Here is a 230,686-nt window from a genome sequence, read left to right on the forward strand (position 1 = left end):
TCCATACAAAGGTGAACCAAACCTTGGTTTCGCTGAAATGGAAGAAATCGGTAAAACAACTGGACTTCCACTTGTTCTTCACGGCGGAACAGGTATCCCAACTGCTGACATCAAGCGTGCGATTTCACTTGGTACAGCAAAAATCAATGTAAACACTGAAAACCAAATTGCTTCTGCGAAAGCAGTTCGCGAAACACTTGCTGCAAAAACAGAAGAGTATGATCCACGTAAATATCTTGGACCAGCTCGTGACGCAATTAAAGCGACTGTTATCGGCAAAATGCGTGAATTTGGTTCTTCTAACCAAGCATAATTTGATGAGAACCGAAAGCCGCCTGAGTCACAGGCGGTTTTCTCCATATCTTGAGAAAGCGCAATCAAATTTACATTTCAGACAATTTATTGATAGGAGAGTGGCACAGTTATGTTATTTTTCGTAGACACAGCGAATATCGCAGACATCAAAGAGGCACACGAGCTTGGCATTTTAGCAGGCGTGACAACAAACCCTAGTTTAGTAGCGAAAGAAAAGGACGTATCGTTCCACGACCGCCTTCGTGAAATCACTGACGTGGTATCAGGTTCAGTTAGTGCGGAAGTCATTTCCCTCAAAGCAGAAGAAATGATCGAAGAAGGAAAAGAGCTGGCTGCTATTGCACCAAATATCACAGTGAAAATCCCAATGACAACAGACGGTCTTAAAGCGGTCAAAGCGTTAACAGACCTTGGGATTAAAACAAACGTCACGTTGATTTTTAGTGCAAACCAGGCACTTCTTGCAGCTAGAGCTGGTGCGACGTATGTTTCTCCATTCCTCGGCCGCTTAGATGACATTGGCCAGAATGGTCTTGATCTCATTAGTGAAGTGAAAACCATTTTTGATGTTCATGGATTAGATACACAAATCATTGCTGCATCCATTCGTCACCCGCAGCATGTGACAGAAGCTGCGCTTAGAGGTGCTCATATCGGCACAATGCCGCTGAAAGTCATCAAGCAGCTGACAAAACACCCATTAACGGATGCAGGCATTGAGCAATTTTTAGCAGACTGGAATAAATAAGTGATTGTGGCAGACGGATACGCATCCGTTTGCCGCAGTTTTCCTTAAATACGCTAAGAAATGTTTTGTGCAAAGAAGAGAACATCACAGCCTCGCAAAGCTTCGATTATTTTTCTTCCGACAAATTTCGTTTAACCTGTATTCTTTCTCTTGATATTGGCTAAATTTTGGACAAGACCTTTTAAAGCGCGACATCCACAAACAGTATAACTCCAACAGTGATCTTCTTTAAGAAGGGAGACAAATATGGAAAAGTTAAACATTGCCGGCGGTGACCCCTTGCGCGGGACCGTACATATTAGTGGTGCGAAAAATAGTGCTGTGGCACTGATTCCTGCCACGATTCTCGCTGATTCTCCAGTAACCATTGAAGGCCTTCCGCATATTTCAGATATTGACACATTACGAGATCTGTTAGAAGAGATTGGCGGAAAGGTCACGTTTGAAAAAGGTGAGATGGTTGTCAATCCTGCCTCCATGATCAGTATGCCGCTTCCTAATGGGAAAGTGAAGAAACTACGAGCATCCTATTACTTAATGGGCGCCATGCTCGGTAGATTCAAGCAGGCTGTCATTGGATTGCCAGGGGGATGTCACTTAGGACCTAGACCGATCGATCAGCATATCAAAGGCTTTGAAGCACTTGGAGCCGAGGTGACAAACGAACAGGGTGCGATTTATTTGCGCGCTGAAAAATTAGTCGGAGCCCGTATTTATCTTGATGTTGTCAGTGTAGGTGCGACCATCAACATCATGCTGGCAGCCGTGCTGGCTGAAGGGAAAACAGTGATTGAAAATGCCGCAAAAGAACCCGAAATTATTGATGTAGCGACACTGCTTGCAAGCATGGGAGCTAAAATCAAAGGTGCGGGGACGGATGTGATTCGGATCGAAGGTGTGGAATCTCTTCATGGTTGCAGGCATTCCATCATCCCTGACCGCATAGAAGCAGGTACATTTTTAATTGCAGGTGCAGCGATGGGGGATGAAGTTGTGCTTGATAATGTGATCCCAACTCATTTAGAATCAATTACGGCGAAACTTAGAGAGATGGGATTCACAATTGAAACAAGCAACGATCAAATGCTGATCGTTGGCAGAAATGAAGGACTCAAGCCTGTCGATATCAAAACCCTTGTGTATCCGGGCTTTCCGACCGATCTTCAACAGCCGATGACGGCTTTGTTAACAAAGGCGAAAGGCACGAGTGTCGTCACAGATACCATTTACTCTGCCCGCTTTAAACACATTGACGAATTGCGTCGAATGGGTGCTAACATGAAGGTGGAAGGAAGATCTGCTATTATTACAGGTCAAACGCAGCTTCAAGGTGCAAAGGTCAAAGCAAGTGATCTGCGAGCAGGTGCTTGTCTCGTTGTTGCAGGGTTAATGGCAGACGGTGTGACTGAAATCACAGGGCTTGAACATATAGACAGAGGATATAGTATGCTTGAGGAGAAGCTTGAAGGCTTGGGTGCAACCATCTGGCGTGAAAAGCTGAATGACCAAGAAATAGAAGAACTTCAAAATTCATAAGGCTTTGACTGTGAGAGGAGATTTGGACAAAAATGGAAAGAAGTTTATCGATGGAACTAGTACGGGTGACAGAAGCAGCTGCATTAAAATCTGCTCGTTGGATGGGTAGAGGTTTAAAAGACGAAGCGGATGATGCTGCAACAAGTGCCATGCGTGATGTATTTGATACGATTCCGATGAAGGGAACTGTGGTCATCGGCGAGGGAGAAATGGACGAAGCGCCAATGCTTTATATTGGGGAAAAGCTTGGAAACGGATATGGACCTCGCGTGGATGTCGCTGTTGATCCATTGGAAGGAACAAATATTGTGGCAAGCGGCGGCTGGAATGCTTTAGCTGTTATCGCTGTTGCAGATCATGGCAATTTGCTGAATGCACCTGATATGTACATGGATAAGATCGCAGTAGGTCCAGAAGCGGTAGGCTGCATCGACATTGAAGCGCCTGTCATTGACAATCTTCGTGCTGTTGCAAAAGCGAAAAACAAAGATATTGAAGATGTTGTTGCGACAATTTTAAACAGAGAGCGACATGGAAAGATCATTGCTGAGCTGAGAGAAGCTGGAGCAAGAATCAAGCTGATCGATGATGGTGACGTTGCAGGAGCCATTAATACAGCATTTGATCACACAGGTGTTGATATTCTATTTGGTTCAGGTGGAGCGCCTGAAGGTGTCCTTTCTGCTGTTGCGTTAAAAGCACTTGGTGGAGAAATCCACGGTAAGCTTCTTCCACAAAGTGAAGAAGAGCTGAGACGCTGTGAGAAAATGGGACTGGATGTTGGAAAAGTCCTCAGAATGGAAGACCTCGTGAAAGGCGATGACGCCATTTTTGCAGCGACAGGTGTAACTGATGGCGAGTTATTAAAAGGTGTTCAATTTAAAGGCTCTGTTGGAACAACACATAGTGTTGTCATGCGTGCGAAATCAGGTACTGTTCGATTCGTCGATGGCAGACACAGTTTAAAGAAAAAACCGAATCTTGTCATTCGTCCGTAATCTGAAAGCGGGTATTCTTTACCCGCTTTTCATATAGGTGTCAAATATATATCATTTTCTTTTTAAAGTTGAATATTCCCTGCAAATGAGGTAAAACTAAAGAGTGCTGCGAAATTTTCTGCGAATTTACTTCTTTTAAGCTTCAACAAGTTTAAATACTGCCGCATCATGACGATATACTCATTATCCTTCTCTATGTTGACAAAGCTCAATTTCACATTGTTCCTATCTTTACGATAAAACGAGTGGGAGCGTTACCATGAGAGCGAGGTCATTCCAACAAAAACGGAATTAAAAGCTAATCAAATACAATGGTCATGCATTTGTAATGAAATACATTGACTAGAAAAGTGTGGTGTCCATATTGAAAGATGTTTCGATTTCATCTTTGGAAAATATGAAATTAAAAGAGCTGTATGAGTTAGCAAAAAAGTACAAAATCTCTTATTACAGCAAACTAACAAAAAAAGAATTAATTTTTGCCATCTTAAAGGCGAATGCTGAGCAAGAGGATCTCTTATTTATGGAAGGGGTTCTAGAAATTATTCAGTCAGAGGGATTTGGTTTCTTAAGACCAATTAACTACTCCCCAAGTTCTGAAGACATTTATATTTCAGCTTCACAAATCAGACGCTTTGATTTAAGAAATGGTGATAAGGTGTCTGGAAAGGTACGACCTCCAAAAGAGAATGAACGCTACTATGGCCTCCTTCATGTCGAAGCGGTAAATGGGGACGACCCAGAATCAGCTAAGGAACGTGTTCACTTTCCTGCACTCACGCCGCTATTCCCTGATCGTCAAATGATTCTTGAAACACAGCCTAATCACCTGTCTACTAGAATTATGGATATGATGGCGCCAGTTGGGTTTGGGCAACGTGGTTTAATTGTTGCACCGCCTAAGGCTGGGAAAACCATTTTACTCAAAGAAATTGCCAACAGCATCTCTGAAAATCATCCAGAGGCAGAACTGATTGTTCTTCTTATTGACGAACGTCCAGAGGAAGTAACAGATATCGAACGTTCTGTTGCAGGTGATGTCGTTAGCTCAACCTTTGACGAAGTACCGGAAAACCACATTAAAGTAGCAGAGCTTGTATTAGAGCGTGCGATGCGTCTTGTTGAACATAAAAAAGATGTCATCATCTTAATGGACAGCATCACAAGGCTTGCTCGTGCATACAACCTTGTCATCCCGCCAAGCGGCCGAACGCTTTCCGGCGGTATTGATCCAGCGGCTTTCCACCGTCCAAAACGCTTCTTTGGTGCTGCGCGTAACATCGAAGAAGGTGGGAGCTTGACCATTTTAGCTACTGCACTTGTTGATACGGGATCGCGTATGGACGATGTGATTTATGAAGAGTTTAAAGGAACAGGAAACATGGAGCTCCATTTAGATCGTTCTCTTGCAGAAAGAAGAATTTTCCCAGCCATCGACATTCGTCGTTCCGGTACAAGAAAAGAAGAACTGCTTGTGCCTAAAGAACATCTTGATCGTCTATGGGCGATGAGAAAATCAATGTCAGATACACCTGATTTCGCTGAGAAATTCATGCGCAAAATGAGAAAAACAAAGACAAACCAAGAATTTTTCGATATTTTAACGCAAGAGTGGAAACAAGCAAATATGTCTGCATCAAGAAGATAGCTTCCTGAAAAAATACATTTGCAATCATAGACTCACACTGTTATAATTTTATCATGTGCGTTTCAGAATTTATTCTGAGATATTAACTCTGTTTCCGAATTGGATTCAGGGCGGAAGGAGATGACAGTAGATGAAAACAGGAATTCATCCTAACTACAAAAAAGCTACAGTCAAATGCGCTTGTGGAAATGAGTTTGAAACTGGATCAGTAAAAGAAGAGGTACGCATCGAGATTTGCTCTGAGTGCCATCCTTTCTATACAGGCCGTCAAAAATTCGCTTCTGCTGATGGACGTGTTGACCGCTTTAACAAAAAATACGGTCTTAAGTAATAATAGATACAATAAACAGGCAGGAATCCGTTCTTGCCTGTTTTTTTACGTGGATTGATGGAACTTTAAAACGGGGGAGAAGACCTTATGTATGTGATGAAACAAAGCGGTTGGCTTGAAGTCATCTGCGGAAGTATGTTTTCTGGAAAGTCGGAAGAATTGATTCGGAGAGCCAAAAGAGCCACCTTTGCCAAACAAGAAGTAAAAATATTCAAACCAGCGATTGATAACCGGTATAGCACAAGCTCAGTTGTGTCACATAACGGTTCATCCGTCGATGGGATTGCAGTAACCTCACCAAAAGACATAATAACGCACATATCAGAACGAACCGATGTCATTGGCATTGATGAGGTGCAATTTTTTGATGAGACAATCATTGATATTGTCACTCAGTTGGCTGATAAAGGCTACCGAGTCATTGTTGCAGGCCTTGATCAAGACTTCAGAGGAGAGCCATTTGGTGTTGTTCCGCATTTAATGGCATGTGCAGAGCTTGTAACAAAACTTCAAGCAGTTTGTTCGGTATGCGGCTCCCCAGCGAGTAGAACACAACGCTTGATCGACGGTAAACCCGCATCCTATGATGATCCCATTATTTTAGTAGGTGCGCAGGAATCATACGAAGCACGATGCAGACATCACCATGAAGTACCAAAACTAGATGTTGGTACAACACTTGACAATTAAAAAAATAGCAAATGCCGCTGTGTTTCGTTTTTCGAGTTTTTGGCTGAACACCCATCATTTGTACTTAAATAAATTAAATAACGCTACGAAAAAATTATCTAATTTTCAACGCTTGCGTTTTGGTATAAGCAGGCATAAAATGACTAACTGTAGTGTAAAGCATTTAAACGAAAAGTTCGATTTCTTGTCATAATTTTTTTGATTAAGGATTTTTCTCCTTGATCGTTCTTTGTATTAATAGTTCACTTTATTTATATTTTAGAAAGAGGGTAGTTTTTGATGAACAACGTGAAGAAAACAAAAGAAGGGTACCTCGAAACCACTTTGACAGGTAAAGATGTATTATCGATTCCAACGTTGAACAAAGGCGTTGCTTTCTCTGAAGAAGAAAGACAAGAGCTTGGACTAGAAGGATTACTTCCTCCAACTGTTCTGACTTTAGAACAGCAAGCAGAGAGAGCATACAAGCAATTTCTAGCTCAGCCAGATCGTCTTCGTCAAAACGTATACTTAAGTGATTTGCAAAACCGTAACGAAGTATTATTCTATAAGCTTCTAACGGACAAGCTTCGTGAAATGCTTCCTGTTGTTTACACACCAACTGTTGGTGAAGCGATTCAAGAATACAGCCATGAATACAGAAGACCTCATGGTGTCTACCTTTCAATCGACAACATTGACGGTATTGAGAAAGCATTTGAAAACTTACATGCAACAGCAGGCGACATCGACCTCATCGTAGCAACTGACTCTGAGAGTATTCTTGGAATTGGTGACTGGGGTGTTGGTGGTATCAACATCGCAATTGGTAAATTAGCTGTTTACACGGCTGCAGCAGGGATTGATCCAAGCCGCGTGATTCCAGTTGTATTAGATGTTGGAACTAACAATGAAAAACTATTAAATGATCCATTGTACATCGGGAACCACCACAAACGTGTACAAGGTGAAAAATACGAAGAGTTCATTGATGCGTATGTCAAAGCAGCACTTAAATTCTTCCCGAAAGCATTGCTTCACTGGGAAGACCTTGGAAACAAAAATGCGCGTAACATCATGAAAAAATACAACGACAACATCTTAACATTTAATGATGATATCCAAGGTACTGGTGCCATTACTTTAGCGGGTGTTCTTGCAGCTGTCAAGAAAACTGGTACTCAATTGAAAGATCACCGTGTGATGATTTTCGGAGCTGGATCAGCTGGAATCGGAATCGCCGATCAAATGCGTGACACAATGGTTCTTGAAGGTCTAAGTGAAGAAGAAGCAAACAATGCATTCTGGACGTTAGACTACAGAGGATTGCTAACAGATCAGTTTGAAGATGAAGTGCTTGATTTCCAAAAACCATACCTTCGTTCTTCTGATGAAGTAGAAGGCTGGGCTCGTGATGAAAAAGGACAAATCTCATTTGCTGAAGCTGTTCGCAAGGTGAAGCCAACCATTCTTATTGGTACATCAGGTCAAGGCGGCGCATTCACTGAAGAAATTATTAAAGAAATCGCAGCTCATACAGAGCGTCCAGTGATCATGCCGATGTCTAACCCAACTCCACTTGCTGAAGCAGTACCGGAAGATCTATTCAAATGGACAGACGGTCGTGCGCTTGTTGCAACTGGAAGCCCATTCGAAAATGTCGAGTATAACGGAATTGAACATGAAATCGGACAATCAAACAATGCGTTCGTTTTCCCTGGACTTGGTCTTGGTTCAATCGTAACGGAATCAAAAATTATCACAAAAGGCATGTTCGTTGCTTCTGCAAATGCGATCGCTGAAATGGTTGATCATGAAAAACCAGGCGCTGGACTGCTTCCAAGCATTGATAAATTGCAAGAAGTATCAATCAAGGTAGCTGTTGAAGTAGCAAAAGCAGCAATTAAAGATGGTGTCGCAAGAAGAACACCTGACAACATCGAACAAGCTGTGAAAGATGCTATGTGGATTCCTGAATATAAAAAAATTGTAAGAGCATAATAAAATGTGTAATGCGGCATTGTTTCGGGTAATGTAAGCAATGCCGCTATAAAATAAGAAACATGTAAAGGATTCAAGGAGGAATAGTAAGATGGACTTTTTAAATATTTTGATCCTCCTAGCACCGATTTTTTTCGTTATCGCGCTGGGTTGGTTCGCAGGGAACTTCGGCAGCTATGACGCTAAATCTGCAAAAGGTGTAAGTACACTTGTTACAAAGTATGCTTTGCCAGCGCACTTTATCGCCAGCATTCTGTCAACACCAAAAGATAAATTCTATAGTCAAATTCCATTTTTCGTTGCATTGATTCTCGGAATCGTAGGCTTTTATATCATTATCCTTTTAGTTACGAAATTTGCTTTTAAATATGATTTAACAGATTCATCTGTTTTCTCATTAAACTCAGCACAACCGACCTTTGCATTTATGGGGATTCCGGTCTTGGGCAGTTTATTTGGGGCTCAAGAAGTTGCAATTCCGATTGCTATTACCGGAATAGTTGTAAATGCATTGCTTGATCCAATTGCTATTATTGTGTCAACTGTCGGTGAAAAAACAAAAGGAAAAGCCAAAGACGGCGAAAGTTTCCTAAAAATGACGACGAAAGCGATTTTGCACGGTTTATCAGAGCCGCTTGCGCTTGCACCGTTAGCAAGTATCATTCTTGTTCTTTTAGGATTTAAACTTCCTGAAATCGGACATGAAATGCTAGAGGAAATTGGAAGTGTGACATCAGGGGTTGCGCTCTTTGCAGTCGGTGTCACAGTCGGTATCCGCAAAATTAAACTGAGCTTACCAGCTTTCAGTATCGCATTGCTCAAAGTAGCTGTACAACCGTTACTTATGTATTTTATCGCCATTCTTATGGGTCTTTCGGCGGATGAAATTACAAAAGCTGTATTGCTTGTTGCCTTCCCAGGTTCAGCTGTTGCGGCCATGATCGCCACTCGATTCGAGAAACAGGAAGCAGAAACAGCATCGGCATTTGTGATCAGTGCGATCATGTCACTCATTACATTACCGATCATTATTGCACTTACCGTATAATATAGTAGAAAGGCTGCCTTATAGGCAGCCTTTCTTAGCGAAATGAATGAAACAGAGGGAAGAGCACACGCTTTTTTTTCATGTCGGGGTGTGCCTTTTCCTTTTCTTCTTCTTTTGATGGTTTTGGTTTTGTCAATGTGGCTGTGAGGCGTTCTAATTTTGCAGTTAATTCTTCAATTTCTCTTCTGTGCTGGAGGAGCTGGTAGGAAACGCCTTCATCTGCTTTCTTAGCGAGTTTCCGTTCTATTTCTTGGAAACGGGCTTCAATATGACTGACATGTGATTGCTCTTGAAGGAGCTGTTTCACTTGTTCTTCTAAGGCTTCTATCCGTTTTGATGAGTCAGAAGTTTCTACAGTAGGTGATAATTGCTGGGCGGTTTCTTCATGGATCGGCAGTCTAATGTCATGGAGAATCACACCTTCGTTCATTTGGTGTTGGACCTCTTTGAGCAGCTGGACAATGTCATCATGAAATTCGTAATGTCCAAGTTCATTCCGGGCGACAGGGATGTTGAGCTGTTTGACCCAGCGCTGAATGGTTTTTGAAGATACACCAATTTCCTTTGCAACCTCATTTGTATTCAAACCAAATGCCCTCCCTTTTTTCAATTACAAGTACCATTCTCTTTCGTGAGCATCCGTTCCTTCACGTTAGACAAAACAAGTAACCAATCGCCAAAGATCGTGTTTTCTAGTGAAAAATTGCAGAAAATCAATTGTTTTGGAAATTTTTTTGACTGTCATACCCCGCTATACTATAATTAGACTGTTACGCACAAAACAGAGGTGAAGACCATGTTAGACCGTTTAAAATCAATTGAAGAACGCTATGAAAAGCTAAATGAATATTTAAGTGACCCTGAAGTGGTGAACGACCCTAAGAAGCTTCGTGAATATTCGAAGGAACAATCTGATATTCAAGAAACTGTTGAGGTATATAGACAATATCGTGCGGCATATGATCAGCTAAGTGATGCGAAAGCCATGCTGGAAGATAAGCTCGATGCCGATATGCGCGACATGGTCAAAGAAGAAATTTCAGAGCTCACAGAGGAAACAGAACGTTTAGAAGACGAGCTGAAGATCTTGCTCATCCCGAAAGATCCGAATGACGATAAGAACGTTATTGTGGAGGTTCGTGGTGCAGCGGGCGGAGAAGAGGCTGCGCTGTTTGCAGGAAACCTGTACCGTATGTACAGCCGTTATGCTGAAATGCAAGGCTGGAAAACGGAAGTCATGGAAGCGAGTGTCACTGGAACTGGCGGTTATAAGGAGATCATCTTTATGATTAGCGGTAAAGGTGCATATTCTAAACTAAAGTTTGAAAACGGTGCACACCGCGTGCAGCGTGTTCCTGAAACTGAGTCAGGCGGCCGTATTCATACATCAACAGCGACAGTTGCTGTATTACCAGAAGCTGAGGAAGTTGAAATTGATATCCACGAAAAAGATATTCGTGTGGATACATTCGCATCAAGCGGACCAGGGGGACAAAGTGTTAATACCACAATGTCTGCTGTTCGTTTGACTCACCTTCCAACAGGTGTAGTGGTTTCCTGTCAGGACGAGAAATCACAAATCAAAAACAAAGAAAAAGCGATGAAAGTTTTGCGTGCGAGAATTTATGATAAATTCCAGCGTGAAGCACAAGCTGAATATGATCAAACCCGTAAATCTGCTGTTGGAACAGGGGATCGTTCAGAGCGTATCCGTACGTACAATTTCCCACAAAACCGCGTGACGGACCACCGTATCGGATTGACGATTCAAAAGCTTGATCAAATTTTAGAAGGAAAACTTGACGAGGTCATTGATGCATTAATTATGGAAGACCAAGCAAGAAAACTTCAAAATGCAAAATAAAGAGCGAACGATCTTTGAAGCCCTTAAATGGGCTTCTTCTTTGTTAACGGAAGCGGGCAGAGACCAAAACGCAGCAGAGTTAATGTTGATGCATGTGCTTGGATGGAACAGAAGTGAACTTCTTGCCCGTTTTCATGATCCAATGCCAGAGGAGCAAGATTCACAATTCAGCAAGTTCGTCGCACAGCACAAGTGTGGAGTGCCTGTGCAGCATTTAACGGGTGTTGAATTTTTTTATGGGCGTCCTTTTGAGGTAAACAAACACGTTCTGATTCCTCGTCCTGAAACGGAGGAAGTGGTGCTGGCGGCATTGAATATGATGAATCGTGTGTTTCCTAATGATCAGCCGCTCAAAGCTGTTGATGTAGGAACAGGTAGCGGTGCAATTGCGATTACGTTAGCTCTTGAAAAAGAATCTCTCACTGTGACAGCGACGGATATTTCACATGAAGCACTTGAAGTAGCAAAGCGAAATCAAGAAGCGCTTGGTGCAGACGTTCATTTTGTCCAAGGGGATTTACTTGAACCGATTATGGCTCAAGGCATCAAAGTCGATGTGTTTATTTCCAATCCGCCTTATATTGCGGCAGAAGAAATGGATGGTTTATCAGAGGTTGTCACAAAGCATGAACCTGTCAATGCGCTGACAGATGGGCGTGATGGCCTGTGGTTTTATGAGCGTATCGCCTGTGATCTCCACAAGGTACTTCATCAGCAAGCAGTGGTTGTCCTTGAAATAGGACATACACAAGCACAAGATGTAAAAGCGCTTCTTTTGCAGGCGTTCCCTTCAGCTGATGTTCATATCATTAAGGATATCAACGGAAAGGATCGAGCGGTTTGCGCACACATTCAAAACGGAAGTCCGGCTGAATAAAGTCGGACTATTTTATTATGTAAAGATGAAACTTATGGTAAAAGGGAAACGTATATATAGAAGAATGAACATTCTGATCATGATTTTTTACATAAATTTGTTTTGAAGGAGCGAATGGTGTGAACAGAAGGTATGCGATGGTGTTGGTCATCGTCAGTGTACTATTGATTGTGAGTGCTTGCGGTAAACCGAGCTTTAAAAAAGAAGCAGCAGCATTTGGGGAAAACTATAAAAAAGCACAATACACAGTGAATCGGACGGATGACCTATCTGACATGAAGGAGAAGTTGAAGGATTATTTAACAGAGCATGAATATCAAGAATATACAGAAGACAGCATGTTTCCAAGTGTATTAGAAGCAGCAAAAGATCAAGATTGTCAAATTAAACTGAAAAAAATTACGTTTACACCTTCAGATGAAAGCGATGACAGGATTGAATTTGACTATGAAATGATCATTCAATTTATTGACCATAAAGGAAAGGTCAAAAAGGAAATTGAGAAAAAAGGTGCAATGACAGTTATCAAAACAGATTCGGGATTAAAAATCAGCCGAGATTGGGATGGAAGACTGTACCCTTCCGATTACCAATCCTCACTAAAAAGCCGTTCATAAGTTGTTGAATGGCTTTTTTGCATGCAGAAAAAACATTGATTCGCTCACCTCATGTAGTTGTTTTTTACTCATAATCTATTAAAAAAATCATTTTTGCTGTTTACGAGATGCGTTTCCTGGACACAATGTTTGTAGCGAAGAGAAAAAGTGGGGGGAACACATCATGTTTAAAAGTAAAATGATGATTTGTCTTTATATGTTTCTATTATTATGTGGTGCTTTTGCAAACCTTGGAAAAGAGGAGACGGCGGCTGCTTCTGCTAATCAGCCTGTTGTGATTCCAGATGAAGCCATTCGTTTACGCATTTTAGCCAACAGTGACCAGTCGGCAGATCAAGATGTGAAACGAAGTATTCGAGATGAGGTCAATGCCAATATAACGGAGTGGGTGAAAGACCTCACATCCATTGAAGAAGCTAGACGTGTGATTCGTTCAAAGCTTCCAGACATCAATCGTATTGCCAAAGCAAAATTAAAGGAACAACACATTGATCAATCCGTATCGGTCAGCTTTCAAAAAGCCTCATTTCCAACAAAGCTATATGGCAACTTTGTTTATCCTGCTGGTAAATATGAAGCCATTTTGATTACGTTAGGGGAAGGAGACGGAGCCAATTGGTGGTGTGTGTTATTCCCACCGCTCTGCTTTATCGATTTTTCAAACGGAGAAGCGATCGCCTCACCAGAAGGAGATGATAAAGAGCAGGTAGCCGCAGAGCCATCAAATGAATCTGTCAATGAAGTGGTAAAAGAAGAAGAGACGGGTGAAGTGAAATTCTTTCTGTTCGAATGGGTCTCTAGTCTTTTCTCTTAAAAAAGGTCTAAATCTGTTTTTGCCTCATAGAGTTGAAGTAAGAGAACAAAAAGAGGTGAAAGCATGTATTATCAATTAAGAATAGCGACAGAAGAAGATGCCCCGGCCATTAATGCTTTTCTTGAAAAAGGCCAAGCAAAAGGCGGGGTGACTATTGCAGAGCGTACGTCATTTGTGGTCATGGAAGATGCAGACGGTGAGCTTGCAGGCTGTTTAGGTCTTGAACGACTAAATGAACAAGAAGGATTGCTAAGATCACTTGTGATATCAGATAAACTTGGTCAGGGGCATATCGTTTCTCTGTTCCAAAGTGTTCAAACGCTAGGGGAAAAACAAGGTGTGGACACCTTTTATGTTGTAGCCAATCACTCCTCTTCGCATGATTTTTTAGCGCTGATGGGCTTTACGCCTATAGAGGAAATCCCAGAAAGTGTGTGGGTATCTGTGCATGCAAAAGAGTCGTTGGGAAAAGAGCAGGCGGTTGTGCTGCAAAAAACAGCGAGTTAATCACAAAACACCGGACTTATTCACATACTTATCCACTGTAAAACAAGCGTTATCCACAAATTGTGGACAACGCTTGTTTTATTTAGTAGCATCTTTTATACTTTCAAAAGGATAATTGAGATATATCAACAGTTTTATCTTTTTTAAAAGGAGTTTGTATGATGTTAAATACAAAAAGGTGGTCTGTGGATTTAAAAAAGGATTTATCCACATACTATCCACAAATTGAACAAGCAGCTCTGTTGTTGCGGCAGAATGAAGTGGTCGCTTTTCCGACAGAAACGGTTTATGGACTAGGGGCAAATGCAAAAGAGACAGAGGCTGTGAAGAAAATTTATGAAGCGAAAGGACGCCCAAGTGATAATCCGTTGATTGTTCACATTGCGGATGTTCAACAGCTTCATGAATTTGCGCAAATAGAAAATGAAAAAGTAACAGCGCTGATGGATGCCTTTTGGCCAGGCGCTCTCACCATTGTTCTACCTTGTAAGCCGGGAACATTATCAAAGCAGGTGACGGCAGGTTTAACGACAGTAGGCGTAAGAATGCCTGATCATCCTGTTGCGCTTGAACTCATCCGAGCAGCTGGTCTGCCAATTGCCGCGCCTAGTGCCAACCGTTCGGGAAAACCGTCGCCGACACTTGCGGATCATGTCGCGAGTGATCTTGATGGGAAAATTGCTGGCATTGTCGATGGTGGTTCAACAGGTATTGGCGTGGAGTCAACGGTTGTATCCTGTATAGAGGAGATTCCAGTGATCTTAAGGCCGGGCGGTATTACAAAAGAAGCGTTAGAAGAGGTCGTAGGAACGGTCAACATGGATCCAGGGTTGACGAAAAAGGATGAGGCGCCAGTATCGCCGGGAATGAAATACACACATTATGCACCTGAAGCACAAATGTATATATTTCATGGAAGTGATGAAGACATGCAGCTGCACATTCAGAAGTACCGAGCTGAAGGGCTAAAAGTAGGTGTGCTGACAACAGAAGAAAAGAAGGAATGGTTTGCGGCAGATGTTATCTTTAGCTGTGGATGGAGAGAAAAGCCTGAAACGGTTGCGGCAAACTTATATCGTGTGCTGAGACAATTTGATGAAACGGATGTAGACTTGATCATTTCAGAAGCCTTCTCAGAGCAGGGAGTTGGTTCTGCGATCATGAACCGTCTGCAAAAAGCGGCAGGAGGGCGCACTCTCTCTTCATTCAAATAGTTCTAACCTCTCTTGGACAAACATAGGTTAAAGGAGAATGCGTGTCCAAGGGGGATTTACATGAATGAACTTGCTGGCGAATTGCTGACACTCAGTATCATGGCTTTTGCACTTGGAATGGATGCCTTTTCGGTTGGACTCGGCATGGGGATGATTCAGCTGAGATTCCGCCAGATCCTATATATTGGACTTGTCATTGGGATATTTCATATGTTTATGCCTCTTTTTGGCATGCTAACAGGTCAGCTTTTATCTGGCTGGCTTGGGCTCCTAGCAACCTATATTGGCGGGGCGCTGCTTTTGGTGCTGGGTCTGCAAATGATCATCGCTTCTATCCGAAAAGAAGATAAGCCATTTATCGCACCTGTTGGGGCCGGTCTCGTTCTTTTTGCAACAAGTGTGAGTTTAGATAGTTTTTCCGTTGGCTTAAGCCTGGGGATTTACGGTTCTCGGGTGTTGATGACCATTTTATTGTTTGGCTTTTTTAGTATGATGCTCACATGGCTTGGATTATTACTCGGTAAACAGGTTCGGTCATGGGTAGGTTCATACAGCGGGGCGCTTGGCGGATTGATTTTACTAGCCTTTGGAATCAAATTATTATTTCCGCTCTAGCCAGTCTCCTTACATAACATGTAGAATGAAATGCTATATAATAGAAGAAAAGGAGGTCGAAAGATGAATATCTTATTTGTTTGTACGGGAAATACTTGCAGAAGTCCGATGGCTCAAGCCCTTTTTTCCTCCATTGCAGATGAAAAAGGCTTACAGGTCACTGTAAAATCAGCGGGCATCTTCGCCTCTGATGCAGGGAAGGCTTCTCCTCAAGCAGTCGAAGCATTATTTGAGAAAAGCATTCCACTGAATCACTCGTCGTCTAAACTAACAGAAGAACTTCTTCATGAAGCAGATTATGTCTTCACCATGACGATTCAGCATAAACAGTTGATTGTGGAGCAATATGCTCATGTGAAAGACAAGGTCTTCACTCTAAAAGAATTTGCGACAGGATCAGAAGGTGACGTGTCGGATCCATTTGGAGGGAGCCTCTCCATTTATCAGGAGACACGAGATGAACTAGAAACGCTATTGTATCAACTTGCTAAAAAGCTTAAACAGGATCACAAATCCTCATAAATGGACAACCTGTAAAACCGTTGCGCAAACGGTTTTTCTGCTTTTGTTTGCAAATGACTAGGCAGAGGTTAAAATATAACTGTAAATAAAGAATGAATGTAAGACATGACAGATTAACTCACCCTTAGGAGGAATTGCCCGATGAAAGTAGCCATTGCATCCGATCACGGCGGAACGAATATTCGTGAAGAAATCAAACAACTAATGGATGAATTAAAGATTGAATACATTGATATGGGTTGTGAATGTGGATCAGGTTCTGTAGACTACCCTGACTATGCTTTTCCTGTAGCCAATATGGTGGCAAACGGAGAAGTCGATCGAGGCATTTTGATTTGCGGGACAGGTATCGGTATGAGCATTTCAGCAAACAAAGTGAAAGGCATCCGCTGTGCACTGGCGCATGATACATTCAGTGCAAAGGCGACAAGAGAACATAACGATACAAATGTTCTTGCGATGGGAGAACGAGTCATTGGACCAGGATTGGCAAGAGAGATTGCTCACATTTGGCTGACAACAGAATTTACTGCAGGACGTCATGCTGTGCGGATTGGTAAAATCGCTGATTACGAAGAAAAGCACCTGTAAGGAGCGCTTAACATGAACATTGGTCAAGATTGGCTTGAAATGTTAAAAGAGTTTCATCAAACAGTTGAACTGCGAGCCGGCCACATTTTAGTGATTGGCTGCAGTACATCAGAAGTGGCTGGCGAGCACATTGGGACAGCGGGAAGTGAGCAAATTGCTGAAGCTATTTATCAAGAGCTCGATCAACTGAGACGCGAGACAGGAATTGAATTGGCTTTCCAATGCTGCGAGCATTTGAATCGTGCCCTCGTTGTGGAAGAAGAGGTGGCGTACCGGCTTAACTTAGAAATTGTAGCGGCAGTACCTGTCCGTAAGGCGGGTGGTTCTATGGCGGCGCATGCGTATCAGCAAATGGAACACCCTGTGCTGGTTGAATCCATTTCAGCGCATGCAGGGATTGATATCGGTGATACATTAATCGGCATGCACTTAAAGCGGGTAGCCGTACCGGTCCGTCTCAGTCGTCATCAATTAGGACAAGCACATGTGACGTTTGCAAAAACTCGTCCAAAGCTGATTGGCGGAGAACGAGCCGTTTATACAAGATCATAGTTCGGATATATTTCTAATATAATGTTGAATGATGAAGACGCTCCACCCCTTGAATATTCGGGTTTTCATAAAAAAGAAGTCGATTTTCCAAAAAAAACTTTTACATTTTACTCAAAAACCGTGTACAATGAGATGGTGAAAACATCGAATGGAAATAGATTGGAGAGGATTTCGCTGATGAAACATTTACCTGAGCAAGACGCACAAGTATTCAAAGCAATTCAACTAGAGCGGAAACGCCAGCAGGACAAAATCGAATTAATTGCATCAGAAAACTTCGTAAGCGAAGCAGTCATGGAAGCGCAGGGCTCTGTCTTAACAAACAAATATGCAGAAGGTTACCCTGGTAAACGCTACTATGGCGGCTGTGAACATGTAGACGTTGTAGAAGATATCGCACGTGACCGCGCAAAAGAAATTTTTGGCGCTGAGTATGTGAACGTACAGCCTCACTCAGGAGCTCAAGCGAATATGGCCGTATACTTTACAATCCTTGAGCATGGCGATACAGTGCTAGGCATGAACTTATCACATGGCGGGCATTTAACACATGGAAGCCCTGTAAACTTTAGCGGCGTACAGTACAACTTTGTAGAATACGGTGTAGATAAAGAAACACAACATATCGACTACCAAGATGTACTTGAAAAGGCACGTGAGCATAAGCCGAAACTAATCGTAGCGGGGGCAAGTGCTTACCCACGTCAAATTGATTTCAAAAAGTTCCGTGAAATTGCCGATGAAGTCGGTGCTTACTTTATGGTGGACATGGCTCACATCGCGGGTCTTGTTGCAGCAGGTCTTCATCCAAATCCTGTTCCTTACGCTGATTTTGTGACAACGACAACTCACAAAACATTGCGCGGACCTCGCGGCGGAATGATTCTATGCCGTGAAGAGTTTGGTAAAAAGATCGACAAATCGATCTTCCCTGGTATTCAAGGTGGACCACTCATGCATGTAATCTCTGCAAAAGCTGTTTCTTTCGGTGAAGTATTGAACGGAGATTTCAAAACATATGCACAAAACGTGATTGATAACGCAAAACAACTAGCTGAAACCCTTTTATCTGAGGATATTCAGCTTGTATCTGGTGGAACAGATAACCATCTTGTTCTCATCGACTTGCGCTCTCTTGGCATTACAGGAAAAATTGCAGAAAACGTTCTTGATGAAATTGGTATCACGGTGAACAAAAATGCAATTCCATATGATCCAGAGAAACCATTTGTTACAAGTGGTGTACGTGTAGGTACAGCAGCAGTGACAAGCCGTGGCTTCGATCAAGAAGCGATGAAAGAAGTCGGTTCCATTATTGCGCTTGCTCTGAAACATCATGAAGATGAAGCGAAATTAGAAGAGGCGAAAAAGCGTGTATCTGATCTGACAGCTCGTTTCCCTCTATATCAAGAATTAGATTATTAAGATGCAGACCCATTTGCCTATTTTTGGCATGTGGGTTTTTTTTGTAGGATTTGCGAATCATATTGAAAGATGATGTCTTTTTATGTAGAATTGTAGGAAGTGTGCAAAGTTCACCGGAAGATGACAGAAAAGGAGTTGTAGCAAGCAATGGCAAAGGTTTATGTATTTGATCACCCGCTTATTCAGCACAAACTTACATATATTCGTGACGTTCATACAGGAACAAAAGAATTTAGAGAGCTAGTGGATGAAGTCGCAACATTAATGGCATTTGAAATCACAAGAGACTTACCGCTTGAAGAGGTAGATGTAGAAACACCTGTACAAGTCGCTAAATCAAACGTGATCTCAGGTAAAAAACTCGGAGTTGTGCCGATTTTAAGAGCAGGTCTTGGAATGGTAGACGGGATTTTGAAACTCATTCCAGCTGCCAAAGTGGGACATGTCGGTTTATACCGTGATCCGAAGACATTAAAGCCTGTTGAATATTATGTGAAGCTTCCATCTGATGTGGAAGAGCGTGAATTTATCGTAGTAGACCCAATGCTTGCAACGGGCGGATCAGCTGTAGAAGCATTAAACAGCTTGAAAAAACGCGGTGCGAAAAACATCCGCTTCATGTGTCTGATTGCTGCGCCAGAAGGTGTAGAAGAAATGCAAAAACATCATCCAGATGTTGATATCTACATTGCGGCATTAGATGAGAAGTTAAACGAAAAAGGTTACATCATCCCAGGTCTTGGTGATGCTGGTGACCGTATGTATGGAACAAAATAAGAAAGATTCATGAAAAGCCCACATGCAAACGTGCATGTGGGCTTTTTTGAAAAATATGACAAACGGTTGATATCGTTCTTAGAAAAATCAATGTATACTGAAGATTATCAGTTTTTTTGAATGAATGTCACATCTCTCCTAAAGTTTGATGAAATTGTGAACATTTTGTGTGCTCTCTCATTATAGAAAAGTTTTTTAACTTTCAACGGATTGACACATCATAGACGCTATTGTATGCTAAACGAGGGTATTATGGTAAGGTTTTCATAGCCTATAGCACTCTACTAATCCTCATTGTGAACCCTTTAATAATCAGGGTTTGTATCAGCGAATGAAGCAGAATCCCATAGATCTAAAGATTTCAAGTCTGATTGCACAATTAGACCGATGGGTGATTGATTTTTTTCAAATAGGACGGCTTATCATAAGCGTCTTCTACGCAGTTTTCATCACCATTTATCACCTTTTTTACAATATTTTTCATCGGGAGTCAGATGAATGAACGATCCAAACGTCATTTTCCGCAGACAGAGTAAATATATGTTCTATTTATTGGCAATTTTTGTGTTTGGCTATGCCATGCCTGGTTTTAAACCACTGTTTCTTGGTTTCATTATCGGCACAATTTTTGCTTTCTTTAATTTATTCCTGCTTATTCGGAGAATGCATGCTTTTGATCGAGCAGTTAAAAAAGGAAAATCTATTCGTTCAATGGGAAGTACAGCCAGGTGGGCCAACGCAATTCTCGCAGTAGCGATTGCTTGGCGTTACCCTAACGAAGTTCATCTGGCAGGTGTTGTTATAGGATTAATGACAATATATCCTGTCATTATGATAGATTCCTTCATTCAACTTAAACGTTCTACTATGGAAGAGAGGTGAATACTCTTTGGGTCACAGTTCAAAAACTACAGAATTTTTAGGGTTAACGTTCAACTTATCCAATGTTCTCATGATTACGATTGCTAGTATCATCGTTCTTCTCATAGCGGTGCTGACTACTCGTGTTCTGGCTATTCGTCCGACAAAGGCGCAGAACTTCATGGAATGGATTGTTGATTTTGTTCGAAATATCATAGGTAGTTCGATGGACATGAAAACAGGAGCCCCATTTCTAGCGCTTGGCGTTACATTACTCATGTACATATTTGTTTCAAACATGCTTGGACTGCCATTCTCGATTACGGTCGATCACAACTTATGGTGGAAATCACCAACTGCTGATCCTGCAATCACAATGACACTAGCGGTTATGGTCATGGGATTGACACACTACTATGGTGTTAAAGCAAAAGGAGTCAAGGAATATACAAAAGACTACTTTAGACCAATCCCACTTTTAGTACCGCTGAAAATTATTGAAGAATTTGCAAACACATTAACACTTGGTTTGCGTCTTTATGGAAATATTTTCGCTGGAGAGATTCTTCTTGGTTTACTTGCAGGACTTGCGACTAATTTCTATTCGCAAAACCTTGCACTAGGTATCATTGGTACATTAGGTGCCATCGTGCCGATGATTGTATGGCAGGCATTCAGTTTGTTTGTCGGAACCATCCAGGCATTTATCTTCACCATGCTGACAATGGTGTATATCTCCCATAAAGTCAGCGACGAACACTAAAAAATTGAGAGTCCAAAAAGGACGTTATTTTAAAGGAGGAGCTTTTTAATGAATTTAATAGCAGCAGCAATTGCAATCGGTTTAGGAGCACTAGGAGCAGGTATTGGTAACGGTCTAATCGTATCTAAAACAGTTGAAGGAATCGCTCGTCAGCCAGAAGCTGGTAGAGAACTAAGAACACTTATGTTCATCGGGGTAGCTTTAGTTGAGGCACTTCCAATTATCGCTGTCGTTATCGCATTCTTGGCATTCTTTGGTTAATATGTGAGAAGCGTTCTAATATGAATTTTAATGGCGAAGATCAGATTAGTTCGAAACTTCGCCATTCCTTTATGTTTTGTTTCTTAACATATTATTTAAAGAAGGGAGTTGCCGTACTAAATGTCTCAGTTACCAGTAGTTTTAGGAGCAGGTCTAAACACCGGAGATATCATATTCCAGCTGATCGCTATGCTCATCCTGCTTGCACTTTTAAAGAAATTTGCGCTTAAGCCTTTATTAGGGATTATGAAACAGCGTGAAGATTATATAGGAAATGAAATTTCAAGTGCTGAAGAAAAGCACGTTCAAGCTGAAAAGCTTCTTGAAGAACAACGTGTCTTATTGAAAGAAGCACGCGAAGAATCACATACACTCATCGAAAATGCGAAAAAGATTGGTGAGAAACAAAAAGAAGACATCATTCAAGCAGCGCGTCAAGAATCAGAGCGCTTGAAAGAGTCTGCTAGAACTGAAATCGTGAAAGAAAAAGAACAAGCTGTGGCTGCACTGCGCGAGCAAGTTGCATCACTTTCTGTATTAATTGCTTCTAAAGTGATTGAAAAAGAACTTGATGAGCAAGCACAAGAGAAATTGATCCAAGAGTATCTTAAAGAGGCAGGCGAAAGCCGATGAGCGTGACTATTGTCTCTAAGCGTTACGCTTCTGCTCTTTTTGACATCGTTCTTGCTTCTTCGGCAGTAGACGAAACTGAAAAAGAGCTGAATGAGATCAAAAAAGTTCTCAAGGCTGACCAAGAATTAAATGACTTTCTTGTTCATCCGAAGATTACGGCAGACAAAAAGAAACATCTGATTGCAGAAGCTTTCAAAGGTGTTTCGACATATGTTTTGCACACAATGTATTTACTGATTGACCGTGGACGCACGAATATTTTTCCTGAAATGGCGTCTGAGTTTGTGAAACTTGCAAACCGTACGAAACAAATAGACGATGCGATCGTGTATTCAGTGAAACCGCTCAGCGGAGCTGAAATTCAATCTTTATCTGAAGTATTTGCCAAAAAAGCCGGAGTCACATCACTGCGTGTAGAAAACGTGATTGACAAGGATCTAATAGGCGGAGTGAAAATCCGTATCGGAAACCGCATTTATGACGGCAGTGTCAGCGGAAAGCTTTCCCGCATTGAACGTCAGCTTGCAGGCGAAAATCGTTAGAAGGGGTGAAACCTTAGTGAGTATCAAAGCTGAAGAGATTAGCGCGCTGATAAAGCAGCAAATCCAAAACTATCAATCTGAAATTGAAGTAAAAGATGTCGGTACAGTCATTCAAGTAGGGGACGGTATCGCGCGTGTACATGGCCTTGACAACATTATGGCAGGAGAGCTTGTTGAGTTCTCTAACGGTGTAATGGGTATGGCTCAAAACCTTGAGGAGTCTAACGTAGGTATCGTAATCTTAGGACCTTACAAAGATATCCGTGAAGGTGACGACGTAAAACGTACAGGTCGTATCATGGAGGTTCCAGTAGGAGAAGAGTTAATCGGACGTATTGTGAACCCACTTGGTCAGCCTGTTGATGGACTAGGTCCAATTTTAACAAGCAAAACACGTCCAATCGAAAGTGAAGCACCAGGCGTTATGGATCGTAAATCGGTACATGAGCCGCTTCAAACGGGAATTAAAGCAATTGATGCCTTGATTCCAATCGGACGCGGACAGCGTGAATTGATCATTGGGGACCGTCAAACAGGTAAAACATCTGTTGCAATCGATACGATCCTGAACCAAAAAGATCAAGACATGATCTGTATCTATGTAGCGATCGGACAAAAAGAATCAACTGTTCGTGGTGTTGTTGAAACACTTCGTAAGCATGGTGCGCTTGACTACACAATCGTTGTCACAGCTTCTGCATCACAGCCAGCTCCACTTCTTTACCTTGCTCCTTATGCAGGTGTAACGATGGGTGAGGAATTCATGTATAACGGCAAGCATGTGCTTGTTGTGTATGATGACCTTTCTAAACAAGCGGCAGCTTACCGTGAGCTTTCATTATTGCTTCGTCGTCCTCCAGGCCGTGAAGCATTCCCTGGTGATGTTTTCTATCTTCACTCTCGTTTATTAGAGCGTGCAGCGAAGCTTAGTGATGAAAAGGGTGGCGGTTCTATCACAGCATTGCCTTTCGTAGAAACGCAAGCTGGTGATATCTCTGCATATATCCCAACAAACGTTATCTCAATCACAGATGGACAGATCTTCTTACAATCGGATCTCTTCTTCTCAGGCGTACGTCCAGCGGTAAACGCAGGATTGTCTGTATCTCGTGTAGGTGGTTCTGCACAAATCAAAGCGATGAAAAAGGTAGCAGGTACACTTCGTCTGGATCTTGCTTCTTATCGTGAGCTTGAAGCATTCGCTCAGTTTGGATCTGATCTAGACCAAGCGACTCAAGCCAAATTAAACCGTGGTGCTAGAACAGTTGAAGTCTTAAAACAAGACTTGAACAAGCCGCTGAAAGTTGAAAAACAAGTAGCGATTCTTTATGCACTGACAAGAGGATACTTAGATGATGTAGCGATTGCTGATGTCAAACGCTTTGAAGCTGAGTTATTCATGTACATTGAAGAAAACCATAAAGACTTGTTTGACACAATCTCTCAAACAGGAAACATGCCTGCTGATGAAGAGTGGAAAGCAGCGATCGAAGGCTTTAAACGTACGTTTGCACCAAGCAACTAATTAGTAATCTTTCCGAGAGAAAAAGATTCTCTTTTTCTCTCTTTTCACGTAAATGAACACGGATTCCTGAAAAAAGGTGGTGAAATCTTTGGCCTCATTACGCGATATTAAGTCAAGGATCACGTCAACAAAAAAATCGAGTCAGATCACAAAAGCGATGCAAATGGTATCAGCTGCGAAACTGAATCGTGCTGAAAATAATGCGAAGTCCTTTGTTCCTTACATGGAGAAAATCCAAGAAGTCGTTGCGGCAATCGCAACTGGAACAAGTGCTAAGCACCCAATGCTTCTTTCAAGACCTGTTAAGAAAACAGGGTATCTCGTCATTACATCTGATCGAGGACTTGCAGGACCTTTTAACAGCTCGATTTTACGTGCCGCTTACCAAGCCATTCAATCTCGTCATCAATCTGCTGATGAATATGCGGTGATTGTGATTGGTAAAATCGGACGCGACTTCTTCAAAAAGCGTGGTATTCCAGTTATTTCTGAAGTCACAGGGCTTGGAGACGAAGTAGCGTTTGCTGATATTAAAGAATTAGCAAGCAGTACAGTGCAAATGTTCTCTGATGAAGCGTTTGATGAGCTTTACATGTTCTATAACCATTTCGTCAGTGCCATTTCACAAGAAGTAACAGAGAAAAAATTATTGCCGCTAACGGACCTTTCGGCCGCAGCGACACCAAATAAACGTTCCGCATCTTATGAGTTTGAGCCTTCTGAAGAAGAAATTCTTGAAGTTCTCCTTCCTCAATATGCAGAGAGTTTGATTTTCGGTGCGCTTCTTGACAGCAAAGCAAGTGAACATGCTGCAAGGATGACAGCAATGAAGAGTGCAACAGACAACGCAAAAGAATTGATCGACAGCCTGACACTCTCTTACAACCGTGCTCGTCAAGCAGCGATTACACAAGAGATTACAGAAATTGTCGGCGGAGCAGCTGCCTTAGAATAGAAATAATTGTCAGGAGGGAATGCAATGAAAACAGGACGCATCAGTCAGATCATGGGACCAGTCGTAGACGTTCGTTTTGAAGACGGTCACTTGCCTGAGATTTATAATGCGATCAAAGTTTCGCATAAAGCGGAAAGCGAAAGTGAAGTTGATATCGACTTAACTTTAGAAGTAGCACTACATTTAGGTGATGATACAGTGAGAACCATCGCAATGGCATCAACAGACGGTGTGAAGCGCGGTATGGAAGCTGTAGACCTTGGAAAACCAATTTCAGTACCAGTTGGTAACGTAACACTTGGACGTGTATTCAACGTACTGGGAGATAACATTGACTTAGATGAGCCACTTGGTGTGGAAGCGCAAAGAGACCCAATCCACAGACAAGCGCCTTCTTTCGATCAACTTTCTACAGAAGTTGAAATTCTTGAAACAGGTATCAAAGTTGTTGACCTTCTTGCTCCTTACATCAAAGGTGGAAAGATCGGTCTATTCGGTGGAGCCGGTGTTGGTAAAACCGTTCTGATTCAAGAATTGATCAACAACATCGCACAAGAACACGGCGGTATTTCTGTATTTGCTGGTGTTGGAGAGCGTACACGTGAAGGAAATGACCTTTACTACGAAATGAAAGATTCTGGCGTTATCGAAAAAACAGCGATGGTCTTCGGTCAAATGAACGAGCCACCAGGTGCACGTATGCGTGTAGCTCTAACTGGTTTGACAATGGCAGAGCATTTCCGTGATGAACAAGGTCAAGACGTATTGTTCTTCATCGATAACATCTATCGTTTTACACAAGCAGGTTCTGAAGTATCAGCCCTTCTTGGACGTATGCCTTCAGCGGTAGGTTATCAGCCAACTCTTGCAACAGAAATGGGTCAGCTTCAAGAGCGTATCACGTCTACAAACGTAGGATCGGTTACATCGATTCAAGCGATCTATGTACCTGCGGATGACTATACAGATCCAGCTCCAGCTACAACGTTCGCTCACCTTGATGCAACGACAAACCTTGAGCGTAAGTTGACAGAGATGGGGATTTACCCAGCGGTAGATCCACTTGCTTCAACATCTCGTGCCCTTGCACCTGAGATTGTTGGCGAAGAGCATTATGCGATCGCGCGTGAAGTTCAGCAAACATTGCAACGTTATAAAGAATTGCAAGATATCATTGCCATTTTAGGTATGGATGAATTATCTGAGGACGATAAGCTTGTGGTACACAGAGCTCGTCGTGTTCAATTCTTCCTATCTCAAAACTTCCACGTAGCAGAACAGTTCACTGGCCAAAAAGGTTCTTATGTGCCATTGCAAGAAACTGTTAAAGGCTTCAAGGAAATCTTATCTGGTAAATACGATCACCTTCCAGAAGATGCATTCCGCTTAGTCGGCCGCATTGAAGAAGTGGTTGAAAAAGCCAAAGAGATGGGTGTAGAGGCCTAATCTGGTCCTTAGGAGGGTAAAAGCATGAAGACCGTTCAAGTCAATATCGTTACTCCCGACGGCCCAGTGTATGAAGCGGATGTGGAAATGGTCAGTGTAAGAGCAGAAAGCGGTGAGCTTGGGATTTTAGCTGGCCACGTTCCAATGGTTGCTCCGCTAAAAATCGGTGCAGTTCGCTTAAAACATAGTGGATCAACTGAATTGGTTGCAGTAAGCGGTGGATTTGTTGAAGTTCGCCCCGAAAAAGTAACCATTCTTGCTCAGGCTGCTGAAACATCAGACAAAGTTGATGTAGATCGTGCAAAATCAGCGAAACAGCGTGCTGAAGAGCATTTGAACCACCCGAATGAAAGTGATGTACGCAGGGCGGAACTCGCATTAAAACGGGCATTAAACCGTTTAAATGTAGCAGGGAAATAAAACAGAAAATCCTTCTTATCACAGTGATAAGAAGGATTTTTTTTAGGATGACATGAGAGATTGATACATCGACACATAAGGATGAGATGCTTGCTTTTCTAGATATAACTGCTCGCAAAATTGCGTACTGCAATGCCATGTTTTATTATTTCTGCGTAAGCCAAGCGTATATTGGTGCGAAGAGTCCATATAAGGCCGCACGACCCAGTCAGCATCTGAATGATGACGGATGACAACTTCTCCTAAATACACACTCATCATCGCTTCTAATGCATCTATTGGCATTTTCCACTCAGCAAAAAGCTGCTGACGGAAGGCATCGAAGTATAATGACTCTAACTGATAAAGGCTTTCCTCTGAGTAATCCAAAGAAATGTTATGAAAATGACACAATTGTGCTAATTCTTCTAGCTGTGTCTGTCTATAATCAAAGTAGAAAGCAATGGCTTCCCATTCATGTTCAAATGAGGGAACCAGTTCTCCGTACAAATCAACAAAGTCAGGAAAAGAATCTTTCAAATATGATCAGCTCCTTCCACCGCAGTATATCATCTCTTTCGCATCAGAATAAGAGGGGATTCACTCTAAATGTAGCTCTTTTTTCCAAATGATTCATCTTTCCGATTTTGGAGGATATAATGAAAGGGAGTTTTCCTTTACAGAAATCAATAAAAGGAGGATTCAAGTGTATGGAAGACGTAGGACAACAAGCAATTGTCAGTATTGTGATCCACCTATTTTTTATTGCCATTACGTGGTGGGCATTGCTTGCGGTGAATATCGATCCACTGATTAAAAAAGGAAAAATTATTCAAGCTAGATTGCTCATGATGCTGATCACGATTGCTATTGCATCGGCAGTCAGCAATTTCTTCCTTGATTATTTAAATTTCTCCAGACAAATCCCTTATATGTTTTAACATAAAAGGTTTGGTCACTGCCTTCTGCGGGAACGTAAAAAGAAGTGTCAAAAATATGGCCTTTGATGACTTTTCCACGTATGCATTGATCTCCTTGCGGCAACACTTGTAGCAAGGGGGAATGACAAGTGAGAAAGTATTTAAAAGGTTGGCCATTATTTGCATTTATTCTTTTTTTTGTTCTGATGATTCAAGGTGTTCGGGCGGAAGAAACATCCACGCTCGCCCAAATAGCAGAAGGTATGAAAAACCAGCAAATCGAAGTAAGTGGATGGACGCTTCATGCCAAAACAAATATAGACATTTCATCCGAACAATTTTCAAAAAAAGTGAAACGTTTGAAAGACGAACTACGACAGTATGAGTGGACCGAAAAAAAAGAGAAACATGTCACCAAAGTCACAGGAATTTACAAAGATGAAAAAAATGATACATTATCGAAAATTTTACTCGTGAAGACCGACACAAAATCAAACCAAAAGTCGTATTTATTATATGAGCAAAAAGGTGCTCGCCCACTGAATACCTGGGAGCATACATATGATCAGTTCGTACGTCATGCAAAAAGCATATTACAAGAAAAATTTGTGATTTTTACTTGTCTCGATGGTCATGTAAATGGTATGATGGATGTTGTTTTGCAAAAAAAAGCTGAAATGATAGCAAATGAATTTCAAGCAAAACCTGTTGAGTATCTCGTTGAGTCTAATTTTGTGTCGCTTTCCGCTTACACAGAGAAGTGGGAACAGTTCATTATGACTTCAAATGATAAAATGAATGTTCAAATTGCCATCAGAAGTTCGGAAATGAACGAAAATCATACGATTACGGTTGGCACACCAATCGTAACGACTGAATATTAATATAGAGAATTTGGGACGCGGAGGGGAAGACCTTGGAAAAAATCATCGTCCGCGGCGGTCAAAAGTTAAACGGCACAGTTAAAGTAGAAGGCGCAAAAAATGCCGTTTTACCAGTTATCGCTGCATCTTTGTTAGCAAGTACAGAAAAAAGCGTAATTTGTGATGTACCTACGCTCTCCGATGTATATACAATCAATGAAGTGTTACGTCATTTAGGAGCAGAAGTACATTTTGAAAATAACGAAGTATCAGTAGATGCATCTCATGCACTAGAAACTGAGGCTCCGTTTGAGTACGTCCGTAAAATGAGAGCATCTGTGCTCGTCATGGGACCACTTTTAGCTAGAACAGGTCATGCAAGAGTTGCATTACCTGGTGGTTGTGCGATTGGTTCAAGACCAATTGATCAGCATTTAAAAGGCTTTGAAGCAATGGGAGCTAAAATTCAAGTAGGTAATGGTTTCATCGAGGCTGAAGTAAATGGCCGTTTAAAAGGTGCAAAAATCTATTTGGATTTCCCAAGTGTAGGGGCAACTGAAAACATCATCATGGCAGCAGCATTGGCTGAAGGAACGACGATTTTAGAAAACGTAGCAAAAGAACCTGAAATTGTTGATTTGGCAAACTACATCAATGCCATGGGCGGTAAGGTTCGCGGGGCTGGAACTGGTACAATCAAAATCGAAGGTGTAGAAACACTTCACGGTGCAAAACACAACATCATCCCTGACCGAATTGAAGCTGGTACGTTTATGGTGGCAGCAGCCATTACTGAAGGGAATGTTCTTGTAAAAGGCGCTGTGCCTGAGCACATGACTTCACTTGTGGCGAAAATGGAAGAGATGGGTATTCAGATCATTGAAGAAGAAGAAGGTTTAAGAGTCATTGGACCATCTGAGCTCAAGCCAATCGATCTAAAAACAATGCCACATCCTGGTTTCCCGACGGATATGCAATCTCAGATGATGGCGCTATTGCTTCGTGCGAACGGAACAAGCATGATTACAGAAACTGTGTTTGAAAATCGTTTTATGCATGCTGAAGAATTCCGCCGCATGAATGGCGATATTAAAATTGAGGGTCGCTCTGTGATAATCAATGGACCTGTTCAACTTCAAGGTGCTGAAGTGGCAGCGACTGATTTAAGAGCAGGAGCAGCACTTGTACTTGCTGGATTAGTGGCAGAAGGTCATACACGTGTCACTGAATTGAAGCATATTGACCGTGGATATGTGAACTTCCACCAAAAACTAGCAGCAATCGGTGCAGACATTGAAAGAGTAAATGATGAATCAGCAGATGTGACACAAGAACAAGTTGTATCAGATCTAAACGCATAATCATAAAAGAAATCAGTGTGTCCATTTGGGCATGCTGATTTTTTTTTAGAATCATAGACTGGTTGCATTTTCAAAAGCTTATCATTAGTGTATCCAATCATTTTAAATTTTATTCATAAAGACGAACAGTAAATCAAATGATGAAGAGCACAAACATATCAGCAAAAGACTTGTCCAATGAATGAAAGAAGCTGTCATATTAGCTTGTCCTTGCCCATAGGATAAAAGAGATTCAATGACAAATGGGGGCAGCCAATATGAAACCAATGATATGGACAATCGCAGGAATTTGCATCATCATTTTAATGATTCCAACCTTACTCGTGTTGCCGACGTTCCAAGGAAAACCAGCAGCCAGCCAACACGTAGCAGCAGAACCATCAGTTAAAAAAGAAGTGAAAGGTTCAGTCAAATTGAAACAATCACCCGTCTCCATTCCCGTCTACCGTTCAGCGCATCAGCAGGTAGAAAACATCCCCTTAGAAGAGTATGTGATCGGTGTCGTCGCTTCTGAAATGCCAGCCGATTTTGAAATAGAGGCGCTCAAGGCACAGGCACTCGCCGCTAGAACGTATATCGTCAGACAAATGATCATTGATAAAACCGTCAAATCTCCACAGGGTTCTCTTGTAGATGACACCCAAATGTTCCAAGTGTACAAAAATAAACAGGAACTGAAGAAAATTTGGGGAAAAGCGTACAATTGGAAATTAAAAAAGGTCACAGAAGCGGTCGCCAGTACACAAGGGAAAGTACTGACGTATGACGAAAAACCAATTGATGCTTCCTTCTTTTCAACAAGTAATGGGAAAACCGAAAATGCAGAAGCTTATTGGAAAAATGAAATCCCTTATTTGAAAAGCGTCTCAAGCAAATGGGACGAAAAATCACCCAAATTCCAAAACAAGAAAACCATCACAGTGAGCGAATTTCAGCAAAAACTGGGTGTGACCCTTGGCCAGCAGCAGGTGGGAGAAATTGTAGAACGAACACCAGGCAATCAAGTAGCCAAAGCCGTCATTAACGGAAAAACATTGTCGGGCAGAGACATTCGCGAATCACTAGGATTGCACTCTGCAGACTTTACATGGGAACGAAAGGGTCAGCAAATCGTGATTACGACAAAAGGGTATGGCCATGGTGTGGGCATGAGTCAGTATGGTGCACATTATATGGCACAGTCAGGCAAAAAAGTAGAGGCGATCGTGAAACATTATTATCAAGGGATAAAAATTGAATCAGCTGATCGCTTTCTGAACACATATATGGCTAAGAAATAAAAGCAAAGGTGCCTCAAAATGGGGGCATCTTTTTTTATGTGTGAAGAGGTTTGAACAGAATGTGACAAATTGCGACTTAAGGCGCACCTCAGGAAATCTTAAACATTTACATCCCGACAAGAACCGATGGCCGATACAAAGCCCCTCGAAAGAATGAGAAAACGAGGGTGACAAAAGAGTCGTTAGGTGAATATATCTAGACATCTGACAGAATTTTAGTGATTTTGATGAAAGAGAAAAAGGGATCGAGTCCTATACCATTCCAAGACAGAATATTTTACGATTAAGATGTTTCAATCAAATACATAAGGAGGAAGGAAAAGCATGTTGAAAAAAGTATTTACACTCGTAACCTTAGCTGTATTGACATTATCAATGTCAATCTCTTCACCAGTATTTGCAGAAGCAGCATCAGCCAAAAAACATAAGAAAGATGTAAGAGTGACGATCTTACTTGATGCAAGTGGAAGTATGGCAAGAAAAGTGGATGGAGAGCGCAAATTCGATTTAGCAAAACAAGAGGTATTTAAATTTGCTCAGTCTCTTCCGAAAGATGCTAAAATCCGTATGAGCTTGTTTGGGTCTGAAGGAAACAACAAAAACTCAGGTAAAGCTCAATCATGTGAAGTCATTAGAGGTGTTTATGGCGTTCAGCCTTATGAAAAGGATAGTTTCGAAAACTCTCTAAACGGTCTTGGACCAAATGGCTGGACACCGATTGCACGTGCTCTTGAAAGTGCAAAGCAAGCGGATAAGCAGCTTCATAAGGGAACAAAACACATTGTGTACTTAATTACTGATGGTGAAGAAACTTGTGGTGGAGATCCAGTGAAAGTAGCGAAAGAGCTTCATAACTCAAAGGGATCTACTGTAGTCAATGTGATTGGATTAGACTTTAACGATGGCTATGAAGGTCAATTGAAGCAAGTAGCTAAAGCTGGTAAAGGTCATTACTACCAAGCAAGCACTGGGAAAGAAATGGGTTCTATCCTTACAGCAGAATCATTAAAACTACACGAATAACTTGCTGAAGAAAAGGGAAACGATTGATTGATGCTTTCGTTTCTCTTTTTCTGTACAAATGAAAAAAAGGGAGATTTTTTAATGAAAAGAAATATTATATTAACCATTTTAGCGAGTCTTGTTCTGCTTCTTTCTTCACCAGCTCATGCTGTAACGAAAAAGGAGCCTGCTCATGTGGTGATTTTACTTGATTTAAGCGGAAGCATGGCACAATCGGTTGAAGGCGAAAAGAAAATCGATATCGCAAAACGCTCGATCCAAAGTTTCGCAAGTATTTTATCAGAAGATACACAAGTCTTGCTTCGTGTTTTTGGTCATGAAGGAACGAATAAAAATGCAGGAAAAGCCGTTTCTTGTGCAAGTTCCGAAGCAGTTTATGGATTTGGAACATATGAGCAAGCAACCTTTCAACAAGCGCTAAATGTGTATGGTCCAACAGGATGGACACCACTTGCCAAAGCATTAACTGATACGAAACAAGATTTTGAAGATCACCAAGCTAAAGGAAAAAATATTGTCTATGTTGTCAGCGATGGTGAGGAAACATGTGGCGGAAGCCCATCACAAGTAGCGAAGCAATTACATGAAGAAGGTATTGACACAATCGTCAATATCATTGGCTTCGATGTAAATGAAAAAGAAGCAAAAAGTCTAAAATCTGTTGCCAAAGCTGGTGGTGGACAATATCAACCAGCAGCAAATGCAGAAGAATTGAATCATATTCTTCAAAAAGAAGCGAACTCTTTTGGTCAATAGGATGTGAATAGACAGCTGGGGAGAAACCCCCAGCTGTTTTTTCATTAAGGATCAATAAGGATCAATTTAAAGTCGTTTCCAATTCATCAATCCGTTTCTCCACGTAGTGCTGATCTTTTCTTGCATGAAAGGTTTCGGCTTTTTCTAATATTGCGGTGGTATTGTATTCTGGAATCTGGGAATAGCTTTCGTAAACTCCTTTTGGTATTAACACGTTTCCTTCAGGCCAATACACTGCGATATTTCCACGTTTCAGCTCTCCGAATTGAGCAACTCCTTGGTAGGATCCATATTGATTAAAAAGGACAACGGGATCGCCTTCTTGGACGTAAAGCTCTTTCGCATCTTCTTCATTCATCAAGATAGAATGCCGCTTTCCACCATTAAAGGCATCCTTTTCACTGTAAATCATAGAGTTGAATTGCTTGCCTCGTCTTGTCGTGATATTGAAATGCCCCTCAGTTTTTCGGTATTGAGGCAGCTGTGCTGGGAGCAGGTGTCCTTTTCCATCCGGTGTTGGACACACCCCATCTTCGCAAAGCCATGCGCCACCCCATTGAAAGACATCCCCTTTATGACGCAAATGCTGGATCCCATCATAGTTCCGATTTGCGATGGCAATCTCACGGCGAATGTCTTCAGCATGGTCAAAATGAATCAGCTTCGCGTCTTCTGGGCGAACTCTTTTTGCTAGGTCAATATAAATGTCCCATTCAGCTCTAGCTTCTTCAATGCGAGGTCCTTCAATTTCCGGACTGAAATACACCATGCGTTCCGTACTGGTTGATGTACCGCCGCCTGGCTGTTCATATCTTGTCATTGCAGGCAGAACAATCACAGTCTCTTCTGCTTCTACCAGTGTAGAGGTGTTCAAAATAATATCTTGATGGACACGGAGTTCAAGTTCGGATAGTGCTTTTTCAATCGCTTCAGGATTTGGCATCGTTTCTAAAAAGTTTCCACCGCTAGTAAACAGCACCTTCAGCTTTTGCGGGTGTTCTTTTGGAAGAGCCATTTTTTCAAATGATTGCCCAATCGTGTCACCATGCCATTTTGGAATATCAAATCCCCATATCTTCTCGATTCTTTTAATATTCTCTTCATCAAAATCACTGCCGGGCAATACGAATGGATCGGCACCCATTTCGCCTGAGCCTTGGACACCGCTATGACCACGAATAGGCATAACGCCACAATGTTTTCTGCCAATAAATCCGCGTAACATGGCAAGGTTTGCGACTTGTGATATATTATCAGTGGCAAAGCGATGCTGAGTGAGACCCATACTCCAAATAAATACCCCTGAATTGGCATTGGCAAGCAGTACAGCGAATTCCTTCATTCTTTCTTTAGATAAGCCTGACGATGCTTCGAGATCCGACCATTTTAACTGAGTGACATGCTGCTTTACATCTTTTATACCGGTTGTATGCGCTTGGATAAATTCATGGTCAAGAGCGGAATGGGGCGCTTGTTCCTCCATATCAAACCAATGTTTGATGACACCATTCATAAACGCAATATCGCCGCCTATATTGACTTGATAAAAATCATCCGCTATTTTTGTGCCGAATAAAGCACTTTCTGGGATAGAAGGGACCCAATATTTTTCCATTGCAGGTTCTTTATATGGATTGATGACAATGATTTTGGTTCCTTTCTTTTTAGCGGCGTACATATATTTAGTCGAAACCGGCTGGTTGTTTGCTGCAACAGAGCCCCAAAATATCAATACATCTGTTCCAATCCAATCACTGTAATTACAGCTGGATGCACCTATACCAAGGGAGCGTTTAAGAGCGGTTTTGCTTGGTGAATGGCAAATACGAGAAGCATTATCGATATGATTTGTTCCAATAAATCGCGCAGCTTTCGCCGCAGTATAGTACACTTCATTTGTAATCCCTCTAGCCGTTAAATAGAAAGCAAGCTGACGTTTATCAATCGATTTGATTTTAGCGGCGATTTTATCTAATGCACTATCCCAAGAAATGCGTGTAAAGGCATTCTCACCTTTTTTTCGAATCAGGGGATAAGGAATACGCCCAAGTTTTCGAAGAGACGTGCTATCCATTTGTTTGAGCCGCTCAATATCTTCGAACCATTTTGGATCAATAGCTGGCATTGTGTTAAGCCGTAGCACATTCAGTCTTGTAGTGCATATATGGGGTCCTGCTAGTGTTTGATCGTATAAACCTGATACACCAAGAGCACAGCCGTCACAAACGCCCTGAGTCAATATACGGTACGCATAGGGGAGATTATCTTTGTTCTCCCATGCCACTTTCATTGTGTCTCGAATGTGTTTCGGTTTTACTTTTCCAAGCCCCATAGGAGCAAAAGAGGCCCATAGCTTTGGTGAGGGTTTTTTGTTGAGTTTAATAGGCCCCTTGTGTTTTGTTTTTCCCATGATATCGTCACCCTCCTATCACTTTGTAAAGCGTTTTCATATCTAAAAATTACCTGTAGATTGTCATTCTGTCAAATTCATATTAAGAGCGGACCGTGACAGAAGAAGGAGCAGTAAGATTTGATTCACGAAGTTGTTTAATATCCTTCCGAATGAGAAGAGATATGATAAACGCAATGAAAAATAGGCCAGAGAAGACCATGAGACTTTGTGTGTAATTGCCTGTAATGTCACGAATAAAGGAGGAAAATAAAGGTCCTGCTAAACCAGCAGCGGCCCAAGCGGTGAGAATATAACCGTGTATGGCACCTAGCTGCTTCGTACCAAATAAATCTCCTATATAGGCTGGAATTGAAGCAAACCCTCCTCCGTAGCACGTATAAATGATCGCCATCACGATTGAAAAGATGAGCGGTTCTTTTAAGTAGGGAAGTAAGGGAAAAGCAATGAGCTGTATAGTAAAGAAAATCGTATACGTATTTGGCCTTCCGATATAATCAGAGAAGGATGCCCATCCGATCCGTCCTAGCCCATTAAAAGCACCTAAAATTCCAACAAGAGTAGCTGCTGCACCGGCCGTAAAACCAACACCTTCTTGAGCAAGCGGTGATGCTACAGAAATAATAGCAATTCCGCATGTGATATTAATAAAGAGCATGACCCACAAATAATAAAAACGCCGTGTTTTAATGGCTTCATTTGCGGTGAGCTGTGATAAATCTTGAGGAATTTTCCTTTGGCTTGTTTTTAGCACGTTAAATTGTTTGACATCATCAGGTGTTGGTGGTGATAAATAAAGAGATGAAACGACCATGATGATAAAATAAGAGATTCCGAGAATATAGAAGGTATTTGCAATATCAACTTTTTCAATGAGAAATTGAATAATGGGACTGCAAATCAGAGAAGCAAATCCAAAACCCATAATGGCTAAACCCGTTGCGAGTCCTCTTCGATCTGGAAACCATTTGACTAATGTTGATACTGGAGCAATATAGCCTACACCTAATCCGATTCCAGCGAGTACACCATAAAATAAATAGAGGAGAGGTAATGAAGACATGTGGACAGCAAACCCTGATCCAGTCATCCCAATGCCGAAGAAAATAGCTGAGAAGAGCCCTGATGCCCTCGGCCCATACTTTTCAACGAAATGCCCCATGAAGGCAGCTGATAAACCTAAAAATAAAATAGCGATGCTAAATGTCAGGCTTATTTCTGTTAATGACCATTGAAAGGTTTGATGTAAAGGATTCGTAAAAACACTCCATGCATAAACAGATCCGATAGATAAATGAATCCCCACAGCACTTGTAGCGATCAGCCAACGATTTTTTGTTTTATTCATTGTGTTCCCTCCATATAAAGCAAACAAAAAGTTTGATAAGATAGAAATATGTTACATTTTTATGACTTTTTAAAATAATATCACAATTCGTCTGGTTCATATAACTAAATTTGTGTTGAAAGGAAGATCAGATCATGAATCCTTCTGTTAAAACGAAACGACGCATACACCAATATCGCAAAGGTCAAATGACATGTAAAACAGATGAAGTTGTAGAAGAATTCCCTTTAACCGTGCTGGTGAATGGTGAAGAGTTTGTCACACTCGTTTGTTCACCGGATCATTTGAAAGAATTGGTGATCGGTTTTTTAGCTTCAGAAGGAGTCATTCGATTTGAAAAAGAGATTAAAAGGTTTACAATAGATGAAAGTATGGGTTTTGCATATGTTGACTTACATCACACAACTCAGTTCCAATCCTCAGATTTTACAAAACGAGTGATCGGATCTTGCTGTGGGAAAGGAAGGCATTTTTATTTTCTCCAAGATGTGAAGACGGCAAAAACAGCCATTGACCGAATCCGTATTTCTGCTGAAACTTGTATTCATTTAATGAAATGTTTACAGGAGGAAAGTCAGTTATTTCAACATACTGGTGGTGTCCATAATGCTGGACTGTGTGATACAGAAAAGCTATTCATCACTAGGACGGATATAGGACGGCATAATGCGTTGGATAAAATCTATGGATATTGTTTACTTCATAAAATCCCACTGAGAGATAAAATCCTTGTGTTTAGCGGCCGGATATCATCTGAAGTTCTGTTGAAGGCAGCAAAATTAGGAGTATCAATCGTCATATCAAAATCAGCTCCTACTGAGTTAGCACTTAAAATGGCAGAAGAATTAAATATAACAACAGTTGGATTCGTAAGAGGAGAATCTTTTAATATCTATACTCATCATCAGCGTATTACAGAATAGGAGGCTAAGTATGGTCAGTATTTTGGATAAAAGACATCGACCATTGCGCGATTTAAGAATATCCGTAACAGATCGCTGTAATTTTAGATGTACGTACTGTATGCCTGCTGAAATCTTTGGACCAGATTATCCTTTTTTAGATAAAGAAGAGCTGCTTAGCTTCGAAGAAATTGAACGACTTGCTGCGCTTTTTGCAAAGGAATTAGGTGTGGTGAAATTACGTATTACAGGCGGTGAACCTTTAATGCGTAAAGATTTGCCAGTTTTAATAGAAAAACTGGCAAAAATTCCAGGTATTGAAGACATCGCGATGACAACCAATGGAACGCTGTTACCTTTGTACGCAGATAAGCTAAAGAAAGCAGGTCTGAATAGAGTCACCATTAGTTTAGATTCTTTAAATCCAGATCGTTTTAAGCAGATGAATGGAAGACACATTTCTATCCAAAAAGTATTTGATGGGATAGAGGCTGCAAAAAAAGCTGGACTTGCTATTAAGATCAATATGGTTGTCCAAAAAGGTGTGAATGATCAAGATATCTTACCAATGGCAGCCTATTTTAAAAAAGAAGGACACATTCTACGATTTATTGAATTCATGGATGTTGGCAATACGAACAAATGGAATCTCAAGCATGTATTGACGAAAAAAGAGATTATGGAGCTAATTCATTCAAAATACCCTATCAAACCAGAACCTCCTCGATATCAAGGGGAAGTAGCCAAGCGTTATTTTTATGAGGATGGGTCAGGAGAGATTGGCATTATTTCTTCCGTTTCAGATGCTTTTTGTGGATCGTGTAATAGAGCTAGACTATCTGCACGTGGCGAATTATTCACCTGTCTTTTTGCATCATCGGGTTTTGATCTGAGACGATTCATCCGTAATTCAGAAAATGATGAATACCTAGTGAACATATTGAAGGAACTTTGGTCAAACAGACAGGATCAATATTCAGCTGAGAGAGAGCAAAAGAAAGATCAGAAAAAAGTTGAGATGTCCTACATCGGCGGGTAATGACAACAAAGTATCATGATCATCGATTTTTGAAAAGAAGAGAAAATGCTATAATCACTTTTGAAAATCTTCTTTTAACATCAGGATAATCTTTCCTATAAGCTCGGTCCTATAAAAAAACAGCAGAGATTCTGCTGTTTTTTAAAATGCTATTTTGCACCTCAAAATTGACGGAGTAAGGATGAAAAAGAGGTTTTTATTCATTTTGTCCTGCTTTACATTGACAGGAACTATGCTAAGATCAAATCAATCTTTACCAACTCGATTTTTTCACTCCTGGAATCTGTCCTTTATAGGCAAGCTCACGAAAAGCAATTCGAGACATTTTAAATTTTCTCAAGTAACCTCTAGGACGGCCAGTTAATTCACAGCGGTTTTTTAAGCGAGTGGGTGAAGAGTCTCTAGGTAGTTTCTGCAAAGCTTCATAGTCACCTTTTTCTTTTAGCTCTTTCCTTAATTGTGCATATTTCAAAACGAGCTGCTGCCGCTTTTTTTCTTTTGCTATTTTTGATTTCTTTGCCATTTAAAACCCTCCTGGTTTAAGTGTGTATGTTCCATTGAAAGGGGTCTTCAAACGTTGTCCAATCTTGATCAAATTCTTCAGGTGTAAGTAAGCATTGATCTAGTGTACGAATAATATCTGCTTTAGGTAAATCTACACCGATAAAGACAAGTTTTGTATGTCGATCACCAAACTCTGCATCCCACTCATCTAGAATGTCTGGTTCCTGATTTAAGATCCGTGATCGTTCTTGCTCAGGCAAGGCAGCAATCCAGTATGCGATTGGTTCAATTGCCACAGATTTTCCGGCTTGTGAAATTAAAATGGTTAAATCATGATGTGTCGCTAGCCATGTAAATCCTTTCGCTCGAACGATTTGCTCTGGCATTTGATCTAACCAAGCATTCAGTCTGCCAGTATGAAAAGGAAGCCTTCTTTCATAAACAAAAGATGAGATTTGGTATTCTTCTGTTTCAGGCGTATGCTGAGAGTGTCCAGCATTAATTTCTTTGATCCAGCCCGCAGAAGCACTAGATTTTTCAAAATTGAATAAACCAGTATTCAAAATATCACTAGGCTGTACATTACCTTTAGAGGTTCTAATAATGGTTGCTTCTGGTTGAAGTTTGGTTAGCACATTCTCAAGCCGATCTAGTTCTGATGCTGATACAAGATCACATTTATTGATAATGAGCACATCACAAAATTCAATTTGATCAATAAGCAAATCGGAAATCTCTCGTTCATCATCATCTGAAACTGCTTCTTTACGATCCAATAAACTTTCTCCTGACTGGAAATCTGTCCAGAAACGGTTTGCATCTACCACCGTTACCATCGTGTCTAATCTGCAAAAACGTGTCAAATCTATGCCCATTTCTTCATCAATGTAAGAGAAAGTTTGAGCGACAGGAATTGGTTCACTAATACCTGTAGATTCAATGACAATATAATCGATATTCCCAGCCTTACAAAGGCGTTCTACTTCAATTAATAAATCTTCTCTCAATGTGCAACAAATACAACCATTAGATAGTTCAACCAGTTTCTCATCTGATCGAGAGAGTTCGCCGCCTTGCTTAACTAATTCCGCATCAATGTTTATTTCACTCATGTCATTGACAATAACAGCTACTTTTAGCCCTTTACGATTCTGAAGAACATGATTTAATATCGTGGTTTTTCCAGCTCCTAAAAAGCCGCTTAGAACTGTGACAGGTATTCTTTTATCCATTTGTTTTAGTCCTTTTGAACATGCTCATTTTGTATGCCGCCTCACTTATATAGTAATGATTACGATTTAAATCTTAAAAATTATTTTGTTTCCCGATGAAGGGTGTATTTCTTTAATCGTGGAGAATATTTTTTTAACTCCAATCGGTCTGGGTTCGTTCGTTTATTTTTTGTAGTGATATAGTTTCTGTCACCTGTTTCAGTACAGGCTAAGGTGATTTTCACGCGCATAATTGCTATAATCCTCCTTTATTTCGTAATGATTACGATTTGTATTTTAAAATGATAAAGGCTGATTGTCAAGTTTAGTATCAAGTCTATGCCAACTCAAATAAAAAAGGGGTATCCTATTTCATTGATACCCCTTTCTATTAATAAAAGTCACCAAGTTCTTCTTCGTAATAATCTTCGTACTGTTGGACATCGGTAGGGAGTTCTTGGAGAAAGGCTAGTCCACCTAGTATAAACATTAAAACAATCGCGATGAATGAGAGAATAACGGCGGCGATACTTGAAATCGCAAACAGTGTTTGCATTTTCATCATCTTAGCATATTGTTCCAATAATTCTTCGTAAGAAGTATCAGGCGCTTGAATCAATTGTTCAGCTGCTTTCACGGATTTTTGGACATGTATTCCCATCATAATCAGAAAAACGCCAATGGCAGCAGGAAGAACAAGCCAAAACCCACTGAGGATGGATAGACCACCTGAAATATAGAGAAAGATGCTCCCAACCTTTCCCCACTTTGTTATTGAATGAAGAGATTGAATGATTTTCTCAGTTTGTTGCAATTGTGTTCACTCCTTTATGTATTCACTCTATATCATACTTGAGCAAGTAGTACTTTAGGAAGAGTGAATTGACCTTTTTTCTATCTTTCATTTACTTTTTATGGATAAATAAATTATTTTTGAATAAGAAAAAAGTAGCAATTACTACAATTCTAATCGATAAATTTTGTCATAAATGAGAAAAGTAGTTTGAAGTAATTAGAAAATTTATCAAAATATGTTGTTAGTTGTCTATTAATTGGTTATTATTGTATTGTATTACCATAAAAATTGGAAGGTGGAATTCATATGTTAGATCGAATTTTAAACAAAATGACCAATGTTCAACCTGCAGCTGCTAGATGTATTTTGCAAAGATTGGTCACTTCTTGCCAATCAGCACCAACTTGTTTCCTTCAAGGCGTTGGAACTTTCCGTTACTATGTGGATCGTGACACAGGTGAGATTTGTACTAGCCAAGAACGCGTTAAATGTGGCTGCTAAATCTAAGTATCTTATTTATTAGGGTGTGAACGCATGAGCATAACTCCAATTTCATTAGTAACAAATGCTATGCAGACGTCAAATAAGCGTCAAGCAGGCCATACATCAAATTCTTTTTTGACCCAAGCAGCGCAAATTGTTCAAGGCGACCATTCTCCAGAAGAGAGAAAGGCGTTATTTCAACAACTGACTTTAGTTCAGCAAGGAAAAGATTTAGAGCTTCATGTTTCTAAATTAAAGGAACTAGAGAAAGAGGTTCAAAAAGAGGGGTCTTCTTCTGTTACTGTGAATCAGCACGGTGATCAAGTTGACATTTCAAATGAAGCTCGCAGTGAGTTTGAACAAGCTGAGGAACAAACATCCGCTTCAAGCGAAGCTAATGAAATCGCTGCAGAGGAAAAAGGGAAGGATGTTCAGCCAAATTCACAATAATAAAAAATGAGGCATGTGTTTGATGCTCTTCACATGCCTCATTTATCTTTAGTTTGCAGCTAGTCTTGAATAAAGACCGTCTGGAAAAGGTGCTGCATATGAGATGGTATCATTGTCTTCTACCATGATGTAGAACGGAAACTCCTGAATTTGGAATGCGTTTATCAATTGTTCGTCTACCGGAATAATTCGCAAGTTTGTTTCGTTATCACGATATAATTCTTGGTCCTTTTTTTGCCCGTTTTTCAACAAAATACTCAATGAAACGTTTAGTTTACGCTGCTTTTTTGTTTCTAGGAATTGTTCGAGTGATGGAATGCAGTGCGGACATGCTGTGTCAGTGAAGATCAGTAATTGTTGTGTACGATTTGTTTGCAGCAGATCATTCATGTGAATGGGTGATGGCTGATCGAGAAGTGGATGCGCAAGTTTCTGCCCCACGTGTTCTATAGGTAAGATGATAAGCTGCATCTGTTGTTTTAAATAGATGATAATTCCAGCCGTTAATAGAAGACTGCAAATCATAAGAGCGAGCTGTATAAGAAAAATTGAATTCATCGTATATCGTCCTCTCAAAGTGAAGTTACGCAAAGCTATCATATTACAAATATCAAAAATATGTCAATTATACTAAATGGTGTAAGGTGGAGCATCTCATGAGTACAGTGAACCATTGTTTATATGCAATCTCCTATACTTGGAAAAAAAGTCGTTCTTATCTTCTTTTAACTTTGTTCATTCAAGTGATCGTTGGTTTTATGCCTTTGGCTAGTGTCTGGATTATTCAAACTTTGATTAATGAAATTATTTTATTTATGACGTCTTCAGGTGACATCCAAAAGGTTTTGTGGTTATTTGGACTGCAAATGGTCATTGTGATTTTAGGATATGGGCTTCAATTCATTCTTCAGCTTAGTCAACAGAAAGCAACAAATCTGATTGGTCTGCATTTGAAAGGTGAATTGCTTCAAAAAGCGATAAGACTGCCGTTTATTACGTTTGAGCACCCGTCCTTTTACAATGAAAGTCAACGTGTGATGAACAGTCATCAGCATGTTCTCAGTATGGTGAGAAGTATTTTTACAATGATGAGCGCGTTGATTACTGTTGTATCACTTCTTATTTATATGATCGGTATTCATTGGGGCTTAGCGGTCATATTGTTCTTGTTTACCTTGCCTGTATTATGGATTGAACTTTTCTTTGGAGGCGCACGTTATCGATTAAATCGTTTGTTAACGGCTAATGATCGAAGAGAAATGTATGTATCTGATCTCGTCGCGCAGCGAGATTCTTTAAAGGAAGTTCGTTTATATGGAATAGGGAATTATCTTCTTCAAAAGTGGAGAGGTCACTACGTTAAAAGTGCAGATGAAAAATATAATTTGCTGAAACGCCAAGTGCGCTGGGAGATGGCAGGCGGGTTGCTCATGACATTGGCCTATGTGTGCTGTGGTTTATTGATTGTCTTTCTTATTTTTCAAAAAAAATTAGCAGCGGGTACGTTTGTTGCAGTGCTACAAGCTGTACAAAACATTCAAAGTGGGTTTCAAGATTTAACGAGGGAATGTTCTAGTTTATATGAAACGAGCCTATATGTTGATGAAATGAGAGCTTTTCAAAAGAGAGAAGAGGAAATGCATGAACAGACGGAAGAGGCAGCGTCGCTTCAGGGAATTGAGCATATCCAGTCCATTACATTAGACAATCTCTCTTTTACTTATCCGAATATGAAAAAACCAGCGATTGAGCATATTCATTTTCATATGAATAAAGGTGAACGAATTGCATTAGTAGGAGATAATGGGTCCGGTAAAACCACTTTAATCAAATGTTTAACCGGCTTATATGATCCAGATCAACAGAATATGCACAAAGTCAATGGAGAGGATATTTCCACCATCCATAAAAAGACCTATCATGCGAGAATGGCTGTTCTTTTTCAAGATTTTATGAAGTACGAATTCACTGTGAGAGAAAACATAGGGTTTGGCCGTATTGATGATATAGAAGAGGAAGAGCGGTTGATTTCAGCCGCCCGCCAAGCAGGTATAGAGAAAAGAATTAATCAAATGGAAGACACATATGATGCGCAGCTAGGTCGCTTTTTTGAAGAGGGACATGAATTGTCTGGCGGACAATGGCAAAAGCTTGCGATGGCGAGAACCTTCTTTAGAGAAAGTGATTTTATTATTTTAGATGAACCGACCTCTGCTCTCGATCCGCTGTCGGAGATCTCGCTCATTCGAAAGTTATTCGATCATACGCAGGATCAAGGGGTTTTGTTTATTACACATCGTATGGGAGCGGCCCGCTTAGCAGACCGTATCATCGTCATGAAAGATGGTGCTTTTATTGAAGAGGGCAACCATGATGAACTGATGGCGTTGCACGGAGAGTACAGAAGGCTTTACGAGGCACAATCTCAACTATTTCAACAAAAGGAGATGGTGTAAGGTGGGTGTCTTTTATTTCATAGGCGTCTATTTACTAGGAATCATTTTTGCGGGTGCATGGCTCGATAAAGCAAGGAAACAGAAGGCACATGTTCAGCAGATCAATGCTTATCGGTTGTTGCCGCCTTCTTTTGCGGCACCTATGTTTTATTTGTTTTTGTTGATTGAATTGGTTTGTACGGTTCATTTGTTTATATGGAACATGTCTGTCCTGCCTGCAATTGGCCTTACAGCCCTGTTATGTATTTATACTGGAGCGGTTACGTTCAATTTAATTAGGGGGCATCGTGATATTTCGTGCGGTTGTGGAGGGTTACTGGAAAACGACCGCCTGCATTGGGGGATTGTGATTCGCAATCTGCTGATGCTTACTCTTGTGGCAGGGTTATTCTATGTACATCCTGGTGTTGAAATGATTTCATTGCGGTTGAAAATGATTTGTTTTCTCATTGCAGCGGCTGTCTGTTTTATCATAGCGGTCAGCCAAGAAATTGTGCTATTAAAGCGAAAGTGGATCGACTCATTCCAGATTGCAGATGGATCAATTATAGAAGGAGATAAAATGAAATGACAGATATTTTATTAATCATTGTGTTATTAATTGTCATTGCCCAGCTGGCTGTCGTGTTTTTGCTTGCCCGTTTTATCGGGAGATTTATGAATAAAATAAAGTCCCTTGATGGAATTGAATTGAAGGAAGCGGATATTGGTGACCCGGCTCCGTTATTTCGCAGTTATTCGCATGTAGGTGAAAAGGTGATCTTGAAGGAGTATTTGCAAAATGGGCGAGCTGTGATGCTGTTATTTGTGAATTCTACTTGTATGACTTGTAAAAGTATTTTGTCTGATGTGCAGCCTCAAACTTCACATGATGATGCTCATGTGATTGTTATAAATGGAGATGAACAAGCCGATGATGCCTCGATTCTTCAATTGCTGCCGGAGCAAGCTGTTTATATGCGCTCATCACAAATTATGGAGTTGTATGGAGTAACAGTTGTTCCGCAAGCGCTTCTGATTGATGAACATGGTATCATTCTGAAAAGAAAATCACTTCAAAATGCGAAGCAATTTGAGCAGTTGGTGCATGCTTCATAAAAAAGCGTCTCTTTCTTCAAGAGACGCTCCGTTTATAACTCTTTTCCTAAAATATCTAAGTCGTACCGATTGCCGTCCATTTCTGCGATGCGTGGCAAATGTCCCCAAGTCTCAAAGCCGTGCTTCTTAAATAATTTGATGCTGGCTTCGTTGTGGCCGAAAATAAAGGCAAGTAACGTTCGGATGCCTAATGAGGGTGCCAATTCAAGCGCCTCTTGTAAGAACAATGACCCTAAACCTTTTCCTCGATAGTTTTGGTTCAAATAAATACTCATTTCAACAGTACCGTTGTATGCAGGTCTGCCGTAAAACGTTTCAAAACTGAGCCAGCCGTAGATATTTCCTTCCTCATCTGTTTTCACATAGAGAGGACGTTTCTCTGAATGATTCAAAAACCACTGACGGCGGTCTTCTACTGTAACAGGTTCTGTATCGGCCGTTACTTCTCTTGAAGCAATCGTTGAATTGTAGATATCGACGATCTCTTTGAGGTCATCTTCTGTTGCCATGCGGTTGAAAGTTTTCACCATATGTACCCCCATCTTTTTTCATTCATCATACATATTATTGATGCGATTGCGCAAAATAAAAAGAAAAATGATTTCGTGTGTATATATTTTTTGAAAAGTGTTCAGAATGTTGCTGAGGTGATGAAAAATGAGAGAGGAAGAAAAGAAACGTACTTCCAAAATCACAAAAGTTCAGCAATTTTTCCGTAAGCGCTGGGTATTCCCTGCTATTTACTTGGTCAGCGCAGCGGTCGTGTTAACAGCCGTTCTTTGGTATCAAGCTGTATCGAAAGATGTGAAAGACCAACTATCTGATGGAAATCAAACAGGACAAGAACAGCGTGATGATGCCGTTGAAGTTGGAAAGCCAATTGAAAATGTCGCTATGCCGGTCCAGAATTCTGAGAATGTTTCTGTCGTGAAAAAGTTCTATGAAGCAGATGCTGATCAAAAAGAAAAAGAAGCAGCACTTGTAAACTATAATAACACCTATACCTTAAGCAAAGGTATTGATCTTGCAGATAAAGATGGCAAAGTGTTTGATGTCACAGCTGCTCTTAGTGGAACAGTCGTTCAGGCGAAAAAAGATCCAGTTCTCGGTCACGTTGTTGAAATTGAACATGAAGATGGATTGTCTACTGTGTATCAATCGTTGTCTCAAGTGAGTGTAAAAGAAGGCGATGAAGTAAAGCAGAATGATGTCATCGGTGCTTCTGGTAAGAATCTATATGGTGCTGAAAGCGGCAACCATGTTCACTTTGAAATTCGTATGGAAGGTTTAGCGCTTAATCCACTTAGCTTCATTGATAAGCCTGTTTCTTCCATTGAAAAAGCAGCGCAAGAAGTGACGGAAGAAGCAAAAGAACCTGCTCAGCCAAAAGTTGATGAAAAAACGAAGGAACCTGCTGCTGACGATAAGGCAAAAGAGCCGGCTGAAGAAAAATCTGAAGATAAGTCTGATGAGAAGGGGAAATCCTCTGATCAAGAAAAGTCTTCTGATTCCTCTAAAGACCGCAGTCAGTCAGAAGAAACAAAACAATCTTAATGTCATGTCCTCTGTGTAGATAAATGCACAGAGGTTTTTTTCTGTCTTTAAAAAAACCTCCGCCATATGGCGGAGGGATGCTATAGGGCGGCAGGTCCTTCTTCACCTGTCCGAATGTTGATTGTATTTTCTATCTCATATATAAAAATCTTCCCATCCCCTGGTTCGCCTGTACGCAGTACTTTCTGTGCTGTTTCCACGACCTGTTCAACAGGTACTTTGCTTAAGACGATTTCGATCTTTAAACGTTCGTACACATTGCTTTCCTTTTTGACGCCACGGTATAGTTCCGTATGTCCCTTTTGTAATCCGCAGCCGTGCACATTGGAAAAGGTAATCGAGGTGACACCAATCTTTCCAAGCTCCACCTTTAATGTTTCAAAATTAGCTGGACGTGTGACAATCTCCACTTTATACATTTTGCTCATAGAGACACCCCTTTTTCTTTAATCTTGATATGCTTTTTCGCCATGCATCGTTAAATCAAGACCGACTGATTCTTCTTCTTCAGTTGCGCGAATCTTGAAGAAGATGTTGACGACTTTGATGATCACGTATGTGACAACTGCAACAAAGACGTATGTGGCCACGATGGCGACAACTTGTTTCCAAAGTAAGCTTGGATCGCCGTAAAATAAGCCGTTGGCTCCGCCATCATTAACAGATGTAGTGGCGAAAAGGCCTGTAGCAATGCCTCCCCACGTACCGCCGATTCCGTGCAGACCGAATGCATCCAGTGCGTCATCATAGCCGAACTTGGCTTTAAGTGAATAGACACCCCAGAAACAAACGATTCCGCCGATGATTCCGATGATAATCGAAGCAAATGGTGTGACAAAACCTGCGGCAGGTGTAATCGCTACTAGACCTGCAATGGCTCCAGAGATTGCACCTAGCATCGTTGGTTTTTTGTTGATCATCCATTCGACTAACAGCCAGCCGATGATTCCTGCAGCAGCTGCTGTATTGGTGTTAATAAAGGCATACATGGCCACACTGTCTAATGTGAGGGCACTTCCTACGTTAAACCCAAACCAGCCAAACCAAATCACAGCTCCGCCAAGAAGTGTGTAGATCAAGTTATGCGGAGAAGAACTTGTCGCTTCTTTTCGCTTCCCGAGAACAATGGCTACGACTAGACCAGCCACACCGGATGAAATATGGACGACGTTTCCACCGGCGAAGTCAAGTGCTCCCATTTCGCCAATCCAGCCGCCACCCCATACCCAGTGTGCGACTGGAGCGTATACAAATGTGACCCAAAGGAGTGTAAACACGACCACCGCTGAGTAACGAATACGTTCAGCGAAGGCACCAGAGATAATGGCTGTTGTGAGGACAGCAAAGGTCATTTGGAACATCATGAACAATGAATGTGGAATCGTATCACTATATGAACCAGGTTCAAAGCCAACGCCTTTTAGTCCAACCCAGTCAAAGCCTCCGATCCATGCATTGCCTGGCGCAAAGGCCAGTGAATAGCCAAACACGATCCAGACGATAGAGACAATGGCTAGTGAGGTTAAGCTGTGCATTGTCGTACTTAACACGTTTTTACTTCTCACAAGTCCTCCGTAGAATAAGGCTAAACCCGGTGTCATTAACCACACGAGTAGTGCGCAGAAGAACATAAATACTGTATCACCCATTTGCATGCTGCATTCCCCCGAATCATTCAGAATTAATAGATTTCTTAATTCTTCATTATAGAGAGAAAAGTCATATATAACATATTCGTGTAAGTTTATCTAACATGGTTTTTTGGTCATTATCAATATAAATGGATGAAAAGTTCGTAAAAAATGAGAATAAACGTGTATGAACGACGAAAAATAAAGGGCATTTGACCTATAAAATCGAACTGAGAAACAATTTGGTTCGCTCCTCTTGAGGGGAATCAAATAATTCTGATGGGGTACCTTGTTCGACAATTCGTCCTTCATGCATATAAACAACTCGGTCAGCTACTTCTTTTGCGAAGCCCATTTCATGAGTGACGATGACCATTGTCATGCCTTCTTTGGCAAGACTTTTCATGGTATGCAGCACTTCGCCTACAAGCTCTGGGTCCAGCGCAGAAGTAGGCTCGTCAAATAACATGACATCGGGCTTCATGGCAAGAGCTCGTGCGATGGCAACGCGCTGTTTTTGACCGCCTGATAGCTTTGAAGGGTACACTTTTGCTTTATCCGCTAGTCCGACTTTCTCTAATAAGACATTGGCTTCAGTTATCGCTTGTGCTTTCTTTGTTTTTTTCACCATGACCGGTGCTTCGATGATGTTTTCAAGCACGGTTTTGTGCGGGAAGAGATTAAAATGCTGAAACACCATGCCTATTTTCTGCCTCATTTCGTTTAATTGATCTCGTTTTGGATGAACGGGACTGCCATCAATGATGATCTGACCGTCACTTTTTATTTCTAAAAAATTCATACAACGGAGTAAGGTGCTTTTCCCAGAGCCGCTTGCACCAATTAAGACGACGACATCATTTTCATATACAGTGAGGTCGATATCTTTTAAGACATGCAGCTCTCCAAAGTATTTATTCAGTTTTTCAACACGAATGATCTCTTTTGATTCTGTCATGCTTCTCCTCCTAATGATCACTGACTGATAGTTTCTTCTCAACTGTTTGCACAGCGAATGTTAACAGCAGGACAAGAACTAAGTAATAGACAGCCACGACAAGTAAGTACGTCATGTTGTCAAAACTGTTGGAGCCTTGAGTGGTGGCTATGTTAAAGAGTTCATTGACGCTGATGAAGGCAGCAAGTGATGAATCTTTTAAACCGATAATAAACTGATTGCCGAGAGGGGGGAGGGCACGCCGCATCGCTTGCGGGAGAATGATACGTCTCATGGTTAGAAATCGCCCCATGCCAAGAGAACGTCCTGCTTCTTTTTGACCTTGATCGATTGATTGAATCGCCCCTCTGAATATTTCTGCTATATAGGCACCGTTATGGAAGGCAAGCGCAATAGAGGCTGCCCAAAAGTCGGGTATATTTAATTCTGTAAGCCCAAAATACAGGATAAAAATCTGCACAATGAGTGGTGTCCCGCGTACAAGGAAGATATAGGCATTTGCGATATAACCGAAAACGGCCACGCGGGATATTTTTAGTAAGGCAAAGAAAAGCCCGATGAACATGCCGATGAAAATACTGATGACAGTGAGTTGTAAGGTGAGCAGCATTCCTTCTAAGAAAACGCCTCTAGAATCAATCAGCGTTTGAAAAAAATGTGATAAGGTAGGCAAAACAATCATCTCCATTTGAAGAAAGTGCGCCTAGAGAAAGGCGCACAATCGTGGTTTTAATCCTGTTTGACGGTAATATCTTCGTCAAAATACTTTTCGCTAATTTGTCTTAATGTTCCGTCTTTTTTGAGTGCATCAATCGCATCGTTGATTTCTTTTATGAGCTCTTTATTGTCTTTAGAGACAGCAATTGCTTGCTCACTTTGCCCGAGTCTTTCTTGTGCTTCAATTTTTAGTTTTTTCTTCATGGCTTCTGCCCCTGTGGCAAAATCAGTGACGACCGCATCGTGTTTGCCATTGGCTAGTGCTTCTAAAGCGACAACATCACTGTCGTAATATTTCGGTTCCTGACCGCTATGTTCTTTGGCAATATCCGCATAAGACGAACCTTTAGAGACAGCGATTTCTTTGTTTTTTAAGTCATCTGCACTGTGAATATCTGCGCCGGGTCTTGTGAAGATTTGCGGACCGGAGTAGTAATACGGTTGAGAAAAAAGGACGTGTTTTTTTCGTTCCTCGTTGATGGTATGACTTGCAACGGCGGCATCAAATTTACCTGCTTTGACGCCTTCGACGATGCCTGCGAATTTATATTTTTTCTGTACAGGCTCTAGGCCCATCTTGTCACTAATCGCATTGCCGACATCAATATCAAAGCCGGACATCTGGTTTCCATCCATGTAACTGAATGGGTGGAATTCACCTGATGCTGCAAAAATAAATTTCCCATCCTCCAAAATCGGCGACCCTTTCGCTGTAGAATTACGTTTATCTCCGTTCCCATTTGTTTCATTTGAACCACACGAAGACAGAAGTAATACTGCAACCGAGAAAAGGGCTGGGACCCAAAACCGTCTTTTTTTAATAATAAGCTTCTCCTCCTTTTCAGCCGTTCTCCGTATAAGGAGAAAGTAGGCTTTTCAATATGTGTAGCATCTTACCATTTGTTCCTCATATTCTCAATTTTATATGCGCTTTTCCAACACTTGCCCTTTTTAAAATGTATGTCTTGCTTTTCGGAGAGAGAACTTGAATTGATCAGGGTAAAAAAGGGAAATGAATCTCATAATAACGAGGAGATAGACAAAGAACGTGTATGTCAAAAGAAGGGGGCGGGTGTATGATCAAATGGAAAAACAACCGAAAAGTCTTTTTAACGGCGATTGCTTTTGGAACGATGTTAAATCCATTGAATTCCTCAATGATTTCTTTAGCCTTGCATCAAATTCAGCATGAGTTCGGTTTGTCGTTTACGACGGTATCTTGGCTCATTTCAACCTTTTATTTGGCCAGCGCGGTCACGCAGCCGGTGAGTGGACGAATTGGAGATCATGTGATGAGCCGAAGAACCTTATTTTTATTTGGACTAGTTCTAGTGGCAGTCTCGGCCATTTGTGCGCCGTTTGCCCCGACTTTTGCGGTGCTGATTGTGATCCGGCTTCTTCAGGCGATTGGAAGCAGTGCGATCTATCCTTCAGGTGTTGGACTGATTCGGGATCATGTGAAGGAACGACAAGCTTCTGCTTTAGCGGTATTGTCCATCTTTGCTTCAGCGATGACAGCACTCGGGCCGACACTTGGCGGGTTTTTGATGACGATCGGCAGCTGGCCGGCGATCTTTTTAGTGAATCTGCCATTCATATTGATCAGTTTTTTTCTAGGCCTTTCCTTGTTTCCTAAGGAGAAGAAGAAAAAATTGCGTATCGGAGACACTGTCCGAAAGCTTGATTTGCCAGGGATGTTTCTATTTACAGTTTGTATTGTCCTTTTGCTTTCTTTTTTATTATCACTATCTGATGGTATTCAGTATGTACAGGGCATTCTCTGTCTTGTGAGTGCGGGTGCTTTTATATGGTGGGAATATCAGGTGGATGAGCCATTTATCCAAATTCGGATGTTCAGGCAGGAGAAACGGCTTTCGCTTGTGTATGTGCAATTTATCATTTTGAATATTTTCTTCTATTGTCTCTTTTTTGGCTTGCCAAGTTATTTTCAGGATGAATTGGGCTGGCGTGTGGAGATGACAGGTCTCTTTATGCTTTGCATGTCTGGCGTGAGCATAATGGTCTCGCCGCTGACTGGCAAGTGGGTAGATCGCGGCGATGAACGGCATCCTGTTTTGGCAAGTGCTGTGCTGATGCTGGCCGGTGCTTCCGCAATGACTTTCTTTTTTATACCTGCGCCATTCTGGGGGAAAGGACTGGTTCTTGCTTTGCTTGGACTCAGTTACGGGATTGGAAATGTTGCGCTTCAAGCTGCGATGTTAAAAGCGAGCCCTCAACAAATGATTGGCACGACCTCTGGGCTTTTTCAAACATGCAGGTACCTTGGTTCCATTCTGTCATCTGCCGTGCTTGGCATGCTGTTTGGTGAGGAAATTGCAGGTTCTCATTTTGAACAATTAGGCTGGACATTAATCATGATTTCCCTTGTTGGCATTAGCGTCAGCCTTTATTTTTCGAGTATGGTCAGAGGAAAACAAACAATGAAAAAAGCGGCTGGGATAAAGTAGAAGAGAGGTCTTCCATACTTTATCGCAAGCCGCTTAAGAGTTGGACAGGTCTGATCCTTGGTCCTTTTGCTTCCTTCTGAAAATTTTGCCCACAATGTTCTCGTAAAATGTCACGATACGGTCAATTGGAGAGTCAAAGAACTTCCATAATTTATTCATGATAAAGACAACCACAATCGATACGATCAAGCTGCCTAATACATCAAATGGATAATGATGACCGACCCAGATGCGGGAGAACCCTGTCAGTAATCCAAAAACAAGCAAAATATTGCCGAGTTTTTTATTACGGGATCGAATGGCTAGTGAAAGAGCCAGTGCACCTGTTGTGTGGTCACTTGGGAAGGAAGCGTCTGCTGAGTGCGGGATGAGTGTGTCGACTTTGTGCGCCACAAACGGCCGCTCTTCATAATAAAACAGCGTAATGGCAAAATTGACGATGAGTGCCACGATGCCTGTTACACCAGAAAAGAAGACATGCTTCTTAAATTTGTGATTACCTAAAAACCAGCAAATCAATAAGACGAGGGCATATACGAGAATGGCCTTTTTCGTAATGAAAATCATGGCCTGATCTAAAAACTCAGAATGATGAGCCATCCCGTGTATGACTTTAAACAATTCGTAATTCAAAACATCACCTATACTTTCGCTTAACGCCAACTATTTTTCAAAAGACCTATCTGTTCATTTGAAATATCCTATATTTTAGCATGTTTTCAGTGAAGTTTAAAACAGTATCCTATTCTGATAGGGAAACCTTTTGTGCTTTTGCTTCTTGCGGTTTTCGTTCGCTCCAATAAAAAACACCCATGCTGAGTAACACGACAACGCCAGCAATGAGATATACATTTGAAAAATCTGTGAAGCTGACAAGCAGTCCGAAGACAAAGGATCCAGCGGCAATCCCCGTATCATATAGGGTAAAGAAAGTTGCTGTGGCGTAGCCTGTACGGTGTGCTGGTGAGTGCTGTATCGCAAGTGTTTGTAGACATGGCACCAAAGAGCCGTAGCCAAGACCGATGACAGCGCCGGATAAAAGAAGCATGGTGGCTGTTTGGGTAGCGGTCAGCATCCATAAACCAATCGCAAAGAGAGCAATCGATGGATAGATCACAATATGAGGCCCGACTCTGTCAAACAGTCTGCCTGTAAATGGACGTGATCCAAGCATTGCAGCTGCAAAAACAATGAAGAAATAACTGCTTGCACCCATCAGGTTCAGGGAATTGGCATAGACTGAAATAAATGAAATGATCGGCGAGTAACAGAAGGAGATAATGATTCCAACTGCTGCCGTTTTTAAAGCACCTTTTTCAAACAGATGAGAAAAAGTGAATCGAAAGATGACACTTCCGCCGTTTTCAGGCTCTGGCTGTCTAATCAGCATCGTGAAAGCTGCACCGATAGAGACGATGATCGAAAAGAGAAGAAATAAAGAATGGAATCCTACTTTTCCGACTTGATTCAGTGCGATAAACGGACCGATAACCACAGCGAGGTTCATTGACATCACAAAGTATCCAAGACCCTCTCCTCGTTTATGTTTCGGAATCATATCAGCAGCAATGGCACTTGCTACGGTTGTCAAAATGCTGAAGAAGATGCCTTGCACGAAACGCAGCATGAGAAGTGTTTGGAATTGATCAATTGGAATGTATAAATAAGTGAGCAGGGCAAAAGCTGTTGAAGAAAAAATCGCCATGCGTTTCTTGCCGAATTTCTCAATAATGGCCCCTGAAAATGGCCTTGTCACAATTGCTGATAATAAGAAGACCGTCACAAGGAGGCCGCCCTGTGATTCTGTTCCATTTAATTCATCCATTGTGTAAATGGGGAGTAGTGTCAAAAGGGCATAAAAAGAGGTGAATGTAAATAAATTCACCAGGACAATCATGATAAAGTCTTTTGTCCAAATGCGTTCGTTCATGGTGTATGTCACTTCCTATTCAGTTGATAATTTGTGTAAAAGTGTATGGAGGAGTTGTTTTTCTTCGTAGGTAAAATCTGAAAGACATTCTTCTTCAAATTGTTCCATCGTCTGTTTGATTTTTTGAAACTTTGCTTTTGCATCGTCTGTCATGACGATGAGATTCTCACGTTTGTCTTTTCCTTGGACTCGTTTCACCCAGCCGTTTGCTTCTAGACGCGTCACGGTTCTGGTAATCGTCGGTGCTTCGACGTTCAAATAGGTCCAAATGTCTTTTTGCGTTTTAGGACCGAATGTATCCAAACAAAAAAGTACAGTCCACTGGGACATGTACAAGTCATAAGCAGCAAGCGCTTCGTTCGCTTTTTTAGACAGCAGCCGCGCGCTTTGATGTATTTGATGTAAACACTCTCTGTTTAACGTATCCATAGGCTCACCTTTATTCATTATTTATCTAGGTAAATAAAATCACCTTTCCTATTTTACGTGTTACACCGATGCTTGTAAAGTGAAAATTTTCGCCACTCGAAATGATTTTTTGTTTTGTCTTTTCTGATAAATCCCTTGTCCCATCTTCATTTTTAGCATATTCCCTATGCAATGCTAATACACTGTTACAAACCTGACAAAGAGAGTGTTTGAGGTGAGGGATCGTGTTTGGCATTTACTACCTAATGGATGAGAAATTAAGACGAACAAGCGCCGCTGAAAATGGATAATATTGATACGGATCTCATTTCACACTTCTCACATCCATTTTAGGGAGGTCGAGTGGTGTGCACGATTACATCAAAGAGCGAACAATCAAGATAGGAAAGTATATCGTGGAGACAAAGAAAACCGTTCGTGTAATTGCGAAAGAATTTGGAGTCTCTAAAAGTACTGTACACAAGGATCTAACAGAAAGACTGCCAGAAATTAATCCAGATCTGGCTAACGAAGTGAAGGAGATACTGGATTATCATAAATCAATCCGCCACCTGCGAGGGGGAGAAGCCACAAAGTTAAAGTATAAAAAAGAAGAAATTTTAGAAGGTGAGCCTGTAAAACAGTAAGCTTTAGTTCTTTGTTCATAAACATGATATATATATCTTCCTCTTATCGGTAGTTTCTAACCACAAATTTTGTAAAGACTTTTGTAAAGAAATATCTTTTTTTCTGCAAATTATGATAGAATATATAATTAGGGCAGAATGTGGTATTTGCTATGGAAACAGATTTTCAAGGAGGATATATATAGATGTTTGCTAGGGATATTGGAATTGATCTTGGTACTGCAAATGTACTGATTCATGTCAAAGGAAAAGGAATTGTGTTAAATGAACCATCTGTTGTCGCTCTTGATAAAAACAGTGGGAAAGTATTAGCTGTTGGAGAAGAAGCGAGACGTATGGTTGGACGTACGCCTGGGAATATTGTTGCGATTCGTCCATTAAAAGATGGCGTAATTGCTGATTTTGAAGTAACTGAAGCGATGCTCAAGCATTTTATTAACAAATTGAATGTGAAAGGGCTGTTCTCTAAGCCGCGTATGCTCATCTGCTGCCCGACAAACATTACATCTGTTGAGCAGAAGGCAATCAAAGAAGCTGCTGAAAAAAGCGGCGGGAAGCATGTATTTCTTGAAGAAGAGCCAAAAGTAGCAGCAATTGGTGCTGGTATGGATATTTTTCAGCCAAGTGGAAACATGGTCGTAGATATTGGAGGCGGAACGACAGATATCGCTGTCATCTCGATGGGTGACATTGTAACCGCCTCTTCTATTAAAATGGCTGGAGACAAATTTGACCTGGAAATTCTAAACTACATTAAAAAAGAGTACAAGCTGTTGATCGGTGAGCGAACTGCAGAGGACATTAAGATCCAAGTTGCAACGGTATTCCCAGACGCACGTCACGAAGAGATCTCGATTCGTGGACGAGACATGGTGACAGGATTACCAAGAACGATTACCGTCACAAGCAAAGAAGTAGAAGAAGCATTACGTGAATCTGTATCTGCCATTGTTCAGGCTGCGAAACAAGTTCTTGAAAGAACACCACCTGAATTATCAGCTGATATCATTGACCGCGGCGTCATCATTACTGGTGGCGGAGCGCTTCTAAACGGGCTTGATCAATTGCTTGCAGAAGAGCTGAAAGTACCAGTTTTCGTTGCAGAAAATCCAATGGATTGTGTAGCAGTTGGTACTGGCGTGATGCTTGATAATATGGACAAGCTGCCAAAGCGTAAACTCAGCTAATGATTTCCCTCATTCTTTTTAGAAAGAATGGGGGATTTTTATTAAAGAAGCCTGCCAATATGCCGATATATTTCATAGAAGATTGTGTACTGATGATTTTAGGTCATGTGAAAGAATTTGAATGAGGTGAGCACGTGTTAAAAGGACTATACACCGCAACATCTGCCATGATCGCTCAAGAGCGGCGGACAGAAATGCTTTCAAATAATATCGCAAATGCGAATACTCCAGGCTATAAAGCAGATGAAGGGGCCATGCGCGCATTTCCAGAAATGCTGCTAAGCCGAATGGAATCAGGACGTTTCCAAACATCTTCAGGCAAAGGCTTTAGTATCCCACAGCAAACGGCGATTGGCGGAATTAATACGGGAACATACATGCAGGAATTGATTCCTCAATTTACACAAGGAACATTAAAAACAACGGATCAAACAACTGATATCGCATTAGTAGAAAATAATGTACCCATCAACCCGGAGACAAATCAAAAGTCAGCGCTTTTTTATGCTGTGAATACACCAGAAGGCGTTCGTTATACGAAAAGCAGTTCCATTACATTGAATGATCAAAATCAGTTGACGATCAATGGACGTGCCCTTCTTTCTGTGACGGGTCAGCCGATTACCGTTCAAAGTGAGAATTTCAAAGTGAACGCAGATGGAACCGTGAGTGAAAACGGACAAAACCTTGGACAAATTGATGTACGTGTTGCAATGGATACAAGAAACCTTGCGCGTGAAGGAAATGATTTATACCGTACAGCTGATAACCAGCCTCTTCCAAGTGCGGTCAATAACGGTCAAATGTCCTATACATTAAGCCAAGGTGTATCAGAGCTGTCGAACGTTGATGTGACGAAATCATATACAGAAATGACAACAGCCTACCGCGCATTTGAAACAAACCAAAAAGTGGTTCAGGCATATGATAAAAGTTTAGAAAAAGCAGTGAATGAAATCGGAAGAGTGTATTAATAAAGAAATGAAAGAGAGAGGAGGATTCTCATGCTTAGAACGATGATCAATGCAGCTGTGTCAATGAACGAGGTGCAAAAGCAGCTTGATATCATTAGTAATAACATCGCAAACAGTGAAACAACAGGGTATCGCGCGAAAAACACCCGTTTTTCAGAGCTGGTCAGACAACAGTTTAATCAGGTAGATGAAAAAAATGAGCAGGTGGCAAACAGTCGTCTGACACCTGCTGGTTTAAGGCTTGGAACTGGAACGATGGTCAATGCATCCATTAACTCATTGCAAGGGTCTATTAAAGAAACAGGCCGTGACCTTGATGTTGCATTTGGTGCGCCATCTCAGTATTTGCAGGTCAATGCTGGCGGTAACATCCGGTATACAAGAGATGGCTCTCTTTATTTACAGCCAGGAAATAATCGGAATCAAGTCCAGCTGGTGACAAGCGAAGGCCATCCGATTCTTGACGAAAACGGGAATGAGATTGTCTTAAATGCGAATTTCCGTGATATTTCTATCGATAAAAATGGCCGGCTTACAGCTATTTCTCGAGGCAATCAACCGAATCAGCAGGTGAATCTTGGGGTTGTTCAAGTGAATAATTCTTCAGCACTCATCTCTGAAGGAGAAAATTTGTTCTCAGTCGACGGCAACTATCAAGGCGCTTTAACGGCACTGAATGGGGCAAACCGTCAGGCCATTCAACTTCAGCAAGGTGCACTTGAAACGTCGAATGTGGACATGTCTAAAGAATTAACAGACCTCATGACAACACAGCGTTCGTATCAGATGAACTCAAGAACCATTACGATGGGCGATCAAATGCTAGGACTCATTAATACCATTCGATAATGAGCAGGCGGATGTCAGCCTCTCATGATAAAAAAGGCGGCTCGCTCAAAGTCGCCCTTTTTTTTATAAAAATCTGAGACATCTGCAAGCAGATCTTCAAGATCAATCCAGGCTTCTTTTCGTTCAAGACATGTGACGAGTGTAGCAATCTGTTCATCTGCCTTGGGCGCTTGGCTGTAGAGAAGGAATAAAATTTGGAACTTGATTCTTAATAGATCAAATTGGGCATCAACGGCTTCTTTTAGCCCTTTTTGAATATACTTCATTCCTTCATCAGTTAAATTCTCTTTAAAGCAGGAACGCACAGTTTCATAGAGACACGATACATAGGAGTGGGCAGATTTCCGGTATGCTGGGAGCCGAAGCGCTTTTTTAAAGTATTCTAGTGCTTCCTTATGACGATTCTGTCTCGACTTGATAAAACCAGCGTCATAATACACGATACCAAGCAGTTCTTGGTCATCAATCATTTTCACGTATTCGATAATTTCAATCAAAATAGCTTCTGCTTCTTCATATTTTTTTTGATCACTAAAGTTAAGGGCGAGCACAATTTTGCACCGATAAATGCTGTGGATATCCCCGTGCTTTGCAAAGATATCCATGGCTTTTTCAACATGTCGAATGGATAACAGTGAATAGCGGTTGTTATAATAAACACCACTTGTACGGAAATGAAACTCCGCTTCCTCTAGCTCATCGTCTAGCAGGGGCAGTTTTTCTTCTGCTTTTTCTAGATAATGAATGGCATCATTTTGATCGCTCTTTAAAGATTCGTATAAACCGAGAAAAAAGTAAAAATAATATTGCAGTTGATCATTCATTTGATCTTTGTGGAGCATGAGTTCATGCTTCAGTTTTTCTAAGTCTTCTGTTTGGTTCATCCAGAGCTGGTGCCGAAAAAGCATAAGCTGATAATGTAAATGAAGCTCCTGTTTCTTTGACAATCTACGTTTATATTTGGTTAAGGACGTTTTGATCTCTTCAGCCTTCGAAAAATGTCGATGTTTTAGCATTGTATACCACGAATGGAGAAGTTTTTTAATGGATTTATCGCTTATAAAATTCATTTTTACCCTCTTATTCAATCAATGATGTAATATATATTACCATATTTGTGAAAAAACGATGAGTGTAGAGTGGATTATATTTCATGACAATAGGTAATGATAGATTCTATTTTTTACCATAAATGTTGGCTGAACATTGAAAAATGACTGCATTCATAATATACTTCAATAGGAATCAAATGAAGATTAGCGATATAGAAAAGAAGGAGAGATCAAGACATGCTTGATGCTCAGCAAATTCAAGACATTATTCCACACCGTTATCCATTTTTATTGGTTGACCGTATTTTAGAAGTTGATGGTGAGAAAAGAGCGGTTGGAATCAAAAATGTCACAGTAAATGAAGAATTTTTTAATGGCCATTTCCCAGGATACCCCGTCATGCCGGGTGTGCTTATTGTAGAAGCGCTTGCTCAAGTTTTTGGGGTCATCATGTTAGGTAAAGAAGAGAACAAAGGGAAAATTGGTTTGTTTGCAGGGATTGACAGCTGCCGATTCAAAAGACAGGTCAAGCCAGGCGATCAGCTACGTTTAGAGGTTGAAATCACACGTCTTCGCGGTCCAGTTGCCAAAGGAAAAGCAGTTGCAACAGTAGATGGCGAAGTGGCATGTGAAGCAGAACTGACATTTTCTATCGGTCCGAAAGTATCGTAATGTGTCTGACGGTTCATCTTGTATGAACCGTTTTTTATATGGAAACATTCATCCAGAGCGGATGAGGACTTGCTTTTTTGACAAAAAAACGTCATATTAGACAAAAAAAGATGAAGGTGATAAAGAATGCTGAAAGAATTTAGAGAGTTTGCCGTCAAGGGGAATGTGATTGACCTGGCTGTCGGTGTCATCATCGGGGGAGCATTTGGCAAAATTGTCACTTCTCTTGTGAATGATTTAATTATGCCGCTTGTTGGTATTATTGTTGGGGGGCATGATTTTAGTGGATTGTCTATTAAAATCGGTTCTGCTCAAATTTTGTATGGAAGTTTCATTCAAACAGTGGTCGACTTCTTGATTATCTCCTTTTCCATTTTTATCTTTATTCGTTATTTAAATAAATTAAAACGGAAAAAGGTAGAGGAAGAGGAAGTGGTTGAAACGCCAGATCAAACGGAAGTGTTGTTAACCGAAATTAGAGATTTATTGAAAAATCAAAGCCAATCGAAAGATGTGCAATAGAAAAAGAGCGGCTCATCCCGCTCTCAGCGTGTAGACAAACCCTCGCATTCTTTGTCAGGGCTGTGCTCCGGTGCTCACGAATATTAAATTCGCTCTGCTCCGGTGCTCGCCCTTCCTAGACTTCAAAGGTTTTCTATCACGCTGAAAAGGAAGACAAAGGGCTAAAATAAAGTTCATTTTAGCCCTTTGTCAACCATCTAAGAGCGGCTCATCCCGCTCTTTTTTATGTGTTCTGTTTAAAAGCATCCAGCAGTTTTTCTCCTGATAGCCCCTCTTTGACGAGGTCTTTTAATACTTCTTCGGTTTCTGTTCTGTAACGATTTGTGATCATTTTACCGTCGAGTAATACAGATATGTTTTCTTCTAAGGCAACGATGTTTTTGACTTGGACCGATAGATGAACAGGGCGGTTGTTTTCTTTTGTAATCGTCACGAGAATCTTTACTTCTGTATGCTGCTGAAAGAGCACCTCAAACACTTGTCTATGCTTCTTTGGAATCAGTGCCTCGATCATCCAGTGATTTTCGCCATCTTCTTTATTAATGATTAAGCCGTCACGAAGGGGAATGCTGGACATTTTATCTTGCTTTGGATCAAGTTCGATTTTTAAATCAATCAGCCTAAAGGTTTTCATATTTATCACCTCACAAGCGTTCATTATTCGTAAGTATCATTATAGCATACAACATCTGTATAAATGAAACCGCTGCCTACTCAGAACTAGCTGCATATAAGTGAAAGGAGATGTTTTATGGAGTCCTATCAACTTCGAAACATACATATTGGTGAGGAAAAGGAAAGCAATGTGAGGGTCTATACATGGGGAGACATTCTCTCATTTTGTGACGTGTATATGGAAGAAGGGGAGTCCCTCACTTTTCAATATGTGACAGACGATCAAATGGACTGTTTTGAATTTCAATTGTCAATTCATGATGGAAGGCTTTGTTTTTATTGGTTTGCGTGGGACGGGTCTGACTATATTCACATGCCTTCTAGTAATTGGATTCATTCAGATGTTTTTTATCAATTTATGAAAAATAAGTATTTCGTCAAACAAAATAAGATGATGTTTTATACGCAAGCGGTAAAAAGTAAAAATGATTGAGGAAATAAAGAATTTGAAGAACGATTTTGTCATTTTCGTTTTTTGTCTCTTGTGCTATTTCTCAGTAGACTAGGGTTAGCTGAAAGGAAAGGAGGCAAAAGGCAAAGGTCTAGCATCTCGTGGCCCTCCTCTAGCTATAGCTGATAGACTTTGCCTTGTACACATATTCACTGCGTAATAGTAGAACCAAGGTTTCTTTGTATCAGTCATGTGTCCCCTGTGAATCCCCTTATGCGTATCCGGTCATGTAACGTGACCGGGTACACTTATATTCATTGATAAGCCGATCATCCCTTGCAAATAGTGGATACTCATTTCATAATGATGATGGATTTGATAAACGGAAGGTCAACTGAAAATGCAGGCAAAAAAGGAGAGACCGATGACAAACATTCAATTAATCGCAACGGATTTAGACGGAACTTTATTGAACAGTGAGCACAAAGTGAGTCAGGAAAACGAGCAAGCGTTAAAGGAAGCAGCGGCGAGTGGGATTGAGGTTGTCGTTTCAACAGGAAGAGCGTATTTTGATGTGAAATCTATTTTTGATCAGCTTGGGATGAATACGTGGGTCATCAGTGCAAATGGAGCTGTGATTCATGATCCAGAAGGTCAGGTATATCATTCGACTGTTCTAGAAGAAGAAAAAGCAAAACACATCTTATCATGGCTTGAAGAGCGTGATTATTACTATGAAGTGTTTACGAATGAAGCCATTTACACACCAAACCGCGGCAGAGAGCTGCTGGCGATAGAAATGGACCGCTTAAAGAGTGCAAATCCAGAAACGGATCAGCGTGTTCTTGAGAAAGCGGCTGAAGTTCAATACAGCCAGTCTGGTTTTGCTTATATTGATACATATCAAGAATTGTTTCGTGAGGATCAGAATCTTTCGTTTTATAACATCTTAGGTTTCTCATTTTTTCAAGACAGATTGAAAGCCGGATGGGATGCGTTTGGACATGATTCTGAATTAACATTGGTTAGTTCGGCTGATCATAATTTTGAAATTGGAGCAAAGGAAGCGTCGAAAGGGCAGGCGTTAACCAGGCTGGCAGAAAAGCTCGGTATTCCATTAAGCCGAACAGCGGCTGTAGGAGACAGTTTAAATGATGAATCGATGATTCGGGCAGCTGGGGTTGGAATTGCAATGGGGAATGCGAGAAAGGATATAAAAGAATTAGCTGATCACGTCACGTTAACAAATGATGAACATGGTGTGGCACATATGATTCAACATCTTTTGAAATAATTGAATCGTATGTATTTGTATAAATGACATAGGATGAAGCGCATTCTACAAAAGAGGAATTCAGAACTACTTCTATTTACACCCGCTATGGAACATCATATAATTTAATTATGAATATAACCCGCTTGTAAGGAAGTTAAGGAGAGTAAACGAATGGCGCTGGAATCTTATAAGTCCGACAATCTGCATTTAATCAAGGAAGCCTTAGACTATACTCAGGTTGGCCTGACGGTGACGGACCCGTCTTTACCTGATAATCCTTTAATATATGTGAACAAGGGCTTTTTAGATATGACAGGCTATCAAGAAACCGAAGTATTAGGAAAGAACTGTCGTTTCCTTCAAGGAGATGAAACTGAACAGATTGCTCTCAAACAAATTAGGACAGCCATTGAAAACAAAGAGGCTGTCACTGTACAGTTGAAAAACTATAAAAAATCTGGTCAAATGTTTTGGAACGAGTTAAGTGTGGCGCCTTTATGGATTGATGAAAATGAAGGGAAACGCCTTTATTTCGTTGGTCTGCAAAAGGATGTTACGAAAGAGAAGGAACAGCAAGAGCTTCTTGAGCAATCCATTGATGAAGTATTGAATATTTCTGTCCCGATTGTTCCGGTGAAGGATGGTATTTCTGTCCTGCCGATCATAGGTACGTTAACAGCGCCAAGATTTGATAAAATCATCTCAACAGTCTCCACTTATATCTCTCAATCCAAAGACGATTACTTTATTGTGGATCTGTCTGGTCTATTAGAAGTGGATTCATTTGTGGCGGATGCGATCTTTAAGCTAAACGATCTGATTTTAATGACTGGCACAGAACTGATCGTGACAGGTATTAAACCAAATCTTGCGATGAAAATGGGAGAAATGAGAGAGGACTTCCGTGAGTTGAATACGTATATGAATGTGAAATCTGCATTGAAAAAGCTGCAAATTTAAGCATTCCTTTAGATGAGATTAAAAAAAGAGGACTTTTCATCAAGTTTGAGAAAAGTCCTCTTTTTGCTATCATTACGATGATTGAGCGGCTGCACTTAACGTGAATAAATCTTCTAGTTCATTCGTTGACAGCTCTGTAATCCAGCTTTCACTTTGGATAATTTGATCATTTAACGTTTGTTTTGTTTCGAGCATTTGATCAATTTTTTCCTCTATCGTGCCGGTTGTGATCATCTTATGGACGTGAACAAACCGCTTTTGCCCGATGCGGTAAGCACGGTCTGTTGCTTGGTTTTCTACAGCAGGATTCCACCATCTATCGTAGTGAATGACATGATTGGCGGCGGTTAAGTTTAGTCCGGTTCCTCCTGCTTTTAAAGAAAGAATTAAGATGTTGAACTCTTTTTTCTGGAAACGTTCCACCATTTTGTCCCGATCATGTTTTGATAAGCTCCCATTTAAAAATTGAACTGGTTCTCCAAACATCTTTTCGGCGAGCTGTTTGATCATGTTGCCCATTTCAATATACTGCGTAAAAATGAGACAGCTTTCTCCTTGTTCGTGTATGGCTTTTAACAGCTCTGCTAATTTATCCATTTTTAATGAACGCTTCAACAATTTCACATCTGTTCCGCTCTCTTTTAAATAAAGAGCAGGGTGATCGCAAATTTGTTTGAGTCTGCCAAGCATACTTAAAATGATGGCTTTCCGTTGCATCCCTGTTAATGAGGCCATATGTTCGAATGTATCTTTGACCAGCTGTTCATATAAAGATGCCTGCTCTGCGGATAACGGGATGAATTCTTTTTCTTCTAGTTTCTCTGGCAGATTGAGTGCGACTTCTTCATCTTGTTTTGTTCGTCTTAATAAGAATGGCTTGATCAGCTGCTGTAGCTGTTGGATTCTTTTTTCTTCACGATCTTTTTCAATCGGAAGGACGAACTTTTTATGAAAATTGGTCAGGCTGCCGAGATATCCTTTGTTCACGAAGTCGAAAATAGACCAAAGCTCTGTCAAGCGGTTCTCCATCGGTGTCCCGCTGAGGGCAATGTGGTGCTGTCCTTTTAATTGCCTAATGGCTCTCGATTGTTTCGTATGGGCATTTTTAATGTTCTGGGCTTCGTCTAAGCAAATGGTATTCCATTTGGCTGCTGTTAATTCATCACGGTCAGAATGTGAGAGACCATACGAAGTGAGGACGATATCTGTTGATTCGTACGCTTTTGTAAAGTTCTCACCTTGTGGACGTGACGGTCCATAATGCAGAGCGACATTCAAATGTGGTGCGAATGTTTCAAGCTCTCTTTGCCAGTTCCCTAATACGGAAGTCGGTGCAATGATGAGAGATGGAGCGGCGTCTTGTTGATGCTCCTTCAAATAGGTGAAATAAGCGATCATTTGAATCGTTTTTCCAAGTCCCATATCATCTGCTAAACAAGCCCCGAATCCATGAGACCTTAAGAACAGAAGCCAGTTGACACCGTGCTGCTGATACGGGCGCAGTGTGCCCTTAAAGGACTCACTCATCTCATAGGATGGCAGCTCTTGTGTATCATTTAACTGATGAACAAGTCCTCGTAGTTGAGACGAAAGTTCAAATTGAATATGGGCAAAGGCCGAACTGTCTAGCAACTCAGGAATCGACTCAGAGGAGGCCTCTTGGTCTGCGAGTTCACGTGATAAAATATCCGACATATGAAGTCCTTCGTTCTCAGCGCGCTCCATCCATTTCTTCATTTGCTGGATAAAGGTCGGGTCGATTTTAATCCATTGTCCACGAATGTTGACAAGACGACGTTTACTTTGAACAAGCTCGTTGAACTCATCTTCTGTCAGCTCAATCCCGTTTGTGGCAAAGCGCCAATTAAAGTCCATAAGGGCATCCATTCCAACGTGCGATTCGCCTCGTGGTGTGGAGGAAATCCGTGCTTTTAGCATCATGGTGCTTTCTTTGACGATCTGCCACCATGATGGGAGCAGGATCTCAATCCCCATGTTCACAAGTGTTTCACTCGCTTCAGATAGGAAGAGCCACGCTTCTTCTTCTGACATGAGGGTGGTACCAGATGTAAATGAGAGCCAAGGGACAATCTGACCGAACCGCTCCAGCTCTCTGGTGATTTTTTCTTGAAACGGACGCCATGATTTTTTTAAAGAACGGATGCCTTCAAAGAAATGCAGATCACTGTTTTTCTTATCACGCAAAAACAATTCAATTTTCCAATCATCCCCGTCGAAATCAGGCTCATTTAAACGCAAGCCGACAGTGAAAGGCGTCTCATCATCGATCCAGCCGATCGTTTCCAAGAAATCCTGTTCATCTAAAAAATGTCCCTGGAAGGAGGAAAGAGCAGGCGATTGTGCAGTCATTCGGTTCCATTTGTGCTGCAAGGCATCATCATATTGAATGTAATCCTGTACGGCAAAGGAGAACCAATCAGCTGTGTAGCCATCTAACAGGCCTTCTTTGTCTTTAAAGCGAAGCATGCCTTTTGTCCATGCCTCGAAATCTGGGACAAAATCTTCATCCTCGATGAATTCGTAAATGGTTGAGGCTGTTTTCATAAGCGGCTCTGTTTCATCCGTTAACGTCACATGGCTGAAAGTATTGAATGAATTTTTCCCTAGCAATTCAACGGTCATCCAAGGACTTAACAGGAAGGCAGGTGTGCCAATAAAGCTCACATCTTCTAAGAATGTTCCGTAAAAAGATGATTCGTGCCATTGGAAAAGCTGCCTCTTCATTTCATTTAGCGGTACAGGCTGTCCGTCCTCTGCTTGCGCTGAAATGGTGAAAGAGAAATCTTCGGTTTGTTCTGCATGAATGACAATTTGTTTATGGCGTGTCATCAATTAATTTTCCTTTCTTCATTTCCTCTTGGAACGCACGCAGCCGTTTTGTTGAATCTTGCAGCTGCTGTACATATCTTTCCCACACCGCGTTTTTTTTCGTTTTATGATAAAGCGTACGCAGTTTTTTGAGCATTTTCACAGATTCCCGGTAAGCACTTCGATTCTTTTGATCGAGAAGCAGTGAGATTTCCCGGTGGTACGAAGGAATGAGTGCTTCAGGCTCTTCCTTTGCAATCTGTTTGATCAGTTCTTTCTCCAATTCACTGATAGAGAAACCAACAAGGCTGTGTATTTCAATCCATTCTGCATAGCGTTCTTGTGCATATAAGAGCTGACTATATTCAGTAAATGCATAAGGCATACAGATTTGGAGATAGCGTTCATACAAGAAATGATCTTTCGTCTGTTTAAAGTACGCGTCTAAATAAAAGAAGAAATCGCTGACGGCTCCACGCAGTTCTCTATAAGATAGGTCAAGCTGGCAATATTCTTCTAATACATATGTGATCTCTTGATACCAAAGTTTGAGACGCTTCCAGTCCTTGCGGTTTGTGAGATCCTTAAGCCAATTGAGCACATTCGGCAGCATATCTGCATTGAGCAATTTTAATTGCTGGAAGAGTCTTTCGTCTTCTTTTAGCAAATAATCCATATGCATCATCCCAATAGTTCGCTCAACCGTTTGTTCCTGCTGTTGGGCGCTCTTGAGTAATTCTGTTTCTTTTTTGACCCATTTCCCTCTATTTAATATAGTTCCCCACATCTCCATAAAGACCGCAACTCGTTCATGCTGGAAAGGTCCGCTGATTTGAAGAAGTGTCCGAACGGCAGTTGGTGTGTTTTCAAGAAACGGATCGAGGGAAAAGGAAAGGGCGTATGTCCTCAAATGATCCACTGAATCAAAAATGGTGTTCATGAGCTGTTCTACATATGGATTCATCGAATAAAAGTCTTTTTCGGCATCAAGACGGCCGAGATCGATTAGCTCATGGAGCCTTAACCACACATCGATGGACGTATGAATCGCATACAAACTCTTGAATTCAGGTGAAGTGGGTGCGTGTTTTTTCAGGATCGATAAATAGCCGTAATACAAATGCTGTGGCGTTTGCTGGTGCTTCGGTGTCCGTTTCAGCCAGAGGTGAAATTCCTCCTGGAAAAAATTCAGCCAGCTCTGAAGTGATTGTTCATCTGGGCGCTTCACTTGGAAGTGCTGACGAATGAGTTCTTTGCTGCGCTGTAATTCATCCTTCTCTGACCAATTTTCTGTAAAGCCGGTCACACTCTCTACTTGAGCGTATAGCGAAAAGAAGACAGCGAGGATGTGTTTACATAGTCCATCAGCTGGACATGAACAGCTGCTTCTCACTGGAAACAGCACATGAAGGTGGACTCTTGCTGCCACGACATCATGTACATAAGCTGACCATTCGGTATCAGACTCTTGCTTGAGCCGATATACGCTGTCCTGTCTATAAGTAATCAATGCTTTTTTGATGAGTTGCTTGTTTTCATCTGTTGAAGGAAGAAGTTCTTTGATCTGTTCGGCTGTTTGTTTGATTTCTTCTTCGTTGATGTTGTGCTGAAGCATTTGACCCGCTCCTAACCAAGTAAAAGATTCCAATTCTTTTATTATAGCTCAATGGTGATTTATAAAAAAGTTTTTCATGAAAATGGTCATAAATTTCAAAAGCTGTCGAATGATGTATTAGAGTATTGCATAAACCAACCATACAGCATATAATATTGAAATTAGTGGAATCGAAAGGATACAGACATGGATAATAAGGGTTTAAATCAAGAAGAGTTTTTAAAGATTTTGATGTACGCTCATGATATTGGTGAAAATTCAAATGATGTCACAACAAAAGAAATGCTTGAAAATCTGATTGCTCATATTCGAAATGGTCTTGTTTCATAAAAGTAGCCCCCCTGCTCTCTCAGCAGGGGGTTTTTGTATGCTTTTATGAATGGAACGAAAATTCCCGGCATACGATGACATTACAAGCATAAGGAGTATGGGGAGCTGATGTGTCATGAAGATTGCGATTGCAGGCTGTGGGTATGTAGGGCTTGTCACAGGGGTGTGTTTAGCAGAGGCGGGACATGATGTGACATGTATGGATATTGACCGGCGGAAGGTCATGCAGCTGAAGCAAGGGAATCCTCCGATGTACGAGCCGGGATTAAAAGAACTGCTCAAACGGAATATGGAGCAAGGACGCATTCGTTTTCACATCAATGGAGTGTCAGCCTATTCGCAGGCTGACGTGTTAATGATTGCTGTCGGTACCCCGCAGCAGGCAGACGGTCAAGCTGATTTGCAGTATGTCTTTCAAGCGGCAAAGGAGATGGGCTTACAAGCAAAGCCAGGCGCAGTGCTTGTCGTGAAAAGTACAGTGCCTGTCGGAACGGGCGATCAAATTGATCATTTGATTCATCACGTGTTAGGTCGTAAGGAGCCATTATCTATCGCATCGAATCCAGAATTTTTACGAGAAGGGTCTGCCATCTCAGATACGCTGCGAGCGGATCGGCTGGTGATTGGAGCCGAAACGAAGAACGGATTAGATCAGCTAGAGTCTATGTATGCGGATTTCCACATTCCATTCGTGAGAACAGATCGGAAAAGCGCAGAGATGATCAAATACGCATCAAATGCATTTCTTGCCACAAAAATCAGCTTCATGAATGAAATTGCTTCGATTTGTGGAAAAACGGGAGCTGATGTTGAGAGAGTTGCAGAAGGGATGGGACTCGATCAGCGGATTGGTGCTTCGTTTCTTAGGGCAGGCATTGGTTACGGAGGTTCCTGTTTTCCGAAGGATACTAATGCCCTTGTCCAAATTGCAGGGCATGTGTCCCATGATTTTGAGCTATTGAAGGCTGTCATCAAAGTCAACAATGAGCAGCGAGCAAGTTTTATTCGAAGTGTGAAGGAGCGGATGGGAGAAAACTTGGAAGGGAAGAGAATGGCTCTTCTTGGCCTTTCCTTTAAGCCGAATACAGATGATATGAGAGAGGCGCCGTCAATCCCGATCGCTCATCAGCTCCATCAATTAGGAGCGGAGATCGTAGCCTATGATCCTGCTGCCGCTCGCAATGCAGCTCAAGAACTGCCTGATCAAGTCCTTTTTGCTCAAACGATTGAAGAGGCGATCAAGGATGCTGATGCTGTCTGTATATTAACTGAGTGGGCGGATATTCAGTCCTTTCCACTTTCAGCTTATAAAGATTTCATGAGGCAGCCGATCATTTTTGATGGTCGGAATTGTCATACGCTTGAAGCGGCAGAAGTAGCTGGTGTCGAGTATCATTCTATTGGGCGCAGGCCTGTCTCTCCTATTTATATGTAATGAGAAAAACCGATAACTTCATGTGTTATCGGTTTTTGCGTTAATGCGGAAGAATGAATCCGCCATATAAAAATGCAGCCACAATCAGAAAGGCAGGGTGCAATTTGAATTTGGTCATAAAGAAAAATGAAATGGCGGCAATGGCAAGTGATTGCGTCCAGCCAATGGCTTTCACGGCATCTCCACCAATTTCCCATGTTAATAAAAGCATCATCATGGCAATGACAGGCTGCACAGATAAGGTCATGCCTTTGACGACAGAAGATTGGCGAAAACGGTCAATGAGTTTTAGCAGTAAAATCAATCCAATCGCAGACGGCAGGACCGTCGCAAGCAGTGCAACGATAAAGCCTGGCCATCCCATGACATCATAGCCTACATAAGCCGCAATTTTCGTAGCGATTGGACCTGGAAGTGCGTTGGCTAATGCGAGCATATTGGAGAACCCTTCGTTTGTCATCCAATGAAAATGATTGACGATTTCTTCATAATTGAGCGGAATGGAGGCAGGTCCTCCGCCATATCCTAACAGATTGGATAAGAAGAATGCCCAGAATAAAAAGAGAATCAGCATCACGAAGACACTCCTTTCTCTTTATTTGTTCGAGTCCAGCGATCTTTCAGTTTGAAATGAAAGGCACCATAACATAAAAAGATGATGACAATGATGCCTGGATGAATCGAGAGTACTTGAAGACCGACAAATGCCAAAAGGAATAGGACGATTCCGAAGATCATGCCGAAGCCCTTCAACGCTTTTTGTCCAAATTCATATGCCATCATTCCTAACAGAACGGCAATCACTGGTGTCACAGCACCGATCATATTTTGAATGATGACTGAAGAGCTTAAGACGCTGACAAGTGTAACAAGTGCCACCATAGCGAGACATGTCGGTAAAATATGTGCAGCTGTTGCAACAAAGGCACCAGATACACCTTTTAACCGATAGCCGAGGTATGCCGACATTTTCGTAGCAATCGGTCCGGGCAATGCGTTGGCGATGGCGAGTGTTTCTCCAAATTCGTCATCATTGATCCATTTGTATTTGACGACCGCTTCATGGCGAATGAGCGGGATCACAGAAGGTCCTCCGCCAAATCCCAGAATACCGGTTCGCACCATGGCGATCATGAGTTCAAGATATGATTGCAAGTGGTTCAACTCCTATCTACAATTTCATGCCCATTCGGCTTTTGTATCGTTTAATGAGCATTTGACAGTCCACACTGACGACGCCTTCAAGCGGGTACAGCTTCTTTGTCAGGAACGTCTCCATTTCCTGTTCATTTTGAAAAATGCCATGCATATGCAGCTTGCTTGGTCCTGTCATATGATAAAGGCTTGTGACGGCTGTTTCCTGCTCAAGCTGAAGGGCGACTGTTTCTAAACATTTCGGCTCAACCTCTACGTTAAAAAAGACAGAGACATGAATGCCGATCTTTGCTGGATTAATGACAGCGGTGAATCGTTCAATGACACCTGCTTCAATGAGCTGCTGAATACGGGCTTGTACAGCAACACGGGAAAGGCCGACTTGTTTCCCTAGATCCGTGTAGGACATACGCCCGTCCTCGTGTAATAAGGAAAGAATTTGTTTATCTCTTTCATCTAATGTTAAGTTTGGAATGCGATATTCATGTGCCACCGTATAACCACCTTTCTTCTGTTGATATTCTATCATATTTTATTACGAATAGAATGTTTGATTTTTAATTGAGTAACGAAATGAAATAATAAAAGAGGATAATATATCTTTTTGTATAAAAAAACACCCCGGTATCACCGGGGTGTGTTCATTTTATTTTTCTGGGCTGCTTTCCGCACTGGCAATTTGCTGTGCAAGGTCAGCACGATCAATGTCTGCTTGGAAGAACTCCTGCGTATTTGGCAGGTGTAAATTCATGTGACGTTTTTGAGAAATTCGGATGGTCACTTGATCCACAGTGTAATCAAATACATGCCCGCCTACGCTTCGATCATCATCAATAAAGTGGAGATGATATCCACTTACCGCAATGCCATGTGCGTACTGTGGTGTACGGAAGCCTGCAATCGTTCCGCGAATATTTTCAAAATCGAAAATAGGCTGTGACTTGACTGCTTCCACCATCGGAACGTAAGGTTTTTCCTGTTTTTCAACCGTACGGGTTTGAACCTTTTTGAATGACCCATCGATGCGGATCGCATAAAAGACATTCTTGCTCGGTAAGATTCGGTCGATTTCTTCCTCTAGCTCTTTGGACGTCATCGGTGCATCAATTCGATGAACGATGTCCGTTTCAAAGAATGCTAGAGAGCAGAATGGTGAATAATCTTGATCGGTTACTGGTGTGGCTGTTCCATCAGAGCGCAGTCGATAAAAAGCGCCGTCAAAGCCGATTAGTTCCCCATCTAATTGATTGAATGTGCCAATGCCAAAATCACCGTGCTCGGGAATATGTGATAGGGAGAAATCTCCATCGTATACGGCTTCCAGCAAGGAGGTCATGGTTGATACTTGATAGACCTCTTGCTTTTTGTCCTGCGGTATTGTGTTGTTTTGTTGATTCATTGGGTGCATCATACCCATGTCCGCTCACTCCTTTAAAGTAATGTATCGAAGTCTTATCTGACGTTCGTTGTGTGTTTTTCACGAAAGACTTCTGGCCATTTTTGACTGGCGAGGTCTGGGTTGTCTTGATAGTCTATCGGAATATCAATAATAACGGGTCCTTCTATGTTTATACCCTTTTGAAGGACAGTTGAAAGCTCTTCAGGTGAGTTGACACGTAATCCAGTTGCTCCAAAGCTTTCTGCATATTTCACTAAGTCGATCTGACCGAACTCAACACAAGACGTACGGTCATACTTCATTTCCTGCTGGAATGCCACCATATCGTATGTGCTGTCGTTCCAAACGAGATGAACGAGATTTGTTTTCATGCGCACGGCTGTTTCTAATTCCATGGCGGAGAAGAGAAAACCGCCATCACCTGAGACTGAAATGATCTTTTCATCTGGATTCAATATGGAGGCTGCAATCGCCCATGGTAATGCCACGCCAAGTGTTTGCATTCCGTTACTCACTAGGAACGTGTTCGGTTCATAAACACGGAAGTGGCGAGACATCCAAATGGCGTGCGATCCGATATCACATGTCACTTTCGTGTCATCTGGGATGATACGTCTCAACGTATGAATGACATCCAGCGGGTGTGATAAATGACTTTCTCTTTCTGGTGTTTTTTCGATATCACTTAACAGCTCTTGTAATTCTGTGACGAGATCTACGTTCTTTTTGCATAATGAAAGTGGAACGCTGTCATGAGCTAGATGTTGCACCGTTTCAGATATATTGCCCACAAGCTCAAGCGTCGGTTCATAGAAATGGTCAATATCTGCCTGCATGTCATCCACATGGATGATTTGACGCTGCTGCGGTTTCAAATTCCAATGCTTCGGATCGTATTCGATTGGATCAAAGCCAATAGTTAAAATCACATCCGCTTTCTCAATGAGAAGGTCGCCTGGCTGATTACGGAATAAGCCGATTCTGCCCACATATTGAGGCTCAAGCTCTCTTGAGAGAACGCCGGCTCCTTGGTACGTTTCGACAAATGGGATACCAAGTGTTTTTAATAATGTTCTTGTCGCATTTGCCGCAGCTGGACGGCTAGCTTTCATTCCCACAATTGCAACAGGTAAGTGCGCATTTTGAATCTTGGCGATGGCCGAACTGATGAGAGCATCCGGTGCAGGACCTAGTTCTGGAGAAGGGTGAGCAGACACTGGTGTTTGTGTGGTGTGTTCGGTCACGACATCTTGTGGAAAGCTGATAAATGCTGCCCCAGCTTGACCTCTTTGTGCCGCGCGAAAAGCATTTGTTAAGGCTTCTGGTATATTGTTTACGTCTTGTACTTCAACGCTATATTTTGTCACTGGTTTGAATAATGCCGCATTGTCGAGTGATTGATGTGTTCGTTTGAGCCGATCCGCACGGATGACGTTTCCAGCGATTGCAACAACAGGGTCACCTTCTGTATTGGCTGTTAATAGACCTGTCGCTAAATTGGATGCGCCAGGACCTGATGTAACGAGACAAACGCCTGGTTTGCCAGTTAAACGACCGACAGCTGCTGCCATGAATGCCGCATTTTGTTCGTGTCTGCATAGCACAAGCTCTGGACCTCTGTCTTTTAATACATCAAATACTGCATCAATTTTTGCACCTGGAATCGCAAAAACATGGGTCACACCTTGGGCAATGAGCGTATCGACAATCAACTCTGCTCCTCGTTTTGTTAGGGGTTGTGTTTGAGAATTCATTTACCCCGCACTCCTTTCGGCAAGTAAAATTTTTTATGAAAATATATTTTCATGATATGATTTACTATACATTTCACAAAATAAATTTTCCAATATATGTTTAACGTAGTTTTAATATGTTTTACGAATAAGTGTTTGAGGAGTGAAAGGATGGAACTGAGACATTTGCAGTATTTTGTCACAGTCGCGGAGGAGCTGCATTTCGGCAGAGCGGCCGCACGATTGAACATGACACAGCCTCCACTTAGTCAGCAAATTAAGCAGTTTGAGGAAGAATTGGGATTTCCTTTGTTTCACCGGTCTAAAAGGGTGGTGGAGTTAACAGCTGCTGGAAAGGTTTTTTTACATGAGGTCCGGGGGGTGCTGCATCAGCTTGATAAAGCCGTTGATCATGCCCGGCATACGGCAAGAGGGGAGCTTGGGAAGATTATCATCGGTTTCGTTGGTACAGCGACATATGATATTCTGCCGCCAGTTGTCCGTGAATTCAGAGAGCGGTACCCCTCTGTCAGTATTGAGCTGCAACAGCTCTCTGTCCCGCAGCAGCTTGAGGCGCTTTTGAATGGTGAGATTGATATTGGTTTTTTGCATCCTACATCACCGCAAGAAGAATTGGTCAGTCGTTTAATGAAGCAAAGTGAATGTATTTTTGCGATTCCGAAAAACCATCCGCTGGCGGAAAAAGAAGCTGTCACGATTGAAGATATTCGTGATGAGCCGATTATTTCTTTATCAAAGGAATCATGGCCGTCCCTTTATCAGCATTTTGTCCTACTTTGTGAAAAGTACGGATTTTCACCCAATATCGTGCAGGAAGCAGCAGAATATCAAATGGTCATTGGGCTTGTCACAGCGGGAATCGGAATTGCTATCATTCCAACATCGGCCCGGCGTTTATTTAATTTAGATGTGGTGTATCGGTCAATTGAAGGTGAGCAGCTACTCGCGGAATGGACCATTTCTTATAGACGAGAAAATCATAATCCGGCATTGTTTCATCTTGTCCATCATATTCTCCATCGCGCTGAGCCGGAATAAGGGAAGAGAGAACGGGGTATGGTATGATGTCGTTACATACAAGAGGAGGCATGTCTGAAGTGATTACATTACAAATGGATCAGCTGTCACGAAAAGAAGCATATAAAGTATTATCTGGTTCCGTCGTTCCAAGACCCATTGCATTTATTACAAGCCTTTCTAAAGAAGAAGTCGTCAATGCTGCACCATTTAGTTTCTTTAATGTCATCAGCGGCCATCCTCCGCTGATCGCTGTTTCTATTGGACGTCGTCAAGGAGAGATGAAAGATACAGCAAAACATATCATCGACAGGGAAGAATTTGTTGTCCATGTGAGTGATGAAGCGATGATTGAAGATATTAATGAAACAGCTGCTACTTTGCCAGAGGAAGAGAGTGAGCTGACTCGTACCGGTCTTCATCAAGTGAAGAGCAGCGTGGTGTCAGTGCCAGGAATCAAGGAAGCACGCATTCGCTTTGAATGTCAGCTGGAAAAACATCTGACCTTTCAAAATGATGAGGGGGAGATCACAGTCGATCATATCATTGGCCGGGTGGTGTGTGCGCATTTAGATGAATCCGTCTATGATGCGGAAAAAGGATATATTTTTACGAATGAATTAAAGCCAGTCGCGCGCCTAGCAGGTAATGATTATGCCCATTTAGGTACGCCATTTGTGCTGAAGAGGCCGGAATAACATCTAAAACCCCCGAGGCTATCGGTGGTCCAGCGTGTAGACAAACCCTCGCATTCTTTGTCAGTCCTGCGCTTCGGTGCTCACGAATGTCAATTCGCTCTGCTCCGGTGCTCGTCCTTCCTAGACTGCAAAGGTTTTCTATCAAGCTGAAAAGAAGACAAAGGGCTAAAATCAAGTTCATTTCAGCCTTTGTCTATAATCTAAAACCCCCGAGGCTATCGGGGGTTTAGTGTTTATTTCTTTTGTTCTAGTTTCAATGGCGCGGCGATATTTTTTTCTACCTTTTTGCCTTTTAATACATCGTCAGCAGCGCCGACTGCCAGTTGACCGATCAGCTCTGGCTGCTGCGCGACTGTTGCAGATAGTTTTCCTGCTTTGATCGAGTTGAGTGCATCTTCATTACCGTCGAAACCGACGACAAGAATGTCTTTTCCAGAGCTTTGGATGGCCTCTAGTGCGCCAAGTGCCATTTCATCATTGTGGGCAAAAACGGCTTTGATGTCAGGGTTTCCTTGAAGAAGGTTTTCCATCACGTTGAGCCCTTTTGTCCGGTCGAAGTCAGCGGCTTGTTTTGCTGTGACATCTAACTTTTTGTCTGCAATTTGATGGAAACCTTTTCCTCGTTCACGTGTCGCAGAAGCACCTGGTACACCTTCTAGTTCAGCCACTTTTGCTCCTTTACCGACTTTGTCGATGATAAAGTTAGCTGCCATTTCGCCGCCTTTGATGTTATCGGAAGCAACGAGCGCTTCAACCTTTCCGCTTTCTGCCGAACGGTCTAATGTGATGACCGGTATGTCTGAAGCATTCGCAGATTCGACAGCCGTTGATATAGCTGAGGAATCGGCTGGGTTAATGAGTAATGCATCGACCCCTTGTTGAATTAAATCTTCTACATCACTTGTTTGTTTGGCTGAATCATTTTGTGCATCGGCAATGACAACTTCAATGCCAAGCTTTTTCGCTTCTTTTGTCACACCGTTTTTAAGAGAAACGAAGAATGGGTTATTTAAAGTCGAGATCGATAGTCCGATTTTTATGTCTTTTTTCTTGCCATCCTTTGTTGATTTGGCCCACTCTGGCGGTTCAAGCGAGCAGGCAGAAAGCATGAATAATGAGAGAGTCACGATCAGGATTACATATTTTTTCATAGCAGCTGCCTCCTTAAGCAGATTTCTTTCTGTCGAGTAGGACTGCAATCAAGATGACAATCCCTTTCACAACAGACTGATAGAATGATGAAACACCAAGTAAGTTCATACCATTGTTCAAGACCCCAATAATGAGTACCCCGATGAGTGTGCCGACAATTCGCCCTCTTCCGCCTGATAGGCTTGTCCCGCCAAGTACAACGGCAGCAATTGCATCAAGTTCATACGACGTACCAGCTGTTGGCTGGGCTGAGTTGAGACGAGATGTTAAGATCGCACCTGCTAAAGCAGACATAAAGCCGGCTAATGAGTAAATCATGATTTTGACGCGTGGTACTTTAATACCTGAGATGAGGGCTGCTTTTTCATTTCCGCCAATGGCATACGTTCTTCTGCCAAAAGGTGTTTTATGAAGCAAGACCCAAAGAACGATAAAGGTGAGAAGCATGGTGATCGCTGGAACAGGAATGCCTAAGAAGTATCCACGACCAAATAGCTGAAATGCATAGTTAGAGCCAAGCCCTGTAATTGGGTTTCCGTCTGTATAAACAAGCGTCAATCCTCTGAAAATCGTCATCGTCGCAAGTGTTGCGATAAAAGGAGCCATTTTTCCTTTTGTGATTAAAAGACCGTTGATCATTCCAAGGATGGCACCGATGATACATCCAACGATGATGGCAAGAATCGGGTCCAAACCAGATACAATAAAGCCGGCAGTCAGAGCACTAGACAGCGCTAGAATGGCACCGACAGACAAATCAATTCCTCCGGTTAAAATAACAAACGTCATGCCAAAGGCAATGAGGGCGTTAATGGAGATTTGTCTGAGTAAGTTTAAAATGTTTAATGGTTCTAAAAAGGCCGGATTTAAAATAGAAACAATGGCAACAAGGATGATGAGTCCTAAGAATGGCCCAAGCTTTTGCATGATGTTGTCAAATCGTCCATTTGAAGTAAGTGGTTTCATGTTACTTCCCTCCTGTAGCTAGTGTCATAATTCGTTCTTGTGTAGCTTCTGTTTTACTTAATTCGCCGCTGATGGTTCCTTCATGGATGACAAGCACTCGATCGCTCATCCCAAGAACTTCTGGGAGCTCAGAGGAGACCATCAAAATCGCAACGCCTCGATCCGTCAGCTCGTTCATGAGCTGATAAATTTCTCGTTTCGCCCCGACGTCGACACCTCTTGTCGGTTCATCTAAAATCAGCACCTTCGGCTGAATGCCGATCCATTTGGCGATGACGACCTTTTGCTGATTTCCACCGGACAGGCTGCGTGCAGAAATTTCAGATGAAGCGGTTTTGATCGTGAGTCGTTTGATAAGCAGGTCAACAAAGTCCTGCTCGTTTTTCTTATCGATCAGCCCCTTTGGAGAGAAGCTGTCTAAGTTAGGCAAGCCGATGTTTTCCCGGATGGATGCATCAAGCATCAGTCCTTCATCTTTACGATCCTCCGTGATAAAACCGATGCCAAGTTTGACTGCATCACTTGGTTTTTTAATGACAGCTTTTTTCCCATGAACCCAAATTTCCCCTTGATCCAGGGGATCGAGTCCAAAGAGCGACCGCATCATTTCCGTCCGGCCAGCACCCATTAAGCCTGCAACACCGACAATTTCTCCAGCTTTGACGGAAAAACTGACATCTTGAAAGCGGCCTTTCCTCGTTGCTTGCTTCACTTCTAGGACGGTATCACCAGTAGAAGGTGTGCGTTCAGGGTAACGATCGGTTAATTCGCGGCCGACCATTTTTTTGACGACTTCATGGAAATTCGTGTCCGGTATCGCTTTCGTATCGACCGTTTTCCCGTCACGCATGATGGTTATTCGGTCACAGATGGCGAAGATTTCTTCCATCCGGTGAGAAATGTAGACGATGGAAACGCCTTCTTTTTTGAGTGATTCAATGACCTGAAATAGCTTTTCAATCTCACGGTCTGTGAGAGCAGCTGTTGGTTCATCCATAATAATGACCTTTGCATCGGTCATTAACGCTTTCGCAATCTCAATCATCTGCTTTTGTCCGACAGAACAGCCTCCTGCCTCTTGATCGAGCGATAGGTTGACAGATAATCGGTCGAGCTGCGCTTGGGCGAGGGTTTTCATTTTCTTGGTGTCTAGGAGACCAAGTTTTGTATAGATTTCTTTCCCGATAAATAAATTCTCGAGTACCGTCATATCAGGCCATATATTCAGCTCCTGATGAATGAAGGCAATCCCGTTCTGCTCGGCTTCTTTCGGATTATTGAAAGCGGTTTCTTTTCCGTCGATTTGAATCGTTCCTTGATCCAGGGAATAGAGTCCTGTCAGCAGATTCATTAACGTTGATTTTCCTGCCCCGTTTTCACCCATTAGTGCATGGACTTCACCTGTGACGAGGTCAAAGGAGACCCCGGCGAGAACGGTGTTTTTTCCAAAGGCCTTATGGATGTTATGCATTTCAATGTTCATAAGTGGCTCCTCCTTTTAAAAGATGACACCGGCATGAAGAATGCAGTTTGCGTATGGGGTGGCTTCACCCGTTCGAATCACTGCTTTTGCCTGTTTGGTCATGTCTTTAAATGTCTCGTGATCGACTTCATCTAACGGATGTGAGAACGCTTTCTTTAGAAATAAATGATCTCTCTTATTGGCTTCTTTGATTTCACTGGCGATCGTGATGTGTTCAACGGCCATTTCCTCAAGAAGAAGGGAAGTAACCTCCTGAAAGGATGGTGTGCCGATGGATAATGCAAGGTCGATCTTGACCGGGCCTTTTGGAATGGGCAGGCCGCAGTCTGCGATGACAATTGTATCTGTATGACCAAGATCAGCAAGTACCTTGGCGATATGACTATTTAAAATACCATTTTTCTTCATTTCTTATTCTCCAATTCTTCTCTTGCTGGCATGCCGCCTTGGGCACCAAATTTTGTGACTGAGATAGATGCGGCTAAGTTGGCAAAGGCAAGTGCGTCGTATAGGGATTTTCCTTCTGTTAGTGCTACAGCTAGAGCGCCGTTAAAAGTATCGCCAGCGCCTGTAGTGTCGACGGCTTTCACAGGATAGCCCGGTACCAACACTTCTTTTGATCCGTCAAAGTATCGAACACCACTTTTTCCTTCTGTAATGAGTAATTTGTTTGGATATTGGCGCAAAGCCTCTGCTATGGTGAGTCCATCAAACATAAGAGCTGCTTCGTGTTCGTTTGGCGTGATATAGGCAGCTTGATCTAATATTTGCTGAGAGACTTTGCGAGCTGGTGCGGGATTTAAGATGACTGGGATCCCTTTTTCGCTGCAAATGGTGCAGACGGCTTCGACTGTTTCTTCAGGAATTTCCTGCTGGATGAGGACGATTCCGATTTTTTCAATAGAAGAAAGCGCATCTTTTACATAATGAGGTGTTACCTCATTGTTTGCTCCTTTGACGACAACAATGCTGTTATCCCCTTCAGCTAAAATGATATGAGCTGTTCCGCTTTCCATTTCGGTAACCGGTTTCATATAGGTGGTACGAACACCTTGTGCTTGCAAATTGCTCATAATGTCCTGACCATACGCGTCATCCCCAACCCGGCCGATCATATATACATCTGCACCAAGCCTTGCGCTTGCTACTGCTTGATTGGCTCCTTTTCCCCCAGGAACCGTTTTAAATGATTCGCCTAGGACGGTTTCTCCTGCATTGGGACGCTTACTCGATGTGACAACTAGATCCATGGAACAACTTCCTACGACAACTATTTGACTCATTGTGAATCCACCTTTCTCGTGGTCTCTCGTTCAATAAAAGAGACGGGCATTTGAATAACTGCTTGATCAATTGGCTGTTTTTGAATGGCTTTAATGATTAGCTTTGCGGCTTCTTTCCCCATATCATAGGCAGGCTGCCGGATCGTTGATAAAGAAGGGAAGAGCAGTTCACTTTGCGGAATATCATCAAATCCAATGATTTGGACGTCTTCTGGAATGGCTTTTCCAATACGAAGCGCTTCGTGTACGACGGCTGCTGCGACGATGTCATTGCTGGCAATGATGCCATCTGTTTCAGGGTACAGCTTGAAAAGAGCCTTGGCGCTTTTTCGGGCTTCCTGAAAAGAAAAAGAAGCGTTAGACATCACATGAAAGTTAGCACCTTCTTCAGTCAGAACATCAAGTGCGCCTTTGAATCTTTGCCGCGCCGTTTGAAGATGAGCGGGCCCTTTTAGCAATGTGATTTGCTGACTGCCGCGTTTGATTAATTCCATTGCAGCCATTTTCCCACCTGCCGTAGCATCGGCAAACACAGAAGGCGCATTTGGAACGGTACGATCTAAGAAGACAACAGGCAGTTCATCATCATTGTACAAATCCGATTCAGGTTCGTTTGTGACAGCGATGACACCGACCACCTGGTTTTGCTTAAAGGTTTGTAAATAGGCCATTTCCTTCTCCCGATCTTCATCACTGTTTCCGAATAATAAGCGAAAACCGTTTGCATGAATCTCATCCTCAACGCCTCTAGCCAGCTGAGGGAAGAAGGGGTTTGTGATATCAGGTAAGATGAGACCAACTAATCTTGATTCTCTTTTAAAAAGGGATCGTGCCACTTCATTGGGGAAGTAGTTTAGCTCCTGCATCGCTTGTGTCACACGGGTTTTCGTATCAATATGGACGTATCCAGTATCATTGAGCACGCGTGAAACAGTTGCAACAGACACTTGAGCAGCTTTTGCAACATCTTTAATTGTAGCCAATGGAGTGCCTCCCTTCTTTGATGTGTAACCGTTTACACAGATAGATTATCACGAAAGCATTGAAAAAACAATCTTAAAAAAATAAAAAAAGAAAAGAAAGAGGACGTCTTCCTTTTCTTAACTAATAATGCCTGTTTGAGTAATGTTCACTTTGATTTTTGGAATGATTTTCACTTTTGGATAATCGGTGACCCAATTCATTTTCATATACTCATCATAATGTCTGACTCTGTATTTTCTGCCGAGGCTTAAGACGTCAGAATTTGCTTCTTGTAATGTAGCAACAATTTTTTCTGCTTCTTTTGTCAAGATGGTTGAAAGTTTTTTGTTAAGCATTTCAATTTTTTTGTCTGTATCTAGATTATCTTTTGGGTACTCAAGGACAGAAGTTGCGAATTCAAATTTGAGTGAGTATGTTAAGTTTCGATGATCAGGATTTAGAATCTCGATGTCTCTCTTTACATCAGTGACTTGAATCGTAATGTAATTGTTTTCTTTTGACTTCATGTCGCTTCTCACTTTTTTTGTGAAGTTGGCATACTTGCCCATTTTTCCGTCCATGACGGTGAGCAAGATCGCATCTTGACCGTACAACTCGCCTTTCTTCTTCTCATTATCAAATAGAGCAACCCCTTTTACACTGATTAATTTCTTCGATTGATCAAAATAGATTAAAGGCAGTGTGAAGTCCTCTCCAGTTTGAAGCATTTTAGATCGAATACTTTGAATGTTTTTAGGTGCTACTTGGGAGGAGCGTGATGCGGTTGTGATCAAGTTATTTAAATAGTCACTCACGATGAGTTTTTCCTTCAGCAGCGAGTTAATCACTTCTTCACAGGTCCCCCCTTGAACAACGGCAAGATTTGCGAGGAGGGGGCTTTTCGGATCACGATAAAACATATCTAAGTAGGGCAGAAGACGATTTTGGGCAAATTCATCACCGATCAGCATCACGCGCATTTTCGACATGTCTATTTTTTGATCCACTATCCGGCTGAAGTTGGTTCTTGCTTTTCTTAAAGTAGGTGCTTCCGTTGTGAGAAGAGTGGTTAAAAAGCTGCCAGTATTTCCTTGCTCCATACTTTGAGACTGCTGCACTTTTCGATAAGTGATTGAGTATTTCGCATTGTCATCCTCTCCTTGATCAACAGCGGAGGTTAACACAAGAGAGATGTTCTTTAATAAATTTTGATCCCAGCAGCCAGGCATGAATATGAGAGAAACACACATGAGCAACGTCAGTATGTACTTATGACGCATGTGATTTCACCTTCCCTTTGCGATGTTTGATAAAGATGATAATGGCCATAAAGATAGGGAGTGTGTAAATAAATGAATATTGAGCGATGGTGGTAAAATCATTAAAACGCTGAATTCTAAAATTATCGGTTGCAAGGTAACAGCTAGCCGCATAAATCAAAATGGCAAAATAAAAGACGTATTTTTTGTGGTCTTTTTTCTTGAGAATACTTGCTACGCCATTTGCACAGAAGTAGAGATAGTTACTGAGTGTGGCTAAAATGACAAATACCCAGAAACTAAGAAAAATTAAATCTGTCCGTTCAATCACACCGAACGAAATGGTTTTTAACAGATAAAGAACAGGATTTGGAATGATATTGAGCTCAATCGGGCTGAAGAACATAAAACAAATCACTGTGATAAATAGGTAGTAAAGTGTCGTGCATATATTGGCAATGGTCATGACCTTGTATCGCGCTTTAATGGTGCCTTTCATCAGTGGAGAGATGATCAGAATCATCTCAAATCCATTCATAGATAGTACAACATCCTTCAATCCGAGTGAAACTTGAGAAATGTCCACTTGAAAAAAAGGCATGAGATAGTCGATATTGGTTCCTTTTAATGAATAGAGCATTAAGAGAGACAGCATAAGCAAAAAGGGCGTTAGAATGAAGTTAAACCTGACGATGGCTGTAATCTGCTCCTTTGCAATGTAAATGATGGAGATCATCAGTAATAGATTTATGACCCAATTTGGTGTGAGTGGGAGCACCCAAATGCCAAGAATTCTCGTGAAAATAGATAGAACGACAATACAGACTGAGGCGAAATAAACTGTATAAAGAGCTACTAAGATTCGCCCAAACCATTTTCCAAAAACCTGAATTAATGCTTCGAAAAATGATGTCTCAGGATATTTGTGAATGATATATATAAAAATGGTATTGATGATTTGGATAAAAAAACAGGCCAATATGATAGCCATCCATCCATCATGCCCCATATCTTTCATAAGCAAATGAGGCAGAGCTAAAATACCGACACCAATTTGAGATTGAATGATAAAAAAGACAGCTTGAGATGGAGATATTTTATTTTTCATCTTGATTTTTCCATCCTCTCAAATTTTCAATTTGCTCTTTCTTTTTTGGATTTAAGTAAACAGGGCGCTTTTTATACATCCACATCGGTAACCGAATCACAGTGTCTTTTAAGTCCTGCCAGTTAAATGGAGCTACTGGAGATAAATACGGGACACCTAGTGATTCAAGGCGGCATAAATTCATCAGGGCGATCGACAGGCCGAATGAAATGCCAATAAACCCAAACATCGATGCCATGAACATGAGGGGAAAACGCAGCATCCTGATGGTAGACGTCATTTCAAACGAAGGAAGAACAAAGGAAGCAACAGCGGTCACGGCGACCACAACGATAAGAACATTCGAAATGAGCCCAGCTTTTACTACCGCATCTCCAATGACCAAACCGCCTACGATCCCAATGGTCTGTCCAATTGGCTTTGGCAGACGCACCCCAGCTTCGCGTATGAGCTCAATCGTAATCTCCATCAGCATTGCTTCTATTAAAGGTGGAAAAGGAATGCCGATAATGGAATTTTTCATCGTAATCGCTAATTCATCCGGGACTACCTCATAATGAAAGCCGATGACTGCAATATAAAAAGAAGGCAAAATCACAGCGATGATACAGGCAATATAACGAAGAATACGAATAAACGTAGCTGGAATCCAGCGACTATTGTAGTCATCTGGTGATTGAAAGAAGCTAAAGAACGTAATAGGCAGAATGATAGCCATTGGACTGCCATCCATCAGCACAACAATTCTTCCTTCAAGAATGGCAGATCTCACTTTGTCAGGTCGTTCTGTGTCAATAAGCTGCGGGAAGATGGAATACGAATCATCCTCAATCGCCTCTACAATAGAACCTGGGCTAAGCAGCGTGTCTACTTTAATAGAAGAAATTCGTCTGTTAACCTCATCTATCTTTTCTTGATTGGCAATATCAGAAATATAAACCGTCGCAACCTTTGTTTCAGATTTTGTACCGACCTTATGATACTGGATTGCAAGTTTTCGATCATTTAAGTGTGAACGCAGCAAATATAAATTGGTATCTAAACTCTCAACAAACCCATCATGTGCGCCTGCAATAATACTTTCAGAAGAAGGTTCAGAAATGGAACGCAGCGGCGGCTGCCCAACAGCAAATATTTTGATCTGTGCGGATTTTTCATCAAGGAAGGCAATACTTCCGGCAATAATGCTGTCGACAATCAGCGTCAAGTCACCTGTTTCGAGTGTACTAAGTGATTTTGTATAATTCTGCTCTCCAGGAGGACCGAGCAAGTTGCCGATAATGAAGTCGTTTAATTTGCTTTCTTCAACTCTTGTTTTAATATAAAACAGCACTGATTTCGTTTCATTCACCATTAATTCCCGGTATTCAAAATCAGCGCTTTGCTGAAATGCTTTTTTCAGAATCCGAATCTTTTCCTCAAAACCGCCTGATAAAAAGTGTAAGCGTGTTTGCTCATTCGTGTTTGGCATCTTTAGCCTCCTCTCACAGATTTTTTAACCATAGTGTAAGCCGAGAAGATGATTTTATGCGTCATCTTTGGGGAAAGCATGACACGCACCGACAACTTTCAACTAAAATCACATTAAAAATGTTAAGAAATGATGAATCTTGATAAAAAGAAATGAATAATGTTTCATTGTTTAGGTCATAAGGAGTGAATATCGTAAAAAGAGGCTATAACAAAATGATTAATCTTTGACATCTTATCCCAATTTTTTGTGACCTGAAAATAAGCAGATGACTTGATTTTTTGAGAGGTGACCTTTGTCATAGGTCAACACATAGCGTTCTGACCAATGAGGATGACTTTCTAACCTGTTCATTTAAAAATATAAAATATTCTAAAACACGTACTATTCATTTAAAGCACTGATATGACTGATTTCGTAGAGATGAGAGGGCTTTAAAACATTGATTCAAAATACATCTTAATAATTGTCGAAAAATTTAGGGAGAAAAGGACAAAAGATTTTTCACTGTTTGATGGTAACGCTTTCTCTTGTTTGAAGCAGAAATTCAGTCGTCATTTTGTCCGTCTTTTGGCCTTTTCATTTGAGCGTGAGATAGGCTAATACGCCTTCTGATTAGAGGAATTTGGCATACGAGGAAGTGAAAGATTATGTTACATAATACCGATTGTGATTTTATGCTGAACCTATATACTGTTGATTGAATTTACATATCACACTCATAAAAAAAGGAGATGTAGATAAGCGATGTGGTTAATCGTTATAGCCTGTGTCATCATGTTAGGGATTGGCTTTATTGAAAAGAAGCGTCATCAGAAAAATATCGATGCCCTGCCGGTACGCGTCAATATTAATGGTATACGCGGAAAGTCTACCGTTACAAGATTGACAACCGGTATCTTAATGGAGGCAGGTTATAAAACTGTCGGCAAAACAACAGGAACGGATGCAAGAATGATTTATTGGGATACGCCAGAAGAAAAACCGATTAAAAGGAAACCGCAAGGACCAAATATCGGAGAGCAGAAAGAAGTTATGAGAGAAACCGTTGAAAGAGGAGCAAATGCCATCGTCAGTGAATGTATGGCGGTGAATCCAGATTACCAAATTATCTTTCAGGAAGAGCTGCTTCAAGCGAATATTGGCGTGATCGTAAACGTTCTTGAAGATCATATGGATGTGATGGGGCCAACTCTTGATGAAATAGCTGAAGCCTTTACAGCGACAATTCCTTACAATGGGCACTTGGTTATTACGGATAGTGAATATACAGATTTCTTTAAAGAGATTGCGAAAAAACGCAATACTGAAGTGATTGTTGCAGATAATTCCAAGATTACCGATGAGTATTTACGGAAATTTGAGTACATGGTGTTCCCGGATAATGCTTCACTTGCACTTGGTGTCGCACAAGCATTGGGAATTGATGAAGATACGGCATTCAGAGGCATGTTAAATGCGCCGCCTGATCCAGGAGCGATGAGAATTCTTCCATTAATGGACGCAAAAACACCTGGACATTTTGTAAATGGATTTGCGGCTAATGACGCAGCATCTACATTGAACATTTGGAAGCGTGTGAAGGAAATTGGGTATCCAACAGATGAACCGATTATTATCATGAACTGTCGTGCGGATCGCGTAGATAGAACGATCCAGTTTGCGGAGGATGTACTTCCTTATATTGAAGCAAGTGATCTTGTCTTAATTGGTGAAACGACAGATCCAATTGTGAAAGCATTTGAGGATGGAAAAATTCCGGCTGACCACTTACACAACCTTGAATATCAATCTACAGAACAAATTATGAACATGCTTGAGAAAAAGCTTCATAATCGAGTGGTTTATGGAGTCGGCAATATTCACGGCGCCGCTGAACCTTTAATCGAAAAAATTCAAGAATACAAAATTAAGCAGCTTGTCAGCTAGGAGGAAATATAGAAAATGTTCGGATCAGATCTTTATATCTCGTTAATTTTAGGTGTTCTACTCAGTTTAATCTTTGCAGAAAAAACAGGAATCGTACCAGCTGGGTTGGTTGTTCCAGGTTATCTGGCGCTCGTCTTTAACCAGCCAGTCTTCATTTTAGTTGTTTTATCTGTCAGCTTGCTGACATATGTGATCGTTCGTTTTGGTCTATCGAAATTTATGATTTTGTACGGACGCAGAAAGTTTGCGGCGATGCTGATTACAGGAATTGCCTTAAAGCTCATATTTGATTTCTTCTATCCAGTGGTTCCGTTTGAAATAGCAGAATTCCGCGGAATCGGAATCATCGTGCCTGGATTGATTGCGAATACGATTCAAAAGCAAGGTCTTACGATTACCCTTGGAAGCACATTACTTCTAAGTGGTGCAACATTTGCCATCATGTATGTTTACTATCTATTTTAAGATAAGGTGTGTCCAATGATGAATAAAAAATTGAGCTTTCAGGAAAAGCTGCTGAAAATCACAAAGAACCAAAAGAAAAAGACGAATAAACACGTACTGATTGCTTTACCGATTGTCATTGCTTGTACATTTCTATTTACATTTATCGGGAAAGCACAAGTACCAACTGTAGAAAAGAATCCAGAAAACATCCTGACCGCTTCGTTTGTCGGAGATATTATGTTTGGAAGAAATGTAGAGAAAGTAACAGACCGCTATGGAAAGCAGCACCTGTTCCGCTATGCGAAGCCGTATTTTGATGTATCAGATTATGTAACTGGGAATTTTGAGCATCCAGTGGCTTCAGATAAGGAACAGGCAGCACAAAAGAATATTCATTTGAAAACAGATGAAGATTCTGTACAAGCGTTAAAGGATTTGAATTTCTCTGTACTAAACTTTGCGAATAACCATGCAGCAGACTACGGTGAAAAAGGCTTAAATAACACGATTGATGCCTTTGAAAAAGCTGACATGGATTATACAGGGGCAGGGCGCAACGTCAAAGATGCGAAGCAGAACATTTCATACAAAGAAGTGAATGGCGTTAAAATCGCTACCCTTGGTTTTACAGATGTATATGGAAAAGATTTTAAAGCAACAAATCGAAAGGCAGGTATTCTGCCAGCTGATCCATCTATCTTTATTCCGATGATTTCACAAGCTGCTGAAAAGGCAGATATCGTTGTTGTTCATGCGCACTGGGGACAGGAATATAACAATGAAGTAAACGACAGACAAAGAGAGCTGGCAAGAGCGATGTCAAAGGCTGGTGCTGATATCATTATCGGTGCACACCCGCACGTTCTTGAGCCGATGGAAGTCTATAACGGAACAGCGATTTTCTATAGCTTGGGGAACTTTATTTTTGACCAAGGCTGGTCAAGAACACGTGATTCTGCCATTGTTCAGTATCATCTGAATGAAGATGGAAAAGCGACATTTGAAGTGGTTCCAATGTACATCAAAGAAGCGACACCTGCTCCAGTCAAAGCAGGATCTCTTGAATCAAAATCGATTATCCGTATGCTGACAAATGGCACGAATGCGGATTGGAAAGAAAAAGACGGACATATTTTCTTTGAAGTCGATCATTCTGATAAAGTTCAAACATTAAAAGAAAACGAGGGGAAGGATAAAAAATGAAATTCCTTAAAGCAAGCTGGCCGTTTGTTGCGTTAATTTTAGTCTTTGTCTTTATGTCTGCTTTTAAATTTAGTGACAGCCTCACGGATCATGAGAAGCAAAAGATCTCGGTTGAAATGCAGAAAATTGAACAGCAAAAGCAGTCAAAAGCGGAAGCGAGTAAATAAAGAAATGATGATGAAAAGAGCACGCGAGGCGTGCTCTTTTTTGACGGAAAAAGGTGTAAAATGAAAGGGGTCATGTCGAAACTATAAAAGAAAGGAGGAAGAGAGGATGAAATGGAAAGGAATACTGCTTGGAGGATGTGCCATTGTAGGACTCATGTTTATGTCTCAAACAGAGGTGTCTGCTCAAACAACACCTCCTTTAAAACAAGCGGAAACGCTGATAGGTACGCCTTATCATAAAGGAGGAATCGATCCGAAAACGGGCTTTGATGCTTCTGGCTTTATACAATATGTATACAAAACAACAGGTGCATTTGATTTGCCGCGAAAGGTGATCGATCAATACCAAATCGGTGAAAACGTATCATGGGGAAAAGCGAAGCCCGGAGACCTTGTCTATTTTCGCAGTCTTGAAGAAACAAAAGACATCCCGACACATGTTGCTTTGTACGCTGGAAATGATCAAGTGATCCACATCACACTCAGTCAAGGGGTGGTGAAAACAGATGTCAGCAAAAGTAAATATTGGACCGATCGGTTCTATGCGGTCAAACGGCTGCCTGTCTCCCAAGAGATGTCGGATGATCAACTGGTGAAAGATGCGATGAAATATTTAGGAATCCCTTATGTATTCGGGGCATCAGATCCAAAAGTAGGATTCGATTGTTCAGGTTTTTTACAATATTTATTTGAAAAATCACTTGGGATTTATTTGCCAAGAAGTGCTGAGCAGCAATGGATGGTTGGAGAGAAAGTAGCACGAGACGATATTCGCCCTGGAGACTTTGTTTTTTTTAGCAACACGTATAAAAAAGGAATTTCACATGTAGGAATGTACATCGGAGGAGACCGCTTTATTCATGCGAGCCGTTCGGAAAGTGTGACGATTTCTTATTTGTCTGAATCGTATTGGCGTGAGAAATGGACAGGTGCGAAACGATTAACTGAGCTGAAACTAGCGAAAGAAGACCCAGTCGTATCAAAAGCCGCTACGTATATTGGAGAAGTACCCTATGTAAAAGGTGGTGCGAGCCCAAAGCAAGGCTTTGATACAGCAGGATTCACGCAGTATATCTATCAAGAAGTGCTTGGAATTGAGATGCCTCGCTATGCGCCGGGACAAGTTAAAGCAGGCACACCTGTGAAACGATCGGAACTAAAGCCAGGAGATCTTGTCTTTTTTAAAGGGACTTCGTTGATGCCAGCCATTTATGCTGGTTCAAATCAAGTCATTCATGTGACGGTTTCAAATGGCGTTGTCATTACCAATATGAAAACAAGTACGTATTGGAAGGATAAATATGAGACGGCCGTTAGAATCAAAAAATAAAGAAAAAGCCCGATCAATGCTCGGATCGGACTTCTCGACTTCTCACTAGGCGCTGATCAGACAAGCGTCTTTTTTTCTTGAAATTGATTCTGCAAAAGCAGATCAATAAAATAGGCGACGCCATCTTCATGGTTGCCTTTTGTGATATAGGTGCTTTTTTCTTTAATGACATCCACCGCATTCCCCATCGCTATCCTGTGTCCTGCTTCATCGAACATGGATAGATCATTGGGGCTGTCACCGATCGCATAAATATCGGATGGGTCTACGCCATAACGGGCTGCAAGTTTCTTGAGGGCATGTCCTTTGCCTGACTCTTTTGGCAGTACCTCAATGATATGTTCTCCAGATGAGGTCAAGGAGAGTTCAGGCATCTTAGAAAGAAGATCTCGTGCTTCTTGCAGCTTATTCATATCAAAGGAGAAGCATAGTAATTTATAAGTTGGTTCATTCGACTCAAAAATTTGACGGATGTCATCGACAGGTTTGATACCAAACTGTTTAAATTGAGTCATCGCCCCTTCCCATAAATCAGCTACATCCTCATGAGGATTGGCGCTTTTGATCATATCAAATTCAGCTTTGAGCTTTTCTTTTCCATCAAATGGAGAAAGGAGGGCATCGTCTGTATAGACTTCGAAATAAATGTTCCGTTCCACTAATTCCTTTGCAGCACGTCTTCCAGCTTCTTGATCAAGGGTGATTCTGCTGAAGAGCTTGTATCCTTCTGTATGGACAGTTCCTCCGTTTGCCGCAATAATGGGAATGTCCAAATCCCCAAGAAGCTCTTTTACATCAAAAGTCGCGCGCCCTGTACAAATGGTCACAATATATCCAGCTTCCTTCGCACGAATCAATGCTTGCCGGTTTTGAGCGGATATTTCACTTTTCGTATTTAAGAGTGTACCGTCTAAATCAATCGCAATCATTTTTTTCATTGCTGTTATATCCTCCTTCATTCATGCAATAGCCTCTTCAAAGTATGTACGATTTCCTTCATTCTCATGAAAGAGTCGGATTGTGGATTCCTCTCTTTAAGGCTAAACAAAAATGGTCAATTGATCAAGGATATAAGAAAAAGCGCCCAAAAGGACGCTTTTAGCGTGTAGACAAACCCTCGCATTCTTTGTCAGTCCTGCGCTCCGGTGCTCACGAATGTCAAATTCGCTCTGCTCCGGTGCTCGTCCTTCCTAGACTGCAAAGGTTTTCTATCACGCTTAAAAGAAGAAAAAGCGCAAAAACCTTTTTCAACACATAAAAAGCGCCCAAAAGGACGCTTTCTGTTTTTATGATAATTCAAGCTGTTTCTTCAATTCCGTTTTGACTTCGTTCAGTTGGTTTTGATCCAATTGGTAATAATAAACGCCATTTGGCTGGTAATCAGATCCTTTTAGTTGAATCGTATCAACAGATTTCAATGAAGTGAGTAGTGGGAAAAGACCGACTAGTTCTTTCATTGACAGGTTAGTTGAGACGTTATCACCTAGAGTATCTATGATATTGTCATAAGACGGAATGGACGTTACTGATTTTGATTTATCGAAAATGGCTTTTAAAACTTCCATTTGACGCTGTCCGCGCATGAGATCACTGTCTGCTTTTCTTGTTCTCACATAAGCGAGAGCTTGATTACCATCTAGTGTGTGAGTACCTGTTTGCAGCTGAACTTTGCCCTTTGTATCTTTAAGAATCTGTTTCACAACATATTCATCTTTAATGTTAACGGAAACACCGTTTAATTCGTTCACAATTTCCTTAAATGCTTTGAAATTACTTTCAATCACAAAGTCGACAGGGATATCTAGTAAATTCTCAACTGTACTCACCGTGAGGTCTGCATCACCAAATGCGTGTGCATGTGTGATTTTGTCATAACCATGACCTGGAATATTAACATATGAGTCCCTTGGAATACTTAATAATTTCACGGTTTTATTCGTACGATTTACTGTCGCTAATACCATTGCATCGCTTCGTGCTTGTTTGACGGTTTCGCCTGGTCTGCTGTCAATGCCAAGCAGCAAGACAGAAAAGCTGTCTTTCCCAGGATCAAATGCTTCAATCCGTTTGACAGATTGTGCACCGCGGTCTAGAGAGACTTGTGCTTTTTTCGCAGCCGATGTCACTTTATAGTAGGCATAGCCGGTGACAGAAGCGGTTGTCAGTAAAAGAATACCAAAAATAAAAAGAGTGACTTTCACCCATGGTTTTAAACGCTTTTTGCCTTTGCGTTTACTTCTTGTTTGATCCATATATTTAAACCCTCGCTATGATTTTATAGTAAAGATGTCCTTCTTCCTGCTTACAAACTAAAACAAATATACCTTAAAACGGGATATAGTGCGACATTTTTTTCACTAACGCTTAATTGACGTTTCCTTATCTAAAAAAGTTTCAATGATACGCAAATGAAATATATTTGTCATAAAACATCGAAATGTTTGAAATGACAGGAAGTGAGGAAAATGATTTTTCATAGAGAAACATCTAGTCATTACATAGATAAAAGAGGGGTTATGATCATGAAAAATCGGAATGGGTGGCTTTATTTCTTCGGCGCACTTGGCGGCGCCTTATATGGTTACGATACAGGTGTCATTTCTGGCGCTATCTTATTTATGAAAGAGGATTTAGGTTTAAATGCATTTACAGAGGGACTTGTGGTCAGCTCGATCTTAATTGGGGCGATGCTCGGGTCTTCTCTTTCTGGAAAACTGACAGATCAATTCGGACGGAAAAAAGCGATAATCGCCGCAGCCATTTTATTTATTATCGGCGGATTTGGAACAGCCCTTGCACCGAATACGGAGGTCATGGTCTTATTCCGAATCGTGCTAGGACTTGCTGTCGGATGCTCGACGACGATTGTTCCATTATATTTATCTGAACTTGCGCCAAAGGAATCAAGAGGGGCACTTTCCTCATTAAACCAACTCATGATCACATTTGGTATTCTTCTTGCCTATATTGTGAACTACGTTTTAGCAGATGCAGAGGCATGGCGTCTGATGCTTGGAATTGCCGTTGTTCCTTCTGTTCTCTTGTTATGTGGTATTTTGTTTATGCCAGAAAGTCCTCGCTGGCTGTTTGTCCAAGGACAGGCGGACCGGGCGAAAGAAATATTGTCAAAACTTAGACAAAGTAAGCAAGAAGTTGAAGACGAAATTGCGGATATTCAAAAAGCAGAAAGTGAAGAAAAAGGCGGTCTTAAGGAATTACTCGAGCCATGGGTGCGCCCCGCTTTAATTGCTGGTGTCGGCTTAGCTTTTTTACAGCAGTTTATTGGGACAAATACGATCATTTATTATGCACCAAAAACATTCACAAGTGTCGGCTTTGGCGATTCAGCAGCCATTTTAGGAACTGTAGGAATCGGTGCAGTCAATGTTGTCATGACGTTTGTTGCGATTAAAATCATTGATCGTGTCGGGCGGAAAGCGTTACTCCTATTTGGAAATGTAGGGATGGTTCTTAGTTTGATTGTTCTAGCAGTGGTCAATCGTTTTTTCGAGGGATCAACAGCTGCAGGGTGGACAACGATTATATGTTTAGGACTTTTCATCGTCATTTTTGCTGTCAGCTGGGGCCCGGTCGTATGGGTGATGCTGCCGGAGTTGTTCCCGGTACATGTCCGGGGAATTGGTACGGGGGTATCGACCTTCCTGCTGCATACAGGGAATTTGATCATCTCGCTCACATTCCCAACCTTGTTAAGTGCAATTGGCATCAGTAACCTTTTCCTTATTTATGCAGCCATCGGCATAGGTGCCTTCTTATTTGTGAAATATTTAGTCACAGAAACGAAAGGGAAAAGTCTTGAAGAGATTGAAGAAGATTTAAAAAAGAGAAACCGTGCCGTCGTGAATGACGAAGGGGAAACGGTATGAAAAAAGACCAGCTGCATGAGGTAGCTGGTCTTCCTTTGTTAAACAAACGTTTAATCAAGAAAGGACAATCACTCATCTTCTGAACGTGCTGCCTATGACATACATATGGAACAGGCGGGCGAAAGGTGGAAATGAGATGAAAGGAAAAACGAGCATTGTGATGCTGACATACAATGAACTGCACCTAACGAAAAAATGTATCGACAGTATCAAGAAGCATACTCAGCCTGATGAATATGAACTCATTATCGTGGATAATGCTTCATCAGACGGAACAAAGGAATATGTGAGACAACTGGAAGATGTCGTGTTGATTGACAACGAGAAGAATCAAGGCTTTGCCAAGGGCTGTAACCAAGGAGCGAAAAAAGCAACAGGAGATAGTCTTCTTTTTTTAAATAACGACACGATTGTGACCGAAAACTGGCTTTTGCCTTTAAGAGAAGCCCTTTTTGCATCAGATCGTATTGGCATGGTAGGCCCTGTCTCCAATTATGTGAGTGGTCCTCAGCTCGTTCAGCCATCTTACACAGATGTGAAGGAGCTTCCTGCCTTTGCGAAGGCATATACGGCTTCGAAAAAAGGTCAAAGAACATATGTGCATAGACTTGTTGGTTTTTGTCTGCTGGTCAAAAGAGAGCTGATCGAGGATGTAGGGTTATTTGATGAGCGATTTGTATATGGATCATTTGAGGATGATGACCTTTGTCTGCGTTCGTTGCTGAAGGGATACCAGCTGCAAATCGTCCATGATTCTTTTGTGCATCATCACGGTCATGCTACCTTCAATGCCAATGAAGAAACGAACATCTCTACGTTGTTTGCGGAAAACAGGCTTCGTTTTTTAGATAAATGGGGCATTGATTTAAATCTGATAACGCCCCATCCATATTTTGCAACACTGCTCCCTGAGGATGCCGGATGTGTGCTGGATGTTGGCTGTGGTGCTGGGGCGACAGGACTTGAACTGATCAACCGGCAGTCCGTTGACATGTACGGAGTAGAGGCGGATGCATTAAAAGCAGAGATGGCAAAGGCGTATTACAAAGAAGTGATTGAGACAAAAGCGGAGGCGTATCCTTGGTCAGAGAAAGAAGCTTTTTTTGATGCTGTGATCTTTTCTGATGTGTTAGAGCATGTGTCAGACCCATGGCAGTTGATAGCTCAAGCGCATGCGTCTTTAAAACCAGGTGGCGTGATCATTTGCTGCTTACCTAATATGATGCATGCGGAAGTACTGCTGCCTTTATTGGCAGGTGATTTTACGTATCAAGATGTGGGGATTTTAGATCGAACACATATAAGATTTTTCACACCAAACACAATGCGGGCGCTCTTTCCAGACCATTTATTTCATCGCGTGATTGAACAGCCGATCAATGTGCCAATTGATCAAAACGTTCAATTGTTTTTTGACGAAGTGGCGAGAGTAGGAGAGTTACTTGGCTTTCAAACAAAAGCATTATCTGATCAAGTGACGCTCTATCAGCTTTTGATCGTTGCACGTAAAAAAGGCGGTTCCCCCTCCGGGTAATCCGCCTCAGCGTGTAGGCAAACCCTCGCATTCTTTGTCAGTCCTGCGCGCCGGTGCTCGCGAATCCTTCATTCGCTCCGCTCCGGTACTCGTCCTTCCTAGACTGCAAAGGTTTTCTATCACCCTGAAAAGAAGACAAAGGGCTAAAACAAAGTTCATTTTAGCCCTTTGTCAACCATCTAAGGCGGATGACCGCCTTTTGTGCTACCATTTAAAGCTTTTCGTTGCGCCTTCTGCACCAAAGTTCAAAATGCTAACTTTGACGTCATATGCAATGTCTACTTCTTGAAATAGTGTATCCCATTCATTACGGTGCTGATCCCAAAAGTCTGGATACTTGATGCGCACCTGCCGATTTAAAAGGATCGGGTCAACACCAACTTCTTTTTGCATGTGGTGGACAGCTTTTTGAATGCGTTCTTTGATTTTGCGTTCAAAAATGCGCTCAAATCGTTTGATGTATTGCTCATCGTATGAGTTTTCAGGGGGATATTGATCTTCTGATAGTTTCCCGTTTGTTTGTACACTAATTTTAAAGGAAATCTTTCCGTTCTTCAGATAGGGTTCAATCTTTGATTTTGCTTTCTTGATTTCATACGTAATCGGAAAGCCTTTGTAGGTGGCGGGTACGACTCCGCCTGAGATGCGATTCATGACCCAGTTTAAAGATTGGACATCTTTTGCTGGTATGAATCCTATCAGCTTTCGCGTTTTCCCATGGATAATTCCTGCGCCATCATAGGTGAGTTCTCCGTTTACGACATCCACACTTTGGACAAGAAAGCTTGTACCCATCTGAAAGTAATCGGACGCTCGGCCAATACGTGTTGGCAGTAAAATCTTCCCGTTAAAGCTCCGGTTTTTTGATGTTTCAAAAATATGCTCAACTGGCACCTTTTGTTGTGATTTTAATTTTTGATTGATGACTTTTGATGCCTCATGGCGTGACACTAAGAGGTAGCTACTTCTTCGAACCTCATCATCTCGTATAAAGTGGTTGAGTGTTCCTTGAATATCATGATGCTCGGCTTGATTTTTGCCAAACAAAAAGATTTTGAGGTGATCACTGTAAATCGGCGGGTCCTTCAAAGCGACATTGCTGACTGCTTCCAGTACATTTTTCCCCTTTGAGACGACATTCACATAGCCAGGGGAATCTGCTTCTTGTGTTCCGCCCATTTTAGGGACAAGGTTTTGATAGGTGAGTTTGACTCCGTTATCATCTTCCTCGTCAATGCCAACACCGCGCACAAACGATAATTTTTCAATATCCTTTAAGTCCCAGCAGCCTGTCGATAAAAGCAAAAGACAGCAAGACAGAAAGGTGAGCCATAAACGCCGTCCTTTCATGCAGATCGACCTCCCCATTTTTTACGTATCATGAGCAGAACAGCTGTTAAAAAAGGAATCGCTAACACAGCGAATAATGCATAGCCGAGTAAAGTCGAGTAGTAAAAGACTTCATTGATATTTCTCGGAAAAAGAGAGAGAGCTGAGGTCAGCAAAAACAGCAACCATAGCAGTCTCGTTAAATTGGTTGTCTTAAAAACCGTTTGACAGCCTTTAATAGCAAATTGGAAAAAGCCAAGCATACAAATAAACTGCTGGCACGTCCAGATCGTCAGTAAGAAAATATCAAAGCGTTCAATGAAGACCCCTTCTAGTTCTAGCGCTTGAATGAGTGAGACAGTGGGCCAGGTGAGTGATTTCGTTTCTCCAACCGTCATGGAACCAATCACAATAAAGAGCGTGAGGGAGTAAATAAGTGTGGTGATCCCTACACCGATCGCTGCGGCCCATTTCGCTTTTGACCATTTGTCTTTATAGATAAGCGGTACGACAAACAAAATGACTTCAAAGCCTGTAAATTGAATAAATGTTTGAGAGAACAAATTACTAAAATCTTTAAACCCGTGCGCCATCACTGGGCGTAAGTAATCAAAATCAAATATTTTCAAACTAAACAGCATGAGCCCAATGTAAATGATCATGGTCATCGGATAAATATATGTCACCATTTTCACTACCGGAAAAATTCCGCTTTTTAAATGATAGGTGGCCACTAGTAAAAAAATCATCACAATCACGGTCATCGGGGTCGATTGCAGCAGGAAAAATTGAACCACTTCCCCTAGTACACGCGCCTCAAAGCCAACAATGGCTAGTAAATAACCGATCAGCATTAGGTTAAAGATCGTGCCAAAGAAGGCACCGGCTCCTTTTGTATTCGATTCAAAAATGGTATCCGGTGCATTCTTCTCCGCAATCCAACCTAGCAAAAAAGCAACGAAAGCAAAGATGACTCCCTGTATTAATACAATGATCCAGCCATCAGGGAATCCTGAATTGGCAGAACTGCGAGGAATGGTTAAAATTCCAGCGCCTATCATTGTAGAACTGCACAGAATGGTGACTTGTAACAATGATAGCTTCTCAGCTCTGTACATCGTTTACTCTCCTTGTCTTTTGAGATTTTTTGTCTTGGCTGTTTTCGGTCTTGATTTAAATAGCCCTATTGGTAAACGAACGTACGTATCTTTTAAATCTGAAAACGGTGAAGACAAAACAGGTGTGAAATAGTCAAAACCAAAGGTCTTTAGCTGCATCAAGTGACAAAGTACAAATAAATAACACATGATGAGGCCGTATAATCCAAACATGGCTGAACTGAAGATCGCCATAAACCGCAGAATGCGTAAGGGGAAGCTGAAATCATATGATGGAGCAGTGAAATCGGCTAGTGCCGTCAGAGACACAATAATGACCATTAAGGCACTGACGATATTGGCTTGGACAGCCGCCTGTCCAATAATGACGCCGCCAATCAGTCCAATCGTCTGACCGATCGCCCTAGGAAGACGAAGTCCAGCTTCCCGCAGCAGTTCAATCGTAAACGACATCAAAATGGCTTCCACTACAGGAGGAAAGGGCACATTTTGCCGGCTACCTGCGATGGTAAGTGCCATTCGTGTTGGTAATAAACCAGGATGATAGGAAACAAGGGCGATATAGAGTCCCGGTAAAAAGATCGTCAAAAGCACGGCAATATAACGGAGCAAACGCAAAAGAGTCGCACTTGTCCATCTTTGATAATAATCCTCCGGTGATTGCATCAAGGCAGTGAGAGTCATCGGCATAATGAGGGCAAAGGGCGTCCCGTCGAGCAGAATAGACACCTTTCCTTCTAGCACAGAGGCAATCACCCGATCAGGACGTTCTGTATTTTGAATCTGCGGGAAAATAGAGATATGACTGTCTTCAATCAGCTGTTCTATGTAGCCGCTCTCAGGAATATCATCCATTTTGATTTGCTTCATACGAGAGAAGACATCATCTACTAGTTTGGGGTCTGCGATATCACGAACATACACAAGAGCAGCAGATTTCTTGTTACGAGTACCTATGTTCACCTTTTGAATGACAAGATTCGGATCGTTTGCCCGTTCACGAAGCAATGCCGTGTTTTTTTCAAGATTTTCAATAAATCCAATCCGGGGTCCTCTTACAAGGACTTCTGATTGCGGCTCCTCTACTTCTCTAAATTGAAAAAGATTCGTATGGAGCGCAAGCGCTTGAGTGGCCCTATCCACAAATAAAATAGCCCTGCCGCTGTATAACTGCTCGATGGCAAGGTTCATATCTTCCAGCACATCATTTTGAATACCAAAGAACGTTTTAGAAAGGGAAGAAAGTGTGGTGTGGTCGACCTCAGTGATGGTCAGTTCCTTTTGCATAGGTGAAATGATTTGTTTGGAAAGCATCTCAAATTCTGTGAGTCCTTCAACGTACACGAGACATGCAGAGACAGCGGAAGGACCAAATGAAAAAGAGTGGAACACGATATCATCACTTTTGCCGGCAAAGCTTTTGACACGCTGAATGACGGACTCTATATCTTGTTCAATACGACTTTTCATAATACCTCACCCTCATGTCTTTTTTTATAGAGTGACTCGGAAGGAGAAGAATTATGCAAATAGAAAAAAGAGAATCCCCTAAAATAGGAATTCCCTTCACATGTTTATCTCGCCAGCCAGCCGCCATCTACGGCTAAAATATGACCGTTCATATAATCGGAGGCAGGGGAGCTGAGAAAGACGGCGGCACCTGCTAGATCTTCAGGCCGTCCCCAGCGTCCAGCGGGGATTCGTTTCAGAATCTCTTCATTCCGGTTCGCATCGTCACGAATGGCTTGCGTGTTATTGGTTGCAATATAACCAGGCGCGATCGCATTGACCTGAATATGCTGACTTGCCCATTCATTTGCAAAAGCTTTCGTCAAACCTGAGACAGCATGCTTACTTGCTGTATAAGCGGGAACAAAGACACCGCCTTGAAATGATAGAAGGGAAGCGATATTGACAATTTTCCCTTGCCCTTTATTCAGCATCTGCTGTCCGACCTTTTGCGTGAGGAAAAAGAGACTGTTGATATTCACATCCATGACAGTATGCCAGTTTTCCTCTGAATATTGAGCGGCCTCTTCTCTTTTAATGGTCCCAGCATTATTGATCAAAATATCAATTGAATGCTGTTTTAAAAGAGCATCAACATCCCGCTTTGCGGACTTAGGATCTGCAAAGTCTACTTGAATCGCATGAAATGATCTGCCGGTCTGTTCGACAAGTTCTTTTGTTTCATCAAGCGGCGTATGGTGGTAGGTGCCGATGATATCTGCACCTGAACGGGCAAGCGCTACGGCAATACCTTGCCCAATACCAGTTCCAGGACCTGTGACAAGAGCTGTTTTGCCTTCGAGGGAAAAGAGGGACGCTACATATGATGTCGTCGTCATTTCATTACCTCAGCTGGTCCATCGGGACAAAGTCCATATCTTTAAACGTATAGTTTTCTCCCGCCATTGCCCAAATAAATGAATAATTTGCGGTACCTGAGCCTGAATGAATGGACCAGGCAGGTGAGATGACGGCTTCTTCATTTGCCACAACGAGATGTCTCGTTTCAGATGGCTCCCCCATAAAATGAAAGACACGTGCGTCTTCCTCTATATCAAGATATAAGTACACTTCCATCCGCCGGTCATGTATATGAGCAGGCATCGTGTTCCATGTGTTATTGGTTTCAAGCTGAGTGATGCCCATCATAAGCTGGCAGCTTTGGATGCCGTCTGCATGAATGACCTGATATAGATTCCGTACGTTTGAGGCGGATGCTTCCCCTAAATGATTCGGTGTTAATTCAGCAATCGCAGCCTTTTGTGTCGGATACGCTCTATGAGCTGTGGCTGACACAAGATAAAATTTGGCCTGCTCACCTGATGAACTAGCAAACTGTACATGTTCGTGTCCAAGTCCAATATATAAGAAATCTTTATGCTCCAGCACAAATGACTCACCATCGACTGTAACCGTACCTTGGCCGCCGACATTCACAATGCCAATTTCCCGTCTTTCAAGGAAATATTCTGTACGTAAAAAGTCGCCGGCATCTAGCTTGATCGGTTCTGATGTCGGCATAACACCGCCAATCACCACACGGTCCTCATGCGAATAATATAGCTTCAATTCACCACTGACAAAGAGTGTCGGAATATGAAAATGACGACGAAGTTCCTCTGTTGTAAAACGCTTGACCTGCTCAGGATGTACAGCATAACGATTTTCCATTTGAGATAAGCCTCCCTTTCCATCTGAAACATATGATTGTTTTATTTGGTATCGGTTTCAAGGAAAATTCTAGAGGAAAAAGAGAGCGGCGTCAACCGTTAATTTGAAATCGCTTTCTTTAATTGTATAAAAGCTTTTTTTCTTCATGTTCATGAAAAAAATCTTCTGATACAGTTCAACTTGTGGTATGCTTTTTTTAAGTTTATTTGAAATCGGTTTCGAAACAAATGAGAAGATCAATCTTGGGAGTTTTTTGTATGAAAGAGAAAAAGCAAACGAAAGTCACCATTAACGAAGTTGCAGCATATGCAGGTGTCTCAAAATCAACGGTATCCAGATACATCAATGGCAGAACAAATGAAATTTCTCCTGAAAAGGTAAAAAAGATTAAAAAAGCCATTGAGGAGCTCCATTACCGTCCGAGTCAGCTTGCCCAAGGATTGAAAGTAAGAAAGAGCAAGGTCATTGGTTTTATTGTGGCTGATATTACGAATCCATTCTCTGTTGCGACACTTCGTGGTGTGGAAGAGATTTGTGATGAATATGGATACAGCATCATGGTGTGCAACACAGATAATCGTCCAGAAAAAGAACGAGAAATGCTTCTGAAGCTGAATGCGCATTATATTGAAGGGCTGATCATTAATACGACCGGTCAAAACAATGACATTTTGCAAGACTTTAAGCAAAACGGTGTACCGATTGTTCTTGTTGACCGTAAGTTACCTGAACTCAAGGTTGATACCGTCACAACGAATAACCGTGACATCACGGCTCGTCTACTTCACCAAATGTATGAAAAAGGCTACGAACATATCGCTTTCTTTACTGAGCCGGTCGATGGGATTAGTCCACGTGAAGAACGAAAAGAAGCCTATGAACAGACGGCGATGAGTCAACATAAGACACCTATGATTGCAGAAATCAATTTGAAGCAAAAGGAACAAATGCGAGATGAGATTTGTCGTTTTTTACAATCAAGCCATCAGAAAAAAGCGATTTTAGCAGGCAATGGATTACTCATGCTGAAGCTCATCAGTGAACTTGTCGATCTTGGGGTAAAGATTCCTGAGGAGATAGGCATTGCCGGATTTGATGATACAGAATGGTATAAGCTGATCGGGCCAGGCATCACTACGGTGGCGCAGCCATCTCATGAGATGGGGAAAGCGGCGATGCAAAAAATCAAGACGCGTCTTGAAGGGGATAAGAGTGCACCCCAGACCATTCAACTTGATGGAGAAATCATTGTGAGAAAATCTTTATAAACGTTAGGCAGAGAAGAGTATACATACGTGCATGCTCTCTCTTTTTCAACTGTTTTGAAACCGGTACCAAGAAAGGGGAGAAATGAGTGAAAGCATTGGATGTGATCACATTTGGGGAATCAATGGCGATGTTTTATGCAAAAGAAATTGGCGAGCTTAACCAAGTGCATACGTTTCAAAAAGCACTTGCTGGTGCAGAGAGTAATGTTGCGGTCGGCTTGGCAAGATTAGGCTTTAGCGTAGGCTGGATGAGCAAGGTCGGGGCGGACTCACTTGGTACATTTATTTTAGAAGAGCTTCAAAAAGAAGGGGTCGATACGAAGGCAGTGCTCCGTTCAAATGATGGGGCCAAAACAGGGATATTGCTTAAATCAAAAGTCATCGATGGAGACCCTGATGTGACGTATTACAGAAAAGGCTCTGCTGCGAGCACATTGAACCCAAGCGATTTCCCGTCCACTTATTTTCAGAAGGCAGGACATCTTCATATGACCGGAATCCCGCCTGCTGTGTCTAGTGAAATGAGAGCGTTTTCTTTTCATGCCCTTAAAGAAATGAAAGAAGCAGGAAAAACCATTTCCTTTGACCCGAACCTTAGACTTCAACTATGGGAAGAGGAAGAAGACATGATTCATACGGTGAACCAGATGGCTGCTCAAGTAGATTGGTTTTTTCCAGGGCTTGCAGAAGGTCAAAGACTCACAGGATGTCATGAGCCGGAAGCGATTGCGGATGTTTATTTACAAAAAGGTGTCAAGCTTGTGGTCATTAAACTGGGAGCGGAAGGAGCCTATTTCAAAAGTGCATCCGGCCAAGGTGTAGTGGATGGTTTCCATGTGTCTCATGTCGTGGATACAGTCGGAGCTGGTGATGGATTTGCAGTGGGAGTGATGAGCGGTCTGCTGGACGGATTATCATATGAAAAATCGGTTGCAAGAGGCAATGCCATTGGAGCACTTGCAGTCATGTCCCCAGGAGATCACGAGGGCCTGCCGACTCGGAAAGAGCTTCAGGCATTTATAAAAGAAGCCAAACGATATCAAAGGCGACACGATATGAAGGGAGATGAGAGGTATGGGAAAGTCAGCAAGTATGAGCGTTAAAGAGAAGCTCGCAGCTTGTAAACTCATTGCGGTGGTCAGAGCAGGTAGTGAAGCAGACGGGATAGAGATGATTGGTCGTTTAAAGAAAAAAGGGGTGCGGGCCATCGAAGTGACATATACCACGCCCAATGCAGAGCGGATCATTGCATCTTTCCAGCATGACCAAGACTTGATTGTCGGAGCCGGAACGATTACAACGCTTGAGCAGGCACAATCAGCCATTGAAGCAGGCTCTCAATTCATCGTCAGCCCGGGATATCTTCCTATGATCGGAGAGCACCTATCTTTTCACGATACACTCTACGTGCCAGGTGTTTTGACCCCGAGTGAAATTATGCAGGCGAAAGCAAATGGATACAGCGTGTTAAAGCTTTTTCCGAGCGGCTCCTTCGGTTTGTCCTATATGAAAAATTTGCAAGGTCCGTTTCCAGAGATTGAGTTCATCCCAACAGGAGGCATTCATCCAGTCGATGTGCCAAAGTGGCTTGAAGCAGGAGCCGTGGCAGTAGGTGTCGGCAGCCAGCTTGAAAGCAGTACAGCAGAAGAATTACAGGCTGTTCTTTCTTCCACCATCATGTAGTTCACATAAACAACCGGCTGATGACTGCCGGTTGTTTGTTCGTTTATCTGACATAAAAGATGGGAAGGCGCTTCTTTTCACATAAAATGAGCATAAAGGAGAGGTCGATATGTACATTCAACAAGATGAACTAAAAGATGGTCAAATTGAACAATTGATTAAAGCTCATTTAGAAGAGATGAAAAAACATTCACCGCCAGAAAGCATTCATGCCCTTCCGTTAGACCATCTGAAAAAACATGATGTCACAGTATGGAGTGCAAGGGATGGAGAGGTGCTTCTTGGCTGCGGAGCCATCAAGGAGCTATCAAGTGAACATGGTGAACTCAAATCGATGAGAACGGCAGCAGCCCATATGCGAAAAGGCGTGGCGAAGCATCTGTTGACCCACCTTCTCCAAGAGGCGAAGCGGCGGGGGTATAAAAGAGTGAGCCTTGAAACAGGTGCGATTGCTTTCTTTGAACCGGCAAGAAAATTATATGAAAGCTTTGGATTTCAATATTGTCCGCCTTTTGGTTCATACCAAGAAGATCCGAACAGTTTATTTATGACAAAGGAATTATAGAGGTCGAGAGAGTATGCTTTTATAAGCAGCTCTTTTTTTATGCGGCAACAATGGAAGGAGGAGAATGTGAATGAAATGGTCGAAGTTGTTCGGAATGGGCACATTTCTCACATTTTGTGTCGTATCTGTTCTTTTTTTATCTATATTAGGTCAAGATTTAGTTAAAATTGAAAGCGCTTCCGATGAGGCGGTATCAACTTATCAATATCACTTTGTTCTTGTACCAGAGGAACTTGATAATGAATATTGGCAATTGGTGCAAAAGGGAGCTGCTGATGCGGCGGAAGTTCATCGGGTGTATCTTGAATACCTAGGTCCAAAGCAGGCTGATTTGGATGATCACCTGAAAACCATTGATATGGCGATTGCTGGTCATGTGGATGGCATTATGACGCAAGGGCTTGATGCAAAGAGATACAAACCGCTCTTTCAAAAAGCAAGAGAGAAAGGTATAGATGTCGTCACAGTCGATACCGATGCAGAGGGGAGCAAGCGTCAAGTGTATGTCGGAACAGATAACTATTATTCTGGCTTTATCGCCGGACAGGCACTCATCGCCGATACAAAAGGCGAACAGTATGTGGGCATTGTGACGGGACGGCTTGATGCGATTCACCAGAAGCTTCGCGTGAAGGGGTTTCGAGATGCCGTTTCTGGTGAGAAACGCATTCATATTGCTGGAATAGAAGAGTCGGCGATTACAAAATCAGGTGCTTCCGGTGCTGCGTATAAATTGTTAAATGATCATACGCAGCTCACCGCATTTTATGGAACAAGTGCATTAGACGGAGTCGGCATTATTCAAGCAACAGAGCAATATCATTCGTCTAAAGATGTTTATGTGCTCGCATTTGATACTCTGCCTGATACGATTCAAGCGCTGGATGATGGGAAAATTGATGCAGTGGTTGTACAGCATCCTTATGAAATGGGCTATCAAGCGGTTGAATCTCTTGTTCGTTTGCAACAAGGGGATAAACAAGAACCGCTGCAGTACACAGGGACGAGTGTGATTCGGCGAGGAGACCTGCCCCTTCATCAAACGGAAAGACCACAGGGGGTTCAGCCATGAGAAAAATACGAAGTAAATTATTATTGGCATTTTTAATTCTTGTGCTCCTTGGTAATGTGGCCGCTTTTTTTGTGTATTGGAGCAGTTCAAAAATCACATCAGAATATAGCAAGAGCTTTCGTTCCTTTCTCCTGCTGAATGATATTTCGACAGAGGCAAAAACGATGTATGAAAAGGTCAACGCCTTTGCCATCGAAAAGGATCAGGCGTTTGCCAAGGGGTATGCTGAATCAAAACAGAAAATGACATCATATGATCAAGCATTGCTCAAAGATGCAGGGCTTCATGCCGCCATCCCCTCCATTGAAAAATATCAATATATGATGCGGACGCTCATAAACGAAAGTGATGCGACAATGAATCATGTCAAAGAAGGGAAAATCAAAGAATATGCAGCAAGTGTGAAGGAAGTAAGAACCGTGTCCTCTTATATCCAAGAACAGACAATGACTCTTTTGGATGATGAATTATCTGAGTATCAAGTACTCTACCAATCCCTTCAAAAAAGACATCAAACGTATGCGCTTTTTACTCTATGTCTGTTTACATTATCGATAGGCATCGCTTTATGGATGGCCTATATCATTGCGGGTGGAATTTCAAGACCGATCGTTCATCTGTCTCGAAGTGCTAAAGAAGTATCAGAAGGAAATTTTGACGGTCCGAATTTGCATGTGTCATCAAAGGACGAAATCTCTGTGTTAAATCATGCCTTTGAGCGAATGCGGCGAGAGATGAAGGTCATGATTGAAGAGATGAAACAAAAGGCCGCTTTAGATCAGAAAATTAAAGACATGAAGCTGAAAACACTACAAAACCAAATGAATCCACATTTTTTATTTAATACATTAAACATCGTTTCACGTATGGCGTACTTAGAATCAGCTGATGCGACATCGAGATTGATACAATCCGTTTCTACGCTGATGCGGTATTCGCTATCTCCTCTCAGCGCATCTGTTACGTTAGAACAAGAAGTGAAAGTGGTAAAAGAATATTTTCATATACAAGAAACAAGATTTTCTGATCGTATTACATGCAAAACGACCATAGATGAGTCGTGTCTATCTGTTCACATTCCGAGCCTCACATTGCAGCCGCTTGTCGAAAATGCCTTTATTCATGGGGTAGAACCAAAAGAGGAGGGGGGGCTTGTAGAGCTCTCTATTGATCGAGATGATCGCTTTGTCATGATTCGGATTCGGGATAATGGACTTGGCATCAGTGATCAAGAGAAAAAGAGATTGCTATCGCAAGAGGAAGAAGATCATCCAGACACACGTAGTAAAGGTCACTCGACAGGAATTGGACTTCGAAATGTGATGTCGAGGCTGCGTTTGTTTTACGGAGTGCAGGATGCTCTTCAAATTGATTCAAAGCCGAACGAAGGGACCACCATTCAATTGACAATACCAATCAAGGAGGAACGAGCATGCTGAACGTGTTGATTGTGGATGATGAAAAAATTGAACGAATGGCGATGCGTAAGTTCATGACCGAATGGCTGCCAGACTGTCATATTGCAGGGGAAGCTGCGAATGGAAAAAAGGCGGTGGAATTGGCGCGGTCTAAGCCAATTGACCTTGTGCTCATGGATATTCAGATGCCAGGCATGGATGGACTCACAGCGATCAAACAGATCAAGGCAAGCTGTCCTCATACTAAATTTATTATGCTGACAGCCTACGATACGTTTGATTATGCCAAGCAAGCCATGCAGGAAGGGGTCAAACAATACCTTGTCAAACCAGCTGATAAAGACGAAACCATTACAGCGATTCGTTCTGTTGCGGCAGAAATTCAGCAGGAGGTCTCCCTGCGGCAGGCGGAGAAAGTCAATCAGCAGTCAAAATGGCTGGAAGCTTATGTGTTGAACGGTCAATCTTATTCCTCCACAGCGTTTGAGCGGCTGTTTCAGGATTTTCAAGCAGGTCTAGTGATCGCTGTTCAGCGGACAGGCGGGGATCAACTCATGAATCAATTGCAGGAGTCTGCTCTTTTTCAAGCAGTGCCTATCAAAGTGAGCGGTGAGCTGTTTACATGCTTGATTTACAGCCGTCAATCACCTGGTCATCTAAAGGCGAATGTACTGCAAGCCATTCGCGCTGCCATGACAAGCGAGCAGCATTCCCCTGTCATTGTTGGCATGGGTCATCCTGTCTCAAATCCACTTCAACTTCAGAAAAGTGCGGCAGAAGCGAAGCTTTCCTATTATCAGCGAAAAAAAGATGACGGTGCGGTTCGTTATGGCTTTTACTATACAGATAGACAATCTTACGTATTGATCAACTTGCCTGAGCTTGCCGATGACATGATGCTGGCACTAGAAGAAGGGAGAAGAGATGATGCTCTTGCTTACTATGATGCCTTCCAATTAGAAGGGGCAACCATTTCTCATGTGAAAGAGCTGCTCATTTTACTCAAATCACGACTTCGTGCAGATGTGCCGATTCTAGCTATCACCACAGAAACAGAATGCCGCCAATGCTGTGAACATTTATTTGATCTGTATGAAGCAAGAACCCAGACGGTGAATGATATAGAACGGGCGAAACGATACATTCAAACACATTTTTGCGAACATATCACGCTGGAGCAAACGGCCGCCTATGTTGATTTAAGCCCGACGTATTTCACCAAACGCTTTAAGGATGAGACAGGTCTGACGTTTAAAGAATATGTGACGACCTGTAGGATGGATAAAATGAAGAAGCTACTGAAAGAGAGTTCGCTTAGTTTAAAAGAAATCACCTATCAAGCAGGATATACTGATCCGAATTACGTCAGTCGTGTGTTTAAAAAAATGGTTGGCTGTTCACCAAAGGAATATCGAAAGCAGGTCGTAAAAAAATGAAGAATTTCATAAAAAAGTGAAGAAGTTTGCCTGAAAAAAGGCAAGGATCTGCCAGTATACTTATTTTGATAACGCTTACAAAATAGGGATGGGGGATCCATGATGAAGTTTAAATTAGGCTTTACTTTATTGGCACTCTGTATGCTGGTCGTCTCTGCTTGCAGTTCATCGACGAACTCAGATGCAAAAAAAGAGGGCGGAGCGGAGAAACTAGAAATTTTCTCTTGGTGGACTGGTGCAGGTGAGGAAGACGGACTGAAGGCACTCATTCAATTGTTTGAAGAGAAAAATAAAGACATTCCAATTGAAAATGCAGCTGTCGCTGGTGGCGCTGGTACGAATGCAAAGGCTGTTCTAACAAGCCGGATGCAAGGAGATGATCCGCCAGCTACTTTCCAAGTACACGGGGGAGCAGAGCTGAATGAGAGCTGGGTAGCCGCAGGTAAAATGGAGCCGCTGGATGACCTTTATGAGAAAGAAGGCTGGAAGGATAAATTTCCAGAATCACTGATTGACCTTGTGAGCAAAGACGGGAAAATCTATTCCGTTCCAGTGAATATTCATAGAGGTAATGTGCTTTGGTATAACAAAAAAGTATTTGAAGATCAGGGCTTAGAACCGCCAACGACGTTTGATGAATTTTTCAAAACAGCCGATGCCTTAAAGAAAAAAGGGATTACTCCACTTGCGCTTGGGGATAAAGAACCTTGGGCAGCGACTCATTTGTTTGAAAGCGTTCTTCTAGGTGTACTAGGTGCAGATGACTATCAAAAACTTTGGGCGGGCGACTTAAAAATGGATGATGCAAAAGTGAAGGAAGCGGCAGACATCTTTGGACGTATGCTCGAATACGTCAACGACGATCATAGCTCGCGTAACTGGCAGGATGCCTCACAGCTCGTGGCAAAAGGGGAAGCTGCAATGAATGTCATGGGCGACTGGGCAAAAGGATACTTTGTAAATGATCTAGATTTGAAGGTGAATAAAGACTTTGGATACGTGGCTACTCCTGGTACGGAGGGCAGCTTTATGGTCATCACGGATACATTCGGACTGCCGAAGGGTGTCAAACAGCCAGAAAACGTGAAAAAATTCTTATCTGTCTTAGGATCTGTGGAAGGACAGGATGCGTTTAATCCGCTGAAAGGGTCAATACCGGCACGTGTGGATGCAGACGTATCAAAATATGATGAATACGGAAAATCGGCCATGAAGGCGTTTAAAGAGTCAAAGCTGGCACCGTCTCTTGCGCATGGCTCAGCTGCTGAAGAAGGTTTTGTCACGAAGGCGAACCAAGCCGTCAATATTTTCGTGACACAAAAAGACAGCAGCCAGTTCGTTTCTTCTTTAAAAGATTCAATGAAATAAAGATGAAAGAGGCGGCCGTTAGGCACCGCCTCTTTTTTAAAAAAGGAGTGTAGCTTCATGCGCATGGACACATCGCCGATCACAAAAACACCAGCAGCAAAAGTGAAACGTGTTCGGAAAAAATGGAATGGAGACCAGCTGCTTGCCCTGCTATTTTTAGCACCGTCAGCTGTTTTATTATTCATTTTTGTTTACGGCTTTATTGGGTGGACAGGATATGTTTCATTATCGAACTGGACCTCGCTTGTTCCTGATTTTTCTTTCGCAGGTATGAAAAATTATGTCATGCTGTTTCAAGATTTTCGCTTTCAGTCAGATCTTCGGAACACGGTCTTTTTTACTTTATTCTTTATTGGAGCAGTCATTGCTTCTGGGCTTGTACTGGCCATTTTACTAGACCAGAAGATCAAGGGAGAATCACTTTTTCGGAATCTCTTTTTCTTTCCGATGGCCCTTTCCTTTGTGGTCACAGGTGTTGTGTGGCAATGGATCCTAAATCCATCTACTGGGGTGAATCTGTTTTTAAAAACACTCGGCATCCAGCCCAAGTGGTACACGGATACGAACATTTTAGCTGGATTTGTCTGGGGAAAAATTGAGTTTGGTGTACCGGCAGCAATGATTGCAGTTGTCATCGCTGCTGTGTGGCAGATGACAGGGTTCTCACTTGCGATGTATTTGGCTGGTCTTAGAGGCATTCCAGAGGAAGTGAGAGAGGCTGCTAGAATGGATGGCGCAACCGAGTGGCAAATCTACTGGAAAATCATTTTCCCGCTGTTAAAACCAATCACAGCGAGCGTCGTCATTATCATGGCACATATTTCTTTAAAGATCTTCGATTTGATTTACTCGATGACAGGACCAGGTGCAAACTTTGTCACCGATGTGCCAGGTGTTTATATGTTTGAAATGACCTTTAGAGGAAACCATTATGCAGGTGGTGCCGCCATTGCGATCGTCATGTTGATTTCTGTTGCGGTCTTTATCGTGCCGTATCTCCTGTCTAGCCGGAAGGGGGCTTCATCATGACCGCAAGAGGATTTGTCCGCCCAGTTCTTTATGCTTTATTAATACTGTGCAGTTTGTTTTTTCTCATGCCTGTTTATGTCATGATCGTCACAAGCTTAAAGCCATTAGGTGAAGTTACCCTTGAGCGAATGTGGTCGCTTCCATCTACACTTGATTTCTCAAGCTACAAAATCGCTTTTGAAAAGTTATCACCCAATTTAATGAATTCTCTTTATCTAGTCATTCCTGCTACCTTATTGTCAGCTGTATTAGGTGCAATGAATGGCTATGTGCTGTCTAAATGGCGCTTTAAAGGATCAGAAGTGGTGTTTACCTTCATGTTGTTCGGTATGTTTATTCCATACCAAAGTATCCTCATTCCACTTATTCAATTTTTACGTGAAATCGGCTTGTATAACTCCATTCCGGGACTTGTGCTTGTCCATGTCGTATATGGCCTGCCAATCACAACACTCATGTTCCGCAATTTTTATGTGAGCATTCCTGATGAAATGATTGAATCAGCGAAGATGGATGGAGCTGGGTTTATCGGGATCTTCAGACATATGATTTTGCCGCTTTCCATCACAGGGTTTGTCGTGGTTGCCATTTGGCAGTTCACAAATGTGTGGAATGAGTTTCTATTTGCGGTCACTATGACCACAGCAGAGAATCAGCCGGTCATGGTTGCACTGCAGAATTTATCAGGCAGTCAAATTGTGCAATGGAATGTTCAAATGGCAGGTGCCATCTTGGCTGCGCTGCCGACACTTTTGGTCTATATTCTACTCGGAAAATACTTTGTGAAAGGGCTTCTTGCAGGCTCTGTCAAAGGGTAAATTGATTTTCTTGTTATCGTTTTCATTCGGTGTACTGAAAGGATTGACTTCTCTTTAGATAGCGTCATAATAAAAGTTGAGACTTGCTAGTTTTCATCATGCTAGGCAAGGATTATCAAAGGGTAGCAAAGGGAGGAGTCATCCTGAATGAAGCAGTCACCAATTTTTTTACTGCCTGAATTGAAGGAGAGAATATGGGGAGGTACAGCCTTAAGGGATCAATTTGGCTATGATATTCCTTCTGATCAAACGGGAGAATGCTGGGCAATTTCTGCTCATCCAAACGGACCAAGTGTCGTGCAAGACGGTCCATATAAAGGGAAAACGCTGATCGAACTATGGGACAATCACAGAGAATTGTTTGGGGGAATAGAAGGCGATCGCTTCCCGCTCTTAACCAAAATTTTAGATGCAAACCAAGATTTATCCGTTCAAGTTCATCCAGATGATGATTATGCGGAAAGACATGAAAATGGCGAGCTTGGGAAAACAGAGTGCTGGTATATCATTGACTGCAAAGAAGGCGCAGAAATGATCTATGGTCATAATGCACGGACGAGAACTGAGCTTGTGACCATGATGAACAGCGGAGATTGGGAAGGCCTTTTGCGGCGAGTGAAAATTAAGCCGGGCGATTTTTATTATGTGCCAAGCGGTACCATTCATGCGCTATGTGAAGGCACACTGGTTCTTGAAACGCAGCAAAGTTCAGATACGACCTATCGGGTGTATGATTATGAACGAAAAGACCAAAATGGCCATGAACGTGAACTTCACTTCACGCAGGCCATTGATGTTACCACGGTTCCTCATGTAGACGGTTATGCAGATGAATCAGTAGAAACCCGTCCAGGGGTGACCATTAGAACATTTGTAGAAGCAGAATATTTTTCTGTGTATAAATGGGAAATTGATCAAAAAGTAGAGCTATCGCAAGATTATCCGTTTTTGCTGTGCAGCGTTATTAATGGGGAAGGGTCCTTAGAGCATAATGGACATACATATCCGCTGCCAAAAGGAGCCCATTTTATCCTGCCTGCTGAAACAGGGAACTTCACCATTGAAGGATCTTGTGAACTGATTGTGTCACATATATAAAGGTAAAGAGGACTTCGAGGGAGTCCTCTATTTTTCTATTGCATAAAAGACTTGAAAGAGACTTGTTTTTGTCGATAAAGAGATTAGTAGACTAATATGCAAAGTTAAGAGAGGGACAGGGAACGTGAAAAAAACCATCAAGATTATGTTACTCGCAGCTGCCTTTGGTATGACATTACACACGGGCAAAGAAGTGCAAGCAGCCTCCTATGTCGATCAATCCATTTATACGATTAGCACCTCAAAAGTATTTACAACAGAAGCAGAAGTCAAAAAAGCGGTTGACACGTTGAAAAAGGACAAAAAGTGGACAGCCACGTATCAAACCTCAGGAAATACATCGACTTATCAACTGACTGCCTCAGGATATGACTCACAAGCAGCAGCGAGTGCAAGTGCCGCTGCATTAAAAAAAGAGTTAGGCATGAGCGGTACGGTGTCTCCAGTAGGTGACCGCCTTCCTTTACAGAAAATCGTATCTGATCCAATCAACGATGAAAGTCAGGCGAAAAAACTGACGCTCGAGCTGACGAAAACATCAGGACTCAATAGCACGTATGAAGCTATCAATCAAAGCAGACCATCTTATCAGGTCATTTCAGGAGCCATTGATTCTGAAACGAAAGTCAAAAATATTCAAACCGAACTACAAAAACAGGCCGGAGTCACTAGTACATATCAAACCGAAAACAAAGCTGGCACCGTGTATCAGCTGATCTCAGGCAATATTGTCGGACAGAGTAAGGCAAATACCATCCTGCAAGGTTTTCAAAAGGAATCTGGTTTAAAAGCAGTACTCCAAACGGTAGCAGCAGGCAAACCGTATTACATCGTCACATCTGCTGCACAAACGAATCAGTCTAAAGCGCAAACCCTTCTGACCCAGCTGCAAAAAGAAGCGAAAATCAGCGGAAAGATTCAGAAGGCTGGAGCTGTTAAAAATGTATATAGCATGGAATCAGGCTATTTCAAAGACAGTAAGCAAGCAGCCTCAGCGGCGGCTCAGATCAAAAAACAAGCTGGTGCGTCAGGTACTGTGCAGCGAGTAGGGAAAACGAAAAATTATATCGTAAAGCTCAATCAATTAAATGACACAACTTACGCAAAAACAGTTGCCTTTTTCAAGAAAAAGAAATGGCGCTATACGTCTAAAAAGATCTCCTCTACACAGCCATATCAAGTAGTGACTGGGAATCTTTTGGGCGATGATCAAGCAAAAAAAGCAACGGCATTTTTCCAAAAGAAAAAAGTATCCGCCACAACGAAAAAAACAGGCAAAGCATCTGATAGCACGTATCGACTTGTCGTGAATCAAGCAACGGATCAGACAAAAGTAAATAAAGGTGCTGCATACTTAAAAGCACAAAAGGTGACAAGCAGCATCACAACAGGCAAGGGACAAGCCGTCAGTAAAGCATACAGCCTAATGACCGCTCCTGTATATGATCAAAGCAAAGTGAAGCAGGCACAAGAGATCATGAAAAAAAATGGAGTTGCCAGCAGTACAAAAACATTAACAGAAGCTGTTAAGCAATACCGTATTACGACAGAGGCAACTGTGAATCAGACAAAGCTGAATCAAGCCTTAAGTTATTTAACCAAACAAAAAATGAAAGCAGCCGCTCAAAAAACGGGAGCAACTGATTATGGTCAATATCAGATCAAAACAGGGGTTATTTCGACTGCTGCCTTAAGAGACCAAGGCATGACATTCTTCAAAAAACGAAATGAACCAGCTGCTTATACAACAACGACAAAACCGGCATATAAAATCAACATCACACAGCAGTTTACAGGGTTACCAAATGCGAATGCGGCCATTGCTTTTGTGAAAAGCCAATACGGCTGGACAGCCACAGCGACAAAAATCAAAAATGGTCCAATGGTGATGCAGACGAATTATAACCTCACAGTCAATGAGATGGTAAACAAACAAATGAAGGTGTCGCCGCAGACAGATGGTGCAGCCTACGTCTATGCGACATATGTAGACCCAGCGACGTCCACAGTGAATACAGACGGGCTAAATGTACGTTCTACACCTGATTCAAGTTCGGCTAGCAATATCGTCGCACAGCTGAACAAAGGGACAAAAGTGAAGCAGCTTGGAAAAGAAGGCAACTGGATCAAGATCAGCCTCGGCTGGAGAAATGCGAGTTCAGCAGAAGTATTAAAATATGTAGACCCAGCGAATATCGCGGAGGGCACTCAATCTTATTTTCAATTTCTCAAACTCTCTGAAGCTGCAAATCTCAATCCGACTGAAGTGAATACGAAGATTTTAGCAGGGAAAGGCATTCTTGCCGGAAAAGGACAAGCCTTTATCACAGCAGCGAAAACGTATCATATTAACGAAATCTATCTGATTTCACATGCATTGCTTGAAACAGGCAACGGCAGTTCCATTTTAGCGAACGGTACGAAGTTTAATGATAAAATCGTGTACAACATGTATGGCATTGGTGCATATGACAGTAACCCGAATTACCTCGGAGCGAAATATGCGTATGAACAGCAATGGTTCACGCCTGAGGCGGCCATTATTGGCGGGGCAAAATTCATTGGCAACAGCTACATCAATAATGCCACATACAAACAAGATACCATTTACAAAATGCGCTGGTCTGCGACAGCCACTCACCAATATGCAACAGATATTGGCTGGGCTTCTAAACAGGTCACTCGTATGTATAGTTTGTATAACTTACTTGATAACTATACGCTGTATTATGATATCCCCGTGTATAACAAATAAAAAAACGTCCGTGCTTCTTAATGAGAAGCCGGACGTTTTTTGTGTAAGAGCTGATGTTCAATAAAGGAAAGAAGCTGCTGACTTGATTTCCCTTTTGAATATTGGTTCCATTCCTCAGCAAAGGTTTTCAATAAGTCTTGATTGGCTGATTCGTTTAGCTGCTTAAGCTCCGTTAAGAGCATATCTTGAGTGACGCAAGCCTTTCCTGGAATGATGTCTTCATAACGTTCGACTAAGCCGCGTTTTGTGCGATAAGTCTCTAGATCGTAAGTGAAGAACAAAACAGGCTTTTGGAGCAGCGCATATTCAAACACAATGGACGAATAATCTGTAATCAGGACATCGCATACAGAGAGTAATGGATAGAGCGGCTGATCGGACACATCAAAGATCCACTCGCCATCTGTTTCTGCTTTGGCTAAATGTTTCACCGCAGGATGAAGTTTGACGAGCAGAATATAGTCGCCATTCAGCTCACTCTGCAATTGTTCTTTAGAAAAAGGTAAGACAAGACCGTCCATTGCAAAGTCCCGGTAGGTCGGCGCATACAGCAGCACTTTTTTGCCTTTTGGAAAAATATCCGTCTGAAAGGAAATAGGGCGCTCATCATAGTACGCATCTGTGAAGGGGACACCTGTTGGCAAAAAACGATCGTCGTTGACGCCAAATGAAGTTTTGAAAATCTCGCACATGTGATCTGAGCCAGTAACGATATAATCGTAAGACGCATAGACCCGCTTGAAACGCTGCAGATCACGAGAACTCCGGTGATGATTTGAAGCATCTTCAAGACCGAACTTTTTCAAAGCACCATTGGCGTGCCACACTTGAATACAAGTAGTAGAAGGTCTATTTCTTAGCACACTTGTCATCAGAAAATAATTATCTGTGACGACGACTTTGCTTTTTAGCATCGTATAGATACATTGAATGAGATGGATGGGATTTTTTTCATGAAAATAGCGAAATGACACATGAGGCACGTCCTTTTCTATCACAGAAGCATGCTTCGTATAGAGGACAGTGAGCTTCATTGTCATATTCGCCTGTTGTTGATAAGTATCGATGAGAGCAGCTGCATTCTCTTGGAATGAAACAAGCAGCGTCACCTGATTGTCACGAGGTTTCACGCCGCTCATGAGCCATCCAGCAAAAGAAACAAAGGCTGCATAGCATGAGATGATCATTGAGCGTATATTCATCATGTATCAGTCTCTCACAGCTGCTTCGTCTGATCTTTTACTTGCTCAGGATAGTAGCGCTTTTTCCCTTTGTTTTCTTTTAATACGGCAAAAGCGTACTTTGGGATATTCAGCATTCGTTTCCATCTCCACGGATTGACAATGAGTCTGTACAGCCATTCCGTATTTGTTTTAATCATCCAGCGTGGTGCACGCTTCACCGTTCCGCTAAATACATCAAAGCTTCCGCCTAAACCGATGCAAACAGCTTGCGGGAACAAATGACGGTATTCATAAATAAAGTTCTCTTGGTTTGGATAACCTAAAGCAACAAACACCATATCTGCTTTTGAACGAGCAATTTGTTTTGCCACAAACCGTTTATCCGCTTGATAACCATCACAGCTGCCTGCAATCACCACATTCGGATATTCCGTATCAATTCGCTGTTTGACAGCCTCAAGCACTTCTTTTTTCGCACCATATAAAAAAATACTTTTAGATTGCTTGTTTGCGAGATCAAGCATAGACATGAAGACCTCAAAGCCTGCAATTCTTGATTTCAACGGATGGTTTATAAGACGTGACATCAAGACAACACCTACACCATCAGGTAAGACATAGTCTGCAGAAGAGATGACTTTATGATATGCATGATCCTTCATAGTTGCATAGCCTATTTCTGGATTCACTGTTGCAATCATTGCGCCTCTTCGCTGAGAAAGGTGGTGTTGGTTCATATAACTAATAAATTCGTCTAAGTCGCCATTTACATAAGAAAGGTTAGAGACCACTTCTGTTTCCACTGTATAAACCCCCTTTTTCTTTTTGTTATCTATTGTACGATCATTGTAAATTCATTCTTAACCTACAGATCATTTTATCACAGTTGCTCCATGAAATATTAACAATAACTTTACAATCCTTTTAATTTCATGACATTTTAATAAACAACTAGTCTCTAAAAACGTTGAAATACTGTATTGACGCAGTTCCACTATTTCATCCATTAAATTGGAAATAGTTTGTCTTTACATTTTCTTAACGTTTTTTAGGCATTATGATATAATGAGGTTCCGAAGAGCGAAAAAACATAACCGATGAGAATAGGATTACGGATAAACATTACTGCTTGAAGCAGTCGAATAAGGATGAAGAAAGGAGTTTATGTTTGCAATGAAGAAAGTTATTACTTACGGTACATTTGATTTATTACACTGGGGGCATATCAAGCTGCTAGAGCGTGCAAAACAGCTTGGAGATTACTTAGTAGTGGCCATCTCTACAGATGAGTTTAATTTACAAAAATCAAAAAAGGCTTATCATAGCTACGAGCATCGCAAGCTGATTTTAGAAACCATTCGTTATGTAGATGAAGTCATTCCAGAGAACAGCTGGGATCAAAAAGTCCGAGACGTACAAGAACATGACATTGATGTGTTTGTTATGGGGGATGACTGGGAAGGTAAATTTGATTTCTTGAAAGAGCATTGCGAAGTCGTTTACTTGAAGAGAACAGAAGGTATTTCGACAACACAAATTAAGGAAGAAATTGCTGGACTATAATAGATTGAAAAAAAGTACTTCTTATCTTTTGGTGAGAAGTGCTTTTTCATGTAAAATACAATAGCAAGTGATCATTTTTATAAGGAGAGCTTCCTGTGTTTCAAAATTGGATGAAGAAAAAAGGTGAACACACATTGGATCAACCTGAACTAAATGAAACAATGAAATCGGTTGAAATTCCTGACATGGACTACTACTTTATTATGGGGGATGTGCCAAAACAGGACAACACCTTAACGGATTCATTAAACTTAAGATTAAAATCATTGGCTGAGAAGAATAAACGAGCTACCATCTTAACTTTGAATTTTGATGTAAATGTAAAGGAGCATATTCTAAGCCTAGAGGAGAATTTTCACCCTCAAATTTCCATCTTGAATGTTTTTGAACACTATATTTTACCGGAGAGCGGGAGTAAAAGGGTTTATTCGGAGTTTATTACAGGTTCCGTATCGGAATCGATTAATGAAGTCTTTATATCTGAGGACAACTCAACCGTTCAAGTGACAAGATACGAACTACCTTCTTCCCCTATTCTGTATATAGATCAATTTAATGAAGAACAGCAATTGATGAAACGGGAAGAATACGATATACATGGCGCTTTACGAAGAGTACTTCACTATGTTCCGCATAAGGGTGTCCCTTTTCTGGAAGAATTCATTAGAGATGATAGAAGTATCTACATGGAAACCATATATTCTGGAAGTGCCAAGAAGAATACAGTAAGGCATATTAATTGGTACAAGAAGACAGGCATCACCACATTTGTGAAAAAAACCGATATCGTACAGCAATGGCTATCTGATATTCAAACTAAAAATGAACGCATGAAATTGATGATTGCAGAAGATCGAGAGATAGATCACGATCTGTTTAAAATGGAAAAATCCGATTCAGTATTTTATGCTGCTTTTGTGCATGACGCACACTACGAGGAAAATCCCCGTCAATTGCACACTCATTATGAAGAACTATTTAAACAAATCAGGAAGCAGCAAGTAGATGCTATTTTCTTTTGTCATCCGAAACATAAGAAAGATGTCGAAAACGTTTTAGGGGAACAACCTTCCTTTTATCTATTGCCACAGGATGATGGTTCTTCTTGGGGAGCAGCTCTTCAGAATATGCTTGATAATCGAGTACTTAAAGAAGAACTAAGAAGTGTCGTGGAACATACAAGATGGATGTTGCGTGATGTAAGCTCTGAGCATCATGTCCTTCATCTGCAGCTTGAGATGGAAGGCGAAATGAACATCGCGGATCAGGTAGAAATAGATTTTGCAGGATTTGATCGAGTCAATGGTGCTGAAATTATTTCTCAAACCATCAACGAAAATCAACAAGTGATTTTCCCGATTGGTCATTTTCAAACAAAGAAACAGATCGAACTCAATCAAACGAAACATGTCGATTTTTACATCCGAAGCAAGTCAAAAACACATCATCAAGAAGTACTACAGCGTTTAGAAGTGGAAGAAGAACTGCTCACCAACAAACCTTCGTCAATAGATGGGTGGTCTTACCAAACGAAAAATGGTTACTACTCTTGGAAGATCAATTAAAGAACGGACTGTATCTTTGTGAAAGCATGTGAATGAAAATGAAAAAAATCGTTACAATTTTATATATCATCGTTTTTAAACTCTTGTTTTTGGGTGTCAGTAAACTGCAGCCAAAAAAGAAAACGGTTATTTTTGAAAGCTTTAATGGAAAACAATTCAGCTGCAACCCGCGTGCTATTTTTGAGTATATGAAAGAAAATCACCCTGACTATACGTTGATTTGGAGCGTAAAAAAAGGGTATGAAGCACCGTTTCAAGAAAAGGGCATCTATTATATTCATCGTCTGTCGTTTAAATGGATTCTTGCAATGGCAAGAGCCGAGTATTGGGTTGTAAACAGCCGTTTGCCGCTATGGATTCCAAAACCAGGCCACACAACTTACTTGCAAACATGGCACGGGACGCCTTTAAAACGACTGGCTGTGGATATGGACGAAGTTCATATTCCTGGAGCAAACACGAAGAAATATAAAAAGAATTTCACGAAAGAAGCATCGAAATGGGATTGTCTTATATCTCCTAATGCATACTCGACTGAGATCTTTACACGTGCGTTCCAATTTCAACAGACCATGATTGAATCAGGGTATCCAAGAAATGATTTTCTGTACAATCAGAATAATGAAGGAACGATAAGAGCGCTGAAGCAAAAGATGAACCTGCCTCTTGATAAAAAAATCATCCTCTATGCACCGACTTGGAGAGACGATCAATATTATACAATTGGAAAGTACAAATTTGAATTGGATCTTGATCTGCATGAGTTGAGGTCATCTATCGGAGAAGAATATATCATCATCCTTCGTATGCACTATTTAGTAGCGGAAAACTTTGATCTCGGACCATATGAAGGCTTTGCTTATGACTTCTCCCATTACGAAGACATTCGAGACCTTTATATGATTTCTGACCTACTCTTGACAGATTACTCTTCCGTGTTCTTTGATTATGCAAACCTTAGGCGTCCAATGCTGTTCTATGTTCCAGACATCGAAACGTATCGCGACAAACTAAGAGGGTTCTATTTTGACTTTGAACAAGAAGCACCTGGTCCGCTTGTGAAAGAAACAGCAAGTGTGATTGACTGGATCAAAGAGACAGAGAAATCGACTTATATATTACCAGCTTCATTCACATCATTTTATGAGAAATTCTGCTACTTGGAGAACGGAGAATCATCCAAGCGTGTTGTCGACTCGGTATTTGAAAAGATCAAATCAACAAGATAAAGGCTTACAGCTAATGGCTTGTAAGCCTTTTATCATGATATAAAGTGAAATCTTCATCAACTTCTGTTACAATTATGAGCGGTGCTTTTAAAAAAAGTAATTCCAAAAACTTATATCTAAGGAAGATTAGAATGAACGCAATGTTGACGATATTGAAGGAGCAAATCAGTTCATTTCCGCTGATCATGCGACTTGCTGTTTATGAAACAAAATCAAAATATCAGATGAATTATTTAGGTGTTTTATGGCAGTTTTTAAATCCATTGATTCAAATGCTGGCTTACTGGTTTGTTTTTGGTTTAGGCATTCGCGGAGGACAGCCAATTGTCATTGGAGGCATGGAGATTCCATTTATCATCTGGATGCTTGCCGGATTAATACCGTGGTTCTTCATTAGTCCGACGATCCTTGATGGATCAAACAGTGTGTTTAAACGCATTAATATGGTATCGAAAATGAATTTTCCGATTAGTGCGCTGCCGTCTGTGGTCATTATGTCCAACTTATTCAGCTATTTTGTCATGATGGGTGTCTATCTCATTGTGCTTATTTCTTATGGCATATATCCTGACGCACATTGGCTACAATATATTTACTACCTTATATGTATGATCGCATTTATGTTTTCGTTTAGTTTGTTTAACTCAACAATTAGTGTACTCATAAGAGACTATCAATTTCTTTTACAATCAGTGACACGTTTACTTTTCTTTTTACTACCTATTTTTTGGAATATCTCAGAGAAACTCACTGGAGACAAAGCATGGATAGGAGATATTTTAAGACTGAATCCTCTTTTCTACATTATTGATGGTTTCAGAAATAGTTTGTTAAAGGGAGAATGGTTCTTCCATGATGTCAAATATACACTTTATTTCTGGCTGATTACGCTTCTTCTTTTAACAGTCGGTTCATTACTGCATATGAAATTTAGGGATAAATTTGTCGATTTTCTTTAAAAAGTAAGGAGATTATACGATGAAACTAAAGGTTTCGTTTCGAAACGTATCCAAGCAATACGTCCTATATAAAAAACAGTCGGACAAGATCAAAGGGCTGTTTTTACCAAATAAAAATGAAAAAGGTTTCTTTGCCGTTCGTGATGTGTCTTTTGATGTCTATGAAGGAGAGACGATTGGTTTTGTAGGGATCAACGGGTCTGGGAAATCCACGATGTCGAACCTCTTAGCGAAAATCATTCCACCGACAAGTGGTGAGATTGATATGGACGGTCAGCCTTCGTTAATTGCTATTGCGGCAGGGCTGAACAATCAGTTGAGCGGTAAAGACAACATTCGTTTAAAATGCTTAATGATGGGCCTGACAAATAAGGAAATTGATGATCTTTATGAAAAAATCGTAGAGTTTGCGGATATTGGAGACTTTATTGATCAGCCTGTAAAGAACTATTCAAGCGGAATGAAATCTCGTCTTGGCTTTGCCATATCAGCACATATCGATCCAGATATCCTCATTATTGATGAGGCACTGTCTGTAGGAGACCAAACCTTCTATCAAAAATGTGTGGATCGTATCACCGAATTCAAAGAACAAGGAAAGACCATCTTTTTTGTCAGTCACTCTATTAGTCAAATCCAAAAAATCTGTGATCGGGTGGCTTGGATGCATTATGGTGAACTTCGTATGTTTGATGATACGAAAAAGGTTGTGAAAGAGTATAAGGAGTTTGTTGATTGGTTTAACAAGCTTTCCAAGAAAGATAAACAAAAATATCAATCAGAACAGAAGGAAGGTCGAAAAGGCCTACAAACGACAGAGAAGGTCACGAGGTATAATGACACTGGAAAACGACGTTCCTTTTTCGGACCGGCGTTTCAAGTCACCATAATAGCTGTTTTAACCATCTTACTTGCCCTTTCTATGTTTTCGGATCGTCCGCTGCGTACACTGGCGACATTTGGTGCAATTCCCTCAGGTAAAACAGAGGCGCCCCAGTCAACGAACCATGAGACGAAAGGTGCCCCTAATGATATGAAAAAGATTGATCAACAGGCCATAGTTAAGGCAGATCCAATGAAGGTTTATACAGACAGAGCCATGAAAAAAAAGGCCGACGTCACATTATCGTTTGGACAAGAAGTAAAGGCTGTGGCTAAAAATAAACAAGTCGTTCAAATCAAAATAGCATCAGAGACATATTATGTGCAACCAGATGCGCTACAAAACGCAGATGAATTGAAGTCGTTATCCATCGGACCAGCACAGTTCAATTCCTACGTATCACCCGCATCTGCGGGTTCGTATGAGTACTTACTTTCTTTCCTTGGAAAAGAAGAGTCTGTGCTGAAGCAAAGAATGCAAACACTTAGCTCGGTCAAAAGTGAACAAGGCGATACCATTGAGCGCCTGACCACTGAGAAAACCGATTATGTGATTCAAAATGGTCAGGCGAATACGATGGTGTTCCGCGAGATCATGCCTATCTCTCCTTCAACACTTGGACTGACAGAACAGAATGTCTGGATGAATGAGAAACAAACGAAATTCGCAGTAAAAGGCGAAAATCATCTATTTGTTATCGATAATGAACAACATACGCTGACTGTTTCAGCGAGCAAATAAAAAGCTGCCGATGCCGGCAGCTTTTTTTTAATTCACTTCTTCTTTTTCAAGTAGCTGTTTCATAAATGGAATGAGTTTTTTCTTTAGCTCTTCATCTTGTAGGGCAAACTCTAGCGTTGTTTCGATGAACCCTTGCTTCTCTCCGACATCATATCGTTTTCCTTCAAAATCATAGGCAAATACACGCTGGATGTCATTGAGCTTTTGGATGGCATCTGTCAGCTGAATTTCTCCGCCTGCACCAATTTCTTGTTGATCAAGGTACATAAAGATCTCTGGCGTGAAAATGTAGCGCCCTAAAATGGCTAAATTGGATGGTGCGGTTCCTTGCGGCGGCTTTTCAACAAAGTTTTTCACTTGGTAGCGGCGGCCTTCTTGGGTAAGAGGATCAATAATCCCGTAGCGATGCGTATCGCTGTCCGCTACCTGCTGAACACCAATTACAGATGAAAGGGTTTTTTCATATTCATCCATCAGCTGGCGAAGTCCAGGTGTTTCGGCTTGGACAATATCATCACCTAATAAAACAGCAAAGGGTTCATCACCGATAAAGTTGCGTGCACACCAAACGGCATGTCCGAGTCCTTTAGGTTCCTTTTGGCGGATGTAATGAATATCAGCAATATTAGAGGATTTTCTCACTTTTTCTAAAAGTTCACTTTTTCCTTTTTCTTCAAGGTTGCGCTCCAGCTCTGGCGCAAAATCAAAATGATCCTCAATGGCTCTTTTCCCTTTTCCAGTGACAATAATAATGTCTTCAATTCCTGACTCAACAGCTTCTTCAATAATATATTGAATGGTTGGTTTATCAACGATTGGTAGCATTTCTTTAGGCATAGCCTTTGTGGCAGGGAGGAAACGTGTCCCGAGACCTGCAGCTGGTATAATGGCTTTACGTACTTTTTTCAATGAACTTTGCACCTTCCTTACATATAGAAAAAAATGATGTGACATGACCTTCATTTTTCATCTTTCATAAAGTGTAACTTACAAATGATAGAAATGACAAATGATTTACGAGAAAGATTTAAAACCAATTGTAAAGAACTTGTGTAAATATTCATGTTGAAAAGAGTAAAGGTGATGTAAAGATTAAGAATAGAATGATTAGGATTCGTTCTTATTCTTTTGTATAATGAACAACATACAATAATTGAGAAGAAAAGAGGCATCGACTATTGAGAACATTACATGTAATGACTGTATTCGGGACGAGGCCTGAAGCGATTAAAATGGCACCCCTTGTCCTTGAGCTAAAAAAACATCCACAAATTAAATCTTCAGTTACTGTGACGGCTCAACATCGACAAATGCTTGATCAAGTGCTGAAAGCTTTTGATATTAAGCCCGATCACGATTTGAATATTATGAAAGAACGCCAGACATTATCTGAAATCACATCGAATGCACTGTTGAAATTAGATCAATTATTCAAAGAGGAAAAACCTGATATTGTGCTTGTTCATGGAGACACAACGACAACCTTTGCAGGAAGTTTGGCTGCGTTTTATCACCAAATTTCAGTAGGTCATGTTGAAGCGGGGTTAAGAACACATAATAAATACTCACCGTTTCCAGAAGAATTGAACCGTCAAATGACAGGAAATATAGCCGATATTCATTTTGCGCCGACACATGAGGCAAAGCAGAATCTTTTAGTTGAAAATAAAAAAGAAGAGACCATCTTTGTAACAGGAAATACAGCAATTGATGCATTGCAAACAACGGTTACAGAGCAGTATCAACACCCTATTTTAGAGAAAATAGGCACAGATAAAATGATCTTATTAACGGCTCATCGCAGAGAAAATCTTGGTCAGCCGATGAAGAACATGTTTAGAGCGATTCGCCGTGTTGTAGAAGAATTTAAAGATGTTCAAGTCGTATACCCTGTCCATCTAAATCCGGCTGTTCGTGATGCGGCACAGACTGAATTCAGTGATCTTGATCGTGTGCACTTAATTGAGCCGCTTGAAGTAGTTGATTTCCATAACTTTGCTGCTGCCTCACACTTTATTTTAACGGATTCAGGCGGTGTGCAGGAGGAAGCTCCCTCTTTAGGAAAGCCAGTATTAGTGCTGCGTGATACAACAGAACGTCCTGAAGGCGTGAAAGCTGGTACGCTTAAGCTTGCAGGAACCGATGAAGAAACCATTTATCAGATGGCAAAAGAGCTGTTAAAAGACAAGCAAGAGTATGATAACATGTCGAAGGCTTCTAACCCATATGGTGATGGACAAGCATCGAAACGAATTGTTGAAATGCTTCTTTATCACTATGGATTAACGGATGTCAAGCCGCAGTCATTTTGAAAATGACCATTTATATGTTAGAAAAATTTGTCGATATATGTTACAAATTCTAAATCAATAATTAAAAAAATATAAAAATGTGGTATTATAATGGCATATATTAAGATATGAATGGATTCTTTGTAATGTAATTTACAATCTATTTATATTAAAATATTGCCATTTTTATTTATTTGACATGATTGAGAGGGGTATTAAGTATGATTTATGCAGAAATATTAGCTGGCGGGAAAGGTTCTAGAATGGGTAATGTAAATATGCCAAAACAGTTCTTGCCGTTAAATAATCGCCCTATCATTATTCACACTGTTGAAAAATTTCTATTAAATGATCGTTTTGAAAAAATTATTATTGTAACTCCTAAAGAATGGATCAATCATACGAAGAATATACTAGAAAAATACATACATGCTGATGATAGATTAGTAGTAATTGAGGGTGGAATAGATCGAAACGAATCGATTATGAGCGGGGTTCGTTTTATTGAAAAAGAGTATGGGCTAAATGATGACGATGTTATTGTTACACATGATTCAGTAAGACCATTTTTAACCCATAGGATTATTGAGGAAAATATAAATGCCGTTCTAGAACACGATGCTGTCGATACTGTTATCCCTGCTATAGATACAATTGTAACTTCAGAAGATGGAGCAAATATCACGAATATTCCTGTACGTGACAACATGTATCAAGGCCAAACTCCTCAAAGTTTTAAGATCTCTCTCTTAAAACGTCTTTATGGCGAACTAACAGAGGAACAGAAAAAGGTGCTGTCAGATGCTTGTAAAATTTGTATTTTAGCAGGGCAAAAAGTGAATTTAGTCCGAGGTGAGGTATTTAATATAAAAGTAACGACACCATACGATCTGAAAGTCGCGAATGCTATTTTACAGGAGAACATAAAAAATGATTAATCAAACATATCGATTGGTTTCTGCTAGACAATTTGAAGTGACTTATAAGGATAAGGAATTTACTTCTGGTCAAGTTGTTGTTAGACCAACTCACTTGTCAATATGTGCTGCGGATCAGCGCTATTTTACAGGAACAAGAGGTAAGGAAGCAATGGATAAAAAGCTTCCAATGGCGCTTATTCATGAGGGTGTTGGAAAAGTAATGTATGACCCTACAGGAGCTTTTAAAGTCGGAACACATGTGGTGATGGTTCCAAATATTCCAAATGAAGAAAATCAATTTATTGCGGAGAACTATCTGCGCTCAAGCTATTTCAGGTCAAGTGGATATGATGGGTTCATGCAAGATTATATGTTCATGAATCCGGATCGCCTTGTAGCCCTTCCAGAGCAAATGAACCTTCATGTAGCTGCTTTTATTGAATTAATTACCATTGCTGTCCATGCAATGAGTAGGTTTGAAAGTGTGGCTCACCAAAAGCGAGATTTGTTTGGTGTTTGGGGGGATGGGAACCTTGGATTTATTACATCCTTAATACTAAAAAAACGATATCCTTCTTGTAAAGTATACGTTTTTGGAAAAAACCAATATAAATTAGAGCATTTCTCTTTTGTTGATGAAGTATACCAAATTAATGACATACCAAAAGACCTTCGAGTCGATCATGCATTTGAATGTGTCGGTGGACGTGGCAGTGAAACTGCAATAGAACAAATCATTGATTATACTCAGCCAGAGGCATCTGTGGCTTTATTAGGTGTGTCAGAATACCCTGTGAAGGTAGCAACAAGAATGATTCTCGAAAAAGGGATTATTTTCATTGGAAGCAGTAGAAGTGGCAGTAAAGACTTTGTTAATACTGTTAATCTACTAAATGAATTTCCTGAAATTGTAGATTATTTGGAGACATTAATTGGAGCAGTCCATACTGTGAGAAGCATAGAGGACATTGGAAAGGCATTTGAAGAAGATTTGACTTCTTCATGGGGTAAAACAATCATGAAATGGGAAATCTAACACAATGTATATGACAAAAATTGTGAAAGTTTTTTTTCAAATAGTCTACACAGTCTTTTCTAAATTAATTCCGGTAAGTCCGCAAAAAATTGTGATTGCTTCTTATAGAGATAATGAAATAAATGAAAATTTCAAGAACGTATATAATGAATTGGTAAAACAGCCCCATTTGAGAATTGTTCTATTATTCAGAAAGTCGGAGAGTGGGTTGATAGGTAAGTTTCTCTATATTATTTATTTATTGAGAACGTTGTATCATATTGCTACTTGCAAGGTGCTCTTATTAGATGATTACTATTATCCTCTTTATTTAATTAAAAAGCGGTCGGAAACAAAGGTTGTTCAAATTTGGCATGCATGTGGTGCTTTTAAAAAATTTGGTCACAGCATTAAAGATAAGCAGGGGGGACCTTCATCTGAATATTTAAAAGTAGTTCCTGTTCATTCCAATTATGATTTTGTAATTGTGAGTTCAGAAGAAGCAATTGTTCCGTTTTCTGAAGCGTTTAATATGCCTAAGCAAAAAATATTAGCGACAGGAGTTCCAAGAACTGACTTTTTTTATTCAGAAAAGTACATTTGTGAAGTGAAAAAGAGGTTTCATGAGGAATACCCAGAATTGAAGAATAAAGTGAAAGTGCTATATGCTCCAACTTATAGGGGAGGAGTTAATAAGCAGCATGGGGAACATTTTCTTTTGAATCACGAAACTCTTTTTAGACATTTAGATCCACAGCATTATGAATTGTTCATCAATGTACACCCTTATATGCGAAAAACTTCATTTGGAGAAGAAAATATATCTGAGAAGTTTACTTTATATGAGTTAATGATTCTTTCTGATGTATTGGTGACAGACTACTCATCAGTTATATTTGAATATAGTCTATTGAATAAGCCAATGTTTTTCTATTGTCCCGATCTAGAGAACTATTTGCAAGAGAGAGACTTTTATTACCCGTTTCATGAATTTGCACCAGGACCTATTAGAACGAAAATGGAGCCTTTAATAGAGGATTTGAAAAATGTAAGTTTGGATAAAACACAAACTGATTTTCGTTCATTTTCAAAGCGGTTCATGAATCGTTGTGATGGACATTCTACGGAGCGTGTTGTTTCACTTATACTAAGCTTATTGAATGAAGGGGAGAGAGTTTTTGAAATTTAAGCTAGGGATTTTAGGAAATATAAACAAATTCCTAAAGCGGGATATCTATTCGACTAAGGTGGTACATTTATCAGGGGAGAAAAGATTGAAATATCATTTCATTGTTACGATGGAGAAGAAAAAAAAGCTTATGTATCATCACACAAACTCCAAGAAATTGATCAAGGTTAATATAGGCGACTATGAAATATGAAAATCGTATAATTCGTAAAATGAAGCGTGTTATGTTTCAAATCTTATATCAACTATTTTGTATCCTGCCAGTAAAACTGAATAAAATCACTTTCGCATCAGATAGTCGTACTGATTTATCAGGAAACTTTGAATTTGTCTATCGAGAGCTTTTAGATAGAGAAGAAACCTTTGATTTTCAGTTTTTCTTAAAAGAAAGCATTAATACGAAAAAAAGTATCACAGAATATGTGCGAATGGCTTATCATTTTGCTACAAGCCGACACATTTTAATAGATGATTTTTATCCAATCATCTATCCATTAAAGATCCGAAAAAATGCTGATCTTGTTCAATTATGGCATGCAGTGGGGGCATTTAAGACATTTGGTTATAGCCGTATAGGTTTACCAGGAGGCCCATCGCCGACATCTAAAAATCATAGGAACTATACGAAAGTCATTGTCAGTTCTGATCATATCCGTAAGCATTATGCAGAGGGATTTGGTGTAGATATTGAAAATGTCATTGCCACAGGAATTCCTAGAACAGACTTCTTTTTCGATGAAGCGAAAAAAGCTGAAGTTAGATCAAGTTTATATGAAGAATATCCTTTTCTAAAAGGGAAAAAGGTGATTTTATTTGCCCCGACTTTTAGAGGAAATGGCCAGCAATCTGCCTATTATCCGTTCGAAGTATTAAATTATGATCAGCTTTATCAAGAGCTGAATAACGAATATATTTTCTTGTTTAAAATTCATCCATTTGTTAAAAATAAAATTAATATTCCATATCAATATAGTGAATTTTTCTATGATTTTTCAGATTTTAGAGAGATCAATGAGTTGTTGTTAATTGCAGACGTTCTGATAACTGACTATTCATCTGTTTGTTTTGAATTTGCTTTGCTAAAAAAACCAATGATCTTTTTTAGTTATGATGTGGACGAGTATATTCGAACTCGTGATTTTTATTATGAATATTTCTCATTTATCCCGGGCCCACTAGCTAGAACTTGTCATGAACTCGTTTCAATTGTTAAGAACAATCAGTATGAATTCGAAAAGTTAGATTCATTTGTGCATTATTTCTTTGATGAATTGGATGGTCAATCGAGTAAAAGAGTAGTGGATGCGATTTTATTAAAACAAAAAGAAGGCGATGAGTAGCAAGGATAATTCTTTCATAATAAAAAACACCTTTCTTAGAGAAAGGTGTTTTTTATTTACGAAGCTTCCAAACTATCCTTCAATTCCTTCTTCACTTTCGCTAAACTGCTGTCATCAAGCTGATAGTAATAAATATTATTGATTCGTGCGCCTGTACCTTTCAGCTCGTGCTGTTTCACATTTTGTCTTGCATCACGATAATCATTCATCATCGTCCACATGTCGTCAAAGGACATATTCGTTTTCATGTTATTTTCAACGACTTTAAACATATCACCGAATTTCGTAATAGATGAAATGTTAGCCCCTTTTGCAATGATGCCTTCAATGACTTGTCGCTGTCTTTGCTGACGACCAAAGTCACCTTTAGGATCTTGCTTTCTCATTCTTGTATAGGCAAGGGCTTGATCACCGTTCAGGTTAATCTCTCCTGTACCAAATGAATGGCCATCATAGCTGAAAGCAAACGTACTGTTCACCGTAATGCCGCCAAGTGTATCGACAATGTCTTTAAAACTTTCCATATTTACTTTCACAAAGTAATCCACAGGTACATCAAGCAGTTCCTCTACTGTATCTGCCGCCATTTGTGTACCGCCGAAAGCGTAGGAGTGGTTGATTTTATCCATTGTGCCTTTTCCGACAATTTTTGTATACGTATCACGGGGGATACTCACCATCTCAGTTGTTTTCGTTTTCGGATTCACAGTCATGTATATTAATGTATCTGCACGGCCTCGGTCATTCTTTCTTTCATCGACACCCATGACTAAAATGGAGATCGGGTCTTTTTTACTTAAATCGACATCTTTGTCACGCTTATCTGACTTCTTTAAGTTCTCTTGAATGCCTGCGACAGTTGATGCGGCTGTATTCCAAAGATGATACGCGTATCCGCCAGTGGCTAATACGAATAAGCCAATAATCGATAAAACAATCCAAAGAACCTTCTTTTTCTTTCTTTTTCTCTCAGCTCTCATAATGTCCCTCACCTTTTCTATCATTCTTCCATGATTATAGGTTTACGAATCTTGATAAACAAGTTATTTTTTTACTCTGAACCTAGATATAGACGTTGTAACAAAAAAAAGGTTTCAAAAAACCTTAAATTTACCTTAAAATATTAAGTTATAAGACGATACAAAGACATGAGGTGAAAAAAATGAAGAAAATCGTCGTTTTACCGTTCTTAATACTACTACTAGGTATCGTGCTCACAGCATGTGGAACGGCTGAGCAATCCTCAGGAGAAAACAAGACAAGCAGTTCAACTCCTCAGGTGCTGGAAGAAAAAGCTGAATTTATTGGAATGGCTGATGCACATACAGTCGAAGTAAAAAAAGTGAATACAACCTTAAGCTATGAATTTACGGATAATTTTAAAGATGTATTAAATGAATTTAAACCAGGTGACAAAGTAGAAATCTCTTACTTTATCAATGACAATGGTCAAAAAGAAATTCAAAAGATTGAAAAACAGAAGTAAAAAAAGATGGGCGGGATGAACAAAATTGAAGAAAACAGGCATTACACTTATCGTTCTCATGACAATGACACTACTAATTGCACCTTTTCAGTCTGCCATGGCCAGCTCGACAATTTCAGTGAAATTGTCTAATTATATAGGAAACAAAACAAGCATGGATATTTCAACAACTGGGGAATACAAGCTGTCAGGATCCAATGTTGCTGTGACGAAAAGATATGAGGGAAATAATAGATACGAAGTAGCCAATAGTATTGCTGATTCTGGCTGGAAGAATCCATCAACTATCGTTGTCGTAAATAAGGATGCTTTCGATCATGCAATGACCGTTTCTCCATTGGCTTACAAATTAGATGCACCAATTCTTTATTCTGGTGCTGCGAAGCTAACAAAAGCAACTGAGAACCAAATTAAAAAAATGAAACCCGATAACATCTTAATCATTGGGGATACAAAAAGTATTTCGTCTACAACTGAGAAAACCTTAAAAAAGTACGGGAAGATTAGAAGAATAAGCGGAAAAGATAAATTTGAAATATCTCAAAAAGTAGCCAAAGAGATGGGGAGTTATAAGCAGGCAATTGTTGCTGGCGGGGCTTCCTTTATGAATGGGACATCCATGATCTCTTATGCAGCTAGAAATGGGTATCCAATATTATTAACAAAGAAAAATTCAATTCCGACTTATAAGATTCCTAGTAAGGTAATTGTAGTTGGAAGTACAAAAAGCATTAGCGAAAAAGTAGAAAAACAATTAAAAAAGACATCACAAGTTACACGAATCAGTGGTGAAAATCGCTATGAACTTTCTGTTAACATCATCAAGAAATTAAAGTTAAATGTAGATAAAGTATATCTTGCTAAAGGTTCTAGCTCAAAATATGCAATTCCTATGTCACTTTTAGCAGCGAAAAACAATCGTACTATGATTTATGTCAAAAAAGATTCTTTCTCTTCTTCTTTAAAGAAACTTTTAAAAGAAAACGGCACACATACATATCATATAGCAGGCAGTTCAAGTGTGCTTTCAGATACGCTCAAAAACGCTTTAGCCAAACAAGTCTATCTGAAAAAAAATCAAAACTACCAATTGAATATTTCTAACGGAAAAATTTCATTAAAAGGTATTAAGACATATAACACAGTAAGAGTTGTTCCTGAGAAATATTCAACTAAAAATGTCCTTCAAATCGCAGGGAAGCCTTACTTAGGGAACATCAACTTTGCTATTGAATCAGGATATATCAGGCCGACTAATGAAAATATTCCATTTGAAGACTATCTAAAAGGTGTTGTGCCAAACGAAATGCCTGCAAGCTGGCATGTTGAGGCATTAAAAGCACAAGCAGTTGCCGCTAGAACGTATTCAGTGAAAAGTATTGGAAAAGTCGTACCTGATACAACAGCCTTCCAAGTATATGGAGGATATAACTGGTACACAAATTCAACAAAAGCTGTTGATGCCACAAAAGGCAAGGTTCTAAAATACAACAATCAACTTATTTCAGCCACCTATTATTCTAGTAATGGTGGATACACTGAGGCGAGTGAAGAAGTATGGGGAAATGCACTGCCATACTTAGTCGCCAAGCAGGACACAAAAGATCCTGTCAATGCGTGGACACTGAAGTTGTCTAAAAAGCAATTAGGCACTACGTTGACTGCAAGTACAGCAGCTTCTGAGTGGTCTAAGGCAAAAGAAGCCAATGCTGCCGACCTTGCTGGTCTAAAATCATGGCTGTTGAAAAATAAAGAAACAGCTGCATCTGACATGAGAATTGCATATATTTCAAGCCTGACATTCTCAGGAAAAACAAAAGGTCAGCGTGCGAAGACCGTTTCAATCAAGCTGAATTACCATCTGAAAAACAAAACAGGTACGTATACAGTGAACAAAAGTACAACGGCAAGTATGAAAATGACAGAGTTTAGAACAGTCATGGGCGCAACAAAGGTGAAAAGTACGTTTGCGTCAGTAAAGAATAATACAAATGATTTCACGATTTCAGGAAAAGGTTATGGTCACGGTATTGGGATGAGTCAATACGGCGCCAAAGCTAGAGCTGAATCTGGAAACTCGTATTCTTCTATACTTTCGTTCTACTATCCAGGTACAAAACTAACAAATTATTAAAGTTAAGGGAGGACACAGAAGATGCGCTCAATGATCAAAACAGCCATCCTCAGCCTCATCGCCATTTTCATTATTGTTCCAACAGCTTCAGCGGACAATTCTGTATCACGAATAGATGGGGGAAATCGTTACTCTTTATCTGTCAATGTGGCGAAAAAAGGTTGGGGATCAGCGAATACCGTTGTGCTAGTAGGGAAAAAAGCTTATGCTGATGCAACAGCAGCTGTCCCTTTAGCGTATCAACATAATGCGCCAGTTCTTTTTACAAATAGTAAAAACCTTTCATCAGAAACGAAGAAAGGATTAACGTCATTAAAAGCGAAAAATGTGATTGCGATTGGAACGACGGCAAGTGTTTCAAATAATGTCATCAATCAAGTAAAAAAACTAGGGATTTCAACAAAACGAATTACGGGGAAGAACAGATATGAAATCTCTACGAATATTGCAAAGCAAATGAAAAAACCAGCTGGTGTAGTGGTTGTAGAAGGTCATTCGTATGCGCATGGGATTGCGATTGCGCCATATGCTGCACAAAAAGGTTTCCCAATTTTATATACAGATAAAAAGGGACTTCGTTCTGAAATTTCAACTTTCGCAAAAGCTAGTAATATTAAGCAAACAATTGTGATTGGCGGCGAATCGTATGTTACCAAAGCAGCATACAACAAGCTAAAGTCGCCAACGAGAATAAAGGGCGCTAACCGCTATGATATTGCAGCAAAGATTGTGAATAAGTATAAACTAAGTACGAGCAATACGTATGTTGCGAGAGGATTTGGTTATGCCTCTGCACCAGCAGCTGCTGGCATTGCAGCGAAAGAAAAGAAAGCTCTTTTATTAACAAATGAGAAAACTTTGCCTGTCCATACTCGGTCAATTATCGGCAGTAAAAACATATCGAAATTCACAGTAGTCGGAAATTCAACGACAGTGACGAATACTGTAGCATCTCAATTAAAGAACCCGGTTGTAGGTAAAAAAGTATTCCTTGACCCTGGCCACGGTGCTCAAGATTCTGGTGCTGTAGGATATGGTCTTTATGAGAAAAATTTAAACTTAGACGTAGCAAAGAGAGTGAACACTAAACTGAAAAATGCTGGTGCACTCACTACCATGTCAAGAACATCAGACACATTCGACAGTCTTCAAACACGGGTGAGCAAAGGTGCGTCAGCAAATGCAGATATCTTCATCAGTGTCCATGCGAACTCAAATGATAACAGCAGTGCAAATGGAACTGAAACGTATTATGACAAAACATATGCGGCAACAAACAGCTTGAAGCTCGCGCAAAATATTCAGCCTAAAATGGTCAGTGCATTAGGCACAAGAGACCGTGGCGTGAAGACAGCTGCCTTCTACGTCATTAAATATTCTAAGATGCCAAGCGTTCTCTTAGAAACTGGTTTTGTTTCCAGTCCAGTTGATTCAAATATTTTGAAATCTGCTACTTATAAAGATCGATTGGCGTCAGGTATTTCAAGCGGTGTTTCAGGCTATTTTAGATAAGAAAACATACAGATGAGGGGTGCCGAAGATACACCTCTTAGGCTGCTCGAGAAACGACTCTCGGCAGCCTTTTTTCAAAAGTACATGAAGTGTTTCCTGGGTTCCATGATGAAGGGTTCAAAACCAAGGAGGTTGACTTCATGCGTTCTTATATCAAATGTTTTGTTTTAATTGTGGTTTCACTAAGTTTATATGCACCATCAGCATTTGCGCAGCACAATGTATCGAAGATTGAGGGAAGTAATCGATATGAGGTGGCAGTTAACGCTGCAAAACGAGGCTGGTCGACAGCACCTACAGTTGTTTTAGTAGGCGGTGAAGCTTATGCAGATGCGCTAAGTGCTGTGCCGTATGCCTTTCAGCAAGGAGCGCCAGTGCTGTTAACGAATACTAGCAGTCTTTCAGGTGCAACTAAGTCAGGTCTTCAGCAGTTGAGAACGAAGCGTGTTATCATTCTTGGCGGAACCGCAAGCATTTCGCAAAAAGTCGTAGCGCAGCTAAAAGCAATGAATCTTTCCGTATTGCGAATACAAGGAAAGAATCGATATGAATTGGCGGCAAACGTTGCTAAGCAAATGAAGAGTGTTGATACAGCTGTGATTGTGAATGGTTCTGCTTATGCAGATGCTGTGGCGATTGCTCCATATGCTGCAAAACAGGGCTTTCCTATTTTATTAACCGATGCAAAAGGGCTGCGGCAGGAAACAACCAATCTATTAAAAAGCAAAGCGGTGAAACGGACGATTGTGATTGGCGGGGAAACAAGTGTCAATCAAGCAGCCTATCAAAAGCTACCATCACCCGTGAGAATCAGCGGAGCCAATCGGTATGAAGTGGCAGCCCGAATTGCGAAAACATACCCGATGAAGACAACCCAAACGTATATGAGTAACGGCTATGCATATGCCGATGCGGCAGCTGCGGCAAGTACGGCAGCCAAGCAAGGGCAAACCCTTCTTCTTACAGACGCTCAATCAGTGCCAGATGCGATTCGTCGTGTCATTGGGTCTAAAAAGATTTCAACATTTACAGTGTTGGGCGGAACATCAACCATACGAACCAGTGTGATCACACAGCTGAAAAATCATGTGTTAGGTGAAACCATCTTTATTGATCCAGGTCATGGTGCACAGGATGTTGGAGCGGTAGGAAATGGGCTGTTTGAAAAAAATGTTAATCTGGATGTCGCGTTAAAACTGCAAGCAAGGCTCAAACAAGCGGGTGCGCTGACGGTCATGTCTAGAACATCTGATACATTTGATTCCTTGCAAACACGTGTAAGCAAAGGATCACAGGCTGGTGCGGATGTGTTCATCAGCATCCATGCCAATGCAAATGATAATAGCGGTGCAAATGGAACAGAAACGTATTATGATGCGACGTATGCTTCGGCCAATAGTTTAAAGCTGGCACAAAAGGTACAGCCCCAGATGGTGAAAGCCCTTGGCACAAGAGATCGCGGTGTGAAGGCAGCAGGATTCTACGTGATCAAGTATTCAAAAATGCCCAGCATCTTGCTTGAAACAGGGTTCGTAACCAGTCCGATTGATGCCAGTATATTAAAATCATCGACTGCCAAGGAGCGGCTGGCTTCAGGAATCGCAGCAGGTGTATCTCAATATTTTGAATAAAATAGATCGAATGAACGATATGTCAAGTTAAAAATACATTTCATTTCAGGTTATTTTTGTTATAATCGAAACATAGAGGGTGGGTTTTTCACGTATTTGCCTTCCAATGACAGCAAATCGACAAATCATGAAGAGGTGACGATCTTGAAAAAATTAATCACAATGCCGTTTTTAGTCTTACTTCTAGGTGTAATGCTCACAGCATGCGGCACATCAAATCAGTCAAACGATAACAATACGGATAACAGCAAAAAAGAAACAACTGAAGCAGCAGATCAAAAGAAAGAAAATGCAACAGATGAAAAGACGGAAGACAAGTCCGCAAGTGAAAAAGCAGATGATGAAAGCAAAGAAACAGCTGCTCAAACAGAAGACCAAGCAGGTCAATCTGATGAAGATGCAAAAGAAAGCTCTAGTAAGGAAATCACAAAAGAAGAAACGACAAACGATCAGTCAAAAGCTGAATCTAAAACAAAAAAAGAATCTACAACGAAGAAAAATGAAGTCACCAAAGAAGGCACATATGTCGGTTTGGCTGATGGACATACAATTGCTGTCAACATTGATGGAAAAGAAGTAGCCATTCAATTCGGAAATACATTTTCTAAACAAGTGAACAGCCTAAAAGAAGAGTCAAAAGTGAAAGTAACTTATACAAAAGATGCAAACGGAACGCTTAGACTGAAGACGATCGAATCCGTAAAGGCAAAATAAAAAAAAGACACGTAGACCCGCAGAAATGCGGGTCTTTTTTACGTTTAAAAGGGCATAACTTGATATAAGGGCACATTCTTAACACACTTTTACAAGACTTAACAGCCCATTTACATTTGCTTAATGTTGCTCTGCTAAACTGACTTTCATAGAACATCTCTTTACACAACAACTACTTTGAATGGTGAGGTGCAGGTCAGTGAGCGCAGAGAAAGCGATGAACCTTTACAGAGAATATGAAGTGAGACGAAATCACTCTTTTGCTTTAACAGAACATATGGTTCGATATTTATTTGCAAAACGTTTCATAGATGTTGTGTTCTCGTTCATCGGATTGATGTTGAGTACGCCAATCATTTTACTGTTTGCCCTTTTAATTAAGCTAGAAACACCAGGGCCAGCCTTTTATATGCAGGAAAGGGTCGGAAAAGACGGTGTCTACTTTAAATTATGGAAGCTCAGATCGATGAGAACCAACGCAGAAAGCGGAGGAGCGAAATGGGCGCAAAAAAATGACCCTCGTATCACCAAAGTGGGGGCATTCATCAGAAAAACAAGAATTGATGAACTGCCGCAATTTATCAACGTGTTAAAAGGAGAAATGAGTATTGTAGGTCCACGTCCTGAAAGACCAATGTTTACTGCCGAATTTAATCGGACGATTCCAGGCTTTACAAAAAGACTGACAGTGAAGCCGGGGCTGACTGGTCTTGCTCAAGTAAATGGGGGATATGAAATGAGTCCAAGTGAAAAATTATCACATGACTTACAGTATATTCAAAACTTGACATTTTCTCTCGACACGAAGATTATGGTAAAAACGTTAAAAGTCATCGTGACTGGTGACGGAGCCAGATAAGTAAAGTAGGGAAGAGAAATGGCAAGTATGAAAAATCGCCTGCTGGGCGGAGCAAAATGGACAAGCTTGTCCGCATTGATCATTACCATCATCCAAATTGCACAGTTCGCCTTTTTAGGAAACGTAATGTCACTGAAAGAATTTGGACTCGTTAGCATGATCACAACGGTCACAATATTTACACAGATTTTACTTGATCTAGGCATCGGTGCTGCGATCATTCAAAAAGAACAAACGACGGAACGTCAATTATCTACATTATATTGGATCAACTTGCTGACGGGAATTCTCTTGTTTTGTGTATTGATCCTCGCAAGTCCCTTGATTGCCGCCTTTTATGCCAGACCTGAGCTGGAAGGCTTGCTCAAGTTATTATCAATCATGTTTCTCATTGCACCAATTGGTCAGCAATACCAATACATGATGCAGAAAGATTTAGCCTTTAAAACCTTAAGTACGATTGAGACGATAGCGACGATTATTTCGCTGATTGTTCTACTTATCCTAGCCTTTTTTATCAATCCAATTGTGGCCTATGTGGTCTCTCAAGTGCTGCTTCAATCAGGAAAAGGTCTCATGTATGCAGCGGCTTATTGGAAGAAGTGGCGCCCAGCACCCGTTTTCGCATTAGGGGAAGTGAAAGAGTTTTTCTCCTTCGGGGCTTTCCAGCTTGCGTCAAGACTCGTCAATCGGGCAGGCTCAAACATCGACATGATTTTAATAGGACGGTTTCTTGGAGCAGAGGCATTAGGGATTTACAGCCTGGCTTATCAAATCGTCACAATTCCGGTGCTGAAAATTAACCCGATTGTGACGAGAGTGGCTTTCCCAGTTTTCGCAAAAAGTCAGCGTGATCACTCTAGGCTGCGTGAGGGCTTCCTCAGCATGACGAATATGCTTGCACTCATTGGTTTTCCACTACTCATTGGTCTTGCTGCCGTATCAGATAGCTTTATAGAAGTGGTGTTTGGAGAGAAATGGCTAGTGGCGGTCCCGGTTTTGAATATTTTGTGCATTGTCGGTCTACTCCGTGTGCTGATGAATCCAAATGGTTCCATCCTTCTTGCGAAAGGGAGAGCTGACTTAGCATTTTATTGGGATACAGGCATGCTCATCGTATATGGATGCGCCTTATATGCAGGAGTCCATACTGGCAGTCTATTGACTGTAGCTTGGGTCTACTCAGGGGTCAGCCTGCTGAACTTCATTGTCGGCAGGTGGCTGATGGCTTATGTCATTCAGCTAGATATGAAGGTGTATGTAAAATCACTCGTAAAGCCTGCTGTCATGACGCTGTTAATGGCCGCCTGCGCAGTGACTGTTCATCAAGGGATGAAGCTGACATCAGCGGATATACTGCTTCAATTACTACTGACGATTGGTTTAAGTGCGGCTTTATATAGCTTGCTACTTGTCAAAATGTATCCGCAGATGGCAGGGAAATTATGGAGAAGAGGTCGTTCGTCATGAAGGTGCTATGGCTGACAAGTGTATATCCTAGTGAAAAACATCCAAGTGAAGGCGTCTTCCATGAAACGCAAGTGCAGGAGCTGGTCAAACAGGGCGTAGAAGTGAGCGTGATTTGTCCTACTCCTGTCAATCCGCCCATCTTACGGATGCTTAAAGCTTCCTATCGTCAGAGAAAAGATCTTCCCCAGCAGGAAGTGAGGTGCGGCGTGCCGGTTTACAGACCGCCCTATACAGCGCTGCCTGGACAGCTAAAATGGGCTCAGCCGAGTAAACGAATCGCAGCTTCTGTCCTGCGCACAATGGAGCGTTATGAACTGTCACCGGATTTCATCCATGCGCACTTTGCTATGCCGTCTGGCGGCGCAGCAGCTGTGATCAAAAAGGAAGCAAACATCCCTTATCTTCTGACCTTACACGGCAGTGATGTGAACGTCTATCCAACCTATAGCCAAGGGGCGCTTGCCGCCTTTAAAGGAGCAGTAAAACAGGCGTCTGCTGTTCTCACAGTGAGTGAAGAGCTGGCAAAGAAAACACATGACATGACAGAGGTGGATGCACAATGCCTCCCGCTTGGAATTCCGCTCAAGTCATTTTCTAGAACACTGGGGGATCAAACAGCCATCAGAAAGCAGATTGGTTTACCGCTTCACGACAAGCTCGTCGTTTTTGTCGGCCGTTTAGTCAAAGAGAAAGGTTTGCTTGAATTAGCGGAAGCTGTCAGCGGGATGGAGGGTGTAAAAGCCGTCTTTGTCGGAAAAGGACCCCTCGCAAAGGAGCTGGCCGAACGGGCGGGAGAATCCATTATACTCCCGGGTCAGGTGCCGAATGAACAAGTCAAACATTATTTAATGGCAGCTGACCTGTTTGCCCTTCCATCCTACAGTGAAGGAATGCCGACTGTCGTCCTTGAGGCGCTCGCTTTAAAAATGCCTGTCATCGCAACACGGGTTGGTGGTCTCCCATCACTATTTTCTACCTATCAACATCTGCTCATTGAACCGCGTTCAACGAGTCAGCTAAAAGAAGCGATTCACGCTTATCTTTATGAAAACAGATGGAACGAGCAAGTGAAGAACGATCTTCACCACATCGTCCATACAGATTATTCATCATCACATAATGCTACGCTTCTGATTCAGCAATATGAAAAGGTGCTGAATCAATCAACTTCCACCGTTTAAACAGGATGAAATGTGCAAAGACTGATAGATAAACAGTTTGGAACGACCAATATGCTTTTACTGAGAGGATGAAACATGTTGAAGAAAATTGCTGTGATTGGAACAGGATATGTCGGGTTAGTATCGGGTACTTGTTTTGCTGATATCGGAAATCGCGTCATTTGTTGTGACATCGACGAATCAAAAATCAACAGCTTAAAAAGCGGTCTCGTTCCAATTTATGAACCGGGCTTAAAGGAATTGATTGAGAAGAATACAGAAGAAGGAAGATTGTGTTTTACAACCAATATTCCCGCTGCAATTCGAGAATCAGAGATTATTTATATTGCGGTAGGAACACCAATGACACCTCAGGGGGAAGCGGATTTAACATTCGTGAAAGCTGTGGCTCAAACGGTTGGGGAACACCTGAATGGCTACAAAATCATCGTGAATAAGAGCACAGTACCGGTTGGAACAGGCCGTCTTGTTCAAGCCATTGTTCAAAAGGCTTCACGCAGTAAATATCCATTTGATGTCGTCTCCAATCCAGAGTTTCTGCGGGAAGGTTCAGCTATTCAAGATACGATGAATATGGAGAGAGCGGTGATTGGCTCTACAAGCGCACATGCATCCACGATCATTAAAAAATTGCATGATCCGTTTCAAACAGAAGTGGTTGAGACCAATCTAGAAAGTGCAGAAATGATTAAGTATGCGGCAAATGCCATGCTCGCCACAAAAATCTCATTCATCAATGACATTGCGAACATTTGCGAGAGAGTTGGTGCTGATGTGGAAAAAGTCAGCGAAGGCGTTGGGTTAGACAGCCGGATCGGGCATAAATTTTTAAAAGCAGGCATTGGATTTGGTGGTTCTTGTTTCCCAAAAGATACGATGGCTCTTCTCAAAATTGCCGAAACAGCTGGCTATCGGTTCAAGCTGATCGAATCTGTCATTGAAACAAACAACCACCAAAGAGCCCATCTTGTCAGCAAACTGATGAGTGTGTTCGGTGATATTAAAGGAAAAACGATTTCCGTTTTAGGGCTCGCATTTAAACCAAATACAAACGATATGCGTTCAGCCCCAGCACTAGATATTATTCCAATGCTGAGAGAGCTCGGAGCTTTTGTCAAAGCCTATGATCCAATTGCTTATGTAGAAGCAGAAAGAGAGCTTGGCCCGCAGGCGGTCTTCAGCAATGATCTCTATGAAACAGTGAAAGATACAGATGCTTGTCTCATCTTAACGGAATGGGATGACGTACAGAAGATGGATAAGGATCAGATCAAGCAGCTGCTTCGTTCTCCCATTTTAATTGATGGAAGGAATTTGTTTGATCCAGCAGAAATGAAAGAGAGAGGATTTATTTACCAGTCCATCGGCCGCCCAGGCGTATGGGAAACAGAATTGGTATCGAAGGCACAATAATAGGGGGAACTTGGATGAAGAAAGTATTGGTAACTGGGGGAAGTGGATTTATAGGATCTCATACGGTAGAGGCTTTATTAGAGAAAGGTTATGAGCCCATCGTTCTTGATAACTTTTCAACTGGATCGAAGGAAAATATCGCTCATCTTTCCGTACAATGCATTGAAGCAGATGTCACAAAATCAGAAACGGTCGATTTGATTAAACACATTGCACCAGATTATATCATTCATCTTGCAGCGCAAGTGAGTGTAGCCGTTTCGGTTCAACATTTCGTCTACGACGAAGAGGTCAATATTAAAGGTTCGCTGCATGTGATCAAAGCAGCGGCTGAAGCCGGGGTGGAGAAAGTGGTGTTTGCCTCATCGGCAGCAGTCTATGGAGACCCAGTCTATCTGCCGGTCGACACAGCTCATCCACTGCAGCCTGGTTCACCTTATGGCTTGTCGAAACTCACAGTTGAACGATACTTACAGATGGCGAAATCACTCTATGATGTGGACTATTGTATCATGCGGTACAGCAATGTATATGGTCCGCGCCAAGATGCACTTGGTGAAGGCGGTGTTGTCTCAATTTTTTCTGACAAGTTTGCAAAGCATGAGGCACCTTTCATCTTTGGAAACGGGGAACAAACAAGAGATTTCATCTATGTAGGCGATCTAGCCGCAGCGAATGTTGCAGCTTTAACAGCTCAATCAAACGTTTGTTTAAATATCTCATGTGGTCATTCCATCACGGTGAATGAGCTGTTTCAAACGATGAAGCGAGTCACGAGATCAGATCTTGAACCGATTTATAAGCCTCAGCGTACAGGAGATATTGTGCATAGTACATTGGAAAATGAGGAAACGAAACAAGTCTTAGCATGGGAGCCTGTTGTGAGTTTACAAGAAGGTTTGGCTCGTACCATTTCCTACTATGAACAGGAAGTAAAGGCTTAATCCCTCAAATCGGATGGGTTGCTTAGGAGGAACATGGGTATGAGTGTGAAACAAACAGCATGGCAAATCATAATCGGATGTATTTTATTAGCAGCAGGTATCGGGCTTGTACAAATGGCATCCACACAGCCTATCGGGTTAAAGAAGATGGTGGTCATTCCGGTTTTGATTGTGGTGCTCATAGCGGCTGCTATATCTATGAAGCTCTATATGAATGGTGAGCACATATTCATGTCAGCCATTTACCTTTTGATTGCATTAACATTTCTCAATAACGCTTTTTTCTCTATCAGTGCCGGATTCTTTAGTCTCTTTCTCTACCGCATCATGCTCTTGGCTGTCTTTGCTTTATTCATATGGCGGATGAGGGACAAAGGAACGTACATATCCCAGTGGCAGCAAATTCGCGTTAAAGGCATTCTTGGTTTTTTCGCTGCATGGTTTCTTTACGGACTCATCTCACTGCTTTGGGCTCATTCGGTCACAGACGGCCTGAAATATATGTCTCTTCTTGCGATGGGAATGGGTTTTGTCTTTCTTGTGGTCATGTACATTCAGCGAATGGATCAGATCGTGACTTTTTATAGTATTTGGCTAGTCATGACCGTATTTGTGATGGGAATCGGGTTCTATAATCACTTGACCTTGAACCATTTACCGAATACTTCATTGTATCTTGGACCAGCGTACAAACAGCACTATCCTACAGCTGTCTTCTTTAACCAAAATGATTTTGCGACTTTTTTATCTATTAGCTTTTTCTTATATGTGGCGTGCATGCGCCAAATGAAAAATGGTTATATCAAAGCGTTCGGATTACTAGGAGCCATCTTAGCGCTGTATCTCATTTTGTTAACAGAATCGCGCGCCAGCTTGCTTGGCATATTAGCCGGAGCGGCAATCTATGTATGGCTGTTGATGCCTCGCTTTTTAAAAAAGTGGTCCATCATGGCAGCAGGCGGGCTTGTTATCATCTGTATCGCCATTTTTTCAGCCAAAATCTATTCTGTCTTTTATGACTTGTTTCTCGCTTCTCAGGTCGCTCATTCTTTTAGCGAACCACTTCCGTCCAACATTGCCCGGGCGAATTTAATCAAAAACGCTTGGTATTTCTTTACGAATTCATACGGTTTCGGAGTCGGAGCGGGCAATGTGTCTTATTACTTAGCTCACTTTTCTATCTTTGATACAGATCAGGTCGTGGAAGTTCACAATTGGCTGCTAGAGGTGATGACGAATTTTGGGTTTGCCGTCATGCTAGGTTATATCTCAGTGTATGCCTATCTCATGTTTTCATTGTACAAACAATACCAATTGGCTGACACGAGATCAGCCAAGATGATCATTGAAGGTCTATTTGCTGCCATGCTGAGCTTTCTCGTCTCAAGTATCAGTCCTAGTTCCGTATCGAATTTATATTTCCACTGGGTGTTTCTAGGGCTGGTGATCGCAGCGGTCAATATCATGAAAAATAAACAGCGCTTCAAGCCGTGGGCAAACGTGTGATGCAGAGTTTGTATGGCTACACTAGTGAAAAAGCAAATACGTCAATGTTGGGAGAATGAGCATGTCTGGTTTTATGTTAAGAATAGGGAAGCGAATGAAAAAATATATCGTCTGGCTTGTGCTGCTGCCCGTTGTATTGGCTGCTTTTGGTTTCTTTTTTGCCAAGGGGACAGTAGAACAGTCTAGTTACACAGCTGCTGTGACCTTGACGCTTGGGAAATATGACGACGGTGTGTATAACAATATGGCAGAAGTGACATCTCTATTAAAAAGTGATGCATTTCTGAATCAAGCACTCCGTGATGTAAAGGAAGAAGAAAGGCAGGATGTGAAAAATCGTTTGATTCTCACGAACCAGTCCGATACACAATTGCAGTTGTCGTTTACAGATGCTGATCAAGCTCGAGCTTTGGCGGTAGTGAAACAAGTGTCAGATACATTTTTAAAGCAGGACAAAGCCTTATTTACGAAAAGACAGCAAGTCATTGAAAGGAGACTATCCGCTCTTGAAGATGAATCTGTCAGCAATGACTCCAAGGTCGATAAAGAACGATTTTTATATGAATTGGAATCGACAAAGCTCGGGATGAAGCAGGCAAAGATTGTCGATCCTGCCCAAGTGCTTGATGAAGCAGGCAAAGGCATGTCAGCGAAAAAACGAGCACTGCTTGGACTTGTCATTGGCCTTAGCATCTCGCTTATGTTTGTGGTGTTACCTGAAGTGTTCAAAGAATCTTAATGATGAACTGGAGATGAGTCTTAGGTGAACAATCAACCGTTAGTATCAATTATTACACCGGCGTATAATGCGGAACGTTATTTAACGGATACAGTTCATTCCGTCCTTGCCCAAACCTATTCCAACTGGGAGCTGATCATTGCAGATGATTGCTCAACAGATGGCACAAGGAAGTTGTTAGGGGAATTAAGTCAGACGGACGACAGAATCAACGTCATTTATTTAGAGGAAAACGGGGGAGCCGCTATTGCTAGAAACACCGCCATCAAACAGGCGAAAGGCCGCTTTATCGCTTTTTTAGATAGCGATGATATGTGGAAACAGACAAAGCTCGAAAAGCAGGTCAAGTTTATGTTAGAAAATGATCATGCCTTTACTTTCACGGCATATGACATCATTTCAGAAAATGGAGAGCCGTTACAAAAAACCGTCACAGCGCCGGCTCAGTTGAACTACAATGAAGCTTTAAAAAATACGATTATCGGCTGTTTGACGGTGATGCTCGATCTTCAACAAGTAGGACACGTGGAAATGCCAAACATTCGAACAAGGCAGGACTTAGCCACATGGCTCTCTATTTTAAAAAAAGGATTTACTGCCTATGGAATGAGTGAGCCGCTCAGTGAATATCGCATCGTGGGAAACTCGATTTCTAGTAACAAGTGGAAAGCAGCGAAAAAAACATGGTTTGTCTACAGAGAAATTGAGCAGCTTCATTTTGTGAAAGCATCTTGGTGTTTTATGCACTATGCCACAAATGCTGTCAAAAAGCGCTTATAAACAGAAGGGAAAAAAGGTGATAAAGGTGAAAGCAGAGTCGATCATACATGTGATTGTCGCAACGGGAGAATGGGGACACGATGGCCTAAGGTACAGACGGCATCGACTGGCGGAATTTCTTGCATCTGATCCAGAAACGAAAGAGGTCATCTGGGTATGCCCATCTGCCACTCGTCATTCAGCTCCCTTTCAGCCTATAACGGATCGAATGAAGCAAATGACCATTCCTGATGTGCTCAAGAGCAAGTTTTTTCGCTTTGGCCGTTATCAAGATATGTTTTATTTTCATAAATTATCTCCTCTTCTTGAGCATTTGCGTCAAGAAGAAAAGCAGGGCATAGCCGTCTGTTTATGGTATACGTTTCCGGGATTTCCGCTCTTATCTTCTTTATTTGAATGGAAACATATTGTGTATGATTGCAGTGACCTGTGGGGAGAGCCCATCAGCGGAAAAAACAACATTCTCTCTTATATGAGACAGCGAGTCATTGTAAAAGCAGAAAACCGCATTATTAAATATGCGCACAGCATTACATGCTCTTCACAATACTTACATGATCAAATCAAAAAAAGGCTCATGGGTGAACCGAAAGATGTCTTTACAGTGGAAAATGGCGTCGAGTATGATGTGTTTGCAAAAAGCAACCTCCCTAGCAGGGAAGACGTGCTAGAGGGAAGAGAGGGAACGGTTCTTGGCTTTATAGGTGGGATCAAGCCGAAACTCGATTTTGACATGATCGCTCAAGCTGCTCGCATGCAGCCCGATTGGACATTTTTATTTGTCGGTCCGGATGGAACGAATGGAGATCCATCTTTTCAGCATGCACTCAAACTGCCCAATGTCCTATGGACAGGAGCAGTCGCACCAGAAGAAGTGCCTGCTTATATGAAATTAATTGATGTAGGGATGATGCCATACAAACAGTCTCCTTACAATCAAGCGGTTTTTCCGCTCAAGCTGTATGAATTTTTAGCTGCCGGAATCCCTGTTGTTGGTTTAAATCTTCCATCAACGGAAAGGCTAAAAGAGAATGATGTGTATGAATATGTAGAGGGCGAAGATCCAGCTCTCTTCGTAGAAGCCTGCCAGAAAGTGATCAGTAAAAAAGATGACATGAAATGCAGACATCTAAGACAAAGCCGGGCAAAGAAAAAAGATTGGCACGCACTGTTCACAAACATGGTGGAATTAACGAATATTAAAGAAAACGCATAATTCATTCAGGATTGTGCGTTTTTATTTGTTTCTTCTTCTTAGGGGGAGCTTGTGATCATCCTATATTCAATTGTATAATGGAAAGAGCGGCCAATATACAAAATACAGATTTCAATTTAGAAGGAGACTGACCTATGGATTACGAACGCGCCTTATTAGCGTTTTTTGTCTCTCTGGCTACAGTTTTAATTGTGACACCAATCGTCAAAAAGTTTGCAATTAAGATTGGTGCAGTGGACCAGCCGAATAAACGAAAAGTTCATGATAGAGTAATGCCTCGAATGGGCGGTTTGGCGATTTTTATTGGGGTAGCGGCTGGAGCACTAGCAGGCGGGCTGTTTCTACATAATAAAATTACAGCTATATCAGTTGGCGCTGTACTCATCGTCATTTTAGGTATATTTGATGATAAATATAATTTAAGTGCAAAATTTAAATTTCTTGTGCAAGTTCTCGTTGCTTGCTTAATCGTGAGCACGGGCTTAAAAATGGACTTTTTCTCTGTTCCTTTCTTAACAGATCGACTGGAGTTAGGATGGATGGCGTATCCCCTGACTGTACTATGGATTGTTGGGATTACAAATGCGATCAATTTAATTGATGGATTAGATGGACTGGCTGCCGGAATTTCGGTTATCGGTTTAACCACGATTGCCGTCATGGCATTTTCTGCGGACAAGATCCTGATTCTTTCGTTATCTCTTGTCGTCATTGGCAGTACCATCGGTTTTCTTTTTTATAACTTCCATCCAGCAAAAATATTTATGGGTGATACAGGTTCGTTATTTTTAGGCTATATGATCTCGGTCCTGTCACTTTTAGGATTGTACAAAAGTGTTACTTTGTTTAGTGTTGTTGTCCCTGTAATTATTTTAGGTGTGCCTATTTTTGATACGACCTTTGCGATCATAAGACGAATATTGAATAAACAGCCTATCTCATCACCTGACAAATCACACATCCATCATCGACTGATGGCCTTTGGCTTATCACATCGAATGGCAGTGATTGTGATTTACATGATTGGCTTAGTCTTCAGCTTAAGCGCGATTTTGCTGACAAGTGCCACCATTTGGCTGTCATTGATCATCATCTTTTTACTGGTCATGTTTATGCAAGTTATCGCTGAAGTCACTGGTTTGGTGAACGAAGAGTTTAAACCATTTACGAAATTCTACAAACGTATGGTCAAAAGACAATAAAAAAACAGCCCGCTTCCAAGGAACGGGCTGTTTTCCTATTATTGTCCTGATGTGCTGGTCGAAGGGGCCTGTGTATCGGCTGACCCTGTTGTACCAGAAGATGAATCGGTTTGTGTATTTGTTTCGGTTGAGGACGATGACTCAGCAGGAAGCTTTAAATGTGTCCTTAACTCATTTTGCACCTCAGCCAAGTTGGTTTGATCTGGCTCAAAGAAGTATGTTCGATTTGGTCCTAAATAAAGGTCTGATCCTTTAATAGATAGTGTTTCAGTATCGTCTCCTTTAAAACCACTGTAAATTTGCTGTAGAGCAAGTCCTTCTGTGATGCGGAAGTTGGTTGTTATATGATCACTTACTTCTTTTGCAATATTATCCACGTTTGCAATGTTATGAGGTTTCGCCATTTGATCAATCATGGCACGTAAGATTTGTTTCTGACGATCGTTACGCCCGAAATCACCACGTGGATCTTGTTTTCTCATTCGCGCATAAGCAAGTGCCTCTTCCCCGTTTAAATGCATATTTCCTTTTTTAAAGTAAATCTTTTTCGATTTTTTGACGTCACTTTTTTCATTGAAGTCAAATGGAACGTCAATATCGATTCCTCCAACTTCATCAATGACATCCTTAAAACCGTCAAAGTCTACTGTTGCATATTTGTCAATTGGGATATGCAAGAATTGTTCGACAGTTTCAATCGTTTCGTCTTTACCGCCTTTAGCAAATGCCGCATTGATCTTTACTTTATTTCCCGTTGTGTCACTAGCAAGCTGTACTCGTGTGTCACGGGGGATACTGACCATTTTCATTGTTTTATCCTGAGGATTAATCGTTGCGACGATGAGTGAATCTGAACGGCCGTGATCACCATTTGTGGCGTAATCCTCTATACCAACAAATAGGACAGAGAAAGGTTTTTTCTTTATATCAATGACAGCATCACGGAGTTTCGATTTCTCCCCACGCTCTAATTCATCATAAGTTTTGTCAGCAGCCTGGAGTGTATTCACAATCTTATAAACTGCAAATCCGCCCATGCAGATGAAGAGAAGCAAAAATAAGACCAGAATCCGTTTGAAAATCTTTTTCTTCTTACTCTTTTTCTTTCGTACACGCACTTTTACTCGTTGTGCCATTCATCTGTCTCCTTTATCGGACCAACGTCCTTTTCTAAATAAATCAATTCGCCTTCTTTAGTAACACTCTTTCCATTAGTTAACTCAGTCATCCATTCAATGAACTGCTCTGTTTGTGTTTCTTCTACATACGTTTCAAAAATCACATCTTCTGCATAGTGGATGTCTTTTAGCTGAAAAGATGAGGCTCTAAGCTCATTCTCTACCTTTCCAAGCCATGTATAATCTATTGTTGTGTGCATCGTACGCATTAAACAGCGTTCTACCATACCAACATGATTAATAGCTTCAGACACAGATTTTCCGTACGCACGAATTAATCCACCGGCACCTAGCTTAATACCGCCGAAATAACGAGTGACGACAACAACTGTATCTTTCAGCTTGCGTTTTTTTAGCACTTCAAGCATAGGTACCCCTGCCGTACCGCTTGGTTCACCATCATCATTTGCTTTTTGAATCAGATCATGTTCACCGATCAAATAGGCGGAACAATTATGAGTGGCGTTCCAATGTTGTTTTTTTATGGATTGTATAAAGGCTTGTGCTTCTTCTTCTGAGACAGCACGTTGTATATGACAAATAAAACGTGATTTTTCAATGACGATCTCATGCTCGCCACGGCTTTTTACTGTGAGATAGCGGTTCAGCAAAAGACATACCCTCCTGACAAGCAAATTGTAAGGCTAGAGAAAATTTGCATTGGTTTTAGAATTTTACAGCGTATTTTGTTATGATGATAGGAGCGGAAAAAGGGTCGTCATAAAAATTTCATGATTTATACGCATTCTTTCATTATAATTCGACATAAAATGCAGATCAATGACATTTATAATAAAAAAAGATGACATCACTGTTACGGGAGGGAAAAGCCATGACAACACCTAAAATGGATCCGAAGTTATTGGATTCAATCATCATGAAAATGCTAAGTACAGTTGATGGCAGTAAGGACGAAGTATTTAGAATCGGCGAACAGTCCCGTCAACAATATGAAAGCCTAGTAGAAGAGCTCAAGCAAATTAAACAGCAAGTCAACGAAGTAATTGATTTTGGGGATAAACTAGAAGTACATACGAGACATGCTAGAAATCGATTATCTGAGGTCAGCAGAAACTTCAACAAATTCAGCGAAGAAGAAATACGAGAAGCCTATGAAAAAGCACATAACCTGCAAGTAGAATTGACCATGATCCAGCAGCGCGAAAAACAGCTGAGGGAAAGAAGAGATGATCTCGAAAGACGATTGTTAAGCTTACAAGATGTCATTGAACGTTCAGAAACGCTTGTGAGCCAGATCACGGTCGTTCTCAACTACTTGAACCAAGATTTACGTCAGGTCGGTGTTTTACTTGAAGATGCTCAGGCAAAACAAGATTTTGGACTAAGAATTATTGAAGCCCAGGAAGAAGAGCGCAAAAGGGTATCACGAGAAATCCATGATGGACCTGCTCAGATGCTGGCAAACGTGATGATGCGTTCAGAACTAATTGAACGAATTTTTAGAGACCGTGGAACAGAAGAAGGCTTTAAAGAAATTAGAAGTCTAAGACAGAATGTGCGAAATGCACTGTACGAAGTGAGAAGAATCATTTATGATTTAAGACCGATGGCTTTAGATGATTTGGGTCTCATTCCGACACTGCGAAAATACTTAAACACAATTGAAGAATATGATGGAAAAACCAAAATTACGTTCCAATGCCTAGGGGATACAGAAAATGAAAGAATTGCTTCTCAGTTCGAAGTGGCACTGTTTAGACTAGCCCAAGAAGCTGTCACAAATTCTTTAAAGCATTCTGAAGCTGAAGAAATCTCTGTGAAGGTTGAAGTGACAAAAGACTTTGTCACCTTAATTATCAAAGACGATGGAAAAGGCTTTGATATGAAGGATGTTAAAACAAATAAAAACAAATCCTTTGGGTTACTTGGTATGAAAGAGCGCGTAGACTTGCTAGAAGGTAAAATGACCATAGACTCAAAAATAGGTCTAGGGACATTCATCATGATTAGAGTACCGTTAACATTACAAAATAAAATTGTAAAATAGAGACAAAAGACATATTGACCATAAAGTTCAGGTGTAGAACAATAAACATGGGGAGGCGTAGCTTGTGACTAAAGTAAATATTGTAATTATCGATGACCACCAATTATTCCGTGAAGGTGTCAAACGGATTTTAGATTTTGAACCTACTTTTGAAGTAGTTGCAGAAGGAGACGACGGTGACGAAGCTGCACGTATCGTAGAACACTATCATCCGGATGTTGTCATTATGGACATTAATATGCCGAATGTAAATGGTGTGGAGGCTACAAAACAGCTAGTAGAGCTTTATCCCGAATCAAAAGTCATTATCCTATCTATTCATGACGATGAAAACTATGTGACACATGCATTAAAAACAGGAGCAAGAGGCTACTTGTTAAAAGAAATGGATGCAGATACCCTCATTGAAGCAGTAAAAGTAGTAGCTGACGGAGGCTCTTATTTACATCCGAAAGTCACTCATAACTTAGTAAATGAATTCCGACGCTTAGCAACAAGCGGCGTTTCAGCACATCCACAGCACGAGGTATATCCTGAAATTCGCAGACCACTTCATATCTTAACAAGACGTGAATGTGAAGTTCTTCAAATGTTAGCTGACGGAAAGAGCAACAGAGGTATTGGTGAGTCGCTCTTTATAAGTGAGAAAACAGTCAAAAACCACGTGAGTAACATTTTGCAAAAAATGAATGTAAATGACCGTACTCAAGCTGTTGTTGTAGCAATTAAAAACGGTTGGGTAGAAATGAGATAATGTTCCGGACAAGTACTCCTTTTTCGCCTGTTTTTAGTTCTCTCACATTCAAGTTAGAGAGCAATGATAGGCAGGTAAGGAGTCTTTTTCGGATATAGCGGGCTTGCCTATTGATTAGGCAAGCTTTTTTGATTAGTATTATAAATCTAGTGAAAAACAATGATCATTCTTTTTTAAAAAGCAACTTAACGGATAAGGAAGGTATTTAAGAATGAAAATAGCCGTTGTAACAGACAGTACTGCTTATATACCACAAGAACTACGTGATAAACATCATATTCATATGATCCCTCTGAATGTCATCTTTGGTACTGAATCATACCGTGAAGAAGTAGAAATGGATTGGAAGACATATTATGAAGAAGTCAAGAAACATAAAGATCTTCCAACAACCTCTCAGCCTGCTTTCGGTGAACTTATAGAATTATATGAAAAACTTAGTGAAACATATGATGCTGTGATTAGTATACATCTGTCAAGCGGAATTAGTGGAACATACAATAGTGCGGCCTCAGCGAATGAACTAGTTGACGGAATCGACATTTATCCGTTTGATACAGAGACTAGCTGTATGGCGCAAGGTTTTTATGTGTTAGAAGCTGCTGAAAAAATCCAAGGTGGTGCTTCTCCAGAAGAAGTGATTTCCCATCTCAATTATCTAAAAGAAAATCAAAGAGCTTATTTTATGGTAGACGATTTAACTCATTTACAACGTGGCGGCAGATTAAATGGTGCTCAGGCTTTTATTGGAAGCCTCTTAAAGGTAAAGCCTATCTTGCATTTTGACAACAAGCTAATTGTCCCTTTTGAGAAGATTCGTACACGCAAAAAAGCCATTTCACGTATTTTTGAATTATTTGATGAAGATGCATCACGTGGTGTTCCAATGAGAGCAACTCTGATACATGGTAATAGAGAAGAAGAAGCAGATGAATTAATTGCGCACTTATTAGAAAAGTATCCTCATGTTGAATTTTATAAAAGCTACTTTGGTGCCGTGATTGGCACTCATCTAGGCGAAGGCTCTTTAGCACTTGGCTGGATCATCAGGTAGATATCAAAATCCCCTTTTCTCATGGAAAAGGGGATTTGTTTTTCTATTTTTACAATTAGACGAAAGGCCTTCTCTTTGTACATAATGGGTCAACATGAATGGAAAGGTAGTGCGTGAAATTGAATCTGGAAAAAGCAATGGAACTCAGTCACAAGCTACAATCAAGGCATCTTCTTCCTGTTGAATGTCAATGTACACAGTCCGAATTGAAGTGGCTGGAGAATCAAGGATTTATCCATAGAACACCTGCAGTCGATAGGGTGGCGAGTGGTTTGATCTGCTGCCGGTGCGGTGTATCAAACAAGCGCTACTTTGCCCTCTCTCCGTGTGAAACATGTAAAAAAGACTGTGTATACTGTAGATCCTGCATCATGCTTGGAAAAGTAAGCGAATGTGGCTTTCTCTACGAATGGACGGGTCCACAAAAGAAAGAAACAAGACGAGTTGAATTAACATGGCAGGGAGAGCTTTCTAAAGGGCAAAAGAGAGCGTCCGATAGGCTAGTAGAAGCAATCCAAAACAAATTTGATCTGCTCATTTGGGCTGTTTGTGGTGCGGGGAAAACGGAGGTGCTTTTTCATGGAATAAAATATGCGCTAAATAACGGAATGAGTGTTTGTATTGCGACGCCTAGAACCGATGTTGTACTTGAGCTTGAACCTCGAATGAGAAAGGCATTTCAAGGACTGAATATAGCTGCACTTTATGGCGGAAGTTCTCAAAGATTTCAAATGGCGCCGCTTATGATCGCTACAACCCATCAGCTAATGAGATATAAAAACGCCTTTGATATCCTCATTGTAGACGAAGTCGATGCTTTTCCTTATTCAATGGATGAACGGCTTCAGTTTGCTGTTTTAAAATCAATGAAAAAAACAGGAGTTAGAATTTACTTAAGTGCCACACCATCTAAAAAAATGCAAAAGGATGTTGCTCATAGACAATTAGAAGCGATCAAAATTCCTCTGCGCTTCCACCAAAAACCGTTGCCTGTCCCAATATTTCAATGGGTTGGAGATTGGAAAAAGAAATTAAAAAGAAATCGGCTTCCAGCATCTACAATGAACTGGCTGCATGAACATATCATAAAGAAAAAAAGAGTGTTACTCTTTGTTCCTTCTATATCTACTATGAAGAAGGTAACTCATATTCTTCAAGTTCAAGATATAAATGTACAGGGTGTTTCTGCGGATGATCAAGAAAGGAAGCAAAAAGTCCAGCATTTCAGAGATCATAGGTACGATGTATTGGTTACAACAACTATTCTAGAAAGAGGCGTTACGATTCAAGATGTCCAAGTGGGCGTATTAGGTGCGGAATCTCCTATTTTTACAGAAAGTGCACTTGTCCAAATTTCTGGTAGAGCAGGGAGACATCCAGATTTTTTTAACGGAGACGTGTCCTTTTTTCATTTTGGTTTAACGAGAAGTATGAAACAAGCAAAGAAACATATCGTAAAAATGAATAATACAGCTGAAAAAGAGTTTTCTGAAAAATAGTGTGGGTTCAACTAAATCATGGTACATTATATTCACAAAACACAAATGGCAGGAGAGACAAAATATGCTACTCAACGCAAAAGAAATACTACTTAAAGAAATTCTATATCAATATCTCAACCAATTAAACATGATTTGTCATTGTGAAAAATGTATAGAAGATGTATTAGCCATTTCTCTAAATCAAGTGAAACCGCAATATATAACAGATATCGATAAAATATCCTACAGTAAATCCGAGATGGTGGATAAACAGAAAAATACGGCGATGCTCGTCATTCTGACAGAAGCTGCTTCAACGGTCACTACATATCCAAGGTGCGAAAATCATTTGCCGTTGAACAAAGAAAATCGTTGATTTGTCCAATTTGTGAGAGCCATTTTGTGGCTGCTTTTACATGGAAATCATTCCTACTATTAAATGAAGATCGTTTATGCGTAGCATGTAAGAACCACCTGATGAAGATTCAAGGTCCTACTTGTCCCAAATGCGGAAGAGCGCAATCAAATGATCAATTGTGTCAGGATTGTTCAAGGTGGAATAAACGACGGGATTTTGCTGAGATTCTTGTAATGAATCGGTCTGTTTATGCTTACAACGACTTTATGAAAGATATTCTAGCTCGATTTAAATTTCGAGGTGATACGGCTTTAGCTGATCTATTTCAAAAAGATGTACAGTCAGCTTTTAAACGTTCTTTTTCAATCAAAGAACCGGTGCTTGTCCCAATTCCTTTGAGTAAAGAGAGATTAAAGGAAAGAGGATTCAATCAGTCAATGATGCTTGCTTCCATGATTGGCGGACCTATATTGGAGCCACTTATAAAAGTACATCAAAGTAAGCAGTCTAAGAAAAGAAAAAATGAACGTTTACATCAACAGAATTTGTTCCAATTAAGGCAGTCAAACCCGATCGTTCTAAAGGATATCATATTAATTGATGATATTTATACAACTGGGGCGACAGTCTATCATGCAGCAAAAATTTTAAAAGACGCGGGCGCCAAAAGTGTTTCCTCTTTTACGTTGATTCGTAGTTAAAAATCATGACAATCAACCGATATTAAGAAAAGAAAATAACGTAAGGGGTTTTGGTTATGAATCAATTGGCAAACTGTCCACAATGTAATCAGTTATTTTTAAAAACCACCATCCAAACGGTTTGTAACAAATGCTTTGAAGAAGAAGAACGTTCTTTTGATATCGTTTATAAATTCTTGCGTAAGCAAAGTAATAGACAATCAACCATTGCTGAAATAGTAGACGCAACAGAAGTTGATGAAGAATTAATCCTGAAATTTATCCGTTTGAAAAGACTTCAAATTAGTCAATTCCCGAATATCAATTATCCTTGTGAAAGATGCGGCCAACCGATCAGGAAAAATAAGCTGTGTAGCCATTGTGAAAAGGATATAAAGACGCAAATCAGCCAAATGGACCAAGAAGAAGAGCGTAAAAGGGAGATTGAATCTAGGAAAAAAGACACCTATTATGCCATTAATCCTAAAAACGACTGATTCCCTAAACTAAGTTGCAGTTTGGTCGATAAAATGGATAGAATCAAGACAGACTGTAACGGAAAGCGAGAGGAATCCCGTGAAAATTAATCGATATGGAACACAACCAGTAAATCCTTACAAGAAAACATATGAGAAACAAACGTTGCAATCGAATCAAGCAAAATCAACTGACAAAGTCGAAATTTCTAAAAAGGCAATCGAAATGCAAAAGGTGCCGAATATCATGAAAGAACGTCAAGATAAAATAGACCAAATTAAAAAAAGCATTGAAGCCGGAACATATCAAGTAGATACAAAAGGCATTGCAGATAAAATGTTGAATTTTTATAAACAACAATAACAAAAGGGAGTAGCGTGAATGTCAGTAAAAATAATGATTGAAGAACTGCACCGTCTCTACGGATTACATGAACAGCTTCTAAAGCTGTCTAAGAATAAAACAGAAATGCTGAAGAATAATGAGATCGATGCTCTTTCAGAGGTTCTGAACCTTGAGCAAAAATATATTCAGGCCATTTCACAATTAGAAGAAAAGCGGATTGAAGCAGCAGTTCAATTTTTACAAAATGATCAATCGCCGACAATCACCGCATGCATCGAAAAAGCTACAGGAACGGATCAAGAAGAGCTTATTTCGTTATATGAGAAGCTGAATGACATCATGGTGGAACTGAAAGATGTAAACGAACTGAACAAACAGCTTATTCAGCAGTCACTTCAATTTATTTCACTGACATTCGATCTTGTGAATCCTAACAAAGAAAATATGAATTACGGACAAAATGGTCTTGAGAGTTCAAAGCCTAAACAGCATAGGGCTTTGTTTGATTCAAAGGCGTAAACAAGGAGGATATCTATGGGTTCTACATTCATGGGACTAGAAACGGCAAAAAGAGGAATCACAGCCCAGCGTGCAGGGCTTTATGTCACATCAAACAACGTATCCAATGCAAATACTGATGGCTACTCAAGACAGAGAGTTACCTTTAAAGCAGAGAATCCTTACCCAGTGATTTCTGTTTATGATGGCAAGACATACGGCCAAATGGGGACAGGTGTCCAAGTTGGAACTGTTGAAAGAATTCGAGACAGCTTTTTAGATCTTCAGTATAGAGATCATAACAATAACTTGTCTTATTATGCGACGAAGTCTGATGCTCTTTCACAAATGGAAGGAGTGATGAATGATTTGACAGATGAAGGCTTGAATAGAGCCTTTGATAATCTCTGGAAATCATTACAAGTCTTATCCGAATCGAAAAATGCTGATACTGCTTCAGCCCGTACAGTTGTTAAGACAAGTGCTCAGGCTTTAGTAGATCAATTCCGCCTGCTAAATTCTTCTTTAACAACGATACAAAAGAATTTAAAAACTGAACTCGATTCAACGGCAAAAAATGTGAACACCCTATTAACTCAAATTGATGAAGTGAATAAACAGATTGCAACCGTTGAGCCAAATGGTTATCTTCCCAATGATCTTTATGATACGCGCGACGCTCTTATAGATCAGCTTTCCTCACTTGTTGATATTAAAGTGAGCTACAACCCTTCTGGAGGAAATGCTCTGGAAATTGCTGAAGGAACCGTTAACATCGACATTATCGGTGCTAATGGACAATCTGCTGGAACAATTTTAAATGGCATTACCAATGAAAAATCTGAATTGCAACTTTCCTATGATAATACGACAGGACTTGTTAACTCACTCCAATTTGGAACGACAACCATCGCAGCTGATCAATTACAAGTGAATGGTAAAGTAAAAGCACTTGTTGAGGCGTATGGCTACATGTCTAATGGAGATGAAAAAGGCATGTACCCGGATATGCTTGCTGAGCTGGATGAAGTAGCAAAAGTATTTATGGATGCTTTTAACGACGTCCATAAGCAAGGATACACGTTAAATGGCACAAGTGGACAAGACTTTTTCGATATTGAGAATAACAATGATTTGAATAAAGGCTTGGCAGCCCGTATCAAAGTGAGTGACGTGATTTTAGCATCGACAGATAACATTGCTGCATCTCTTAATCAAACGCAAGGTGATGGTTCGAATGCTACGAAATTAGCTAATATTCAAAACTTAAAGCTGCCAATCGGCGGAAATACCACAACGATTCAGGATTACTATCAGAATGTCATTGCTGAAATGGGGATACAAGCTAAAAAGAACATGACCCTTGAAAGTAGTTCAGCAGCTCTTGTGAATTCAGCCAATGAACGCAGGATGTCAACTAGTGCTGTATCTATTGATGAAGAAATGACGAACATGATCCAATTCCAGCATGCGTATAATGCAGCAGCAAGAATTATGACGTTGCAAGACGAAGTATTAGATAAAATAATAAACGGCATGGGAGTCGTAGGAAGGTAGGGTAACTGATGCGAGTTACGCAAAGTATGATTTCTCAAAATTCACTTCGAAATATTAGTAAAAGTTATGAAAAACTCTCTAAAATTAATGAGCAGGCACAGTCTGGAAAACGTTTCACAAAAACGTCTGATGATCCTGTGGCAGCAGTGAAAAGTCTTCAATATAGTACAGCCATGTTTCGAAATGAGCAATACCAAACTAATTTAAATGAGGCACGAAACTGGATTGATACATCTGAAACAAGTGTCACTGAAATAATTGATATCATGTCAAATATACGAGATAAAGTACTCGATGCGGCCAATGGAACAAAACAGCCAGAAGATTTAGCTGCTATCGGAGTGGAAATTGGTCAGATGAAGAATCAAATCATTGATGCAATGAACACGCAGATGTTAGGTAAGTTTGTTTTTAATGGGACGAATACAAATGTTAAACCAGTTGTAGAGAATGCAGATGGTACGTTTACATTTAACTTTGAAAACTATACAGATGCAAACGTGGTTCAGTCGAACATTTCTGATGGAATCACATTAAATGTGAATTCAAATCCTCTTTCAGCTTTTGGTGGGCAATCTGCCAGTGGTCAAAATGTCATTGAAATGCTGACTGACTTAGAAAACTCATTTAAAAATGGAACGTTTGCGAATTCTGACGATGCATTAGGAAATATCGATCAGTTTAAAGAAGTGATGAGTGCTGAGCGTTCAGATCTTGGGGCTAGATCCAATCGTATCGACTTAGTCGGAAGCCGTTTGACTTCGCAATTTGAAGTGCTGAAAAAGGCTAAATCAGATGCCGAAGATGTAGAAAGTGAAAAAGCCATTCTTGATCTTCTTCAACAAGAGACTGTGAATAGAGCTGCTTTAGCGACGACAGCTAAAGTGATTCAGCCATCCCTTGTCGATTTCTTAAGATAAGAAAAAGCATCCGTTGGGTGCTTTTTTGCATCATGGAGGTGAACCTATGCAAATCCCTAGATTGTTAATGGAGCAAACTTATGCAAAGCTGCAAATGTCGACAACCCCTTCCAAGCAAGAAGTAGAGCAGCCAAGAGCTGAGCTTGAGATTCAGCAGCCAAGAGCTGTCATGAATATCACAAGGACACCGTCGAAATTAACCATAGATCAAACCGAGGCATTTGCCGATATGGATATTAAGTCGATTTTTAGGCGTTCAGAGGAATGGGCTGCTGAGGGGAAACGTGCGATTGGAGAAGGAATGGGACGTAGAGCGGAAGAAGGAAGTGAACTCGTCAAGATCGAGAATGGTGGGAATGCGATTGCTGAGTTTGCGAAAATCAACGGCAGTCCTCCAGCAAAACAATTCAACATCGGTGTGATTCCTTCATTTTTTAGTGTAAAAATTCACTATCAGCCATCTGAACTTAAAATTGATGTGGAGCCGCAAAAAGCTATTATAGAGGCAACACCTCATAAACCAATTGTTAACTACCAGCCAGGTAAAGTTCATATTGATATGTTACAATACCCAGAATTAAAAATAGAAGTTGACGAAACAGGTCGAAATGGTGATAAGGTATAGTTAAGAAAAATGAAAAAGGTCGTGAATTATGATCATTCAAACAAAATACCATGGAGAAGTGACGATTAAAGAGGAGCAAATCATTCACTTCTCTAATGGGATACCAGGATTTCTGGATCAAAAACAATTTGTCATTTTACCTTTATCAGAAGAATCCCCATTTTTAGTTCTTCAATCTTTGAAAAATGCAGAACTAGGCTTTATTGTCAGCAGCCCATTTTTGTTCTTCAATCAATATGAATTTGACTTAGAAGAATCGGTTGTAGACATTCTTGGGGTGGAAGATGCCAATGATGTGGAAGTCATGGTTATTTTAACAATGGGATCTTCTATTGAAAAAACGACAGCCAATTTAAGAGCGCCTATTATTGTGAATCGGAAAAACATGAAAGCCAAGCAGGTCATTTTGCATGATTCAGCCTATCATACAAAACATTTGCTAGAGGTGGCTTCCTCATGTTAGTTCTATCTCGTAAATTAAATCAATCGATTCAAATAGGCGACGATATTGAAGTTAAAATTATTGCGATTGAAGGCGACCAAGTAAAAGTCGGAATTGAGGCTCCTAAGCATATTGATATTCACAGGAAGGAAGTATACCTGTCTATTCAAGAAGAAAACAGCCGTGCTGCTAGCTTGTCCTTTGATCTACTTTCTCAATTATCCTCACAAAAAAAGTGAGGATTTTTTTATCCTATTTGTCTATCCTCCTCCGTGTGAAACCGTAGAAGTACACCATCTATATGAAACTTTAACAAATCGGTCCATCTATATTTAATTTAATAATTCAAAGCCGATATAAAAGATAGATTAAAGCACAGGAGCTGAATAACTATGTCTGTTGGTAAGTTGACTTCGCTAGAGCCACTGATTGATGCATTTCAAACCCGTGTTACGAATCATCAAAATGACAATGCAAACACTGATTTACAAGCAAATGGAAAAGTCGTTTCAAAAGAAGAAATTGAGAAAACGCTTCAAGGAGCAAATAAGCTGATTGAACCTACTCAATTTCATCTTCAATTTGAATTACATGAAAAACTCAATGAATATTATGTCAAAGTCGTAGATAACCAAACCGAAGAAGTCATTAGAGAGATTCCTTCCAAAGAATGGCTTGATTTCTATGCGGCAATGACAGAGATTGTCGGTTTATTTGTCGATAAAAGAATGTAATTGAAGGGAGAACATAAATCATGGTTAATCGAATTACTGGATTTTCAAATGTATTTGATATTGATGAAATCGTCTCAAAGCTAATGAAAACTGAGCAAGCACCACTTGATAAAATGACACGCCAGAAACAAACACTTGAATGGCAAAGAGACAGCTACCGCGAGGTCAATTCAAAGGTCAAAGAATTAGATGATTTAATCAATAGTTTAAATTTAACGCGTCCAACTACATATGGCGCAAAAAAGGTCACAAGCTCCAATGAATCTGCTGTCACAGCAACTGGATCAACAAATGCTACCTCTGGCTCGATTAATGTGACCCAACTAGCGACAGCATCCGTATTCAAATCTTCTGGCACATCTGGATTTACTGCTGCAAACGGTACGTTCACGTTTGAGGTGACGACACCAGATTCTACAACACCAAAAACAGTGACCATTAATACAACTGATACAGATACCCTTGATACAATCGTGACAAAATTGAACAGCTCTCAACTTGGTGTCACGGCTTATAAAGGCCAAATCTTTGATGGGACCAACTACGTGGATACCATCGCTCTGACTTCCCGTACGACTGGAGAAGGTGTCAGTATTAAGGCAGCGGATGGTAATTCTGCTTCATTTTTAACGCAATTAGGATTCCAAGTGGATGGAGATAATAAATTAGTTGCGACTACTCAAGGGCAGAAAGCGCAATATGAAATTAATGGTCTCAAAATGGAAAATAACAATAATACCTTCACGCAGGCTGGTATCACATATGAACTTAAAGGAACAACAGATAAGCCTGTCAGTTTGAACGTTTCAACAGATGTCGATGCCATCTTTGATAAAATCAAACAATTCGTTGATAAATACAATGAACTTGTTGAAGAGATTAATGGTAAAGTCAATGAAAAAAGAAATAGAGACTACTATCCATTAACAGCAGAAGAGAAAAAAGCCATGTCTGACAAAGAAGTCGAGCTATGGGAAACGACTGCGAAGTCAGGCTTGCTGAGAAGTGATTCAATTTTACGATCTGGTGCATCTAAAATAAGAAGTGATTTTTATGTTGATATTACGACAAGTGATGGGAATAAAATTCACATGACACAAATCGGAATTGCCACTTCAGATAAATATAAAGATGGCGGAAAGCTTGTCATTGATGAATCGAAACTAAGAAAAGCCATTCAAGAAGACCCACAGAAGATTAGTCAAATATTTATGTCAGGTTCGCTAAATGTAGATTCAAAAGATAAAGATAAAGCGCAGCAGCAATATAAAGAACAAGGAATCATTCATCGTATCAAAAATTCCTTATCAGCCTTCTCAAAGAGCATTCAAACAAAGGCTGGTAGCACAACAATGGCATCAAAGGAATATGGACTTGGTAAGGACCTTGATTCTTTGACTCAACGAATGAGCACATTCCAAGATCGTTTAAAAATGGTGGAAGCTCGTTACTACAAAAAGTTTAACGCCATGGATAGTGCGATTCAAAAGCTAAACAACCAATCTGGCTATCTTTCTCAACTGCTTGGACAATAATTGGAGGTTTATAACATATGGCAATTCAGAACCCTTATGCCGCCTATCAGAAAAATTCTATTGAGACCGCAACACCGGCCGAGTTAACGCTTATGCTTTATGAAGGATGCTTAAAGTTTATTAGACTAGCAAAGCATGGCATTCAAAAAGAAGATGCTGAAATGAGAAACTTGAACCTGAAAAAGGCTCAAAACATCATCCAAGAATTAAATGTCACCTTAAATCGTACGTATGATGTATCAAAGAGCATGGCAAGTATGTATGACTACATCTATCGAAGACTGATTGAAGCCAATCTGCAAAATGACGAAGAGATCCTGAATGAAGTAGAGCAATATGTGACTGATTTCCGAGATGCTTGGAAGGAAGTCATTCAAACCGATCGAAAAGGGCGTCACCACTCTATTGGAGGATCTCTATGAGTATTGTGGACCAACTGCACGACCAAACGTTAAAAATGGCAGCGGAAATAGAGGCCAACCCGCAAAGTGAGACACTCGTTGAAGACTTTGATGCTTTTTTAGTTGAGAGAGACGAACTAATGAGAGACATTCAACATGAGCTTTCCGTTCAAGAAAAAGAGAAAATCAAAGAAATCATTCAAACAGATCAACTGATGGCCAAGCAATTAACGGAGATTCAAAATGGGATCAAGGCAGATATTCAAGCCATTCAACGTAAGAAAACAAAACAGTTGAATTATCAAAATCCGTATCAGCCCATGACAAGTGATGGCGTATACTACGATAAACGGAAATAAATAGGTGAGACCTGTGGCGTATCGTTCAGATGACTATATTTTATTAACCACATATTATGACCTTCTATATACGATAGAAGAGAGTCTAAAATATTTAGATGAAATTGAGAAGGATTTCGCTAAAACAGAAGGGGATCGGATCTTTAATGATCTGATCCATGCCTTCTTTCATTTAGAGACAACACATCCGCTTCTGCTTTCGATTATTGAAAATGAGCACTTTGCCAAGACGATTCGATCGTTTGACCAAATTTTTTTAAGTTTCGATATACTAGCTTTCTATACATTCCCTTCAAATCACTTCCAGTCATTCCTTACATCATATTTTATACCTGAATATAGAAAGTGGATGGATGAAATACATGCCTGTATGAGGCCGTATGTCATTCATTAATTTTTGTTCAATTCAGACCATTCGGAGGAATTTATGAGACTAAAAAATCAATTTTTATTTGGGCTTATTGTCATATGTGTATTGTTTGTCAGTATTTTAGGATTTTCTAGCTTTATCTATTACAAAACAGATCAATCGTATAAAGCACTCCTCACCAAAGAAGTAAAGCTGTACCAGACCTCACTGGAATTAGAGGCACTGCTACAAAAGCAGGAAGCACAAATTAAAACGTATGTGGTTGTTCAAGATGCTGAAAATTTACAGAAGATTGAGCAAACATATGAAGAAATCAATAAGAAAACAGCTGAAGCATCAAAAATGAGCACCGTTAAACAAGCAAAAAATCTGTTAGATCAAATTTCTGAAAAAAATTATCTTTACTACACCTCAACAAATCGATTATTTAATTCATTGAATATGCAAAATCAAAAAGAATTCAACACCCGCCTCAGTCAAGAATTACAACCTATCGAACAAGAAATACATACCTTTACAAAAGAATTTGCTCAAACACAATTGAAACAGCGGGATCAAAAAATCAGTCAGCTCAATGAAGAAAGTAACCAATTATTGCTGACGCTTATTCTCGTTAGCGCAGCGATTATAGTCGGCTTTTTAGTCATTGGCACAAGGTTTGTTCATCGTATGACAAAACCGATTGTCTCTGTCACACATGCAGCAAGAAGAATGGCAGATGGTGACCTCACACTTGAAGAAATTGAAGTAACCTCTAAAAATGAAATTGGCCAGCTCGGTACGGCTTTTAACCAAATGACAGCTCATTTGCGTCAGCTCATCTTACAGGTGCAAAACGGGTCAAGGCAATTAGCTGATTCTGCTGCTCAATTTGAAGAAACCATCAGTCAAACCATTTCGGCTAGTGAACAGACGTCTAGCTCGATTGAACAGGTCAGTGAAGCTTCACGTGAACAATCGGATGCAGTAGGAAAAGTAGCTTCGGCGATTCAAGAAGTCTCGACTGGTATGCATAATGCGGCTGAACATACGTCTGATGTTTCGGGACACTCAATTTCAGTGACTGAAAAGGCTGAAGAGGGCGCATCCCTCATTCAACAATTTGTGAAACAAATGAGTTCTATTAAAGAATCTGTGAATGAACATCATTCTACAATGGCCAATGTACAAGTACAGTTTACCGGCATTCAAGACCTGCTGGGGAATATTCATGCCATTGCAGATCAAACAAATTTACTTGCTTTAAACGCAGCCATTGAAGCAGCAAGGGCTGGGGAACATGGACGAGGTTTTGCGGTTGTTGCAGATGAAGTCAGAAAGCTGGCGGAAGAATCAAGTCAGCTGACCGACCAAATTAGTCAGTTACTCGCCAACGTGAACAAAGATACTGAAAGGTCGTCTCAATCTATGACGAAAGTGGAACGAGATGTAGCAGAAGGTGTGAAAGTATCGCAATTGTCTGAACAGAGTTTTCAAGAAATTCTGGAATCCATCCGTGATATCTCGATGAAAGCAGAGGAGCTTTCTGCCACGACAGAGCAAATCTCAGCTAGTACAGAAGAAATTTCTCAAACAATTGGTGTGATAGAAGAAGGAGCCAAGCGAAATTCTGAGGAGACAGAGTACATGTCGGCGGCTGTTGAAGAATCACTAGCGGCGAATGAGGAAATGAAAGCAGCTGCGGAAGATTTAAAATCTTTGTCTCAATCACTGAAAACATCTATTTCATCTTTCAAGATTTAACAGTGCGATGGTCTTTTTCAAGAATCAAGCGAATATATATTCATCACCTATCAAGTAAAAGCTGAAGCACCGCAGGATTCGACAAATTTCAATAAAAATTCACATTTTTTTTACGTTTGAGCAGGAGAAAAGGAGGGAAAAGTAGAAATAAGTTTACATATCCTTAATTTTAAAGGAGGCGTTCTTTACATGAATTACAATGTCCGAGGAGAAAACATCGAAGTAACACCTGCACTAAGAGATCATGTCGAGAAAAAAATTGGAAAGCTGGAGCGTTATTTTGAGTCAGATGTTGATGCTTCAGTCAACGTGAACTTGAAATTTTACAACGATCAAGAATCTAAAGTTGAGGTTACCATTCCAATGACTGATCTAGCACTTCGAGCAGAGGTGCATAATGAGGATATGTACAATGCAGTAGACCTAGCAACCAGTAAATTAGAACGTCAAATTAGAAAACATAAAACGAAAGTGAACCGTAAATTCCGTGAGCAAGGTGCGAAAAAGCATTTATTTGCTGGAGGAAACGGTGCGTCCGAAGTAGCAGTTCAAGATGACGAAGAGATTGATGAAACAGAAATCGTCAGACAAAAACGCTTCAATTTAAAACCAATGGATAGCGAAGAGGCCATTCTCCAAATGAACATGTTAGGTCACAGTTTCTTTGTCTTCACAAATGCTGAGACAAATTTGACCAATGTGGTATACCGCCGAAATGACGGTAAATATGGACTCATTGAGCCGAACGCTTAATCATTCGTTCCTTTTGATCCAAAAATGACCTAAAAAAAGTAAACCCGCTCCCTTCATTAGGGGCGGGTTTTTTGTGCTAAATCATTGCAAATTCTTTGGAAATCAAGGAAGGTATGGTATGATAAATGCAGGTAAATATGGACCTGTCAAACTTTTGGACATGCCGAAAAATTGCATGAAATAGAGGAGCGTTATTATATGCTTGGAATCTTAAACAAAGTGTTTGATCCTACGAAACGTACGATCAGCCGATATGAAAAAAAGGCAAATGAAATCGAAGCTCTCGCTCAAGATTTTGAGAAATTATCTGACGAGGCTTTACGAAATAAAACGATCGAATTTAAAGAAAAACTTGAAAAAGGACAATCTGTAGACGACCTTTTGGTTGAAGCATTTGCAACGGTTCGTGAGGCTTCCCGCCGCGTGACAGGAATGTTCCCATTTAAGGTGCAGCTCATGGGGGGGATTGCCCTACATGAAGGGAATATCTCTGAGATGAAAACAGGTGAAGGTAAAACGTTGACATCAACGATGCCTGTTTATTTGAATGCTCTTTCTGGAAAAGGCGTCCACATTGTAACAGTCAACGAATATTTGGCAAGCCGTGATGCAGAGGAAATGGGCAAGATTTTTGAATTTCTTGGATTAACGGTTGGCTTGAACTTAAACAGTCTAGACAAAGATGAAAAAAGAGAAGCGTATGCTGCTGATATCACGTATTCAACAAACAATGAGCTTGGCTTTGATTATTTACGAGATAACATGGTGCTGTATAAAGAGCAAATGGTTCAAAGACCACTTCATTATGCCGTCATCGATGAAGTTGACTCCATCTTAATTGATGAAGCGAGAACACCTCTTATTATTTCTGGACAAGCTGCAAAATCGACGAAACTTTACGTACAAGCAAATGCCTTTGTTCGTACGTTAAAAATAGAAGACGATTTCACTTATGATATTAAAACAAAAAGTGTACAGCTGACTGAAAGCGGAATGACGAAGGCGGAAAAAGCATTTGGCATCGAGAACTTGTTTGATGTCAAACATGTCGCTCTTAACCACCATATCGCGCAGGCTCTTAAGGCGCATGTTGCGATGCAAAAAGACGTTGATTATGTTGTGGAAGATGGTCAAGTCGTCATCGTTGACTCCTTCACAGGACGTTTAATGAAAGGACGTCGCTATAGTGAAGGTCTGCACCAAGCCATTGAAGCAAAAGAAGGTCTTGAAGTGCAGAATGAAAGCATGACACTTGCAACCATTACGTTCCAGAACTACTTCCGTATGTATGAAAAGCTATCTGGTATGACAGGTACAGCGAAAACGGAAGAAGAGGAATTCCGTAACATTTACAATATGCAGGTTGTCACAATCCCAACCAATAAACCGGTTGTGCGTGATGACAGACCTGATTTAATCTACCGTACAATGGATGGCAAATTTAAAGCAGTAGCTGAAGACGTCGCACAGCGTTATATGACAGGACAGCCGGTCCTTGTCGGAACTGTTGCGGTTGAGACATCTGAATTGATTTCAAAACTGCTTAAAAATAAAGGCATCCCTCATCAAGTGTTAAATGCGAAAAACCATGAGCGTGAAGCACAAATTATTGAGGAAGCTGGACAAAAAGGTGCCGTCACAATTGCGACAAACATGGCGGGACGTGGAACAGATATCAAGCTTGGCGAAGGTGTGAAAGAACTAGGCGGTCTTGCTGTTATTGGGACAGAGCGTCATGAATCACGCCGTATCGATAACCAGCTCCGTGGGCGTTCTGGTCGTCAAGGAGACCCAGGGATTACTCAATTCTATCTCTCAATGGAAGATGAATTGATGCGCCGATTTGGTGCAGAGCGGACAATGGCGATGCTTGATCGCTTCGGCATGGATGACTCTACTCCAATTCAAAGTAAAATGGTCTCAAAAGCTGTTGAATCTTCTCAAAAACGTGTTGAGGGGAATAACTTTGATTCCCGTAAGCAGCTTCTGCAATATGATGATGTTCTTCGTCAACAGCGTGAAGTCATTTACAAACAGCGTTTTGAAGTCATCGATTCTGATAACTTGAAATCGATTGTGATCAATATGATTCAATCGTCTATTGAGCGGGCTGTTGGCTCTTATACGCCGAAAGATGAGCTTCCAGAAGAATGGAAACTAGATGGTCTTGTTGAATTAATCAATACGAACTATTTAGATGAAGGTGCCATTACGGTCAAAGATATCTTCGGTAAAGAAGCAGATGAGATCACCGAATTCATCATGGAGCGGATTAAAGAGAAATATGATGCAAAAGAAGAGACATTTGGCGATGAACAAATGCGTGAATTTGAAAAAGTCATCGTTCTTCGTGCAGTAGATTCGAAGTGGATGGATCATATCGATGCAATGGATCAGCTGCGTCAAGGAATCCATTTACGTGCATATGCACAAACCAATCCACTTCGTGAGTATCAAATGGAAGGATTTGCGATGTTTGAGCATATGGTCGCTTCAATTGAAGATGACGTCGCTAAATATGTGCTAAAATCAGAAATCCAAAACAACCTAGAACGTGAAGAAGTCGTTCAAGGACAAACAACTGCTCATCAGCCTCAAGAAGGCGATGAGGAGAAAACAGTGAAGAAAAAGCCGGTGCGTAAAGTGGTGGATATCGGAAGAAACTCGCCATGTCACTGCGGAAGCGGCAAGAAATATAAAAATTGTCATGGGAAGACAGAATAAGTAATGGAAAGAGGTGAAAACCTCTTTCTATTCATGTCAGCCCCCATACATCTATGAGGTGAAGGATATGGAATTAGTAGAAATTAGACAAGAGCTTGAAAATATGGCTAGCAGGCTAGCTGATTTTAGGGGGTCTCTTTGACCTAGAAACAAAAGAAGTCAAAATCGCAGAGCTTGAAGCGACGATGTCAGAGGCTGATTTTTGGAACGATCAGCAAAAGGCTCAAGGGGTAATCAATGAAGCCAATGCACTAAAGGATTCTGTGAACTCCTATCATGAACTCAGTGAATCGCATGAAGAACTACAAATGACACATGACTTATTAAAGGAAGATTATGACGAGGAGCTTCATGCAGAGCTTGAAAAAGAGCTGAAGAACTTAACGAAGCAGTTTAATGAATTTGAGCTACAGCTTCTTTTAAGCGAACCTTATGATAAAAACAATGCCATTCTTGAGCTTCACCCAGGTGCAGGTGGTACTGAATCACAGGACTGGGGTTCTATGCTACTCAGAATGTACACTCGCTGGGCAGAGCGCAGAGGCTTTAAGGTCGAAACACTTGATTACCTTCCTGGTGATGAAGCGGGAATTAAGTCTGTGACATTACTGATTAAAGGACATAACGCTTATGGTTACTTAAAAGCAGAAAAAGGTGTCCATCGTTTAGTCCGTATTTCTCCATTTGATTCATCAGGCCGTAGACACACCTCTTTCGTTTCCTGTGATGTCATGCCAGAATTTAATGAAGAAATTGATATCGATATTCGTACAGAGGATATTAAGGTGGATACGTATCGTGCAAGTGGTGCAGGGGGTCAGCACGTCAATACGACGGACTCTGCGGTTCGTATCACACACATCCCAACAAATGTCGTCGTGACGTGCCAAACGGAAAGATCCCAAATCAAAAACAGAGAACGTGCAATGAAAATGCTGAAATCTAAGCTTTATCAAAAACGGATCGAAGAACAGCAGGCGGAATTGGATGAAATCAGAGGAGAACAGAAAGAAATTGGCTGGGGAAGCCAAATTCGCTCGTATGTTTTCCACCCATATTCTCTTGTGAAAGACCATCGTACCAACACGGAGATGGGAAATGTTCAAGCGGTGATGGATGGAGATTTAGATTCCTTTATCGATGCGTATTTACGTTCAAAATTATCATAAAAACTCGGCTTCTTGCCGGGTTTTTTTAATTGTGAGAAAATATAATGAATATAAAGGAATACATATGCCATACTGACTCTATATCCTTTGTATGATGAAATTAGCAATTAAAGGGGGAAATAATTTGGGATTAAAACCATTACAAGAGACGTGGGATTTAGATGCCTTTTTTAAAGGAGGCAGTTCTTCACCAGAATTTAAGACATACCTGCAAAACATTCAGCAGCTATTAGATGAGTTACGACAAAAGGTAGATGCCTTTTCAAAAGAAGATACACAAATTGAAAAAAAGTTAACAGCTGTCCTTGAAACGTATGAAATCACATATAAAAAACTAGCGCAAGCAGGTTCATTTGTATCCTGTCTACAATCTCAAAATACAAAGGATATGAAGGCGGGCAGTCTCCGAGGGTCCATTGCCAAGCTGGAAGCTGAATTAGGAACCATTCTAGCAGGGTTTGATCAATCACTTGCTGAGATTCCTACTAGCCAGTGGGAAGAATTAATGGATTCAGTCGCTTTTTCAGATGTTCGTTACATATTAAATGAACGAAGAGAACATGTGAAAGATCAACTGCCTGTTGAACAGGAAACACTCATTCAAAAACTAGCAGTAGATGGGTATCATGCGTGGGATGAACTTTATTCTAGCTTGGTGAACAAAATTACCATTCCATTTGAGCAAAATGGTGAAACACAAATGATCTCTGTAGGCCAAGCAGAAAATGCGATGGATGATTCAGATCGTGAAGTAAGAAAAGCCGTGTATCATAATTTAGAACATGCATGGACACAGGATGAACATTTGTTTGCAAGCACACTCAATCATCTCGCTGGTTTTCGTTTACAAGTATATGAAGCAAGAGGATGGGATCATATATTAAAAGAGCCCCTTGATATTTGCCGGATGAAACAAGAGACGCTCGATACAATGTGGTCTGTCATTGATGAACATAAACAGCCATTCATTGATTATTTACAACGTAAAGCTGACATGCTTGGGGTTGATAAACTAAGCTGGTTTGATGTGGGAGCGCCTATTGGAAGTGAGACAAAAACCTATTCTTATCAAGATGCAGCCGCTTTTATTATCAAGCATTTCGCAGGGTTTGGAAAAGAGCTTGCTGCTTTTACTGAAAAAGCTTTTAATGAACGCTGGGTAGAAGCTGAGAATCGCCCAAACAAACGAGTGGGCGGTTTTTGTACGAATTTCCCTGATAGCGGAGAATCACGTATTTTTATGACCTTCTCAGGGACTCCATCCAATGTAGCGACACTAGCACATGAGCTTGGTCATTCGTTCCATCAGGAAGTCATGCAGGATGTTCGGATGTTGAATCGTAAGTATGCGATGAATGTAGCTGAAACTGCGTCGACATTCGCAGAAATGATTGTGGCAGATGCTTCATTAAAAGAGGCGGCCAATGAAGAAGAGCGTCTCAGTTTGCTAGAGGATAAGCTGCAGCGCAGTGTGGCATTCTTTATGAATATTCAATCACGCTTTTTATTTGAACAACGTTTTTATGAAGAGCGCAAACAAGGAGAAGTGCCAGCTGACCGCTTGAATGAGTTGATGGTAGAAGCACAGAAGGAAGCCTTTGGCGACTCTTTAGATGAATACCATCCGCATTTCTGGGCGTCTAAACTGCATTTCCATATTACAGGGGTCCCGTTTTATAACTTCCCTTACACCTTCGGGTACATGTTCTCGCTAGGTATTTACGCGAAAGCATTGCAGGCTGGAGCATCATTTGAAGAGAAATATATTGCGCTATTAAAAGATACAGCGTCAATGACTGTAGAAGATTTGGCATATAAGCACCTAGGTGTCGACCTGACTCAAAAAGCGTTTTGGGAAGAGGCCATTTCACTGGCTGTGGCAGATGCTGAAGAGTTTTTAGAAGCGACGAAGGCATAAAAAATGAAAAGCTCCCATTACGGGAGCTTTTTTGCTGGTTTTAACCATTCCAGCATCGTCTGAACGATGTCTTTTTGTTGCGTGAGGACTGGAATATCTGCAGGCTGATCCCCTTTTTGTTTGCCATACATGCCAAATTGAGCATGATTACCGCCTTTTATCTCATGGTACACCGTTTGAGAAGGTAGCTGCTTTTTCGATTTTTTGATTTTTTCTTGTGTCGCCAGCCCATCTTTTTCGCCTGAAATAGATAATACTTGCAAGGACGCCTGTTTCAAATCATCTGATGCAGGATAGGAGGCAAGGAAAAAGAGGCCGTCCAGCTTGCTTTGATTTTTCTCTGCATACATAGCGGCAGATGTCCCGCCTAGCGAATGTCCGCCAATGTACCAATGCTTGATGGCTGTATGACTTTTGAGGATATCCTCTGCCTTCTTCGTATTAAAAATCGCGAAGGAAAATGGCATGTCTGGGATAAAGACCGAATAGCCTTTCTTCATCAGCGCATTCCCTAGATAGGCATAAGCAAGAGGTTCAACTTTTGCCCCAGGATATAGAATGATGCCAGTATCGCTTTTTGATGCTTCAAATGAATATACCCCATTTTTATGATCAACCTGCTCAATCTTCATCTGCTTTTTTAACGCTTCCGATGGTCCATATGTAAAGCGGCTCCATGTATAGAAAGCACCAAAAGCTAAGATGATGAGTGCAAGTAATGTAATACCGGTGATCTTCAGTATTTTCTTCATCGTATGTCCCTTCTTTCTCATGTACATATTAAATATACCATCATTTACTCTTCTGCCAAACGGCAAGTACGCTGATCCGGCTGTGTGATAAAGTATTAATCCATTAGCACTGCATTTGGCTGTTATTTACAATCTGAATGAGAGGGCTTAAAATAGGTGTGCATTCAGAAGTAACGGAGGAAGAAAGACATGAAGCAGGAACATTCTCAACTTTGGATTGAAGTGAAAAATTATGTACTCATTTTAATAGGATCAGCCATCGTGGCGGTTGGCTTTAATACGTTATTATTACCAAATCAGATTGCTGCTGGCGGTGTGAGTGGAATCAGTACCATTATGCAGTCATTCGGTTTTGAAGCTGCATATGTACAATGGGGTCTCAATATTCCGCTCTTTATCGCAGGCTTTTATTTATTAGGTGGAACATTTGGGGTAAAAACGCTCGTTGGTTCTGTCTTTTTACCTTTAATGGTGTTCTTAACAAGACACATTGTTCCTGTCACCCATGAAGCACTGCTCGCCGCAATATTTGGCGGTGTAGTGATTGGGATCGGGATTGGGCTCGTTTTCCTCGGCAATGGTTCAACGGGGGGAACGGCACTTGCGGCCAAAATCATCAATAAATATACAGGGCTGACGTTAGGTACTTGTTTAGCGATGATGGACGGTTTGATTGTTTTGGCGGCCATGACTGTTTTTGGGATTGAAGAAGGACTGTACGCTGTGATCGGAGTGTTCATTTCTAGTAAGACGATTGATGTGGTTCAGGCTGGCTTTAGTCACTCGAAGATGGCCATGATTATTACGGGCCATGAGGATGAGGTCAGACAGGCGGTGTTTGATCAAATTGATCGTGGTGTAACGAAGATTTCAGCAGTAGGTGGGTACACCGACCATGACCGGCCTATTTTAATGTGTGTGGTAGGGCAGTCACAATTCACAAAGTTGAAACAAGTGGTAAAAGCGATCGATGCATCAGCATTTGTCATCGTCATGGATGCAAAAGAGGTGCTTGGTGAGGGTTTTAAAAGGGCGTAAACAAGGATATAATAACGTTGACCAAATGATTGTAAGGGAGGGAAATACATGAAAAAGAGCGGATTAACGCTTCTTTTTGTCGCTATGCTTTTTGTACTTGCGGCCTGTGGAGGAAATTCAAGCAGCAGTGACAAAGAAGGCAGTAAAAGTGCTTCAAGTGTGAGCAGTGGTGAAGAGATTTATCAGCAAAACTGTATTGGCTGTCATGGAAAAGACTTATCTGGCGGAGGCGGCCCAAGCCTGAAAGAAGTCGGGAAGAAATATAATGAAAGCCAAATTGCAGATATTGCCCAGAACGGTAAAGGATCTATGCCAAGCGGAATGGTAGATGAAAAACAAGCAAAAGAAGTCGCCAAATGGCTTGCAGAGAAAAAATAAAACCTTTGTCTAATCGACAAGGTTTTTTTATTTTCTATTTGTAGAAAAAGACTTTTGGATAGTATGAAAACGTATTATATTAAATTTTATTTAAAAAATAAGGGTAAAAAGACACGTTTTTCGGTTTTGATTGCTCTATTTACCTTTTATTTATAAGTTTTGAAATATAAATGTAATACCATTGCGTCGATTCATGACGTATAATTGGAGTTGTTGAAATTTAGACGATTCAATTTTTTCATCTTTTTGGATGAAAAGGACATAAATTGCTTGTGCGTATCGAAGGGTATGTGCGTGACCATACATAACGTTTTTTGACGAGAAGTGTCAGAACATCATGATAAGCTGTTTGACAGCGAATAAGAAAAGATTAGGTGATTACATGATTGAAATGAAGGAAGTCTATAAGATCTATCCTAATGGTGTAAAGGCGATCAATGGAATCAATGTCTCTATCCATCCAGGAGAGTTTGTGTATGTTGTTGGTCCCAGTGGCGCTGGTAAATCCACGTTCATTAAAATGATGTATCGTGAAGAGAAGCCAACAAAAGGGAAAATCTTAATTAATAACAAAGATTTAGGCTCGATGAAGGAAAAAGAAATTCCTTATGTGAGAAGAGAAATTGGCGTAGTATTCCAAGATTTCAAACTGCTTCCAAGTCTCACGGTCTTTGAGAACGTGGCATTTGCTCTTGAAGTCATTGGTGAACAGCCAAGTATTATTAAGAAAAAAGTGCTTGAGGTACTTGATTTGGTGCAATTAAAGCACAAAGCTCGTCAATTTCCAGATCAGCTTTCCGGCGGTGAACAGCAGCGTGTATCGATCGCTCGTTCGATCGTCAATCATCCTGAGGTTGTCATTGCAGACGAACCGACAGGAAACCTTGATCCAGATACTTCATGGGAAATCATGAAGACACTCGAAGAGATTAATAACCGCGGAACAACAGTCGTCATGGCGACACACAACAAAGAGATTGTAAACAGCATGAAGAAACGCGTCATCGCAATCGAAGATGGAATGATTGTGCGTGACGAAGCAAGAGGGGAGTACGGAATTTATGATTAAAACTCTCTCGCGGCATTTACGTGAGAGCTTCCGTTCACTTGGAAGAAACACGTGGATGACATTTGCATCAATTAGTGCGGTCACTGTCACATTGATTTTAGTTGGGGTTTTTCTTGTCATTATGCTCAACTTGAATAACATGGCATCGAACGCTGAGAAAGAAGTAGAAGTAAAAGTTCTCATCGATTTAACGGCGAATCAAAAGCAGCAGGATGAATTAAAAGCAGAAATTGAGAAGATTCCTGAAATCAGTGATGTGAAATATTCATCCAAGGATGATGAACTAAAAGCACTGATTAAAAGCTTTGGTGAAAATGGACAATCTATGGGACTGGTTGATCAAGAAAATCCATTGAATGATGCGTTTATTGTGAAAACAACAGATCCCCACGATACACCAAAAGTAGCGAAGAAATTAGAAAACCTAAAAGGGACGTATAAAGTCACTTATGGAAAAGAAGAGGTCAGCCGACTCTTTAATGTTGTCGGAGTGGCGCGTAATGTCGGCATCGCACTTATTATTGGGCTTTTATTTACAGCGATGTTCTTGATTTCCAATACGATCAAAATTACGATTTTTGCTAGACGTAAAGAAATTGAGATTATGAAACTAGTAGGTGCAACGAACTGGTTTATCCGCTGGCCGTTCTTCATCGAAGGATTACTACTTGGTGTATTTGGCTCGATTATACCAATCGCTGTATTGCTTGGCACGTATCAATATGCTGTCGGCTGGGTGGCGCCAAGGGTACAAGGTTCATTTATTTCAATGCTTCCATACAATCCGTTTGTCTATCAAGTATCACTGATCCTTCTATTGATCGGTGCCATTATCGGTGTGTGGGGAAGTTTAACGTCCATCCGTAAATTCTTGAAAGTATAAATCTATTTATATTGATGGCAGCACTCGAAGATTCTATAGAAGATGTGACCGGCTGATCCAATTCATCCGGTCGACTCTTCATGCAGGCAGTTGTCATGGGAGGGGAATATCGTTTTGAAAAGAAAGCTGATAATGGCTGGAATGGCAGCGTTTATTGGAACAACGTGGCTATACATTCCAGGGAACGAAAATCGTGCATTCGCATACGAAGACCTAGATCAAAAACGTCAACAAATTGAAGAGAAAACATCGAAGACTGAATCAACCTTGAAGAAAAAGAAATCAGAACTGGCAAAGCTTGAAAAGAAAGAATCAAAGCTAAAGCAAGAAATTGAAAAAATTGACCAAAAAGTAAGTGCCGCAACTGAAAAAGTCGCTGAAAAAGAAAAAGAGGTCAAAAAGACGAAACAAGAGATCAAAAAACTAAAAAAAGAGATTGAAGTCATCAACGAACGAATTGAAAAGAGAAAAGCGATTTTCAAAGATCGAATTCGTTCTATGCAAAAAAGTGGCGGTACAATCAACTATTTAGATGTGCTGCTAGGTGCTCGTAGCTTTAGTGATTTTGTCAGTCGTGTGGGAGCTGTTACAACCATCGTCGAAGCAGATAAAGACATGATTACAGAACACGAAAATGATTTGGAGCTAGTAGAGCAAAAAGAAGCAGAGCTAAATAAACAGCTAAGTGGACTTGAAACATCTTTGAAAGAGCTTGAAACGTTGAAAAAGGACCTATCTAAACAGCAAAAAGAAAAAGGAAAAGTCCTTGGTCATGTAACGGAAGAAAAAGAACATGCACATGATGAACTAGGAAAGCTTGAAAATGAACAAGAAATTTTAGCGAATCAAAAAGCGGCGGTAAAGTCTGAAGAGGCACGTCGTCAAAAAGAAGAAGCGAAGAAAGCAGAACAAGCAGCTGCTGAAAAAAGTGCACCTGCACCAAGTGGAGGATCTGATCAAGTGTCAGATACACCAGCAAGTAGCTCAGGTTTCATTAAACCAGCTGCAGGCCGTTTCTCATCAGGCTTTGGCGGACGTTCTGGCGGACAGCATTACGGATTAGATATCGCTGCAAAAGGCACTGTATCTGTCGTTGCAGCCGCATCTGGAACTGTCACGAACTCAAGCTACTCGTCGAGTTATGGGAACGTGGTGTTCATTACACATAACATCAATGGCCAAACGTATCAAACGGTATACGCTCATCTTTCAACAAGAAGTGTGTCAACAGGTCAAAGAGTCGAGCAAGGTCAATTCCTTGGATATATGGGCAACACAGGTCAGTCTTATGGCCAGCATCTTCATTTTGAAATTCATAAAGGATTATGGAATGGCGCGAAATCAAATGCAGTCAATCCAGCGCAATATATCCGCTGACAAAAAGCCGATAACATCATGTTATCGGCTTTTTTCATGTAGATGAAGTTAAAATAACAGCAGTAATCCGGCAATAATAGGTGTTAAAAGCACAGCGGATTTTAAGAGAGGTTTCGGCGCAAGGCGTGTAAATTTTGCCCCAATAAAAGCCCCTAATACGGTACCGATTAAGATCTGAACAAGCAGGATAAAGTCAACATAGCCTTCTGAAATATAGCCAATTCCACCGCCAATAGAGATTGGAATAATCACTAGCATCGTTGTGCCAACAGCTTGTCTAATAGACAGCTTCAGCAAAATCAAAAGCCCCACTTGTATAAATGGTGCTGATCCGATACCGAACATCCCTGAAAGCATCCCTGATACAAGGCCTAATATAATGCCCCTGATCAGCAATTGGCGTGAAGAAAGCGGCTGCTGCTCAGCATCTTCTTTTAGGACAAACAATTTGATCATCATAAAAACAGCAGATAAAAAGAGCATACCAGCTGTTAAATAGTGCAGGCTATCCTCTGGAATAAAAGGAGCCACTTTTGCTCCGGCAAATGAAGCAATACAAGCTAGTGCACCGACAATCAAACCTGATTTGAGCTGGATATTTCCTTCCCGGTAGTGGCTGTATGCACCAGATAAAGTCGTAAATGCCATAGCAGCTAAAGATGTCCCAAGTGCAGTATGGATTGGTACATCAAAGATTAACGTCAGCAATGCGATGACAAAACCAGCCCCGCCAGCTCCTACAAACCCTAGTAAAATTCCTAATAAAAGCATCGTCAATATAATATACATAGCGAAGACTCCTTCTCGATCGTAACAAAATAAAAATTACACCTATTGAAATGATTAGTCAAGCCTCCTTAGGAGAATGTCTTTACATGAAATCCCTTCTTCTGGCATATAATAACTCAGGTCATCAGGAAGAGTTGAAGAAGGAGGCCAAATATGAAAAAACAAATCGCATCCATCATGGCAAGTGTCATTCTCATCATCAGTGCAGGGGTTATGACGCATAAAGAGGCGACTCAAGCGGAGTCACCGAAAGCGGCTGCAGTGGCTGGACAAGCTCAATCAAGTGATCGAGCGAAGGAAAACGGAATGGAGAAAATTGAGAAAGCCTATGACCTCATTTCGAATGAATATGTAGAGGAAGTGGATCGTCAAAAGCTGCTTGAAGGTGCCATACAAGGAATGCTTTCAACCTTAAATGATCCGTATTCAGTATACATGGACAAGCAAACCGCAAAGCAATTTTCGGATTCACTTGATTCCTCATTTGAAGGAATTGGGGCAGAAGTTGGAATGGATGAAGGAAAGATTATCATTGTCTCTGCCTTTAAAAAATCCCCTGCGGCAAAGGCGGGTCTGAAACCGAAAGATGAAATCATCAGCATTGACGGTGAGACGATGAAAGAAAAAAGCCTAAACGATGCTGTACTGAAAATAAGAGGAAAAAAAGGAACGTCTGTCGCCTTGAAAATCAGACGAAATGGAATTGAAAAAGAGCTAACATTCCATATCAAACGAGAAGAAATCCCGCTTGAAACCGTAACGGCTTCAATGAAAGAGGTCAATGGTCATAAAACAGGCTATATTGCGATCTCTAGCTTCTCTGAAGATACGGCGAAGGATTTCACGGCAAGCTTGAATAAGCTCGAGAAAAAGGGCATGGAAGGCCTTGTGCTGGACGTGAGAGGAAATCCTGGCGGCTATCTACAAAGTGTGGAAGACATTTTGAAACATTTTATCACAAAGGATCAGCCATATATTCAAATTGCAGAACGGAATGGCGATCGAAAACGATATTTTTCAAAACGAAAAGAACAAAAACCATACCCGGTCAATGTCTTAATTGATAAAGGAAGTGCATCCGCTTCTGAAATTCTGGCTGGTGCCATGAAAGAAGCAGGGAAGTATGAAGTGGTAGGTGACGTTTCCTTTGGTAAAGGGACTGTGCAGCAGGCGGTACCAATGGGAGATGGGAGTAACATTAAATTAACGCTGTATAAGTGGCTGACACCGAAAGGGAATTGGATTCACAAAAAAGGTGTTGTGCCGACCATTGCGATTCATCAACCAGATTACTTCACCGTTGGCCCGCTCCAGCTGAAAGAACCGCTTCAGCTTGATATGAACAATGAAGAAGTCAGACAAGCACAGACATTGTTAAAAGGGTTATCATTTGACCCAGGCAGAGTAGATGGATATTTTGACGAAGAAACGAAAAAGGCTGTACTCGCATTTCAAAGCACATACAATCTCGAAAAATCAGGTGTGATTGATTTAAAGACAGCGAAAATGATGAACAAGATGGTAGATGAAGTGAAATCTTATGAAAAGAATGATCTTCAGCTACAAACTGCACTAAAAGCACTATATCTCAAAAAATAAAGAGGCGAATAAATGCCTCTTTTTTTTGGTTCATAAGTGTTACGAACATGTAATAATTTATTCTTAAAAATATATTATATCGAGAAATATATTCATTTATTTTACAAAAAACATAACATTCCTTCGAATTTACCCGATAACATATTTATATAAGAGACTTTCTGTTGATTTAAACATGTCATGAAAATGAAACTTTTGAAAGTTGTATGTTACATAAATAATTCTTACAATAAAAAGTAGCACTCATTTTAAATATTTTATTTTTTGCGGATATTCAGCTTAAGCATTGAGCTGTACCGAGGTTTGCGCTTTTCTTAAAAGAACTAGTAAATGGGGGTACACAATTGAAAAGGGCAAGTATTGTGAGAGAGAAAAAATATTACGAGTTGGTAGAGGAGCTTAAGAGTCGTACGAAAGATGTGACGTTTTCGGCTACAAAGGCATTAAGTCTACTCATGCTGTTAAGCAGGTACTTGGTCAATTACACAACGGTAGAATCAGTCGACGAGATCGATGAAGACTGTGCTGAGATATACTTCAATTATTTAATGGATAATCATAAGAGACTTGGTATAAACTTAACCGACATCAAGAGGTCCATGCAGCTTCTCGGCGGCATACTAGATGTAGATGTAAATCACTATTTAAAAGATTTTTCACTGTCGAATGTCACACTTTGGATGAATCAGGAGAAATAAACCTGATGTCAAGCATCGATTTATTTGATAGAATAAGAGAAAATGCTTGACTTGGGCGGTGAACGATAATGAGCTCGGAGTGGATGGGAGCCGGATTAAAAGCGGTCGGTCTGTTTTTAATCCATCCTCTTTTTTATTTTATGATATTAATCAGCCTATTATATGGCTACATCCGCGTAAAGCGGGAGAGAAAAGCGTTTCAAACAAGAATAGAAGATGTTTACGATGAACTGAAATTTACATATTCAAAAGGATGGGTTCCAGGAATTTGTCTATCGATCATATCTGTAGGCTTAGGGATTTCCCTTCCGCCTGGATTCATCGTGCTGATTGCAGCGATGACCATCGTTTTCTCTTTATTCTTTAAGGCGAGTGCGCTTTCGTCTGCATACACACTCGGTTTCAGTTTTATTGCGGCATTTGGACTGATGTCTGTTCAAGTGAGCCATTCTTGGCTGCCGCAGCTTTCAATGATGAATGCATCAGCCGTTGTGATCCTGTTAGGGCTACTGTTAATGACCGAAGGCATCTTAGCCTATCGAACGGCGCATTTACGTACATCGCCTGCAATGGTGATGAGTGCGAGAGGACTTTTGATCGGCCAGCAGCGAGCAAACCGTCTGTGGCTTTTACCACTTGTTTTGCTGATGCCGGCAGGTGAATGGACTTCTTCTCTGCCATGGTGGCCTGTGCTTCAAGTGCACGATCAAAGCTTTTCATTTATTGTGATCCCGTACATCATCGGCTTTGGCCAGCGTATTCAAGGATCGCTGCCAATTGTGAGTATTCAAATTACGTCACGCCGAATAATGATGCTCGGTCTAGTTGTTGCTGCAGTAGGTGCGGCAAGTATTTGGTTTGAGCCGATTGCGTGGGGAGCTGTTGTTCTAGCGATTGCAGGAAGAGCCTTTTTATCATGGAAGCAGAGGGCGAATGACAACGCTGCACCATTCTTTTTCTCTAAGCGGAATCAAGGGCTTATGGTGCTTGGTATCATTCCGAATACCCCTGCGGCTGATTTAAAGCTTGAGATCGGAGAAATTATTACAAAGGTCAATGGAATCGAGATCAAAACCGTTTCAGAATTTTATGAAGCACTACAAACCAATCGTGCTCTGACAAAGCTTGAGATCATTGGTCTCAATGGTCAGACAAGGTTTGAGAAACGCGCCTCCTACGAAGGGGAGCATCACCAGCTTGGTATCCTGTTTGTGAAGGACGATCCACAGCAAGAGCCCACGGCGATTTCATCTTAAAAAAAGCTGCTAGAGATGGCAGCTTTTTTCTTTTGGGCGCGTTTCTTTCCCATAGGATTCGCCCCATTCACGCATGGCAAAGATAATGGGCTTTAACGTATTTCCAAGAGAAGTCAGTGAATACTCGACACGAGGAGGAACTTCCTCATAGACTTCACGGTGAACAATTCCGTCTTGTTCAAGTTCTCGTAATTGCAACGTCAGGACACGCTGCGAAATTCTTGGCAGAAGCCGGCGTATTTCGTTGTAACGCTTTGGACCGCAAGTCAAATGATAAAGGATGACGCCTTTCCATTTCCCTCCGATGACATTTGTAGTGATAGACACGGGACAGCCATGATTCACAATACTGACTGGATTGGATGGTGCACTCATCTCAACATTCCTTTCTTAAACGAAAATGGTCATAAACGAACATGTTTGTACCTAACGAACAAAAATGTGCGTACTTGAATCAATGAAAGCTTTTCTTTTACCATAGAGATAGGACATCACACATTCGGGTTGTTTGTTTTCCTATCATAACAATTTCTATTAGGGAATGGAAAGAAATTGGATTGTGGGAACACACCTGTTCATTAGAAAGGATGAATAATATGCGAGACAAAGAGCTATTAAAAAAAGAAATCATTGAGGCGTATGAATTCCGTCATGCGACAAAAGAGTTTGACCCAGCGAAAAAGATTCCAGAGGATGATTTTGCATTTATTTTAGAAACAGGAAGACTTTCTCCAAGCTCTGTAGGGTTTGAGCCTTGGAAGTTCCTCGTTATTCAAAATGAAGCATTCAGAGAAAAATTAAAAGAGTATACATGGGGGGCGCAAAAGCAGCTTCCAACTGCCAGCCATTTTGTGATCATCTTGGCAAGAACAGATGCCCGCTATGATTCAGCATATGCAGAATACATCAACAAGCAAATCAAAGGAATGACAGACGAAACGTTTGAAATGGTCAAGGGGCGCTACAGAGAATTCCAAGAGAACGATCTTCATCTACTAGAAAATGACCGTACATTATTTGATTGGGCTTCAAAACAAACGTATATTGCCTTAGGTAACATGATGACAGCTGCGGCACAGATCGGCATTGATTCATGCCCAGTTGAAGGATTTAGCTACGATCACATCCATCGTATCTTAGAAGAAGAAGGGTTACTGGAGGATGGTCAATACGACATCTCTGTCATGGCAGCCTTTGGTTATCGTGTCACTGAGCCAAAACGCGGCAAAACACGTCGCCCGATGGATGAAGTAGCTGTTTGGATTCGTTAATCGCTGTTTGTCTGAAAAAGGCTGTTGACAATTGCGTGGTTAGTCAGTATATTTAAAAAATAAAATCTTTGACGAATATACAAATTTGACTATAAACGCTTTGACTTGAGAATAGTAAATGAACATCCGTTTTTTAAGAGAGCTGCGGGTCGGTGCAACGCAGTAAAACGAATCATTGAACTCGCTCAAAGAGCGGTAAGACTGAATGAATAGTAAGTCTTTACGTGTGACCTCCGTTATCGGGTTTTAAGTTGGATTCAGCCATGGCTGAATCAATAAGAGTGGTAACGCGGTTGCAAGGTCAGTCGTCTCTTCCAGGAGATGGCTGGCCTTTTTATATGCTTTTATCTCATATTTGTCTGAAGATTCAAATTTAAAGGAGCTATAGAAAATGGAAAAGGAACATGTGCAGTTAAAACGAACAATGACATCAAGGCATATTATGATGCTTGCGCTTGGCGGTGCCATCGGTGCTGGTCTGTTTAAAGGAAGCAGTTCTGCCATTGATATTGCGGGTCCTGCTGTCATTTTGGCATACATGATTGGTGGTCTTATTTTATTATTTATTATGCAAGGACTTGCCGAAATGACCGTTGCACGACCTGGAGCAAGAACATTCCGTGACTTGATTGAACCTGTGTTAGGAAAGTATCCGGCCTATTTCTTAGACTGGATCTATTGGAAGATGTGGGTGCTGAACATTGCAGCAGAAGCGATTGTGTCGGCCATCTTTATTCAGTACTGGTTCCCACAAGTGCCAATCTGGATGCTTGTGTTAATCATTTCACTTGTAGTCACAATCATTAATGTTTGCTCAGTCAAAATGTTTGCTGAGACAGAGTATTGGTTAGCTTCTATTAAAATTGCTGTCATCATCTTATTTATTATCATTGGATTTACCATGCTATTTGTCTCATTCGGACAGCATGCAGCACCTGGATTGTCTAATTTAACGGATCACGGTGGATTTTTCCCAAATGGTACTGGCGGATTAATTGCAGCAATGCTGGTTGTCGTGTATTCATATGGTGGGACGGAGATGATTGGGGTCACTTTAGCAGAAACAAAAAACCCTGAAAAAGTCATCCCAAAGGCCATTCAAAGTACGTTTGTACGCATCATCGGTTTTTATGTACTACCGTTCTTTATCATTGTCAGCTTAATCCCTTGGAATCAAGTCAACAATGAGCAAGTAAGTCCATTTGTGACAGTGTTTGCAACAATCGGAGTACCGTATGCTAGTGACATCATGAATGGTATTATCTTACTAGCGATTTTGTCTTCTATGAACTCTGGCTTGTATGCTTCATCACGGGTGCTTTATACACAGGCAATGGATGGCCGTGTATGGAAAGGATTCTCCAAGCTGTCAAAACAGCAGGTGCCTGTTCGAGCCATCCTTGTATGTACATCTACCTTGTATGCAGCTGTATTGATTTCTCTTTTTGTAGGAAGTCAAACGTTTAATTACTTAATGGGCTCTTTAAGTTACACAGTTCTATTCATCTGGTTTATCATTGCCGTCGGTCATTTGAAATCTCGAAGCGTCGCACAGCCAGGCGGATATCGCGTGAAGCTGTATCCTTTCACAACGTGGTTTTCAGTTATTGCGATCATGGCCATTTTTGTCGGCGTTGTATTCAATACACCAATTGTTCAAACGCTGGTCACCATGGGCATTTATTTAATCATTACACTATCTTTCTTTATTAACAGAAAACGGTTTGAAACAGCCGTCTAATTTATTAAAAAGCGTGCAGGACCTTCTGAAGGGTCTCGCACGCTTTTTTTAATGCTGTTTATATTGCTTGAAGTGGACAGGGGATTGAACGGGATGTGGCTTTGCCTGAAGGCCATAGCTATCCCTGACGATATAAAGCGGCCGGTCCTTGGCTTCATCGTAGATTCGGCCGATATACTCCCCAATCATGCCTAACATAAAGAGGATGATCCCACTAAAGAATAGCTGAATGACAATTAATGAACTCCAGCCGGTGATGGTGCTGTTTGTAAAAAGCTTTAAATATAAAACTAGAAACATCGAAATGAAGCCAATAGCTGAAAGGGCAATACCTGCCACGCTGGCTAGCTTTAAAGGTTTGTAAGAAAAAGATGTGATCCCATCCATCGAGAGCTTGAGCATCTTTTTGAGAGGGTACTTTGTTTCTCCTGCCAACCGCTCATCCCGAACATATTCTACCGCAATCTGTTTGAAGCCAACCCAGCTCACTAATCCGCGGACAAATGGGTTTTTCTCGCGTATTTTTTTCATTTCATGACACACTTTACGATCCATCAATCTAAAGTCGCCGGTGTCAATAGGAATATCTACTTCGGTGATTTGACGTAGCACCCGGTAGAAAAGGGAAGCCGTGTACTTTTTGAAAGCTGTTTCGCCTTTTCGTTGCGTGCGGACCGCGTATACGACCTCATAGCCTTCCTTCCATTTTTCAATCATGTCTAAAATCAATTCAGGTGGATCTTGTAAATCCGCATCAATCACTACGACAGCTTCTCCCTTTGCATAATCCATTCCCGCTGTAATGGCAATTTGATGCCCAAAGTTACGAGAAAAATCAATAAGTCTCACATGCGGATCGGTCTGGCAGTACCCTTTAATCAGTTCAGCTGTTCGATCCATACTGCCGTCATTGACGAAGAGAAGCTCATATGCTTCTCCCGTCGAATCCATGACGGTCTTGAGGCGCTGATACGATTCATGGATCACAAGTTCTTCATTATACACTGGGACTACAACAGAGTATTGTATGTTCTTTTCCATCAGTCATCGTTCCTCCCTTTTAATAGATGAATTAATCAACGAATAGTTCATAAAGAGTACCGCTCTCCATTCCGCCCATTCGTCCATTTGACTGATCATTTTGTTTTGATTGTTGGCTGTCTGTTTGCTGATTCGTTTTGGATGTAGAGCTGTTCTGCCATTTAGAAGCAGATACTTCTTTGCCATTTTTTTGAATCCAAGTGAGAATGTCAGAGCTGCCGCCTCTCATACCAGAAAGATAGAAGTATTTGATTTTACCGTCTTTAACGAGCTGTTTGAATTCATTAAGCGTGAGAATGTTATCAGATCCACTAAATCCACCTAATGCCATAACAGCTTTTCCTGTTTTAATAATGTAAGGCGAAGCAGTGGTTGCATCTGTTGTCCCGAATAGGAATTCTTCTCCCGTATTGTTTTTCTCAAGATAGCTGATCAGCTTTTCATTGACTTGTGAACTCATGCTGCCACTTGAAGTTGCAAGCTGAGGACCAGCCTCTGGCAGCATACTGTTTCCTCCGTAAAGAAGAGGTGTGCTTGCCCAGTATAGGGGTGCGATCAGCATCCCAAGGATGGCAATGAGAGACATGAATTGTTTTAGTTTTTCTTTTCCTTTTATCAAAAGTAGAGAAAGGATCGTTCCAATACCAATGATACCGACTGCAATGCTTAATCCAAGACCGATTGTGCTTGTAAATGTGGATAGGATAAAGATTTCAAATGCGGTTGTGACGAATATCGCAATTGGCAGTAGCCATTTTTTAAAGCCAGTTCCCGTTTGAAACAATTGAGTCATAGACACCCATCCGGCTCCTGCTAATACAGCAATTGGCGGTGCCAGCATGATTAAATAATAGTGATGGAAAAATCCTGCTACACTGAAAAATGCAGCAACAGGTATAAGCCAAGCTAACCAAAATAGTGTTTCTTTTTGTTTTGTATTGAGACGTCTTCTTTCAAAGGCTGTCGAGAAGAAGAGACCAATCGCACCAAAGAGCGCAAATGGAAGCAGCCAGCTGATTTGATCGGACAGTTCAGATTGGAACAGACGTAATGGCCCTTTTGTTCCTGTTCCAAACATGCCAGAACCACTTCCCATTTTTCCGCCCCCACCATTTGGCGGTCCATCACCATTACCGCCTGAAGGCATATCAGGTGGTGTTGTGCCGTTTGCACTGCTTGGTGGTCCTTGCATTGAGGGCTGTTCCTGACTGGATGATTGGTTTGAACTGTCTGAGTTGTTTTGAGTTCCATTTGATGGCGGCTGAGGCATGGTGGATGAATTATTGTCATTTTGCTGATCGCCCTGCTGTGAAGGTGGCTGTCCCTCACCCTGATTTGTGCCGCCTCCTCCGCCAGACTGTTGACCAGTCAACCGCTGCAGACCATTGTAACCAAAGGCTAATTCTAGTGCTGAGTTCGATTGACTTGATCCCATATAAGGACGATTGTCTTTGGAAGTGAGATCAACCGCTATAGACCATGAAGCAGATACACCTAAAAGAACAATCATTGAAATCATCAGCGATAACAACTTTTTCTTCCATGTCGTTCGATAGGCAATGATGTAAAACAGGACGAGAGCCGGTACAATCATATACGCTTGTAGCATTTTTGTATTAAAGCCGACACCGATCATTGCAAAAGAAGCAATCGCCCAAAGCACTTTCTGCTGTTTCACAGCCTTGAACATCATGGCTGTTGCGAGTAAAAGAATAAAGACGAGTAAGCTGTCAATGTTATTTGTACGAGATACAGCAACTGCGATTGGTGTACACGCCATAATAAGCGCTGACAGTCTTGCAGCAGCCTGGCCAAATGTAGGTTTGACTAGGCGGTAGATTAAATAAACAGATCCAATGCCAGCTAAAGCTTGGGGTAAGATCACACTCCAGCCATGCAGGCCGAAAATTTTGGCACTGATCGTTTGCAGCCAGAAGGCGAGCGGTGGTTTATCAACCGTGACATAACCTGAGGGATCGAACGAAGCAAAGAAGAAATTATGCCAGCTTTGCATCATACTTGTGACCGCCGCTGTATAATAAGCGTTCACCGTATCGTCGTTCCAAATGTTATAAATGTTTAAAATGGCAGATAAAATCAATATGAAAAATAAATAAAGATCAAATTTCTGAAAGCGTCTAATCAAAAGCTTGTCACTCCTTTTTCTTAACTTGAAAAAAGTGTAACAAGCAAATATGAATAAACTGTTAATAAAAAAAGGCCAATTCTTTATTTTTCTGTTGAATAAAAACAGCTCTAGAAAAGAGCTGTTTTGTTTAAGATGTCATCTTATTTTATGAGGAGACAGGCGGAGTTTCAGTGGTCTCTGCACTTGGTAATTGTATAATAGCGGTCGTACCTAGGCCTTGTTCAGATTGAAGAACGAACGTGCCACGATGTTTTTTTATAATTTGATAAACAATGGCTAGTCCAAGACCAGAGCCGCCATCTTTTCTTGTGCGGGCTTTATTCACTCGATAAAAACGCTCAGAAACATGAGGGAGATCTCCTTTTGGAATTCCGCTGCCTTCATCTGTAATTCTCAATTCAGCAGTTTGTTGGTGAACGAATAATTCAATCGAAATCGATTTTCCTGAAGGCGTGTAATGGATGGCATTGTCCAATAAATTACGAACGACTTGCTCAAGTCGATCGCTATCACCATAAATAATACAATCCTCTTCGAGTTCGCGGTTGAACGAGATTCTCTTTTGACTAGCAATGAATGTCATTTGATCAAGAACATCATGAATAAGCTGCGCAAAGACGATCGGCTCCATCGTTAGTGGGTAAGATTCCCCCTCTAACTGTGCGAGATCAAGAAGGTCATGTACGAGCCGGCTTAATCGTGTGGATTCGTCTTGAATAATCTGCATGCCTTTCTTTTGATCAATAATGCCTTCTTCAATTCCTTCAGCATAGCCTTTCATATAACTTAAAGGCGTTCTCAGTTCGTGGGAGACATTGGCAAGGAACTCTCTGCGATGCTGTTCAACTTTTTCTAAGGTAGAGGACAGTTTATTAAAGGAACGGCTCAGCTGATTTAACTCATCCCCTTTTTTGGTCACAGCCATGCGTTTTGAAAAATCACCAGATTCCATTTCCATTGCAATTTCTTTCATTTGATTGATCGTCCTTACGACTTTATTAGAACTTTTATATCCAATAAAGAAAATCAAAAGCAGGATAATTAAAATAGAGATGCCAAGCGTTAATCGAATTTGAACAAACGGTTCATACACATCAGATAAAGGCATAGAGAGGAAAATGGTTCCTGATAAATCATTTTTGTTTGAGAACACAGGGATGGCAATCCCGAGAATATCTTGATGAAACTGGGGGTGTTCTCTAATTAACACAACTGTTTTCCCCTGAAGAAGCTTTTGGCGTTCTTTAAACGTAATGAGGTTATCGTTTGTATTCGTATCAAAAGGAATACCGCTTGAAAGCTCCATAGGATCATCAGTAAAAATAACACTTGCCTGACTTGAGTCATTTGCCCACTTCATTCTGTCAGTAAAATATGTGTCTTTCCCGTGTTTGTGATAGATTTCTGCCAGCTTCTTTCCTTGTAAACTTAAAGAGTCAATCTGTTTATCTATATATAAGTGCTGGTATAAGTAATAAGTCAGGGCAAGAGCTGAGGCAGCAACGATGCCTATAACGGAAAGGATTAAGAAAAGCACTTTCCTTTTAATAGATAATGGCTTCATTTGTCCTCCTCAAACTTATAGCCGACACCCCAAACGGTCTTAATATACCGTTCCGCTTCCTTTAATTTCAGTCTTAGTGTTTTAATATGTGTATCGACTGTTCTTAAAGAGCCACTAGGTGAGTGTGATTCCCACAATTTTTGATAGAGCTGTTCACGGGAAAAGACTTGGCCTTGATTGAGCAGAAGAAACATAAGTAAATCAAATTCTCTTCTTGTTAAATTGATGGGCTCTTGCTTGAGATAGACTTGTCTGCCATCTTGGTCGATCTCCAAGTCACCAATCATGATTCGACTGCGCTTTAAAGAAAGACCTCTAATTCGTCTTAATGTCGTTTCAATTCTAGCTGCAAGCTCACGTAGACTAAAAGGCTTCATGATGTAGTCGTCTGCTCCAATTTCCAGCCCCTTAATGCGATCCTCTTCATAACTTCTAGCTGTTAAAAATAAAATGGGGATTTGAGAGGTTTGCCTGATGCGCTGGCAGACTTCGAATCCATCCATATCTGGCATCATAATATCCAATACAACAAGGTCAATGGCCTCTTTTTCAAGCTGATGTAAGGCGCCCGTGCCATTATTTGCAGTTATCACGTGAAAGCCTTGTCTTTGCAAAAAGGATTCGATTAACTCAAGCATATCTAATTCATCATCTACTATTAAAATATTCATCTGTTCTTTCATTTCTTTTCCTCCAACATGATAGCATAAGGTCCTGCTGGGATGTTCAGTCGGTTCTTCAACATAAATGTATGTTTGTCGATGACGGATACTGAATTGTCATCTAAGTTACTGACATATATAGATGAGGAATCAGCAGTGATATAATTCGGATTTTGACCGGTCTCAACAGAGGAAAGTAGTTTGTTTTTCTCGGTATTTACTTTATATAGTGTATGGTCTCCATGACATAATACATATAAAGTAGAAGAGTTTTTTTCTGAAAAAAATGCGACTGGCATAACACCTAGTTTGATTTCTCGCTGTTTCTTACCTGTTTTAGGGTCGTAAGCAAAAATGCTCTTATTTAATGTGCCCGGTTTACCGTGTCCTCCAACCCAAATGGAATGCCCATCGAAATGAATGCCAGATGGCCGTTCTAGAACGGAAATCGTTCGTATCTTTTTTTTCTTTTCAATATCAATGACTGAAACAGAATGACTTTTTGCATTTAAAACAAACAACTTTCCAGAAGAAGACAACGCCATAGAAGAGGGTAATGTCCCGGTCTTCACAGTTGCTTTTATTTTCTTGTGCACTGTATCGATAAAATAAACGACATTTTTCTCTGAATCGGTCACAAGTAAAGTGTTGGTATCTGCATCATACGCAAGTGAAGTCAGACCTTTATTCACATCCATATAGTCCGCTGCTGTTCCTTTTTTTAAATTGATTTCTATAAGAGATTGTCCTTCCTTACTTGATGCAATGATCACGTCTTTGTTGATGTGAACAAGATCAGTGAGAGGATGTTTTAAATCAACGGAAGAGACAATTTTATTTTTTTGTAAATCAACGATTGAAAAGGAGGCTTTTTTTAGTTGAGAAATGACAGCAATTGATTGAGAGCTGCCAGGGGGCGTAAATTGCTGGTCTTTTCCGCAGCCTGCTAGGAAAAATAGTAGAGCTGACAAGCATATTAAAAAATATTTCACTCGTTTCATCCTTCTGCTCCTTTTGTGCTCTATTTTCAAAAAGCATAACACAAAAATTGTGAAAAAAAATCGAAGTTATGAATGCTGGAAGAAATGAAAAGAAGTTTTTAGGTGGGGAAGTAGAGGTAAATGAAAGCTGAAATTTCTTTTTCGTTTATTCATATGACATTTTTTCATGAGTAAAAGATCATTTTCACAGTTTGATCATTGTATCCATAATCGGTTACAGTAACAAATAATCATAGCTCCCCCGCCCTAAATAGAGCGAAGGGAGTCATTAAGCAGAGTGTTCAGATGAATGAGAAGTGGGTTTCGTTTTTAGACGATGAGAGAGGAGGAAACCAAGAATACCTGCGCCCATTAATATGATAAATAAAGATTGAAAACCACTTAATATACCAATTAAAGTAGATGAAATGATACTTCCGAAATATCTAAAGGTGGAAAAAATCCCAGATGCAGAGCCGGATAAACTCTGATCAACAGATGTTAAAGAAGCCATCTGCATGCTAGTCATGCCAATACCTGATGAGATCCCCCCAGCGACTAATGTGATGATAAGGAGTGGTAAATTTGGGTAGCTGCTTAGTGTGATCAGCATAACACCTGATAAAGTAAGACAGAGAAATGAAAATCGAATCATTTTTTTGGCACCTTTTATTGGATGGAGCTTTGCCCCGAGTAATCCACTAATAGACATACAGAGTGAAAAGATCGAAAGGAAAATCCCGCTTTGTGTATGAGAAAGCGCGAGTTTTTGCTCCATAAACAGCGGCATAATGAGAAGAATCGCGTACATCACAAAATTACTAAGCATGATAGAAAGGTTAGCGTTCGTAAAGGTACTGTTTTTAAATAATGTCAAATCAATGATGGGATTTGTAAATTTCCGTACGTGTTTGAAAAATAAAGGAATGGAAATGACCGCTAGAACGCCATAGATCATGTATTCGTTTAATAATTGGCTTTTAGTAAACAAAATGAGTGTGGCGATCCCGATTGTTAAGTATAACGAACCGATGATATCTACATTGGCTTGTAAACGCGTATGTTTCATCTTCGGAATCATAAAAACGCCTGTCACAAGTGTGAGAATCAAAAATGGTATATTCACTAGGAAAATGGAATGCCAGTCAAAGCTCTGAATGAGAATAGAGCCGATAAAAGGTCCGAGTGCGGCACCAATTCCCGCTCCAAAACCGAAAAAACCCATAGTTTTAGAAAGCTTTTCATGTGATACTGTTGCTCGAATTAAAGCAATGCTGTTCGGTGTTAATATAGCTCCGCCTGCCGCTTGAATTGATCGGAAGCTAATAAGAAAAGCAAGATTAGGTGCGAAAGCACATCCAATGGAGCCAATCAAAAAGAGTATCACACCAGCTAAATACATGCTACGGTGGCCGTATATATCTCCCAGCTTACCCGCAATAGGTTGAGTGACTGCCATGACAATTAGATAAATCGTGACCACCCAAGTAATGTTTGATATGGATTGATCGTAATAAGTTGATATGGATGATAGAGCGACTGCGATCATGGTTGAATTGACTGGAACTAAAATAGCTCCAAGCAGCAAAGAATAAATGATCAAGTTCTCTTTTTTAAGATTCAATGTGTTTACCACCTTTGTAAAAAAGAAGAATTTCACCCAATTAAGTGGAGGAAATTCCTCTCATGAAAATGTGTGTGCATGTCTCAATAAAGTCTTCTTTTTGTGTTAAAACAAGCTGAATGTCTTGCTCTAGCTGTTGAATGAAAAAGCCAAAATACGTGCTAATAAATATATCTGCATAGATGTCTTCTTTTCCTTCTAATACACGATGCTGAGCACTCATTTTTTTGAAATAATGAATCAGCATATCTCTCAATTCTTGAGGATAAATTTTTTCATGGTCTGTTAAATCTTTAAACATAGCGGGTTCTCTCATGCTGATATAGATAAATTCTTTTTTTGAAGTCAAATCTTCAAGGAAATAGCTACCGAGAAATTTTAAATCGGTGTATAAATCGTCTTTAAATTCAGCTTCAAGGGTTTTGGTCGGTGTTGATTTCATTTTCATAATGGCAGCAATCACGCCGCGTTTGTTTTTAAAGTTACGAAAAATTGTCGCTTCACTTACATTCGCTTTTGTCGCAATTTCTTTTGTCGTTGTTTTTTGATAGCCCTTTTCAGACAATAATTCCATTGTTGCGCGAATGATCCGCTGATTTGTTGATTTTAACAAGCATACTCACCTCAGGTTATGAATGTGTTTGCAACAAAGTAAGTATACCGATAAAATCTGTGACCGCCAATATGATCCAAACAGTGACGACTATGCCCGTGAATGCTGATTTAATAACTGGATACGCCCATTGGCTCCATCTACTGTCACGAGGTCACCAGATTTTAGTTTTTCAGTTGCGATCCGTGTACCTAAGACAGCAGGTATCATATATTCTCTAGCGATAATAGCGGAATGGGACAAAATGCCGCCAGAATCGGTGATGACTGCTTTTGCGTCTCTAAATAAGCTGGTCCATAAAGGTGTCGTTGTTTTACAAACTAAAATGTCATCTTTCTCAAATTGTGAAAATTCATCAGCAGATGTAATGACTCTGACTCTTCCGGAAGTAATGCCGCTAGATGCACCAATTCCATAGATTGCATCGTCTGTGTTGTTTTCATTTTCCCTTAGCGAACCAAGCATTCTTTCTACTTGCTGCAATTCAGCTTCAGAAGGCGTTCCTGTATAAGCTGGTGGTTGGATGGATTCATTTTCCTTCATTTCAATTTTTCTTTGCTGAATGATCGAATCGTATGTGGTCGAAGTTGTGAGCGCATTGAGTACTTCATCATCGTAAAGATACCAAAGGTCTTCTTGATGAGGGATCGCTCCTTTTTGAACAAGAAGTTCACCAATTTTTAAGAGATAGAGTCTCGCTTTTGCATCTAACATGGCATCAATGTAAAAGTGATGATCATCTCGAATATTGGCTGCATGGAGTGCAAAATGATAAAGTTCCTCAAATTTTGTTTTAAACGCTTCATCTGTCACTTGACTGATAAACTGTTCATACGTTTCTTGCCTTTTGATCACGGCTTGTGCAAATTCTTCATCAAAATCAGATTGGTGCCGAATGTTGTTTCTAATGATGTCCAAGACAAATTCAGGATTTTCCACCCATGTTTCCTCTGTGAAATCATGGCTTTTAACAGACCGCCAACCATAGACTTGGAGAAAAGCTTCTACGTCGGAAATGAAGTTTTTTCCTTTATCTGTGTGATTGAGGGCAAATAATAGTTCAGCATTCGTTGAATGATCTTTAAATGCCTGAAGAAGCTCGGAATCTTGAAGAACGTCTTTTGCCAAGTGAGATAGCTTTTGATCTGTTTCAAGAGACTTGTTCATCACACCTATCATCATTTCATGCAGCAGAACGACTTGTGTTTGATCCCCAGTATATGTGACAAGCATGTCTTCAATGATCGCTGATAGAATGACTTGAGGTATGACAATATCAAAATGGTCGTCATACGCTCTTAGATAAATCTCCTTTAATTCTTGAAAGCCATTAATGGCTTCCTCAATTGTTAGCGGTTGAGTGATTTGCTGATCAAGTTTTTCGTATAATGGGAACAAGTTTTGCTTTAAAATGCGATACATTCTTTCGCTTAAACGAGGAAACATTTCGAATAGGCTCTCGTCAAAAACTGGTTCCTCTGACGCTTCTGGCATAGACGGTGAAGAATACAAATGACCTCTATAAAGCTTGATATCTTTAATATTAAGGTCTGGTACTTGATACTTCTCTCCGTTTTTCTTCATCCCGTTTTTTAAAGCAGGTATGATCAAACTTGAAAAAAGAGGACTTGTGGGTCCAGGCATATGATCGTCCATTGAGATCCAGAAGTCTTGCAGCTCTTCAGGTTTCATTTGAAAGGCTGCACCTGAGGAGCCATTTGCTGTATTGGAAAAAGAAGCAGTAATCGGTCTTGCTTGAAGTAAATAAAAAGTACCATCTGACATGCCGAATTCGATATCTACTCCATGTCCATAAAGTTCTTCTACTTGTTTTGTCATTTTCGTGATTTGGATCAATTGATCATCTTGAAGACAAAATTGGCCAGCCATCTCCTCACCTACGGGTTGTTCAATGACGCCCTCTTGACAGGGGACAATTTGGACTTCTTTTGTTCCTAGTGATTTTTCAATAGAGTACGTTTCTTTGTTTACAATAAATGTATCTGGCGTCACAAGGCCGGAGACGATGGCTTCTCCTAGTCCATAGCTTGCAGTCATCATGACTTCGTTTGTTTTTCCTGATACAGGATTCTCACTAAAGATGACACCAGAGATGTCAGAATGGATCAATCCTTGTACAACAACAGCCATGAGCGGCATCTCTTCCTCGTTCTCAATCATTTCTTCCTTATATTCTGTGACTCTTGCTGCGAAGTAAGACGACCAACATTCTTTGACGGCTTGCAAGAATTCTTCATTTGTTTTGATATTTAAATAGGTCTCGTATTGACCTGCAAAGGAGGCGCCTTCAAGATCTTCCGAAACAGAAGAGGATCGCACTGCAACGGACGGATATGTTTTCAACAATGATTGAAAGGATGAAAGTAATTCTGTCTCCATTTGTGAAGGAAACGAAGCTTCTGTGATTTTTCGGGCAAGATTTTGATCAGTTGGATGGAAATTGTGATATGAAAGAAAGCTTGCAAAGCTGTTCGTTTTAATAATAAATCCATCTGGAACTGGCAGTCCGTGATTGTTTAATTTAATTAAATTCACGCCTTTTGCCCCTGCGAGTGATGCGGATTCTTCAGCCGCATGAAATAATACTGAATACATGGGAATGCCCCCTTATCCAAATAGCCAATGGTTTCATTTGTCTCTTTTTGTTTTTTAAAATGATAGTGCGCACTATCATTTTCATCATAGAATTTATTGGATGTAACTGTCAAAGACGTAAAGACCTATCTTTAGAAAGGGGACGTTTTCACTAATTTTCCTCCTCATCTATATCAAAAGTCTTCAACCGAGAAGAAAAAAGCTGAAATTGAAAACTGTGAATTGTTCATTATGCCAATCTTTACTATAATCAAGGGAGTAGACCATGTAGAGGGAGGGTTTTTGTGATTACAAAAGCCATATTTGCACTTGTTTTTCCTTTCTTGCTCGTTATTTTATTTTCAAAGGTTACTTATAATCATTACGTTGGCATTGCATTAACAGCAGCGCTTTTATTTGCTTCGTATATGAAAGGCTATACAGAAACCTACTTTATCGTAGGATTAGATATTATTTCTTTAGTGGCCGGGGCATTGTTTATGGCCAAGAAAGAAGTCGAAAAAAGAGAGAAGGCTGAAAAACATCATTGATGTGATCCCTCTTGATGAAAAGAAAATGTTTTTGATTGCAGGAGCTGTGCTTACGATTCTAGTGAGTGCAGCTTTCTTTTTTGTGGTTTTTCTGCTGATCGAATATCTCGCTCCAAAATGTTCCATACTGAAAGGAAGGTTTCTTTAGAGGGTTATGAGCCACGGCAGAGAGGGTATGGTTGTATTGGAAATAAAAATCAAGTCAGACACGAACTTTAGTTCGTATTTTTGTGTTCTTTTATGATAATATATTCATTAGATAGATTTCGTAACGAAACGGAGGCTTTGATGTGAGTGACCGCTTTGAATTAGTTTCTAACTATCAGCCCCAAGGAGATCAGCCAAAAGCCATTGAAAAGCTTGTGGAGGGCATCCATCAGGGGAAACAGCATCAAACGCTGTTAGGTGCTACAGGTACGGGAAAGACCTTTACTGTATCCAACCTGATCAAAGAAGTGAACAAACCAACACTTGTCATTGCGCATAACAAGACACTTGCTGGACAATTATACAGCGAGTTTAAGGAATTCTTTCCAAATAATGCTGTTGAATATTTTGTGAGTTATTATGATTATTACCAGCCTGAGGCGTATGTGCCTCAAACTGATACATTTATTGAAAAGGATGCCAGCATTAATGATGAGATCGATAAGCTAAGGCACTCCGCCACATCCTCATTATTTGAGCGGAGAGATGTCATCATCATTGCCAGTGTGTCCTGTATTTATGGCTTAGGTTCTCCTGAAGAATACAGAGAGCTTGTGCTGTCTTTACGAACTGAAATGGAAATTGAACGCAATCAGCTGCTGCGTAAGCTTGTGGATATTCAGTATTCTCGTAATGATATAGATTTTCAGCGCGGAACCTTCAGAGTTCGAGGAGACGTCGTTGAAATTTTTCCTGCTTCACGAGATGAGCATTGTATCAGAGTGGAGTTTTTCGGTGATGAAATTGAACGTATTCGTGAAGTAGATGCTCTCACTGGAGAAATTCTCGGTGATCGTGACCACGTTGCTATTTTCCCAGCATCTCACTTCGTCACAAGAGAAGAAAAGATGGAAAAAGCGATCATTAATATTGAAAAAGAGCTTGAGGAACAGTTGGAAAAGCTTCGTGAAAACGGAAAACTGCTTGAAGCACAGCGTCTTGAGCAGCGGACAAGGTATGACCTTGAGATGATGAGAGAGATGGGCTTTTGTTCAGGGATTGAGAACTACTCAAGACATCTCACCTTACGTCCGCCTGGTTCAACACCTTATACATTGCTTGATTATTTTCCGGATGATTTTATGATTGTTGTCGATGAGTCACACGTGACCATCCCGCAAATTCGCGCCATGTACAATGGGGACCAGGCAAGAAAACAAGTGCTTGTTGATCACGGGTTCCGTCTGCCGTCAGCACTTGATAATAGACCACTCACATTTGATGAGTTTGAAAAGCACATTAACCATATTGTGCATGTATCCGCAACACCTGGCCCATACGAGCTTGAGAAAACGCCAGAGGTTGTGGAACAAATTATTCGTCCAACCGGTTTGCTTGATCCAATCATTGAAGTCCGTCCGATTGAAGGACAAATCGATGACTTAATTGGGGAAATTCATGCAAGGGTTGAAAAAAATGAGCGTGTACTTGTGACGACTTTAACGAAGAAAATGTCTGAGGATCTGACAGATTATCTGAAAGAAATCGGAATCAAGGTCAATTATCTGCACTCAGAAATTAAGACACTAGAGCGGATTGAGATTATTCGTGATTTACGTCTCGGAAAATATGATGTGCTTGTAGGGATCAACCTTCTTCGAGAAGGTTTGGATATTCCAGAGGTGTCGCTTGTGGCGATTTTAGATGCGGATAAAGAAGGCTTTTTACGTTCAGAAAGATCCCTCATCCAGACGATTGGCCGTGCTGCAAGAAATGCAGAAGGCCGGGTTATTATGTATGCAGACAATATGACGAAATCAATGGACATTGCCATACAAGAAACAAAGCGGAGACGTGAGCAGCAAGAAGCGTATAATGAGAAATTTGGTATCACTCCGCAAACGATCCATAAGAAGATTCGAGATGTGATCAAGGCAACAAAAGTACATGAGGATTCAGAAGAATACGAAACAAAAGCAGCACCAAAGTTGTCAAAAATGAGCAAAAAAGAACGAGAAAAAGTGATCGAAAACATCGAGATGGAAATGAAAGATGCAGCAAAAGCGCTTGATTTTGAAAAAGCAGCAGAATTAAGAGATCTATTGCTAGAGCTAAAAGCGGAAGGATGAATGCCAGATGGCTATGGAACGAATAGAGGTGAAAGGGGCAAGAGCCCACAACCTTAAAAATATTGATGTCAATATCCCGCGCGATCAGCTAGTGGTCATTACGGGTTTATCTGGTTCGGGAAAATCGTCGCTTGCCTTCGATACCATTTATGCAGAAGGTCAGCGCAGGTATGTTGAATCACTGTCAGCCTATGCACGTCAATTTCTCGGTCAAATGGACAAACCAGATGTAGATGCGATTGAAGGGCTTTCTCCAGCGATTAGTATTGACCAGAAAACGACAAGCAGGAACCCTCGATCAACCGTTGGGACTGTTACAGAAATTTATGATTACTTGCGTCTATTATATGCTCGAGTCGGAAAACCGATTTGTCCTATTCATGGGATCGAAATCACATCACAGACGATTGAGCAAATGACAGACCGTATTTTAGAGTATCCAGAACGAACGAAACTGCAAGTGCTTGCTCCGATCGTATCTGGACGTAAGGGAACACACGTGAAAATACTTGATCAAATTCGGAAGCAGGGCTACGTTCGAGTCAGAGTTGATGGCGAGATGGAAGACCTGTCAGAAGAGATTGAGCTTGAAAAGAATAAAAAGCATTCCATTGAAGTGGTGATTGATCGAATTGTCGTGAAAGAAGGTGTGGCTGCACGGTTGTCTGATTCTCTTGAAACGGCACTTCGACTTGGTGAAGGTCGTGTGATGATTGATGTGATTGGACAAGAGGAGCTGTTATTTAGTGAGCATCATGCTTGTCCGCACTGCGGATTCTCTATTGGGGAACTTGAGCCGAGAATGTTCTCGTTTAATAGCCCTTTCGGTGCCTGCTCAAGCTGTGATGGGCTTGGTTCTAAACTAGAAGTAGATCCAGAGCTTGTGATTCCGAATAAGGATTTGACTTTACGTCAGCATGCCATTGCCCCATGGGAGCCTCAAAGCTCACAATATTACCCGCAGCTTCTTGAGGCGGTATGTACACACTATGGAATTGACATGGATATTCCAGTAAAAGATATTCCGGCGCATTTATTTGATAAAATTTTATATGGCAGCGGCTCTGAGCTGATTTATTTTAAATATGAAAATGATTTTGGCCAGGTCCGTGAAAATGAAATCGAGTTTGAAGGTGTGCTTCGTAACATTGAACGGCGCTACAAGGAAACGAGCTCCGATTATATCCGGGAGCAAATGGAAAAATATATGGCCAATCAGCCATGTCCGACCTGTAAAGGATATCGCCTGAAAAAAGAAACACTTGCGGTTCTCATCAATGGCAAACATATCGGAGAAATGACCGATTTGTCTGTATCTGATGCCCTTGATTTCTATGAGAAAATTGAGTTATCTGAGAAAGATTTGCAGATTGCCCAGCTCATTTTACGTGAAATCAAAGAGCGCTTATCCTTCTTAAATAATGTCGGATTAGATTATTTGACATTAAGCCGGTCTGCTGGCACATTATCAGGCGGGGAGGCGCAGCGGATTCGTTTGGCGACACAAATTGGATCAAGACTGACAGGCGTTCTTTATATTTTAGATGAACCATCGATTGGTCTGCATCAACGGGATAATGACCGATTGATTGGAACATTGAAAAACATGCGTGATATCGGAAACACACTGATTGTCGTAGAACATGATGAAGATACGATGCTTGCCGCTGATTATCTCATTGATATTGGACCAGGTGCAGGGGTTCATGGAGGAGAAGTGATTTCAGCTGGAACACCAGAAGAAGTCATGAAAGACCCAAAATCGTTGACTGGACAATATTTATCTGGTGAGAAATTCATCCCGCTTCCGATTGAGAGACGAAAGCCTGACGGCCGATTCATTGAAATTAAAGGGGCAAAAGAAAACAACCTTAAAAACGTGAATGCGAAGTTTCCTTTAGGTGTCTTTACCGCTGTGACAGGTGTGTCAGGATCAGGGAAAAGTACACTTGTGAATGAAATTTTATTGAAATCCCTTGCCCAAAAACTGCACAGAGCAAAAGCGAAGCCAGGACAGCACAAAGAAATCAAAGGAATGGATCACTTAGACAAAGTCATTGATATTGATCAATCTCCAATTGGCCGTACACCAAGATCCAATCCTGCTACGTATACAGGTGTATTTGATGACGTGCGGGATGTCTTTGCGCAAACCAATGAAGCGAAGGTACGAGGCTATAAAAAAGGGCGATTCAGCTTTAACGTGAAAGGTGGACGCTGCGAAGCGTGTCGTGGAGATGGCATTATTAAAATTGAAATGCACTTTTTACCTGATGTATATGTGCCTTGTGAAGTGTGTCACGGGAAACGTTATAACCGCGAGACGTTAGAGGTCACGTATAAAGGGAAAAATATTTCCGATGTGCTTGAAATGACGGTAGAGGACGCACTTCAATTTTTCGAGAATATCCCGAAAATTAAGCGGAAGCTGCAAACGATCTTTGATGTTGGATTAGGATACATTACACTTGGGCAGCCTGCCACGACATTGTCTGGTGGAGAGGCGCAGCGTGTGAAATTGGCATCTGAGCTTCACCGCCGTTCAAACGGAAGATCCTTGTATATTTTAGACGAACCGACAACGGGTCTTCATGTGGATGATATTGCTAGGTTGTTAAAAGTGCTCCAGCGCTTGGTCGAAAACGGGGATACGGTATTGGTCATTGAGCACAACCTTGATATTATTAAGGCAGCCGATTACCTTGTTGATCTAGGACCAGAAGGCGGTGCTGGTGGAGGAACGATTATTGCTTCAGGAACACCTGAACACATTGCTAAAGAAGAAGCTTCTTACACCGGTCGATACTTAAAACCGATTTTAGAGCGTGATCGTGAGCGAATGAAACAGTTAGTCAAAGAAACAGAAAGTGTGACATCCTCATAAAGAAAAACCCCTCCGAAAGAGGGGTTTCAGCGTGTAGACAAACCCTCGCATTCTTTGTCAGTCCTGCGTGCCGGTGCTCACGAATGTCAAATTCGCTCCGCGCCAGTACTCGTCCTTCCTAGACTGCAAAGGTTTTCTATCACGCTGAAAAGAAGACAAAGGGCTAAAATCAAGTTCATTTTAGCCCTTTGTCAACAATCTGAACCCCCTCCGAAAGAGGGGTTTTCCTTTTATTGCACATCTTCCTTTGGCATTAAGTTACTGAGGTGCGTTAAATCCTTTAAAATATGAGTGCTGCTACTATCGAGCAGTACTTTTAAATAACGGATATCACCATACTTCGGATGAGACGGATGAATGGCCTCTAGCTCCTTGATCATATCGCTGTTCATGCTTTTCTGTTTCTGTATAAGGTCTAAAAGCGTTTGTGCCGTGTGGTTAGCATTATGATGATCTGTCAAAATAATTACCCCCTATAATGATAATCACCATCTTTTCAACATATTTTAAAGGGTAATCCATGAAGAATCTACACTTAGGTGCAAAAAGAAATAATTTGTGTCTAAGGTCATATGTAAATCGAATGAGTTTGAAACTTTTTATACGCCATAAACGTATGAGTTAGAAAGGAATTTTCATCATGAAGGAGCGAATATATATGAACAGAGATCAGTCGATCATTGCATCTATTTGTTATTTTAGTGTATTTTTCATGCCGTTTATTGTACCGATCGTGGCATATTTTGTAGTGGATCAAAAGGAAACGAAACGGCATTCGCTGCGTGCATTGTGGTCACATGTTTTGCCAGTCGCAGCGTGTGTGCTGCTGGTTTTTGGATCTATCCCCTTTTTATTGACGACACAGGCAAGCGACTCACTCGTTCCAGTGTTCACCGTACTTATCTTGTCCTTTTTAGTCGCCATTGGCTTTTTGATCTCTGTCATTTGGAATATCATTCAAGGTATTAAAGTGCTTCAATCCATCAAATCGTAGGAGGGCTTTGTATGAATGAAAAAGAGCGCATTTTAAAATTAGTAGAAGACGGGACATTATCTGCAAAAGAAGCAATTACGCTACTTGAAAAATTAGAAGAAAATCAGTCCATTTCACTAGAAAAATCAACGGCTGATCATACCTTTCATGAAGAAAAAGCTGGCACAGAGAATAAAGGAACTGGTACTGAAAACCTCGGTGCAAAGCTGTTTGGATGGTTAGATTCGGCGGTGAAAAAGGTCAAAGATGTAGATCTTGATTTGAACTTTGGACAGTCCGTCGACGTTGAACACATTTTTCAATTCAAAGACGCGGCACTGTCCCATTTAGATATTCAATTGGCAAACGGCAGTCTCAATTTGATGCCTTGGGATGATGGGGATGTTCGAGCAGAGTGTCATGCGAAAATTTACCGTGCAGAGGATGGAGAGCAGGCAAGACATCAATTTCTTCAACATCTGGATTGCGGACTTGAAGGGGACAAATTTTTTATCCGAACTGAAAAGAAGACCATGAAGGTCAATGTTACCCTGTATGTACCACGTATCCAATACGATAAAATCAAAGTCAAACTGTTTAATGGACCGATTCGCGGGGAAAAGCTAAAGACAAAAGAACTGGCTGCAAAAACAACAAATGGCGTCGTCTCTTTTGCCTCTTTACAAGCAGAAAAAGTCGGAATTGAAACAGCAAATGGACAAATCAAACTGGCTGATCACGAGTGTGGTATGATTGAAGTAGAAACCATTAATGGGCTCATTGACCTGCGCGGGAAAAGTGAATCAATTGATGCACAGAGCTTCAATGGGAACATTGCTGTTCAGCTGTCAGATGAGAAATGCCGTTCGATCTATGCAAAAACGACAACAGGCAGTGTGGACGTTCAGATTCCGCGTGCTTGTGCAGTGACTGCGGAGCTGAAAAGCAATCTCGGATCGATCTCTCATGAGCTGCTTGATGCAAATATGATTAAAGAGAAAAATGAAACGCTGCAAAAAGAGAAAATGATCAAAGCTAATCAACAGGCGGAGCACAATATATCCATTTTTGCAGAAACAAAAACAGGCTCAATCCAAGTAAAGCACCAATCAGACAAGGAGTGATTCTACATGAAGAAGCTTTATCGTTCAGCGACAGATAAAAAAATAGCGGGTGTTGTCGGTGGACTTGCTGAATACTTAAGTGTCGATGCATCCCTGCTTCGTATTTTAACGGTGATCATCGGATTTATGACAGCATTTATGCCGATCTTCTTGATCTACTTCATCTGGTATTTTGTTGTTCCGGAAGAAGGCACTAACTAAATGCTTAGATGGATCGTTAGTATTTTCGTCAATGCATTACTTTTAATCGTCATTGCTGGATATTTTGATTCAGGCATTCTGCCAGGCCTTGGTAGTGTGTATATTGAAGGCTTTGGCGCAGCGATTGTAGCAAGTATTATTTTGTCCTTGCTCAATATTTTAGTGAAGCCGTTTTTGATCATTTTAACGCTGCCAGTGACAGTACTTTCACTAGGATTGTTCCTCTTTGTCATTAATGCCATCACACTGATGATGACCTCAAGCTTTATGGGAGATAGTTTTAACATTGATGGGTTTGGAACGGCCATTTGGATGGCTGTCATTTTATCCATTTTCCATCTGCTCATACAGAAAGGAATCGTGGAACCGTTAGCGAAAAAAAGCTAACGGTTTTTTTGTGTGAATTTATATCGTTTCCCCGTTCCATCTGTCATAAAAACCGTCTTCAGGAGACACAATATCCGAAGGGAGGCGGTGCACGATGGTGAATGTGAGCAGACAAATCATTCTTTTCCTTTTTTTGAGCATTTTATTTTGTTTCAGTCAGCCTGCTTCAGCAGGATCTTTAACACAAACACAAGTGAACATACGAAATAAGCCCTTTTCACCTTTTATCTTTGATCAATTTCAAGTAGATGTCCGTCCGGTTCAAGGAAAAAAACGTGATCTTCAATTTCGGGCATCTATTAGTCAGTCAGAGCAAATTTTGTCTGCAAACTTGTACTATAAACAGAGTGATGAGCTAGGATATCGATTGATCCCAATGGAACGATTGCCGGGGATGAAACCAGAATTCACAGCGAAAATCCCGACAGATCAATTGTGGAATCCAACAGTTCATTACTATACAGAATTCCTGACGCAGAAGTCTGTCATCAAAACAACCGAACAAGCAGTTCACTTAAACGGATTTGAAGAGGATCTCTCACAAATTCCTGAGCTATTGATGACAGAAATCGTCGTGAATTCAAAAAACCGCAAAGGCAAGGATGCTTTTGAATTCATCGAGGTGTATAACACAACTCATGCACCCATTTCACTTCGACATTACCAGCTTCGCTATCGCAATCCATCACAAGGCGTGGAGATGGATGATATATATTCATTCCACACAAGTCCTATCACCATTTCTCCTGGAAAGCCGTACGTATTTTGGCTTAGAAAAAAAGGGCAGGAGCATTTAACGGTAGCGGACTTTAATGCGATGTACAAAAGCCATTTAAAAGAGGGCGAGCAACTATCGGTCATTGAGAGTAAAGGATTGTCCAATTCTAAATCCCGCCTTGTTTCTATCACAACAAATATAGGAGAAGAGGTATCGTCGGCATCCTATCGTTTAAAGCCTTCATTGTTTAGCGAGCACAGATCGTTACTGTTCAAGTATCCAATGGATGGTACGACACAAATGAAGCTGATCTCGAAAGTGGAGGAAGAGCCAACACCCGGAAAAGTGTTAAAAGCACAAATTCCAACTGAAAAAAAAGAAATATCACAAGATGTTCATAAACCTGTGATCGAAGATATGACAGACAATCAACCGATAAAACCAACTGAAGGCATTGAAATGAGGGCAGATGTGCAGGATGATCAGTCCGTCAAAACGGTCAAATTGCGATATCGGACCAATCGTCATGAAGATTTTAAAGAGGTGTTGCTTCAAAAGGATCATAATGATCGGCTGTTTCACTATATTATTTATTCACCTGAGCTCATTGGTAAAGATCGATTGGAATATCAGATTGAAGCGTCTGACGGCGAAAATCATGCAATGACAATGAAAAAAACAATTGATGTGGAACAAGTAAGCAAAGCACACGGCCTTCGATTGAATGTAGAAGAAGGAGATACGGTTTCAGGCGTATTTCACTTAAAAGCAACAGCAGATCAGAAAAAAAGCATAAAATTAATGATAGATGGAAAACCAATTCGACAAGTATTCCCTGCACTTGAAGCAGATCCATATCTTGCATTTGATGTCAAAGGGACAAATTTATATTTTAAGAATGGTGTGTCTATAGGTAAGCACTTACTTTCCATTTTTGATGATTCGACAAAAGTGTATCGCACCTATACGATACCAATACCAGAAAAACACTTAGAAAAGGCAGGTCCACAAACGATATCATTCCATGCTGGGACGAAGTCATCGCCGTTTGACCGATTTCCTGGAGAAAATCACGATGATTTTGAATTGAAAAATGTCCAGATGATTTTATCGAATGGAACTCAAATTCTGCCTCTAAATGCGAGCCAGCATGAGGAATGGAAAATGGGCGACGGTGGCAGCGCTAAGAAGGTAAGAGCATTTCAGTTTCAAATCCCGAAGCAAGCATATGCTTCAAGCTATATTCAGTGGGATACAAGAAGGCTGAAAGAAGGAGTACATGTTGTTCAGGCTAAAACCGCAGACGAATCTCAATCTGTACGTGTGAAAGTCGATAACACGGGTCCGAAAATCAAGAGTAATATACAGGCAAATGACCAATATAAAGGCGTCTTTACGTTAAAGGCAAAGGTGACGGATCGTTGGAGTGACATAGCGGAGATGAAGGCATATTTAGATGGAAAACCGATCTCTTTGCCTTATCAAACGTCCTCTAGCGAATTAGAACCTGGGGAGCACACATTGAAGATAAAAGCAAAAGATGCCGCTGGAAACAAATCAACTTTGAAAAAGGTTTTTAAGACGGTACATGAACACCCTGAAACGCCAGAGAGAGTGTCAGATAGGACAAAAAAGGAATCATCTAAGCAAACAGTGCTAACCAATGATCCTACTAATGATCAGTTAGATTACTCCTTTTACCGTGCCTATCAATATACATCGCTGCATCCGTCCATGAAGATTTTCAAATATGCAGCGGAAACAGAGCCGCCAAAACATTTAAATGAAACAGGGGAAATGATTTTTTCTAATCGAGAAAGAAATCGCATTGCATTTGCTGATGGTAAATCAGTGGAAACGAAAGATCTACAGCATTTTCCTTATCATCGCTTTCAAATCAAGGTTCATCACGATGTACGTGAAAAGGATGTTGTCGAGGCTGTATGGAAAGGAAGCTCATTATCAGGGAGAAAGGTAACGATGTACGCTTGGAATCATCAGCAAGAAAAGTGGGATAAAATCACTCATCACTTTGCCAAGGATGAAAAGGAATTTTACCTGAAAGGGCTGCTGTCAGTCAGACAGTATATGAAAAATCAAACGTTTGATTTGCTTGTACAAGATGAGATCAGTCAGACGTTAAAGCCTTATAAGATGGTGTGGATGTCTGATACTCAATATTATGCCAGAAGTTATCCTCACATCTTCAAAAAAATGGTCGAGTGGATCAGAGATCAAAGGGACCCATTAAATATTCAATATGTGTTCCATACAGGTGATATTGTGGATGATTCAAAGGACAAGCAGTGGAATCGTGCCGATACATTTATGCGTGTGTTAGATCAGCATCAGATTCCTTACGGTGTATTAGCTGGTAATCATGATGTCACGCACAAAGACGGCCATTATAGGGAATATGGGAGATATTTTGGAGCGAAACGCTTTGAAGACAAGCCGTATTACGGTGAATCCTATCAAAACAATCGAGGTCATTATGATCTTATCTCTGCTGGTGGCAATGATTATATGATGGTGTATATGGGCTGGGGGATCAAGCAAAATGAGATTGACTGGTTAAATCGAGTTATTTCTGAACATCCAGATCGCATTGTCATTTTAAATTTCCATGAGTATTTGTTAGTGAGCGGCAATCGAAGCCCAATTGGAGATTTGATCTTCCATCAAGTGGTAAAGCGTCACCCGAATATTGTCGCAGTATTTAGTGGCCACTACCACGGAGCCAGTCGAAAAGTAGATGAGATTGACGATGATCATGATGGAAAAGTGGACAGAAAAGTATATCAAATCCTTGCAGATTACCAGTCAGGTCCTGAAGGCGGTCAAGGTTTTATGCGGCTGATCACTGCGGATCAAGAAAAAAATAAGCTTCATTTCACCACATACTCACCCTACTTGAATCAAGAACATTTTTATGATCCAAAAACGTATGGAGATCAAGATGAATTTTCAATTGATGTCGATTTAACACCAAAAATGAAATCCGTTAAAACCAATTATTTTGAATTGAATGTCTACACAAACGTTCTTCTTGGAGAAGTCAAAGGTGTGAAAAGTGGTAAAAAAGCAACCTTTGAATGGAAAGGGTTAAAGCCAAATCAAGAATATTATTGGTACACTGTCGCAAAAGACCGTTTCGAAGGGAAAGTGATTTCTCCTATATGGAAAATTCATACAAAAAATGATGATCAATCAACATTTCTTAGGAAATAAAAAACTGTGCTTTCAGGAGCACAGTTTTATCTTTCCATTGTGTGAGTGAGCTTGTATCGATCCCCTCTATAAACGGACATGACATACTCGAATGGAAGGTCATTTTGAAAATAAGTTGTTCTTGCAATGGAGAGAACAGGGTCCCCTAATGAAATAGACAGCACGTTAGCTTCTTCCTTTGAAGCAACATTGGCTTCAAGCTCCTGCTTGGCATGGGCAATGGTTAGACCTGTGTTCGCTTCTATATATTCATATAAAGATCCAGCTAAATGGTCCTTTGTGAGCTCGCCAGCAAATTTTTCAGGAATATAACTCGTTTCAATAGCCATTGGTTCATTGTTTGCAAGGCGGATTCGTTTTAATTCATAGACATCTTCACTGTTCGACAGCTGTAATGGTTGCAGCAAGTGCTCTGGGCATGCGACTTTTTTGAAATCAATCAACTGACTTGAAGCTTTGAGCCCACGTTGACGCATATCTTCTGTAAAGCTTGTTAAGCCCTGAAGCGGTTGTTCAAATTTCTTTCGGCTAACAAATGTTCCTTTTCCTTTTTGCCGGTATAAATATCCTTCGTTCACAAGGTTCGATAAGGCTTGTCTGACAGTCATTCGGCTAATACCAAAGCGTTCGGCATATTCTCTTTCAGAAGGAATGAGTGTATCAGGTGCTAACGTTCCATCCTCAATCTGCTTTTTCAAGTTCTCCATAATCTGATGGTACATGGGGATAGGTGACTGCTTATCAATAAACATGTGAAAATCCTCTCGTATTTAGCGTAGTGAACCAGCTTCTCGATCAATAAAAATCGTCACATCTTCATGAAGTTTCAGAGCAGATGCAGGGAAGTCTGGGTGAATCTCTGTTCGTTCTAAATATTGTATCACGTCCGCTTTTGATTTTCCTGATGCGAGAAGGAGAATTTTTTTACTTGAAAGAATGCTTGCAATTCCCATTGTAATGGCATGTGTAGGCACCTCATCAATAGAAGAAAAGTATCTTGCATTGGCTTGACGAGTGTGTTCATCTAATTGGACGACATGCGTCTTTGAATCAAAGGGAGTACCAGGTTCATTAAACCCGATATGTCCATTTTGTCCGATACCAAGTAGCTGAAGATCAATACCCCCTAAATCTTCAATGAGCTGATCATACCTTAAGCACTCTTCCTCCAAGTGAGAAGCAGCACCATTGGGGAGGAAATATTGATCTGATGGGAGATCAATATGGTCGAATAAATGACGCTTCATGTAAGTCATATAACTATTTTCATGATTTGGATCAATTCCCACGTACTCATCCAGATTCACTGTTCTTGCTTGTTTGAAAGATAATTGTTCTGTTTGATGCAACTGAATTAACTCTTTATAAGTCTCAATTGGTGTACCGCCAGTTGCCAGACCGAGAACCGCATCTGTTTTTGATTTAATGGTACGTGCAATGAAAGCAGCTGCTGCTTTTCCTAATTGATCTTTATCTGCAAATTCGATGATGTTCATCAGTGTGTGGCCTCCTTTTTTTCAAAAACGATTTGTCCATGGCAGATCGTCATCATGAGTTCGCCAGATTCATCCCAAATGACCAAGTCTGCTAGTTTTCCAACTTCGATCGAACCGAGCTGATGATCGATCCCGAGCTGAGTGGCTGCATTTGTTGAGGTCATTTGAGCAATTTCTGTCCATCCACATTGTGTGATCTGTCTCATACGTTTGACCCCATCTTTCATTTGTAAAATCGATCCTGCAAGTGTTCCATCTGCCAGCAATGCTTTTTCACCGCTGACTGTCACAGTCTGACCGCCAAATTCGTAGGTTCCCTCTCCAAGTCCTTTTGCACGCATTGAGTCTGTAATCATGATCAAACGTTCACTTCCCTTTGCCAAATACGCAAGCTTTACGGAAAGAGGATGTGAATGAATGCCATCTGTAATCAGCTCAGTCAAAAGCTTTTCGTTTGTAAGCGCAGCCCCTGCAACATTTGGCTCACGATGCTGAAATGAACTCATCGCATTATAAAGATGCGTGACATGACGCGCGCCGTGCTTTGCTGCTAGTTCAATCATGTCATGAGGAGCATTTGTATGTCCAATAGAAGGAATGATATTTTTTTCTTTTAGCAGGGAAAGAAATGCAAAATCAGTATCTTCCTCAGGAGCAAAAGTGACAATTCGAATCAGCTGATCTGATGCACTCAGCCATTTCTCAAAAAGAGGAAGGTTAGCCTGTGTAATCCATTGAGCAGGCTGCGCTCCAGCTTTATCTTTAGAAATAAAAGGACCTTCTAGATGAATGCCTAAACATTGTGACTGACTTCCAGCCTGCTTTTCATTATAGGGTCTCCACTGTGCGACATTTTTAAGTGCTTGCTCAATCTCTTGATGATTTTGTGTAATGGTTGTTGCTAAAAAGCTTGTCGTTCCTTCTGCGGGTAAGTGATCAGCAAGTGTATTCATGGCTTCTGGTGTCGCATCCATCATATCTGCACCATATCCCCCATGGATGTGAATATCAATCATTCCGGGGAGTAAATAAAAGTTTTCCCGGGAAATATATACTTTTTCATAATTTCCTGTCGGCGGTGATGTTGAAATATAGTCGATCTTGCCATCGCGTAAACCGACAAAACCGTTTTCAATGATTTCTGTCTTTGTCACAATATGAATATTGGAGAGCAATAAAGAACTGCTCATGATTGTGCCCCCTTATTCTCGTCGTTAGATTCAGTTTACCTTTTTTAAGTATAGTTGTCTATACCAGTAAATGTGATGAAACAGGATCAGGATAAAATACTATTTTGGGTTCATCATTGAAAGTGATAAAATAGAGCTGTATTTCTGAAACGCCTGTGATAAAAGGAGGAAGAAGCGTGCCGAAAGTTCGTACGAAGGACATAATGGAACAATTTCATCTTGAACTGGTAAGTGGGGAAGAAGGGATTAATCGTCCCATTACAATCAGTGATCTTTCCAGACCAGGTATTGAAATGGCTGGATATTTTACATATTACCCAAAAGAAAGAGTTCAACTTTTAGGAAAGACAGAGCTTTCTTTTTTTGAACAGCTCCCAGAACGCGAACGAAAGCAGAGAATGATGTCTCTTTGTACAGATATTACCCCTGCCATCATTTTGTCACGAGATCGTGAAGTCCCAAAAGAATTGATCGAAGCATCAAACGAAAATGGAGTGCCGGTTTTACGCTCAAGCTTAAAAACGACAAGACTTTCGAGTCGATTAACGAACTTCTTAGAAAGCAAGCTTGCACCAACGACTGCGATTCATGGCGTACTCGTAGATGTATATGGTGTAGGTGTGCTGTTAATTGGAAAAAGTGGCGTAGGTAAAAGTGAAACGGCTTTAGAATTAGTGAAGAGAGGACACAGGCTGGTTGCAGACGATTGCGTGGAAATTAGGCAAGAGGATCAGGATACGTTAGTTGGAAGCGCACCAGAGCTGATTGAGCACCTTCTAGAAATCCGTGGATTAGGCATTATTAATGTGATGACCTTATTTGGAGCGGGCGCTGTCAGAAGCTATAAGAGAATTACGATTGTTATGAACCTTGAGCTTTGGGAACAAGGCAAACAGTATGACCGTTTAGGACTTGAGGAAGAAAAAATGCGGATCATCGATACAGATGTACCAAAGCTGACCATCCCTGTACGTCCGGGACGAAATTTAGCGGTCATCATCGAGGTAGCTGCAATGAACTTCAGACTGAAACGAATGGGACATAATGCAGCGGAACAATTTACAAGTAAACTTGCCGATGTCATTGAAGACAATGGCCAGGATGAATAGGAGCTGTCTATATGAATGAAGCAATTCAACCAATTGATCCGATTGCTTTTCAGCTCGGACCTATTTCGGTTCATTGGTATGGTGTGATTATTGGGGTCGGAGCCCTGCTTGGACTCTGGCTCGCATTAAGGGAGTGTGAAAAAAGAGGCATCAATAAAGATATGTTTATTGATCTCATCTTATTTGCCATTCCTATTGCCATTATTTGTGCACGAATTTATTATGTATCCTTTGAATGGGATTATTATCAGCAGCACCCAAATGAAATCATCAAGATTTGGAATGGCGGAATTGCCATACATGGCGGACTGATAGGAGCGGTGCTGACAGCGATTGTCTTTACTAAAGTGAGGAAGGTGTCCTTTTGGAAAATCGCCGATGTCGCAGCGCCTAGTATTTTACTAGGGCAAGCCATCGGGCGCTGGGGGAATTTTATTAATCAGGAAGCGCATGGTGAGGCTGTTTCAAGAGCCTTTTTAGAAAATTTGCACCTGCCTGAGTTTATTATTAATCAGATGTACATTGACGGGACCTACTATCACCCTACGTTCTTATATGAATCATTATGGAATATCGCAGGCGTTTTGATATTAATCTTATTACGTAGAACATCATTGCGTCGAGGCGAAATGTTCTTGTCGTATTTAATCTGGTATTCAATCGGCCGTTTCTTCATTGAAGGAATGAGAACAGACAGCTTAATGCTAACTGAGCATCTTCGAATTGCACAGATGATTTCAATTGCCATATTTGCAGTGGCTGTTTTGCTGATTGTGTTTAGAAGAATCAAGGGATATGCATCTATACCGTATAAAGAGAACAACTCATCAAATTAAGCAAGGGGGATAAGAGATGGGGGAGACATGGAAAAACGGCTTGAAAGCAGGGTTATCGACAACTTGGACACTTGGAAAAGTCATTTTTCCGGTTACCATTCTCGTTAGTATCTTGCAGCATACACCTGTGATGGATTGGATTATACAATTCATCCGTCCATTTATGGGTCTGTTTGGTCTTTCAGGGGAAGCGGCCATTCCGCTTGTTTTAGGAAATATGCTGAACTTGTATGCGGGTATTGCAGCCATCTTGACATTAGAGCTGCCTGTGAAGGAAGTGTTCATTTTAGCGGTCATGCTCTCCTTTTGTCACAACTTGATCATCGAATCAACAGTGGCGGCGAAGGTTGGGCTGCGGGTGTCTGTCATTTTGCTGGTGAGAATCAGTCTTGCCGTCGTGTCAGCAATTGTCATTCACCTCGTTTGGCAGGGAGGCGAGGAACCGGCGCAATATGGTTTGCTGACAGCTGCTCAGTCGGCTGATGTGCCTTCTAGCTGGTTTATGATCGTACTTCTTGCTTTACAGAAAGCTGTTCTTGGTGTGCTGCAGCTGGCTTGTATTGTCATTCCTCTCATGATCATCATTCAATTCATGAGAGACTTAGGGTGGCTCCATACGCTGTCTAAATGGCTGTCTCCTTTTACGAGAATGCTTGGAATGAAAGAAAATACGTCTATGACGATGGTGGCTGGTTTGACCATTGGTCTTGCCTACGGGGCAGGCGTCATGATGAAAGCAGTGGAAGAGGACGGTGTCAGCAAAAAGGATTTAACGCTTGCTTTCATTTTCCTTGTGGCGTGTCATGCGGTGGTCGAAGATACACTCATTTTCATTCCTTTAGGTATTCCAGTCTGGCCGCTTCTTCTTATTCGCCTTATTTCTGCTATTTTATTGACAGCTGCCATCAGCTATATTTGGCGGAGGCGGGAACATGCAGCTGTTAGAAAGGAAGCTATATGAACCAATCAACTATTAACACAGTGCTATTTGATTTAGATGGCACATTAATTAATACAAATGAATTAATTATTGCTTCATTTCAGCATACGCTTGATCATTATTACCCTGGTCAATACAGCCGTGAGGATATCCTTCATTTCATTGGTCCATCATTATTTGATACATTCTCTGCAATGGATCCGAATCTGACAGATGACATGATTCAGATGTATCGAACGTTTAATCATGAACAGCATGACCTGCTTGTGACGGAGTACGAGACGGTGTTAGACACGTTGAAAATCCTCCAAGATCGAGGGTTTAAGCTTGGTATTGTGACAACAAAAATCCGTGATACGGTCTTAATGGGATTAAAGCTGACTGGATTGGAGCCATTTTTTGAGGTCATTGTCACACTTGATGATGTACAAAATGAAAAGCCGCATCCAGAACCAGTTCAACTGGCATTATCCAAGCTCGGCAGTGATCCGCATGAGGCGATCATGGTTGGTGATAATTATCACGACATTTTATCTGGTCAAGCGGCAGGGACGAAAACAGCAGGTGTTGCTTGGTCTATTAAGGGAGAAGAAGCCCTGTTAAAGCATCGCCCAGATTATATGCTGCAGAAAATGAGTGATCTCTTGGCGATTGTTGGAGCTGATTAAGTTGAGAAAAACAGATCGTTATCCTGTCAAAGGGGTCAATTCGCTTAGACAAGTCTATCGGACGGTCCCCTTTCTCAAGGTTGTGAAAAACTTTATCTTTATTCAAATGGCAAGGTATACGCCTTTTATGGGAATGAAAAATTGGATTTATCGCACCTTCCTTCGGATGAAAGTCGGGGAGGATACGGCGTTTGCTTTAATGGTGATGGTCGATCTCATGTTTCCTGAGAAAATCACTGTCGGCCGAAATAGTGTGATTGGTTATAACACAACCATTCTGTCCCATGAGTATTTGATTAAAGAGTATAGGCTTGGGGAAGTCTATATTGGTGATGAAGTGTTAATTGGGGCAAATTCAACGATTCTACCTGGAGTGACAATTGGTGATGGTGCGATTGTATCGGCGGGAACTCTTGTGAACAAAGATGTTCCGGCAGGCTCCTTTGTTGGAGGAAATCCAATGCGGATGATTTATACGAAAGAGGAAATGGAAGCACGTCAATCTTCGTCTGCTGAGTAGCTCGGCAGACTTTTTTGTTGACATTCTAACTTGGTGTAACTATAATGATTACAACAGAGGTGAGAAAACATGAAAATCAGCAGCAGATTTACTGTCGCTGTCCATATTCTGGCCTTGCTATCACTTGAAAAAGGTTCTTTACAGACATCGGAGGATATCGCAGGAAGTGTCAATACAAATCCAGTGGTGATTCGTCGTATCATGAGTAAGCTCAAAAAAGCAGGCCTAATCTCAACGAGTCTTGGCAAAGGCGGTTCTCAATTGAATCGCAGTGAAGATGACATGACACTGCTCGATGTGTATAAAGCGGTTGAAGTTGTGGATGAGGGAGAGTTGTTTCAAATTCATGAAAGCCCTAACCCTGACTGTCCGATCGGTGCAAATATTCAAGCTGTATTAGAATTAATTTTGTGCCGTGCTCAAAGTGCGATGGAGCAAGTGCTTGCTGAGATCAAATTAAGTGAACTAACGCAGGTTTTAATCAAAAAAATTGGATGATCTATTCAATTTTTTTTACCTCTGTTGTAACTATCGTGGTTACATCTTAAGTGATCAAAATAACAATATATTGTAGGAGGAATTTACATGAACATTGGAATCATTGGCGCAACAGGTAAAGCAGGACAACACATTTTAAAAGAAGCTCAATCGAGAGGGCACGAAGTAACGGCAATCGTTCGAGATGCACAAAAAGTGACCAATTCATCAGCAGCTGTTTTAGAAAAGGATGTTTTTCACTTAGAGGCAGGAGACGTCAAAGGTTTTGATGTGATCGTAAACGCATTTGGTGCACCAGCAGGACAAGAGCACCTTCATGTAGAAGCAGGGAAAAAACTCATTCATCTCTTGAAAGAGACACCAGAAACGCGTTTAATCGTTGTGGGAGGTGCTGGAAGTTTATTTGTAGATGAGGCCAAAACAACTAGACTGATGGACACACCGGAGTTTCCAAAGGAATACTTTGCTACTGCTTCACACCAAGGAGAAAACTTAAAAGATCTTCAAAAGACCGAAGGATTAAAATGGACATTTTTAAGTCCAGCAGCCTTCTTTAATCCAGCAGGCAAACGGACAGGTGCTTATGTGAAAGGCAAAGACCATCTTATCGTCAATTCAAAGGGTGACAGCTATGTGAGTTATGCTGACTACGCCGTTGCACTTGTCGATGAGATAGAACAAGCTGCTCATGTTGGAGAACGATTTACTGTGGTTTCTGAAGCAGAATAAGTAGAATAACATGCGTTTCATTGTCGCTAAAAAACGATGAGTGAGGAGTCTGTCTTATGAATGATCAAGAAAAATCTTTCATCTATGTATGGGATGCGTATTGTGGCTGGTGTTATGGATTTTTCAACAGCATCCGTGCTTTACACGAAAATCACCCTGAGATACCACTGACACTTGTATCGGGCGGTTTATTTGTAGGAGAGCGTCGTCTACCGATAAAGAATTATCCACACATTTCAGAAGCAAATGAGCGTATCAGTCAGCTGACAGGTGTCGAATTTGGAGACCGTTACGAAGAGTTGCTAGAAAACGGAACATTCATTTTAGACTCTGAGGCTGCTGCAATTGGATTTTCTGCATTAAGATCCATCGCACCAGAGCGTGCATTGTATTTGGCTTCATCTATGCAAAAGGCCTTTTATCAAGACGGAAAAAGCCTAAGTGATGAAGAAACTTATAGAGATATCGCTATGAAACACCAACTTGACCCTGATGTATTAGTTGAACGAATGAAGGAGACAGAAACGATCAATGATGCGTATGCCGATTTTGCAAAGGTTCAGCAATTGAACGTGAATGGCTATCCTACACTTTTACTAAAAAAAGGGGATGAATACATCAGCCTTGGTGGGGGTGCGATGACGGCTGAAAAGCTTGAAGACCGTCTGAAGGAAATACTAACAAAATAAATCATTCAAAAACATCCTCCATTCGTATGGAGGATGTTTTTGATGCATGTGTAAATTCTCTCAATGGGAGAAGTGGTTTATGCTTTAATGATAATCGCCTGGCTGCCCATCTGTTTCCAAGAATCCTCAAACTGTTCACGATCTACTTTTTGATTCTTCTCTCCGTATGGGTTATTTAAGTAGACATGATCTTTGTCATAGCCTGTGATGACCACGCTGTGCATATTAAAGCTGATATCTATTTTCCCATTTGGTGTATTCCATGTTTCAATGTTATCTGTTTTGGCGAAGGTCGAAGTGGTAATGACCCAGACAGGATAACCTTTTTCAAGTGATTGATAGATGGCCTTTTTGACTGGCTTGCCGGTTAAGTCAACGGCTTGATTACCTACATATTTTTTCGCAAGCTGATAAATGGGTTCGTGGTACACACCAAGACCTGGCCCATTCTCCATATCGCCTACAAACCCGTCATGAGGGTCTCCTTTTAAGCCATTCTCATAATTGAGCGGGACACGCTTAATCTCGTTTGCCAATGCGTTTTTCGTTATATGCTCATAGCCGCTGTAATGAAGAAGCATGGCTAAGCTTGTGACTTCGCATCCGTTATAAAGCTTTGGTGCATCCATTTGATTAAAGAGGATGACGTCCATGGCTTTTTTATTTCCTTTTAAACTAGAGTGTGTCGTTTCTGTTTTTTTCGTAGAACGTGTTTCTTCTGCTGCTAGTGCGGTATCATTTTCTTTTTCTTTGGCTTCTTGCGGTGACGTTGTTTTCTTGACTTGGTCGAATTGTGAAATGTAAATAAAGCCGAAATAAACAAGACATGCGCACAACAAAGTTAAGATTAATGTCTGGATGAATTTCACTGTAATCTCCTGTGTTATTCAATATTTTTAAGTATTATAGCATGTTCCTAAAGCAAAGAGATCAAAAAGGATTAGGTGTCATTTTAATGTAATATATGAACAAATGATTAAGGAAAAAAAGGGGAAAATAAAAATGATTGATTTAATTACTTTATTTTGTTAGCATATTATCATATTAGCGAACTAAAGGATTCGGAATTTTTTGTTTTAATGTGTTGGAGGTGCGGTACATGTTCATGTTTGAAAAACCATATGGTATGCGAGATTCATTACCAGGATTGTATGAGACGAAGAAAAGAGTTAGGCATTCTTTAACAGAGGTCATGAATGGTTGGGGTTATCGTTTAATGGAAACGCCAACGCTTGAATTTTACGATACAGTCGGTGTTCAATCGGCGATTACAGATACGCAGCTGTTTAAGCTTCTTGATCAAAATGGTCAAACCCTTGTGCTTAGACCTGATATGACGGGACCAATTGCGAGAGTGGCGGCTTCAAAGCTTCACGAACAGGCGTATCCGCTTCGAGTCGGTTATGCAGCCAACGTGTTTCGGGCACAGGAAAGAGAAGGGGGAAGACCTTCTGAATTTGAGCAGGTCGGTATTGAGTTGATCGGTGATGGTTCGATTAGTGCAGATGCTGAAGTCATAGCGCTTGTCGTGTTTGCATTAAAAAATGCTGGACTTCAATCCTTCAAAATTGCGATCGGGCATGTGGCTTTGGCTGAGACCTTGTTTTTAGATGTACTAGGGAATACAGAGCGGGCGAACGTATTGCGCCGATTTTTATATGAAAAGAATTATGTGGGATACAGGCAGCATGTTAAACAATTGCCGCTCTCATCCATCGATAAAACAAGGCTGCTCCAGCTTTTAGAGCTGCGCGGCGGTCAAGAAGTGACCCAGCAGGCTGAAGAAATTGTGGTGTCACAAGAGGGCAAAGAAGTGCTGGCGGAGTTAAAGGCGCTGTGGGAGACACTTGATGATTACGGCTGTACAGAATATATCCGTTTGGATTTAAGCATGGTTAGTCATATGAGCTACTATACTGGGATTTTGTTTGAAGTATTTGCAGATCATGTTGGGTCTGTGATCGGAAGTGGAGGAAGGTATGATCAATTGCTTGCTCACTTTGATGCACCCGCACCTGCTACAGGCTTCGGACTTCGATTAGACCGTCTTCTTGAGGCACTCGACGCAAAAGAAATAAATGAGCCCCAAGAGGCTGTGATTTTTAGTAAAGAACAGCGGCTTGAAGCATTTGATTTTGCAGAAAAAGAGCGGACAAAGGGCAAAAGGATTGTTCTCCAAGACTTAGCAGGTATTGAAAATATCGATGCCATGACCAAGGCATTTGAGCAAGTGACTTATTTTATCGGCACTAGAAAGGAAGAGCAAAATGGGTAAAGTGTTGACAATGGCAATGCCAAAGGGGCGGATATTTGAAGAAGCAGCAGGGCTATTAAGACAGGCTGGATATCAGCTGCCGGAGGAATTCGAAGATTCAAGAAAATTAATCATTGATGTACCGGAAGAAAGTCTCCGCTTTATTTTAGCGAAGCCAATGGATGTGACGACATATGTAGAGCACGGTGTAGCAGATGTGGGCATTGCAGGCAAAGACGTCATGCTTGAAGAAGCAAGGGATGTGTACGAAGTGCTCGATTTAAACATTAGCAAATGTCATTTAGCTGTAGCGGGCTTGCCGGGAGCCAGCTGGGGCGGTGTCGCGCCGCGTGTGGCCACAAAGTACCCAAATGTCGCTTCTTCTTATTTTAGAGAACAAGGTGAGCAGGTGGAGATCATTAAGCTAAATGGTTCCATTGAATTAGCACCGCTCATCGGACTTGCCGATCGAATTGTTGACATTGTCTCCACCGGTCAAACACTTAAGGAAAATGGGCTTGTCGAAACGGAACATATTTGTGACATTACGTCACGTTTTATTGTCAATCCTGTGAGTTATCGAATGAAGGATGCGGTAATCGATGAAATGGCGCAGCGTCTGGCAAGAATCATCGAAGGAGAAGGGGAGGAAACATCATGAACATCACCTACATACAAGAAGGTGAGACAGACACTCTCTCACTCAAGCGTTCTCTAGATACAGGAACGGAAGAGCAGCGATTGGCTGTTCAGCGAATAATCGAAGAAGTGAGAAAAAATGGTGACGAAGCGGTACGGTCTTTCACGAAGCAATTTGACGGTGTCTCTATTGAACAGCCACTTGTGACGGAGGATGAAAAGACAAAAGCCTACGAACGTTTGGACCCGGAGATGATCCAAATCATCCAAACGGCGATCCGGAATATTCGAACATACCACGAGCGTCAGCTGACCTCCTCTTGGTTTTATCACCAAAAGGACGGTTCAATGCTAGGTCAGAAAGTAACACCGCTCGATGCGGTCGGTGTATATGTCCCAGGCGGAACGGCCGCCTATCCATCATCTGTTTTAATGAATGTGATCCCGGCACTTGTTGCCGGCGTTGAGCGAATTGTCCTTGTGACACCGCCAGGAAAAGACGGTCGTCTGTCTGACGCTGTACTAGTAGCAGCGAATGAGCTGGGCATTTCAGAAATGTACAAAATGGGTGGTGCTCAGGCGATAGCTGCTCTTGCATATGGAACGGACAGTATCCAGCCTGTTGATAAAATCACCGGTCCAGGAAACATTTATGTAGCACTTGCCAAACGGGAAGTATTTGGTCAAGTAGACATTGATATGATTGCGGGCCCAAGTGAAATTGCTGTTTTAGCAGATGAAACGGCAACCGCACATGAGGTGGCAGCTGATTTGCTTTCACAGGCAGAGCATGATGCGTTGGCATCTAGTATTTTGGTGACACCATCCAAGGTACTGGCTGAAAGAGTGCAAGCAGAGGTGCAAGCGCAGCTGGACACTTTGCCAAGAAAATCAATCGCAGCACAATCCATTCAAGACCATGGCCATATTTACGTGACAGAATCCTTGGATCGTGCAGTTGATATCGTGAACCAGTTAGCCCCAGAGCATTTAGAAGTGCTGACGGCGTATCCAGAATCACTACTTGGTCAAATCAAGCATGCTGGAGCGATTTTCTTAGGGCGTTACAGCCCAGAGCCGGTAGGGGATTACTTCGCAGGACCGAACCATGTGCTGCCAACAAACGGGACGGCAAGATTCTCCAGTCCGCTTGGCGTCACGGATTTCCAAAAGAAAACGAGCATCATTTCATATAGCAAAGAAGCTTTTGAAACACATAGCGAAAGCATTGCAGCTTTTGCAAGATTAGAAGGGCTTGAAGCACATGCAAGATCGATTGAAGCGAGAAAGCGGGAGGAATCAAAATGAGACAGGCAGAAACAGCGAGACAGACAAATGAAACGAACATTTCGTTAGCGCTAGAGATTGATGGTGAAGGAAAAGCAGATATTCAGACAGATGTCCCTTTTATGACGCATATGCTCGACTTATTCACAAAGCATGGGCACTTTAACTTATCTGTAGATGCAAAAGGAGATACAGATGTCGATGATCACCACACAACAGAAGATATTGGCATCGTGCTGGGACAGATGTTTAAAGAAGCGCTCGGGGATAAAAAAGGAATTAAGCGCTACGGCTCTAGTTTTGTTCCAATGGATGAAACACTTGCCCAAGTCGTCGTGGATTTAAGCAATCGTCCTCATTTGGAAATGAGAGCTGATTTCCCGAGTCAGAAGGTCGGCACCTTTGATACGGAGCTGGTTCATGAGTTTCTTTGGAAATTTGCCCTTGAAGCACGAATCAATCTTCATGTGATCGTTCACTACGGATCCAATACCCACCATATGATTGAAGCCATTTTTAAAGCGATGGCACGCGCCTTAGATGAAGCAACAACCATTGATCCGCGTGTGAAAGGGATTCCGTCGACAAAGGGGATGCTCTAATGATTGGCGTCATTGACTATGGAATGGGAAATTTGTTTAGCGTATCAAAAGCACTGGAACGAGCAGGAGCGTCTTATATCGTGTCTTCTGAAGTAGAGGAGCTGAAAAAGGCAGATGCGTACATTTTGCCAGGAGTCGGTTCGTTTCGTGATGCGATGCAGCTGTTAAGACAGACAGGACTTGAGGCGTTTATCCACCAAGTCGTGCAGGAAGGAAAGCTGTTATTTGGCATTTGCCTTGGTATGCAGCTGTTGTTTGAAGAAAGTGAAGAAGCAGGAAAAACAAAAGGGTTAGGCTTTTTAAAAGGACGTGTCGTTCTTTTGAAGGATCGTGATCAGGATGGACAAAGGCTGAAGGTGCCTCATATGGGCTGGAATGAGCTCACATTTCATCAGCCGTCACCATTATTTGACGGTGTGCCGGAAGGATTTGCATACTTTGTTCACTCTTATTATGTGAGCGGCATGAATCCAGAAGATCTATTGGCAAGTGCACCCTATGGCGTTCAAGTACCTGCCGTTGTTGGGAAGGGGAATGTGTTTGGAACGCAGTTTCACCCTGAAAAAAGCAGTACAACAGGAATGACACTGCTGAAACAGTTTATTCAATTAGCAAACGAACAGAGGGTGAGCAAATGAGTGATTTTACATTATATCCAGCAATTGATATGAGAAATGGCAAATGTGTACGACTTGTGCAAGGAGACTATGACCAAGAAACCATTTATGGAGATTCACCGTTAGACATGGCGAGACGGTTTGCAAATGAAGGAGCGAAATGGATACATCTTGTTGATTTAGATGGCGCAAAAGCAGGAAAACGCGTGAATCACGAGCATGTGCTGGCGATTGCTTCCTCATTAGATGTGAATGTCCAAATTGGCGGCGGCATTCGGACAGAAGAAGATGTTGCATTCTATCTAAACAATGGCGTATCGAGAGTCATTCTTGGCAGTTCAGCGGTGTCAAACCCGATTTTTGTGAAAAAAATGCTGGCGCAATATGGAGAGAAAATTGCCATTGGCATTGATGCACGAAACGGTTTTGTATCGACTGAAGGGTGGCTTGAAACGTCGGAAGTGAAGGCGGAGGAACTCGGTAAGGAACTGGCAAAGGAAGGCGCAGAGGTCTTTATTTTCACTGATATTCAAATGGATGGCATGCTGTCTGGTCCAAATGTGGAAAGTACGGTTCGATTAGCAGAAGCAACTGGCAAACAAGTCATTGCCTCAGGTGGTGTCAGTGCAGTAGGTGATCTGCAAAAGCTATCAGCACAAAAGCAGACAGGTGTGTCTGGTGCAATCATTGGCAAGGCGCTGTACACAAAGCAATTTACTTTAGCAGAAGCGTTTGAAGGGCTTGACAGCATATGATGACAAAACGAATCATTCCATGTCTTGATGTAAAGGAAGGGCGTGTGGTCAAAGGGATCCAATTTCTAGGGTTGAAGGATGCTGGTGATCCGGTCGAATTAGCGCAGATCTATGACGAGGAAGGTGCGGATGAACTCGTCTTTCTTGATATATCTGCCTCTCATGAAGGCCGAAAAACAATGGTGGATGTGGTCAAACAAGTTGCATCCACTCTCGCTATCCCATTCACGGTGGGTGGCGGGATTAACCACCTTGATGACATGAAGCGTATATTAAGAGCGGGGGCAGACAAGGTGTCTGTGAACACAGCGGCTGTTTTAAGACCGGAGCTAATAACAGAAGGAGCCGACTTTTTTGGTTCACAGTGCATAGTTGTTGCGATTGACGCGAAATACGATGAAGAGAAACAAGCATACATGGTCTATACGCACGGAGGACGCCGTCAAACGGATTTAGAAGTGAGTGACTGGGCGAAAGAAGCCGTGCGAAGAGGAGCAGGCGAGATCTTGCTGACTAGCATGGATGCCGATGGTGAGAAAACGGGATTTGAGCATCGTTTGACGAGGCTTGTATCAGAAGCAGTCACAGTGCCAGTTATTGCTTCAGGAGGTGCTGGCAATGCGCAGCATATGCTGGAGGCTTTTACAAAAGGTGAAGCTGATGCCGCACTCGCAGCCTCTATTTTCCATTATAAAGAAACCTCTATTCAAGAGGTGAAGACATATTTGAGAGAACACGGGGTGAAGGTAAGATGAAACAGGCAAACGAATTAATCTTTAATGATGCAGGTCTCATTCCTGCCATTGTACAGGATGCTCAAAGCAAGGAAGTTCTTACTTTGGCGTATATGAATCAAGAATCCTATGAAAAAACATTAGAGACAGGGGAAACATGGTTTTTTAGCAGATCGAGAAATGAGCTTTGGCACAAAGGAGCTACATCTGGACACACCCAGCGTGTTACATCTATTCGCTATGACTGTGATCAAGATGCCCTGCTTGTTCTAGTGACACCAAGCGGCCCAGCCTGCCATACAGGCAGCTATAGCTGTTTTTCAGAAGATGGCGTGAAACAGCCAAGGGGAGAACAAGACCGCTTTGCCATTTTAAATGAACTGGAACAGGTCATTGCGAAACGGCAGATGGAAATGCCAGAAGGAGCTTATACGACCTATCTTTTTGAAAAAGGAGTCGACAAAATCCTGAAAAAGGTAGGGGAAGAAGCTTCTGAAGTGATCATTGCGGCGAAGAATCGTGATCAAGAAGAATTGAAATGGGAAACAGCAGATCTCCTGTATCACCTTCTTGTGTTATTACGTGAACAGCAGCTGCCTCTTGATGATGTATTAAAGGTATTGAAAAAGCGTCACCAAGGGGAATGAAAAGCCGGGGGTCTCTCGGCTTTTTGCTTTTAAATGAAAAACAAATCCTTCCTTTCCTTTTGTTCTATGTGACGACTCATGAAGTATGTTATACTACACACGGTACACTGTTCGAAATGGAGGGTATCGGTGAGTAAATACACTTCTCAAAATAATCACACACAAGTCGTCCAGCTATTCCAAGATGGGCATTACTTTTTTCATAAAGGTCTAAAAGCATATAGAGAAAGAAATCTGTCTAGGGCAAGTAAGCTGATACAGCGGGCCATCGTACTTGAGCCTGAAAATGTAGAAATGCTGTCGCAGCTTGCCATTATTTATACTGAAATGGGTCATTACCAACAATCAAATGAACTGCTTGATTTTATCCTTGAACACTTGGATGAGAATATGTCAGAGTGTCACTACTTTAAAGCCAATAATTATGCGAATCTCGGTTTGTTTCAAGAGGCATATAGATGCGCCACTGCTTATGCTGCGCTGGAAGAAGACGGGGAATTTGCAGATGAAAATGACGATCTCCTCGATCTGCTTGATATGAGTGACGATGTTGATGAAGATTTTCCTTATGATCAGGATGATCTGATTGTAAAGCAGGATCAAGCCAACCATTTGCTAGAAAGCGGCAGGCTAGATGAAGCAATCGAGATGCTGGAACAGATGATTGTTGAGTATCCAGAGTTTTGGTCAGCGTATAATAATCTCGCTTTGGCCTATTTTTATTCTGGCCAAATCGATCAGGCAAAAGAAATGTTGAACCGGGTCCTTCATGAAAATCCCGGTAATCTGCATGCCCTTTGTAATCAGCTTGTTTTCTATCATTATGAAAAAGAAGAAGAAAAGGTCAATTTGTTAGCGAAGCAATTAACGCACGTGTATCCAATATTAAGTGAACAGCGTTATAAGCTTGGCGCAACATTTGCCCTTGTTGGAGAATTTGAATGGGCATTTAAATGGCTTTATTCTTTGTATAAAACAGGTTTCCAAGGTGATAGTACGTTTTTATACTGGCTGGCAAGTGCAGCCTATTATACGGGCCACAAAACGCTGGCGCAAACCGTCTGGGATAAGATGGTGGAAGAAGATATTGATGCAGATGAAATCAAGCCGTGGCAAGATAAACCAGAGGAGTCTGAGCCAATGGTTTCAATTGAGGAACGACTCACTGCCTACTATGTTAGCAAACAAAAAGGTGAACGTGACGTCTTGCAATCTGTTCTTGATTCCCGCGCTGCGAAAACGGCCTTTGAACAGCAGTTTATTGAGTTACTTTTATATGAAGATGAAATGGAAGAACGATCGTTTTCAGAAGATGCGGTCTTCGCAAAACAGGCGGCATCTGCTTTGGAAGAAGCGGTGCAGCCTGATAGCCACATGCCATATTTTTGGTTATTCCATATTATTCAGCAAGCACGCGCTTCAGGCGTAGAGAAGAAAAATGCCATTGCATGGGCAGCAGCTTCTTATTATCTATGGATGAATGAACAAGAAGAATCAGCTGTCAGCAAAAAAGAGATCGCAGCTTCTTTTCAGATCAGCGTTCAAACGCTGTCAAAATATGAGAATATTATTTGTGCGTTCATGGTTTGAATAGGTAAATAGATTCAGATAACAGCAGCATGGCCGAAAAGGTCATGCTTTTTTCTTGGATAAAAAGGTGGGATTTGCTAGGATTTGGCGAAGTATGACAATCTCGACATCTATTTGAAACATAAATGTAATAAAAATATTAGCTCATTTTGTCGATGTGTCATGTATAATGAAACTCGTGGATTAAAACAAAGACATATATTTAAATATTTTACTATACATAATGCAACACCTAGTGATAGAAACAATCTGGTCAACATCTGACTGAATCATCAGGAAGAAAGACACAGGAAGCACAGATTGGTCGCAGAGAATTTGCTGCTTTCTCATGTCGCTTGGGAAATTGTCAAAGGAGGAACTATACGTGAAAAAGTTTATTACTTTCGGTTTAGCTTCGGTGATTGGAGCGAGCGGTTTATTTATTCCATTTACTCATGAAGCAAATGCACAGAACTTTGAACAAAAGAAACAAGAACTAGACAGCAAGCAGTCAGAGGTAAACAAGAATCTTCAAAAGAAAAAAGAAGAGCTTTCAAAGCTTGAGGCAAAACAAGAGGCACTTGCGCTAAAGCTAAAAGAAATTGACGAAAAAGCTTTAAAAACAAGTGATCAAATCGAAGAAAAACAAAAAGAAAACGAAAAAACAAAAAAAGAAATCAAAGCACTGAAAAAAGAAATTGCTGATACAGAAAAACGTATCGAAGAAAGAAACGAATTCTTGAAAAAGCGTGTACGTGCGCTTCAAGAAAGCGGTGGTTCTACGAAATACATAGATGTATTACTAGGAGCAAAAAGCTTTAGCGATTTCATCAGCCGTGCAGGTGCTGTATCTACATTAATCAACGCAGACAGCGAAATCATTAAAGAACAAGAAAGAGACAAAGCAGAATTACAAAAGTCTGAAAACGAATTAAATACAAAGCTTGAAGATGTTCAAAAGACGCTTGCAAAGCTTGAAACACTTCAAACAGACTTAAATAAACAGCTTGATGAGAAAGACAAGCTATTCAAGCAAGTGAAAAAGCAAAAAGGAAGTGCTTCTTCTCAAATCAGCGAGTTAAACACTGAGGCAAACAGCATTGCATCTGAAAAAGACGCAACAATCGCTGCTCAAAAACAAGCTGAAAAAGAAGCAAGAGAAGCTGCTCAAAAAGCAAAAGAAGAAAAAGCACAAAAACAACAGCAGCGTCAAGCTAGTGTTCAAGCAGAAGACAACAGCTCTAATAACGACAGCGGTTCTTCTTCAAATAACAGTGGATCTTCAAATAACAATAGCAGCAGTTCACCAAGCAAAAAGCCATCTTCTGGCGGTGGATCACCTGTCAGCAATAACGTAG

At 41.0% G+C, this 230,686-nt stretch carries 225 protein-coding genes, 3 pseudogenes and 1 other annotated feature (2 of these 229 cut by a window edge); of the genes and pseudogenes, 163 read left to right on the forward strand and 65 right to left on the reverse strand.

The window, feature by feature from the left end:
* The 9 genes from MHH23_RS03295 to MHH23_RS03335 all read left to right on the forward strand — a co-directional run.
* A protein-coding gene (locus tag MHH23_RS03295; RefSeq protein ID WP_007497678.1) for a class II fructose-bisphosphate aldolase crosses the window boundary here: on the forward strand, window positions 1-313 show its 3' portion. It extends 545 nt beyond the left edge of the window; the window shows 313 of its 858 coding nt (coding positions 546-858); its start codon lies off the left edge, out of view; the stop codon is at window positions 311-313.
* 111 nt (window positions 314-424) lie between these two features.
* Window positions 425-1,063, forward strand: a complete 639-nt coding sequence (gene fsa / locus MHH23_RS03300; RefSeq protein ID WP_003215343.1) for a fructose-6-phosphate aldolase — start codon at window positions 425-427, stop codon at window positions 1,061-1,063.
* Window positions 1,064-1,309: 246 nt separating this feature from the next.
* Window positions 1,310-2,599 carry a UDP-N-acetylglucosamine 1-carboxyvinyltransferase gene (locus MHH23_RS03305; protein ID WP_007497673.1) on the forward strand — a complete coding sequence of 430 codons (1,290 nt, stop codon included), beginning with the start codon at window positions 1,310-1,312 and terminating at the stop codon, window positions 2,597-2,599.
* 32 nt (window positions 2,600-2,631) lie between these two features.
* Window positions 2,632-3,597, forward strand: a complete 966-nt coding sequence (glpX, locus tag MHH23_RS03310) for a class II fructose-bisphosphatase (RefSeq protein ID WP_212359682.1) — start codon at window positions 2,632-2,634, stop codon at window positions 3,595-3,597.
* A 364-nt stretch (window positions 3,598-3,961) separates the two neighbouring features.
* Window positions 3,962-5,245, forward strand: a complete 1,284-nt coding sequence (gene rho, locus MHH23_RS03315) for a transcription termination factor Rho (protein ID WP_007497667.1) — start codon at window positions 3,962-3,964, stop codon at window positions 5,243-5,245.
* Window positions 5,246-5,375: 130 nt separating this feature from the next.
* The gene (gene rpmE, locus MHH23_RS03320; protein WP_003215407.1) at window positions 5,376-5,576 is read left to right on the forward strand and encodes a 50S ribosomal protein L31; all 201 of its coding nucleotides are present in this window, start codon (window positions 5,376-5,378) and stop codon (window positions 5,574-5,576) included.
* Between the two features lie 87 nt (window positions 5,577-5,663).
* Window positions 5,664-6,266: a thymidine kinase gene (locus tag MHH23_RS03325; RefSeq protein ID WP_007497666.1), complete on the forward strand. Its 603-nt coding sequence runs from the start codon at window positions 5,664-5,666 to the stop codon at window positions 6,264-6,266.
* 279 nt (window positions 6,267-6,545) lie between these two features.
* Entirely contained in the window at window positions 6,546-8,246 is a 1,701-nt protein-coding gene (gene malS, locus MHH23_RS03330) for an oxaloacetate-decarboxylating malate dehydrogenase (RefSeq protein ID WP_024718762.1), read from the forward strand.
* Window positions 8,247-8,337: 91 nt separating this feature from the next.
* The gene (locus MHH23_RS03335) at window positions 8,338-9,294 is read left to right on the forward strand and encodes an AEC family transporter (protein WP_007497662.1); all 957 of its coding nucleotides are present in this window, start codon (window positions 8,338-8,340) and stop codon (window positions 9,292-9,294) included.
* A gap of 34 nt (window positions 9,295-9,328) precedes the next feature.
* On the opposite strand, the gene racA is transcribed toward MHH23_RS03335, so the two are convergent.
* Window positions 9,329-9,880, reverse strand: a complete 552-nt coding sequence (gene racA, locus MHH23_RS03340) for a chromosome-anchoring protein RacA (RefSeq protein ID WP_056704212.1) — start codon at window positions 9,878-9,880, stop codon at window positions 9,329-9,331.
* 210 nt (window positions 9,881-10,090) lie between these two features.
* Between racA and prfA the strand changes: the two genes are divergently transcribed.
* From prfA to MHH23_RS03445, 21 genes are all read left to right on the forward strand, one after another.
* Window positions 10,091-11,158 carry a peptide chain release factor 1 gene (gene prfA, locus MHH23_RS03345; RefSeq protein ID WP_008343422.1) on the forward strand — a complete coding sequence of 356 codons (1,068 nt, stop codon included), beginning with the start codon at window positions 10,091-10,093 and terminating at the stop codon, window positions 11,156-11,158.
* Window positions 11,148-12,035, forward strand: coding sequence for a peptide chain release factor N(5)-glutamine methyltransferase (gene prmC, locus MHH23_RS03350; protein ID WP_340958900.1), 888 nt, complete (start codon window positions 11,148-11,150; stop codon window positions 12,033-12,035). The genes prfA and prmC overlap by 11 nt, the downstream gene beginning before the upstream one ends.
* A 137-nt stretch (window positions 12,036-12,172) precedes the next feature.
* On the forward strand, window positions 12,173-12,652 hold the full coding sequence (locus MHH23_RS03355) for a hypothetical protein (RefSeq protein ID WP_019743247.1): 480 nt from the start codon (window positions 12,173-12,175) through the stop codon (window positions 12,650-12,652).
* A 163-nt stretch (window positions 12,653-12,815) separates the two neighbouring features.
* Entirely contained in the window at window positions 12,816-13,466 is a 651-nt protein-coding gene (gene spoIIR / locus MHH23_RS03360; protein ID WP_017360045.1) for a stage II sporulation protein R, read from the forward strand.
* 63 nt (window positions 13,467-13,529) lie between these two features.
* Entirely contained in the window at window positions 13,530-13,973 is a 444-nt protein-coding gene (locus tag MHH23_RS03365; RefSeq protein WP_340958902.1) for a GNAT family N-acetyltransferase, read from the forward strand.
* Window positions 13,974-14,134: 161 nt separating this feature from the next.
* Window positions 14,135-15,187: an L-threonylcarbamoyladenylate synthase gene (locus MHH23_RS03370; protein ID WP_080964928.1), complete on the forward strand. Its 1,053-nt coding sequence runs from the start codon at window positions 14,135-14,137 to the stop codon at window positions 15,185-15,187.
* Between the two features lie 60 nt (window positions 15,188-15,247).
* Entirely contained in the window at window positions 15,248-15,802 is a 555-nt protein-coding gene (locus MHH23_RS03375; RefSeq protein ID WP_025208133.1) for a manganese efflux pump MntP, read from the forward strand.
* A gap of 63 nt (window positions 15,803-15,865) precedes the next feature.
* On the forward strand, window positions 15,866-16,324 hold the full coding sequence (locus MHH23_RS03380) for a low molecular weight protein arginine phosphatase (protein ID WP_017360042.1): 459 nt from the start codon (window positions 15,866-15,868) through the stop codon (window positions 16,322-16,324).
* Window positions 16,325-16,465: 141 nt separating this feature from the next.
* Complete coding sequence (gene rpiB / locus MHH23_RS03385) at window positions 16,466-16,915, forward strand: ribose 5-phosphate isomerase B (RefSeq protein ID WP_003214714.1); 450 nt, start codon at window positions 16,466-16,468, stop codon at window positions 16,913-16,915.
* 12 nt (window positions 16,916-16,927) lie between these two features.
* Window positions 16,928-17,467, forward strand: coding sequence for a TIGR01440 family protein (locus MHH23_RS03390; RefSeq protein ID WP_135009591.1), 540 nt, complete (start codon window positions 16,928-16,930; stop codon window positions 17,465-17,467).
* Window positions 17,468-17,644: 177 nt separating this feature from the next.
* Window positions 17,645-18,892: a serine hydroxymethyltransferase gene (gene glyA / locus MHH23_RS03395; RefSeq protein ID WP_024718755.1), complete on the forward strand. Its 1,248-nt coding sequence runs from the start codon at window positions 17,645-17,647 to the stop codon at window positions 18,890-18,892.
* Between the two features lie 147 nt (window positions 18,893-19,039).
* The gene (upp, locus tag MHH23_RS03400) at window positions 19,040-19,669 is read left to right on the forward strand and encodes a uracil phosphoribosyltransferase (RefSeq protein WP_003214553.1); all 630 of its coding nucleotides are present in this window, start codon (window positions 19,040-19,042) and stop codon (window positions 19,667-19,669) included.
* Between the two features lie 498 nt (window positions 19,670-20,167).
* Window positions 20,168-20,551 carry an ATP synthase subunit I gene (locus tag MHH23_RS03405; protein WP_007497639.1) on the forward strand — a complete coding sequence of 128 codons (384 nt, stop codon included), beginning with the start codon at window positions 20,168-20,170 and terminating at the stop codon, window positions 20,549-20,551.
* A gap of 7 nt (window positions 20,552-20,558) precedes the next feature.
* The gene (atpB, locus tag MHH23_RS03410) at window positions 20,559-21,293 is read left to right on the forward strand and encodes a F0F1 ATP synthase subunit A (protein WP_007497637.1); all 735 of its coding nucleotides are present in this window, start codon (window positions 20,559-20,561) and stop codon (window positions 21,291-21,293) included.
* A 48-nt stretch (window positions 21,294-21,341) separates the two neighbouring features.
* Window positions 21,342-21,554, forward strand: a complete 213-nt coding sequence (gene atpE, locus MHH23_RS03415; RefSeq protein ID WP_003214968.1) for a F0F1 ATP synthase subunit C — start codon at window positions 21,342-21,344, stop codon at window positions 21,552-21,554.
* Window positions 21,555-21,674: 120 nt separating this feature from the next.
* Entirely contained in the window at window positions 21,675-22,187 is a 513-nt protein-coding gene (gene atpF / locus MHH23_RS03420; RefSeq protein ID WP_007497634.1) for a F0F1 ATP synthase subunit B, read from the forward strand.
* On the forward strand, window positions 22,184-22,729 hold the full coding sequence (locus tag MHH23_RS03425) for a F0F1 ATP synthase subunit delta (RefSeq protein WP_007497632.1): 546 nt from the start codon (window positions 22,184-22,186) through the stop codon (window positions 22,727-22,729). Before atpF ends, MHH23_RS03425 begins: the two co-directional genes overlap by 4 nt.
* Before the next feature lie 16 nt (window positions 22,730-22,745).
* Window positions 22,746-24,254, forward strand: coding sequence for a F0F1 ATP synthase subunit alpha (atpA, locus tag MHH23_RS03430; RefSeq protein ID WP_008343398.1), 1,509 nt, complete (start codon window positions 22,746-22,748; stop codon window positions 24,252-24,254).
* A gap of 88 nt (window positions 24,255-24,342) precedes the next feature.
* The gene (locus tag MHH23_RS03435) at window positions 24,343-25,209 is read left to right on the forward strand and encodes a F0F1 ATP synthase subunit gamma (RefSeq protein ID WP_007497628.1); all 867 of its coding nucleotides are present in this window, start codon (window positions 24,343-24,345) and stop codon (window positions 25,207-25,209) included.
* 24 nt (window positions 25,210-25,233) lie between these two features.
* Complete coding sequence (atpD, locus tag MHH23_RS03440) at window positions 25,234-26,655, forward strand: F0F1 ATP synthase subunit beta (protein ID WP_008343395.1); 1,422 nt, start codon at window positions 25,234-25,236, stop codon at window positions 26,653-26,655.
* A gap of 24 nt (window positions 26,656-26,679) precedes the next feature.
* Window positions 26,680-27,075 carry a F0F1 ATP synthase subunit epsilon gene (locus MHH23_RS03445; RefSeq protein WP_008343393.1) on the forward strand — a complete coding sequence of 132 codons (396 nt, stop codon included), beginning with the start codon at window positions 26,680-26,682 and terminating at the stop codon, window positions 27,073-27,075.
* Window positions 27,076-27,117: 42 nt separating this feature from the next.
* Here MHH23_RS03445 and MHH23_RS03450 read toward each other — a convergent pair whose 3' ends face one another.
* Window positions 27,118-27,594 (reverse strand): hypothetical protein, encoded by a 477-nt coding sequence (locus MHH23_RS03450; RefSeq protein ID WP_045033929.1) that lies wholly within the window; start codon window positions 27,592-27,594, stop codon window positions 27,118-27,120.
* A gap of 170 nt (window positions 27,595-27,764) precedes the next feature.
* Here MHH23_RS03450 and MHH23_RS03455 point away from each other — a divergent pair, with 170 nt between their 5' ends.
* The 6 genes from MHH23_RS03455 to MHH23_RS03480 all read left to right on the forward strand — a co-directional run bounded on the left by MHH23_RS03455 (window position 27,765) and on the right by MHH23_RS03480 (window position 33,257).
* Window positions 27,765-27,995: a DUF1146 family protein gene (locus MHH23_RS03455; protein ID WP_025208130.1), complete on the forward strand. Its 231-nt coding sequence runs from the start codon at window positions 27,765-27,767 to the stop codon at window positions 27,993-27,995.
* A gap of 128 nt (window positions 27,996-28,123) precedes the next feature.
* Entirely contained in the window at window positions 28,124-28,858 is a 735-nt protein-coding gene (locus MHH23_RS03460; RefSeq protein ID WP_008343385.1) for a YwmB family TATA-box binding protein, read from the forward strand.
* 32 nt (window positions 28,859-28,890) lie between these two features.
* Window positions 28,891-30,198, forward strand: a complete 1,308-nt coding sequence (gene murA / locus MHH23_RS03465; RefSeq protein ID WP_007497616.1) for a UDP-N-acetylglucosamine 1-carboxyvinyltransferase — start codon at window positions 28,891-28,893, stop codon at window positions 30,196-30,198.
* Between the two features lie 257 nt (window positions 30,199-30,455).
* Window positions 30,456-31,478 carry a stage II sporulation protein D gene (gene spoIID / locus MHH23_RS03470; protein WP_008343381.1) on the forward strand — a complete coding sequence of 341 codons (1,023 nt, stop codon included), beginning with the start codon at window positions 30,456-30,458 and terminating at the stop codon, window positions 31,476-31,478.
* A 324-nt stretch (window positions 31,479-31,802) separates the two neighbouring features.
* On the forward strand, window positions 31,803-32,501 hold the full coding sequence (locus MHH23_RS03475; protein ID WP_008343379.1) for a VWA domain-containing protein: 699 nt from the start codon (window positions 31,803-31,805) through the stop codon (window positions 32,499-32,501).
* 81 nt (window positions 32,502-32,582) lie between these two features.
* Window positions 32,583-33,257: a VWA domain-containing protein gene (locus MHH23_RS03480; RefSeq protein ID WP_268430458.1), complete on the forward strand. Its 675-nt coding sequence runs from the start codon at window positions 32,583-32,585 to the stop codon at window positions 33,255-33,257.
* Between the two features lie 61 nt (window positions 33,258-33,318).
* Here the strand turns inward: MHH23_RS03480 and MHH23_RS03485 are convergent, their stop codons facing one another.
* Entirely contained in the window at window positions 33,319-35,667 is a 2,349-nt protein-coding gene (locus MHH23_RS03485) for an FdhF/YdeP family oxidoreductase (protein WP_268430460.1), read from the reverse strand.
* An 82-nt stretch (window positions 35,668-35,749) separates the two neighbouring features.
* Window positions 35,750-37,015, reverse strand: a complete 1,266-nt coding sequence (locus tag MHH23_RS03490; protein ID WP_268430461.1) for an L-lactate MFS transporter — start codon at window positions 37,013-37,015, stop codon at window positions 35,750-35,752.
* 134 nt (window positions 37,016-37,149) lie between these two features.
* Here MHH23_RS03490 and fdhD point away from each other — a divergent pair, with 134 nt between their 5' ends.
* A complete protein-coding gene (gene fdhD, locus MHH23_RS03495; RefSeq protein ID WP_178929805.1) occupies window positions 37,150-37,938 on the forward strand; it encodes a formate dehydrogenase accessory sulfurtransferase FdhD in 789 nt (262 codons plus the stop codon).
* Window positions 37,939-37,948: 10 nt separating this feature from the next.
* Window positions 37,949-38,956 carry a GTP 3',8-cyclase MoaA gene (gene moaA / locus MHH23_RS03500; RefSeq protein ID WP_017360030.1) on the forward strand — a complete coding sequence of 336 codons (1,008 nt, stop codon included), beginning with the start codon at window positions 37,949-37,951 and terminating at the stop codon, window positions 38,954-38,956.
* Between the two features lie 253 nt (window positions 38,957-39,209).
* On the opposite strand, the gene rpsN is transcribed toward moaA, so the two are convergent.
* From rpsN to MHH23_RS03520, 4 genes are all read right to left on the reverse strand, one after another.
* Entirely contained in the window at window positions 39,210-39,479 is a 270-nt protein-coding gene (gene rpsN / locus MHH23_RS03505; protein WP_008343369.1) for a 30S ribosomal protein S14, read from the reverse strand.
* A 16-nt stretch (window positions 39,480-39,495) separates the two neighbouring features.
* Window positions 39,496-40,692: a GTP-binding protein gene (locus tag MHH23_RS03510; protein WP_024718745.1), complete on the reverse strand. Its 1,197-nt coding sequence runs from the start codon at window positions 40,690-40,692 to the stop codon at window positions 39,496-39,498.
* Between the two features lie 80 nt (window positions 40,693-40,772).
* On the reverse strand, window positions 40,773-40,922 hold the full coding sequence (rpmG, locus tag MHH23_RS03515) for a 50S ribosomal protein L33 (RefSeq protein ID WP_003214771.1): 150 nt from the start codon (window positions 40,920-40,922) through the stop codon (window positions 40,773-40,775).
* A 140-nt stretch (window positions 40,923-41,062) separates the two neighbouring features.
* Window positions 41,063-41,485, reverse strand: a complete 423-nt coding sequence (locus tag MHH23_RS03520; protein WP_007497598.1) for a DUF5362 family protein — start codon at window positions 41,483-41,485, stop codon at window positions 41,063-41,065.
* Window positions 41,486-41,773: 288 nt separating this feature from the next.
* On the opposite strand from MHH23_RS03520, the gene MHH23_RS03525 reads away from it, so the two are divergent.
* Window positions 41,774-41,968 (forward strand): hypothetical protein, encoded by a 195-nt coding sequence (locus MHH23_RS03525; RefSeq protein WP_072367358.1) that lies wholly within the window; start codon window positions 41,774-41,776, stop codon window positions 41,966-41,968.
* Between the two features lie 33 nt (window positions 41,969-42,001).
* Window positions 42,002-42,400 carry a hypothetical protein gene (locus MHH23_RS03530; RefSeq protein WP_007497596.1) on the forward strand — a complete coding sequence of 133 codons (399 nt, stop codon included), beginning with the start codon at window positions 42,002-42,004 and terminating at the stop codon, window positions 42,398-42,400.
* 48 nt (window positions 42,401-42,448) lie between these two features.
* On the opposite strand, the gene MHH23_RS03535 is transcribed toward MHH23_RS03530, so the two are convergent.
* On the reverse strand, window positions 42,449-42,958 hold the full coding sequence (locus tag MHH23_RS03535; RefSeq protein WP_047945741.1) for a thiol:disulfide interchange protein: 510 nt from the start codon (window positions 42,956-42,958) through the stop codon (window positions 42,449-42,451).
* A gap of 98 nt (window positions 42,959-43,056) precedes the next feature.
* Between MHH23_RS03535 and MHH23_RS03540 the strand changes: the two genes are divergently transcribed.
* From MHH23_RS03540 to MHH23_RS03550, 3 genes are read left to right on the forward strand one after another with little or no spacing between them, the layout of a single operon-like run.
* Entirely contained in the window at window positions 43,057-44,856 is a 1,800-nt protein-coding gene (locus MHH23_RS03540) for an ABC transporter ATP-binding protein (protein WP_268430464.1), read from the forward strand.
* Window position 44,857: 1 nt separating this feature from the next.
* Entirely contained in the window at window positions 44,858-45,427 is a 570-nt protein-coding gene (locus tag MHH23_RS03545; RefSeq protein WP_268430466.1) for a MauE/DoxX family redox-associated membrane protein, read from the forward strand.
* Entirely contained in the window at window positions 45,424-45,954 is a 531-nt protein-coding gene (locus MHH23_RS03550; RefSeq protein WP_268430468.1) for a TlpA family protein disulfide reductase, read from the forward strand. The genes MHH23_RS03545 and MHH23_RS03550 overlap by 4 nt, the downstream gene beginning before the upstream one ends.
* A gap of 32 nt (window positions 45,955-45,986) precedes the next feature.
* Here MHH23_RS03550 and MHH23_RS03555 read toward each other — a convergent pair whose 3' ends face one another.
* Entirely contained in the window at window positions 45,987-46,484 is a 498-nt protein-coding gene (locus MHH23_RS03555) for a GNAT family N-acetyltransferase (RefSeq protein ID WP_008343345.1), read from the reverse strand.
* Between the two features lie 127 nt (window positions 46,485-46,611).
* Between MHH23_RS03555 and MHH23_RS03560 the strand changes: the two genes are divergently transcribed.
* Window positions 46,612-47,508 carry a peptidoglycan DD-metalloendopeptidase family protein gene (locus MHH23_RS03560; protein WP_039165313.1) on the forward strand — a complete coding sequence of 299 codons (897 nt, stop codon included), beginning with the start codon at window positions 46,612-46,614 and terminating at the stop codon, window positions 47,506-47,508.
* Window positions 47,509-47,588: 80 nt separating this feature from the next.
* Here the strand turns inward: MHH23_RS03560 and MHH23_RS03565 are convergent, their stop codons facing one another.
* From MHH23_RS03565 to MHH23_RS03585, 5 genes are all read right to left on the reverse strand, one after another.
* Window positions 47,589-47,936 (reverse strand): P-II family nitrogen regulator, encoded by a 348-nt coding sequence (locus MHH23_RS03565; protein WP_007497589.1) that lies wholly within the window; start codon window positions 47,934-47,936, stop codon window positions 47,589-47,591.
* Between the two features lie 18 nt (window positions 47,937-47,954).
* A complete protein-coding gene (locus MHH23_RS03570) occupies window positions 47,955-49,163 on the reverse strand; it encodes an ammonium transporter (RefSeq protein ID WP_268372865.1) in 1,209 nt (402 codons plus the stop codon).
* 193 nt (window positions 49,164-49,356) lie between these two features.
* The gene (locus tag MHH23_RS03575; RefSeq protein ID WP_340958909.1) at window positions 49,357-50,097 is read right to left on the reverse strand and encodes an amino acid ABC transporter ATP-binding protein; all 741 of its coding nucleotides are present in this window, start codon (window positions 50,095-50,097) and stop codon (window positions 49,357-49,359) included.
* A 10-nt stretch (window positions 50,098-50,107) separates the two neighbouring features.
* Window positions 50,108-50,785 (reverse strand): amino acid ABC transporter permease, encoded by a 678-nt coding sequence (locus MHH23_RS03580; RefSeq protein ID WP_007497584.1) that lies wholly within the window; start codon window positions 50,783-50,785, stop codon window positions 50,108-50,110.
* Window positions 50,786-50,826: 41 nt separating this feature from the next.
* Entirely contained in the window at window positions 50,827-51,672 is an 846-nt protein-coding gene (locus MHH23_RS03585; RefSeq protein ID WP_234805312.1) for a transporter substrate-binding domain-containing protein, read from the reverse strand.
* 218 nt (window positions 51,673-51,890) lie between these two features.
* Here MHH23_RS03585 and MHH23_RS03590 point away from each other — a divergent pair, with 218 nt between their 5' ends.
* Window positions 51,891-53,282, forward strand: coding sequence for an MFS transporter (locus tag MHH23_RS03590; protein WP_035389771.1), 1,392 nt, complete (start codon window positions 51,891-51,893; stop codon window positions 53,280-53,282).
* 33 nt (window positions 53,283-53,315) lie between these two features.
* Here the strand turns inward: MHH23_RS03590 and MHH23_RS03595 are convergent, their stop codons facing one another.
* The 3 genes from MHH23_RS03595 to MHH23_RS03605 all read right to left on the reverse strand — a co-directional run bounded on the left by MHH23_RS03595 (window position 53,316) and on the right by MHH23_RS03605 (window position 55,641).
* The gene (locus MHH23_RS03595; protein ID WP_008343330.1) at window positions 53,316-53,915 is read right to left on the reverse strand and encodes an undecaprenyl-diphosphatase; all 600 of its coding nucleotides are present in this window, start codon (window positions 53,913-53,915) and stop codon (window positions 53,316-53,318) included.
* A gap of 109 nt (window positions 53,916-54,024) precedes the next feature.
* Window positions 54,025-55,212, reverse strand: a complete 1,188-nt coding sequence (locus MHH23_RS03600; RefSeq protein ID WP_007497577.1) for an MFS transporter — start codon at window positions 55,210-55,212, stop codon at window positions 54,025-54,027.
* Between the two features lie 15 nt (window positions 55,213-55,227).
* Window positions 55,228-55,641, reverse strand: coding sequence for a MarR family winged helix-turn-helix transcriptional regulator (locus MHH23_RS03605; protein ID WP_008343328.1), 414 nt, complete (start codon window positions 55,639-55,641; stop codon window positions 55,228-55,230).
* Between the two features lie 347 nt (window positions 55,642-55,988).
* Between MHH23_RS03605 and spoIIID the strand changes: the two genes are divergently transcribed.
* The 4 genes from spoIIID (at window position 55,989) to MHH23_RS03625 (ending at window position 59,277) form a co-directional block, all read left to right on the forward strand.
* On the forward strand, window positions 55,989-56,267 hold the full coding sequence (gene spoIIID / locus MHH23_RS03610) for a sporulation transcriptional regulator SpoIIID (RefSeq protein WP_008343327.1): 279 nt from the start codon (window positions 55,989-55,991) through the stop codon (window positions 56,265-56,267).
* 185 nt (window positions 56,268-56,452) lie between these two features.
* A complete protein-coding gene (gene mbl / locus MHH23_RS03615) occupies window positions 56,453-57,454 on the forward strand; it encodes a cell shape-determining protein Mbl (RefSeq protein ID WP_007497573.1) in 1,002 nt (333 codons plus the stop codon).
* Between the two features lie 134 nt (window positions 57,455-57,588).
* Window positions 57,589-58,428: a flagellar hook-basal body protein gene (locus MHH23_RS03620; protein WP_017360018.1), complete on the forward strand. Its 840-nt coding sequence runs from the start codon at window positions 57,589-57,591 to the stop codon at window positions 58,426-58,428.
* Between the two features lie 30 nt (window positions 58,429-58,458).
* Window positions 58,459-59,277: a flagellar hook-basal body protein gene (locus MHH23_RS03625; RefSeq protein ID WP_007497568.1), complete on the forward strand. Its 819-nt coding sequence runs from the start codon at window positions 58,459-58,461 to the stop codon at window positions 59,275-59,277.
* Between the two features lie 14 nt (window positions 59,278-59,291).
* Here MHH23_RS03625 and MHH23_RS03630 read toward each other — a convergent pair whose 3' ends face one another.
* Window positions 59,292-60,347 (reverse strand): tetratricopeptide repeat protein, encoded by a 1,056-nt coding sequence (locus MHH23_RS03630; RefSeq protein ID WP_113766902.1) that lies wholly within the window; start codon window positions 60,345-60,347, stop codon window positions 59,292-59,294.
* Between the two features lie 219 nt (window positions 60,348-60,566).
* Between MHH23_RS03630 and fabZ the strand changes: the two genes are divergently transcribed.
* Both fabZ and mscL read left to right on the forward strand, forming a co-directional pair.
* Window positions 60,567-61,001, forward strand: a complete 435-nt coding sequence (gene fabZ / locus MHH23_RS03635; RefSeq protein WP_024718731.1) for a 3-hydroxyacyl-ACP dehydratase FabZ — start codon at window positions 60,567-60,569, stop codon at window positions 60,999-61,001.
* Between the two features lie 126 nt (window positions 61,002-61,127).
* Window positions 61,128-61,523 (forward strand): large conductance mechanosensitive channel protein MscL, encoded by a 396-nt coding sequence (gene mscL, locus MHH23_RS03640; protein ID WP_007497563.1) that lies wholly within the window; start codon window positions 61,128-61,130, stop codon window positions 61,521-61,523.
* 223 nt (window positions 61,524-61,746) lie between these two features.
* Here the strand turns inward: mscL and MHH23_RS03645 are convergent, their stop codons facing one another.
* Complete coding sequence (locus MHH23_RS03645; RefSeq protein ID WP_003215215.1) at window positions 61,747-62,157, reverse strand: YwpF-like family protein; 411 nt, start codon at window positions 62,155-62,157, stop codon at window positions 61,747-61,749.
* A gap of 117 nt (window positions 62,158-62,274) precedes the next feature.
* Here MHH23_RS03645 and MHH23_RS03650 point away from each other — a divergent pair, with 117 nt between their 5' ends.
* The 3 genes from MHH23_RS03650 (at window position 62,275) to MHH23_RS03660 (ending at window position 64,825) form a co-directional block, all read left to right on the forward strand.
* On the forward strand, window positions 62,275-62,631 hold the full coding sequence (locus tag MHH23_RS03650; protein ID WP_008343305.1) for a hypothetical protein: 357 nt from the start codon (window positions 62,275-62,277) through the stop codon (window positions 62,629-62,631).
* 391 nt (window positions 62,632-63,022) lie between these two features.
* On the forward strand, window positions 63,023-63,883 hold the full coding sequence (locus tag MHH23_RS03655; RefSeq protein ID WP_222128250.1) for a Cof-type HAD-IIB family hydrolase: 861 nt from the start codon (window positions 63,023-63,025) through the stop codon (window positions 63,881-63,883).
* Between the two features lie 153 nt (window positions 63,884-64,036).
* Window positions 64,037-64,825: an STAS domain-containing protein gene (locus MHH23_RS03660; RefSeq protein WP_019743575.1), complete on the forward strand. Its 789-nt coding sequence runs from the start codon at window positions 64,037-64,039 to the stop codon at window positions 64,823-64,825.
* Between the two features lie 72 nt (window positions 64,826-64,897).
* Here the strand turns inward: MHH23_RS03660 and MHH23_RS03665 are convergent, their stop codons facing one another.
* Window positions 64,898-67,675 carry a DEAD/DEAH box helicase gene (locus MHH23_RS03665; RefSeq protein ID WP_340958915.1) on the reverse strand — a complete coding sequence of 926 codons (2,778 nt, stop codon included), beginning with the start codon at window positions 67,673-67,675 and terminating at the stop codon, window positions 64,898-64,900.
* A complete protein-coding gene (locus tag MHH23_RS03670; protein ID WP_268430475.1) occupies window positions 67,662-69,269 on the reverse strand; it encodes an SWIM zinc finger family protein in 1,608 nt (535 codons plus the stop codon). Before MHH23_RS03670 ends, MHH23_RS03665 begins: the two co-directional genes overlap by 14 nt.
* Window positions 69,270-69,455: 186 nt before the next feature.
* Here MHH23_RS03670 and MHH23_RS03675 point away from each other — a divergent pair, with 186 nt between their 5' ends.
* Window positions 69,456-69,599, forward strand: a complete 144-nt coding sequence (locus MHH23_RS03675; RefSeq protein WP_003214884.1) for a hypothetical protein — start codon at window positions 69,456-69,458, stop codon at window positions 69,597-69,599.
* Window positions 69,600-69,714: 115 nt separating this feature from the next.
* Window positions 69,715-71,034, forward strand: coding sequence for a UDP-glucose dehydrogenase family protein (locus MHH23_RS03680; protein ID WP_056704239.1), 1,320 nt, complete (start codon window positions 69,715-69,717; stop codon window positions 71,032-71,034).
* Between the two features lie 40 nt (window positions 71,035-71,074).
* Here MHH23_RS03680 and MHH23_RS03685 read toward each other — a convergent pair whose 3' ends face one another.
* The 5 genes from MHH23_RS03685 to alsS all read right to left on the reverse strand — a co-directional run bounded on the left by MHH23_RS03685 (window position 71,075) and on the right by alsS (window position 75,342).
* Window positions 71,075-71,608, reverse strand: a complete 534-nt coding sequence (locus MHH23_RS03685) for a chromate transporter (protein WP_007497548.1) — start codon at window positions 71,606-71,608, stop codon at window positions 71,075-71,077.
* Complete coding sequence (locus MHH23_RS03690) at window positions 71,608-72,168, reverse strand: chromate transporter (RefSeq protein WP_056408440.1); 561 nt, start codon at window positions 72,166-72,168, stop codon at window positions 71,608-71,610. Before MHH23_RS03690 ends, MHH23_RS03685 begins: the two co-directional genes overlap by 1 nt.
* Window positions 72,169-72,205: 37 nt before the next feature.
* A complete protein-coding gene (locus MHH23_RS03695) occupies window positions 72,206-72,682 on the reverse strand; it encodes an Lrp/AsnC family transcriptional regulator (RefSeq protein ID WP_017360010.1) in 477 nt (158 codons plus the stop codon).
* Between the two features lie 153 nt (window positions 72,683-72,835).
* Window positions 72,836-73,597: an acetolactate decarboxylase gene (budA, locus tag MHH23_RS03700; RefSeq protein WP_370529243.1), complete on the reverse strand. Its 762-nt coding sequence runs from the start codon at window positions 73,595-73,597 to the stop codon at window positions 72,836-72,838.
* Between the two features lie 44 nt (window positions 73,598-73,641).
* A complete protein-coding gene (alsS, locus tag MHH23_RS03705; RefSeq protein ID WP_041091433.1) occupies window positions 73,642-75,342 on the reverse strand; it encodes an acetolactate synthase AlsS in 1,701 nt (566 codons plus the stop codon).
* Between the two features lie 150 nt (window positions 75,343-75,492).
* On the opposite strand from alsS, the gene alsR reads away from it, so the two are divergent.
* Window positions 75,493-76,380: an acetoin biosynthesis transcriptional regulator AlsR gene (gene alsR / locus MHH23_RS03710; RefSeq protein WP_039962952.1), complete on the forward strand. Its 888-nt coding sequence runs from the start codon at window positions 75,493-75,495 to the stop codon at window positions 76,378-76,380.
* A gap of 59 nt (window positions 76,381-76,439) precedes the next feature.
* A complete protein-coding gene (locus tag MHH23_RS03715; protein ID WP_024718717.1) occupies window positions 76,440-77,057 on the forward strand; it encodes a flavin reductase family protein in 618 nt (205 codons plus the stop codon).
* 233 nt (window positions 77,058-77,290) lie between these two features.
* On the opposite strand, the gene rbsB is transcribed toward MHH23_RS03715, so the two are convergent.
* The 9 genes from rbsB to MHH23_RS03760 form a co-directional block, all read right to left on the reverse strand.
* Window positions 77,291-78,208, reverse strand: coding sequence for a ribose ABC transporter substrate-binding protein RbsB (rbsB, locus tag MHH23_RS03720; protein ID WP_017368181.1), 918 nt, complete (start codon window positions 78,206-78,208; stop codon window positions 77,291-77,293).
* 13 nt (window positions 78,209-78,221) lie between these two features.
* Entirely contained in the window at window positions 78,222-79,175 is a 954-nt protein-coding gene (rbsC, locus tag MHH23_RS03725) for a ribose ABC transporter permease RbsC (RefSeq protein ID WP_007497532.1), read from the reverse strand.
* A gap of 1 nt (window position 79,176) precedes the next feature.
* Window positions 79,177-80,658, reverse strand: coding sequence for a sugar ABC transporter ATP-binding protein (locus MHH23_RS03730; RefSeq protein ID WP_340958918.1), 1,482 nt, complete (start codon window positions 80,656-80,658; stop codon window positions 79,177-79,179).
* Between the two features lie 15 nt (window positions 80,659-80,673).
* A complete protein-coding gene (rbsD, locus tag MHH23_RS03735; RefSeq protein WP_340958919.1) occupies window positions 80,674-81,066 on the reverse strand; it encodes a D-ribose pyranase in 393 nt (130 codons plus the stop codon).
* A complete protein-coding gene (gene rbsK, locus MHH23_RS03740; protein WP_340958920.1) occupies window positions 81,063-81,941 on the reverse strand; it encodes a ribokinase in 879 nt (292 codons plus the stop codon). Before rbsK ends, rbsD begins: the two co-directional genes overlap by 4 nt.
* Complete coding sequence (locus MHH23_RS03745) at window positions 81,938-82,924, reverse strand: LacI family DNA-binding transcriptional regulator (protein ID WP_008343265.1); 987 nt, start codon at window positions 82,922-82,924, stop codon at window positions 81,938-81,940. The genes rbsK and MHH23_RS03745 overlap by 4 nt, the downstream gene beginning before the upstream one ends.
* A 117-nt stretch (window positions 82,925-83,041) precedes the next feature.
* A complete protein-coding gene (locus MHH23_RS03750; protein WP_203143776.1) occupies window positions 83,042-84,184 on the reverse strand; it encodes a Ger(x)C family spore germination protein in 1,143 nt (380 codons plus the stop codon).
* On the reverse strand, window positions 84,174-85,271 hold the full coding sequence (locus tag MHH23_RS03755) for a GerAB/ArcD/ProY family transporter (protein ID WP_041091439.1): 1,098 nt from the start codon (window positions 85,269-85,271) through the stop codon (window positions 84,174-84,176). Before MHH23_RS03755 ends, MHH23_RS03750 begins: the two co-directional genes overlap by 11 nt.
* Complete coding sequence (locus tag MHH23_RS03760) at window positions 85,261-86,742, reverse strand: spore germination protein (RefSeq protein ID WP_096881951.1); 1,482 nt, start codon at window positions 86,740-86,742, stop codon at window positions 85,261-85,263. Before MHH23_RS03760 ends, MHH23_RS03755 begins: the two co-directional genes overlap by 11 nt.
* Window positions 86,743-87,489: 747 nt before the next feature.
* On the opposite strand from MHH23_RS03760, the gene pgsB reads away from it, so the two are divergent.
* The 5 genes from pgsB (at window position 87,490) to MHH23_RS03785 (ending at window position 91,818) form a co-directional block, all read left to right on the forward strand.
* Window positions 87,490-88,671: a poly-gamma-glutamate synthase PgsB gene (gene pgsB / locus MHH23_RS03765; RefSeq protein ID WP_007497522.1), complete on the forward strand. Its 1,182-nt coding sequence runs from the start codon at window positions 87,490-87,492 to the stop codon at window positions 88,669-88,671.
* A 15-nt stretch (window positions 88,672-88,686) separates the two neighbouring features.
* Window positions 88,687-89,136, forward strand: a complete 450-nt coding sequence (gene pgsC, locus MHH23_RS03770; RefSeq protein ID WP_007497520.1) for a poly-gamma-glutamate biosynthesis protein PgsC — start codon at window positions 88,687-88,689, stop codon at window positions 89,134-89,136.
* 18 nt (window positions 89,137-89,154) lie between these two features.
* Entirely contained in the window at window positions 89,155-90,321 is a 1,167-nt protein-coding gene (locus MHH23_RS03775) for a CapA family protein (protein WP_024718710.1), read from the forward strand.
* On the forward strand, window positions 90,318-90,488 hold the full coding sequence (locus MHH23_RS03780; protein WP_008343253.1) for a hypothetical protein: 171 nt from the start codon (window positions 90,318-90,320) through the stop codon (window positions 90,486-90,488). Before MHH23_RS03775 ends, MHH23_RS03780 begins: the two co-directional genes overlap by 4 nt.
* Before the next feature lie 106 nt (window positions 90,489-90,594).
* The gene (locus MHH23_RS03785; RefSeq protein ID WP_268430481.1) at window positions 90,595-91,818 is read left to right on the forward strand and encodes a C40 family peptidase; all 1,224 of its coding nucleotides are present in this window, start codon (window positions 90,595-90,597) and stop codon (window positions 91,816-91,818) included.
* A 56-nt stretch (window positions 91,819-91,874) separates the two neighbouring features.
* Here MHH23_RS03785 and MHH23_RS03790 read toward each other — a convergent pair whose 3' ends face one another.
* Both MHH23_RS03790 and MHH23_RS03795 read right to left on the reverse strand, forming a co-directional pair.
* A complete protein-coding gene (locus MHH23_RS03790; protein ID WP_340958921.1) occupies window positions 91,875-92,756 on the reverse strand; it encodes a Cof-type HAD-IIB family hydrolase in 882 nt (293 codons plus the stop codon).
* Window positions 92,757-93,104: 348 nt separating this feature from the next.
* Window positions 93,105-94,070, reverse strand: coding sequence for an LCP family protein (locus MHH23_RS03795; RefSeq protein WP_017360001.1), 966 nt, complete (start codon window positions 94,068-94,070; stop codon window positions 93,105-93,107).
* A gap of 270 nt (window positions 94,071-94,340) precedes the next feature.
* Between MHH23_RS03795 and MHH23_RS03800 the strand changes: the two genes are divergently transcribed.
* Both MHH23_RS03800 and MHH23_RS03805 read left to right on the forward strand, forming a co-directional pair.
* Window positions 94,341-95,705 carry a sugar porter family MFS transporter gene (locus MHH23_RS03800; protein ID WP_089374136.1) on the forward strand — a complete coding sequence of 455 codons (1,365 nt, stop codon included), beginning with the start codon at window positions 94,341-94,343 and terminating at the stop codon, window positions 95,703-95,705.
* A gap of 136 nt (window positions 95,706-95,841) precedes the next feature.
* A complete protein-coding gene (locus MHH23_RS03805) occupies window positions 95,842-97,239 on the forward strand; it encodes a bifunctional glycosyltransferase family 2 protein/class I SAM-dependent methyltransferase (RefSeq protein WP_340958923.1) in 1,398 nt (465 codons plus the stop codon).
* 204 nt (window positions 97,240-97,443) lie between these two features.
* On the opposite strand, the gene MHH23_RS03810 is transcribed toward MHH23_RS03805, so the two are convergent.
* The 5 genes from MHH23_RS03810 to kduI form a co-directional block, all read right to left on the reverse strand.
* On the reverse strand, window positions 97,444-98,589 hold the full coding sequence (locus tag MHH23_RS03810; RefSeq protein WP_060832709.1) for a Ger(x)C family spore germination protein: 1,146 nt from the start codon (window positions 98,587-98,589) through the stop codon (window positions 97,444-97,446).
* Window positions 98,586-99,686, reverse strand: coding sequence for a GerAB/ArcD/ProY family transporter (locus MHH23_RS03815; RefSeq protein ID WP_024719278.1), 1,101 nt, complete (start codon window positions 99,684-99,686; stop codon window positions 98,586-98,588). The genes MHH23_RS03810 and MHH23_RS03815 overlap by 4 nt, the downstream gene beginning before the upstream one ends.
* Before the next feature lie 3 nt (window positions 99,687-99,689).
* Window positions 99,690-101,156 (reverse strand): spore germination protein, encoded by a 1,467-nt coding sequence (locus MHH23_RS03820; protein WP_035702242.1) that lies wholly within the window; start codon window positions 101,154-101,156, stop codon window positions 99,690-99,692.
* 104 nt (window positions 101,157-101,260) lie between these two features.
* Window positions 101,261-102,034, reverse strand: a complete 774-nt coding sequence (gene kduD, locus MHH23_RS03825; protein ID WP_335352064.1) for a 2-dehydro-3-deoxy-D-gluconate 5-dehydrogenase KduD — start codon at window positions 102,032-102,034, stop codon at window positions 101,261-101,263.
* A 4-nt stretch (window positions 102,035-102,038) separates the two neighbouring features.
* The gene (gene kduI, locus MHH23_RS03830; RefSeq protein ID WP_017368169.1) at window positions 102,039-102,866 is read right to left on the reverse strand and encodes a 5-dehydro-4-deoxy-D-glucuronate isomerase; all 828 of its coding nucleotides are present in this window, start codon (window positions 102,864-102,866) and stop codon (window positions 102,039-102,041) included.
* Between the two features lie 257 nt (window positions 102,867-103,123).
* Between kduI and MHH23_RS03835 the strand changes: the two genes are divergently transcribed.
* From MHH23_RS03835 to MHH23_RS03890, 12 genes are all read left to right on the forward strand, one after another.
* Window positions 103,124-104,134 (forward strand): LacI family DNA-binding transcriptional regulator, encoded by a 1,011-nt coding sequence (locus MHH23_RS03835; protein WP_058337009.1) that lies wholly within the window; start codon window positions 103,124-103,126, stop codon window positions 104,132-104,134.
* An 86-nt stretch (window positions 104,135-104,220) separates the two neighbouring features.
* Window positions 104,221-105,237 (forward strand): sugar kinase, encoded by a 1,017-nt coding sequence (locus MHH23_RS03840; RefSeq protein WP_340958924.1) that lies wholly within the window; start codon window positions 104,221-104,223, stop codon window positions 105,235-105,237.
* Window positions 105,209-105,817, forward strand: coding sequence for a bifunctional 4-hydroxy-2-oxoglutarate aldolase/2-dehydro-3-deoxy-phosphogluconate aldolase (locus MHH23_RS03845; protein WP_251210512.1), 609 nt, complete (start codon window positions 105,209-105,211; stop codon window positions 105,815-105,817). Before MHH23_RS03840 ends, MHH23_RS03845 begins: the two co-directional genes overlap by 29 nt.
* A 109-nt stretch (window positions 105,818-105,926) precedes the next feature.
* Window positions 105,927-106,382, forward strand: coding sequence for a GNAT family N-acetyltransferase (locus MHH23_RS03850; RefSeq protein WP_024719272.1), 456 nt, complete (start codon window positions 105,927-105,929; stop codon window positions 106,380-106,382).
* Between the two features lie 70 nt (window positions 106,383-106,452).
* The gene (locus tag MHH23_RS03855; protein WP_340958925.1) at window positions 106,453-107,454 is read left to right on the forward strand and encodes a sugar-binding protein; all 1,002 of its coding nucleotides are present in this window, start codon (window positions 106,453-106,455) and stop codon (window positions 107,452-107,454) included.
* Window positions 107,451-108,893, forward strand: coding sequence for a sensor histidine kinase (locus MHH23_RS03860; RefSeq protein ID WP_039165368.1), 1,443 nt, complete (start codon window positions 107,451-107,453; stop codon window positions 108,891-108,893). The genes MHH23_RS03855 and MHH23_RS03860 overlap by 4 nt, the downstream gene beginning before the upstream one ends.
* Entirely contained in the window at window positions 108,887-110,308 is a 1,422-nt protein-coding gene (locus MHH23_RS03865) for a response regulator transcription factor (protein WP_340958926.1), read from the forward strand. The genes MHH23_RS03860 and MHH23_RS03865 overlap by 7 nt, the downstream gene beginning before the upstream one ends.
* A 99-nt stretch (window positions 110,309-110,407) precedes the next feature.
* Window positions 110,408-111,676, forward strand: coding sequence for an ABC transporter substrate-binding protein (locus MHH23_RS03870; RefSeq protein WP_035389707.1), 1,269 nt, complete (start codon window positions 110,408-110,410; stop codon window positions 111,674-111,676).
* A gap of 57 nt (window positions 111,677-111,733) precedes the next feature.
* The gene (locus MHH23_RS03875) at window positions 111,734-112,705 is read left to right on the forward strand and encodes a carbohydrate ABC transporter permease (protein WP_024719268.1); all 972 of its coding nucleotides are present in this window, start codon (window positions 111,734-111,736) and stop codon (window positions 112,703-112,705) included.
* A complete protein-coding gene (locus MHH23_RS03880; protein ID WP_039165373.1) occupies window positions 112,702-113,523 on the forward strand; it encodes a carbohydrate ABC transporter permease in 822 nt (273 codons plus the stop codon). Before MHH23_RS03875 ends, MHH23_RS03880 begins: the two co-directional genes overlap by 4 nt.
* Before the next feature lie 147 nt (window positions 113,524-113,670).
* On the forward strand, window positions 113,671-114,621 hold the full coding sequence (gene manA, locus MHH23_RS03885; RefSeq protein WP_007499909.1) for a mannose-6-phosphate isomerase, class I: 951 nt from the start codon (window positions 113,671-113,673) through the stop codon (window positions 114,619-114,621).
* 124 nt (window positions 114,622-114,745) lie between these two features.
* Window positions 114,746-117,376 (forward strand): glucosaminidase domain-containing protein, encoded by a 2,631-nt coding sequence (locus MHH23_RS03890; RefSeq protein ID WP_178929833.1) that lies wholly within the window; start codon window positions 114,746-114,748, stop codon window positions 117,374-117,376.
* A 17-nt stretch (window positions 117,377-117,393) separates the two neighbouring features.
* Here the strand turns inward: MHH23_RS03890 and MHH23_RS03895 are convergent, their stop codons facing one another.
* Together MHH23_RS03895 and MHH23_RS03900 are read right to left on the reverse strand one after the other, a co-directional pair.
* Window positions 117,394-118,581 carry a CDP-glycerol glycerophosphotransferase family protein gene (locus MHH23_RS03895; RefSeq protein WP_144666259.1) on the reverse strand — a complete coding sequence of 396 codons (1,188 nt, stop codon included), beginning with the start codon at window positions 118,579-118,581 and terminating at the stop codon, window positions 117,394-117,396.
* 11 nt (window positions 118,582-118,592) lie between these two features.
* Window positions 118,593-119,363, reverse strand: coding sequence for a WecB/TagA/CpsF family glycosyltransferase (locus MHH23_RS03900; protein ID WP_045033965.1), 771 nt, complete (start codon window positions 119,361-119,363; stop codon window positions 118,593-118,595).
* Window positions 119,364-119,733: 370 nt separating this feature from the next.
* Between MHH23_RS03900 and tagD the strand changes: the two genes are divergently transcribed.
* From tagD to tagH, 5 genes and pseudogenes are all read left to right on the forward strand, one after another.
* On the forward strand, window positions 119,734-120,123 hold the full coding sequence (tagD, locus tag MHH23_RS03905; RefSeq protein WP_008343212.1) for a glycerol-3-phosphate cytidylyltransferase: 390 nt from the start codon (window positions 119,734-119,736) through the stop codon (window positions 120,121-120,123).
* Window positions 120,124-120,218: 95 nt separating this feature from the next.
* A complete protein-coding gene (locus MHH23_RS03910) occupies window positions 120,219-121,688 on the forward strand; it encodes an alpha-glucosyltransferase N-terminal domain-containing protein (RefSeq protein WP_340958930.1) in 1,470 nt (489 codons plus the stop codon).
* A 35-nt stretch (window positions 121,689-121,723) separates the two neighbouring features.
* Window positions 121,724-122,917: pseudogene (locus MHH23_RS03915) on the forward strand (CDP-glycerol glycerophosphotransferase family protein); the annotation flags it as partial.
* 131 nt (window positions 122,918-123,048) lie between these two features.
* A complete protein-coding gene (locus MHH23_RS03920) occupies window positions 123,049-123,876 on the forward strand; it encodes an ABC transporter permease (protein ID WP_268430502.1) in 828 nt (275 codons plus the stop codon).
* Window positions 123,877-123,895: 19 nt separating this feature from the next.
* Window positions 123,896-125,500, forward strand: a complete 1,605-nt coding sequence (gene tagH, locus MHH23_RS03925) for a teichoic acids export ABC transporter ATP-binding subunit TagH (protein ID WP_268430504.1) — start codon at window positions 123,896-123,898, stop codon at window positions 125,498-125,500.
* A 27-nt stretch (window positions 125,501-125,527) separates the two neighbouring features.
* Here the strand turns inward: tagH and galU are convergent, their stop codons facing one another.
* The gene (galU, locus tag MHH23_RS03930) at window positions 125,528-126,409 is read right to left on the reverse strand and encodes a UTP--glucose-1-phosphate uridylyltransferase GalU (protein ID WP_008343198.1); all 882 of its coding nucleotides are present in this window, start codon (window positions 126,407-126,409) and stop codon (window positions 125,528-125,530) included.
* Window positions 126,410-126,678: 269 nt separating this feature from the next.
* On the opposite strand from galU, the gene wecB reads away from it, so the two are divergent.
* From wecB to MHH23_RS03955, 5 genes and pseudogenes are all read left to right on the forward strand, one after another.
* Window positions 126,679-127,812, forward strand: coding sequence for a non-hydrolyzing UDP-N-acetylglucosamine 2-epimerase (wecB, locus tag MHH23_RS03935; RefSeq protein ID WP_268430506.1), 1,134 nt, complete (start codon window positions 126,679-126,681; stop codon window positions 127,810-127,812).
* 200 nt (window positions 127,813-128,012) lie between these two features.
* Entirely contained in the window at window positions 128,013-128,729 is a 717-nt protein-coding gene (locus MHH23_RS03940) for an IspD/TarI family cytidylyltransferase (RefSeq protein WP_058336996.1), read from the forward strand.
* Window positions 128,722-129,747, forward strand: a complete 1,026-nt coding sequence (locus MHH23_RS03945; RefSeq protein WP_058336995.1) for a ribitol-5-phosphate dehydrogenase — start codon at window positions 128,722-128,724, stop codon at window positions 129,745-129,747. The genes MHH23_RS03940 and MHH23_RS03945 overlap by 8 nt, the downstream gene beginning before the upstream one ends.
* A gap of 10 nt (window positions 129,748-129,757) precedes the next feature.
* Window positions 129,758-130,915, forward strand: a complete 1,158-nt coding sequence (locus tag MHH23_RS03950) for a CDP-glycerol glycerophosphotransferase family protein (protein WP_253718738.1) — start codon at window positions 129,758-129,760, stop codon at window positions 130,913-130,915.
* A 10-nt stretch (window positions 130,916-130,925) separates the two neighbouring features.
* Window positions 130,926-132,255, forward strand: a pseudogene (locus MHH23_RS03955) (CDP-glycerol glycerophosphotransferase family protein); the annotation flags it as partial.
* Window positions 132,256-132,311: 56 nt separating this feature from the next.
* Here the strand turns inward: MHH23_RS03955 and tagU are convergent.
* A complete protein-coding gene (gene tagU / locus MHH23_RS03960; RefSeq protein WP_116306309.1) occupies window positions 132,312-133,235 on the reverse strand; it encodes a polyisoprenyl-teichoic acid--peptidoglycan teichoic acid transferase TagU in 924 nt (307 codons plus the stop codon).
* A gap of 182 nt (window positions 133,236-133,417) precedes the next feature.
* On the opposite strand from tagU, the gene MHH23_RS03965 reads away from it, so the two are divergent.
* From MHH23_RS03965 to MHH23_RS04035, 15 genes are all read left to right on the forward strand, one after another.
* Window positions 133,418-133,741: a hypothetical protein gene (locus MHH23_RS03965; protein WP_024719258.1), complete on the forward strand. Its 324-nt coding sequence runs from the start codon at window positions 133,418-133,420 to the stop codon at window positions 133,739-133,741.
* Window positions 133,742-133,766: 25 nt separating this feature from the next.
* The gene (locus tag MHH23_RS03970; protein WP_340958935.1) at window positions 133,767-135,875 is read left to right on the forward strand and encodes a SpoIID/LytB domain-containing protein; all 2,109 of its coding nucleotides are present in this window, start codon (window positions 133,767-133,769) and stop codon (window positions 135,873-135,875) included.
* A gap of 21 nt (window positions 135,876-135,896) precedes the next feature.
* Window positions 135,897-137,387 (forward strand): N-acetylmuramoyl-L-alanine amidase, encoded by a 1,491-nt coding sequence (locus MHH23_RS03975; protein ID WP_340958936.1) that lies wholly within the window; start codon window positions 135,897-135,899, stop codon window positions 137,385-137,387.
* Between the two features lie 140 nt (window positions 137,388-137,527).
* A complete protein-coding gene (locus MHH23_RS03980; RefSeq protein WP_340958937.1) occupies window positions 137,528-139,018 on the forward strand; it encodes an N-acetylmuramoyl-L-alanine amidase in 1,491 nt (496 codons plus the stop codon).
* Between the two features lie 144 nt (window positions 139,019-139,162).
* Window positions 139,163-139,732, forward strand: coding sequence for a hypothetical protein (locus MHH23_RS03985; protein ID WP_019743577.1), 570 nt, complete (start codon window positions 139,163-139,165; stop codon window positions 139,730-139,732).
* 199 nt (window positions 139,733-139,931) lie between these two features.
* Window positions 139,932-140,591, forward strand: a complete 660-nt coding sequence (locus tag MHH23_RS03990; RefSeq protein ID WP_008348294.1) for a sugar transferase — start codon at window positions 139,932-139,934, stop codon at window positions 140,589-140,591.
* 18 nt (window positions 140,592-140,609) lie between these two features.
* Window positions 140,610-142,061, forward strand: a complete 1,452-nt coding sequence (gene tuaB, locus MHH23_RS03995) for a teichuronic acid biosynthesis protein TuaB (protein ID WP_340958938.1) — start codon at window positions 140,610-140,612, stop codon at window positions 142,059-142,061.
* Window positions 142,058-143,242 carry a teichuronic acid biosynthesis protein TuaC gene (gene tuaC, locus MHH23_RS04000; protein ID WP_125589498.1) on the forward strand — a complete coding sequence of 395 codons (1,185 nt, stop codon included), beginning with the start codon at window positions 142,058-142,060 and terminating at the stop codon, window positions 143,240-143,242. The genes tuaB and tuaC overlap by 4 nt, the downstream gene beginning before the upstream one ends.
* Before the next feature lie 75 nt (window positions 143,243-143,317).
* On the forward strand, window positions 143,318-144,655 hold the full coding sequence (gene tuaD / locus MHH23_RS04005) for a UDP-glucose 6-dehydrogenase TuaD (RefSeq protein WP_017368147.1): 1,338 nt from the start codon (window positions 143,318-143,320) through the stop codon (window positions 144,653-144,655).
* A 14-nt stretch (window positions 144,656-144,669) separates the two neighbouring features.
* On the forward strand, window positions 144,670-145,599 hold the full coding sequence (locus tag MHH23_RS04010) for an NAD-dependent epimerase/dehydratase family protein (protein WP_340958940.1): 930 nt from the start codon (window positions 144,670-144,672) through the stop codon (window positions 145,597-145,599).
* 39 nt (window positions 145,600-145,638) lie between these two features.
* Window positions 145,639-147,105, forward strand: a complete 1,467-nt coding sequence (tuaE, locus tag MHH23_RS04015) for a teichuronic acid biosynthesis protein TuaE (protein WP_340958941.1) — start codon at window positions 145,639-145,641, stop codon at window positions 147,103-147,105.
* 61 nt (window positions 147,106-147,166) lie between these two features.
* Window positions 147,167-147,844: a teichuronic acid biosynthesis protein TuaF gene (gene tuaF / locus MHH23_RS04020; protein ID WP_039169802.1), complete on the forward strand. Its 678-nt coding sequence runs from the start codon at window positions 147,167-147,169 to the stop codon at window positions 147,842-147,844.
* Between the two features lie 24 nt (window positions 147,845-147,868).
* Window positions 147,869-148,624, forward strand: coding sequence for a teichuronic acid biosynthesis protein TuaG (gene tuaG, locus MHH23_RS04025; protein WP_008348281.1), 756 nt, complete (start codon window positions 147,869-147,871; stop codon window positions 148,622-148,624).
* On the forward strand, window positions 148,593-149,840 hold the full coding sequence (gene tuaH, locus MHH23_RS04030) for a teichuronic acid biosynthesis protein TuaH (protein WP_052141842.1): 1,248 nt from the start codon (window positions 148,593-148,595) through the stop codon (window positions 149,838-149,840). The genes tuaG and tuaH overlap by 32 nt, the downstream gene beginning before the upstream one ends.
* 134 nt (window positions 149,841-149,974) lie before the next feature.
* Entirely contained in the window at window positions 149,975-151,042 is a 1,068-nt protein-coding gene (locus MHH23_RS04035; RefSeq protein ID WP_024719245.1) for a glycosyltransferase family 4 protein, read from the forward strand.
* 38 nt (window positions 151,043-151,080) lie between these two features.
* On the opposite strand, the gene MHH23_RS04040 is transcribed toward MHH23_RS04035, so the two are convergent.
* Window positions 151,081-152,178, reverse strand: a complete 1,098-nt coding sequence (locus tag MHH23_RS04040; protein ID WP_024719244.1) for an LCP family protein — start codon at window positions 152,176-152,178, stop codon at window positions 151,081-151,083.
* Window positions 152,163-152,831: a YigZ family protein gene (locus MHH23_RS04045; RefSeq protein WP_017357860.1), complete on the reverse strand. Its 669-nt coding sequence runs from the start codon at window positions 152,829-152,831 to the stop codon at window positions 152,163-152,165. Before MHH23_RS04045 ends, MHH23_RS04040 begins: the two co-directional genes overlap by 16 nt.
* A gap of 221 nt (window positions 152,832-153,052) precedes the next feature.
* On the opposite strand from MHH23_RS04045, the gene MHH23_RS04050 reads away from it, so the two are divergent.
* From MHH23_RS04050 to MHH23_RS04170, 25 genes and pseudogenes are all read left to right on the forward strand, one after another.
* Window positions 153,053-154,228 carry a sensor histidine kinase gene (locus MHH23_RS04050; protein ID WP_024719243.1) on the forward strand — a complete coding sequence of 392 codons (1,176 nt, stop codon included), beginning with the start codon at window positions 153,053-153,055 and terminating at the stop codon, window positions 154,226-154,228.
* A gap of 64 nt (window positions 154,229-154,292) precedes the next feature.
* Complete coding sequence (gene degU, locus MHH23_RS04055; RefSeq protein WP_008348273.1) at window positions 154,293-154,982, forward strand: two-component system response regulator DegU; 690 nt, start codon at window positions 154,293-154,295, stop codon at window positions 154,980-154,982.
* 211 nt (window positions 154,983-155,193) lie between these two features.
* Complete coding sequence (locus tag MHH23_RS04060) at window positions 155,194-156,036, forward strand: DegV family protein (protein WP_024719242.1); 843 nt, start codon at window positions 155,194-155,196, stop codon at window positions 156,034-156,036.
* A gap of 119 nt (window positions 156,037-156,155) precedes the next feature.
* Complete coding sequence (locus MHH23_RS04065) at window positions 156,156-157,535, forward strand: DEAD/DEAH box helicase (RefSeq protein WP_411801870.1); 1,380 nt, start codon at window positions 156,156-156,158, stop codon at window positions 157,533-157,535.
* A 64-nt stretch (window positions 157,536-157,599) separates the two neighbouring features.
* Complete coding sequence (locus MHH23_RS04070) at window positions 157,600-157,893, forward strand: late competence development ComFB family protein (RefSeq protein ID WP_035701582.1); 294 nt, start codon at window positions 157,600-157,602, stop codon at window positions 157,891-157,893.
* Window positions 157,854-158,057, forward strand: a pseudogene (locus MHH23_RS04075) (hypothetical protein); the annotation flags it as partial. The gene MHH23_RS04070 and the pseudogene MHH23_RS04075, both read left to right, overlap by 40 nt.
* Before the next feature lie 51 nt (window positions 158,058-158,108).
* On the forward strand, window positions 158,109-158,576 hold the full coding sequence (locus MHH23_RS04080; RefSeq protein WP_340960149.1) for a ComF family protein: 468 nt from the start codon (window positions 158,109-158,111) through the stop codon (window positions 158,574-158,576).
* Window positions 158,577-158,632: 56 nt separating this feature from the next.
* On the forward strand, window positions 158,633-159,052 hold the full coding sequence (locus MHH23_RS04085) for a TIGR03826 family flagellar region protein (protein WP_017357864.1): 420 nt from the start codon (window positions 158,633-158,635) through the stop codon (window positions 159,050-159,052).
* 79 nt (window positions 159,053-159,131) lie between these two features.
* Window positions 159,132-159,395: a flagellar biosynthesis anti-sigma factor FlgM gene (flgM, locus tag MHH23_RS04090; RefSeq protein WP_003213252.1), complete on the forward strand. Its 264-nt coding sequence runs from the start codon at window positions 159,132-159,134 to the stop codon at window positions 159,393-159,395.
* 18 nt (window positions 159,396-159,413) lie between these two features.
* Window positions 159,414-159,896 carry a flagellar protein FlgN gene (locus MHH23_RS04095; RefSeq protein ID WP_039169793.1) on the forward strand — a complete coding sequence of 161 codons (483 nt, stop codon included), beginning with the start codon at window positions 159,414-159,416 and terminating at the stop codon, window positions 159,894-159,896.
* 15 nt (window positions 159,897-159,911) lie between these two features.
* Window positions 159,912-161,432, forward strand: a complete 1,521-nt coding sequence (gene flgK, locus MHH23_RS04100; protein WP_099496871.1) for a flagellar hook-associated protein FlgK — start codon at window positions 159,912-159,914, stop codon at window positions 161,430-161,432.
* Window positions 161,433-161,440: 8 nt separating this feature from the next.
* Window positions 161,441-162,352, forward strand: coding sequence for a flagellar hook-associated protein FlgL (gene flgL, locus MHH23_RS04105; RefSeq protein ID WP_256688749.1), 912 nt, complete (start codon window positions 161,441-161,443; stop codon window positions 162,350-162,352).
* A gap of 46 nt (window positions 162,353-162,398) precedes the next feature.
* Entirely contained in the window at window positions 162,399-162,977 is a 579-nt protein-coding gene (locus tag MHH23_RS04110) for a DUF6470 family protein (RefSeq protein ID WP_256688748.1), read from the forward strand.
* A gap of 28 nt (window positions 162,978-163,005) precedes the next feature.
* Entirely contained in the window at window positions 163,006-163,440 is a 435-nt protein-coding gene (gene fliW / locus MHH23_RS04115; protein WP_025208061.1) for a flagellar assembly protein FliW, read from the forward strand.
* On the forward strand, window positions 163,434-163,658 hold the full coding sequence (gene csrA, locus MHH23_RS04120) for a carbon storage regulator CsrA (RefSeq protein WP_008348252.1): 225 nt from the start codon (window positions 163,434-163,436) through the stop codon (window positions 163,656-163,658). Before fliW ends, csrA begins: the two co-directional genes overlap by 7 nt.
* Window positions 163,659-163,811: 153 nt before the next feature.
* Entirely contained in the window at window positions 163,812-164,153 is a 342-nt protein-coding gene (gene flaG, locus MHH23_RS04125; RefSeq protein ID WP_007499987.1) for a flagellar protein FlaG, read from the forward strand.
* A 20-nt stretch (window positions 164,154-164,173) separates the two neighbouring features.
* A complete protein-coding gene (locus tag MHH23_RS04130) occupies window positions 164,174-165,688 on the forward strand; it encodes a flagellar hook-associated protein 2 (RefSeq protein ID WP_256688747.1) in 1,515 nt (504 codons plus the stop codon).
* 17 nt (window positions 165,689-165,705) lie between these two features.
* A complete protein-coding gene (gene fliS, locus MHH23_RS04135; protein ID WP_008348247.1) occupies window positions 165,706-166,110 on the forward strand; it encodes a flagellar export chaperone FliS in 405 nt (134 codons plus the stop codon).
* On the forward strand, window positions 166,107-166,448 hold the full coding sequence (locus MHH23_RS04140) for a flagellar protein FliT (protein ID WP_008348246.1): 342 nt from the start codon (window positions 166,107-166,109) through the stop codon (window positions 166,446-166,448). The genes fliS and MHH23_RS04140 overlap by 4 nt, the downstream gene beginning before the upstream one ends.
* Before the next feature lie 13 nt (window positions 166,449-166,461).
* Entirely contained in the window at window positions 166,462-166,842 is a 381-nt protein-coding gene (locus MHH23_RS04145; protein ID WP_008348244.1) for a hypothetical protein, read from the forward strand.
* A 33-nt stretch (window positions 166,843-166,875) separates the two neighbouring features.
* Window positions 166,876-168,561 carry a methyl-accepting chemotaxis protein gene (locus MHH23_RS04150; RefSeq protein WP_100324727.1) on the forward strand — a complete coding sequence of 562 codons (1,686 nt, stop codon included), beginning with the start codon at window positions 166,876-166,878 and terminating at the stop codon, window positions 168,559-168,561.
* A gap of 189 nt (window positions 168,562-168,750) precedes the next feature.
* Window positions 168,751-169,314 (forward strand): ribosome hibernation-promoting factor, HPF/YfiA family, encoded by a 564-nt coding sequence (gene hpf / locus MHH23_RS04155; protein ID WP_007499992.1) that lies wholly within the window; start codon window positions 168,751-168,753, stop codon window positions 169,312-169,314.
* Between the two features lie 198 nt (window positions 169,315-169,512).
* Window positions 169,513-172,038: a preprotein translocase subunit SecA gene (gene secA, locus MHH23_RS04160; protein ID WP_039169779.1), complete on the forward strand. Its 2,526-nt coding sequence runs from the start codon at window positions 169,513-169,515 to the stop codon at window positions 172,036-172,038.
* Window positions 172,039-172,105: 67 nt separating this feature from the next.
* A protein-coding gene (prfB, locus tag MHH23_RS04165; RefSeq protein WP_096881918.1) for a peptide chain release factor 2 occupies window positions 172,106-173,207 on the forward strand; the annotation gives its coding sequence in 2 pieces (ribosomal slippage) (window positions 172,106-172,177 and window positions 172,179-173,207; 1,101 coding nt in all).
* Window positions 173,208-173,331: 124 nt separating this feature from the next.
* Window positions 173,332-175,125: a M3 family oligoendopeptidase gene (locus MHH23_RS04170; RefSeq protein WP_256688744.1), complete on the forward strand. Its 1,794-nt coding sequence runs from the start codon at window positions 173,332-173,334 to the stop codon at window positions 175,123-175,125.
* 17 nt (window positions 175,126-175,142) lie between these two features.
* On the opposite strand, the gene MHH23_RS04175 is transcribed toward MHH23_RS04170, so the two are convergent.
* A complete protein-coding gene (locus MHH23_RS04175; protein ID WP_340958947.1) occupies window positions 175,143-175,877 on the reverse strand; it encodes an alpha/beta fold hydrolase in 735 nt (244 codons plus the stop codon).
* A 189-nt stretch (window positions 175,878-176,066) separates the two neighbouring features.
* On the opposite strand from MHH23_RS04175, the gene MHH23_RS04180 reads away from it, so the two are divergent.
* The 5 genes from MHH23_RS04180 (at window position 176,067) to MHH23_RS04200 (ending at window position 180,622) form a co-directional block, all read left to right on the forward strand.
* Window positions 176,067-176,915: a YitT family protein gene (locus MHH23_RS04180; RefSeq protein WP_217967795.1), complete on the forward strand. Its 849-nt coding sequence runs from the start codon at window positions 176,067-176,069 to the stop codon at window positions 176,913-176,915.
* 48 nt (window positions 176,916-176,963) lie between these two features.
* The gene (gene cccB, locus MHH23_RS04185) at window positions 176,964-177,293 is read left to right on the forward strand and encodes a cytochrome c551 (protein WP_008348231.1); all 330 of its coding nucleotides are present in this window, start codon (window positions 176,964-176,966) and stop codon (window positions 177,291-177,293) included.
* Between the two features lie 382 nt (window positions 177,294-177,675).
* Window positions 177,676-178,362, forward strand: a complete 687-nt coding sequence (ftsE, locus tag MHH23_RS04190) for a cell division ATP-binding protein FtsE (protein ID WP_008348229.1) — start codon at window positions 177,676-177,678, stop codon at window positions 178,360-178,362.
* Window positions 178,355-179,245: a permease-like cell division protein FtsX gene (gene ftsX, locus MHH23_RS04195; protein ID WP_024719915.1), complete on the forward strand. Its 891-nt coding sequence runs from the start codon at window positions 178,355-178,357 to the stop codon at window positions 179,243-179,245. Before ftsE ends, ftsX begins: the two co-directional genes overlap by 8 nt.
* A gap of 114 nt (window positions 179,246-179,359) precedes the next feature.
* Entirely contained in the window at window positions 179,360-180,622 is a 1,263-nt protein-coding gene (locus MHH23_RS04200) for a murein hydrolase activator EnvC family protein (RefSeq protein WP_096881915.1), read from the forward strand.
* A gap of 48 nt (window positions 180,623-180,670) precedes the next feature.
* On the opposite strand, the gene MHH23_RS04205 is transcribed toward MHH23_RS04200, so the two are convergent.
* Entirely contained in the window at window positions 180,671-181,411 is a 741-nt protein-coding gene (locus MHH23_RS04205; RefSeq protein ID WP_017368130.1) for a sulfite exporter TauE/SafE family protein, read from the reverse strand.
* Between the two features lie 153 nt (window positions 181,412-181,564).
* Here MHH23_RS04205 and ctpB point away from each other — a divergent pair, with 153 nt between their 5' ends.
* The 3 genes from ctpB to MHH23_RS04220 all read left to right on the forward strand — a co-directional run bounded on the left by ctpB (window position 181,565) and on the right by MHH23_RS04220 (window position 184,964).
* Window positions 181,565-183,010, forward strand: a complete 1,446-nt coding sequence (gene ctpB / locus MHH23_RS04210; RefSeq protein WP_047945633.1) for a carboxy-terminal processing protease CtpB — start codon at window positions 181,565-181,567, stop codon at window positions 183,008-183,010.
* Between the two features lie 344 nt (window positions 183,011-183,354).
* Window positions 183,355-183,708, forward strand: coding sequence for a swarming motility protein SwrAA (locus MHH23_RS04215; RefSeq protein ID WP_007500014.1), 354 nt, complete (start codon window positions 183,355-183,357; stop codon window positions 183,706-183,708).
* Between the two features lie 68 nt (window positions 183,709-183,776).
* The gene (locus MHH23_RS04220) at window positions 183,777-184,964 is read left to right on the forward strand and encodes a PDZ domain-containing protein (RefSeq protein ID WP_056702907.1); all 1,188 of its coding nucleotides are present in this window, start codon (window positions 183,777-183,779) and stop codon (window positions 184,962-184,964) included.
* Between the two features lie 9 nt (window positions 184,965-184,973).
* Here MHH23_RS04220 and MHH23_RS04225 read toward each other — a convergent pair whose 3' ends face one another.
* Complete coding sequence (locus MHH23_RS04225; RefSeq protein WP_045033986.1) at window positions 184,974-185,339, reverse strand: winged helix-turn-helix transcriptional regulator; 366 nt, start codon at window positions 185,337-185,339, stop codon at window positions 184,974-184,976.
* Window positions 185,340-185,560: 221 nt separating this feature from the next.
* On the opposite strand from MHH23_RS04225, the gene MHH23_RS04230 reads away from it, so the two are divergent.
* Both MHH23_RS04230 and MHH23_RS04235 read left to right on the forward strand, forming a co-directional pair.
* Window positions 185,561-186,235, forward strand: coding sequence for an NAD(P)H-dependent oxidoreductase (locus tag MHH23_RS04230; protein ID WP_035701558.1), 675 nt, complete (start codon window positions 185,561-185,563; stop codon window positions 186,233-186,235).
* A 91-nt stretch (window positions 186,236-186,326) separates the two neighbouring features.
* Window positions 186,327-186,551 (forward strand) — a binding site (T-box leader).
* 75 nt (window positions 186,552-186,626) lie between these two features.
* Window positions 186,627-187,976 carry an amino acid permease gene (locus MHH23_RS04235; RefSeq protein WP_008348215.1) on the forward strand — a complete coding sequence of 450 codons (1,350 nt, stop codon included), beginning with the start codon at window positions 186,627-186,629 and terminating at the stop codon, window positions 187,974-187,976.
* Between the two features lie 48 nt (window positions 187,977-188,024).
* Here MHH23_RS04235 and MHH23_RS04240 read toward each other — a convergent pair whose 3' ends face one another.
* The 8 genes from MHH23_RS04240 to MHH23_RS04275 all read right to left on the reverse strand — a co-directional run bounded on the left by MHH23_RS04240 (window position 188,025) and on the right by MHH23_RS04275 (window position 199,225).
* Window positions 188,025-189,017 carry a glycosyltransferase family 2 protein gene (locus MHH23_RS04240; RefSeq protein WP_056702903.1) on the reverse strand — a complete coding sequence of 331 codons (993 nt, stop codon included), beginning with the start codon at window positions 189,015-189,017 and terminating at the stop codon, window positions 188,025-188,027.
* 31 nt (window positions 189,018-189,048) lie between these two features.
* A complete protein-coding gene (locus tag MHH23_RS04245; RefSeq protein WP_159160016.1) occupies window positions 189,049-191,163 on the reverse strand; it encodes an ArnT family glycosyltransferase in 2,115 nt (704 codons plus the stop codon).
* A gap of 148 nt (window positions 191,164-191,311) precedes the next feature.
* Window positions 191,312-192,730 carry a HAMP domain-containing sensor histidine kinase gene (locus tag MHH23_RS04250; protein ID WP_047945637.1) on the reverse strand — a complete coding sequence of 473 codons (1,419 nt, stop codon included), beginning with the start codon at window positions 192,728-192,730 and terminating at the stop codon, window positions 191,312-191,314.
* The gene (locus tag MHH23_RS04255) at window positions 192,727-193,413 is read right to left on the reverse strand and encodes a response regulator transcription factor (RefSeq protein WP_159160015.1); all 687 of its coding nucleotides are present in this window, start codon (window positions 193,411-193,413) and stop codon (window positions 192,727-192,729) included. The genes MHH23_RS04250 and MHH23_RS04255 overlap by 4 nt, the downstream gene beginning before the upstream one ends.
* Window positions 193,410-194,393, reverse strand: a complete 984-nt coding sequence (locus MHH23_RS04260; protein ID WP_159160014.1) for a YncE family protein — start codon at window positions 194,391-194,393, stop codon at window positions 193,410-193,412. The genes MHH23_RS04255 and MHH23_RS04260 overlap by 4 nt, the downstream gene beginning before the upstream one ends.
* 268 nt (window positions 194,394-194,661) lie before the next feature.
* Window positions 194,662-195,996 carry an MFS transporter gene (locus MHH23_RS04265; protein ID WP_159160013.1) on the reverse strand — a complete coding sequence of 445 codons (1,335 nt, stop codon included), beginning with the start codon at window positions 195,994-195,996 and terminating at the stop codon, window positions 194,662-194,664.
* Between the two features lie 40 nt (window positions 195,997-196,036).
* The gene (locus tag MHH23_RS04270; RefSeq protein WP_340958953.1) at window positions 196,037-196,609 is read right to left on the reverse strand and encodes a TetR/AcrR family transcriptional regulator; all 573 of its coding nucleotides are present in this window, start codon (window positions 196,607-196,609) and stop codon (window positions 196,037-196,039) included.
* A 90-nt stretch (window positions 196,610-196,699) separates the two neighbouring features.
* Window positions 196,700-199,225, reverse strand: coding sequence for a PEP/pyruvate-binding domain-containing protein (locus MHH23_RS04275; RefSeq protein ID WP_159160012.1), 2,526 nt, complete (start codon window positions 199,223-199,225; stop codon window positions 196,700-196,702).
* A 284-nt stretch (window positions 199,226-199,509) separates the two neighbouring features.
* On the opposite strand from MHH23_RS04275, the gene MHH23_RS04280 reads away from it, so the two are divergent.
* The 3 genes from MHH23_RS04280 to uvrA all read left to right on the forward strand — a co-directional run bounded on the left by MHH23_RS04280 (window position 199,510) and on the right by uvrA (window position 204,915).
* Entirely contained in the window at window positions 199,510-199,755 is a 246-nt protein-coding gene (locus MHH23_RS04280) for a CsbA family protein (RefSeq protein ID WP_008348197.1), read from the forward strand.
* 290 nt (window positions 199,756-200,045) lie between these two features.
* Window positions 200,046-202,031: an excinuclease ABC subunit UvrB gene (gene uvrB, locus MHH23_RS04285; RefSeq protein WP_025208044.1), complete on the forward strand. Its 1,986-nt coding sequence runs from the start codon at window positions 200,046-200,048 to the stop codon at window positions 202,029-202,031.
* Between the two features lie 7 nt (window positions 202,032-202,038).
* Window positions 202,039-204,915 (forward strand): excinuclease ABC subunit UvrA, encoded by a 2,877-nt coding sequence (gene uvrA, locus MHH23_RS04290; protein WP_144666187.1) that lies wholly within the window; start codon window positions 202,039-202,041, stop codon window positions 204,913-204,915.
* Between the two features lie 230 nt (window positions 204,916-205,145).
* Here the strand turns inward: uvrA and MHH23_RS04295 are convergent, their stop codons facing one another.
* Complete coding sequence (locus MHH23_RS04295) at window positions 205,146-205,376, reverse strand: hypothetical protein (protein WP_008348188.1); 231 nt, start codon at window positions 205,374-205,376, stop codon at window positions 205,146-205,148.
* A 197-nt stretch (window positions 205,377-205,573) separates the two neighbouring features.
* On the opposite strand from MHH23_RS04295, the gene MHH23_RS04300 reads away from it, so the two are divergent.
* From MHH23_RS04300 to MHH23_RS04320, 5 genes are all read left to right on the forward strand, one after another.
* Window positions 205,574-205,909, forward strand: coding sequence for a hypothetical protein (locus tag MHH23_RS04300; protein WP_024719900.1), 336 nt, complete (start codon window positions 205,574-205,576; stop codon window positions 205,907-205,909).
* An 11-nt stretch (window positions 205,910-205,920) separates the two neighbouring features.
* Window positions 205,921-207,012, forward strand: coding sequence for a DUF4097 family beta strand repeat-containing protein (locus tag MHH23_RS04305; RefSeq protein WP_076821163.1), 1,092 nt, complete (start codon window positions 205,921-205,923; stop codon window positions 207,010-207,012).
* Between the two features lie 6 nt (window positions 207,013-207,018).
* Window positions 207,019-207,213, forward strand: a complete 195-nt coding sequence (locus tag MHH23_RS04310; protein ID WP_008348183.1) for a PspC domain-containing protein — start codon at window positions 207,019-207,021, stop codon at window positions 207,211-207,213.
* On the forward strand, window positions 207,214-207,600 hold the full coding sequence (locus MHH23_RS04315; RefSeq protein WP_007500042.1) for a phage holin family protein: 387 nt from the start codon (window positions 207,214-207,216) through the stop codon (window positions 207,598-207,600). It abuts the gene before it with no gap.
* A 94-nt stretch (window positions 207,601-207,694) separates the two neighbouring features.
* A complete protein-coding gene (locus MHH23_RS04320; RefSeq protein ID WP_340958955.1) occupies window positions 207,695-211,549 on the forward strand; it encodes a metallophosphoesterase in 3,855 nt (1,284 codons plus the stop codon).
* Between the two features lie 26 nt (window positions 211,550-211,575).
* Here MHH23_RS04320 and MHH23_RS04325 read toward each other — a convergent pair whose 3' ends face one another.
* Genes MHH23_RS04325 through nagA form a run of 3 tightly spaced genes read right to left on the reverse strand, consistent with a single transcriptional unit; the run spans window position 211,576 to window position 214,235 of the window.
* Complete coding sequence (locus tag MHH23_RS04325) at window positions 211,576-212,301, reverse strand: GntR family transcriptional regulator (RefSeq protein ID WP_340958956.1); 726 nt, start codon at window positions 212,299-212,301, stop codon at window positions 211,576-211,578.
* Between the two features lie 18 nt (window positions 212,302-212,319).
* Window positions 212,320-213,045, reverse strand: a complete 726-nt coding sequence (gene nagB / locus MHH23_RS04330) for a glucosamine-6-phosphate deaminase (protein ID WP_268362021.1) — start codon at window positions 213,043-213,045, stop codon at window positions 212,320-212,322.
* Entirely contained in the window at window positions 213,045-214,235 is a 1,191-nt protein-coding gene (nagA, locus tag MHH23_RS04335) for an N-acetylglucosamine-6-phosphate deacetylase (protein ID WP_340958958.1), read from the reverse strand. The genes nagB and nagA overlap by 1 nt, the downstream gene beginning before the upstream one ends.
* A gap of 176 nt (window positions 214,236-214,411) precedes the next feature.
* Here nagA and hprK point away from each other — a divergent pair, with 176 nt between their 5' ends.
* From hprK to MHH23_RS04375, 8 genes are all read left to right on the forward strand, one after another.
* Window positions 214,412-215,344 carry an HPr(Ser) kinase/phosphatase gene (gene hprK, locus MHH23_RS04340; protein ID WP_003212943.1) on the forward strand — a complete coding sequence of 311 codons (933 nt, stop codon included), beginning with the start codon at window positions 214,412-214,414 and terminating at the stop codon, window positions 215,342-215,344.
* An 11-nt stretch (window positions 215,345-215,355) separates the two neighbouring features.
* The gene (gene lgt / locus MHH23_RS04345; protein ID WP_035701537.1) at window positions 215,356-216,180 is read left to right on the forward strand and encodes a prolipoprotein diacylglyceryl transferase; all 825 of its coding nucleotides are present in this window, start codon (window positions 215,356-215,358) and stop codon (window positions 216,178-216,180) included.
* Window positions 216,181-216,196: 16 nt separating this feature from the next.
* Window positions 216,197-217,141, forward strand: coding sequence for a nucleoside recognition domain-containing protein (locus MHH23_RS04350; RefSeq protein ID WP_113746945.1), 945 nt, complete (start codon window positions 216,197-216,199; stop codon window positions 217,139-217,141).
* The gene (ppaX, locus tag MHH23_RS04355) at window positions 217,138-217,788 is read left to right on the forward strand and encodes a pyrophosphatase PpaX (protein ID WP_017357895.1); all 651 of its coding nucleotides are present in this window, start codon (window positions 217,138-217,140) and stop codon (window positions 217,786-217,788) included. The genes MHH23_RS04350 and ppaX overlap by 4 nt, the downstream gene beginning before the upstream one ends.
* Window position 217,789: 1 nt before the next feature.
* Window positions 217,790-218,308, forward strand: a complete 519-nt coding sequence (locus MHH23_RS04360; RefSeq protein WP_024719892.1) for an acyltransferase — start codon at window positions 217,790-217,792, stop codon at window positions 218,306-218,308.
* A 69-nt stretch (window positions 218,309-218,377) separates the two neighbouring features.
* Window positions 218,378-218,806 (forward strand): Rrf2 family transcriptional regulator, encoded by a 429-nt coding sequence (locus tag MHH23_RS04365; RefSeq protein ID WP_024719891.1) that lies wholly within the window; start codon window positions 218,378-218,380, stop codon window positions 218,804-218,806.
* Window positions 218,807-218,893: 87 nt separating this feature from the next.
* The gene (locus MHH23_RS04370) at window positions 218,894-219,535 is read left to right on the forward strand and encodes an NAD(P)-dependent oxidoreductase (RefSeq protein WP_035389623.1); all 642 of its coding nucleotides are present in this window, start codon (window positions 218,894-218,896) and stop codon (window positions 219,533-219,535) included.
* 56 nt (window positions 219,536-219,591) lie between these two features.
* Window positions 219,592-220,224, forward strand: coding sequence for a DsbA family protein (locus MHH23_RS04375; protein WP_340958959.1), 633 nt, complete (start codon window positions 219,592-219,594; stop codon window positions 220,222-220,224).
* 77 nt (window positions 220,225-220,301) lie between these two features.
* On the opposite strand, the gene MHH23_RS04380 is transcribed toward MHH23_RS04375, so the two are convergent.
* The gene (locus MHH23_RS04380) at window positions 220,302-221,093 is read right to left on the reverse strand and encodes a C39 family peptidase (protein WP_024719888.1); all 792 of its coding nucleotides are present in this window, start codon (window positions 221,091-221,093) and stop codon (window positions 220,302-220,304) included.
* Window positions 221,094-221,323: 230 nt separating this feature from the next.
* Between MHH23_RS04380 and MHH23_RS04385 the strand changes: the two genes are divergently transcribed.
* The 10 genes from MHH23_RS04385 to MHH23_RS04430 form a co-directional block, all read left to right on the forward strand.
* Complete coding sequence (locus MHH23_RS04385; RefSeq protein ID WP_340958960.1) at window positions 221,324-222,499, forward strand: ATP phosphoribosyltransferase regulatory subunit; 1,176 nt, start codon at window positions 221,324-221,326, stop codon at window positions 222,497-222,499.
* The gene (hisG, locus tag MHH23_RS04390; protein ID WP_259253531.1) at window positions 222,492-223,139 is read left to right on the forward strand and encodes an ATP phosphoribosyltransferase; all 648 of its coding nucleotides are present in this window, start codon (window positions 222,492-222,494) and stop codon (window positions 223,137-223,139) included. The genes MHH23_RS04385 and hisG overlap by 8 nt, the downstream gene beginning before the upstream one ends.
* Window positions 223,136-224,425: a histidinol dehydrogenase gene (gene hisD, locus MHH23_RS04395; RefSeq protein ID WP_340958961.1), complete on the forward strand. Its 1,290-nt coding sequence runs from the start codon at window positions 223,136-223,138 to the stop codon at window positions 224,423-224,425. The genes hisG and hisD overlap by 4 nt, the downstream gene beginning before the upstream one ends.
* Window positions 224,422-225,006, forward strand: a complete 585-nt coding sequence (hisB, locus tag MHH23_RS04400; RefSeq protein WP_135009650.1) for an imidazoleglycerol-phosphate dehydratase HisB — start codon at window positions 224,422-224,424, stop codon at window positions 225,004-225,006. The genes hisD and hisB overlap by 4 nt, the downstream gene beginning before the upstream one ends.
* Window positions 225,006-225,644 (forward strand): imidazole glycerol phosphate synthase subunit HisH, encoded by a 639-nt coding sequence (gene hisH, locus MHH23_RS04405; RefSeq protein WP_125589558.1) that lies wholly within the window; start codon window positions 225,006-225,008, stop codon window positions 225,642-225,644. The genes hisB and hisH overlap by 1 nt, the downstream gene beginning before the upstream one ends.
* Entirely contained in the window at window positions 225,641-226,378 is a 738-nt protein-coding gene (gene hisA, locus MHH23_RS04410) for a 1-(5-phosphoribosyl)-5-[(5-phosphoribosylamino)methylideneamino]imidazole-4-carboxamide isomerase (RefSeq protein WP_039169085.1), read from the forward strand. Before hisH ends, hisA begins: the two co-directional genes overlap by 4 nt.
* Window positions 226,375-227,133, forward strand: a complete 759-nt coding sequence (hisF, locus tag MHH23_RS04415; RefSeq protein WP_035389615.1) for an imidazole glycerol phosphate synthase subunit HisF — start codon at window positions 226,375-226,377, stop codon at window positions 227,131-227,133. Before hisA ends, hisF begins: the two co-directional genes overlap by 4 nt.
* The gene (gene hisIE, locus MHH23_RS04420) at window positions 227,130-227,759 is read left to right on the forward strand and encodes a bifunctional phosphoribosyl-AMP cyclohydrolase/phosphoribosyl-ATP diphosphatase HisIE (protein WP_138279041.1); all 630 of its coding nucleotides are present in this window, start codon (window positions 227,130-227,132) and stop codon (window positions 227,757-227,759) included. The genes hisF and hisIE overlap by 4 nt, the downstream gene beginning before the upstream one ends.
* 129 nt (window positions 227,760-227,888) lie before the next feature.
* Window positions 227,889-229,349 (forward strand): tetratricopeptide repeat protein, encoded by a 1,461-nt coding sequence (locus MHH23_RS04425; protein ID WP_058336955.1) that lies wholly within the window; start codon window positions 227,889-227,891, stop codon window positions 229,347-229,349.
* A gap of 364 nt (window positions 229,350-229,713) precedes the next feature.
* On the forward strand, window positions 229,714-230,686 hold the 5' portion of the coding sequence (locus MHH23_RS04430) for a C40 family peptidase (RefSeq protein ID WP_041091649.1). It continues 401 nt past the right edge of the window; 973 of the gene's 1,374 nt are visible here — the first part of the coding sequence; its start codon is at window positions 229,714-229,716; the stop codon falls past the right edge of the window.

The organism is Bacillus sp. FSL K6-3458 (assembly GCF_038005045.1).
GTDB lineage: Bacteria > Bacillota > Bacilli > Bacillales > Bacillaceae > Bacillus > Bacillus altitudinis.

Excerpts from the sequence above, each read along its gene's own strand:
- fliS (WP_008348247.1), top strand. The coding sequence starts at position 165,706 with ATGGCAATTCAGAACCCTTATGCCGCCTATCAGAAAAATTCTATTGAG.
- glpX (WP_212359682.1), top strand. The coding sequence starts at position 2,632 with ATGGAAAGAAGTTTATCGATGGAACTAGTACGGGTGACAGAAGCAGCT.
- MHH23_RS03380 (WP_017360042.1), top strand. The coding sequence starts at position 15,866 with ATGAATATCTTATTTGTTTGTACGGGAAATACTTGCAGAAGTCCGATG.
- nagA (WP_340958958.1), bottom strand. The coding sequence starts at position 214,235 with ATGAGCAGTTCTTTATTGCTCTCCAATATTCATATTGTGACAAAGACA.
- hisF (WP_035389615.1), top strand. The coding sequence starts at position 226,375 with ATGATGACAAAACGAATCATTCCATGTCTTGATGTAAAGGAAGGGCGT.
- pgsB (WP_007497522.1), top strand. The coding sequence starts at position 87,490 with ATGTGGTTAATCGTTATAGCCTGTGTCATCATGTTAGGGATTGGCTTT.
- MHH23_RS03805 (WP_340958923.1), top strand. The coding sequence starts at position 95,842 with ATGAAAGGAAAAACGAGCATTGTGATGCTGACATACAATGAACTGCAC.
- MHH23_RS03855 (WP_340958925.1), top strand. The coding sequence starts at position 106,453 with ATGAAATGGTCGAAGTTGTTCGGAATGGGCACATTTCTCACATTTTGT.
- MHH23_RS04260 (WP_159160014.1), bottom strand. The coding sequence starts at position 194,393 with ATGAAACGAGTGAAATATTTTTTAATATGCTTGTCAGCTCTACTATTT.
- fsa (WP_003215343.1), top strand. The coding sequence starts at position 425 with ATGTTATTTTTCGTAGACACAGCGAATATCGCAGACATCAAAGAGGCA.
- MHH23_RS03665 (WP_340958915.1), bottom strand. The coding sequence starts at position 67,675 with ATGACACGCCATAAACAAATTGTCATTCATGCAGAACAAACCGAAGAT.
- MHH23_RS03975 (WP_340958936.1), top strand. The coding sequence starts at position 135,897 with ATGCGCTCAATGATCAAAACAGCCATCCTCAGCCTCATCGCCATTTTC.
- ftsX (WP_024719915.1), top strand. The coding sequence starts at position 178,355 with ATGATTAAAACTCTCTCGCGGCATTTACGTGAGAGCTTCCGTTCACTT.
- cccB (WP_008348231.1), top strand. The coding sequence starts at position 176,964 with ATGAAAAAGAGCGGATTAACGCTTCTTTTTGTCGCTATGCTTTTTGTA.
- MHH23_RS04140 (WP_008348246.1), top strand. The coding sequence starts at position 166,107 with ATGAGTATTGTGGACCAACTGCACGACCAAACGTTAAAAATGGCAGCG.
- MHH23_RS03580 (WP_007497584.1), bottom strand. The coding sequence starts at position 50,785 with ATGGAGATGATTGTTTTGCCTACCTTATCACATTTTTTTCAAACGCTG.
- lgt (WP_035701537.1), top strand. The coding sequence starts at position 215,356 with ATGAATGAAGCAATTCAACCAATTGATCCGATTGCTTTTCAGCTCGGA.
- MHH23_RS03950 (WP_253718738.1), top strand. The coding sequence starts at position 129,758 with ATGACAAAAATTGTGAAAGTTTTTTTTCAAATAGTCTACACAGTCTTT.
- fdhD (WP_178929805.1), top strand. The coding sequence starts at position 37,150 with ATGAATCCTTCTGTTAAAACGAAACGACGCATACACCAATATCGCAAA.
- csrA (WP_008348252.1), top strand. The coding sequence starts at position 163,434 with ATGTTAGTTCTATCTCGTAAATTAAATCAATCGATTCAAATAGGCGAC.
- MHH23_RS04325 (WP_340958956.1), bottom strand. The coding sequence starts at position 212,301 with ATGTTTATTGATAAGCAGTCACCTATCCCCATGTACCATCAGATTATG.
- MHH23_RS03940 (WP_058336996.1), top strand. The coding sequence starts at position 128,013 with ATGATTTATGCAGAAATATTAGCTGGCGGGAAAGGTTCTAGAATGGGT.
- MHH23_RS03895 (WP_144666259.1), bottom strand. The coding sequence starts at position 118,581 with ATGATGAATATACGCTCAATGATCATCTCATGCTATGCAGCCTTTGTT.
- tagU (WP_116306309.1), bottom strand. The coding sequence starts at position 133,235 with ATGAGAGCTGAGAGAAAAAGAAAGAAAAAGAAGGTTCTTTGGATTGTT.
- MHH23_RS04010 (WP_340958940.1), top strand. The coding sequence starts at position 144,670 with ATGAAGAAAGTATTGGTAACTGGGGGAAGTGGATTTATAGGATCTCAT.
- MHH23_RS03755 (WP_041091439.1), bottom strand. The coding sequence starts at position 85,271 with ATGAAAAATAAAATATCTCCATCTCAAGCTGTCTTTTTTATCATTCAA.
- ctpB (WP_047945633.1), top strand. The coding sequence starts at position 181,565 with ATGAAAAAACAAATCGCATCCATCATGGCAAGTGTCATTCTCATCATC.
- MHH23_RS03325 (WP_007497666.1), top strand. The coding sequence starts at position 5,664 with ATGTATGTGATGAAACAAAGCGGTTGGCTTGAAGTCATCTGCGGAAGT.
- rbsK (WP_340958920.1), bottom strand. The coding sequence starts at position 81,941 with ATGAGTCAAATAGTTGTCGTAGGAAGTTGTTCCATGGATCTAGTTGTC.
- MHH23_RS04350 (WP_113746945.1), top strand. The coding sequence starts at position 216,197 with ATGGGGGAGACATGGAAAAACGGCTTGAAAGCAGGGTTATCGACAACT.
- MHH23_RS03800 (WP_089374136.1), top strand. The coding sequence starts at position 94,341 with ATGAAAAATCGGAATGGGTGGCTTTATTTCTTCGGCGCACTTGGCGGC.
- MHH23_RS04275 (WP_159160012.1), bottom strand. The coding sequence starts at position 199,225 with ATGTATTCAGTATTATTTCATGCGGCTGAAGAATCCGCATCACTCGCA.
- MHH23_RS03730 (WP_340958918.1), bottom strand. The coding sequence starts at position 80,658 with ATGAACATTGAAATGCATAACATCCATAAGGCCTTTGGAAAAAACACC.
- MHH23_RS03785 (WP_268430481.1), top strand. The coding sequence starts at position 90,595 with ATGAAATGGAAAGGAATACTGCTTGGAGGATGTGCCATTGTAGGACTC.
- MHH23_RS04235 (WP_008348215.1), top strand. The coding sequence starts at position 186,627 with ATGGAAAAGGAACATGTGCAGTTAAAACGAACAATGACATCAAGGCAT.
- MHH23_RS04035 (WP_024719245.1), top strand. The coding sequence starts at position 149,975 with ATGGATTACGAACGCGCCTTATTAGCGTTTTTTGTCTCTCTGGCTACA.
- MHH23_RS03570 (WP_268372865.1), bottom strand. The coding sequence starts at position 49,163 with ATGCAAATGGGTGATACAGTATTTATGTTCTTCTGCGCACTACTCGTG.
- MHH23_RS04385 (WP_340958960.1), top strand. The coding sequence starts at position 221,324 with ATGTTCATGTTTGAAAAACCATATGGTATGCGAGATTCATTACCAGGA.
- MHH23_RS03335 (WP_007497662.1), top strand. The coding sequence starts at position 8,338 with ATGGACTTTTTAAATATTTTGATCCTCCTAGCACCGATTTTTTTCGTT.
- ppaX (WP_017357895.1), top strand. The coding sequence starts at position 217,138 with ATGAACCAATCAACTATTAACACAGTGCTATTTGATTTAGATGGCACA.
- hpf (WP_007499992.1), top strand. The coding sequence starts at position 168,751 with ATGAATTACAATGTCCGAGGAGAAAACATCGAAGTAACACCTGCACTA.
- MHH23_RS03535 (WP_047945741.1), bottom strand. The coding sequence starts at position 42,958 with ATGAATTCAATTTTTCTTATACAGCTCGCTCTTATGATTTGCAGTCTT.
- MHH23_RS03865 (WP_340958926.1), top strand. The coding sequence starts at position 108,887 with ATGCTGAACGTGTTGATTGTGGATGATGAAAAAATTGAACGAATGGCG.
- rpmG (WP_003214771.1), bottom strand. The coding sequence starts at position 40,922 with ATGCGCGTGAAAATCACCTTAGCCTGTACTGAAACAGGTGACAGAAAC.
- tuaE (WP_340958941.1), top strand. The coding sequence starts at position 145,639 with ATGAGTGTGAAACAAACAGCATGGCAAATCATAATCGGATGTATTTTA.
- atpF (WP_007497634.1), top strand. The coding sequence starts at position 21,675 with ATGTCTCAGTTACCAGTAGTTTTAGGAGCAGGTCTAAACACCGGAGAT.
- atpE (WP_003214968.1), top strand. The coding sequence starts at position 21,342 with ATGAATTTAATAGCAGCAGCAATTGCAATCGGTTTAGGAGCACTAGGA.
- glyA (WP_024718755.1), top strand. The coding sequence starts at position 17,645 with ATGAAACATTTACCTGAGCAAGACGCACAAGTATTCAAAGCAATTCAA.
- nagB (WP_268362021.1), bottom strand. The coding sequence starts at position 213,045 with ATGAACATCATCGAATTTGCAGATAAAGATCAATTAGGAAAAGCAGCA.
- MHH23_RS03795 (WP_017360001.1), bottom strand. The coding sequence starts at position 94,070 with ATGGATCAAACAAGAAGTAAACGCAAAGGCAAAAAGCGTTTAAAACCA.
- MHH23_RS03530 (WP_007497596.1), top strand. The coding sequence starts at position 42,002 with ATGAGCATAACTCCAATTTCATTAGTAACAAATGCTATGCAGACGTCA.
- tuaB (WP_340958938.1), top strand. The coding sequence starts at position 140,610 with ATGGCAAGTATGAAAAATCGCCTGCTGGGCGGAGCAAAATGGACAAGC.
- MHH23_RS03390 (WP_135009591.1), top strand. The coding sequence starts at position 16,928 with ATGAACATTGGTCAAGATTGGCTTGAAATGTTAAAAGAGTTTCATCAA.
- MHH23_RS03475 (WP_008343379.1), top strand. The coding sequence starts at position 31,803 with ATGTTGAAAAAAGTATTTACACTCGTAACCTTAGCTGTATTGACATTA.
- MHH23_RS04240 (WP_056702903.1), bottom strand. The coding sequence starts at position 189,017 with ATGGAAAAGAACATACAATACTCTGTTGTAGTCCCAGTGTATAATGAA.
- rpsN (WP_008343369.1), bottom strand. The coding sequence starts at position 39,479 with ATGGCAAAGAAATCAAAAATAGCAAAAGAAAAAAAGCGGCAGCAGCTC.
- rpiB (WP_003214714.1), top strand. The coding sequence starts at position 16,466 with ATGAAAGTAGCCATTGCATCCGATCACGGCGGAACGAATATTCGTGAA.
- MHH23_RS04060 (WP_024719242.1), top strand. The coding sequence starts at position 155,194 with ATGAAAATAGCCGTTGTAACAGACAGTACTGCTTATATACCACAAGAA.
- malS (WP_024718762.1), top strand. The coding sequence starts at position 6,546 with ATGAACAACGTGAAGAAAACAAAAGAAGGGTACCTCGAAACCACTTTG.
- hisIE (WP_138279041.1), top strand. The coding sequence starts at position 227,130 with ATGAAACAGGCAAACGAATTAATCTTTAATGATGCAGGTCTCATTCCT.
- alsS (WP_041091433.1), bottom strand. The coding sequence starts at position 75,342 with ATGAATTCTCAAACACAACCCCTAACAAAACGAGGAGCAGAGTTGATT.
- MHH23_RS03305 (WP_007497673.1), top strand. The coding sequence starts at position 1,310 with ATGGAAAAGTTAAACATTGCCGGCGGTGACCCCTTGCGCGGGACCGTA.
- rbsC (WP_007497532.1), bottom strand. The coding sequence starts at position 79,175 with ATGAAACCACTTACTTCAAATGGACGATTTGACAACATCATGCAAAAG.
- MHH23_RS04375 (WP_340958959.1), top strand. The coding sequence starts at position 219,592 with ATGAATGATCAAGAAAAATCTTTCATCTATGTATGGGATGCGTATTGT.
- ftsE (WP_008348229.1), top strand. The coding sequence starts at position 177,676 with ATGATTGAAATGAAGGAAGTCTATAAGATCTATCCTAATGGTGTAAAG.
- MHH23_RS03660 (WP_019743575.1), top strand. The coding sequence starts at position 64,037 with ATGGCGCTGGAATCTTATAAGTCCGACAATCTGCATTTAATCAAGGAA.
- spoIIR (WP_017360045.1), top strand. The coding sequence starts at position 12,816 with ATGTTTAAAAGTAAAATGATGATTTGTCTTTATATGTTTCTATTATTA.
- MHH23_RS03750 (WP_203143776.1), bottom strand. The coding sequence starts at position 84,184 with ATGCGTCATAAGTACATACTGACGTTGCTCATGTGTGTTTCTCTCATA.
- hisA (WP_039169085.1), top strand. The coding sequence starts at position 225,641 with ATGAGTGATTTTACATTATATCCAGCAATTGATATGAGAAATGGCAAA.
- MHH23_RS03945 (WP_058336995.1), top strand. The coding sequence starts at position 128,722 with ATGATTAATCAAACATATCGATTGGTTTCTGCTAGACAATTTGAAGTG.
- MHH23_RS04230 (WP_035701558.1), top strand. The coding sequence starts at position 185,561 with ATGCGAGACAAAGAGCTATTAAAAAAAGAAATCATTGAGGCGTATGAA.
- atpD (WP_008343395.1), top strand. The coding sequence starts at position 25,234 with ATGAAAACAGGACGCATCAGTCAGATCATGGGACCAGTCGTAGACGTT.
- MHH23_RS03810 (WP_060832709.1), bottom strand. The coding sequence starts at position 98,589 with ATGAAAGGACGGCGTTTATGGCTCACCTTTCTGTCTTGCTGTCTTTTG.
- MHH23_RS03645 (WP_003215215.1), bottom strand. The coding sequence starts at position 62,157 with ATGAAAACCTTTAGGCTGATTGATTTAAAAATCGAACTTGATCCAAAG.
- MHH23_RS03790 (WP_340958921.1), bottom strand. The coding sequence starts at position 92,756 with ATGAAAAAAATGATTGCGATTGATTTAGACGGTACACTCTTAAATACG.
- tuaH (WP_052141842.1), top strand. The coding sequence starts at position 148,593 with ATGCCACAAATGCTGTCAAAAAGCGCTTATAAACAGAAGGGAAAAAAG.
- MHH23_RS03565 (WP_007497589.1), bottom strand. The coding sequence starts at position 47,936 with ATGAGCAAAATGTATAAAGTGGAGATTGTCACACGTCCAGCTAATTTT.
- MHH23_RS04110 (WP_256688748.1), top strand. The coding sequence starts at position 162,399 with ATGCAAATCCCTAGATTGTTAATGGAGCAAACTTATGCAAAGCTGCAA.
- rpmE (WP_003215407.1), top strand. The coding sequence starts at position 5,376 with ATGAAAACAGGAATTCATCCTAACTACAAAAAAGCTACAGTCAAATGC.
- kduD (WP_335352064.1), bottom strand. The coding sequence starts at position 102,034 with ATGACGACGACATCATATGTAGCGTCCCTCTTTTCCCTCGAAGGCAAA.
- MHH23_RS03575 (WP_340958909.1), bottom strand. The coding sequence starts at position 50,097 with ATGACAGAATCAAAAGAGATCATTCGTGTTGAAAAACTGAATAAATAC.
- MHH23_RS04205 (WP_017368130.1), bottom strand. The coding sequence starts at position 181,411 with ATGTATATTATATTGACGATGCTTTTATTAGGAATTTTACTAGGGTTT.
- MHH23_RS03675 (WP_003214884.1), top strand. The coding sequence starts at position 69,456 with ATGGATAATAAGGGTTTAAATCAAGAAGAGTTTTTAAAGATTTTGATG.
- MHH23_RS03490 (WP_268430461.1), bottom strand. The coding sequence starts at position 37,015 with ATGAATAAAACAAAAAATCGTTGGCTGATCGCTACAAGTGCTGTGGGG.
- MHH23_RS03685 (WP_007497548.1), bottom strand. The coding sequence starts at position 71,608 with ATGCTGATTCTCTTTTTATTCTGGGCATTCTTCTTATCCAATCTGTTA.
- prfA (WP_008343422.1), top strand. The coding sequence starts at position 10,091 with ATGTTAGACCGTTTAAAATCAATTGAAGAACGCTATGAAAAGCTAAAT.
- MHH23_RS04310 (WP_008348183.1), top strand. The coding sequence starts at position 207,019 with ATGAAGAAGCTTTATCGTTCAGCGACAGATAAAAAAATAGCGGGTGTT.
- uvrA (WP_144666187.1), top strand. The coding sequence starts at position 202,039 with ATGGCTATGGAACGAATAGAGGTGAAAGGGGCAAGAGCCCACAACCTT.
- tuaF (WP_039169802.1), top strand. The coding sequence starts at position 147,167 with ATGTCTGGTTTTATGTTAAGAATAGGGAAGCGAATGAAAAAATATATC.
- MHH23_RS03845 (WP_251210512.1), top strand. The coding sequence starts at position 105,209 with ATGGGAAAGTCAGCAAGTATGAGCGTTAAAGAGAAGCTCGCAGCTTGT.
- MHH23_RS04305 (WP_076821163.1), top strand. The coding sequence starts at position 205,921 with ATGAATGAAAAAGAGCGCATTTTAAAATTAGTAGAAGACGGGACATTA.
- MHH23_RS03425 (WP_007497632.1), top strand. The coding sequence starts at position 22,184 with ATGAGCGTGACTATTGTCTCTAAGCGTTACGCTTCTGCTCTTTTTGAC.
- moaA (WP_017360030.1), top strand. The coding sequence starts at position 37,949 with ATGGTCAGTATTTTGGATAAAAGACATCGACCATTGCGCGATTTAAGA.
- MHH23_RS03920 (WP_268430502.1), top strand. The coding sequence starts at position 123,049 with ATGAACGCAATGTTGACGATATTGAAGGAGCAAATCAGTTCATTTCCG.
- budA (WP_370529243.1), bottom strand. The coding sequence starts at position 73,597 with ATGCACCCAATGAATCAACAAAACAACACAATACCGCAGGACAAAAAG.
- tuaC (WP_125589498.1), top strand. The coding sequence starts at position 142,058 with ATGAAGGTGCTATGGCTGACAAGTGTATATCCTAGTGAAAAACATCCA.
- MHH23_RS04370 (WP_035389623.1), top strand. The coding sequence starts at position 218,894 with ATGAACATTGGAATCATTGGCGCAACAGGTAAAGCAGGACAACACATT.
- MHH23_RS03625 (WP_007497568.1), top strand. The coding sequence starts at position 58,459 with ATGCTTAGAACGATGATCAATGCAGCTGTGTCAATGAACGAGGTGCAA.
- MHH23_RS03775 (WP_024718710.1), top strand. The coding sequence starts at position 89,155 with ATGAATAAAAAATTGAGCTTTCAGGAAAAGCTGCTGAAAATCACAAAG.
- MHH23_RS03875 (WP_024719268.1), top strand. The coding sequence starts at position 111,734 with ATGCGCATGGACACATCGCCGATCACAAAAACACCAGCAGCAAAAGTG.
- flgL (WP_256688749.1), top strand. The coding sequence starts at position 161,441 with ATGCGAGTTACGCAAAGTATGATTTCTCAAAATTCACTTCGAAATATT.
- flaG (WP_007499987.1), top strand. The coding sequence starts at position 163,812 with ATGTCTGTTGGTAAGTTGACTTCGCTAGAGCCACTGATTGATGCATTT.
- hisB (WP_135009650.1), top strand. The coding sequence starts at position 224,422 with ATGAGACAGGCAGAAACAGCGAGACAGACAAATGAAACGAACATTTCG.
- MHH23_RS04050 (WP_024719243.1), top strand. The coding sequence starts at position 153,053 with ATGACAACACCTAAAATGGATCCGAAGTTATTGGATTCAATCATCATG.
- fabZ (WP_024718731.1), top strand. The coding sequence starts at position 60,567 with ATGCTTGATGCTCAGCAAATTCAAGACATTATTCCACACCGTTATCCA.
- hisD (WP_340958961.1), top strand. The coding sequence starts at position 223,136 with ATGAACATCACCTACATACAAGAAGGTGAGACAGACACTCTCTCACTC.
- kduI (WP_017368169.1), bottom strand. The coding sequence starts at position 102,866 with ATGGAAAATCGTTATGCTGTACATCCTGAGCAGGTCAAGCGTTTTACA.
- MHH23_RS04130 (WP_256688747.1), top strand. The coding sequence starts at position 164,174 with ATGGTTAATCGAATTACTGGATTTTCAAATGTATTTGATATTGATGAA.
- MHH23_RS03405 (WP_007497639.1), top strand. The coding sequence starts at position 20,168 with ATGAACGATCCAAACGTCATTTTCCGCAGACAGAGTAAATATATGTTC.
- MHH23_RS04175 (WP_340958947.1), bottom strand. The coding sequence starts at position 175,877 with ATGAAGAAAATACTGAAGATCACCGGTATTACATTACTTGCACTCATC.
- MHH23_RS03560 (WP_039165313.1), top strand. The coding sequence starts at position 46,612 with ATGAGAGAGGAAGAAAAGAAACGTACTTCCAAAATCACAAAAGTTCAG.
- rbsB (WP_017368181.1), bottom strand. The coding sequence starts at position 78,208 with ATGAAAAAATATGTAATCCTGATCGTGACTCTCTCATTATTCATGCTT.
- MHH23_RS03760 (WP_096881951.1), bottom strand. The coding sequence starts at position 86,742 with ATGCCAAACACGAATGAGCAAACACGCTTACACTTTTTATCAGGCGGT.
- MHH23_RS03550 (WP_268430468.1), top strand. The coding sequence starts at position 45,424 with ATGACAGATATTTTATTAATCATTGTGTTATTAATTGTCATTGCCCAG.
- spoIID (WP_008343381.1), top strand. The coding sequence starts at position 30,456 with ATGAAACCAATGATATGGACAATCGCAGGAATTTGCATCATCATTTTA.
- MHH23_RS03555 (WP_008343345.1), bottom strand. The coding sequence starts at position 46,484 with ATGGTGAAAACTTTCAACCGCATGGCAACAGAAGATGACCTCAAAGAG.
- MHH23_RS03670 (WP_268430475.1), bottom strand. The coding sequence starts at position 69,269 with ATGCTTCAGCACAACATCAACGAAGAAGAAATCAAACAAACAGCCGAA.
- MHH23_RS03600 (WP_007497577.1), bottom strand. The coding sequence starts at position 55,212 with ATGAACGAACGCATTTGGACAAAAGACTTTATCATGATTGTCCTGGTG.
- MHH23_RS04180 (WP_217967795.1), top strand. The coding sequence starts at position 176,067 with ATGAAGCAGGAACATTCTCAACTTTGGATTGAAGTGAAAAATTATGTA.
- MHH23_RS04250 (WP_047945637.1), bottom strand. The coding sequence starts at position 192,730 with ATGAAGCCATTATCTATTAAAAGGAAAGTGCTTTTCTTAATCCTTTCC.
- MHH23_RS03690 (WP_056408440.1), bottom strand. The coding sequence starts at position 72,168 with ATGATCGCCATGGTGCGAACCGGTATTCTGGGATTTGGCGGAGGACCT.
- MHH23_RS03485 (WP_268430460.1), bottom strand. The coding sequence starts at position 35,667 with ATGGGAAAAACAAAACACAAGGGGCCTATTAAACTCAACAAAAAACCC.
- MHH23_RS03525 (WP_072367358.1), top strand. The coding sequence starts at position 41,774 with ATGTTAGATCGAATTTTAAACAAAATGACCAATGTTCAACCTGCAGCT.
- mscL (WP_007497563.1), top strand. The coding sequence starts at position 61,128 with ATGCTGAAAGAATTTAGAGAGTTTGCCGTCAAGGGGAATGTGATTGAC.
- MHH23_RS04080 (WP_340960149.1), top strand. The coding sequence starts at position 158,109 with ATGAATCGGTCTGTTTATGCTTACAACGACTTTATGAAAGATATTCTA.
- MHH23_RS03850 (WP_024719272.1), top strand. The coding sequence starts at position 105,927 with ATGTACATTCAACAAGATGAACTAAAAGATGGTCAAATTGAACAATTG.
- MHH23_RS03680 (WP_056704239.1), top strand. The coding sequence starts at position 69,715 with ATGAAGATTGCGATTGCAGGCTGTGGGTATGTAGGGCTTGTCACAGGG.
- mbl (WP_007497573.1), top strand. The coding sequence starts at position 56,453 with ATGTTTGCTAGGGATATTGGAATTGATCTTGGTACTGCAAATGTACTG.
- upp (WP_003214553.1), top strand. The coding sequence starts at position 19,040 with ATGGCAAAGGTTTATGTATTTGATCACCCGCTTATTCAGCACAAACTT.
- MHH23_RS03365 (WP_340958902.1), top strand. The coding sequence starts at position 13,530 with ATGTATTATCAATTAAGAATAGCGACAGAAGAAGATGCCCCGGCCATT.
- MHH23_RS04320 (WP_340958955.1), top strand. The coding sequence starts at position 207,695 with ATGGTGAATGTGAGCAGACAAATCATTCTTTTCCTTTTTTTGAGCATT.
- MHH23_RS04040 (WP_024719244.1), bottom strand. The coding sequence starts at position 152,178 with ATGGCACAACGAGTAAAAGTGCGTGTACGAAAGAAAAAGAGTAAGAAG.
- MHH23_RS04365 (WP_024719891.1), top strand. The coding sequence starts at position 218,378 with ATGAAAATCAGCAGCAGATTTACTGTCGCTGTCCATATTCTGGCCTTG.
- tagH (WP_268430504.1), top strand. The coding sequence starts at position 123,896 with ATGAAACTAAAGGTTTCGTTTCGAAACGTATCCAAGCAATACGTCCTA.
- rbsD (WP_340958919.1), bottom strand. The coding sequence starts at position 81,066 with ATGAAGAAAAATGGTATTTTAAATAGTCATATCGCCAAGGTACTTGCT.
- MHH23_RS04095 (WP_039169793.1), top strand. The coding sequence starts at position 159,414 with ATGTCAGTAAAAATAATGATTGAAGAACTGCACCGTCTCTACGGATTA.
- fliW (WP_025208061.1), top strand. The coding sequence starts at position 163,006 with ATGATCATTCAAACAAAATACCATGGAGAAGTGACGATTAAAGAGGAG.
- MHH23_RS03445 (WP_008343393.1), top strand. The coding sequence starts at position 26,680 with ATGAAGACCGTTCAAGTCAATATCGTTACTCCCGACGGCCCAGTGTAT.
- MHH23_RS03835 (WP_058337009.1), top strand. The coding sequence starts at position 103,124 with ATGAAAGAGAAAAAGCAAACGAAAGTCACCATTAACGAAGTTGCAGCA.
- MHH23_RS04220 (WP_056702907.1), top strand. The coding sequence starts at position 183,777 with ATGAGCTCGGAGTGGATGGGAGCCGGATTAAAAGCGGTCGGTCTGTTT.
- MHH23_RS04085 (WP_017357864.1), top strand. The coding sequence starts at position 158,633 with ATGAATCAATTGGCAAACTGTCCACAATGTAATCAGTTATTTTTAAAA.
- MHH23_RS03820 (WP_035702242.1), bottom strand. The coding sequence starts at position 101,156 with ATGAAAAGTCGTATTGAACAAGATATAGAGTCCGTCATTCAGCGTGTC.
- MHH23_RS03455 (WP_025208130.1), top strand. The coding sequence starts at position 27,765 with ATGGAAGACGTAGGACAACAAGCAATTGTCAGTATTGTGATCCACCTA.
- secA (WP_039169779.1), top strand. The coding sequence starts at position 169,513 with ATGCTTGGAATCTTAAACAAAGTGTTTGATCCTACGAAACGTACGATC.
- MHH23_RS03980 (WP_340958937.1), top strand. The coding sequence starts at position 137,528 with ATGCGTTCTTATATCAAATGTTTTGTTTTAATTGTGGTTTCACTAAGT.
- MHH23_RS03370 (WP_080964928.1), top strand. The coding sequence starts at position 14,135 with ATGTTAAATACAAAAAGGTGGTCTGTGGATTTAAAAAAGGATTTATCC.
- prmC (WP_340958900.1), top strand. The coding sequence starts at position 11,148 with ATGCAAAATAAAGAGCGAACGATCTTTGAAGCCCTTAAATGGGCTTCT.
- MHH23_RS03480 (WP_268430458.1), top strand. The coding sequence starts at position 32,583 with ATGAAAAGAAATATTATATTAACCATTTTAGCGAGTCTTGTTCTGCTT.
- pgsC (WP_007497520.1), top strand. The coding sequence starts at position 88,687 with ATGTTCGGATCAGATCTTTATATCTCGTTAATTTTAGGTGTTCTACTC.
- MHH23_RS04300 (WP_024719900.1), top strand. The coding sequence starts at position 205,574 with ATGAACAGAGATCAGTCGATCATTGCATCTATTTGTTATTTTAGTGTA.
- MHH23_RS04315 (WP_007500042.1), top strand. The coding sequence starts at position 207,214 with ATGCTTAGATGGATCGTTAGTATTTTCGTCAATGCATTACTTTTAATC.
- hisH (WP_125589558.1), top strand. The coding sequence starts at position 225,006 with ATGATTGGCGTCATTGACTATGGAATGGGAAATTTGTTTAGCGTATCA.
- MHH23_RS03605 (WP_008343328.1), bottom strand. The coding sequence starts at position 55,641 with ATGGATACGTTAAACAGAGAGTGTTTACATCAAATACATCAAAGCGCG.
- MHH23_RS03815 (WP_024719278.1), bottom strand. The coding sequence starts at position 99,686 with ATGTACAGAGCTGAGAAGCTATCATTGTTACAAGTCACCATTCTGTGC.
- MHH23_RS03375 (WP_025208133.1), top strand. The coding sequence starts at position 15,248 with ATGAATGAACTTGCTGGCGAATTGCTGACACTCAGTATCATGGCTTTT.
- alsR (WP_039962952.1), top strand. The coding sequence starts at position 75,493 with ATGGAACTGAGACATTTGCAGTATTTTGTCACAGTCGCGGAGGAGCTG.
- MHH23_RS03870 (WP_035389707.1), top strand. The coding sequence starts at position 110,408 with ATGATGAAGTTTAAATTAGGCTTTACTTTATTGGCACTCTGTATGCTG.
- MHH23_RS03965 (WP_024719258.1), top strand. The coding sequence starts at position 133,418 with ATGAAGAAAATCGTCGTTTTACCGTTCTTAATACTACTACTAGGTATC.
- MHH23_RS04150 (WP_100324727.1), top strand. The coding sequence starts at position 166,876 with ATGAGACTAAAAAATCAATTTTTATTTGGGCTTATTGTCATATGTGTA.
- MHH23_RS03590 (WP_035389771.1), top strand. The coding sequence starts at position 51,891 with ATGATCAAATGGAAAAACAACCGAAAAGTCTTTTTAACGGCGATTGCT.
- MHH23_RS03650 (WP_008343305.1), top strand. The coding sequence starts at position 62,275 with ATGGAGTCCTATCAACTTCGAAACATACATATTGGTGAGGAAAAGGAA.
- MHH23_RS03355 (WP_019743247.1), top strand. The coding sequence starts at position 12,173 with ATGGTGTTGGTCATCGTCAGTGTACTATTGATTGTGAGTGCTTGCGGT.
- MHH23_RS04255 (WP_159160015.1), bottom strand. The coding sequence starts at position 193,413 with ATGAAAGAACAGATGAATATTTTAATAGTAGATGATGAATTAGATATG.
- MHH23_RS03880 (WP_039165373.1), top strand. The coding sequence starts at position 112,702 with ATGACCGCAAGAGGATTTGTCCGCCCAGTTCTTTATGCTTTATTAATA.
- manA (WP_007499909.1), top strand. The coding sequence starts at position 113,671 with ATGAAGCAGTCACCAATTTTTTTACTGCCTGAATTGAAGGAGAGAATA.
- tagD (WP_008343212.1), top strand. The coding sequence starts at position 119,734 with ATGAAGAAAGTTATTACTTACGGTACATTTGATTTATTACACTGGGGG.
- MHH23_RS03860 (WP_039165368.1), top strand. The coding sequence starts at position 107,451 with ATGAGAAAAATACGAAGTAAATTATTATTGGCATTTTTAATTCTTGTG.
- MHH23_RS03510 (WP_024718745.1), bottom strand. The coding sequence starts at position 40,692 with ATGGATAAAAGAATACCTGTCACAGTTCTAAGCGGCTTTTTAGGAGCT.
- hisG (WP_259253531.1), top strand. The coding sequence starts at position 222,492 with ATGGGTAAAGTGTTGACAATGGCAATGCCAAAGGGGCGGATATTTGAA.
- MHH23_RS04070 (WP_035701582.1), top strand. The coding sequence starts at position 157,600 with ATGCTACTCAACGCAAAAGAAATACTACTTAAAGAAATTCTATATCAA.
- MHH23_RS03630 (WP_113766902.1), bottom strand. The coding sequence starts at position 60,347 with ATGAATTTTATAAGCGATAAATCCATTAAAAAACTTCTCCATTCGTGG.
- MHH23_RS03780 (WP_008343253.1), top strand. The coding sequence starts at position 90,318 with ATGAAATTCCTTAAAGCAAGCTGGCCGTTTGTTGCGTTAATTTTAGTC.
- flgK (WP_099496871.1), top strand. The coding sequence starts at position 159,912 with ATGGGTTCTACATTCATGGGACTAGAAACGGCAAAAAGAGGAATCACA.
- MHH23_RS03540 (WP_268430464.1), top strand. The coding sequence starts at position 43,057 with ATGAGTACAGTGAACCATTGTTTATATGCAATCTCCTATACTTGGAAA.
- tuaD (WP_017368147.1), top strand. The coding sequence starts at position 143,318 with ATGTTGAAGAAAATTGCTGTGATTGGAACAGGATATGTCGGGTTAGTA.
- MHH23_RS04225 (WP_045033986.1), bottom strand. The coding sequence starts at position 185,339 with ATGAGTGCACCATCCAATCCAGTCAGTATTGTGAATCATGGCTGTCCC.